Origin of the sequence: Shewanella sp. NKUCC05_KAH (genome assembly GCF_019345585.1) — a bacterium.
GTDB lineage: Bacteria > Pseudomonadota > Gammaproteobacteria > Enterobacterales > Shewanellaceae > Shewanella > Shewanella oncorhynchi.
The window spans coordinates 173014-403699 of the sequence record NZ_JAHKQZ010000001.1 but is presented as its reverse complement, the minus strand read 5'-3'; the positions used below and the strand labels follow the sequence as shown (position 1 = coordinate 403699).

The window sequence follows — 230686 nt, the reverse complement described above, 5'->3', positions numbered from 1 at the left end:
TCGTGGGTATCGTATTTGAGCTCAACCCGGGTAAACATGCCAGCTTTAAGGCGCGCCTCTTGATTCGGCACAGCAAGTGTCACCTTAAAGGTGCCACTTTGTGGGTCCACAATCGGGCTTATGCGCAACACTTTGGCGTGGATAGCATTCTTGCTATGTTGATTACTAAACACTTGTGCTTCTTGGCCGAGTTTTAAGCTCGCAAGCTGTTGCTCTGGCAAATGAACTATACCGTGGAGTTCATCTTGGTTGACTATATAAAACAAGTCGCCAAATTCCTTCGCCATATTGCCAGCTTTCACATAACGTTTAGCTACGACGCCGCTGATAGGGGAAAGGACGCGGCTTTCTTTTACTTGCAGTTCGGCGAGATCTTTTTTAGCAATAGCGGCTTGCAAGTTATATTCAAGTTTGGCCATTGAATCCGCGCTGATAAATTCTCTGTTGCTCATTTTCTTCAGACGATTTAATTCTTGCTCGATGATTTTGACTTCGGCTTCTGAGCGGTCTAAATCGTATTGCTGTCTTTTGGCATCAATAACAGCGAGTACTTGACCCTTTTGAACGCGGTCACCTTCTTCAACAGCGAGAGATTCAATGAGTCCTGATATACGACTCACTACATTGGCTTCCTGTGGCGCTTCTAAGGTGGCAGTTGTACTGTAAAAAGATGAAACGTTTCCTTGCATCACTGTAGTGGTTTCGACGGGAATGGCATATTTTTCTTCTTTTTTGACCACTTCTTCCTCACCACAGGCTGCTAGCATCGAAATCATTAGCAGTGGCAGGGTGAATTGAGCAATTTTTGACTTTTCCATAAGAATGTTACCTGTTGTCTTTATTGTGATGTCAGTTGTTAGCAGAAACCATGCCAATTTTTAAATTTGTTTAATTTCAGTCTATTAGTCGTGTTTTTAGCTAAGTGTGATTTGTGATTCTTACTAAATGTAGCTAAAAGGTTTAAAAAGTGATGAGAATAACTAAACGCGGTTAATTAAGATTACACAAGTGCGCAATTGCAACAATGTATTTTGTCAGGAGAAGGAAGTTTAAAAGAGGATTATTTGAAATGAAAAAAGCGCCCTTAGGCGCTTTTTAATGCGTAAGTCGTGGGACTTAGCGTTTGTCTTGTGCGACGAAATCACGCGCAGTTTCACCAGTATATAACTGACGTGGACGGCTGATTTTGTGGCCTGGTTGATCTAACATTTCTTTCCAGTGAGCAATCCAGCCTACAGTACGTGCCAGTGCAAACAGCACAGTAAACATACTGGTTGGAATACCAATAGCTTTCATTATGATGCCAGAGTAGAAGTCGACGTTTGGATACAGCTTTTTAGAAATGAAGTATTCGTCTTCAAGTGCAATGCGCTCAAGCTCCATTGCCACATCCAAGAGTGGATCTTGTACTTTCAGTTCTTTCAGCACTTCATGACAGGTTTCACGCATCACTTTGGCTCGTGGGTCAAAGTTTTTGTAAACACGGTGTCCAAAGCCCATCAGACGGAAAGGATCATTTTTATCTTTAGCGCGTTCAATGAATTCAGGAATACGGTCTACTGAACCGATTTCTTCTAACATTTGCAAACAGGCTTCGTTAGCGCCGCCGTGTGCAGGGCCCCAAAGAGATGCGATACCCGCTGCGATACACGCAAATGGGTTTGCACCTGAAGAACCGGCTAAACGTACTGTTGAAGTCGATGCGTTTTGTTCATGATCTGCATGTAAAATGAAGATCCTGTCCATTGCACGCTCAACAATAGGGTTCACGACGTATTCTTCGCACGGTACAGCAAACATCATGCTTAAGAAGTTGCCCGCATAGCTTAAGTCATTACGTGGGTACACGAATGGCTGGCCTGAAGAATACTTGTAGCACATGGCTGCTATCGTAGGCATTTTTGAGACTAAGCGATAAGCGGCGATTTCACGGTGACGTGGATCGTTAACATCCAGAGAGTCTTGGTAAAATGCAGATAATGCACCCGTCACACCACATAACATGGCCATTGGATGAGCATCACGACGGAAACCTCTAAAGAAGAAGGCTAGCTGCTCGTGAACCATAGTGTGGGTTTTAACTGTATGTACAAACTCAGTATATTGCGCTTTGGTCGGCAGTTCACCGTAAAGCAGCAAATAACACAGGTCTAGGTAATCGGAGTCAACGGCAAGTTGATCGATTGGATAGCCACGGTGTAACAATATACCTAGATCACCATCAATATAGGTAATTGCAGATTCACAGGAGGCAGTCGCAAGAAAACCTGGATCAAAAGTAAAGTAACCTTTGCTGCCAAGTTTACTGATATCGATTACGTCAAAACCAGCGGTTCCCTGCTTTACTGGCAATTCTATCGAGTCGTTCCCTGGTAATTCTAATTTGGCTTTTAAATCAGCCATACCCCGTTCTCCTTACTTAGTTCTTATCTGTGAGTGCGGCATGTCAAACCGCCATTACTTTACAGCCATTCTAGATCACATTTCAATTTAAATAAGCGTTTAAATTTGTTAGACCATGGTATAAAAGCCTTTACTTTTCTATTTGTAACTGGCACTTACAGTAAAAAATAGTCAAAAAAACATAATTTGCATTCTGTGATGTTTGTATTTGACATTTGCCGCGAGTATACTTGCCTCGCCCAATAAGGGCCGCAAACAACGATTATAAAGCACCCTTTGTTTACATGTTAAATGAGTGCGTGCTCAGATAGTTAACTGTTTGTTTAAACTTTGCTTTTGTGTTTACTTTTGCAGTGATCAACATCCTGTTTAAAGTTTGTACAAAAGCGGTTCACATAACAAAAAAAATGCTCAATGGAGCTGAGTGAGCAGAACGTGAAAAAGCAAAGACCTGTCCATTTAGATCTGCAGACCATTCGCTTTCCTGCAACAGCGATTGTGTCAATTCTTCACCGTGTTTCCGGTGTCATCATGCTGTTCGCAGTTGGCATTCTCATTTGGTTGCTAAATTCATCTTTAGCATCAGCTGAAAGTTTCGCTGGCGTACAGTCTCTATTCGATAACTTCGTGATGAAGTTTATCCTGTGGGGCATTATGACTGCACTGGCCTATCACTTGTTTGGTGGCCTGCGCCACTTAGTAATGGATACCGGTCGTTGGGAAGAATTGTCATCGGGTGCCGCATCAGCGAAAGCTGTATTTGCCTTAACGGTAGCCTTTTCAATCATAGCGGGGATCTGGGTATGGTAACCAATGCAGCAAGTTTTGGACGCAGTGGTGTTCATGACTATATTCTACTACGCGCTAGTGCAGTGATCCTCGCCTGTTACACCATTTTCTTGGTTGGCTTTATTGCATGTAGTTCCCCTCTCACCTACGACGTCTGGCATGGCCTATTTAGTGCTCTGCCAATGAAAGTGTTTACACTTCTGACGCTGGTAGCCTTATTAGTACATGCTTGGATTGGTGTATGGCAAGTGCTGACAGATTACGTTAAGTGCACGTCGTTACGTGGTGTTTTACAGTTCACCTTTGTCGTTACCGTATTTTGTTATTTAGCGGCCGGCATTGTTATTGTGTGGGGTGTCTAAGTGAGTATTCCAGTACGCGAATTTGATGCTGTAGTGATCGGTGCCGGTGGCGCTGGTATGCGTGCAGCGCTGCAGATTTCCAAAGAAGGTAAAAGCTGTGCGCTTTTATCAAAAGTATTCCCAACCCGTTCTCATACCGTATCTGCGCAGGGTGGTATCACTGTTGCGTTAGGTAACGCCCATGAAGATCATTGGGAACAACACATGTACGATACCGTGAAAGGTTCCGATTTTATCGGTGACCAAGAAGCGATCGAGTTCATGTGTAAAACCGGTCCTGAAGCCGTGATTGAACTTGAGCAAATGGGTTTGCCTTTCTCTCGTTTCGAAAATGGTACGATTTACCAACGTCCATTTGGTGGTCAATCTAAGAACTTTGGTGGCGAGCAGGCTGCGCGTACTGCGGCAGCTGCCGACCGTACTGGTCATGCTTTGCTTCACTGTTTATACCAACAAAACGTTAAGCATAAGACGCAAGTCTTCTCAGAATGGTATGCATTAGATCTCGTTAAAAACGATGATGGCGCCGTTGTGGGTTGTACTGCGATTGAAATTGAAACGGGCGATATCGTTTATTTCAAAGCTAAAGCAACGATTCTTGCGACCGGTGGTGCAGGGCGTATTTACGCTTCGACGACTAACGCGCATATCAACACCGGTGACGGCGTTGGTATGGCAATGCGTGCTGGCGTGCAAATGCAAGACATGGAAATGTGGCAATTCCACCCAACCGGCATCGCCGGCGCGGGTGTACTTGTGACTGAAGGTTGTCGTGGTGAAGGCGGTTATCTGCTGAACAAAGACGGCGAGCGTTTCATGGAGCGTTATGCCCCTAACGCGAAAGATTTGGCATCACGTGACGTGGTAGCACGTTCAATGATGACTGAAATCCGCGAAGGTCGTGGTTTAGACGGTCCATTAGGCCCACACTGTTTACTGAAGCTTGATCACTTAGGTAAAGAAACATTAGAAGCACGTTTACCAGGCGTGTGTGAATTGTCTCGTACTTTTGCCCATATCGATCCAGCCGATGGTCCAATTCCAGTACTACCAACGTGTCATTATATGATGGGCGGTCTACCAACTAAGGTCAGTGGTCAAGTTATTCGTAAGAATGAAGACGGCACTGAACAAGATGTTATTGGTCTGTTCGCTGTGGGTGAGATTGCCTGTGTATCTGTACATGGTGCAAACCGTTTAGGTGGTAACTCACTGCTTGATTTAGTGGTCTTTGGCCGCGCAGCGGGTCAGCATTTAGGTAAAGCTTTGGATGAGACTGACGATCCAAAAGACGCAAGTGATGCGGATATTGCTGCCTCTCTGGCGCGTCTGAATCGTTGGGAAAGCAACAAAGATGGCGAAGATCCAGCGCAAATCCGTAAGGATCTGCAACTGTGTATGCAATTAAACTTCTCTGTATTCCGTCGTGGCGATGCTATGGCTGAAGGGTTAGAGCAGTTGAAAGTGATTCGTGAACGTCTTGCAAATGCTAAATTGTCTGATAACTCTCGTGAATTCAATACTCAACGTATTGAATGTTTAGAGTTAGATAACTTGATGGCAACGGCAATCGCCACGGCTTATGCGGCTAACTTCCGTACCGAAAGTCGCGGTGCTCACTCACGTGAAGATTATTTAGAGCGTGATGATGAGAACTGGTTATGCCACAGCTTATTTGACCCAATCACTGAAACGATGGATCGTCGTGCAGTGAACATGGCACCTAAGTTACGTGAAGCATTCCCGCCGAAGAAACGTACCTACTAGGAGTTGCAAAGATGAAATTGACATTTGCAGTTTATCGCTACAATCCTGACGTAGATACTAAACCGTATATGCAGGATTACAGCTTAGAAGTGGCTGAAGGCTCTGACATGATGGTGCTCGATGCACTGATCAAGTTGAAAGAGCAAGATCCGACTTTGTCATTCCGTCGCTCATGCCGTGAAGGCGTGTGTGGTTCAGACGGCGTGAACATGAATGGTAAGAATGGTCTGGCGTGTATTACCCCAATTTCAACCTTTAAAGGTAAGAAATTAGAAATACGTCCATTACCAGGTATGCCAGTTGTTCGTGACTTAGTTGTTGATTTAACTCAGTTCTATAAGCAGTATGAGAAGATCAAGCCTTACCTCATCAATGATGAGAAACAACCTGCTCGTGAACACTTACAATCCCCTGAAGAGCGTGCTCATTTAGATGGTTTGTACGAATGTATCATGTGTGCCTGTTGTTCTACGGCTTGCCCATCATTCTGGTGGAATCCTGATAAGTTTATCGGTCCAAGCGGTCTGCTTCACGCATATCGTTTCTTGATCGACAGTCGCGATACAGCTACAGAAGAACGTTTATCTGAGCTGGACGACGCCTATAGCGTGTTCCGTTGCCATGGCATCATGAACTGCGTTGACGTTTGTCCAAAAGGTCTTAATCCGACTAAAGCAATTGGTCATATTAAGTCCATGCTGTTGAAGCGAGCAGTGTAATGCGAGAACCCGAGCTGAAACCAATAATAATATAGCTCTTGAAGAGTCACTTTCTGGTAGCAGAAGGTGACTCTTTTGCGTATGTAATGGAAGACAACGCGCCGTATATCTGGACATCTAGGGGCGGCAGAAATTATGCGTCGAAGGTAATCTCTACAGACTGCATATTTAATACTATGGCTAAGCACGTGTATAAAGTTTGAAAGGAATAGAAATGCACCAAGGCATCATGAAAGCCTGGCTCGAATCATCTCACTTAAGTGGTGCAAATTCGACCTACGTAGAAGAGATGTATGAAGCCTATCAAGAAGACCCACAGTCAGTCGCTGATGATTGGCGTGCGGTATTTGATAATCTCCCTCCTGTGAACGGTGCCTCTGTTGATGCGCCTGAAGCTGCTCACTCAAAAGTACGTGATTATTTTCGCAGTTTAGCGTTAGAAGGACGCCATAAGAGCTCTGCTCGTGTGACGGATCCTGAAATGGATGCTAAACAAGTTAAAGTCCTGCAATTAATTAACGCCCATCGTTTCCGTGGTCACCAAGGTGCTAATCTTGATCCCCTCGAATTGTGGAAACGTGAACCCGTAGCTGATTTAGATCCTGCCTTCCACGGCTTGACTAAAGAAGACATGGAACGTGAGTTTAATACAGGTTCTTTTGCTCATGGTGGCGAAACCATGAAGCTCGCGGATTTGGTAAAAGCGCTGAAAGCCACCTACTGTGGTTCTATCGGTGCTGAATATATGCACATTACCGATACCGATGAGAAACGCTGGATCCAACAACGTCTCGAACCTTCCTTAGGTAAAGCTAACTACGATAAAAGTGTTAAGACACGCATTCTTGAAGGCCTTAACGCCGCAGAAGGTATTGAAAAATACTTAGGTGCTAAATTCCCTGGTGCGAAACGTTTCTCGTTAGAAGGCGGTGATGCGTTAGTGCCTATGATGCGCGAAATTATTTATCGTGCAGGTGAAGCCGGTACTAAAGAAATCGTCGTCGGTATGGCTCACCGTGGTCGTCTGAACGTATTAGTGAACGTATTAGGTAAGCGTCCAGCTGAACTGTTTGACGAGTTCGCGGGTAAGCATGCTGATACCCACGGTTCTGGTGACGTTAAGTACCACCAAGGTTTCTCCTCTGATTTTGAAACGCCGGGCGGCAATGTGCATTTAGCACTGGCCTTTAACCCATCGCACCTTGAAATCGTTAACCCTGTGGTGATTGGCTCTGTACGTGCCCGTCAAGATCGTCGCGGTTGTAAGGATGGCCTACAAGTCATGCCTATTACTATCCACGGTGACTCTGCAATTGCAGGTCAAGGGATAGTACAAGAGACATTCAACATGTCTCAAACCCGTGGCTTTAAAGTCGGCGGCAGTATTCGCATCGTAGTGAACAACCAAGTGGGTTTCACGACGTCTAACCATGCGGACACTCGTTCGACGGAATACTGTACTGACATCGCTAAGATGGTTCAGGCACCGATTTTCCACGTTAACTCTGATGATCCCGAAGCCGTTGCTTTTGTGTCGCAGTTAGCCGTTGATTATCGTAACGAGTTCAAACGTGATGTGGTGGTTGAATTAGTGTGTTATCGCCGTCATGGTCATAACGAAGCCGATGAGCCAAGTGCGACTCAGCCGTTGATGTATGCCAAGATCAAGAAACACCCAACGCCACGTAAGATTTATGCAGACAAGCTAATCGCTGAAAACGTGATGGCTGCTGATGATGTGACTGGTCTTATCAATAATTACCGTGATGCATTAGATCAAGGTGATTGTGTGGTTAAAGAATGGCGCCCAATGACGCTGCATTCTGTTGATTGGACACCGTATATCGGTCGTGAGTGGGACGAAGCGTATCAAGCCTCTATGTCGGCTGAGCGTTTACAAAGTCTGGCTGACAAACTGAGCTATGTACCTGAAAGTCATCCGTTGCAATCACGTGTTGCTAAGATTTATAGCGACCGTTTAGCGATGGCAAAAGGCGAGAAGCCACTCGATTGGGGTTTTGCAGAAACGCTGGCTTATGCCTCAATTCTGGAAGACAACAAGCGTGTACGTATTACAGGTCAGGATTCTGGCCGCGGTACTTTCTTCCATCGTCATGCTGTATTGCACAATCAAAACGATGGCACGACTTACATGCCACTGCGCAATATTGCTGATGAACAAGGCCCAATTGATATTACTGACTCAGTATTATCAGAAGCCTCAGTACTGGCGTTTGAGTATGGTTATGCCACAGCAGAACCCGGTGGATTGACTATTTGGGAAGCGCAGTTTGGTGACTTTGCTAACTGTGCCCAAGTGGTAATCGATCAGTTCTTGTCATCGGGTGAGCAGAAGTGGGGCCGCTTATGTGGTCTGACTATGCTGTTACCCCATGGCTATGAAGGTCAAGGCCCTGAGCATTCAAGCGCCCGTTTAGAGCGTTTCTTGCAGATGTGTGCTAACCACAATATGCAAGTGTGTGTGCCTTCAACACCTGCACAGGTCTATCATATGTTGCGCCGCCAAGTGGTGCGTCCTATGCGTCGACCACTTATCGTTATGTCGCCTAAGTCATTACTACGTCATCCATTAGCGGTTTCAAGCTTGGAAGAATTAGCCAATGGCAGTTTCCAAAATGTGATCGGTGAAATCGATACCTTGGAAGCAAGCAAGGTTGACCGAGTTGTCTTCTGCAGTGGTAAGGTTTACTTCGAACTGCTGGAAAAACGTCGTAGAGAAAATATCACTAACGTAGCGTTAATCCGTGTCGAACAGTTATATCCGTTCCCACATGATGAAATGATCGTTGCTTTGGCTGATTACCAACATGTGAAAGATTTTGTTTGGTGTCAGGAAGAGCCACAGAACCAAGGTGCTTGGTACTCTAGTCAACACCATTTCTGGGCCGCGGTTCCTGCAGGTGCACAGTTAACTTATGCTGGTCGTGAAGCGTCAGCTGCACCAGCGTGTGGTTACCCTGAGTTGCACACACATCAGCAAGAATCTTTAGTGAACAGTGCCCTGAAACTTACAATCACACTGTAGTAATAGACATTTTATAAAAGGATAGTTTTTCATGAGTATCGAAATCAAGGTACCCGTACTACCAGAATCTGTTGCCGATGCCACGATTGCCACTTGGCATGTGAAAGTGGGCGAGCAAGTTTCTCGTGATCAAAACCTGGTTGATATTGAAACCGATAAAGTGGTTCTTGAAGTGGTTGCGCCAGAAGATGGCCACATTGGCGAGTTTTTATTTGAAGAAGGCGCCACTGTTCTGGGTGAACAAGTGATCGCTAAATTCATCGCCGGTGCTGTATCGGGCAAAGAAGTCACTAAAGCGCAAGCTGAAGCGGCAACGCCAGCAGCTGAAACCAGCGATGAAAGCAGTGATGCGTTAAGCCCATCTGTACGCCGTTTACTGGCTGAGCACAATGTTGATGCCAGCAAAGTAAAAGGCACTGGTGTGGGTGGTCGTATTACGAAAGAAGACGTTGAAGCTTTTGTTAAGTCTGCGCCTAAAGCAGCGGCGCCAGCAGCACCTGCTGTAGCTCCGTTAGCGGCTGGCCGTAGCGAGAAGCGCGTGCCAATGACACGTCTGCGTAAGACAATCGCAAACCGCTTGTTAGAAGCGAAAAACTCTACCGCTATGCTCACGACGTTTAACGAAGTGAACATGAAGCCCATCATGGATATCCGTAAGCAATACCAAGATATCTTTGAAAAGCGCCACGGTATCCGTTTAGGCTTTATGTCTTTCTACATCAAAGCCGTGACTGAAGCGCTGAAACGTTTCCCAGAAGTCAACGCGTCTATTGATGGCGATGATATCGTCTATCACAACTACTTCGACATCAGCATCGCAGTATCAACACCACGTGGTCTGGTAACACCAGTGTTACGTGACACTGATACCATGAACTTAGCTGAAATCGAAAAAGCCGTTCGTGACTTAGCCCTTAAAGGCCGTGACGGTAAGCTGACTGTGGCTGACATGACTGGCGGTAACTTCACTGTGACTAACGGTGGTGTTTTCGGTTCACTGATGTCTACACCGATCCTTAACCTGCCACAAAGTGCGATTTTAGGCATGCATGCCATTAAAGATCGCCCAATGGCAGTCAATGGTCAGGTTGAAATCCTGCCCATGATGTACCTAGCACTCTCATATGACCATCGTATTGTTGATGGCCGTGAGTCTGTTGGTTTCTTGGTTGCGATTAAAGACTTCCTAGAAGACCCAACTCGTCTGCTGCTTGATCTGTAACACAACTCTATAAGAGATTGCGCTTAAAGAAATAGCCAGACATACCCTCGTGACTGGCCCAAACGGGCCAGTTGGATTTGATTAGAAGTATACGGATAGATCATCATGAATTTGCATGAGTATCAGGCAAAATCCTTATTTGCCGAATATGGTTTACCAGTGTCAGAAGGTTTTGCATGTGATACAGCCCAAGAAGCTGTAGAAGCGGCAGGCCATATTGGCGGAAATTTATGGGTTGTTAAGTGTCAAGTACACGCAGGCGGCCGCGGTAAAGCAGGTGGCGTTAAAGTCACTGGCGATAAAGAAGAAATCAGAGCCTTTGCCGAACACTGGTTAGGCAAAAATCTGGTGACTTATCAAACTGATGAGAAAGGCCAGCCAGTTGCTAAAATTTTAGTAGAAAGCTGTACCGACATCGCTAACGAACTGTACTTAGGTGCCGTTGTTGACCGCGCGACTCGTCGTGTTGTGTTCATGGCGTCGACTGAAGGTGGTGTTGAAATTGAGAAAGTGGCAGAAGAAACGCCAGAACTCATCCACACTGCAATCATAGATCCTTTAACTGGCCCACAAGGTTATCAAGCACGTGATCTTGGCTTCAAGTTAGGTTTAAACCCAACTCAAATGAAGCAGTTCACTAAGATTTTCATGGGTCTGGCGACTATGTTCGTTGATCATGATTTCGCATTGCTTGAAATCAACCCACTGGTTATTACCACTGAAGGCAACCTACACTGCCTAGACGGTAAAATCGGTATCGACGGTAACGCACTTTACCGTCAACCAAAAATCAAAGGCATGCACGATCCATCACAGGATGATGCCCGCGAAGCTCACGCTGCTAAGTTCGAGCTGAACTACGTTGCATTAGACGGTAACGTTGGCTGTATGGTGAACGGTGCTGGTCTTGCGATGGGTACTATGGATATCGTTAACTTGCACGGTGGCAAGCCAGCGAACTTCTTAGACGTAGGCGGCGGCGCGACGAAAGAACGTGTAGCTGAAGCATTCAAAATCATTCTGTCTGACAGCAATGTGAAAGCGGTTCTGGTTAACATTTTCGGCGGTATCGTACGTTGTGACATGATCGCAGAAGGTATTATCGGCGCTGTTAAAGAAGTGGGCGTTAAAGTACCGGTTGTGGTTCGTTTAGAAGGTACTAACGCTGAACTTGGCCGTGAAGTATTAGCTAAATCAGGTCTAGATATCATTGCAGCTACCAGTCTAACTGACGCGGCTGAGCAAGTAGTTAAAGCTGCGGAGGGCAAATAATGTCTGTCTTAATCAATAAAGATACCAAGGTAATTTGCCAAGGTTTCACTGGCGGTCAAGGTACATTCCACTCACAACAAGCTATCGATTATGGTACGCAAATGGTGGGCGGTGTGTCTCCTGGTAAAGGTGGTCAAACTCACTTAGGTCTTCCAGTGTTCAACACTGTGAAAGACGCTGTGGCTGCGACTGGCGCAACTGCTTCTGTGATCTATGTACCGGCTCCTTTCTGTAAAGATGCCATTCTTGAAGCTATCGACGGTGGCATCGAGCTTATCGTTTGTATCACTGAAGGCATTCCTACACTGGACATGCTGCAAGTTAAAGTGAAGCTTGAAGAAACTGGCGTTCGCATGATCGGCCCTAACTGCCCAGGTGTGATCACCCCAGGTGAATGTAAGATCGGCATTATGCCAGGTCACATCCACTTAAAAGGCAAAGTGGGCATCGTTTCTCGTTCAGGTACTCTGACCTATGAAGCCGTTAAGCAAACGACGGATGAAGGTTTCGGCCAATCTACTTGCGTAGGTATTGGTGGTGACCCAATTCCAGGTACTAGCTTCATTGATGTACTGGAAATGTTCCAAAACGATCCACAGACTGAAGCGATCGTTATGATCGGTGAAATCGGTGGTAACGCTGAGGAAGATGCGGCGGCTTTCATTAAAGCACACGTGACTAAGCCTGTTGTGTCTTATATTGCGGGTGTCACTGCACCTGCTGGTAAGCGTATGGGCCATGCTGGCGCGATTATCGCTGGCGGTAAAGGTACTGCAGAAGACAAATTTGCTGCATTAGAAGCAGCGGGCGTGACAACTGTCCGCTCGCTTGCTGATATCGGCAAAGCGCTGCGTATTCGTACAGGTTGGTAAGCTAACCTTTCGAATATAAAAGGCGCCTAAGGCGCCTTTTTTATTGGCTGTAATTTCGGCAGCGAATCGCAGTAAATGACAGGAATGAGATTGAGCTAACACCATGAAGACTAGATATTTTTTCTTCTACGGGTTAGATTGATGCTTCTCTACTACGCGCTCGTCTGTGTCATTGGCGAGGATAATGTGAGTAGAGCCATTAACCATGAGCTAAGTGCTTATGGCTTCAGTGCTGTTCTGCAAAAAATCTTGAACTCAAATTTATTTAACACGGTTGCAGTCTATCGTTGCGAGCGTATTTGTTTTATGGGGCTTATCGCATTGGGGGAGGGTAAGCAACAGAGTCGATGTTAGCCACAGTAACGGCTTAAACATCACATTTTTTACGAGGGAAAAACTGTGAAAACACCTAAAATCATTATTTCGGAAATTGACTTAGAAAGACTAGAGCGATTATTGGAGTCACTGCCGGCAAATGCGTTTCCGGGCAAAGCGGCATTGGAGGCTGAATTAGACAGAGCCGATATTGTGCCTGCATCACAGGTGCCCGCGAATGTGGTGACCATGAATTCAGAAGTGAAGTTTAGCGTTTCATCCAGTAATGAGACTTTCTGTTTACGTTTAGTGTATCCAAAAGACGTGAACGGCGCAGGGACGATTTCTATTTTGGCGCCGGTGGGCAGCGCATTATTAGGGCTCTCTCAAGGTGATGAAATTGAATGGCCAGGTCCGGGTGGTTCTATGGTAAAAGTGCGTATTGAGGAAATCCTGTATCAGCCTGAACGCAGTGGTGATTTCCACCGTTAAGCTTGAGGTATTGGCGTAGTGTCGTTGACGTTACGCCAGTGCACTTTAAGCGAACCATTGGTTGATTTTTAAGTGCCATTTTTGAAGGAGCAAAGATGATAACCCAAACTGAACGGTTAATTATTCGACCATTTACTGAGCAAGATTGTGAAGCGCTTTATTTGATGAACAGTAATGCCGCGATGCTGAAGTACATTCCCACCGAGGCATTTACAGCTCGCGAGCAGGCGGTTGAGTTGTTTCACAAGGTGATCCAAGTCGATTATCAGCAACATGGTTTTGGTCGTTGGGCGGTAGAGCATAAAGCTGATAAGCGGGTGATTGGTTTTTGTGGTCCGAAATTTATTCCAGAATTCAGCGAAGTCGAACTGGGTTATCGTTATTTCCCTGAGTATTGGGGAACTGGAATTGGTACTGAGGCCGCATTTGCTGCATTAGCCGAATTTAAACGTTTTGGCATTGACCAGACGATTGCACTTATCTTAGCAGGGAATCTCGGTTCTGAAGGCGTGGCTAAGCGTGTGGGCATGCATTGGCGTGAGCAAAATGAGTTTATGGGCCATAAAGTGAATATCTACGCCAAGGTGTTATAGCGGTTTGCCCGTAAACATCATCCAATAAAAAACCAGCCTTAGGCTGGTTTTTTGCTTAATTCTTTATAAACACAATGGCCGACTTAGGCGTCGTTATGCTCACAGGTATCGTTGGTGCAAGTGCCGTACAAATATAAGCTGTGATTAGTCAGCTTAATATTGTGTTTCATGGCAATTTCATCTTGACGACGTTCGATGACTTCATCTGAAAACTCAATCACTTTGCCACACGAGAGGCAAACTAAGTGATCATGATGATGCTGAGTCGATAGTTCGAAAACGGCTTTACCGCTCTCAAAATGATGGCGACTGACAATACCTGCATCATCAAATTGGTTTAACACACGGTAGACGGTGGCTAGACCAATTTCTTCACCGATATCGAGCAGCTTCTTGTACAAATCTTCTGCACTGATATGTTGGTTTTCAGGTCCTTGCATCAGTTCTAGGATCTTGACTCGTGGCAGGGTAATTTTCAAACCCGCTTTTTTTAGCGCTTGATTTCCATCTGTCATTGCTAATCTCTTGATTGCAGAACCAATAGGTTCATCCGTGGATAGTGTTTGCCATTATAGGTGCTCAGGTTGAAAACTTAAACCTTTGTTCTGGCTTTCTAGGGCGATATGCAGATAAATTGTGTCAATAGGCGTTAAATCACAATATTTTGCGGCAATTCAAGCATAGTTTTTGTATGGTTATACCAAGGAATAATATTCACGGCTGCCAAAGTCAGTGAGAATAATTCAAATAAATAAAATAATAAGGAATCGGCATGTACCAGCAAATTGTGGTGTTAACCGGCGCAGGGATCTCTGCTGAGTCGGGTTTACGCACCTTTCGCGATCAAGATGGTCTATGGGAAGAACATCATATTGAAGACGTTGCTACACCAGAAGGGTATGAACGTGATGCTGAATTGGTAGAGCGATTCTACAATAGTCGTTGGTTGCAACTGCACAGTGGCACGGTTGAGCCCAATGCAGCGCATGTGGCCTTGGCAAAGTTGGAAGCGGAGTTTAAAGGTCAATTACTTATCATCACACAAAATATTGATGACCTGCATGAGCGTGCGGGTTCGCGCCGTCTATTGCATATGCACGGTGAATTATCCAAAGGCCGTTGTCCGCGCTCACGTCAGACCTTTATTTTACGTGAGCCCTTTGGTGCCGATAATTGCTGTACTTGTTGTATTCCGGCTCAGCGATTACGTCCCCATGTGGTGTGGTTTGGTGAAATGCCCTTAGGGATGGATCGAATTCACGATGCGCTTGATAACTGTGACTTGTTTATCGCCATTGGCACCTCTGGCACTGTGTATCCTGCCGCGGGCTTTGTGGATACTGCTAACCATCATGGGGCTCAAACAGTAGAAGTGAATATGATGGCACCCGATAGACACAGTCAGTTTCAATATCACCTCACAGGAAAAGCGGGGGAGTTAGTGCCTCAGTTGGTTGATACCATTTTAGCGGGTCGAGTGATTGGCAGTGAGTCGAACACATGAGCGAAAAAGTTGCGATTATAATGCGTGGCTTACCGGGCAGTGGTAAGTCACATTGGGTTGAAACTTACATTCTTTCCCTTCCTTTAGAAAAAGCCATTGGCGTGCGGCAACGTGGCGTATTTTCGACCGATAGTTTTTTCTACCATGAAGATGAATACCGTTTCGATGCCAAGAAATTACCTGAGTTTCATCAATGTAATTTGACGGGGTTTATTCAGGCACTTTCTTCAAGCGAGCCTGTGGTGATTTGTGATAATACCAATCTGTGCCACTGGGAATACATGGCCTATGAAGCGGCGGCAAAAGCCTTAGGTTATCAAGTTAGAATTGTGCTTGTGGGTGAACCAAGCAGTCTGGCTCATCAGCAGGAATGCGCGAAACGCAATCGCCACGGCGTTCCTTTGGCACAAATTCAGCGGATGGCGAAGGTATTTGAAGATTTTTAATTTCAGGTACTTACTTATGTTAAGTGTTGTGATCTGTAGCAATCAATTTTAGGTATAGGTCCCGCAGTGTTTTCGCCCTGTCATAAGTCTGTTGTACTCTGTTTCAACGTTCTGCTTTGTCTATATCTATGTCTATGTGCATGTGTATGGCTCGTACATTCGCCTTATCTATTTGACTGTGCACTTTAAGCTTGATCCCAAAGACAGTTTATCCACATAAGTCTGCGTATAATGCGCTAACTTGTGTGGCATTGAAGGGTCAATGCAAGATTGCTGCTGGCTTGAACGAGACCATTGAGCACAAGCGGACGTATATCAGAGGAAAGAGCCATGCTCATTAAAATTTTACTAACAGTCTTAGTTATTGCTGGCACTTGGTTTTTGCTGGTGAAACGCAAGCGTCAGATTGAACCTCAGGCTGTTAATCTCAGTTCAAAGCGTTTTAGTGAACCGCTGTGGCGTCGATACCTGTTGACGAGTGTGTTTGTGGTGATTGGATTTAGCCTGCTGAGTTACAGTGTTTGGTATTGGCGCGATCAGCATAGAATTGTCACTGTGAGAATTGTGTCACCGAATGCCGACAATAACGGCGAGTATCGTGTGCGCAAAGGGGATATTTCAGACTCGAAAATGGTCACTATCGATGGCATCCATATTCGCTTTTCGACCCAAGAACGGTTGGCAATTATCGAAACCGACTAAGGCATATTTATTTTACTAAATTACCTTGCACGCCTTTTCATTGCCAACTTATGCGGTAAACTAGCGACAATTTTTTAGCCTGCACTTAAGTGGAATCGTTAACTTAAGTTTTTTTTCAGGAGGACAAATGATTACTGCTTATGTCTATGATAATCGTCACCTTACTGTGACAGAGCTCGGCATACTGGACAGTATTCCCGCATCGACCATTTGGTTAGATCTGTATAAACCCGATGATGAGGAGCGAGAGTGGTTAAGTCATTTTTCTGTTGAAGAAGTGCCTGACGAAGAAGATATCAATGAAATTGAGGCCTCAGCACGTTTTTATCAAAACAGTGACGGCTTGCATATTAATTCGTTATTCCCACAGCGTGTCGGCCAAGATGTGCGCGGCGTTAACGTTTCCTTCAACCTTCGTAGCAATTTTTTACTGACAATTCGTGAAGAAGACGTAGGTCTTATCCGTTTGCTGCGTAACTATTTGCGTTTGGGACGGTTAGAAGTATCGACACCGCAGGAATTGTTTCTCGAATTATTTAATCTGAAAGTGGATTATCTATCTGACTTAATTGAAGATGTTTACACTGTACTTGAAAATGTCGGTGAGCAAGTATTTGATAACGATGAACTTGACGATGTATTTAAACTCATCACTCTGCAAGAAGACTCTAATGGTAAAATTCGATTAAGTTTGCTCGATACTCAGCGTTCACTGCGTTATATGCAGCGTTATTATCGTGGCCAGTTATCTGATGAACATTTAAAGGACTTGCGGGAAATGTTGTCGGATATCGAGTCGCTGATGCCCCACAGTCAGTTCATCTTCGATAAGTTAAACTTTCTGCTCGATGCGGCCATGGGTTTCAGTGGTCTGCAACAGAACAAAATCATCAAAATCTTCTCGGTTGCCGCTGTGGTGTTTCTACCACCGACCTTGATTGCCAGTAGTTATGGAATGAACTTTGCCAGCATGCCTGAGCTTGAGTGGCAATACGGTTACCCTATGGCGATTGTGATGATGTTAGCCAGTGCCGCAGGTACTTATTTCTTCTTTAAACGTAAGCATTGGTTATAAGTCTGGCGCTAGCTGTGTTGATTTCTCGAATTAAAAATAAGGGTCGAATGCAATATTCGACCCTTATTGTTATCACTTTTATTTAATCATGTTCATTCAATGAGTGAGACTCGATGACTTTGCTTAAATGAGTGAGTCTCGTTAGACATAATCGTTAAGCCAGTTTCTTCATCAACTACTTACGACTATCGCCGCCAAAGTAGTAACTCACTCGCTCGCGCGGATTTAGATACTCGTGGACTTTTTCAGGAAGCGCCGCAGGTGGTAAGCAGCGCACTATGCTGATCCCTTCAATTTCCAGATCAACGATAGGCGCCTGATCTTTAGGCACTAAGGCATCGTAAACCAATATTTTTGGACATAGCAGTTTAGTTAAGTTAACCGACATCACCATGGCATATTGACCGCTGGATAATTCCACCACACTGCCGGGGGGATAAATGCCCAGCATCTTGATCATCTTGCCAATATACTCTTGATTTAGCTTAGTTTTGTATTGCTTATACAAATGCCCCAGTGCGGCGTAGGGCATTCTGGCTTTGCCCTGTTGGCTTGGGTAACACAAGGAGTCATATTCGTTCACTACCGCAATCAGTTGCGATACCTTATCGAGAGCCTCTTCCTTTAGGCCTTTGGGATAACCACTGCCATCGAGAAACTCGTGGTGATTGGTGATTGCAGGTAAGGCTGCTTGGGGAAAATTATCGGCTAATTTGAGCAGTTCAATCCCAAGTAAAGGATGCTGCTTGATAAAATTAAGCTCTGGTGCTGACCAAGGTGTCGATTTTTTTAGAATTTGTGGTGGGATTTTTAATTTACCCACATCGTGGAACAGGGCACTGAGACCGACCGTTTCGATTTCACTTCTATCCCATTCCATTTCTTTGGCGATCAGCATAGAGAGGATCGCAACATTCAAGGAGTGATAATAAATGCTTTCATCCTGCTTAGCATCACTCATCAAATGCAGCACTAAGTTATCTGAGTTGAGCAGCTGTTCGACTATGGTGTGGACCAAATCTTTGGCGTCATCGACCGCATTTAAGGGGCGATTACGTAGCTTAGAGATGAGGCTGCGCATCATGGCTACTGAGCGGGTAAAATTTTGCTCAGTTTTATTAATGTCACGGCGTAATTTTTTTTGTACTTCGATTTGCTCAGCCTTGTATTGATCCATGTCGTTTTTAAGCACATTGATTTCAGCACTTGGCGGCAATTTGATAGGGTTGACCGCATCAGCATGTATCGGGGCGACGTCGCTGCGTTCTAAATCGACGATGACATGTTCGATGCCCAGATTTTTAATCAACTCGATTTGCGCAGCTTGTTTAATATGAAAGCTACTGAATAAAAAGGGATGATCTTTCCAAGCCACGGGCAAACGCACAAAGTTGCCGACTTGAAGTTGATGGACTGAGACTTTACAGCTTTTTTTCATATTCTTGTTATCGTGAAGCGTAATGTGGGTTATTTTATCTCAATGATGCTGCTTTACAATTACTTAACTAACATGTCAGCATAGTAAGCCTAGAAAGTAGCCACTCCATTGAGGAAGTATGGACTTTATTGAAGTATACCCTAATGCGTTGCCGAATGACTTGTGTGACCGTCTCATTCTGGCATTTGAGCAACATGCTGGCGTTGTTGATGGACAAACGGGCAATGGCGTCGATCTGGAGAAGAAGATCAGCCGCGATTTGACCTTAGATAGTTTCATCGACCTGCAGCCCATCAGAAACGAACTCTTAGGTTATACCTTAAAGGGCGCGATAGATTATTTCACAAAGTATTCAATGGCACTAATGGGTGCGGTTGCTGTGTCAGTGAGTGATGAGCAGGGCCAACCAGTGACGTTAACTCCGACTAATTTTGCGACGCTGGGTGCGCCTAGGGCCGATGGCTTAGTGAAGTATTTGTATCGCAGTGGCAGTATTAATATTCAAAAGTATCAGCAAAATAAAGGCGGTTATCCCCATTGGCATTCGGAGCAATTCCCGCAGAATGGTCACAATGAAGCTCTGCATCGCGTCGTGCTCTATATGTTTTATTTAAATGATGTGGAAGAGGGCGGCGAAACCGAATTTTATTATCAACAGCGTAAAATCTCCCCCAAAAAAGGTACTATGGTGATAGCGCCTGCGGGATTTACTCATTCACATCGAGGAAATAAACCTGTGAGTGGTGACAAATATATTGCCACTTCTTGGATCATGTTTAATCGAGCCGAACAGTTATATGCGGTGATTGCCTGATAGTATCCCAGTTTCTTACACTGGGATACGGATCCTAAAGAGCGCCCCTTCTAAGCGACTTTCTTCAATTTTTAAGCTGCCACCGTAGCTGTGAACGATTTCATCACAGACAGCTAATCCGATCCCTTGCCCTGGGGACTGAGTATCGGCACGCACGCCACGTTGGATAATCTTCTGTCTTAAGCTTTCTTCAACACCAGGGCCATCATCTTCAACAATGAGTTCAAACTCACCTTGTGAGTTAATTTTAGCCGATACATGCACTTGGCTGATACACAGGCGGAAAGCATTTTCCATAAGGTTGCCACAAAGCTCCATTAAGTCACCCTTGTTGCCGGGGAACATCAAAGAGGGGGAGATGTTGGCCGAGAACTGCACTTGTTTTTCTCGATAAATTTTAAACAACATTTGTGCTAATTGATCGACTAAGGGCGCAATAACAGTTTGTTCTTGCTTCAGGCCTTGGCGGCCTAACATGGCCCGTTTTAATTGGTATTTGACCAGCTGATCCATCTGGCTGACTTGTTCCATGATCTTTTCGCTTGCCGATTGTTTACTCAAACTGGCGTCATCTGTAATGGCATGCACGGCGGCTAAGCGGGTTTTAAGACTGTGTGCCAAGTCATTCATAGCATTTTGATAGCGCTGTTGTTGGGCACTCGATTGTTGCAACATCTGGTTGAGTGCTTGCGTTACGCCTTCAAGTTCAACAGGATAGCCCTCAGAAAGTGATTTACTCTTCCCTTGGTTAATTGATTGCAGTTCATTTTGCATCCGTACCAAGGGACGCATGCCCCAATAGGCGGCGCTGACCAATAGAATTAAGGCTAAGGCCAATACCATAGCTAAACGAATATAAGTACGTTTACTGAACTTACTGTATTCTTGCTCCAGTTTGGCGGCATCTTTCATGACGAGGAGGTTGTAATGCACACTGGCAATTTCTACCGCGAGCAAATAGACGAAATATCCTCTGTCGTCAGCCATGGTGAGGTAGTAGGGCGGGGAGTCGTTACGGATTTCGTTAAAACGCTCACAGGTATCAAATAAGCCACGATCTACTGCGAGGGATGAGGTCCAAACCTGCTTAAATTTGTCATCGCAGCTCGCTATTACATAACGCTCTTGTTTATTATTTTCTTCCAGCCAAGCACTGGTATCGGGGATAAGATCGTGCTCCCGTAATTCGGCGGCGACTTGGGGGATTTCAGCAATGAGTTGGGCAGTTTCTTCGTTATAACTATTTTGCGCATGCAGAATATTAACCATCCATGCGAGACCAAAACCCACTAAGGTAATAATTGATAGTGAGGTGAGAAACATCCGTGTCAGCAGACGTTTCTTGAATTTTAATCTTAATTGCATGGCAGGTTAAATTTATATCCTTGGCCGCGGATGGTCACTATGGGGTTATCTATACCATCGCGGGTCAGTTTTTTACGCAGGCGGCTGACCATGACTTCAATCGTATTGGGATCGCCTTCCTTATCACCATAAATCACATCGAGTAAACGTTGCTTGGCGACAACCTCATGACAATGGCGCATCAAATATTCGAGGATTAAATATTCAAAGGCAGTGACTTCCATGACTTCGTCACCCAGAGTGACTTGTTTTGCGGCGAGATCGAGTTTCAATTCTCCACTGCAAATCACGGGTTTAACAAAACCTGCGCTACGGCGCACTAAGGCATCAAGCCTTGCAACAAGCTCTTCTTTTTGAAAGGGTTTCACTAAGTAGTCATCGGCTCCGGCGTTTAGGCCTTCAACTTTATCCTGCCAATTAACTCGTGCCGTGAGAATTAATATTGGTGCTTTAAGACCCGCTTCACGGAGCTGTTGAATTAAGCTAATACCATCTTGATCGGGTAGCCCTAAATCGACAATGGCGACATCGATGGGATAATTAGTGGCTTGATAAAAACCTTCTTTGGCAGTCAGTGCCACTTGAACTTGATTGCCGAGATCGCTTAATTGCACTTTTAAGTGGTGGGATAAAATAGGATCGTCTTCAACAACCAAAATTCTCATAATATAATGCCTTAAAGTGTATGAGCTAAGCTTTAGCAAACTAGTCTACGCAAAATCACACTGATAACCAAATAGAGGATCAGCATATCTTAGTTGAACTTAACCTTTGCTGACCGAGTTGAGCTTGTGGTCAAAATAAGTACTAATTAATTGTTGAATAAGAAGGTTTTGCCGTTAAAGTGTTAGCGTATCGGGGAATTTCCCCAAGGCGATTTTTGTTTTCTGATCCGCAAAATGCCGTTGCCACACATAATCGCGCCTAAGGTAAATAACATCACCGCCATCATGATAAAAGACAATCTCAACCAAGGCATTTCTTGCGCTAATCGCAGATGTACCGCTTCGATGGTTGTGACGCCCCAGACGGCAAAGACACTTATAAATAATAAAATTTGTAATAAACGAAGTAAGTAAACTGAGTTAAAAAATAAGACCAAAGGCGCAAGTGCAAAAGGAATGGCAAAGTTAATTTGTTCGTAACGTACAAAGTGGGCACTCAATAGCCAGCATGCAATCAGGATCCAAAGACTTCTCCACCACATTTATACCCCCTCCCATTAAACGTATTAAAATAGTAAACATAATGTATCTAAAAACAAACTTCCGTACTATTGGCGCGTTCACATTTTGCTAACAATAGACATGTTAACTGTATTGCGTTCAAACAAAAACGCCCAACACTGAAGCTGGGCGTCATTTTGGTCTTTGTGAGGTTTAGTTCGATTTATCTAAATGATGAACTTGCTCATCAAAACTTCTAGCAACTTTACCCGCTTGAGTGTTGTTAAACACTTGCTCGTTAAATTCGCCCTCTGATTTAGCAATAATTACAGTTGCTACGCAATCACCAGTGACGTTTACAGCAGTACGTACCATGTCGAGTAAGCGATCGACACCGATAATCAGGGCAATCCCTTCCACTGGTAAGCCAACTTGATTTAACACCATGGCCAGCATGATAAGTCCGACACCTGGAACACCCGCGGTACCAATTGATGCTAACGTGGCTGTCACAACAACAACGGCATAATCGGTTAGTGAGAGCTCAATGCCAAAAACCTGCGCAATAAACACAGTGGCAACGCCTTGCATGATTGCTGTGCCATCCATATTAATGGTAGCGCCTAACGGTAGCGTAAAAGCGGCGATTTTATTATCGACACCTAATCTATGTTCAGACGCTTCTATGGTAATGGGTAAAGTGGCATTTGAACTGGCGGTTGAAAAAGCAAACAACTGCACATCGCGCATTTTACGAATAAATATTAAGGGATTGAGGCCTGAGAAAAGTTTTAGAAGTGTAGGGTAAACAACAAACGCATGGATCAGTAATACACCTAAGACCACGAAGAAATATTGAACCACACTACCAAAGGTCTCTAAACCGAGTGTTAATGCAAGTTTTGCCATCAGCGCAAACACACCATAAGGCGCGAGTTGCATGATCAGTGTCACGACACGCATGATGACTTCATTTAAATCTTCAAACAACGCCGCAATACGTTTGCCGCGCTCACCAATATGGGCAATAGCAAAGCCAAAAATGACCGCAAAAATAATAATTTGCAGCATATTACCTTCGCTCAATGCCTGCATCGGATTGGTAGGCACTATGTTTATCAGCACATCAGCAAGACTTGGGGCTTCTTTTGCGACGTACTCCATTTTTTCTGACGCCAGTGAGGCGTTTCCAGGATGTATTAGGGCTGCGCTGACAATCGCAATCACTAAAGCAATGGCGGTCGTGAATAAATAGAAGGCGAGGGTTTTCCCCCCTAAGCGGCCTAATTTTGAAGGTTCACTCAGTGAGCAAGTTCCGCAAACTAATGAAATAAAGACTAAAGGAACGACTAACATTTTTAAGCTGGAGATGAAGATAGTACCGATAACATGCAAGAAACCTTCGGTTATATAATCTTTTACTATATCGCTTTCTGGAAAGGCATTACGAAGAAAGAGGCCTAAAGCAATACCTGTTCCCATACCGATCAGAATTTTACTTGTAAGGCCGAGTTTATTTTTTATAGAAATTGCCATAGAGAGTCCTGTGTGTTTTTTATACATTCTATTTTTTGGCGCTCACAAGACTAGCAAGAAAACTGCGAAGATGAAATGGCAAATAGCGTTAAAATATTTGTGTTATTTGTGAAATAAAATAAGATAGTTATGGGAAAGTTGCGTGAAAATTGTGTAATGTTAGCCTATAAGTAATAAGCGTCTCGCTTAGGTATTATCATCAGAGTAACAGGGAGCCTGACAATGAAGTCAGCGTATAAGGTTTTTCTCGCAGGATTGTGTTCGCTTTTATTATCAGCATGTGGTGGTGGGGGCAGTATCTCTGATGATGGTTCCGGTACTCCGCCGACGCCAAGTGTCGTCACTGTCACTCTGAGTATTACTAATACGGATATTTCTGCTTTAGCACCTGCCACAGTATCAGCTAAAGTTGTTGATTCGAAACTCGGTTCCTTGGCTGGTGAATTAGTTACTTTTACTCTGAGTAATTCTAATATTGGGTCTTTTGATCCTAGTACGGCAACGGCATTAACGAATACCGAAGGTGTTGCTACTATTATTTTAAATACAGCAACTATTGCGGGTGCAGGTACTGTCACTGGCAAAGTTGATACTGGGGAGTCTGGGAAAATTGGTTTTGTGATGAAAGGTGATGGCGGTGAAGCGGGTGGAGGTGCACAAGTTAATTTAGCCTTAACTGATATTACAGGCTTACCTATTCAAACTATTACATCCTTAAATCCAGGTAAGTTAACTGCTACTATCACCGGCATTAATAAACCTACGATAGTGACCTTTGACAATGATATTGGGGACCTTCCTATCAAAACTGCTGTAACAAATAGTCAGGGAAAGGCTAGTGTTGATATTTATGCTGGTAATACGTTAGGTGCAGGAACTATCGTTGCCTCTTTAGCTAGTGGTGAAAAAGGTAATACAGTAGTGGTGGTTGGTGCTACAAATGTAGTCATGGGTAGTGGAAGTCCTTTTGTTGCTGGTAAAGCAAGTGTTAGTTCAAGTGATTTAACTGCAGGTGGCACCGCGACTATTTCTGTCGTTATCCAGGACGATCAAGGTAAGCCTTTTACCCAACCTGTGGATGTTAAGTTTTCATCGGCCTGTTCAACTAAATCATCACCAGAAGCCATAATAAGTTCACCCGTACCCTCTGTGAATGGCGTAGCTACAACGACTTACCTTGCAAAGGGCTGCGTTGGAGATGATCCTATTAATGTTACTGCTAACGCAGGTGGATTAAATCTTTCAGCTACGGGCACTATTAAAGTACTTCCTGCTAACGTGGGAAGCATTATATTTATGTCTGCGACACCGCAAAATATCGCCATTTTAGGTACAGGTGGCTCAGAATCTTCTGAAGTTAAATTTAAGGTACTTGACACAAATAGTAATCCGGTAAGTAACCAGTTAGTTAACTTTAGTTTGAACACTACGACGGGAGGCATAGTGCTTGACCCATCAAGTGCAACGACTAACAATCAAGGCATTGTTCAGACAGTTGTAAGAACAGGGACTGTTGCTACTTCGGTAAGAGTAACAGGCACTATTGCTGGCTCTTCGCCAGTTATTTCAAGTCAATCAAGTCAGCTCATCATCTCGACAGGGATACCCGATCAAGACAGTTTTTCACTTTCTGCAACAGTACTCAATGCTGAAGGTTGGAACGTTGATGGCACCAAAGTGACCGTTACTGCACGCCTAGCCGATGCATTCAATAACCCTGTTCCAGATGGCACAACAGTATCTTTTACCACTGAAGGTGGCTCTATTGAAGATGCTTGTCAGACTGTTAAAGGTACATGTAGTGTTGTTTGGACGAGTCAGTTAACTAGGCCTGAAGGGCAGTCTCTTATTGACGCAACAGGCGCATTAATTCGCAATCCTATTGCGATACTTGCGCCTAATTTAGGTAATTATTATGGCCAGAAATATGGTGGTCGAGCAACTATTACTGCAACTGCGATTGGCGAAGAATCCTTCCCAGATCTTAATGGCAATGGCCGCTTTGATTCTTCTGAAGCAACAGCATTTTTAACTCAAAAGGATGTAAGTGGTAAGCCATTTGATTTGGATGATGCTTTCAATGATTATAATGAAGATGGCATTTTTAATCCTCAGCAAGCGGGTGGACAAATTGGTGGGGAATTAGAAGAGTTAATTGATTTTAATTCTAATGGTGTTTTTGATATAAAAGATAGTAAATATAACGGTGTACTCTGCTCTGAGCCTGCACATGCTGCTTGTGCTGATGGTATTACAGATTCAAAATCACTATATGTGAGAGGCAGTTTAGTGATTGTCATGTCAGGAAGTACTGCTTATGCGACTCCGATTGCTGATGTGCTTATCGACGATAGTTACAGTATCAGCAAAGACCAACGTATTGACTTAATAGGTAAAGATGCCGCTACTGTTTATTTCACTATATCTGACTTACATAACCAACAAATGCCTGCTGGTAGTATTGTTAGATTTAAAGCAAGCGCAGGTTCTGTTGCTAGTAGTGCTCAATATATTTGGCCAAGTAGTAACTATAACGCGGGACGTGAGTTTAGTGTGACACTGAAAGGTGAAGAGCAACCTAATGCAGGTACTCTTATTGTTGAGGTTGAAACCCCTAATGGGTCAGTGACTCAGGTTCTATCTATTCCGATTAGAATCAGTTAGTTTTAAGGACCTTATCCAAATAAAAAGAGCATCTAAGGTGCTCTTTTTCTATTGTAGGTCTGTCGAATTTTATAATGATGTAGTTCCAGCGTTAGGAATAATTCCTAACGCTGGAACTGATACACGCTACCTAGTTTCATGATCTGTGTCAGTTCATCTAGAGCTGTTCGAGATTCGATGATTAGCTGAGGGTCTGCAAGATCTTGGGTGGTTAATCTGTCTCGATAATGTTTGTCTACCCAAAGGTTTAAACGAGTAAATAAAGCATCATTCATCAGAGTGTGTTGATTTACCGCTGCGACTTCCACTTCATTCATGGCGACACGTAAACGAAGACAGGCAGGGCCGCCACCGTTTTGCATGCTTTGTTTTACGTCGAAATAAAGCACTTGCTTAATCGGTGTGTTTAACGTGAGTAATTCGTTCAAATAGGCAAATACCGCGGGATTTTCTTGGCAATCTGTTGGGGCAATAATTGCCATTTCACCTGATGGCAACGTAATAATTTGAGTATTGAATAAATAGCTTTTGACTGCGTCGTTAATTGCTACTTTCGCGGTTGGCACTTCAATGAAATACAGCTCAGTGTCGAGTTTACGTTTAATTTCATCGATCTTATTCTGGGTATTTAAGAAGGCTTGTTCGTGGTAGAACAGGACATTTTGATTACCTACTGCGATAACATCGTTATGGAATACACCTTGATCAATCACATCAGGATTCTGTTGGATGAAGACGCAATTATCGTCTTCCAGCTGGTGTAAGCGTGCGACTGCCATCGATGCTTCTAAGGTTTGTCTTGCTGGATATTTTTGCGGTTTAGGGGCGTTGGGATTGGTGGCTTCTTGTCCATAAACAAACAGCTCAACACCAGCATGGCCGTATTCATTGCAGAGACGAGTGTGGTTAGCGGCACCTTCATCACCGAAGCTATTATGCTCAGGTAAGTGACTATGGTGATGAAAATAGTGGGGATCACTGAAAGTTGCTGTTAATATGCGCCCCGTTGTCAAAGGCTCGATGCTGCGATGCAGTTTATCGACTAAATTTGCTGGGGTAAAATGCAGTTTGCCGTCACGTGTATCTGCACTTGGTGAGACTGTAGCGGCATTGGCTGTCCACATACTGGAAGCACTGCAACAGGCATTAAGTAATATGGGCGCTTCTTTTGCCGCTTGTTTTAATACATTAGCATCAGAGCCAGAAAATCCAATTCGGCGCAATGTATAGAGGTCTGGGCGCTCTTGAGGAGCTAATATTCCTTGAACCATGCCCATATCGGCTAGTGCTTTGGCTTTTTGGAGTCCTTGTTTTGCAGCAGCTTTGGGGTTGGAAACTAAGGCGGCATTGCTAAGTGAGGCGACATTGCCAAAAGACAACCCTGCGTAATTGTGTGTTGGTCCAACGAGTCCATCAAAATTCGCTTCAAAGTGCTTCATTGCTTATCCTTGTGATAGGGAAAGTTATTATTTGTTCATATGGTCCCTGAGGGAACCCAGTATACTGAAGCTTTTCGAGTGCACAAGCGGACGGTTTTGTGCTCAAAGCGACTTTTTCACGATAAATGCATAACTATTTCTTGCTTGCTGGCAAATAATGAAATATTAGTTTTTAATTACGCATATTATATTTTTACATTTTTTCAACTTTGATTAAAAAGTGACTCGCTGGTACATATAAAAGAGGGATTAACTTGAAACTATCAGTACAACCCTCTATATATGGTGCCAATTTCCACCTTCTTGAGATTTTTTGGCGCAAATTAAACTATGGGTAAATCGCTAGTTATTGTCGAATCACCGGCCAAAGCTAAGACTATTAATAAATATCTTGGCAAAGAATTCATCGTTAAATCGAGCGTAGGTCACATCCGTGATCTGCCGACATCATCGACTTCAGAAGGCAATGAAAAGGTTAAATCCGCTGCCGAAGTTAAGAAGATGTCGCCAGAAGAAAAAGCTCAATATAAAAAGGTGAAAGATCAGCAAGCGCTAGTGTCTCGTATGGGCGTAAACCCTGAAAAGGGCTGGGCGGCTAAGTACCAAATTTTGCCGGGTAAAGAAAAAGTCGTTAAAGAGTTACAGGCACTTGCCGATTCTGCTGACCAAATCTATCTCGCAACCGACTTAGACCGTGAGGGAGAAGCTATCGCCTGGCATTTGCAAGAGGTGATTGGTGGTGATCCTTCACGGTATCAACGTGTTGTTTTCAACGAAATTACTAAGTCTGCGATTCAAGATGCTTTTAGTAAACCGTCGACACTCGACACTAACATGGTTAATGCCCAACAAGCGCGCCGCTTCTTAGACAGAGTTGTCGGTTTTATGGTGTCGCCGCTGCTGTGGAAAAAAGTTGCTCGCGGTTTATCCGCTGGGCGAGTGCAGTCGGTTGCCGTGCGTTTAGTGGTTGAACGCGAAAGCGAAATCAAAGCCTTTGTGCCTGAAGAATTTTGGGATGTACACGCAGAGCTCAATACGCCCGCTCAAGAAGCTTTGCGGATGGAAGTGGTTAAGCATCTAGATGCTGCCTTTAATCCTATCAATGAACAGCAAGCGATGGCTGCGGTTCAAGCGTTATCGGCAGCAAGTTTTACTGTGCTGGCCCGCGAAGATAAAGCGACTCAAAGTAAACCATCGGCTCCTTTTATTACGTCGACACTGCAACAGGCCGCGAGTACACGCTTAGGTTTTGGTGTGAAGAAGACCATGATGATGGCGCAGCGACTTTACGAAGCCGGTCATATCACTTATATGCGTACCGATTCGACCAATTTGAGTCAAGAAGCCGTTGAAAACTTGCGCGATATGATTGCCAAAGAATTTGGTGATAAGTATCTACCCGCCGAACCGATTCGATACGGATCAAAAGAAGGCGCACAAGAAGCTCACGAAGCGATTCGCCCATCAAACGTTCAAGTGCAAGCAGCGACCTTATCTGACATGGAACGTGACGCTCAGCGCTTATATGAGCTGATTTGGCGCCAGTTTGTCTCATGTCAAATGACACCTGCACAATATGATGCCACTAAGTTGACCGTAAAAGCGGGTGATTATGAGCTCAAAGCTACGGGACGCACTTTACGTTTTGATGGTTGGACTCGCGTACAAACAGCGCTTAAGAAGAAAAACGAAGAAGACAATACGTTACCATTCGTGGCTCAGGGCGATGTATTAGCATTAAAAGAATTGCAGCCTAAACAACACTTCACTAAGCCGCCAGCACGATACAGCGAAGCTTCTTTAGTAAAAGAATTAGAAAAACGCGGCATTGGCCGCCCATCAACCTACGCAACCATCATTTCAACGATTCAAGATCGTGGTTATGTAAAAGTCGAAAATCGTCGTTTCTATGCCGAAAAAATGGGTGAAATTGTCAGCGAACGATTGGTGAGCAGTTTTGCAGATTTGATGAGCTATGACTTTACCGCCAGCATGGAGCAAACATTAGATGATGTGGCTCGTGGCGAGTTAGACTGGAAAAAAGTACTCGATGGTTTCTATGCTGACTTTACTAAGCAATTAGAAAAAGCGGAGCTGGATCCTGAAGAAGGTGGCATGCGTCTTAACCAAATGGTGATGACGGATATCAAGTGCCCGACCTGTGGTCGTCCTATGGGGATCCGCACGGGAACGACTGGTGTTTTCCTTGGTTGCTCTGGTTATGAATTGCCCCCTAAAGAACGCTGTAAGACGACGATGAACCTCACGCCTGGCGTTGAGGCGATTAGCGAAAACAGTGAAGATGCCGAAACAGATGCACTGCGTGCGAAGCACCGTTGTAGTATTTGTGGCACGGCAATGGACAGTTACCTGATCGATGAGAAGCGTAAGTTACACGTCTGCGGTAACAATCCAATCTGTGAAGGCTATGAAGTCGAAGAAGGCCAATTCAAGATCAAAGGCTATGAAGGTCCACTGATTGAGTGTGATCGCTGTGGTCACGATATGGAACTGAAAAATGGTCGTTTTGGTAAGTATTTCGGTTGTACTAACGAGGAATGTAAAAATACTCGTAAACTGTTGAAAAATGGTGAGGCGGCGCCGCCAAAAGAAGATCCAATTTATTTACCCGAACTGAAATGCAGTAAATCGGATGCCCATTTCGTATTACGTGATGGTGCGGCGGGTATCTTCTTAGCGGCTAGTACTTTCCCTAAATCACGTGAAACCCGTGCGCCTCTGGTTGAGGAGCTGGTTCAATACCGTGAGCTGCTATGGCCTAAGTATCAGTATTTAGCGGATGCGCCAGTCACTGATGATGAAGGCAATAAGGCTGCGGTGAAGTTTAGCCGTAAGACGAAAGAGCAATACGTTGCGACTGAAGTCGATGGTAAAGCCACGGGTTGGTCTGCGCATTACGTCAATGGTAAGTGGGTGAGTGAATCTACCAAGAAGGCCAAGAAAGGCGCATAGCGACGGATTAAGCTAGCTTAACGCTATGAGAACAACAAAAAGCCAAGTCATATTTGACTTGGCTTTTTGTTTGCATTTTTTCGATATTAATTTGTTGCTATAGATAATAATTCAAACATGTTGAGTACTTTACACGCAATGACGCGGTAGCATGAGTGGCAAATGTGTCGCTAATTCAACTTAACGGTAAGCAAATAGAGACTGATCACCATTTCTTTTTAGGTTGAAACAGCATATCGATATCATCTTCTTCATTTTTAGGTCTAGGTGCACTGGGCTCAGATTGTTTCTGTGCACCCATAATTTCATCAAGTAATTGTTTAGCCTCATCGACTTTACGCCCAATGAAGGGATCATTAGGCGTTTGTGCCTTAATGGCGTGTAATGTTGATAGGGCTTTGGTTACCATTTGTTTTGATGAGCCATATTGCTTCATAAAGCTGGCCGCGCGGGCACGAGAAAGCATAGAATCGACATTAATTCTGAGCTGTAAACTGTCGATGCGGCTTTCTTCTTGAGCAAAAATGCTCGGATCAACTTTACCTTTATTATGCTCGGCTCTGAGTATCGCCTTTAATTTTTTTAAGGTTTGAACAAGCGCTAAAATTTGCTTGTCATTATCGGGTAGTCTGAAATTCTCAATTGGAGGAGTTTGAGGTTGTCCAGACTGTAAGCTTGTTATTTGATTATTGATATCGGCTAAGCGGCGTTGGTAGTCTGACTGTTGTTGGCCATTACTGATCGCTGTTGCAGATTGCAAGGCATCTTGTACACGCCGGTACAAAACCAACACTATATTCGTGCTACAAGGCATCATTCCTGTGTTTGATAACACAGTTTCAGTTTCATCGATAATTGCTCTTTGACGGGCAAATTCAATGCGACGCTCAGCCTCTACACGTTCTTTTTGTTGCTGTAATACGTTAATTCCGATAACAAGCAGTAAAAGCGCACCGATGAGGATCAGAACCAAGGTGAATGACATAGATGTTCCATTATTTATCCAATTGAGCTAATGCTACAATAAATCAATAAACTAGCATAGTTATCTTAGCCTAGGTTATCATTTCTGTCGTATGAATCTGTAGACTTGTGCTCTATATTCCTATTTGCTTTAATTTTTACTATATACTATAACGATTGATTATAGCTGAGAGTGCTTTGAGGGCTCAGTTGTTAATGGCATTTTGCGTGTTTGAGACAAGGAAATAAGATGAAACTGCAACAACTCAGGTATATTGCTGAGGTCGTAAAACATAACCTCAATGTATCGGCGACAGCTGAAAACTTGTATACCTCTCAACCCGGGATCAGTAAACAAGTTCGTATGCTTGAAGATGAGTTGGGGATCCAAATATTTGGTCGTAGCGGTAAGCATTTAACCCATGTCACACCTGCGGGTTTGCAAGTGATCAGCATTGCCAATGATATTTTAGGTAAAGTTGAAAGTATCAAAAAAGTGTCTGAAGAATATACTAAGCCAGATCAAGGTGAGTTAAATATTTCCACAACAGATACTCAGGCACGCTATGCATTACCGACGATAATTCGTCAGTTTATTGATCGCTATCCTAAAGTGAACTTGCATATGCACCAAGGGACACCGTCGCAGATCAGCGAACAGGCGGCTCGCGGTGATGCAGATTTTGCCATTGCGACCGAAGCAATGCATTTATATTCAGATCTGATCATGTTGCCTTGTTACCACTGGAACCGCTCTATCGTTGTGCCCAAAGACCATCCTCTTGCGACCCGCAATCAAGGCAGCTTGATTAGTATCGAAGATTTAGCCCGTTTCCCCTTAGTGACCTATGTCTTTGGTTTTGATCGTGCTTCTGAAATTGAGAAAGCGTTCAATCGGGCCAATTTAGAGCCGCGTGTTGTCTTTAGTGCGACCAGTGCCGATGTGCTTAAAACCTATGTTCGTTTAGGATTAGGCGTGGGTGTCATCGCGTCTATGGCCATTGATCCAAATGTTGATAAAGATTTAGTCGCTATTGATGCTGGTCATTTGTTTGCCCACAGTACGACTAAAATTGGTTTTAGGAAGGGCAGTTTCTTGCGCAGTTATATGTATGATTTTATTCAGCACTTTGCGCCGCATTTAACCCGTGATGTGGTGGAGAAAGCCGTAGCATTACGGGATCAACAGCTCATAGATGAAATGTTTGCCGATAAAAATCTGCCAATGCGTTAACTTGGATGATTTACAAACATAAAAATGCCGCTAATAAAAGCGGCATTTTTATGGGTTTAGCGATTAAGATAAATCGACTTTATCCATCTCGAGTTGCGCAAGGGCAATAACTGCTTGAGTGCGGTTGCGAACGCCAAGTTTTCTAAATATGGCAGTCGCGTGCGCCTTGATGGTCGCCTCAGACACGCCAAGATCGTAGGCTATTTGTTTATTTAATAACCCTTCGGCAAACATCTGCAACACTTTATATTGTTGCGGCGTGAGATCGGATAACTTGCTGGCCATTTTATCAATGGCATCGTCATTGATAGCAATAATCTCAGTGCCTTTAGGCAACCAAATATCACCGAATAACACCGCACTTAGCGCCTCTTTTAGGGTTTCCATTGAAGCTGATTTAGGGATAAAACCACTGCTGCCATAATGAATCGCACGGCTAATGGTATTGATATCCTCGTGGGCTGAAATCACCACAACGGGTAACTCAGGATAATGTGAGCGTAGGTGGATAAGCGTGGAATAGCCGTGGGACCCCGGCATCTGCAGATCTAACAGTACAAGATCGTAATCGACGCTTCGAACATCCAATACAGATTGCAGTGCGTCAGCACTATCGGCTTCAAACCACTGTGCATGCTCGAAAGCGCTGGTCAGCGCTTGACGTAGTGCATTTCTGAACAATGGATGATCGTCTGCGATAATAATATTTAAGTTTTCTAGCTTCATGGCTTTTATGATTATGTTCGGTGCGCGTGAAGATTGAACTCAATGTAACAGAAAAGTAATCAAGGATCCTATTGCTTTATTCAGGAATAAGGACAAAATTTTGATATGTTTCTGGTTGTTAGACTTTGGTCGGTGTTTTACAGGGAAAAAGATGGACCGTATCGTTTCAATTGAAAGCCCGAAAGTACGGGCTAACCTATACTTTAAAATCGTCTAAAAACTACCCATATGTCCACACTTTTGTGGGATTTCGTTGTTCGTCAACAGCAACAAAGGTGAACACACCACGTATGGCATGCTCTCGATGGTCTTGATACATGTCTTCGACATAGATGTTGACTTCAACTTTTAATGACGTATTACCTACATGGATCACACGAGCGATGAGTTCTGCTAGTGTGCCAGCTGGGATAGGCTTTTTAAAATCAATTCTATCGGAACTCACTGTGACTAAGGTTTTACGGCAGAAACGAGTTGCCGCAATAAAGGCTGTTTCATCCATCCACGCTAAAGCTTCGCCACCAAATAAGGTATTGTGATGGTTGGTGATTGAGGGGAATACTGCTTTAATCACGCGCGCTTCTGAGGAATCAATTCGAGTTTGAATCGCGTCAGGAAAGGGTGTTTCAGCGGCTTCGATTCGTGAGGTATTTTCGGTGTTTGTGGACATGGGGGTAAGCGACATACAGCAACCTAAGGTAATGCAGCAAAATAAGCTCGAATTATAAAGATTTTTGGTGGTTAAAGATAGAAAACTACAGGCTTTAACGTGCAGTAGGCATATGACTGAGGATAATGTCATGCGTCCAATAAAAAACCGAAATGAGATCGGTTTTTTATTGGACGATTTATTTTACTTCAGATTTATTTGGTTAACAGTGCTTTTCTTTCGCGGGAAGCCGCTGCGAGCTTACGTAGCAGAATTTCAGAGTCATCCCAATGCAAGCAGGCGTCGGTGATACTTTGGCCATAACAGAGTGGCTGGCCTTCAATGACTTTTTGATTACCTTCTTGCAAGAAGCTTTCAGCCATAATACCTGCGATAGCAGTGCTGCCAGCACGCATTTGAGTCATAATTTCATCGGCGACCATCAGCTGTTTGAGATGGTTCTTCTCACTGTTTCCGTGGCTGAAATCGATAACCATACGTTGAGTTACCCCAACAGATGCAAGCTGTTGACGCGCTTCTTCGATATCTTGTGCGTGATAATTAGGTTTTTTGCCACCACGTAGGATGATATGGCCAAACGGGTTGCCGTGGGTGCGATAGACCGCCATAGCGCCATCTTTATCCGGTGAATAGAAAACATGTGGCACTTGTGCGGCACGCACTGCATCAACGGCAATATTGATGTTCCCATCAGTACCATTTTTAAAACCAACGGGGCAAGACAGTGCCGAAGCCATTTCACGGTGGACTTGGCTTTCCGTAGTACGCGCACCAATAGCGCCCCAAGTAATGAGATCCGCTATGTACTGACCGTTCACCATATCTAAAAATTCGGTGGCGATAGGCAATTTTAATTCAGTGATTTGTTGCAGCAATTCGCGGGCAATGCGTAAACCTTTGTTTGGTTCGAAACTGCCATCGAGATCGGGATCTGAAATTAATCCTTTCCAACCGACAATTGTGCGGGGTTTTTCAAAATAGACGCGCATTAAGATACACAAGTCATCTTTCAATTCTTGGTGTAACGCGGCTAAGCGTTGAGCATAATCTAATGCCGCTTTAGTATCGTGGATTGAACATGGGCCTATGATCACTAATAGACGTTGGTCTTCACCCATAATGATGGCTTCGACTTCACGACGTTGCTGAACCAGATAATCGGCTGCATCTTGAGTTAATGGGAACTCAGATGCCAGTTGCGCAGGTGAGATGACTTTTGCTAATAAGGAAGTGCGTAGTTCGTCTGTTTTTATGGTCATTCAAAATACCGAGCTTGCGTGCGGCGCTTTTCGCCAGATTGCCTCGGATTATAACGAATCGAACCGAGTTGCACAGTGCCAATTGCGTTAATTGTCGGCAACTGTGCAATGAATTTGATTTAAGTTAGTTTCTTTTAGACTAAATTCACTCGGTTTCTTTTGCTGATTTTGGCTTATTAGGCTTAGAACATATGCCGTTCTAGGCCCGTGACATCTAATATTTTAGTGGCAATTTCTTCCACGGAATGATTAGTGGTGTCTATGTAAGGAATGCGTTCGCGTTTAAACAGCATTTCCACTTCTTTGACTTCTAAGCGGCACTGTTTGAGCGATGAATAGCGGCTATTCTCCATTCGACTCTGACGGATTTCATGTAAACGCACGGGATCAATCGTTAAACCAAACAGTTTTTTCTTATTGCGTTTCAGCGCTTCAGGTAACTTAAGGTTATCCATATCATCTTCGGTGAAAGGGTAGTTTGCCGCTTTTATACCGAACTGCATTGATAAATACAGGCTCGATGGCGTTTTGCCACAGCGAGAGACCCCAAGTAAAACCAGATCGGCTTGATCCATATGTTTCATGGTCTGGCCATCATCGTTATCCATGGCGAAATTAATGGCATCAATACGCGCTTCATAGCCGTGATTCGCTTTTCCATGGGTTCTATGTACAACTGGAGAGGCAGAAACACCTAAATGTTGTTCGAGTGGGGCCACAAAAGTATTCAAAAAATCATAATCAACCCCTTCACTCGAGTAGATGATGTCGCGGATCTCGGCTTTTACGATGGAATGGAATACTAACGGCCGCTCACCTGTTGTAATAAAACAATCATTAATTTGTCGCTTAACTTGCTCCGCTTTCGTCAATGTTTCGACAAATGGAATCGTAAGTGACTCAAATTCTAATGGAAATTGCGAGAGAACCGCATGACCAAAAACTTCAGCTGTGATCGCTGTCCCGTCGGAGATATAGAATACTTTTGGTGCCATACTGACCTCTTGTAGTAATAAAATTACAAATAAAATTATAGATTTACGCGTGTTCGACAGGAGTGTAAAATGCCGCTGCCCTCGTGTGAAGGGGCCACTGAAATAAACTTGCGGAGATAGAACTGTGCAGCAATACGTACTCTGGTATCAAGAATTAGGCATGGGTGACGTCAACTTGGTTGGCGGTAAAAATGCTTCTCTAGGCGAGATGATCAGCAATCTGGCCAATGCCGGTGTTCAAGTACCTGGCGGATTTGCGACAACTTCCCATGCGTTCAACGAGTTCCTTGAACAAAGCGGAGTTAACCAGAAGATTTATGACATTCTAGCCACACTGGATGTAGATGATGTCAATGCGCTGGCTAAAGTAGGTGCACAGATCAGACAGTGGGTTATTGACACTCCATTTCAACCAGCATTAGAGCAAGCGATTCGTGAAGCTTACGATAAACTTGCCGCTGAAACTAGCGAAGCGTCATTCGCGGTACGTTCTTCTGCAACAGCTGAAGATATGCCAGATGCCTCTTTTGCGGGTCAGCAAGAAACCTTCTTAAACGTAAAAGGATTTGAATCCGTACTGACAGCGATCAAGCATGTGTACGCTTCACTCTTTAACGATCGCGCTATCTCCTACCGTGTGCACCAAGGTTATGAGCACCACGGTGTTGCCTTGTCTGCTGGCGTGCAACGCATGGTCCGTTCAGACAAAGCCGCTTCAGGTGTGATGTTTACTATGGACACTGAATCTGGCAATAACGATGTGGTGTTTATCACTTCATCTTTTGGTCTGGGTGAAATGGTTGTTCAAGGCGCGGTAAACCCAGATGAATTTTATGTTCATAAACCTATTTTAGCCTTAGGTCACAAGGCTGTTGTGCGCCGTAATATCGGTAGCAAGCTCATCCAAATGGTGTATTCAGATGATGCTGCTCACGGCAAACAAGTCAAAATTGAAGACGTGACTGCTGACAAACGTCGTCAATTCTCTATCAATGACGCTGAAGTCGAAGAATTAGCCAAACAAGCCATGGTGATCGAAAAACATTACGGTCGTCCAATGGACATCGAATGGGCAAAAGACGGCAACGATGGCAAATTGTATATCGTTCAAGCGCGTCCAGAAACGGTTCGTAGCCGTGAAGATGTGCAATTGATTGAACGTTATCACTTAAAGAGCCGTGGCGCTGTGATCTGTGAAGGTCGCGCTATTGGCCATAAAGTGGGTACTGGCGTAGCCAAAGTATTAACGTCAATCGCCGATATGGATCAAATCCAACCTGGTGATGTGTTAGTGACAGACATGACAGATCCTGATTGGGAACCTATCATGAAGCGCGCAAGTGCTATCGTCACAAACCGTGGCGGTCGTACCTGTCATGCGGCGATTATCGCCCGTGAATTAGGTGTACCAGCAGTGGTGGGTTGTGGTGACGTGACTGACCGTATCAAGAATGGTCAAATCGTGACTGTTTCTTGCGCCGAAGGTGACACTGGCTTTATCTACGAAGGTAAACAAGAGTTTGAAGTGATTTCAAACCGTGTTGACTCTCTGCCTGCATTGCCAATGAAAATTATGATGAACGTGGGTAACCCTGATCGTGCATTTGATTTTGCCCGTTTGCCAAACGAAGGTGTGGGTCTAGCGCGTTTAGAATTCATCATCAACCGTATGATCGGCATCCATCCAAAGGCACTACTCGAATTCAATCAACAGGATGCAGCGCTGCAAACTGAAATCAACGAAATGATCGCTGGTTACGAATCACCTGTTGAGTTCTACATTGCTCGTCTAGTTGAAGGTATTGCGACTATTGGTTCAGCTTTCTATCCGAAGAAAGTGATCGTACGTATGTCAGACTTTAAGTCTAACGAATACGCAAACTTGGTTGGCGGTGACAGATACGAGCCAGAAGAAGAGAACCCAATGCTGGGCTTCCGCGGTGCGAGCCGTTATATCTCTGAATCCTTCCGTGACTGTTTTGCCCTTGAGTGTGAAGCGATCAAACGCGTTCGTAATGACATGGGTCTGAAAAACGTTGAAGTCATGATCCCATTCGTTCGCACAGTGAAAGAAGCTGAGCAAGTGGTCGGCCTGCTCAAAGAGCAAGGTTTAGAGCGTGGTAAAGACGGTTTACGTGTCATCATGATGTGTGAAGTGCCTTCAAACGCCCTGTTAGCAGACCAATTCCTTGAGCATTTCGATGGCTTCTCTATCGGCTCAAACGATTTAACTCAGCTGACACTCGGCCTTGACCGTGACTCAGGTATCATTAGCCATTTATTCGATGAGCGTGATGAAGCCGTTAAAATGCTACTTTCATTAGCCATTAAAGCGGCTAAAGCGAAGGGCGCTTACATAGGTATTTGTGGTCAAGGTCCTTCAGATCACGCTGATTTTGCAGCTTGGTTGGTAGAACAAGGCATAGATACAGTGTCATTAAACCCTGATACTGTGATTGATACTTGGTTGTATTTAGCCGAAGCGCACGGTTGATCTAGATAGTAATTTTATAAACTTGTTAAAAAAGCCGCTTTTTAGCGGCTTTTTTTTGTTTATAATGGCGCCATAACGATAATTGACAGAAGCCATCTATGCTACCCCTGCTATCACATCAACAAACATTAGAGCCAGTGTATTTGGCATACCTTGATGCACTGGAGCAAAGTGAGTATTCCGGTGATATAGACAAACGTTACAGCGCCCGTTTAGTGCAAGCCACCGACAACTCTGTATATCAATTCTTACCTCAAGCTGTGTTATATCCTAAAAATCAGCAGGATATTCAAATTGCATTGACGCTGGCTGCTACTGACGCATTTCGCAGCGTGACCTTCAGTGCGCGGGGCGGTGGTACGGGCACCAACGCACAATCTCTGACCCATGGTTTGATTTTGGATGTGTCGCGTTACATGAACCGTGTGCTCGAAGTGAATGCTGAGCAAGGTTGGGTGCGAGTTGAAGCTGGCGTGATTAAAGATGCGCTTAACGATGCATTGCGTCACCATGGATTCTTTTTTAGTCCCGATTTATCCACTTCAAACCGCGCCACTATTGGTGGCATGATCAATACCGATGCCTCGGGTGCGGGCTCACTGGTCTATGGTAAGACGTCAGATCACGTGCTAGCGCTGCGCAGTGTGCTGATCGATGGCAGTGTGCTGGATACGCATCCCCTAGACGCGGGACGACTGTGTAACCCCGATAATGTCAGTGATAATCCGCTGGGGCAGAAACTGATTTCTGCTGTGGCGGCGGTATGCCGTGAAAAGCGTACTCAGATTGAAAACCAATTTCCTAAGCTCAATCGTTTCCTCACTGGCTATGACTTAAAACATGTGTGGAACGACAAGCTGACGCAATTTGATTTATCACGAATTCTGACGGGCTCAGAGGGCACACTTGCGGTGATAACCGAAGCCAAACTTAATCTCACCCCGCTACCGACTGAGCGCGCAATGGTGAACATTAAGTACGATTCGTTCCAATCGGCATTGCGTCATGCGCCATCCTTAGTTGCCGCGCGGGCGACTGTGGTCGAAACCGTCGATTCAAAAGTGCTTAACTTAGCCCGTGAAGATATTGTCTGGCATTCGGTGGCTGATCTTATCCAAGAAGTGCCAGGTAAAGTTATTGATGGCCTCAATATGGTCGAATTTGCAGGTGACACGGTCGAAGTTGAGCAAAAGCTCGCGAGTTTGGAAGCTGTGTTAACTGAGCAGATCAGCAAAGGCGAGTGCGGTGTATTGGGTTACCAAGTGACGCAAGATAAGCCGAGTATCGAAAAAATTTACGGCATGCGTAAAAAAGCCGTTGGCTTACTCGGCGCCACTAAAGGTCGCCGTAAGCCTATCGCCTTTGCTGAAGATACTGCGGTACCGCCCGAAAAACTCGCCGATTACATTATGGAGTTTCGCGCGTTACTCGACGGGCATAATCTGCAATACGGTATGTTCGGCCATGTGGATGCGGGCGTGTTGCATGTGCGACCCGCGCTCGATATGTGCGATGTTGAAGATGAAAAATTACTACGAGTCATTTCTGATCAAGTCGCGGCACTGACACTTAAATACGGCGGCCTAATGTGGGGCGAGCACGGTAAAGGCGTGCGCGGTGAATACGGTCCAGCTGTCTTTGGTGATGAACTTTTCGGTGTGTTGCAAGATATTAAAGGTTTGTTTGACCCCGATAACCGACTCAATCCCGGCAAGCTGGTGGCGCCTAAAGATACAGGTGCCCTCTATTACGATGTCGACAGTGCTAAGCGCGGTAAGTTTGATCGACAAATCCCCGTTGATGTGCGTGATGCGTTCCCCGATGTGATGAATTGTAACGGTAATGGCCTGTGTTTTAATTACAGTAGCTATTCGCCCATGTGCCCATCGTTTAAGGTGACGGGTGACAGAGTGCAGTCGCCTAAGGGGCGTGCAGGGCTCATGAGGGAGTGGCTAAGACTGCTTGAGGCTGAAGGGGTTGATGTTAATGCCCTCGCAAAAGCGAAACCTTTTGGTATATTGCAGCGTATTCAAAATACCATCAATGCCAAACGTGATTATGATTACTCCCACGAGGTGATGGAATCGCTCAAGGGCTGTTTGGCCTGTAAAGCCTGCTCTGGACAATGTCCGGTCAAAGTGGATGTGCCTAAGTTTAGGGCGCAGTTCTTCAATATTTACTATCAACGCTATTTAAGACCCGCGAAAGACTATCTCGTTGCAGGGATTGAAGATAGCTTACCACTGATGGCTGCGGCACCGCGTCTCACTAACTTTGTTGCACAAAATCCATTGAGCCAATGGGTTATTAAACAGGCGATTGGTTATGTGGATGCGCCTGCGTTATCTGTGCCGACTTTGAAGCAAAGACTCGATGGTCATGCTAGCCGCGGTTACGACTTAGCTGCGTTGCAAGCGATTCCTGAAGAGAAGCGCTCGCAGTTTGTGTTGGTGGTACAAGATCCCTTTAACAGTTTCTATGATTCAGGTCTTGTGCTGCGCTTTATCCAATTGATTGAAAAACTCGGCTTAAAGCCGGTGTTATTGCCCTACAAACCCAATGGTAAGCCAACACATATCAAGGGATTTTTAGATAAGTTTGCTAAAACGGCGCAGTCGAGTGCGGACTTTCTGAACCAAGTCCATAAACTGGGCATGCCCATGGTCGGTATCGATCCTGCCTTAGTCTTGTGTTATCGCGATGAATACCGTGAAGTTTTAGGGGCTAATCGCGGTAATTTTGAGGTTAAGTTAGCCAACGAATGGCTACTGAATGTCATCAAAGATTTACCTGCAAAAGCTGCGCAAGGTAAGCAATATACTTGGTTTAGTCATTGTACCGAATCGACGGCCAAGCCAAATACCGCCAATGAGTGGACTAAAATCTTTGCCCATTTTGGCGCTAAGTTAACCGCAGTCAATTTAGGTTGTTGTGGTATGGCGGGAACCTATGGTCATGAGGCAGAAAACCTCGAGCGCTCTAAGGCCTTGTTCGACATGTCTTGGCAGCAAACGTTAGCAAAAATTGAGCAGCCGCAAGTGTTAGTGTCTGGCTATTCGTGCCGTAGTCAGGTAAAACGTTTTGCCGGTTACAAGCCAAAGCATCCACTTGAGGCCTTACTTGAGTTAGTAAACGCATAATGGTCCTTATTACTTAAATTGACCAGCAAGGCCGTAATTATCCTCACTGGTATATCCAAGTGTTGAATGTCACACTAAAGCCAGCCGCAAGGCTGGTTTTTTTTATGGATGATGGAGTCCTAGATGGAAAAGATGACTGACAGTATTCAACACACGCTCAAACAATTCGCCGCTGATAGTAGGCTAACCTCGGTTGCGCCATTGTGCAGTGAAGTCCCATTGTTTGACATTAACGCCTTGGGTGATTGGACATATCTAGGCACATCGCTGCCAGCCAAGTTTGCTAAGTTGTTCGCCAGTATTTTGCATTGCATCGATGATGAGTATTTCTTAATTACCCCAGTGGAGAAGGTGCGAGTGCGGGTTGAAGATGCCCCCTTACTGATTGTCGATTTCGAGCGAGCGCAACCCCATTCGCTGCTCAATGTAAGAACCAGCATTGAAACACAGCACCACAAAGTCGATATAAAACAGATGAAGCTCACCGATGACAGTGTTTATTTGCCGCTTGAGCGCGGTTTATGGGGCAAATTAGGTCGGGCCTGTTACTATAATTTTGTGAATGAATTCAATTTATCTGATCTAGATGAGGAATGAGCTCGTAGGTTAATCGCATAATTTGCTGTGGTCTAAGCTAGTTTATTATGGGTTAAGTGGTAGTATTAAAACTAACTCTGGGTTCCTATGATGGCGTGCAGAGTAAGTGAAAACGCGTTAAACCTTTGCTGTAGGAGGTGCTGTTTGAATCGTCATGAAAGCTTAGGCTATCTTGTATCCCACTTAAATATCGAGCTGCAAAATGAGCTTGATCTGCAACTTAAGCGATATCAACTCGATATAAAACTGTGGCCTGTGCTGTTTGCTTTGTGGCAAGAAGAGGGCATAAGCCAAACTGAACTTTCTAAGCGTTGCGATGTGGCAAATTACACTATGACGCGGCTACTGGATCAGTTACAGGTGCAAGGTCTTATTACTCGCCATCAAGAAGTCGATAATCGGCGTGCCTTCCAAATCTTTTTGACCGATGAAGCCAAAGCATTAGAGCAAGATCTTATTTGCGAAGCTGAGCGGGTCAATGAAAAATTCCTGTCAAATCTAAGTGAAGATGAACAACAGACATTCATTTTACTATTAAATAAAATCAACCGTTTGGCTTGAAATGTTGAATCTAATGGGTATGGAGGGAAACTGTGGTTTAGCCGTTTTCACTGCTATCTGTATGTGGTTATCTAAATCATTTTCCCAGTTTAATCCCACCCACTATGCCTCACTTTGCGGGATTAAACTGGTTTGATTAATTCAAGTAAAGTGCAAAGACGCAAAGCAGACTGACGGCTATCACTGAGTGCTGTAAATAACGCCGGCTGGCTAATAAATTTTCTTTGCCTTGTTTTAGGCTAGCGACGAGTCTATGTTGCTTATAAATTCGGCACATGAGTTCATCAGTTTGGGGATCGATAAGCAGTTCAAACTTGCAAGGCGCGCCGTCTTTAAGCTGAATGGTATGCTCGCTTTGAGGCTTAAAGTTAAGCTTGTGCGACACCATCTGGCCATTAACGAAGACCCGCTCTAAACCACTCCAATTGCTGGCTTGCAGTTCTACCACATCTTGGTTGAGATCATATTTGAAACGGATCATAGCGCTATCCTGTGCTGGGACCTGATAGACTAATTCAAGCAGACAAATATGACGTTTTCCAGCGTGATTAAATGAATATTCTGTGTCGAAATTAAAAGCGCGGCTAAACCATGAGCTTAGTGATAGATTAAATTTTAGATAACAAAAAAGCGACCAGAGGTCGCTTTTTTCAATATTTGACGGGCATAAAAAATAATAAACGCGTAGAAAAATTACTGCTTAGCGGCTTCGATAATGGCTTTCGCCATTTCATCAGCCACGGCGCCGGTTGTACGGTTCTGCGCATCGGCTTGGCTGAATATTTTCAGCAGCGTGTTGTAAATTTCTTCTACTTTAGCCGTCGATTTTGCTGCGTCGTAATCTTTTTCGAACGACACGTTGATAATGCCGCCTGCGTTGATCACATAGTCTGGCGCGTACAGTATGCCCATTTCTTTCAGTTGTTCACCGTGGCGTACTTCGGCTAATTGGTTGTTGGCACAGCCAGCAACAATTTTGGCTTTCAGTTGCGGTAAGGTCGCATCGTTTAAGGTTGCGCCAAGGGCACAAGGGGCATACACATCCACATCTTGCGCGTAGATTTCTTGAGGCGCGACAACAATGGCACCAAAGTCGGTAGCGACTTTATCTAACGAGGCTTGATGAATGTCGGTAACAATCAGTTCAGCGCCTTCGTTATGCAAGTGTTTGCACAGGTAATAGCCAACGTGACCGACGCCTTGAACGGCGATTTTAAGGCCTCTTAGGCTGTCTAAACCAAGTCTATGTTTAACCGCAGCTTTGATGCCTAAATAAGTGCCAAGGGCTGTGAACGGTGATGGATCGCCACTTTTGCCTTCAAGACCCGCCATATAAGGGGTTTCTTCATGGGCGATCATAATATCAGCCGTAGTAGTGCCAACATCTTCCGCTGAATAGTAGCGGCCACCTAGGCTGTTAATCAAACGGCCAAAGGCGCGGAATAGGGCTTCGCGATCTTGTCTTTTCGGATCGGCAATGATCACGGATTTACCACCGCCCATGGTTAAACCTGCTAGGGCATTTTTATAAGTCATGCCACGAGAAAGGCGTAATACGTCAGTCAGGGCTTCATCATCCGATTGGTAATTCCACATCCTACATCCACCCACGGCAGGACCAAGGTTGGTATTATGGATGGCGACAATGGCCTTTAAGCCACTTTCTTTATCATGACAGAATACAACCTGTTCATGTTCGTCAAAGGATACATGATTAAATACAGCCACGTGAATTTCTCCGCTATACACAATGAAAAAGCCGACGAGGTGAGCCTCTATCGACTGCTTGTTATATTTATTGCAGAACCATAGCATTTAGCGATACTCTCAACCATGCATAATGACCGAATAAATACATTATTTGTGGCAATTTAGCTTTCCACTTTACGTAAACGTAAGCTTTGCGATTAAGAATGGATTGTACTGAATTTAACGTAACGAATAGAATGAATCGCGTACTGATCCCAAGAATTAGGCTCGCGTTATAACAATAAGATAGGACGGAAGTATGACTGAACAAGCTGTCGACCAAACTCAACAAAATTTATCAGCTGAAGAAATAGAAAAGCTGCGTCAAGAGTGGGTCAGAACTCAATTTCAAAAAGCCAATCGTTTTCTCGCTGAAAAAGGCGTGATCCCAAGCAAAGTCCTAGCCGATGAAAGCCGTTATCTTGCACCTTATATGGCGATTTGGAAGATGGAATCAAAGCGTCCAAGCAACAAAACCTATTGGGTGATGTCAGGTGATTTACCGTCGGATTTTGTCGATGTGAAAGTGGCGGCGACGGCCCGTGATGCCGTGCGTCATTTCTCTATGATGTGGCAAATGCAGGCGGAAAACTTAGTGCGTTCGGGTGCAACCCGTGATGCCACTCAGGCTAAATTTGCTCAACTATTAGTATCGCGTGCCGAGAGTTTATATCGTATGCACAATGACGATAAACTGTGGAATGCTTAAACTCAAATGAGTTGAGGATTGTATTTAGATAGTATTGAGTTAATACAGTCACTTGTGTTGATTGATACTGATAATTGAAATAACAATAAGGCACTCAGTTGAGTGCCTTTTTTATACTGACTTTTATGTTGATTTCCTATGTTAAGAACAAGGTCATCGAACAAAGTCGATAGGGCTTATTCTTCGCTGTCGCTCAAGTAGTAGAAACCTTGATTGATGAGTTTCAACAGTAAGGCTTGGACTTCTTCATGCTGACATATTTCAGTCGCTTCATCGGCGTTTAAGCAGACGTAATCGCTCAACTGTGCGATTACGTCTGCCGGTGTTTGGGGCAGTTCGTGTACATCACCATTGATGAATAATCGCGGCGTGGCGTCATTTTCAAGGCGCAATACTTTCAAACCACCGATACGGCTCACTCCAGCACCTTGGGCGAAGGCATCTTGCAAATCTTCCATGCTGTAAGCTTCTTCGCCTTCACACAAATCAAGCTCGAAACGGTTTTGACTAAGCAACTTGCCCAACACGATTTGGTAGCTATTGGGATCTTGGCTCAGCTGGCTCAAGAGTGACATGATGCCCACTTGATGGTCTTGGCTGACGATACCGGCTGAACTCGGTTCAGTTTGCGAGGTGAAACGCTGCTGACCTAAGTTATTGTCGAGCAAATAATCGGCGACTTCACTGACTAATTCTTGCTGGCTAGGAGCGCGGAAACCAATCGAGTAACTCATTGCCACAGTTAGGGTTTCGCCGCAATGCGGGTAACCGGGTGGAATATAAAGCATGTCGCCTTTTTCTAACACTACATCGATAATGGGCGTAAAGTCTTCAACCAGCGGCGAGTTGGGATTGCCACCACGGCGTTGTTGCGGGGTATTGTCACCCACAGTCCAGCGACGCTCACCTTCGCCTTGAATGATAAACACATCGTAGTTATCGACGTGCGGGCCGACACCGCCACTTGGGGTTGCAAATGATGCCATCAAGTCATCGAAGCGCCAGTCAGGTAAAAAACGTAGAGCTTCAACTAATGGTTGCGAATCTGGATACCAATGGTTGACTGCTTGCACTAATAACTGCCAATGGGTTTCGCCATAGCTGTCGTAATCTTCAAACGGACCTTGCACCACTTCCCAATCATTGTCTTTGGTGACGACGATGCGTGAAGAGATTTCTTCTTCGCAGGCAAGGCCTGCTAATTCATCGGCGCTGATCGGATCTTCAAACTGTGGAAATGCTTTTTTGATCAACAGGGGTTTCTTTTGCCAGTATTCACTAAGAAACTGGGCGATATCGAGATTGAGTGTATACATAGTGTTAAAAAAGGCGACCACATCGCGGTGATGTGGGTCGCCTTAATCCTTATTTCTGTTTAAGAAAGAGTATTGTCCGTCGCCAACTTCAGTTAATAACTAATTTCAGTCAATAGCTTAATATCAGTTAATCGCCAATTTTAATTAATAACTTACTTCAGTTCGTCGACAAACGTTTCGGCGCGACCAATGTAATTGGCTGGCGTCATTTTCTTCAGTTCAGCTTTCACTGAGTCTGGTAATTCAAGTCCGTCAATAAACACTGACAGTTGCTGCGCGTCGATACGTTTACCGCGCGTCAGTTCTTTTAATTTTTCGTATGGCTTTTCAATACCATAACGACGCATCACAGTTTGTACGGGTTCTGCTAACACTTCCCAGTTGTGATCTAACTCATCACGCAGATGCGCTTCGTTAACTTCTAACTTGCTGATACCTTTTAAGGTCGCTTGATACGCGATCAACGCATGGGCAATACCCACGCCTAAGTTACGCAGCACAGTTGAGTCAGTTAAGTCACGTTGCCATCTTGATAACGGCAGCTTAGACGCTAAATGTTGCATCAGGGCATTAGCGATACCTAAGTTACCCTCAGAGTTTTCAAAATCGATGGGGTTAACTTTGTGCGGCATAGTCGATGAACCGATTTCACCGGCGATAGTGCGTTGTTTGAAGTGACCTAGGGCGATGTAACCCCAAATATCACGGTCAAAGTCAATCAGCACAGTGTTGAAACGGGCAACTGCATCAAATAATTCGGCAATGTAATCGTGTGGCTCGATTTGCGTCGTGTAGGCATTCCAGTGCAAGCCAAGGCTAGTCACAAAACGCTCAGACAGCTCATGCCAGTTAACTTCAGGATAGGCTGACAGGTGAGCATTGTAGTTACCTACGGCACCGTTCAGTTTGCCCATGATTTCAACATTGGCGATTTGTTTGATTTGACGTTCAAGGCGCACTGCGACGTTCGCCATTTCTTTACCGAGCGTCGAAGGTGACGCGGGTTGGCCATGGGTACGTGACATTAATGGCACAGAGCGATATTCAATCGCCAGCTTTTTAATTGCCGTCAGCAACTCGTTGCAGTAAGGCAGTAATACATGCTCACGGGCTTCAGTCAGCATTAAACCGTGGCTTAAGTTATTGATATCTTCAGAAGTACAAGCAAAGTGAACAAACTCACCCACAGCGGCTAATTCGCTATTGCCCGCGATTTTTTCTTTAATGAAGTATTCAACCGCTTTTACATCGTGGTTAGTGGTGCTTTCGATAGACTTAACACGCAGCGCATCTTGTTCGTTGAAATTGTCTTTAATGCCATCGAGTACGGCGATAGCTGACGCGCTCAATGTTGGCACTTCGCTAATGTCTGGACAGTCGGCTAACAGTTTTAGCCAATTGATTTCAACCTGAACACGGTACTTGGTAAGACCGAACTCGCTGAAAATCCCTCTCAATGACGCGGTTTTACTACCATAACGACCGTCTACCGGAGAGATAGCAGTTAGTGCGGAAAGATCCATGTGTAGCTCCTTGATGAACGCTAATTTTATTATAGGGTAAGACTTTTCTTGGCTGTATCGACTATGGCTTTGCGGGCGAAGACTAAGTGTCGACGTTTACCGCCCAACTGACGCCACAGTACTGCGCTGCGTATAGCGGCAAGCAGCAGAGCACGAATTTTATGTTGTACAATAGGGCGCTGCAAACACACAGGATTACCCGATATTTGGATTTTTGGCCCTAAATTACTGATGATGTCACTGTAAATGCTGGCAAGATTGGCAACAACTTGCTCATCTGTGATGGCAAAATGATGTAGCTGGCGATTCACTTGATTAATACGTTCAGCCAACATGCCTAAGCCACTGTTAGAGCGCACGAGTTTACGCTCAAGGGCAAGCACGCCCACTAAATAGCGAGTGATTTCAACATCTTTTTGGCTGCTGTCACCGAGCTGGTTCAGGATCAGCTTATAGCCTTTTTGCAATACGATTTTATCTTGGTAGACATCGGGCGTATTGTCAGGATTGGTGACGAGAATGGTGTTTAAGCTCGCTGCGAGCTCGGCATTATCCAATTCGTCATGGCGCGCTAAATGTTGAACTTGGGCAATGGCTTGCAGTATGCCTGCAAACGCCATAGTCCGATTAATGAGTTGCTCGTTCACGCTTTACCCTCGGATTAATTGATCTATGATGCCGCCACCTAGGCAGACCTCACCATCATAAAATACCGCAGACTGTCCAGGCGTCACCGCCGCAACAGGTTCATCGAAGACCACGCGCAAGGTGTGTTCATCTGTGTAGGTTAATGTACAAGGCACATCTTGTTGGCGATAACGGGTTTTCACTGCGATATGACAACCATCGACAGGCCCAGTTCTATCTACCCAATGCAGTTGGTTAACTGTCATGCCGGTCGACATCAAACGGGGATGGTGTCCGCCTTGACCCACGATCAATACGTTACGCTCAAGATCTTTATCGACCACATACCAAGGATCGTCATTGCTGTTTTTCATGCCGCCAATGCCTAAGCCTTTACGTTGGCCTAAGGTGTGGTACATGAGTCCTTGGTGCGTGCCTATGACTTCGCCTTCTGGTGTTTCAATATTGCCAGGCTGCGCCGGTAAATAAGTCCCTAGAAATTCAGTGAACTTGCGCTCACCGATAAAGCAGATGCCAGTACTGTCTTTTTTGTCATGGGTGATTAAGCCCATTTCTTTCGCAATTTCACGAACTTGATGTTTTTCGAGCTCACCGACAGGGAACAGGCTTCGGGCAACTTGCTCATGGCTAAGGGTGTAGAGGAAATAACTTTGATCTTTATTGCCATCAACGCCACGGAGCATTTGCGTACTGCCGTCGCTGTTATCGCGACGGCGAACATAGTGGCCCATGGCGATGTAATCGGCGTCGAGGATTTCGTCGGCAAATTCTAAAAATGCCTTAAATTTTATCTCTTTGTTGCACATGATATCGGGATTTGGCGTGCGGCCGGCTTTGTATTCGGCGAGGAAATACTCAAATACATTGTCCCAATATTCGGCAGCAAAGTTGACTGTATGTAGCTTGATCCCAAGCTTGTCGCACACGGCTTGGGCGTCTTTTAAATCTTCTGCGGCCGCGCAGTACTCGTTATTGTCATCTTCTTCCCAGTTCTTCATGAAAAGGCCTTCAACCTGATAGCCTTGCTGCATAAGCAAATAGGCTGAAACAGATGAATCTACACCGCCGGACATGCCGACAATGACTTTTTTTCCTGTATGAGTGGGTTCGATTGATGTCATAAATCCTAAAAACCATTGAGTATGTGTGTTGGCTAGGTGGATGAATTTAAGCCGCGACATTGAGCGCGTAACAAAAATACCTAACCTAACTAAAAATATGGGCTAACTAAAAATCCAAGCTAACTTTACATCTAGGTGCTGTGCTGCTGATTGCTAAATCAAACTTTGCCAGCGCTATCAAATAAAATGAGTCCGCAAACTGTCAGTAAACCTCGCATTTACGGCCAACTATTTATTTGCTGTACAAGGCCTCTGCAGTAGCACACGCATTAAGCTTAGCCAGCCGTTTATGCGGGGCGGTATTCTATCACGCCTTGCTCGCTTGGGCTATCGTGAGGCGGTCACTATTGAGTAGGCTAAGGGGATAAGTTTGGCCATTTTGTGCCTGATTGAGATAGTCTTTTAAGCAATCGAGTACTAAGGGACTGCGCAGTAAAGAGGACTTGGCTTCTATCTGCGCAAGACTTAACCAATGCGCACTATGGATCGCTTTATCCTGCGGCGCAGGTGAGGGCATATCATCTAACTGCACGAAAAAAGTAAAGCGCACAAAGGCTAAGTCTTCACTGGCGCTGAGTTGATAAATACCGACGAGTCCTTGGGCTTTGAGTGATAACCCCGTTTCTTCAAACACTTCGCGCTCACAGGCTTGGATCAAACTTTCATTCGCTTCTAAGTGACCCGCAGGTTGATTAAAGCGTTGCTCGCCTTCAATCCACTCTTCTACCATCAGATATTTGTCCTGTGAAGTTGCATGAACAATACAAGCGACGGTCACATTGGGTTTATATCTTTGACTCATAGAGCCTCCTTTGAGTGGATTGGAACGCAGAGATTAGGCTGAAATTTAGACTTCATCACCGAGACGGATGCATTTATGCTCACCCGATGGCAAATTATCTAGACTCCATTGGCCTATTTTATAACGGATTAATCTTAAGGTCGGAAAACCGATATGCGCTGTCATGCGTCTGACTTGGCGGTTGCGGCCTTCATGAATTTGGATTTCTAGCCAAGTTGTTGGGATATTTTTGCGCTCTCTCACCGGTGGATTACGTGGCCAAATGTCAGGTGAATCCATGATTTTGACTTTAGCAGGCAGCGTTATACCATCATTTAATTCAACACCTTGGCGCAGTTTTGTCAGTACATCTTCCGTCGGTACGCCTTCTACTTGCACCCAATAGGTTTTAAAGGTTTTCTTTTTTGGCTCTGTCAGCCTTGCCTGTAATTGACCGTCATTGGTCAGCAACAACAAGCCCTCACTGTCTCTGTCTAAGCGGCCTGCGGCATACACGTCAGCAATCGGGATATAGTCTTTTAGGGTCTTGCGACCTTGTTCATCGGTAAACTGGCAAAGTACATCAAAAGGCTTATTAAACAGCACAATAATCGGCGCAATCGTTTGGCTCTGCACCGGTTTTGCCGCCGCAATTGCGCGTCGATTAGGATTTTTAAAGGGTTCTTTCTTTAAACTGCCATTGGCATTTCGTGCTGGCGCCACTTTGCTATCTACGGCGGTAGCGCGGTTGGCAGGGCCTCTGCTGGCGGGCTTAGCGGGTTTAATCGGGCTCTTGGCTGGGGAACTAGCGCTGGCATTGGCACCTTTAGGTTGAAACTTGTTTTTGGTCATACTTTTGCTAACAGGAGGTTGAGACACGCTTACCTGACTTGATTGAGTCGTTAATGTGGTCATAGTGTACTTGGCATTCGCCGTTAGTGGAATTTGAATATTATTGCGAATGCTCTATGATGTCGGCCAGAAAATGTGATCTGTGCCTAAATGTTTATTAGGTTTTAATGAGTCGTTGTAACAAATTTTAGCTTGCGCGCAAAGACAGAAGGGCATTGAGAATTTGAAAGGTGAGGGCGTGGTCGATTGCCTTGATTGATATTTTCCCTGTGCTCAGATTTGTTTGCCATGCTATAAAATTATTATAAAAAATATTAAATTTTACAATAATGTAGGATGTAACATGAAAGATAACTCATCAACAATTATTTACACTGAAACAGACGAAGCGCCAGCACTGGCCACCCTCTCACTCTTACCTATTATCAGAACGTTTACCGACGCCGCGGGCGTTGCGGTTGAAACCCGTGATATCTCGTTATCGGGCCGTATTATTGCCAGTTTCCCTGAGCAACTGACTGAAGCACAAAAGATTGGCGACCATCTGACAGAGCTTGGCGAGTTAGCGAATCAGCCAGAAGCGAATATCATCAAGTTACCAAATATCAGTGCTTCGATCCCACAATTAAAAGCCTGTATCCTTGAACTGCAGCAAAAAGGTTACGACATCCCTAATTATCCGGATGAGCCAAAAACCGACGCTGAAAAGTCAATTAAAACACGTTACGACAAGATTAAAGGCAGTGCGGTAAACCCAGTACTGCGTGAAGGTAACTCAGATCGCCGTGCCCCATTATCGGTGAAAAACTTCGCCAAGAAAAACCCGCATTCCATGGGGAAATGGGCCAAAGATTCCAAGTCACACGTTGCCCACATGACTGACGGTGATTTCTACGGTAGCGAGCAGTCTGTGACTTTATCTGATGCGGGCAGCGTGAATATCGTACTGACCCAAAAAGATGGTCAAGAAGTGGTGCTCAAATCCGGTCTTAAGCTGCTGGCTGGCGAAATTATCGATGCTGCGGTATTGAGTAAAAAAGCCTTAGTGAGCTTCTATGAGCGTGAAATCGAAAACGCCAAAGCAGAAGATGTGCTGTTATCGCTGCATCTGAAAGCCACTATGATGAAAGTGTCTGATCCTATTATGTTTGGTCACGCTGTGAAGGTCTTCTTCAAGCCAGTATTTGACAAACATGCGGCGCTTTTCGCTGAATTAGGCGTTGATGTTAACAACGGTTTTGGTGATGTTTATGCCAAAATAGCGACATTACCTGCTGATAGCCGCGCCGAAGTCGAAGCCGATATCGCCGCCGTTTACGCTGCGCGTCCCGCATTGGCTATGGTTGATTCTGACAAAGGTATCACCAACTTACACGTACCAAGCGACATCATTATCGATGCGTCTATGCCTGCTGCGATTCGTTCATCTGGCCAAATGTGGGGACCAGACGGTCAACTGCATGACACTAAAGCCATGATCCCTGATCGTTGCTATGCCGGTATTTACCAAGAAACGATTGCTTTTTGTAAAGAGCACGGCGCTTTTGATCCTAAAACCATGGGCAGCGTGCCAAACGTGGGCTTGATGGCGCAAAAAGCCGAAGAGTACGGCAGCCACGATAAGACCTTTGAAATTCCTGCTGACGGTGTGGTTAACGTTGTCGATGCCAGCGGTAAGGTATTGATGAGCCATAACGTCGAAGCGGGCGATATCTGGAGAATGTGTCAAGTTAAAGACGCACCAATCCGTGATTGGGTCAAACTGGCCGTGCGCCGTGCCCGTTTAAGCAATACTCCCGCAGTATTCTGGTTAGATAGCAAACGTGCCCACGATGCGCAAATCATTGCAAAAGTGCAGCAGTACCTGCCAGAGCATGATACTGATGGCTTAGACATCAGCATCATGTCTCCAGAAGATGCGACGCGTTTGTCTTTGGCTCGCATCAAAGAAGGCAAAGATACGATTTCAGTTACGGGTAACGTTCTACGTGATTACCTGACTGACTTGTTCCCTATCCTCGAGCTAGGCACCAGTGCCAAAATGCTGTCAATCGTTCCATTAATGAACGGCGGCGGTCTATTTGAAACAGGTGCGGGTGGTAGTGCGCCTAAGCACGTGCAACAGCTTGAGAAAGAAGGTCACTTACGTTGGGATTCGCTCGGTGAATTCTTGGCTCTGGCGGCGTCTCTTGAGCATTTAAGCCAAACCGTGGGCAATCCAAAAGCCCAAGTATTAGCCGATACTTTAGATCAAGCCATTGGCCAATTCTTAGATAGCAATAAATCCCCATCAAGAAGAGTCGGTGAGCTGGATAACCGTGGCAGTCATTTCTACTTAGCCATGTACTGGGCACAAGCCTTAGCAGCGCAAACGGGCGATGAGCAGTTACAAGCTCACTTCATTCCGTTAGCGCATGCGCTCGCGGCGAATGAGCAAGTGATTGTGGCTGAATTAGCGACGGCACAAGGTGCACCAGTCGATTTAGGTGGTTACTACCGTTTAGATGCGGCTAAGGCTGAAAAAGCCATGCGCCCAAGCGAGACGTTGAACAAGCTGTTGATTGCTTAATCCCGCTCGTTATCACTTTTAGATGGCGTGTGCGTCAGTGTGGGCCATCTAAGGTGATGTAAAGCTGTAAGTCATTAGACTGATTTTAAAAAAGGATCTGCATTGCAGATCCTTTTTTATACCTAAATTTGCTGTCGAGACCGATGATAAAATCTTTTTGCAGGGATGCAATGGGTGATGTGCAGCAATTGAACTTGAATTAAATTCATGCGAAATGATGATGAGCGATGCAGCATTAAGTGGTGAGAATTGATGAAACACGCAGCAATAAAAAGGCAGGGACAAGTCCCTGCCTTTTAGATCATTGGCCTCACCAAACGTTATTTTGTTGGTGAAATGGCTGAAGCGTGCATCCCTTTTGGACCGGCTTCTACTTCAAATTGAACGGGTTGGCCTGCTTTTAGAGTTCGATAGCCTTCCATTTCAATGGTAGAATAGTGTGCAAAAACGTCCTCACCACCTTGATCAGGGCAAATAAACCCGAATCCTTTGGCGTTGTTGAACCATTTAACAGTTCCGCTTGCCATACTTCCACTTCCTTCTGTTGTCTACTTACCAGTAAGATAGTAAAACCTGTATAGACGGGTATTCGTTCACCGTCTGCACAACAGAATGTAAGGAGTAAATGCGGAAGTCAAGCTAAAATTAACAAAGGGGTAACAACTGATTAATTTGAACGGATCAATTGGAAGAGGCCAACACGAGAGGCTAGTATTAAAAAATGGCAAAGATAGGAAATATTGAACACGTTGAAGAACGTGTCGAATCAGAGTTAATGCCGCCTTCGATGTATAAGGTGGTACTCAATAATGATGATTACACCCCAATGGATTTTGTGATTGAAGTTTTGCAGGTTTTCTTTCGCAAGAACGAGCAGGAAGCGACCGATATCATGTTGACGATCCATCACCAAGGAAAAGGGATTTGCGGTATTTTCCCGTTTGGGATTGCAGAAACTAAGGTGATACAAGTAAATCAATTTGCAAGACAAAACCAACATCCGTTACTGTGTTCGTTAGAGAAAGCATAAAACCGCTTTACTCTGTAGTCTGTTGTTAATTTTGGGGGTGCTTATGCTGAACAAAGATCTGGAAGTCACCTTAAATCTGGCGTTTCAGCAAGCCAGAGACGCGCGTCACGAGTATATGACAGTGGAACATCTGTTATTAGCTCTGATCGACAATCCTGCGGCTCAAGAAGCGTTAATCGCCTGTGGAGCGAATCTAGATAAACTCAGAGATGAAGTGGCAAGCTTTATCCAACAAACAACCCCAATCATTGCCGATATTGATGATGACAAAGAAACTCAGCCGACGCTTGGGTTCCAGCGAGTGCTGCAACGGGCAGTATTCCATGTGCAGTCATCGGGTCGCAATGAAGTGAACGGCGCTAACGTGTTAGTTGCCATTTTCAGTGAGCAAGAATCCCAAGCCGTGTATTTACTGCGCCGCTGCGACATTAGTCGCCTCGATGTAGTGAATTTTATTTCCCATGGTTTCGCCAAAAATGATGATGCTGAGTCACATCAAGATCAAGAACGTGTCGAAGAGCAGGGCGAAGGCAGCGAAGAGCGTAGTATGTTGTCGCAATTTGCGTCCAACTTAAATCAACTTGCAAAGCAAGGGATCATCGACCCTTTGATTGGTCGCGACCAAGAAATTGAGCGCGCGATTCAAACCCTGTGCCGTCGCCGTAAAAATAATCCACTGTTAGTGGGTGAGGCGGGTGTAGGTAAAACAGCGATTGCTGAAGGGTTAGCGTATCGCATTGTCAATAAACAAGTACCCGATGTAATGCTTGAAGCGACAGTGTATTCCTTAGATTTAGGTTCACTGCTGGCGGGAACTAAGTATCGCGGTGACTTTGAAAAACGCTTTAAGAACCTGTTAAAAGAACTGGCGGCGGATAAGCATGCCATCCTATTCATCGATGAGATCCACACCATTATCGGTGCGGGCGCGGCCTCTGGCGGCGTAATGGATGCCTCTAATCTGCTGAAACCTTTGCTATCTAGCGGCAATTTGCGTTGCATGGGCTCGACTACTTTCCAAGAATATCAAAGTATTTTTGAGAAAGATCGCGCACTTGCACGTCGTTTCCAAAAGGTGGATATCAATGAGCCTTCAGTGGAAGAAACCACTAAGATTTTGATGGGGCTTAAGTCTAAATACGAAGAATATCATGGGGTTCGTTATACTCAGGCCGCGATCAGCAGCGCTGCAGTATTGTCGGCCAAGCACATCAACGACAGGCATTTACCCGATAAAGCCATCGATGTGATTGATGAAGCGGGTGCGCGTATGGTGATGCTGCCTATGAGTAAACGTAAAAAGACCATAGGCCAGGCCGAGATTGAGTCGATTGTGGCGAAAATGGCACGTATCCCTGAGAAGTCGGTATCCGCTACTGATAAGGACTTACTGCGTAACCTTGAGCGCAACCTTAAGATGGTGGTCTTTGGCCAAGATAAGGCCATTGAGAGTCTGAGTTCGGCCATTCGCTTATCGCGCAGTGGCTTAGGTGCTGACCGAAAACCTGTGGGGAGCTTCTTATTCGCCGGTCCCACCGGTGTGGGTAAAACCGAAGTCACTAACCAACTGGCCAACTGCTTGGGGATGAAACTGGTGCGCTTTGACATGTCTGAGTACATGGAAAGCCATACAGTGTCACGCCTGATTGGTGCGCCTCCTGGTTATGTGGGTTATGACCAAGGTGGCTTGCTCACGGATGCAGTGATTAAAAATCCGCACTGTGTCGTGCTATTGGATGAAATTGAGAAGGCCCACCGTGATGTCTATAACCTGCTGTTGCAGGTGATGGATCACGGTACTTTGACCGATAATAATGGTCGTAAGGCTGACTTCAGACATGTGACTTTGGTGATGACCACTAACGCGGGTGTACAGGAGACTATTCGTAAGTCTATTGGCTTTACCCAGCAAGATCACACCCAAGATGCATTATCTGAAATTAATCGAGTATTTTCGCCAGAATTTCGAAATCGTCTCGATTCCATCATTTGGTTCAATCATTTGGATATGACGATTATCGCCAAAGTGGTCGATAAATTCTTGGTGGAATTGCAGGCTCAGTTGGATGCAAAACACGTTACTTTGGAAGTCAGCGACGAAGCCAGAACCTTGTTGGCCGAGAAAGGCTACGATAAGAACATGGGCGCACGTCCAATGGCTCGGGTCGTGACCGAATTGATCAAACGTCCATTGGCTGACGAGATATTATTTGGTGTCTTAGAGTCAGGCGGAGTGGCGCATGTGGATGTGAAGGAGGGCGAGATTGTCATTCGTACCGAACGTCACGAAAAAGCGACAACAAAAGCTTAATGCTTGATTATCCATTAGTTTTAGACATAAAAATGGCTGCAATTGCAGCCATTTTTTTCATCTTTCGCAAACAAAAAAACCCGGCCTTGCCGGGTTTTTAAATCTAAGAGGCTATATCAGCGTGCGCGGAAGACAATGCGACCTTTGGTCAGATCATAAGGAGTCAGCTGGACGGTAACTTTATCGCCAGTGAGGATCCGGATGTAGTTTTTACGCATTTTGCCTGAAATGTGGGCTATCACCACATGACCATTTTCAAGCTCTACACGAAACATTGTGTTTGGCAAGGTTTCAAGGATAGTGCCTTGCATTTCAATGTTGTCTTCTTTCGCCATTAATTAATTATCCCATTAGCCTTCGAATATAAAAAACGGGCGTATCATGCCCCAAATTCCCCCCGCTGTAAAGGGGAAGTACTTAGCAAACTTGGGAATACTCCCAGCCCGTCGGTGTCAGAATTTGATAAGGGCGATACAAACGCTTGTAAGACATCTTACGGTTTTCATCTATTTGATATCCGAGATAAACAAATTCTTTATTCATGAGTTTCGCCAGTCGACACTGAATTAAAATTAACAGTGCACCGAGGGAGCGATGTTCTTCGTCGGGGTCAAAATAGCTGTAAATTGCCGAAAGACTATTGGGCAAACTATCAGTGACCGCAACTGCCAATAATTTATTTCCATCATAGACTTCGATAAACGTTGGCGGTAACCAATGGCAAAAAAGAAAGTGATTATATTGATCTTCACTCGGGGGAAACATGGGGCCGTCAAAATGTCGCCCACGAATGTAATGTTCATATAGCGTATATTGCTCGGCGGTTTGCTCCGATGTTATACGCCAAGTCAGATCTTGGTTTTTTGCTAAAGTGCGTTTTTGGCGTTTCGATGGGACAAATTCATGCGTTGGCACACGGATTGGTTGGCATGCACTGCATCTAGGGCAGCGAGGTTTGTAGATAGAGCTACCACTGCGGCGAAAACCCACCGCGAGCAAACGCTCAAATAAAATGGGATCGAGCGTATCTTCTTGGATGACGAGTAGCTGCTCCTGCTGGCCATCAAGGTAGCTGCAGGGAAATATTTGACTGATACCGATAGCGATCGACGCTTTACTCGAGTTCAAGGATGACCTCTTTAGTGGCCCAAGTATTTGGGTCCACGGGATTGTTTCTCAGTTCGCTCAGTAACGTTATAAAATCAATGCGTTTAATAGCTTTAGCTCCCAAACTTTCTAGGTGGGGATTCATCACTTGTGCGTCGATGAGTTTGAATCCCATCTTGAGTAAATGTTGTTGCAGTGCTGCAACGGCGGCCTTGGACGCATTGGTTTTACGGTGAAACATGGATTCGCCGCAAAATACTTGGCCGATCGCTAAGCCGTAAAGCCCACCGATTAAACGTTCACCTTCCCACACTTCAATGGAGTGGGCATGACCTGTTTGATGCAATTCGCGATAGGCCATTTGAATTTCTTGGGTGATCCAAGTGCCGCTCTGTTTTTCTCTTGGCTGCGCACATCCCGCCATCACATCGGTGAAAGCGTGATTGATTGTGATCCGCCAAGGTTGTTTTTTTAAGTATTTACGCAGGCTGGTGCTGATGTGAATTTCACCTGGAATAAACACGGCGCGGGGATCCGGCGACCACCACAGGATGGGATCGTCAGAATTAAACCAAGGAAAAATACCGTTGTAGTAAGCAGAAAGTAAACGTTCAGGACGTAAGTCGCCGCCGATAGCCAATAAACCATTAGGATCGGTTAAGGCGAGCTCGGGCGAAGGAAAAGCGTCAAATTCGTGATTCAGGAAAGACAGTGACTTCACAATTGAGTATGATTTAGTTATAGACCTTATTATTAAGTTAGCGGAAATTCAGATATGTGGAAACCTACTCTAGCAAGCTTTATGTTTATTTTTGCTTTTATCATTAGTCCCGCTAATGCTGGCTATGATCGCAATCAAGCCGTGCCAGTTGAGAAAGTACTCTATGGCGATATCACTTCGGTACGTAATATCACCGAAACCCAGTTAATTGAAGACCGTAATCAAGGTTGGAAAACCTTCGGCGGCGCCTTAGCGGGTGGGGTGATTGGTAATCAGTTTGGTGGCGGGTCGGGTCGAGATGTTGCGACGATTTTAGGTGCCTTGATTGGTGGGGGTATCGGTAACCGTTATGGCAGCGGTACTAGCGTGCAATCGTTTAAGCTGGTGGAACTGATGATCAATCAAGAAGATGGTACTCAGGTCATGGTGATCCAAGATTACGATGCTGGCATGACGTTTAACGCGGGTGACAGAGTTCGAGTGGTGTACCTGCAAGGTGGCGTGCGTGTTGATATCGCGATGTAAGCGATTGTCTCATCTTGAATAAGTGCTCATCTTCAGTAAATGGTCATCTAGAGTAACGGACGGTAATGCAATGACACGGACAGAACTAAGCCAATATTTAGCCGATTTTTTACATGTGTCGGCCTTTAAGGATTACGCACCCAATGGGCTGCAGGTAGAAGGCAAGGATGAGATCCGAACCTTAGTCACGGGCGTGACAGCTTGTCAGGCCTTGATCGATGAAGCGATTCGATTAAACGCCGATGCGATATTGGTTCATCACGGCTTTTTTTGGAAGAATGAGCCTGAAGTGATCACAGGCATGAAACAACGCCGAATTAAGGCGCTGCTCAAGCATGATATTAGCTTGTTTGGATATCATTTACCCTTAGATGCCCACCCAATGCTCGGTAATAACGCGACTTTGGGGAGACAGCTTGGGATCATCGACGCAGAAGCCATCGAAGATGTGGCTCAGGGGCTACTGTGGCGTGGAAAACTTGATCTTGCAGTCAGTGCTAGCGAATTTTCTCACACCCTTGAGAATGCGTTAGGCAGAGCCCCACTGCACATTGGTGATCGCGATGCTAAGATCCAACATGTAGCTTGGTGTACTGGTGGTGCACAGGACTATATCGATGTTGCGGCGAGTTTAGGTGTGGATGCGTTTATCAGTGGTGAAGTGTCCGAGCGAACGTTCCACAGTGCGGTAGAGCAGGGCATACATTATTTTGCGGCGGGGCACCATGCGACAGAACGTTTTGGCATTCAAGCTTTAGGCCGTCACCTCGCCCGCGAGTTTGATCTCGTGCACCATTTTGTGGATATCATCAATCCGGTCTAATCCATTCATAAAGCGGCTTATGATGACCATCTAACTGTTTTATTCCTAAACGAAAGGCGAGCATGGCTCGCCTTTTTTATTGTGGTTTTATTGTTACTTATAGTCACTCAAATCCGTTCCTCTAGCGTTTGTGCAATCAGCTCTTAGCTGCTGCTAGATTAGCTCCAAAGTGGACAATATAAAGATGCCTAAGGTGCACGTGATCAGCGAGCAGACTGTGGTTAGCGCAATAATATTGGCCGCAAGGGGCGCATTGCCACCCATGGCGCGCGCCATCACATAGCTTGCGGCTGCGGTGGGTGCAGAACTCATTAAAAAAACCAGTGCTAACTCAATCCCTCGATAACCCAACAGCAAGGCCCCAATAGTGATAAAAAGCGGGGCAAAGATCAGTTTCAATGCGGTCGAGAACCAAGTTGTATGCTTTTCATGTTTGAGTGAACCAATATCGAGCGAGCCGCCGGTACACAGTAGCGCTAATGGCAGGGTCATATTGGCAAAGTATTGTCCCGCATCGAGCACCATTTTCGGTACTGGAATAGCAAGCAAATAGAACAACATGCCTGCCATAATGGCAATGATCAACGGGTTTTTGGTGATGGTCTTGATGATCACGCCAAATGCACGTTGGCTGGATTCTTCGCCTTTAGGGCTTAGGCAAATAACCGCTTGAATGTTATACAGCAGCGTCATCGAGGCAACATAGACTGCGGCTAAGGCAACACCAGAACTCCCATAGGCGTTGGAAACGTAAGCTAAGCCGATAATGGCGGTATTGGCCCTAAAACCCCCTTGAATAATCACTCCTTGGTCTTTGTGCTTGGGAAATAGCCGCCCAGTTGCATAGGTGGAGAGTATAAAAAACAGGAAATTGGCCGCTAAACCATAGCCAATCAAGGGCGCACTGGAGGCGAGATCGTGATTGGAGCTAATGATGCTAAGGAACAGCAAGGCTGGCAGCGTCACGTTAAAGACTAATCTTGATGCGACATCAATAAAGTTTTCATTGATGATTTGGGTGCGTTTTAGGATCACACCGAGCGCTAACATCAAACAGATGGGGCCCGTAATCGAGGCCGAAAACAGCAACTGCTCAACGATATTTCCCATAACGACTCCTCGAGTTATTCATTTAGCACTGCGTCGATTTTAGACTTGTCACTGATATGAATGTCACATTGCCGTGAATATCTTGTCGATAGAAATACGAGTTTTAACTCGGTCTCTTAAACCACTCAGTTAAAATTAAATGGCTTAAACTCAGTCTTTTAAAAGACTGCGTGACACTTGCGACCACGAATCGGCTCAAACAATCGATATCAACAAATAAGGCCACATAAAATGCGGCCTTATTGATTTTTCGAGCACTATCTAGCGCAGATTACTTAACCCGCATGCCAGGCTGTGCGCCTTCATGGGGTTCTAAAATCCACAGGTCGCTGCCACCAGGGCCAGCGGCCAAAACCATGCCTTCTGACATACCAAAACGCATCTTACGTGGCGCTAAGTTAGCCACCATCACAGTTAGTTTGCCTTCAAGGTCTTCTGGCGAATATGCCGATTTGATCCCTGCAAACACTTGGCGTGTTTCGCCACCGATGTCGAGCTGCAACTTCAGTAACTTGTCAGCGTCAGCAACATGCTCGGCTTTCACGATACGAGCGATACGCAGGTCGATTTTCGCAAAATCATCAAAGTTGATGGTTTCACTGATAGGATCGTTAACCAGAGGCTCACTGCTGACATTAGATGATTCAACCGTTTTTTCAGGCGCAGCCGTCTTTGGTGCATCGGCCGTGACTTGCAGGTTATCCTTGGAGTCGGCAACCATAGCATTGACTTTATCCAGCTCAACACGTTGCATCATGGCTTTGAATGGCGCGATTTCATGACCCGCTAAATCTTGGTTCAATGCACTCCAAGTGAGCGGTAGTTGGAAAAAGGCTTCCACATCTTGGGCTAAACGTGGCAATACAGGTTTGAGATACGTCACTAGAATACGGAACAGATTCAAGGCATTTGAACACACTTGATGGGCCGCTTCCTGTTGATCATCGTGTTTTACCATTTGCCAAGGCGCAGCATCGGCTACAAAACCGTTAGCAATATCCGCTAGTGCCATGATTTCGCGCATTGCTTTGCCGTATTCGCGGCCTTCGTAAAATTCGGCAATCACCTCTTGCTTGGCTAGAAACGCCTCAGTCAGTGTGGTGTCGTTAATTTTCGCTAGCTTGCCATCGAAACGTTTAGTGATAAAACCTGCGGTGCGCGAGGCTAAGTTCACTAGCTTACCGACTAAGTCTGAATTCACGCGCTGGGCGAAATCTTCGAGATTTAAATCTAAATCGTCGATACGGCTGCTGAGTTTGGCGGCGTAGTAGTAACGTAAATATTCAGGATCTAAATGATCTAAATAAGTTCGCGCTTTGATGAAAGTGCCTTTGGATTTTGACATCTTAGCGCCGTTGACCGTCACATAGCCGTGGGCATAGACGCTGTTTGGCTGGCGGTAACCAGAGCCGTGTAACATGGCAGGCCAAAACAGACTGTGGAAGTAGACTATGTCTTTACCGATGAAGTGATAAACCTCGGCGGTTGAATCTTTGCCCCAGAATTCCTCAAAGCTCAGCTCAGGGCGTTTGTCACAGAGGTTTTTGAACGAACCCATATAACCGATAGGCGCATCTAGCCAAACGTAGAAATACTTACCTGGCGCATCGGGAATTTCGAAACCAAAATACGGCGCATCACGGGTGATATCCCATTGCTGCAGACCTTGATCGAACCATTCGTCGAGTTTATTGGCCATTTCGACTTGCAGGGCACCAGAGCGAGTCCACTCTTTTAGCATGCCTTCGAAGGCGGGCAGGTCGAAGAAAAAGTGCTCAGTGTCTTTCATCACTGGTGTCGCACCCGATACTGCTGATTTTGGATTGATGAGCTCAGTTGGGCTGTAAGTCGCGCCGCAGGCATCACAGTTATCGCCGTATTGATCCGGTGACTTACACTTAGGACAAGTGCCTTTTACGAAGCGGTCGGGTAGGAACATGGATTTCTCAGGATCGAACAGCTGAGAAATACTCTTGCTCTTGATATAGCCATTCGCACGTAGCTTGAGATAAATATCACTCGCCAGTACGCGGTTTTCATCGCTGTGGGTGCTGTGATAGTTATCGAAGGCGATATTGAAATCGGCAAAATCCTGCTGATGTTCTTTGTTCACTTGGGCAATCATGTCTTCTGGCGCTATGCCTAATTGCTGTGCTTTAAGCATGATTGGCGTGCCATGGGCGTCATCGGCACAAATATAGTGGCACTCATGTCCACGAAGCTTTTGATAACGCGACCAGATATCTGTCTGTATGTATTCCAGCATGTGACCTAAATGTATCGGTCCGTTTGCATAGGGAAGTGCGCTGGTCACGAGAATTTTACGTTGTGAAGTTGCCATCTTGTCTCAAATATCGTGGTGGGCCAAAAATATTGGTAGAGATACTAACCGATTACAGGATGATTTTCATCAAAACCTGAGCCAATTGAGCTAAATCTGCGCTAATGTTTTCTGCATTATCTGGTACACTTGGGCAAATTTATTGGTGGGGGTAATTCTTTTGTCTTCAACTCAAACTGATTATCGTCTGAATGACGATCTTCTCGGGCCAGTTCTGGCTATTCTCGATTCATTTGTTGACCCGTATCTCGCGAAAGGGTTAGTGAGCGCAGGATGCGTAAATAAGCTGGCATTGGAAGGTAAGCGTTTGCAGCTTGGCTTAGTCTATCCATACCCTTGTATGACTCAGTATCGCGACACTGTCATGGCGCTGACGAATAAGTTAGCGGTGCTCGATGCTATTGATGAAGTCGAGTGTGAAATCGATTTTCAACCTAAAGCCTACTCAGCGTTATCTTCTATTGCGCCGATTGCCAATGTGAAGCAAGTGATTGCCGTAGCCTCAGGTAAGGGCGGCGTGGGTAAGTCAACCACAGCGGTGAACTTAGCTTTGGCATTAGCGGCCGAAGGTGCGCAGGTGGGTATTCTCGATGCCGATATTTACGGCCCGTCAGTGCCTATGATGTTAGGTATCCCTAATTTCAGACCGCTTTCCCCCGATGGCAAACATATGACAGCCGCCAGTGCCCATGGTATTGCCGCGCAGTCGATTGGTTTTATGCTCAGTGGTGATGAAGCTGCCGTGTGGCGTGGCCCAATGGCCGCGGGCGCGTTGGCCCAGTTACTGAATGAAACCCAATGGCCAGAACTGGATTATTTAGTCGTTGATATGCCACCAGGCACAGGGGATATTCAGCTCACGTTATCGCAAAAAGTCCCTGTGAGCGGCGCTGTTATCGTGACTACACCGCAGGATATCGCGCTGGCTGATGCCAAGAAGGGCATCAATATGTTCCAGAAAGTGAACATTCCTGTGCTGGGTATAGTCGAGAACATGAGTTTCCATTTATGTCCTGAGTGTGGTCATAAAGAACATCCATTTGGAACTCACGGCGGCAGTAAAATCGCTGAACGCTATCAAGTTCCACTGTTAGGCGCTTTGCCGCTGCACATCAATATCCGTGAAGCCATGGATAATGGTGCGCCGACCGTCGTTGCCGATCCTGACAGTGAAGTCGCAGCTCTTTATCGGGAAATTGCCCGTAAAGTGGGCGCAGAATTGGCTTTAAAGCAAAGCCAGAAAACAGTTTCTATTAGTGTTTCAGATGACGAGTAAGGTTTAAGGGTATGAATTCTCAGCAGTGTGTCATTATTGCAATTGCTGGCGCGTCAGCATCGGGCAAAAGTTTAATTGCCAAAACGATTTTTGACGAATTGCGCCGCGATTTAGGCACAGATCAAATTGGGGTAATTAATGAAGACGCGTACTATCGCGATCAGAGTCATTTATCCATGGATGAACGGGTATTAACGAATTACGATCATCCAAAAGCGCTGGACCATCAACTGCTGTGCACGCATTTACAGTTGCTCAAGTCTGGCGAAGCTGTTGATATCCCTTGTTATAGCTATACAGAACATACACGCACTGCAGAAACCTTAAAGATGACACCGAAAAAAGTGATCATTTTAGAAGGTATCTTATTGCTGACCGATCCTAAGTTACGTGCCCTGATGGACGCGAGTGTGTTTATGGACACGCCGCTGGACATTTGTTTCCTACGTCGCTTAACTCGTGATGTGGCCGAGCGGGGCCGTACGATGGAATCTGTGATTTCACAGTACAAGAAAACCGTGCGTCCTATGTTCTTACAGTTTATCGAACCATCGAAACAATACGCCGACATTATCGTTCCCCGTGGCGGCAAAAATCGTATTGCGACCGATATTTTAAAGACTCGTATCCAACATTTACTGGCAAAATAACGACATAAAACTCAAGGAGTAATAGGCAAGATGCGCTTAACCGATATCGAAATTGAACAGGCCCTTGATAACGGCACTATCGTAATAGAACCTCGCCCAGGCATAGAAGCTATTTCAGGCGTCAGTGTTGATGTGCGCTTAGGTGGACAGTTTCGCGTCTTTAAAGATCATACCGCGCCTTTTATCGACTTGAGTGGTCCAAGTGCTGAGATGCAAGCGGCGCTCGATCGGGTGATGAGTGAGATTATCGAAATCCCCGATGGCGAAGCATTTTTCTTGCATCCTGGCGAATTGGCTTTGGCTGTGACTTACGAGAGCGTAACTTTACCTGCCGACATCGTCGGTTGGCTTGATGGCCGTTCGTCTTTAGCGCGTTTAGGCCTGATGGTACACGTAACGGCGCACCGTATCGATCCGGGTTGGCAAGGTAAAATTGTGCTCGAGTTTTATAACAGCGGTAAGTTACCTTTAGCTTTGCGTCCACGCATGACTATAGGTGCGCTTAACTTTGAACGCTTAAATCATGCGGTTGCACGTCCTTATAACACCCGTAAGAGTGCCAAGTACAAAGATCAGCAAGAAGCGGTGGCTAGCCGTATCAGTCAGGACTAACACGCGTGTTCTGGGTGAATGGCGCATCGCAGGCAAGTGTCGACCCTTCCGATCGAGGGCTTGCCTACGGTGATGGTCTGTTTGCAACGATGCGAACGGACGCTGAGGGGATTATGTTTTTTGAAGCCCATCAAGCCCGTTTAACCGCAGGCGCCGCAAGGCTTGGATTTCAATGGCAAATGAGTAAAGCATTGCAACAGCAACTGAATACCTTAGCTATTGAATATCCTCATCATTGCATTAAGTTAATCGTTTCCCGTGGTGCTGGTGGCCGTGGCTATACACCGCCAGAAACGGTTAATCCTACTGAAATCGTCTCAGTTCATACTATCCCCGGCCATTATGCTCAGTGGCAGCAACAGGGTATTAGCCTTAAAACTTCGTCGGTACGATTGGGTTTGCAGCCTCTGTTGGCAGGGATGAAGCATTTAAATCGACTCGAACAAGTTTTGATTAAATCACACTCTTTACCACAGGGATTTGATGACTGGTTAGTCAAAGATATCGAGGAGAATGTGATTGAATCTTCGATGGCGAATGTGTTTTTTATCAAAGATAATCGCATTATCACGCCTTCATTAGCCCTGTGTGGCGTGGCGGGTGTGATGCGCGAACAGATAATGTTGGCCTTGCTTGAACAGAACATGAATATCGAATGTTTGCCCGTTGGCGCCGAGCGTTTAATTGAATTTGACTCAGCGTTTATCACTAACAGCGTTTTAGGGATTGTGGATGTACTGGCGATAGACTCGCTCAAGTTCACCCGTGCTCCGATTACCGCGCAACTTAGACAGACACTTTCACTCACTCTATGAAAAAAATTATTATTATCGCCAGTTCAACCCTGTTGACCTTGCTAACCTTAGTCTGTTTGGGTGCCTTTTGGGGCTATCAAACAGTTGTCGAATACAGTCAAACGCCGCTGAGCCTCAGCGAGCCTAAAGAGTTGAAGGTTGAGCGCGGCACCAGTGTGAATCAACTGGCACAGCAACTTGCCGATGACGGCGTTATTCAAGATACGTGGAAACTCAAGTGGCTACTTAAGTTTCGTCCTGAGCTTGCCAAAATTCGCACGGGACTTTATGAAATATCACCTTCACAAACGATTACTGATTTACTCAATGATTTGATCGCTGGGAAAGTAAAAACCTTCAGTTTGACCTTAGTTGAAGGTAAAACTATTGTGGAATGGGAACAACAGCTTACCAGTGCTCCGCATTTACAAATGTCACCAGAAGCATTTGCAGCGGTATTGATGGCACAAGGCGATGATTCTGGTTTGCCTGAGGGAAAATTCTTCCCCGACACTTATCATTATACCGCCGAGGCGGATGCTAAAGTCATGCTGACTCAAAGCTATAAAATGATGGAGCAGGAGCTTGCCAAAGCGTGGGCGGAACGGGCGCCTAATTTACCGTTAAAATCGCCCTATGAAATGCTGATTTTGGCATCGATAGTTGAAAAGGAAACCGGCCAAGCCCATGAGCGTGAGCAAATCGCCGGTGTATTTGTTAATCGTCTTAACCTAGGTATGCGTCTGCAAACCGATCCGACCGTTATTTACGGTATGGGCGATCGCTATAAGGGCAATATCACCCGCAAAGATTTAGTTGAAGAGACGCCTTTTAATACTTATCGCATCTTTGGATTACCGCCGACGCCGATAGCTGCACCGAGTAAAGCCTCATTGATGGCCGTGTCTAAGCCCGCCAGTGTGAGTTACCTTTATTTTGTATCGCGCAATGATGGCACCCATGTGTTTTCAACCACGCTTGAAGAACACAATCACGCCGTAGACGTCTATCAGCGTAAGACAAAACCAGCGACGCCAGAAAAATCACCAAAGTAAAAATGCAGAGAAAGAAAATCCAATGTCAGTTTTTGCAAAATTTATCGTTATTGAAGGCTTAGAAGGCGCAGGTAAGTCGAGTGCGATTAACCTTATTCGCGACTTTATTGAAAAGCATACGGGTAAAGCACCGATTTGCACCCGCGAACCGGGCGGTACACCATTGGCTGAACGTATCCGTGATTTAGTTAAGATTGCCGATGCGAACGATCCCCTGTGTGATGAGGCCGAGTGTTTACTCATTTATGCTGCCAGAGCTCAGTTAGTTGCCAATGTCATAAAGCCCGCGCTTGCGCAAGGGCAATGGGTATTGGGTGATAGACACAATCTATCGTCATTAGCTTATCAAGGTGGTGGCAGAGGGTTAATGCCGTTAGTGGAAGCGGTGAGCACTGCAACACTAAAGGGATTTAAACCCGATCTTACTTTGTACTTAGATTTAGATCCTAAGCTTGGGCTTACCCGTGCAGCTAAACGTGGTGAGCTTGATAGAATTGAGCAACAAGCGATTGATTTCTTTGAGCGAGCACGCGCTACATATCTCAAACTTGCCAGCGAAGACGACAGTATTGTGGTTATAGACGCGAGCCAAACTATGGCCGAAGTGCACAAAGATATCTTAGCCGTGCTTCAGGCGATGGTATGGTAGCCGAGTCCGGATTTACGGCTGAGCAATTACCTTGGCTCGAAGGGCCAAGACAGGCATTTTTAGCGCAATTAGCGTGTCAAAAAATACCTCACGCACAACTCGTGGGCATTGATTCAGCCTATGGCGGTGAGTTGCTGAGTGTGTTTATGGCACGCGCGGCTATGTGTTTGCAGCCAACGCCTGTGGGAGCGTGCGGTTTTTGCAAGTCTTGTCAGCTCTATGATGCGGGCAATCATCCTGATTTTTATCATATCGCCGCCGATGGCAATCAAATTAAAGTCGATCAAATTCGTGAGCTGTGTACGCGTCTGACAGCCACCGCACAGCAAAGTGGCAGGCGTGTAGCGATTATCCACCACAGCGAGCGTCTTAACTCCGCTGCCGCGAACGCACTCCTTAAAACCCTTGAGGAGCCAGGTAAAGACACCTTACTGATTTTGCAGTCGGATACGCCTGCACGTTTGATGGCGACGGTTAGCAGTCGTTGTCAACGCATTCCTTTTGTCGTTCCTAGTAGAGAGGTCATCAAAAACTGGCTTGCCCAGCGATGTGGTATTCAAGAGGATGTGACTTGGTGTTTGAGTGTGGTGGGGGGGCCGTTAAAGTTGGCTGAGAGCTTGCAGTCTGAGTGTAGCCAACAGAGTCGGTATCAATCCTTGCTACAATTTCGCAAAGATTGGGCACAAAGTTTGTCGTCTGGTCATCTGTGTGCTAGTTTGTTAATAATAAGTGAACAACAAATAATTGATGTTCTTAAGGTTTTGTACCTACTTATACGACAGGTTTTACTGAAAAATAGCCATCAAGATGCGTTTGTTCATGTGCAGCTCGGGAATTTGGCGGCTAAGATCATGGGAATGTGTCATAGCTTAAGCACAATGCCGAGCGTCAATTATCTGGCCCTGTGTCAAAGTTATGTCTTAGAATATAGAGAGATAACAAATAAGTAATATGCCATGGTAGATCTCGTCGTTAATTTTGATACCTTACATCAGTTATATCGTGCCTATATGCCTTTCATTAAGCCGGCAGGATTATTTATTGCGACCAGTGAAAGTCATTATCTTGGCCAACCGCTGACGATTGCGTATCGTTTACCCGGCGCAACCCTCACTAATGAATTTCGTGGTGTTGTGGTGTGGATTAATCCCTTAGGAGCGTCGGGTGGCCGCCCTGTGGGGATTGGCATTAAAATTATTTCTGAGCCAGATAGCCATAAACACCATATCGAAAAGTTACTGTCCCGTGAACTCGCCTCCGGCGATCTAACCTGCACTATGTAGCTTAGCCTGCATTATTGATCTGGTTTAAACGTTTGCTCACTGCCTAAACTGGCTATTTACTTCTGTTGAATTTGACCTCGATCCCTTGGCTGGGTATCCTTGTCGTCCTTTGTTACTCTGCTTGGAAATCCTTGTGCTTATTGATTCACACTGCCATCTCGATCGCCTCAAAGCGGCGCCTGATCAACAAACCTTAGAACAGATTTTTGCTAATGCTAAAGCCCGTGGCGTGGACTATATGTTGTGCGTGAATGTACGCCAGCAGGGATTTGAATCGATGCGAGATAAAGTTGCAGCCTTCGAACAGGTATTTTTGTCATCGGGTGTGCATCCATTAGACGTTAAAGAAGGCCTCGATGTTGAGCAAATCCGCCGCTTTGCCACCGATCCTAAAGTGGTCGCGATTGGTGAAACTGGGTTAGATTATTTTTATGCAGACGACACTAAGCTGTTGCAACAGCAATGTTTTGAGCAGCAGATTGCCCTTGCGGTAGAAGTGAATAAACCTTTAATTGTCCATACCCGTGATGCACGTGAAGATACGATCAATATGCTTAAGCAGGGTAACGCGGATAACGTCGGCGGCGTGCTGCATTGCTTTACCGAGAACTGGGAGATGGCGAAAGCGGCGATTGATCTCGGCTTTTATATTTCGGTTTCAGGCATAGTCACTTTTAAAAATGCGGGTGATCTACGAACCGTTATCCGCAAAGTGCCTCAGGATCGCCTGTTGGTTGAAACGGACTCGCCCTATTTGGCGCCGATCCCACACCGTGGACAAGAGAATCAGCCTGCCTATGTGCGCGATGTGGCTGAGTTTGTGGCAGAGCTTAGAGGTGAGCGTTACGAAGATCTTGCTGAATACACCAGCAATAACTTCTTTAATTTATTCAAAGATGCAGCGCGTTTAGTTGGCCGTTAGCCGCAAGTGCTTTGACCCATTTTATGCGATTGCGTGATTGTTAGCGTACAGGCATAAAAAAAGGCCCAAAACGATTAAAGCTGTTTGGGCCTAGGGGAATGGCTCGTTGAAGAGCCGTGCGCTACAGGTGAAAGCGCCATGCAGTGCGCTTTACAATAGACTCAGTGTAGTCGAGCTTTTGTCTTATAGTCGCGCTCACTTTCCCCTTTTTTAGGTTATTTATCGCTAAAAAACAGCGAAATTATAACGATTTTGTCTGTTCTGGTAGCAGTAACACTTTATCTTTCACTAAGTCTCTGGGTAGGTTGTTTTTTAACTTATTGCCTAAATGTTTCGCCATGCCTAAGGGTGCACCGCCATAACAGACTATCACTTCACCTTGAGCTTTCACTGCGGTGTTTAGGGCAATATCTCGCCCCATCAAATACTCTTTCGCTTCAACATCGCTTACATCGACCGTTTTTGCGGTTGGGCTGAGCTGTTTTCCTGCTAATGCAATAATCGCTTCATGGCGGACTTTAAAGCCGTGTTTACTGTTATCGGCGAGTTTAATACCAATGCGCTGAAAGCGCATACGGCCAATTAAAGCGTTGAATTCATGCGGAAATAGCCAGAATTCATCATCGCGAACCATGATGAGTTCGTCCGGTAAGCTGATGCCTAAATCCTGCTGAAAATAGTCTTTTATTCCTTGGGCTTGTTTCGCTGATGCGGGCGTGAAGGGAAAGTTTTTCTGTAGTGTAGGCTCTGGTTGTAAACGCGGCACTGAGGCGGTTTTTGTCAATTTAGCGACAAAGAAACCTTCACTGTCGTAAATCTGTGGCCAGACATGTAAGAAGCCTTCGGGCGTTGTAGCTCGATCTGCGCCATCAAATAAATCGCTTAAGGATTCAAATTGCACCGCATCGCCGTAGACTTGCTTTAAATACTCGCACACGCCTTGGTTTTCGAGGCGGTTTAAGGTGCAGGTTGAGTAGACCAAACAGCCACCGGGTTTCAGGGCGAGAAACGCCGATTCGATTAAGGCTTTTTGGGTTTCGCTAATCGCCAGCACATCGTCTAGGCTCCAGTGTTTTAACGCATCGGCGTCTTTACGCACTGTGCCTTCACCGCCACAGGGCGCATCGATAAGCACGGCATCAAAACTTTCGTACAGGTATTCGCCAAATACACGGCCATCGAAATGGGTGAGGGCGCAGTGGCTCGCGCCCATGCGCAGCACATTGGCGTGCAATACTTTCACGCGGCTCGCCGAATACTCATTAGCCACCAATAAGCCTTGGTTTCGCATTAATGCGGCCATTTGCGTGGTTTTTGAACCGGGTGCGGAGGCGAGATCAAGTACGCACTGCCAATGTGCATTCGGTGTAAAAAGTGCGGTCGGCGGCAACATAGAGCTGGCTTCTTGAATGTAGAATAGACCCTGAATGTGCTCTAAGGCATTGCCGAGCTGTTCTTCTTCGTCGTAACTGATCCAAAATCCGTCTTCACACCAAGGAATAGGATCGAACGTCCAGCCCTTAGGTTGCATCAAGGTCTTAAAGTCGTCACTGCTGATTTTTAAGGTATTGACCCGAATTGAACGTCTAAGCGGCCTGTCGCAGGCGGCAATAAACTCGTCCATGGATAAATGGGCGGGGAGTTCTTGGGTGATTGTATCGATAAAATTTTGATTTAATTGGACCATTGATTTCATTGAACCATAGGAAAATAGACTGTGTATCAACTGGCGCGAGTATATCATAATCCCTTATTGGGTCTGAGATTTTCTCCCGAGCAGCCAAGGCTGCTATTGTGATTTAATGTTTATGCTCTGACGATTTCAGCGATATTGGAATGAGTCGCCATAAAGCTAGCACTCAGTAGCCATGAGCTAATAGAATAAAAACAAATAAAAATAAGGGGATTAGCGTGCTGAATCGCGTGTGGTTGGCTTTTTTTATCACGGCATTGCTGGCAATAGCGGTGCAACTGTTCAATGGACATATAGAAGTATTATCGGCTTCGGTCGCGGCTTTATTTGCAAGTGCTAAGCTTGCCGCTGAAATTTCTCTTGGGCTGATTGGCGTGCTTTCCCTCTGGATGGGATTGATGCAGGTAGGGGAAAAGGCTGGCGTTGTCGGTGCTATTGCCTTTGTGTTTGAGCCATTACTGCGCCGTTTGATGCCTGAAGTGCCCAAGGGGCATCCGGCCTTTGGCAGTATCACGATGAATTTAACAGCGAATATCTTTGGGTTAGATAATGCCGCCACACCACTTGGTTTAAAGGCGATGCATGATTTACAGAGTTTAAATCCGCTAAAAACCGTGGCGACCAATGCGCAAATCTTATTTTTAGTACTCAATACTTCCTCTGTGACCTTAGTGCCTGTGACGGTATTCCTTTACCGTGCCCAGCAAGGTGCCGCTGCGCCTGCGGATATTTTCTTGCCGATTTTACTGGCTACTTCGGCATCGACATTGGCGGGCTTGCTGGTTGTGGCGTTAGTGCAGCGAATTTCATTATTAAACTCAGTGGTGCTCGGTTATGGCGCCTTGATGCTCTCAGGATTAGTGGCGAGTGGTTTTTATCTGATGACCTTAAGTGCTGAGGCCATTGGCACTGTGTCGACGGCAATGGGCAATGGTATTTTGCTGTTATTGGTATTTACCTTCGTGATTGTTGCGGGCATCCGTAAGGTGGCGGTTTATGATGAGTTTATTGATGGGGCGAAGGCGGGTTTTGCCCAATCCATCCAATTGATCCCTTATTTGCTCGCCATGCTATTAGCGATTGGTTTACTGCGTGCATCCGGCGCCTTGGATTATCTGTTGCACTTGATTGCCACTGGTGTGCGGATATTAGGTTTTGATACGCGTTTTGTCGATGCTATGCCGACCGCGCTGATGAAACCTTTTAGTGGCTCAGGCGCCAGAGCCATGATGCTTGAGACAATGGATCACCACGGAGTAGATTCCTTTGCGGGTCGATTAGCGGCGATTTTTCAGGGTAGCACTGAAACCACTTTCTATGTTCTCGCTGTGTATTTTGGTTCTGTGGGTATTCGCCATGGACGCCACGCCTTGGCTTGCGGTTTAACTGCGGACTTTGCTGGGATCAGCGCCGCGATTGCTGTTTGTTATTGGTTTTATGGATAAGGGGGCTAGAGTATTGAGCGATCTAGAATGTCTCAATAACATTGCGAGAGAAGCTAAAAATAAATCAGGCGCATTATGCGCCTGATTTATTTATAAGAGCTTTAACATTAGTGCGTTGGTGTAAGCATTTTGATGAAAAAAATTACTGGGCTGGTGCCCATTGCTGCCATTCGTTTTCGGCTTTGTGTTGTAATCTTAATACTGTGCCAGTCGCTAAATGATTACCCTCTTGAGTCGTGTCCTTAGTCGCCACATTGATGCCGCCAGCGAGTAAGGTTTCCAGCGAGCCCGCTTCGATTTGGGCACCAGAGAAGAGGCCTACATCGACTTTAATCCCTGAGGCATCCCAGAACTGACTGCTTTGATTCACTAAGTGACTGTACTGTGCCTCGATATGGGCCTGCATCAATACACTATTCCCCTGTGTCGATAGGCTATAACCGTCGATTTGACCGACTTTAATCCCTCGGAAGAAGATAGGTGTGCCGACTTTCATTGAGCCTAGGCTAGTATCTTCTAGAATGAATTTCAGCGCATCTTCGGCAACATTGGCATAGCTGCTGGCAGCGAGGTTGGCAACAAACTGGGTCGTTTTTTGACTACTCTTACCCGGTAAGACTCCTATGTAAGGACCTGTGATCAGCGTTTCTGGCGCTTTGATCCCCGCCAGAGAAATTTGTGCATCCACTAAATGATATTCACAGTCACTGCGGCTGAAATGTTCGGCATATTCCCCGTAGAGATATGCGCTAGCTGTGAGTGTATTAAGATCCGCATTGAGCTTTACCTGCGACACTTCACCCACTTGATGACCTTGATAACGAATCGCTGCCTTGGCCGTAAGCTTGCTGGAGGCGGGTAATGTGAGGCGAATTGCCTGCGCCTGAGTTAATGCCAACTGCTTGCTTTCATAGAGTTTTAAGTTAGCTGCATTGCTGGCTTTGTCATTGCTATCAAGCAGTCCCAGACTAATGCTGCCCTTTAATGCCCCTTGTAGCGGGGCAACGGCGACATCAATACCGGCAAGACTGGCACTGATATCCACGGCGCTGTTACGCCAGAATACTTTTGGCTTTTTCAGCAAGGGTTGAAACTGTTTGTCGATAGCGAGCTTGATAGCGAAGTCTTCGGTTTTGCTTTGCCAGTTCACTGAGTCAACTGTGCCAATTTGCATTTTTTTATAATAAATCGGTGAGCCTTGGCTGACATCGGCGCCATCTTGACTGATTAATGTTAAATGCATTTGCTGCTGACGATCATAAAAAGCTGTCGCGGCATCCACAGAGCTAAAGAGGGTCAGAGCGCTGTTAGCAGCTAAAGGTGTGTCGCTGTGACCTTGGATCAAGCTAACTGCACCTTGAGTGAGCGTTGTAAAATCCCTTGCTTTGACTGAGACCCCGTCTAACGATGCGTTTACCGTTAATGCCGACTCAGGCACAAAATAGCTGTCGCTGCGTATTAGACTGGCAAACTCAGGTTGTAGCTCGAGTTGGTATTCCACCGCCGATAAATCTTTGGTTAACTTAACTGCAAGCACGGAACCAATGGGGATTTGCTTGAAGCGAACTTGAGCGCCCGCTGAAATGCCCATGTTTTCGGCTGAGGTTAAGGTCAAGAAACGCTTCTTCGATTGCAGTAAATCAGGCGCTTTGGCTTGTAAGGCAAAGCTGCTTGGTACCGCGCTTTTGGTGTTGATGCCTGGCAGGAAGTTGATCACGCTACCTGTCAGTAAGCGTTCTGGATTCTTAATGCCTGAGAGGGAAATATCAGCACCTTCAAGCCAAAACACGCCGTCGTTAGTTAACAGTGAACCGTATCGAGGTTCAAACTTAGCCACGGCTGTAACACCATTGGACGTGAGTTGTTTACTTAAAATACTGCCAATATTGATGCCGCGATAAACGATACGAGTGCCTTTGTCGACACCGTTAGCGTCAGCCATGGTCAAGCTTATTTCTATGCCGCCAAGGGCGGTGGTTTCTGAATCATAAAGCGAAAAAACGTCACCGTTTTTAGCTATGTCTGCTTTATCGTCAGAGCTGAAACTCACGCCGCCAGCCAGAATGGACGCCAAACTCTCTGAACTGACTTTAACCCCAGTTAGTGAAGCATCAATTTTGACGCCAGAAACATTCCAAAAGTGAGAATTTTTCTTCACTAACCGCGCGTATTGCTCTTGAATGAAAGCGCTGATAATGACTCTTTGATTGCCATCTAAACGATAGCTGACCACGCTACCCACGGGGATTTGGCGAAAAAATATTGGCGAGCCAACATCGAGCGAACCCAGTTTATCGGAGGTCAATTCGACCATCACACCTTCTGAGCCGATTTGCATCGGCGGCGGTTGGCGTTCTGCTTCAAAAAAGGTCGAGGCATTACCTTTCCCTGGTTGGATAGCAATATAGTTACCGGAAAACAGCGCATCTAAGCCTTCAACACCTGTAATACTTGCTTTAGGTGTGACAAGCCAGAAGAGGGTTTCTTTATTCAAGAAAGGCTTAGCGCGGTAGTCCATCATGACCTTGACGTTCACGCCTTTGAGATCTTCATCTATGCCAATGTCTTTCACTTTACCGACAGTCAAACCTTGGTATTTGACTAAGGTTTTACCTACATCAATCCCAGTGGCGCTCGGAAAGTGAATTTGAATTTCAACTCCCGATTCTTTAATGCTCTTAATGCCCAGCCAAGCACCTAATGCCAACGCGACAATAGGAAGCAGCCAAATGGGCGAAAAGAGTTTTTTCTTTACAACTTTCGGCGATTCAATTTGTGTCATCTTGAGGTTCCAATCGATCCCAGAGTAAACGAGTGTCTAAAACTTTTGCGGCTAACTGAGTTAACAGAATCACCAAGGCAAATGCGGTAGCCGCAGGCGCTGGTTTCGCGTCGAGTAATTGTCCCATGTTCACTAATGCCACTGTGATTGAGATGACAAATAAATCGAGCATTGACCAGCGGCCAATCCATTCGATGATGTGAAAACCCACCATCAATTTCTTTTTTGAAATCGGGATATCAAAGCTGATCGCACACAGATAAATGGATAAGCCGATGATTTTAATCCATGGTACTAAAATACTGGCGGTAAACACTATGATGGCAATAGGCAGCATATCTGAATGCACTAAATGTAAAATGCCCGAAAAAATGGTGTCGTGCCGCACTTGCCCTTGATTGGTCAGCATAGTGATAGGGTAAATGTTGGCTGGCACCAGTAAGATGGCAGCGGTAATCAACAAAGCCCAACTTTTTTGCAGGCTGGAATAGTCTCTGACGTGCAACTCAGTTTCACAGCGCTGACAGTGCGTGAGTTCACTGCTGTTGAGTTGGCGACACACTTTACAGAGACATAGGCCGATATCTTTACCTTGTTGTTTCATATCAGCTATGACCTTCCAATAACGTCCACATATGTTCTAAGTCGTATTCTCTTTGTAGAAACAAGGTCACGAGAAACAGCATAGTGAAGCAAAATGTGCCCATACCAAAATAAATGTCCGAAAAATCAGATAGCTGAAATGATGAAACTAAGAAGCTGATCACATAAATTTCCAGCATAGTGAGCTGCGATAAGATACCATGAAATTTTAATAACTGCTTCAATGAGTTACGCCAAAAAAGGCTACTCAATCCCCATTTCACAATTAAAATCTGTGTCAATATCGATAACAGTAATAAGCCTGGACCTATCACAGCTGCGGCAAGTACGGCGACACCTACAACCCAATAGCCTTGGTCAAATACTGCAAATGCCCCTTGGAAAACCGTGGTAGTACGAATACTGCCGAAAAAGTGGATCTCGAGTACGGGTAAAAAATTAGCAGGGAAATAAAACACTAATGCCGAAATACATAGGGCTAACATACCATTCACGGAGCAGTATGGCGTGTCATAAAGTGCAGTGCTGCAACGAGGACAGATTGCTCTAACGCCGCTAGGCAAGGCACGTTTGCGGACTGCTAAATCGCAGGAGCGGCATAGGGTTACTGAATTTTCTGCTGCGTTTTCATGCATATAAAAATATATATTAGCCTAATAGGAGTAATAACAGCGAGATCGGTGCAAAGTGTCGTGCTAGTTAGCTGTTCAGCCACGTCTAGCGCTTTATAATCTTGGCAACGAAAGTACGCTAATAATATCAGATTAATCAGAACACTTGCATCACAAGTTCAATCTATGTCACTCTAGTTACTGTATATAAAAACAGTGCGAGGGCAGTCATGGCAGTAATAACACAGTTTGTCGTGGTCAGAGAAGGGGTTGAAAAGATGACATTCACATCTAAGAAGGAGGCTGATGCCTACGATAAGATGCTCGATATCGCCGATAACCTTATCCCCTTCATTCAAAAAGCTGATGTGGGTATAGATGAAAGTGTGGGTGAAAAGCTCGCATTCTATTTTGCTAACAATAAAGATGAGCTGACGAACTTGCTTAAAGGCGCCGTTCAGGTTAATAGTACGCCAACGAATCCGCCTGCAGCGAAAAAAGCGGCTAAAAAGACCGAAGCAGCAGAATAAAATTGTTAGGAAATGTAATGAAATCGAAATTTTATGAGTCACTTAACCGTCAAGCCTTGGCCTTGTTGGAAGGGGAAGACGACCTTGTTGCGGCGATGGCGAATTTTTCAGCTTTGCTCAATGATAATTTAACTGAGCTGAACTGGGTGGGATTCTACGTTATGCGTGGCGAACAACTAGTATTAGGCCCGTTTCAAGGTAAAGTGGCTTGTACACGCATTCCGTTAGGAAAAGGTGTGTGTGGTACTGCAGCATTCACTAATCAAACTCAGCGAGTGGCTGATGTCCATCAATTTGATGGTCATATTGCCTGTGATTCTGCCAGTAATTCTGAAATCGTTGTGCCAGTTCGTGCGCAAAGTAACGTGGTTGCCGTGCTCGATATTGACAGTCCTATCTTCGATCGTTTCGATCAAGAAGACCAAAAGGGGCTGGAATTACTGGTTAAAAGTTTTGAAAACTGCCTATTTGATTAATTTGCGTACAATAACGCATAATTCATAGTCGCAATCGGTGGCGTGCGCCTTATAATATGGCCTGCACGCATTAAGCTGGTTTGATTGGCATGCAATGAATAAGCTTAGTGTTTTGAGCTGTCAAAATTTGTTAAGGTATATTTTTTAACTTTAGTAAACGCGGCTAGGATGCTAATTTGTACGTTGACTCAATATTGAGTTTAACGAAGATAAACGACATGTAAGAAGCTGATATATATCACCTCGAATCGATGTCCCTTTTTGACTGTGGAAGTAATGATGGAATCAACAGAAAAGTTGACCGACACCAATGCAATTTTGGCGTATTTGTATGAAACATTTCCTTTGTGCTTTATTGCTGAAGGTGAAACTAAGCCATTAAAAATCGGATTGTTTCAAGATTTGGCTGAAAGGTTGGCTGATGATTCTAAAGTCAGTAAAACTCAGCTCAGAGTTGCCTTGAGACGTTACACCAGCAGCTGGCGCTATTTAAAGTGCGTTAAAGCGGGCGCACAACGCGTAAACCTGGATGGCGAACCTTGCGGCGAGTTAGAGCAAGAGCACATTGATCATGCTCAAGCCATGTTGAAAGAGAGTCAGGATAAGGCCAAAGCGAAACGTGCAGCACTTGCACCTAAGCCCGCGGCGAAGAAAGCACCTAAAAAGGTGGCTGTTCCTCAGCGTCCTAAAACTGAGCGTCCTGCTAAGCCTGCGCCAAAAGCTGCAGCGCCAGTCGTCAATTATGTTCAAGCACAATTGACTGATTTAACGAAAAAACAACGCGTCAATGTTAAATTAGGTATGACACCCGTAGCCGGTGTGATTACTGACATTAACAAGGAAGATATTCATGTTCAGCTTGATAGTGGCCTAACGATTAAAGTTAGAGCAGAACATATCCTGCTGTAATCATTTATTAAAACGGAGTAACTTGTTGATGCGAAAACTCACTTTGGCTACCTCGATCGCCACTGTTTTTGTCGGATTCTCGGCTTGGGCCGTACCACCCACGATTCAAATCAGCGAGTTACCCACTCTCAAGCAGGAAGCGCAACATAAGGTTGCGAGCAAAAGGGTAACGGACTTATACACTCGTTCGCACTATCATAGATTCAATCTTGATGACGCCTTTTCTGCGCAAATTTTTGATCGTTATCTACAGCAGTTAGACTATCGCCGTAATGTGTTAACCCAAGCGGATGTCGATAGTTTTAAACCTTATGCAACCCAATTCGATGACATGCTCAGTTCTGGTGAACTTGAGCCTGCCTATAAAATGTTTGATATCGTCCAAAAGCGCCGCTATGAAGGCTTTGTCTATGCTTTATCTCTATTAGATAAAGAGATGGATTTTTCTGCGCCCGGTGATGCCTATGAGTACGATCGCGATGAGGCCGCATGGCCAAAAGACCAGACAGAAATTAATGAGTTATGGCGTCAACGTGTTAAATACGATGCACTAAATCTTAAACTCACAGGTAAGCAATGGCCTGAGATTGTTGATATCCTCCAAAAGCGTTACAACAATGCAATTAAACGGTTGATTCAAACTAACAGTGAAGACGTGTTCCAAGGCGTGATGAATGCCTTCTCGCGTAGCATTGAGCCACATACAAGTTACCTTTCACCACGCAATGCTGAACGTTTCCAAATGGAAATGAACTTGAGCCTTGAAGGCATTGGTGCTCAACTGCAACTTGAAGACGATTACACTGTCATTAAAAGTTTAATTACTGGCGGCCCTGCTGCGGGCAGTGAAAAACTGTCGCCGGAAGACAAGATTGTCGGCGTCGGTCAAGAAGGCGGTGAAATTGTTGATGTGATTGGCTGGCGTTTAGACGACGTAGTTGATCTGATCAAAGGGCCTAAGGGCAGTAAAGTTGTACTGCAAATTTTACCGAAGAAAGGCGGTTCGAATGCGAAGCCATTCGATGTTACCTTAGTTCGCGATAAAATTCGCCTTGAAGACAGAGCGGCAACCTCTAAGGTGATTGAACCTAAAGACGGCGAGTATGCTAGTCGCAAAGTCGGTGTGATCCAAATTCCTGGTTTCTATATGAATTTGTCGCAGGACGTTGAAAAAGAGCTAGTGAAGTTAAACGACGCCAAAGTAGAAGGCATAGTCATCGACCTTAGAGGTAACGGTGGGGGTGCATTAACGGAAGCCGTGCTGCTGACGGGACTCTTTATCGATATGGGCCCTGTAGTGCAAATTCGTGATGCCGATGGACGAGTGTCTGCGCATCGTGATAACGACGGTAAAACCAGTTATGCAGGACCATTGACTGTGATGGTTGACCGTTACAGTGCTTCAGCCTCTGAAATTTTTGCTGCCGCATTGCAAGATTATGACCGTGCACTGATCGTCGGTGAGTCGAGTTTTGGGAAAGGCACAGTACAGCAGCATAAGAGCCTAGGCCGTATCTACGACATGTATGAGAAGCCAATTGGCCATGTGCAGTATACGATTCAAAAGTTCTACCGTATTAATGGTGGTAGTACACAGATTAAAGGTGTGACCCCCAACATTGCTTACCCAAGTGCGTTGGAGCCGGGCGAGTACGGTGAAGCTGAAGAGAAAAATGCTTTACCTTGGGATAAAGTGCCTATGGCGCAATATGGTACGCTCAATGATGTGACGCCTGAGTTAGTGACTAGCCTTGAGGCCAAGCACCTTAACCGCATCAAAAGCAGCGTAGAGTTTGCTTATATCAATCAAGATATTGCCGACTTTAAAAAGCACCACAAAGAGAAGACAGTTTCTCTGGTTGAAAGTGAGCGCATTGCCTCCCGCGAAGCCGATGAGAAGAAAGTCCTCGATAGAACGAACGAGCGCCGAGTCGCCAATGGTTTAGCACCGGTTAAATCAATGGAAGACATTAAAGACGACGCTGAATTGCCAGATGCATTTTTAGACGAAACCGCTTATATCACCTTAGATATGGCTGATGTGCAAAAAATGGCTAAAACTAGTGCTAAGTAGGCGCTAGTCGAGTCGATTTATCCGATATCAAAACGCGCTTATGGCGCGTTTTTTCTTATTTAGATCAGCGTTAAAGGGATCGAAATGACACAAGCTCAAGCAAAATACTTAAAAGATTATCAAGCGCCACTTTTTACGATAGAGACTATCGATTTAGCTTTTAATTTGGCAGGCAATGAAACCCAAGTGCAGGCGATCAGTCGTATAAAACGCACTTCAAAACATGCACAAGCCTTAGTGTTGGATGGCGAAGATTTGACCATTGTTTCACTGACAGTTAATGGTGATGCTGTGCCTTACCATGTTAGTGCGGGTCAATTAGTTCTAGAAACTGAGCTTGATGAGTTTGAACTGAACATTACCACTAAGCTTGATCCTGAAGCTAATTCGAGCCTTGAAGGGCTCTATATGTCCGATGGTGCCTACTGCACGCAATGCGAGGCAGAGGGCTTTCGACGTATCACTTATTTCCTTGATCGCCCTGATATATTAGCTAAATACACAGTTCGTATCGAAGCCGATAGAGCCGCATTCCCGTTTTTACTGAGTAACGGTAATTTGATTGATCAAGGTGAGTTAGATGACGGACGCCATTATGTTTGCTGGCAAGATCCATTTCCAAAACCAGCGTATTTATTTGCATTAGTCGCTGGCGATTTTGATCTATTGCAAGATGAGTTCATTACTCGCAGTCGCCGTAAAGTGATCCTGCAAGTGTTCGTTGATAAAGGTAATTTACATAAAGCACACCATGCGATGGCATCACTTAAGAAATCCATGGCATGGGATGAGAGCCGTTTTGATCTTGAGTATGATTTAGATATTTACATGATAGTGGCCGTCGACTTTTTCAATATGGGTGCGATGGAAAACAAAGGCTTAAATATCTTTAACACTAAATATGTGCTTGCAGATACCTTAACGGCCACCGACGAGGATTATCACGGCATTGAATCGGTTGTAGGCCATGAGTATTTTCATAATTGGACAGGAAACCGCGTAACGTGCCGCGATTGGTTCCAATTAAGTTTAAAAGAAGGCTTAACGGTTTTTCGCGATCAAGAATTTAGCTCAGATTTAGGCTCTCGTGCTGTGAATCGAATTCACGCAATTAAAGTGATCAAAAATCAGCAATTTGCAGAAGATTCTGGCCCTATGTCCCATCCTATTCGTCCAGAATCTGTCATTGAGATGAATAATTTCTACACTGTGACTGTGTATAACAAGGGCGCTGAAGTCATCCGCATGATGCACACTTTGCTCGGCGAAGAAAAGTTTCAGGCGGGAATGAAACTGTATTTTAAACGCCACGACGGTCAAGCTGTCACCTGTGATGATTTTGTGGCGGCAATGGAAGATGCCAGCGGAGTGGATTTAACCCAATTCCGTTTATGGTATAGCCAAGCCGGTACGCCGATTGTGACTGCGATGGACAGTTTTGATGCGCAAACGGGCGTTTATCAATTGACCCTTAAACAAAGTCTAGTGAACTGTGCATCACCGCTGCATATTCCGTTTAGCTTAGAGCTCTTAGATGCGAAGGGCCATTCTTTAGTGAATGAGATTCTCGATTTTACTCAAACTGAACAAGTGTTTAGCTTTGATGGACTCACTCACAAACCCGTCGCTTCGTTACTGCAAAACTTTTCCGCTCCCGTCAAATTACAATATCGATTCAATGTGGATCAACTCGTTCACTTGATGCGTTTTGCTAGCAGCGAAGTGGCGCGTTGGGAAGCTTCTGTGACCTTAGTGAGCCAAGCTATTTGGCAAAATGTGGCGAGTTTACAACAGCAACAAGCTATGGCTCTCGATCCCCGTGTGCGCGATAGTTTTAAAGGTGTGTTGTTAGACACTGAGCTTGATCCGGCATTGATCGCCGAAATATTAGCGATACCTACGGCTTCGGCTTTGATTGAGCAAACAGAGAATGTTGATCTAGATGCGTTAGCTTTAGCACGTGAATTTGTACTAATAGAGCTCGCTTCACATAGTGAAGATGAATTGATTGCGCTATATCGTTCTTTAGTCGCAGTAGAGAGTACGCAGGCAAGAGCCCTTAAAAATCAGTGTTTAACTTGGTTAGCTCGGGTGTCGGATGAGGCTGAGGGGTTAGTGATTTCTCAGTTCGATAACGCCAGTAATATGACGGATTCTCTTGGTGCGTTGACGGCAGCCAATGTTGGGAATTTACCTTGTCGTGATGAACTGATGACGACATTTGAGCTACGTTGGCAGGATACACCATTGGTGATGGATAAATGGTTTATGTTGCAAGCGACCCGTGATGCAGATGATGTGATTGAGTGTTTGCGTCAGTTGCAGCAACACAAGTGCTTTAGTATGAGCAATCCAAACCGAGTGCGTGCTTTAGTGGGCAGTTTTGCTGCCGGTAATATTTATCAATTCCACCATAGAGACGGTAAGGGTTATGCTTTCTTAACCGAATGCTTAATGACCCTTAATAAGCTCAATCCGCAGGTTGCGGCCCGTATGGTGACGCCATTGATCCAGTATCATAAATTCGACTTAGGCCGCCAAACCTTGATAAAAGCCTGTTTAGGGCAACTTTTGGCTTTGCCTGACTTATCTAAGGATATGTACGAAAAAGTCTCTAAAGCATTGGCAAAATAGCAGTTTGTAGGAGGAGGGCAGCAGTCTGTGCTGCCCTGATATTATGGAACTGTATTTCAAACTATCGATCAGCTATCGAGATTTCTTACCTTATTATCAAGGGCTTGCCGATAAAGTCGAGGTTCGTGAAACTCAAGGGCGGATTTTGTGGATTAATGGCCGTCATTTTAGGCGTTTTTTAACCGAAAATGGCATTCAAGGCTATTTCAAATTGGTTTTAGATGACAAGGGACAATTTGTTTCATTAAATCGAGTTTAGTCTTAATTTGTTTATCTTTACTTAGAGCAATTACTTTAAACGGTCGGCTGATTACTAAGCTCGCTTTGTGATATTTTATTTTTAAATATGTTAATGAATTATATGATTTTTTAATGTGTTTTTATGTTTCTTTCCTATTCCGCTTTTCGCTAATTTAAATCTCTCCTTTTTAGTTAAGGGTACAAATGTACCTACATGCTTAATTCTTTAGAAAATTTTCTCTAACTGCGCCTTGCTCAAGGGGATTAATTGCTGTAACAATGATGTTACCTGTGAGCTAACAAGATGTTGGTTGTAATTCCTAAAACAAAGAATCCAGCAGGGTACGGAGAGCTAAAATGAAAATTGTTAAAAATAGTTTTAACAAATCGGCGCTTGCTTTGGGGGTGGCGTCTGCATTGAGTTTGTTAATGATCCCAAGTGTTAATGCAGTATCTTTTAATTGGGGAGAGGTTGAGGGCACATTTGACTCAACTTGGACTGCTGGTGCGAGCTGGCGTGTAGGGGAGCGCGATTGGGAAGGTCAAATTGGTAAGGTTAATCAACCCCAATTCGATTGGTCTAATTACAGCGCATTTGGCAATACTAAATACACTTCTGCTGAGATTTGGGCCCAGCCCGGATCGTATTCCAGTAACAATGACTTAAGTAATTTACTTTATTCTCAAGGCGATACTACGTCCGAAATCGTTAAAGGTTTGCATGAATTGTCATTGAAATACAAAAACTACGGTTTATTCGCCCGTGGTATGTATTTCTATGATCGTAAACTCAATGACGGTAATTATGATTTTAATGATCCGCTAACGGGCAAAGAGTTTGACCCTTGCGAAGATAACCGTGCTTCAGAAGTTCAATGTAAAGATATTCGCTTACTCGATGCGTTTGTGTATGGCAACTTTGACCTCAACGATGGCGCTAATCCATTATCTATTCGTGTAGGTAATCAAGTGGTGTCATGGGGTGAAAGTACACTGATTGCCCATGGGATCAGTGAAATCAACGCTGTGGATTTGAACATACTTAACGCGCCTGGTGCTGAACTCAAAGAAGCGTTCAGACCGCAAGGTATGGTGTGGGCTTCCCTTGGTTTGACGGATTCATTAACGGTAGAAGCATTCTATCAATATGATTGGCAACCTATTTGGGTACCAACGCCGGGTTCTATTTTTGCGACTAACGATTTTGCGGGTTTCGGTGGTTACGCTCAAAACGCTCAGCTTGGGTTTAATGCTAACCCTGACATCAATTTAGACTTTGTGATGCAAGAATACGAGCGTTTAGCGGGCATGATTGCCAGCGGTCAATCTATTCCGACACAGCAATTGGTTTCTATGGCCTTAGCTTACCCAACAAAAGTGACGTTAGTGCAGGATGAGGCAGAGCCAAGCAATGATGGCCAATACGGTATTAAGCTGGGTTATTACGCGCCTTCACTGGGTGAAACCGAATTTGGTTTTTATTTCATGAATTATCATAGCCGTCGTCCTCTTATCAGTGGTACTGCCGCCGATTTTAGCACGGGTGCACTTTTGTCTGATCTGGCGACCATAGGTCAAAACTCGGGTAACATTGATCGTGAATTGCTGCTCAATTTGAAGAGTTTCTCTAAGGCGCAAATCGTTTATCCAGAGGATATCAAGCTTTACGGTTTCAGTTTCAATACCTTGGTTGGTGATACCTCTGTCGCGGCTGAAATTGCCCATCGTCAGGATGAACCACTGCAAATCGATGACGTAGAATTGTTGTTTGCCGGTATGCCACAGCAGTTAGCTAACGCTGGTCTTCGTCCAGATCTCGATGGTATTTCACAGATTAAAGATGTTAAGCCGGGTGAAACCGTCGATGGCTTTATCCGTCTTGATACCACTCAGGCGCAGATGACTTTCACCCATTTATTTGGTCCAACGTTAGGTTTAGATAACTTGACTATGTTGGCCGAAGTGGGTGGCGTGTGGATCCATGATATGCCAGGTTTTGATGAGCTACGTCTCAATGGTCCTGGTACGTCACGTTCTGGCGGCAACCCAGATATGCCCGGCATCATTCAAGCCTTGCACAATGGTCCTGAAACTAACCCGTTCCCAACCGACTTTGCTTGGGGATACCGTTTAGTTGGAAAGGCGGATTTCAACAACGTATTTGCTGGGGTCAATATGTCTCCACGGGTGATTTTCTCCCATGACGTTGATGGTATTACACCTGATCCTATGTTCCTGTTCACGGAAGGGCGTAAGTCTGTCGCGCTAGGCGTTAACTTCGACTATCAAAACCGTTGGGGTGCAGATATCTCCTATAACAATTTCTTTGGCGGTGTCGGTACGACGAATGCGATGGCAGATCGTGATTATGTTTCATTCAATATCAAGTATTCGATCTAAAAGGACTCAAACAATGAAGAAACTGACGATATTGGCGAGTGCAGTCATGCTGGCGTTCGCAGCGCCAGTCGCTATGGCTAAGATATCAGAAGCTGATGCGGCAAAACTTGGCAATGAACTTACCCCTTTAGGTGCTGAAAAAGCAGGTAATGCTGATGGTTCTATTCCTGCGTGGGATGGTGGTATTACTAAGCCTGTGGCGGGTTATACCAAAGGGATGCATCACCCAGATCCTTTCCCTGAGGATAAGATTGAATTTACTATTACCAATGCTAACAAAGCGCAATATAAAGATTTTTTAACGCCGGGTCAGGTGAAGCTGTTCGAACTTTATCCTGATACCTACAAGATGAATGTGTATAAGACTCGCCGTAGCGCCTCTGTACCACAGTTCGTTTACGATGCGACTAAAGTTAACGCGACTCGTGCTGAACTGATTGCACAGGGCAATGGTATTTCTGGCGCGGCTATTGGTATTCCATTCCCGATCCCTGCAAATGGTTTAGAAGCCATTTGGAACCACATTTTGCGTTTTCGTGGTATCGATATCGAAACTTCCCGTAGCCAAGCTGCACCGACAGCCGATGGTAGCTATAGCTTAGTCGAAACGGCTGAGGAAATTCGCTTCGAATATTCTCGTCCAGAAATTACCTTAGATCAGCTTAAAGCCAGCAATACGCTGTTCTACTTTAAGCAAGTGGTGACTCAGCCTGCACGTTTAGCTGGTACAGCCTTATTGGTTAAAGAAACCATGGATCAAGAGGCGCTTCCCCGCCAAGCTTGGACCTATAACACAGGTCAACGTCGAGTACGTAAAGCGCCGAACGTGGCTTTTGATACACCGGGTACAGTGTCAGATGGTCTGCGTACGACAGATGATTTCGATATGTTTAACGGCTCTCCAGTGCGTTACAACTGGGAACTGGTTGGCAAAAAAGAAATTTATATCCCGTACAACGATTACAAACTGCATTCAGATAAGCTGAAATATGACCAAATATTGAAACCTGGTCATGTGAATCCTGAATACGTTCGTTGGGAAAAACACCGCGTATGGCAAGTGAGGGCGACGCTGAAAGATGGTATGCGCCACATTTATAAAGTGCGCGATATGTACCTTGATGAAGATTCATGGCAAGTGTCAATCGCCGATCTCTACGACAACCGTGATCAGTTGTATCGTGTAGCCGTTGCACATGGCTTGAATTACTACGAAGTACCTGCTCAGTGGGATACTTTAGAAGTCTTCCATGATTTGCAATCCCGTCGTTATCTCGCCATGGGCTTAGACAACCAAAGTGGCATGTATAACTTTGATGCCAAACTGACTGAAGCTAACTTTACCCCCGATGCATTGCGTCGTGAAGGTATCCGTTAATAGGCCACGTACAAAGGGGCGCTTAGCGCCCCTCATTAGTTTAAGGAAGTTTGTATGTCGTTTCGCATCCTTCAGTGTGTCGCTGTATTAAGTTTCGGTGGCGCTTTTTTTCCTTCTACGTTATCTGCAATGCCCTCTGATCCGATTTTTTCTCAAGTTCAACCTCTTGCTGCTTCATCTTTGATTTTAGATATTGCCAACGTAGGTGCAGGTTTAATGGCTGTGGGTGAACGTGGCCATGCTCTGGTGTATGACGGCAGTTGGCATCAAGTGGTAACGCCCGTGAGTTCACAGCTGACCAAAGTCTTTTTTCTCAATGAAAAACGCGGTTGGGCTGTAGGTCATGATGCAACCATTTTACAGACTCAGGATGGTGGCCAAACTTGGCAGCAGCAGATGCATTCGCCCGAGATTGAAAAGCCATTCCTCGATGTGGTGTTTTTAGACGAAAACAATGGTATTGCCATTGGTGCTTACGGTTTGTTTTATCGCACTAATGATGGCGGCGCCCATTGGAGTGATGAGTTTCATGAGGAGCTTTTAGCTGAAGAAGATGTGGCTTATTTGGCGGAGTTAAAAGGCAGCGATCAATCGGCCTATTTGAGTGCGCGCGCTTCATTATTGCCGCACTTTAATCGTATTTTAACCTTAACCGATGGACGTTTATTATTGGTTGGCGAGCTGGGCTTAGTCGCTGTTTCTGGCGATCAAGGTAAAACATTTACGCGTACTAATTTTGATTACGATGGTTCTATGTTTAACGCCGTAGAAACGAAAAATGCTGTGTATGTGATGGGCCTTCGCGGTCATATATTCAAAGCTGATGTGAGTTTAAGCCAATGGAATCAGATAGAACTGCCTGTGCAATCCTCAATCAACGGTGCCATGGTTGTTTCTGACGACGCGCTATATTTAGTGGGTAATGCGGGGATAGTGATCAAGCTAAATGAGGACGACACTAGCAGTATCGTGACTCGTCGCCAAGGGGAAAACTTAGTGTCTATTGCGAAGGATAATCAAGGGAATATGTGGTTATCCGGCAGCCAAGGGCTGTTTATTCTTAAGCCATAAAATTTTAAAACTACAATAAATAACAGGGCCGAGAAGATGTTAGAAAAACTGGTCAACGGATTTGAGTCATTTTTGTTTCGCAATCGCGCATGGGTCGTCGGTATTTTTGTGTTTTTGACGTTGTTTTTTGGCTATCAGGCCAGTCAACTCAAAATGGATGCGGCTTTTATCAAAAATATTCCACTGCAGCACAGTTATATGCAGACCTACCTGAAACACCAAAAAGATTTTGGTGGTGCCAACAGCATCATGGTGGCGGTTGAGGATACCAGCGGTAATATTTTTAATGCTAACTATTTTGATACCTTAAAAAACGTGCATGATCAGCTGTTTTTTATTCCAGGGGTTGATCGTGCGCAGGTGAAATCAATTTTTTCGCCTTCCACTCGTTTTACGGAAGTCGTTGAGGATGGTTTTGCTGGCGGGCCAGTTATTCCAGCGGATTTTTCAACTTCAGTGTCTGGGTTAGAAACGGTTCGCGATAATATTGAAAAAGCAGGGATTGTCGGCCGATTAATTGCTAACGATTACAGTGCGGCTATGGTGTCGGCTCAATTAATGGATTTTGATCCACAGACGGGTAAACCGCTTGATACCATTGCTTTTGCTGCACAATTAGAAAAAGAGCTTAGGGGCAAGTTCGAAACCGATAAGGTTAAAATTCACATCATAGGTTTCGCCAAAATGGCGGGGGATGTGGCTGATGGTGCTAAGGGTGTATTGCTGTTCTTCGTGATCGCGATTTTGGTCACCGCCATCATGGTTTACCTCTTTTCTAAATCAATCATCTTGACCATGCTGCCACTGGTCTGCAGTTTAACGGCTGTGGTCTGGCAGCTTGGTTTATTGACTGTGATAGGTTTCGGTCTCGATCCTATGTCGATTCTGGTACCGTTTTTAGTCTTCGCCATCGGTGTGAGCCACGGGGTGCAGATCATCAATGCTGTACGGCGTCGAGTGCTCGACGGGCAAACGACAAAAGCGGCTTCGGCGTCGGCATTTCGTAGTTTATTAGTGCCGGGTGGTGTGGCATTACTGTCCGATACTGTTGGTTTTATTACCCTGTTATTTATCGATATTGGGATTATTCGCGAGCTGGCGATTTCTGCCTCGCTCGGTGTTGGCGTGATCATTTTCACTAACCTTATCCTGTTGCCTTTGGTGATTTCTTTTACTGAAATCAAAGTCAATAAACACGCAGAACCGACCGCTGAAGAAGTGCGAACTGAGGCTATTTGGCGCTTCATGGCGCGTTTTGCAACGCCTAAATATGCTGTGGTAGTCATTATTGCCACTGTGGTGTTGTATTTTGTGGGTCTGCAACAAGCTAATCAGATGAAGATTGGTGATCTACAGGGCGGCGCGCCAGCGTTACATCAAGATTCGCGTTATAACCTCGATACCTTCTTCATCACAGATCATTTCTCTATCACCACAGATGTGATGACTGTGATTGTTGAGGCAGCACCTGAAGCCTGTACTTACCACGATGTGCTCACTCAAATTGATCAGTTTGAGTGGTTAGTGCGCAATACCCCTGGGGTGGAGTCGACTGTGAGTTTGGCGTCAGTCGCTAAAAAAGTGAATGCAGGCTTCAACGAAGGTAATCCAAGATGGGAAGTGTTGCCGCGTACAACGGCGAGCTTAGTACAGGCTATTGGCCAAATTCCCACGACTTCAGGTTTATTAAATGGCGATTGTTCTGTCATGCCTGTGTATCTGTTTATGAAAGATCACAAGGCCGAAACCATAGAAACTGTGGTCGCTAAGGTCAAAGCCGTCGCCGCGAAAATGGACAACGAGAAGTTGCAGTTTAAACTGGCGTCGGGTCCTGTGGGTGTAATGGCAGCGACTAACGAAGCGGTGGCTGAGGCACAGTTACCTATGATGATATACGTCTATGGTGCAGTGTTTGTACTCTGCTTAATCAGCTTTAAATCTTTTAAAGCCACTGTGGCGGTCATTATTCCGTTATATGTCGTGTCGACACTGGCACAAGCTTTGATGACTCAGCTCGATATTGGCTTAGCTGTCAGTACCTTACCTGTCATTGCGCTGGGGGTTGGTATTGGTGTGGACTATGGTATTTATATCCTCTCGACTATGTCGTCTAAGCTATCGAATGGTATGCCAGTACAGCAGGCTTACTATGAGGCGTTGGTCGAACGGGGTAGTGCGGTGATCTTTACTGGCCTTACATTGGCGATTGGTGTCAGTACTTGGTTCTTCTCGGCGCTTAAATTCCAAATGGACATGGGAATATTGTTAACATTCATGTTTGTGGTAAATATGCTCGGTGCCATAATTATCCTACCTGCATTGGCCGCCATTTTCTGGCGCCAGCCTAAGTAGAGTCTACAAATGGGGAGCTAAGCTCCCCATTTACTTTTGAATACTTAGTCTGCTTTATCGATTGTTTGGTCATTTGTCATTCCTTGTTTACGCCAATACTGGATTTCAAGAGGATGTACCACTAAAATTTTCCTCGAAATACAGCGGTTTTAGTAATAAACTTCGCGCGACGATCTAGATCACATTAATTTATCTGCGATTGTTAAGCCGAAGCATCCAAATAATGAAAAAAGCGCTGCCATAGACGCTTAAGGAAACAGCAACATGGCCTTGAAAGATGCAATGCCTTCAGTACTACTTGAAAATGTAGTCAGTTTAATTCACGCTAAAGTCCCTAATTCACAAGCCAAGCAAGTTGAACAGTTCGCCACCTGCCTTTATGCCCACATGTCGAAAGACGATCTCAATGCGCGTAATGACAGTGATTTATACGGTGCGGTTCTCAGTTTATGGAACGCCCTGAACAAAACACCAAAAGGTAACACTCATCTGAGAGTGTTCAATCCTAGCCAAGCCAAACACGGCTGGCAATCGACTCACTCGATCATTGAAGTTATCCAACCTGACATGCCATTCTTGGTCGATTCAGTTGGTATGGCATTGAATCGTATGGGTATTACTGCTCACATGATGTTGCACACTCCACTGGCGATTGAGCGTTCAGAAAGTGGTGTGACGAATGTCACTTATCTTAATAAGAGCCCTGAAAGTACTGAGCATGTCGCCGTATTTTTGATTGAAATTGACCGTCAAAGCAGCACGGTTGATATCAAAGCATTAGAGCGCGAAATTCAGTCTGTGCTTGCCGATGTCGCTTCATCAGTTAACGACTGGGAAGTCATGTCTGCCAAGTTGGCTGAGATGATTAAGGAATTGCCAAAACGTCCGTTCCCGGGCGATAAGCAAGAGTTAGAAGAAGCGATTAACTTCCTGACTTACTTGAATAATCATCACTTTACGCTATTAGGTTACCGTCAATACGATTTGAAACGTGTCGAAGGTGACGTTGAGTTAGTGCCTAATATCGCCTCTAGTTTAGGTTTGATGAACAAGCACACTAAAGCGCAACCTGAGCAAGGTTTGTTGTTATCTAGCTTCTCCGATAGTGCCCGCAAAGAAGCCTTAGATCACAGCTTACTGATCCTCACTAAGAGCAGCGCTAAGAGCCGCGTGCATCGCCCAGCTTATGTCGATTATATCGGTATTAAGCGTTTCGATAAGAAAGGCAATGTGATTGGCGAAGATAGATTTATCGGTTTATATGCGTCAAACCTGTATAACCGCAGTCCACGTGAAATCCCACTGCTGAATGAAAAAGTGCAGCGTGTGTTAGATCGTTCAGGCTTGACCCCACGTTCACACGACTATAAAGCCCTGCTAAACATCCTTGAGAATTTACCTCGTGACGAGCTAATTCAAGCCAATGTTGATGATTTATCGCACATGGCCCATGGCGTGTTAGAAATGCAAGACAGAGACAAGCTGAAACTCTTTGTACGCAAAGATGGCTTTGGCCGTTTCTTATCCTGTTTAGTGTACGTTTCTAAGGATCGTTACAACACTAAACTCCGCCAAGATACTCAACGTATTCTGGCCCAGCACTTTAACAGCAAAGAAGATGTAGAGTTTACGACTTATTTCTCCGAGTCGACGCTAGCCCGCACTCACTACATAGTCAAAGTTGATAACAATAATATGGATGTAGATGTGGCTGCCATAGAGAACAACTTAATAGAAGCGGCACGTTCGTGGGAAGATAAGTTAAGCACTGCGCTTAACAGTGCACTCGGCGAAGAAGCTGGCACTCATCTGACTAAGCGTTATTTCAATGCGTTCGAGCAAAGCTATAAAGAAGACGTATTGCCAAGTTCTGCCGTCGTCGACATGCAACAGCTCGAAGCACTGGATGACGAACACAAGCTCGGCATGTTGTTCTATCAACCGCAGGAAGCGGCGCTGAACGACAATAAAGTGCGTTTAAAGCTATTCCATAAAGATGAGCCTATTCATCTTTCTGACGTGCTGCCAATGCTCGAAAACTTTGGTCTGCGCGTGATCAACGAGCGTCCATATGAAGTCACGACTTCAGACGGTTCTACCTTCTGGATCTTAGACTTCTTGATGACAGTTAAAGTCGTCAACACAGATAACATCGCTGATAGCCAAGATAGATTCCAAACTGCACTGTCACAAGTGTGGCAAAAGAAGTTAGAAGATGACGGCTTCAACCGCATTATTCTAGCGTCAGGTTTAACGGGCCGTGAAGTCTCTGTATTGCGCGCGTATGCGAAATACATGCGTCAAATCGATGCGACTTTCAGTCAGTCATATATTGAAGAAACCTTCGGTCGTTACCCACAAATCGCTGATTTGTTGGTGAAGATGTTCATCCGTAAATTTAACCCTAAACTGAAAACTCGTACTCTGGGCAAGTTTTTGGAGCAGATCAATTTACGTTTAGACGAAGTGTCTAGCTTAGATGATGACCGTATTATTCGTCGTTATTTAGACTTGATTAACGCCACTCTGCGTACCAACTTCTACCAACTGGATGCCAAAGGCGAATCTAAGAGTTATATCTCGTTTAAATTCATGCCTTCACTGATCCCTGAAATGCCACGTCCACTGCCGAAATTCGAAATATTCGTTTATTCGCCACGGGTTGAAGGTGTGCATTTACGTTACGGTAAAGTGGCTCGTGGTGGTCTGCGTTGGTCAGATCGCCGTGAAGACTTCCGTACCGAAGTATTAGGTCTGGTAAAAGCACAGCAAGTAAAAAACACTGTGATCGTGCCTGTGGGGGCTAAAGGTGGCTTTGTTTGTAAACAATTGCCAACTGAAGGCGGCCGTGAAGCTTTCTTCACCGAAGGTCAAGAATGTTACCGCATCTTTATCCGTGCCTTGCTCGATATTACCGATAACATTTTGAACGGTGAAATCGTCCATCCATTGGATGTGGTTCGTCACGATGAAGATGACCCATATTTAGTGGTAGCAGCCGATAAAGGCACAGCGACATTCTCTGATATCGCGAACTCGATTTCCCTCGAATACCGCTTCTGGCTCGGTGATGCATTCGCATCGGGTGGCAGCAACGGTTATGACCATAAGAAAATGGGTATCACGGCCAAAGGCGGCTGGGAATCGGTTAAGCGTCATTTCCGCGAAGTCGGTATTGATTGTCAAACCACAGACTTTACCTGTTTAGGTATAGGTGATATGGCGGGCGACGTATTCGGTAACGGTATGTTGTTGTCTAAGCACACTAAACTGGTTGCAGCCTTTAACCACATGCATATCTTTATTGATCCAAATCCGGATACGGCATTAAGTTATGATGAACGGGCGCGTTTATTCGCTCTGCCACGTTCAAGCTGGGAAGACTACAGCAGCAAGTTGATTTCTAAAGGTGGCGGTATTTTCCTCCGTTCATCTAAATCCATTCCATTATCGGCAGAGATGAAGCAAATGTTGGCCACAGAGAAAACCTCTATGACCCCAACTGAGCTGATGAAAGAACTGTTGAAAATGCCAGTGGATTTGATCTGGAACGGCGGTATCGGTACGTATGTGAAATCTTCACGTGAAACCCACGCTGAAGTCGGCGATCGTGCCAACGATGCTCTACGTGTCAACGGTGGCGAACTGCGCGCTAAGATAGTCGGCGAGGGCGGTAACTTAGGTTGTACTCAGTTAGGTCGTATTGAATATGCGTCTAATGGCGGTCGCATCAACACTGACTTCGTGGATAACGTTGGTGGTGTGGACTGTTCAGACAACGAAGTGAACATCAAGATTTTGCTGAACGCTATGGTGACTGAAGGTGAACTGACGCTTAAGCAGCGTAACCGTTTACTGGAAGAAATGACCGAAGAAGTCGGCCAAATCGTACTGCAAGACTGTAAAGATCAAACTCGTACTATCTCTGTGACTCAAGTGCGCGGTGCTGAGCAGTTAAAAGAGCAGATCCGCTTTATCCAGTACCTCGAAAAAGAAGGCAAGTTAGACAGAGCGTTAGAGTTCTTACCGTCTGACGATGAGCTAGCTGAACGTTTAGCCAGTGGTCGTGCATTAACGCGCCCAGAGCTATCAGTATTGGTTGCTTATGCGAAAATGGTGCTGAAAGAGCAATTAGTGACCCCAGAAATCACTGAAGATACACTGTTAAGCCAACTGCTTATCGCGTATTTCCCGAAAAAACTTCAGGAAAAATACAGCGACAAAATGGCAACCCATCCACTGCGTGGCGAAATCATTGCGACCTCACTCGCCAATGAACTCGTCAACGACATGGGCTTGAATTTTGTTCAACGTATGCAAGATGAGACTGGTGCCTCAGTTGCCGACGCGGCAATTTGTTACACTATGGCTCGCGAAGTATTTGGTTTAGCTGAATTAACTAAATCGATCACTGACTTAAACGGCATAGTTCCGGCTGTGGTTCAAGGTGAAATGCTGCATCAGTTACGCCGCAATATGCGTCGTGCTAGCCGCTGGTTCCTACGTCACCGTAACCGCTCTTGGAGCATCGAACAAACCGTTGCCTTCTTCAAACCGGTATTTGAACAAATTAAAGATAATGTTCATTTATATCTGGTCGAAGAAGAAGCTAAAGGTATCCAATCTGAGATCAATGCTTTGGTCAAAGAAAACGTACCACAAGCTGTGGCAACGATTGTGGCTAACATGAGCACCTTGTTCTCTGCCTTAGACATTGCCCAAATTGCGCAAACAGAAGATAAGACAGTGGCATTAGTGGCTGAAACTTACTTCAAACTCGGCGCCCGCGTTGAGCTGCACTGGTTCTTAGAACAGATCAGCGCTCAACCTGTAGCGAACCATTGGCAAGCACTGGCTCGTGCCGCCTTTAGGGAAGAGTTAGATTGGCAACAACGTGCATTAAGTTCAGTTGTCTTAAGAACTTGCAGTGCAACCTGTGATGCCGAAAGTGTGATTTCTCAGTGGATTGAGATAAATCAAGGCTTATTGGAAAGATGGTTCCACATGCTAGCTGACTTTAAAACGTCGCAAATCCATGAGTTTGCTAAGTTCTCTGTCGCCCTACGTGAACTTAACCTTCTGATCCTTCATTGCGAAGGCCAAAAGTAAACTTATTATAACAATCAGAAGCCCTGGCGATCGCCGGGGCTTTTTTTAGGTCGAGGAAAGTACATGTTTTATAAAATCGCACAGAAAGTCATGTTTCAGATGGATCCTGAGCGAGCTCATCATCTTGCTATAGGCAGTTTAAAAATGACCGCTAATAGCCCGTTAACGTGTCTATATGGACAAACGATTGCACCCGCTCCTGTCAGCTTTATGGGGTTGACCTTTCCTAACCCAGTGGGACTCGCTGCCGGTATGGACAAGGACGGCGAATCGATTGATGCCTTTCATGCGATGGGATTTGGTCATATTGAAGTGGGTACAGTTACCCCAAGACCACAGCCTGGTAACGATTTACCCCGTCTATTTAGATTAAAGCCTGCCAAAGGCATCATTAATCGCATGGGGTTTAATAATAAGGGTGTCGATAATCTGGTCAAAAATTTGATCGCTAAAAAGACCGATATTATGGTTGGCGTCAATATTGGCAAAAATAAAGACACGCCAGTAGAACAAGGTAAAGACGATTATTTGATTTGCATGGATAAAGTTTATCTCCATGCGGCTTATATTGCGGTGAATATTTCATCACCCAATACCCCAGGATTGCGATCGCTACAATATGGCGATCTATTAGATGAATTATTGAGCTCAATTAAAACCAAGCAACTTGAGCTGGCCGAAAAGCATAAAAAATACGTGCCCATCGCGCTTAAAATTGCTCCAGATTTAACCATCGAAGAAATTGAAAATATCGCGCAAGCTTTGATTAAAAACAAATTTGATGGCGCAATTGCGACCAATACTACTTTAACACGTGATGGTGTTAGCGGTCTTGCCAACGCCAATGAAAGCGGCGGCTTAAGTGGCAAACCTTTAACTGAGCTGTCTACTAAAGTGATTAAGCAATTGGCAATTTGTTTGAAAGGGCAGATCCCGATCATAGGTGTGGGTGGTATTAATAGCGCTGAAGATGCCTTAGCCAAATTCGATGCGGGCGCCACTATGATTCAGATTTATTCAGGTTTTATTTATCAAGGTCCGAAGTTAATTAAAGAAATAGTGAATGCATACCGCTTGAAATAATGATCTTAGGATTAATATAACGATCTAAAATAAGATCTTATTCTTTAACAGCGATCTAAAATGATCCTTAGATCGCTGTTAAGATCTTACAATAGAACGACTAAGTAACTGTTAAATAATTTGTATTTTATTATTTTTATTTTGATATTGGATAAAATATCTACTATTATGTCCCAGTGTTCAAATATTGGGTCACCGTTATGTTATTAATGCCGCAAAAAGATTGGCAATGGAAATATAACGATTCGTATGGTGTATTAGGCGTATCGTTAGGTTCCGAGATAGAATTTCTGACGTCTTATAAAGCAAAATTACTCATTCCAGATGCCTTATCAAGCATGGAGTTTAATATTGCGCACGCCAAATTCTATATGAACTTACTCGATAGATTACCTAAAACCCTGTCTTTATCCGATGCCGCTATTGTTCAAATTGCCCTCAATGCCACCGCAGCCCATTTTATGTTGACACCGCAAATGCCTAAATCATGGTTTTTTGATACCAGTGATGTCTGTGTTTATAGCGATGTGGGTAAAGTCTTTGAGCTTAAATGCCAAAAGCAAAGAGTGCTCGCCCTCGTGGTTGAAAATACCCTACAGTCCGCGCTAGTGATGTTATTGTCACCTGAATGTGTTTTGTCGGGTGCAAAAACTATGGTGCAGTTTGAAACCATCAAAGTGATGCATAATCGCTTACACCCACTACGTGCACAGCGCCACGTGGTTGCGGCATAGCGTGTTTGCAGATCAATAGTCATTATTGGTTTTTGATACTCACTACTAGGCTCTAATTCGCTTAAATCTCCATGGCATTTGTGTGCTATTCGTACTCTTTTCTGTTAAGAAAGCCTTTTTTCTAAGATTAGTCACGTGGATTTTCAACGCCTTTTTATTTAATGCTACCCAATGATAATTTGTGAGTCTGATTACTCTCAACTCGGCTCAGCTTTTTCTATCAAATAGAAGGAGAGTGACGAGGCCAAGAAGTACGCAGAGCAGTTTGGTGAGCACAATATTCCGCCATGGGTTGCCAGCATCATAAAGTGAACTGATTCCTTACTGATAATAAGCTCACTTGATCCACATAGATCGGTTTGCCATGGCATTTACTCGGCGACTCGCAGCGAGTCCATCCGTGGATGCTCGACCGCCCCGTCCATGGGGCGGACGGTCGTCTCGCCAATCACCATGGCGCACCTTTTAGCATTTGCGTAGTCTGCGGGTTCAAATGGCGAGAGCTTGCATTTGATGATGGTTTTAAATTTTCGTTTTTTCAATGGAAAATATCGAGCAAGAATATCGCTTTGTTGTTCATGGCAAAGTTAATGTATTAATAATACTATTTTTGGGGTATCCGTTAATTTACATACCGTGCCAACCAGTTTCTCGTATATAAAGTCTCTTTTTTTACATAATAAAGTGATTGAAAAATCATCAGAATGGATGCTAAGTTTCTGGCCTATTCAAATTATTTATTCGGAATGTTCGAAACCTAACTATTTCTTGCTAGGTTTTTACGAGGAGTCTGGGTAATAAACTGTTATCTGTTTGGTGGAAAGATGGAATATAACGAAGTCAAAAGTAGCGAAATTCCGATAGACTTATTGCTCGAAGCAGACCCTTCAGAAGTTAACATTGCAACGTATTTATCTGATTCTTGGTGTTTTACTGCATCAGATAAAGGCCAAATACTTGGTGTTTGTGCCGTTAAATCTCAGAATTCGACTCTTGCTGAAATCTACAATGTTTCTGTGTACCCAGAGCATCAAGGCCGTGGTATAGGCTCTGAATTATTGAAATTTACTCTAGCAAATTTACCGATGAAAGGTATAAAAAGAGTTGAGCTTGGTACAGGTACATTTGGCTATCAACTGACATATTATCAACGTTTCGGCTTTCGCGTAGAGTCAGTGGTAAAGGACTATTTTCTACTCAACTATCCTGAACCTATTTTTGAAAATAGCATCCAGCATAAAGACATGTTAAGGCTTTACGTACTGATTTAGTTACTTAGATTACACGCGCTTCAAGAGGGACTGTCAACGTGTGGCGTTTTCAGTTCAAATTGGATGTTGTGTTTGAATGAGGTTACCCGATCCGATGCACTGCATGGATTTGTCGATGTGATTAAGCACAATCACGTAAGTGATCGTTCATGATGGTCGAGCTTATAGGTATGTTTTTTTACTAGGAAATAGGACGGCGAGTGACAGGAATGAGTGTGCATAATCAAACTCCACCAATAAAAACGCCTGCAATTGCAGGCGTTTTGTTTATATTTATTCGTTTTGCTTTTACGCGCTAGAGCCTTAGAAAGCGGACTACTTTTTAATCCATTTGCCTTTGGCATCTTGTACATAGTTGCCTTTATCTGTGGCGGCTATGGCTTTTTCGCCGGCGAGTTTAGCAACGTCGGCTGGTGAGAGTTTGTTCTTCTTAGCGATGGTTTCGTAGTGGGCGCGGCGTTTGTTATTTACGTCGTCCATCACGGCTTTGGCTTCGGGATTGGCTTGCACTAATCCTAAGTAGCCGTTGGCTTGTTCGCCTAAATAGCCCTGTGATTTAGCTTCTTGAAGTGACATGGCAAAGGCGCTTAGGCTTAAGACGCTGAGGGTTAATAGCAATAATAACTTTGTTTTTAGTCGGATTGATTTCATGGTGATTCCTCAATTCTTATTTAATTAGAACAGCTTATCGTCTGACAGGAGTTGGTCTAATTCCTTATCCACTTTGATCCGTATCTCATGTTCAATTTTCACATTGAGATTGATAACGATAGGTTTATCCGGCGGTTCTATTTTGACTGTGGGCGTACAGCCCTGCAATGAGGCTAGGGCTACCAATGCGATAAGTGCGCTTCGGGTACCTATGCTAATTTGCTGTAATTGAATTATCTTCACTGAGGTTTCCTTGTTACTTCACTGATTTTTCGATTCTGTCCTGCAAGTCATTACCAATTTGCAGACTTCTAAATAATTGCAGCATGTTCTCTTCGTGGGAGTAATTCAAGTGGATAGGACGTTCAATCCCTTCACCGCGGCCTTTTACTTCGACGAGTAGTTTAGCATCACCAGCTTGGTCCATATCAAAACTGCTTGATAATTGGCTGTATTGTAAGTGTTCTAACGTTGAAAAGACAAAGTCTAGATACGGTTGGGATTGGCGCATCTGCTCAACGGCGGGGTTGCCTGAGATAGCGATGAGGCCGCCGGGTGCGCGCGCGGCTAATTGCCCGCCAGTGATCGACACTTTGCCGTTGATTAAATCGACGGGCAACACGCCATCGAATATGCCGTCGGCATAGATGCCAATTTGTGGTTGAATGCGCAGGACCTCTTCCAGACTCATGGCCTGCAGCAGCAGATAGGCATGGGATTTATCCTGCAATTTAAGATTAAATTCTGGCAGCAGAAACTGGCCGCTGAGCACTTTGCCTTTGGCGGTCATGGAAACATCGGTGTCACTTAAGCCTGTGAGTTGTTGTATCCAATTGTCGGGCAATTTCTCGGCATCTTTGCCAAGGACGATATCGGCTTCCACTTCGATATCGGTCAGTGGGAAGCCAGGATCAAATAAGTTAAAGGTCATCAGCGTCTGCGGGCAATTGAGCTTACTGAGGCTGCTAAAATAGCCTTTATCCTGCGGCTTGTTATGAGACTCTTTTTTATAAGATTGCCCCCAAGTGAACTCACATTGCGCTTGCAGTTTTCCCCCCTCAAAAATGATGTCTTTATAAAAGCCTTCAAGTTCTGTCATCGATTGAGTTATTTGCATGGCAAATTGGGTCTGATCGCGCTGTTGGGTTAAATTAAACTGCGCCTGTAATTGGTTATTACCTGTGACATTAAGCTCAGATGGTAAGGGTTGGGTTTGATTGAGCAAGGCCAGCGCCTCGGTCATGCTAGTGTTGACTACCCATTGGCCCGTTAACACTAAGGGATTGTTCGCGGTGGCAAGGTTCAACTTGTGTTGGCTTTGCAGCTCAACTGTGCCCACTTGCCAATGCTCATCACCAAAGAGCGTGTTATTTTTCCAATCTAAGCTTTGTGCCAGCGTTAACTTGTCCAGCTTAAGTACGGTTTCTTTGCGGCTGCGGCCTTTGCTGCTGAGCTGTTTTTCGATATTTAGCTGACTGGCTTGCCATGCGAGTTGATTATGCCAAGTGGTAGCGAGCAGCGAGTCGAACAGCGCTTCGATATCGGGTTTAAGTTCGAATGACATGGCTTTTTGTAATGCAATCGAGAAACTGCCCGCATTCATATCGGTTTTCGTTATGATGCTAGTGCTAGCATTTTTATCCGCATTAGCCTCAGTGACTACATCATCTGTCACTAAAGTCTGTTTGGTCTGCGAAAAATACAGTTGCTCCAGTGCTAAGGTTAAAGGTGGTATGGCAAGGGTTAACCTATTTGCGGTATCAGATGTGGGCACTGAGCTTTGCGCTGGACTGACTTTCTGAATGCTAGTGTTTTGAATACCAGAACTCTGAGTATGAGTGCTTTGCTGCGAGCTTATATTCAGCGGCGCAAGGGCATTTATCGCGATACTACCAAGGCTAAACTCTGCATGTTTAGCCGCATTTTTATTTTGCGTGCTAATACGCTTAAGCTCACCCACGGCGAACTGTAGCGTGTTGCCAGTATTTTGTTTTATTGATTGTGTCAGTTCAGTCGATTCGGTAGCGGCAGTGATAAATTGCCAATCGGTTGAACTTGGCGTCTGAAGTAAGTTAAATGTGCCTGCTGTCGTTAACTGACTATTATTCCAGCTAAAATCCTGCGGAGGATTTGCCCACAATTCAGATAATTGCATTGAGCCTGTTTGCCTCGTACTAAAGCGCCAATCTGTTTTGAAGGACAGTGCTTCGATTGATTTTGTGATTTCAACATTGGTTAAATCGACTTGGGTATCTAGCTTACTGCCTAAGGTCTTAAGCTTCACTCGAGGAAGTTTAATCGCAAGGGGATTAGCTAAGTGCACATCTTGCGGAATTTGAGTCAGCGGGTAATGCAGGGCTTCAGGCAATGTCAGTACGATTCCCACTGGTGTATCTGTACTTTTGAGCCCCGATAGCAGCTTAGCGATTTGACTCGCTAGCGGATAAGGCACTTGCTCTGCTATCGGTTGAGATACTGGTTCAGATACTGACTGAGATGAAGGTTTAGCCAGCGTCTCATCGAGCAGTTGCATCAATCGCTGTTGCTGGGCGGTATTGGGGCTCACAGCTAAGCTAAAGGGCTCTAGTTTTAGGTCAAGTTCGGCTAAATGTCCGGCAATTTTAAATGCTAACTTAGGTTTTGACACAAGCTCGGGTTTAGGTGCAAGTTGCAGCGCAGCCAACTGATTAAAGGTCAGCTTTGGCTCGATTAACTGATGCTCACTGATAAGCTCGCCTGAGGTTAATGTAATACTGCTGTTGGATACCAATTGGCCTTGTAAATCAATTGCTAACGCTTGCCACTCTTTATCAAGCTCAGTTAACGGACTCAGTACACTGTCTTGCGCTTGCCTCAGGCTGATTTGATGCAAGCTCGCAAGCAGCGGCGCGAGCTGGATTTGACTCATGAGTTGCCATTTGTTGGTTTCGAGTGTGGCTTTAAGTGTGGCTATGCTTTCGCCTGCGTGACTAAACTCGCTGTTGATTTCCCCCGCGCCGTTGAGGCTCAACTTGTCCATCACCAACCGATAGACGGGTAAATCATTTTGGGTGTTGAGATGCTGGGCTTTGAGAATAAGACTGGTTTTTCCGATATCTATGAGTGGTAATGATTTGATATCTAAGGCCAATGCGGGGCCTTGTTTATCGATGGCATTTCGATTGGGTAAAAACAGTGATTGCCCTAACTCGACTTCAATATCACCTGTGGATATTTGGGTGATTTTTTGAGTGAGGTAAGAGGCTTGGCTGAACTGTTTAAGTTCGGCAAAACTCTGTGGCCAGTCAAGTTTTAGCTGAATATTCAAATCATTAAGCCTGATATAGCTATCATGCACCCTCAGATTGGCAGAAGTAATTCGCCAATGTTCTAACTGACTTTGCCCTAATTCAATGTCAATCAGTTCGCTGTCCATACCTGTGAGGGCAAAATTTGCCGCCCGTATGATGAGTTGTTCAGCCTGGGTATTCACAATCCAAACAGTTAACGCCACGCCCGCCAAGATGCCCGTTAAGCTGGTCGCCAATAAGGTTTTTTTTAGGGGGAATTTACGGCGATTTTGCGCAGCAACATGAGTATCCGTTCCAAAATCTAAAGCACCACTGCGAGGGCCTGCAGATATCTCCGTTGCCTCGTGCTGAAGTGCCTTGCTATCAGAGGCATTGCCACGGCTTGGCTTGTTGTGGATTGGCATTGGGTTTGATATTTATCCTTATTGACTGAGCCCTGATCAAACTCGTGCCTTAGCAGTGCAAAAATACACGAATGTGTATATTTCATTGGCACTTTTACTTTGTTCGGTTACTTCGGAGCGTTTGATTCGGGGCTGTTGCTCCGGAGTTATCGCATCGGAGCTCTTATATCGCGCACGAGCACCTGAGGCAGTTTAACACTCACGGGCTTAGCTGACTAATGTGAAAGGATCATTGAATAGACAAGCGCCTGCTGTCAATAGTTGAGGTTTTACAGGCTCTTGTACTTAATCTGTTATTCGGGCTAGCTAACTTTTAGTTCACTCACTCTTGGTGAGTGAATTGCGGCTAGCTAAATATCTGGGCGGCGATCACTACAATTCCGCAAAGTGTGGCGAGCATTAAGGCTAACTTTCCGCCCGCAACGCGGTAACCCGTCGGCATATTGGCAGCGTCTCGCATCTGGCGTTGTGTCCACACCATGGCCACAGGTAAAAAGATGGCGAGGATCACCAGCGCAATCGCCGCGTAACCCAGCGCTGTGATAAAACCTTGAGGGTAGAAGAGGGCAAAACCTAAGGGCGGTAAAAAGGTGATAGCCGCAGTTAAGCTTCGACCTGTTGCATTATCTTCTTGCCTTAAGCTTGAGGCCATAAAATCGAACAAACCTAAACTCACCCCTAAAAACGAGGTCGCAAGGGCGAGATCGGCAAATAGACTTATAGCGCTACTTAAGTATTCACTGTGCAGCACACTTGCCAGTTGATTGATAAAGCTCGATAAACTCTGGTTTTCGAGCAATTGACTTTGGCTCAATACGCCTTGACTGCCCAGTTGCCACAAAAGGTAAATCACTAATGGCAAAGCCGAGCCAAACAACATGATCCTGCGCAGGGCTTTGACTTCAACGCCTAAGTAGCGCACCACTGATGGAATCGAACCGTGAAAACCAAAGGAGGTAAAAATCACTGGAATAGCCGTGATAATTAGGCCTTGGTTGAGCGGGAGTTCGAGCAAATGTGGGCTTTCAACCTGCGGCAGTAACAAGGCCAACATAAGCAATAATGCCAATAGCTTAAGGGCAAATAAACCGCGATTGATGAGATCAACACAGTGGGTTCCCATGCCCACAATGGCGCCAACCAGCAGGGTGAATAGGATTGCACCCGCCTGCGGTGGCAAATTTAGTCCTAGCCAAGTGCTCAGCTTTTGGTTCACTTGCTCGCCGCCGCCAGCAATGTAGGCGGCGCAGAGGGCGTACAGTAAAAACATTAGGGCGCTATTGGCGATCAACTGGCCCTTACGACCCAATAAGCGTTGCGCTAAGTGATTAAGGCTGGCATCGCTGGGGGCGAATTGATGGATTTCCACCATAAGCAGTGCCGTGTAGGCCATCAGCGCCCATAGGATGAGCATAATGGCGGAGGAGGTGCCAAAACCGAGTCCAGCCGATGCGATAGGCAAAGCCAGCATACCCGCGCCGATTGTGGTGCCGGCGATAAGCAGTAAACTGCCGAAAATTTTATTCTGTGTCATAACATGATCTCAAAAGCGTGTTGCAAGAAAAAGAGATAAAGACTTGATCCTAAAGCAACTGTCTTAAAGAATTTTGATGCGATTCAAGCACAAAATGATTTAAGCAAATGAGACAGTGGCGCTCAGCGGATCCGAAAGGATATGGCCACAATGGAAGGTCAGGCGAGGTGCCTATCTATGCCATTGCGGCTACAGATAGGGATAATAAAAGGGTGTGAAACACATAAAACTTGCCTTAGCGTGTGTTGAGTAAAAACGGATAAGTGTTTTGATGCCTTGCCTTAATAACCTAACGGCAACGGAGGTTACCATAGGGAACCGAACTGTACTTGTCAACCATTACAACAGTATTTTGATTATTTTTTGTTATAGGATTAAGGCGCAAGATATTCATTGATCACATTGCGGCAATGGCACTTGAGGGAATCGCGCGATAAAAAATGCCGCCGACTTGATTTAAGCGGGCGGCATTTTTAGCGGTAAAATCGATAGTAAGACATCAGGAACAGTGAGCAGATTATGCTTTGCTCTGCAGCGCCTTTTCATGTCTTGCCAACAAATTTGCTGTGATGTCACTGAGGCTTAAGTGTTGATCCTCAAGCAATACCAGCAGGTGATAGATAAGATCAGAGGCTTCGTTAACCAACTCTTCCTTATCGTGGGTCGCAGCGGCAAGGGCGGTTTCAAGACCTTCTTCTCCGACCTTTTGGGCGATACGTTTTGTGCCGCGCGCAAACAAAGACGCCGTGTAACTGGAATCGGCACTTTGCCCTTTACGTGAGGCGATTAAGCTGGCGAGGTTGTTCAAAAAGGGGTGCGCATTGTCATCTAACCAGCAACTTTCGGTGCCTTTGTGGCAGGTTGGGCCGTTGGGGAGCACTTGCACTAACAGGCTATCGTTATCGCAGTCTTTATCGATAGCGACCAATCTTAGCGTATTGCCAGAGGTTTCACCCTTGGTCCATAAGCGCTGTTTTGAACGGCTGAAAAAGGTGACATCACCTGTGCTCAAGGTTTTTTCCAGCGCGGCCTTATCCATATAACCGAGCATTAATACCTTGCCCGATAAATGGTTTTGGATAACGGCAGGAATAAGCCCATCCTGTTTATTCCAATCCAGCTCGCTAAAATCCAACTTAGTGTTTGTTTGCGTTGACATAGTATTCACTCTTAATCTGTTTGTAGAACCTAGAACCTAGAACCTAGAACCTAGAACCTAGAACCTAGAACCTAGAACCTAGAACCGCTCTAGCGTCTAATCGCGATCCCTTCGGCCGCTAAATAGGCTTTTAATTCACCGATGTTGATAATCGCCTTGTGGAATACGCTCGCCGCCAGCGCCGCATCGACCTTAGCTTCAATAAATACATCGCGAAAATGCGCCATAGTCCCTGCACCGCCAGAGGCAATTAAAGGTACGTCACAGATGGCACGAACAAGACTTAACTGCTTGATATCATAGCCGCCGCGCACGCCATCTTGGTTCATCACATTGAGCACGATTTCACCACAACCTCGTTTCTGTACTTCTTCAACCCAGTCTTGGGTGAACCACTGGGTATCCTTAGTTGCCGCTTCATCGCCGGTAAATTGCTTTACCTTATAGCTGTTGCTGGTGGCATCGAAAAAGGAGTCGATACCAATCACGATACATTGGCGGCCGAACTCGTCCTGCAGGCGCGAGATCAGACTCGGATCAGTTAAGGCGGGCGAGTTAATCGAAATCTTATCCGCCCCAAAGGCTAATAATTCACGGGCTTGGCTAATGGTTTTAATGCCACCTGCCACGCAGAAGGGAATATCAATCTGCTCCGCCACGCGGCTCACCCACGATTTATCGACCACACGTTCGTGGGCGCTGGCGGTAATGTCATAAAACACCAGCTCATCGGCGCCTTCTTCGGCATAACGCGCGGCTAAGGGCACGATATCGCCGACAATTTCGTGGTTACGAAACTGCACGCCTTTCACTACTTTACCGTCTTTTACATCTAAACAGGGGACTAGTCGTTTGGCCAGCATTGGATTGCCTCCGCCACGTTAAACTGATTGATAAGCAAGGCTTTACCGATAATGATGCCCGCAGCGCCGCTGTCTCGCACGGCGCTCACATCATCAAGGGTCGCAATACCGCCAGAGGCTTGCCAAGCGATGTCGGGATAGATGGCTGCAATTTCTTGATAAAGCGCGGTATTGGCGCCCGTTAAGGTGCCATCACGGCTAATGTCAGTTACAAGCGCGTGCTTTAAGCCGACCGCGCTAAAGGTTTCTACAAGGGATTCTAAACTCTTACCGCCACCACTTTGCCAACCGGATACGGCGACCATTTTCTCACCGCTCTGGTTGATATTGACATCGAGTGCAAGGCAAATCGCTTCGCTGCCGTATTTGATAAACCATTGTTTGACTAACTCAGGTTCTTTCACCGCAAGTGAGCCAATTACCACTCGTTTTACACCGATAGCTAATAATTCAGTGACTTGCTCTTCTGTACGGATGCCGCCGCCCACTTGAATATTGGCGTTTAGTCCCGCCACTAATTCACTGATAAGGCGAGTTTGGCGTTTAGCGGGATCTTTCGCGCCCGTTAAATCAACGATATGCAACCATTTCGCCCCTTGTGCCTCGTAGGATTGCAACTGCGCCAAAGGACTTAAATCAAAGGTGGTCTGCTGGCCGTAATCGCCTTGATAAAGGCGGACGACATTGCCATCAATTAAATCAATCGCAGGAATAATCATAAGCTCATATCCTTGATTGATTTATTTTTAAGTTGTTCATTAGTATTTAGTTTTTTATTGAGTAATTTATTCATTGGTCAGCCTTCTTTACACCAGCTTGGCCATCAGCAGAGTTGCTTCGCAGCGCTTTGTTCATCAGCGCTTTGTTCATCAGCGCTTCGTTCATCAGCGCTTCATCCATCTGTAAAAAGTTACGCAGAATTTGCGCGCCCACGGCGGCACTTTTTTCGGGGTGGAACTGCACGCCCATAAAGTTGCCTTTGCCAATGGCGGCGCTAAAGCCTTCACCATAGGAACATTGGGCTAAGGTAAATTCACTCAACGGCGCGCGGTAACTGTGGACGAAATACACATAACTGCCATCTTCAATGCCCGCAAATAGCGGGTGAACGCTAGGGGTTTTGGCTCCTTGTGAGTTTGTCGTTAGCTTAAGTTGGTTCCAGCCCATGTGCGGCAAAGGTAGGCTTTCAGCTTTGAGTAACTGCGTATCCAGCTCACAAATGTCGGTTGGGATTATGCCTAAGCACTCGCAATCTTGACCTTTTCCGCCGCGCTCCTTAGAAATCGCCGCCAACATTTGCATGCCAAGGCACACGCCCAGCACAGGTTGAGTCAGGCCTTGAATAAGTTCGACTAAACCTTTTTCATGTAAGGACGCCATGGCGGCTCCCGCTGTGCCCACTCCCGGTAGCACCACACGTTTTGCCGCTTTGATTTTGGTTTTATCGTCTGTGACCAACACCTTAGCGCCTAAACGCTCGAAGGCGAAACGTACTGAGTTTAAATTGGCGCAGCCCGTGTCTATGATGACGGTTTCAGCATCTGATGATTCATTTGCTGTTAATTGCTGGCCAGCTGTTAATAGAGTGTCTTGTTGCATCCTAACCTCTTAAACGATTTATGCTGATGCCTTAAAGCACGCCTTTACTCGATGGCAGAATATCGCCTTCGACTTTAACCGCTTGGCGCAGCGCGCGGCCGAGCACTTTAAACAGGGCTTCAACCTTGTGGTGATCGTTATCGCCCTGCGTCGATACATGTAGCGTACAGCGCAGGCCGTCGGCAAAGGAGCGGAAGAAGTGTGGCACCATTTCTGTGGCCATTTCGCCGACGTGCTCACGCTCAAAATCGGCCGAGAACTTGATAAAAGGACGACCAGAGATATCCAGCAGACATTCACCCTTGGCTTCGTCCATCGGCAGACTAAAGCCGAAACGGGCAATACCGCGTTTGTCGCCGAGCGCTTGGCGCAGGGCATCACCTATGGCCAGCGCAGTGTCTTCGACGCTGTGGTGATCGTCGATTTCTAAATCGCCATCGACTTTCACATCCATTCTAAAATTACCGTGGGTGGCAATTTGATCGAGCATGTGGTCGAAAAAGCCAATGCCTGTGTCGATTTTGCCTTTAACGGGGCTGTCGAGATCCACTGTCACGCGAATATCGGTTTCTTTGGTGGTACGTACGACCGTGGCGGTGCGGCCTTTATTGAGCAGCGCATCAGCGATGGCATTCCAGCCCAACGTTTCGCGTTGATATTTCAGGCTTTTAATGCCCATGGCATTGCCGAGTTCCACATCGGTCTCGCGATCGCCAATCACCGCCGATTGGGTGAAATCGATGCAGCCTTGGGTGAGATAGTCTTTTACTAGCCCAAGCTTAGGTTTACGGCAGCTGCAATTTTCATCATTAAAGTGCGGGCAAATCACCACATCTTCAAAGTTAACCCCTTGGCTTTTGAGGATTTGCATCATCATATTGTGGGGCGCATCGAAATCTTCCTGCGGGAAAGACGGTGTGCCAAGGCCGTCTTGATTGCTGACCATGACTAAACGAAACCCAGCCTTTTGCAGACGTAGCAAAGCGGGGATCACCTGTGGCTCGAACACTAATTTCGCTAGACTATCGACCTGTTTGTCGGTGATGGGCTCTTCAATCAAGGTGCCATCGCGGTCGATAAACAGAATTTTTTGTGCAACGTTCGGGATAAATTGTGGGTTCATGGCTCTACCTTCAAATTCAATTCGTTTAGCTAATGCTTAACCTGATTTAACTTTCAGCGCCGCATTCGCTTTTTATTAGTTTTTTATGATCAGAGATTTATTATCAGTGACTTATTATTCGTTTTCTGATGACTGCTCAGTGCGTTGCGATTCAAATAAATTCACTAACACATCGGTATCCGCCTTTGAACTAAAGCTAAAGCGGATAGCTTTGGCAAGCCTTGGGTCTTTGTAAGCGCGGGCGACAACACCGCTGCCTTGCAGTAATGCTGCGACCTTAGCTACATCATCAAATTCAGCCAGCACATAATTGCCGTTAGGCTTAAGCACGCGGGCGCGGGACTCTGAACTATTCGATTTTGAACAATAAGCGCTGATCGCCGCTGTGAGTCTGGCGCCTTGCTCATTTAATTGTGCGACTTGCACTTTCATCCGCGCAATGCCAGCGCTTGATAGCGCCTGTGTGGCGACTTCACTCACGGGCAGCGGCACAGGATAGGGCGCAATCACGCGCATAATGATTTCGACTATGGCCTCGTTTGCCAGCATAAAACCACAGCGTGCGCCGGCAAGTGCAAAGGCTTTTGACAGGGTGCGCAGTACCACTAGATTCGGATAGCTTTCCAGCAAATCCGCCACACTGTATTCAGGGCAAAACTCAATATAAGCTTCGTCGATGACCACAAGCGCGTCGGGCAAGGCTTTGATTGCTTGCTCGATAATAGCTTTGTCGATCACTGTGCCAGTCGGGTTATTGGGATTGCAGATAAACACCAGTTTTGCGCCGCGAACGTCCTCGGCATAGCTTGTCGGCAAGCCATATTCCGCGCTGAGATTTAACGCTTTAACGCCCACATTAAAGGTGTTCGCGCTGATGGCATACATGCCGTACGTCGGGCCAAAGCAGGCAATGCTGTCGACGCCTGGTATACAAAAGGCGCGAATTAACAGTTCAATCGCTTCATCGGCGCCGCGGCTGGCGACTATCTTGCTGGTGCTCACGCCGCTATATTCGCTGTAGGCACTGATAAGCTGCGGCGGTTGGCATTCTGGGTAACGATTCAATTTCGATAAATCGAGCGCTGCGGTATCGACATTATTAAAGGGCGATTCGTTGGCATTGATCCAAATATCACCACGACCGCCCAGTCTGCGGGCACTCTGGTAGGGCGTTAAATCCAGTAACTCAGGGCGCGCTAAACGCTCGGCTAAATTTAGTGGCGCCGATTGCGTTAACGTTGATGGTGTTAACTTTGATGCCGTTAATGCTGTGGGTTCTGCTGTCTTTTCCATGCTGCTCATTTGGCTCATTTTCTTCACTCAGCTCTATTTTTATAAACTTAAGGGCTAATCACTTAAGAGTTATTCACTTAAGTGCTAATCACTTAAGATCTAGGCGGGTCATTTCTCTAGGCTAGCTAAACGTACTGCGATCGCATTTTTGTGCGCATCGAGCAATTCGTTACTGGCTAACGTCATGACTGCTTGCCCCAATCCTATTAAGCCCTTAGCGCTGAGTTCCTGCACGGTAAAGCGGCGGCTAAAGTCGGCTAATGACAGGCTCGACACGGCGCGGCTGTAACCGTAAGTCGGTAGCACGTGGTTGGTGCCACTGGCATAATCGCCAACAGATTCAGGTGTATAAGCGCCTAAAAATACCGAGCCCGCCGCGCGAATGTTTTTCAGTACCTCACGGGGAAAGCGCGTTTGAATGATCAAGTGCTCAGGCCCATATTGATTGGAAACCTGCGCGGCTTGCTGCATATCGTCCACAACAAAAGTGCGACTGCTGAGGAGCGCCGTTGTAGCTATATCACAACGCGGCAGGGCAGCAAGTTGTCTTGTCAGTGCGTCATTGACGCCATTGGCGATCGCTTGCGAGTCTGTCACTAAAATCACTTGTGAATCAGGGCCGTGCTCCGCTTGCGAAAGCAAATCGGCGGCGATAAATTCGCAATTGGCGTCGCTATCGGCAATCACCAACACCTCAGAAGGACCAGCCGGCATATCGATACACACAGTGCAGCGGCCATCCTGTGACACTAAGCGTTTAGCTTCAGTCACGTAGCGATTACCTGGGCCAAAAATCTTATCGACCGCGGGAATAGTTTCTGTGCCAAAGGCCAGTGCCGCAATGGCCTGCGCGCCACCCACTTGATAAATTTCAGTGATCCCGCAGGCATTGGCGGCATAGATAATGGCATCGTTGATCGGCGGTGGGCTGACCAATACTCTTTGTTCGCAGCCGGCGATCTTGGCGGGCAGGGCGAGCATCATCACGGTAGAAATTAATGGCGCGCTGCCACCGGGGATATATAAACCCACTTTTTCAATCGGTTCGCTACGTAGCTCGCAACGTACTCCCGCCTCGGTTTCCATATCAATCGGACGAAATTGCTGGGCGCTGTGAAACACATCTATATTCGCCATGGCTTTGGCGATCGCCGCTTTCAGTTCTGGTGATACCCGTGCGCTTGCCGCAGCAATCTCGGCTTCATCCATGCGCAGCTCGCCACTTCCTTGTCCATTTAAATTTTTGGTCGCGCTATTGAAGCCATCAAACTTTTGATTAAATTCGGCAATGGCGGCATCACCCCGTGTTGCCACCGCATCGATAATGGCGCGAACGCTTTGCTCTAAACCGCTATCACCAATTAAGGGCGAGCGTTTCAGCGCCGTTTTCTGCTCGGCGGTTGATAAGGTTGACCAAGTTAGGATTTCCATAGATTACCCCATCATTTTTTCGATTGGCATTACCAGAATCGAGCTGGCACCGAGTGCGGTCAACTGTTCCATGGTATCCCAGAACAAATCTTCGGTACTGACGGCGTGTATAGCAACGCGGTTAGTATCATCATTTAATGGCAATACGGTTGGGTTTTCAGCGCCGGGCAGCAGGGCGACGATTTGATCTAAGGTTTCAGTTGGCGCGTGCAGTAGGATGTACTTGCTCTCACGGGCGCGGATAACGCCGTTGACGCGGGACAGAATTTTGTCGATGAGTGCTTGTTTAGTCGGCGATTGGGTTTGGGTCGATTGAATAATGCAGGCCATAGAGCGGTAAATCACTTCGGTTTCGTATAAACCGTTGGCCTCTAAGGTGGCGCCCGTCGACACGAGATCACAAATCCCATCGGCAAGGCCGGCACGCGGGGCGACTTCAACCGAGCCTTTTAACATACAGTCGCGATAAGTTATGCCTTTTTGTTGCATAAAACGGCGCAGCAGGTTCGGGTAAGACGTGGCGATGCGTAATCCTTCTAACGAGGAGGCATCGGCGTAACTGAATTCTGTTGGTACGGCTAACGAGAGGCGACATGATCCGAAATCTAACTGACGCAGTTTGAGGCAATCTGCGGGTTTATTCAGGGTTTGACGCTCGATTTGTTCCTCTTCGAGCACGTTTTCACCTATGATCCCCATATCAACCACGCCGTCCATCACCAATCCTGGGATATCGTCATCACGAACGCGCAGTAAATCGATAGGCATATTGTCAGAATGAGCGATAAGACGTTGTTCATTAATGGAAAACTTAACGCCACAGCTTTTTAGTAGCTGCTGAGAATCAGTAGAAAGACGGCCAGATTTTTGGATGGCGATGCGTAAACGGTTCGATTCAGTCATAGTGTTATCTCGCTCAAAAGTATCAAAATTAAAAGATTCAAAATGTGTTGTTTAATCGGTTTAATACGCCTTGCCATTCAATGGGCTCTAGCTAAGAACTCTAGTTAAGTGCTCTAGCTAACGTATTGATAATTTATTAAATATCTAAAAATTTTTTATTTAAATTAAAACCAAAATTAACGTCTAAATGCAAAAACCCCCGGAATTCCTTCCAGGGGTTTATGATCATCTTGAATCAGTCCGCCAGAAGGATATAGTCCTCCGGCAGTGAGCGTCCGAAGGCTACCGCATATGGTGGTGATGGTGGTGGATAGCGTTCAGTAGTGGGCTCATTTTACTCTCTCGGTATTTAACTTTATTGGCTTAACTGCTCGAAATACAGTGAAGCGTTGAATTCGTTGTTACGGACGTCTACCCGTATAAGTGGATTTAAACTAACCGCTTTTATGAGCCTTTGCAACAGCCAATTTGAATTAAATGAGAATATTTATGCGTTTTTGTGAAAGGCAGAAGGTTATCGTTAAATAAAGTTATTGAGCATTTTTGTTGGGGGGATGTTGAAAGTGGATGGAAATGTGTTGGAAGTCGTGCAGGGGAACTGTAACTTGAGTTGTGAGCATTTGCTGATATTCATTAATACAGGCTTGCCATGGTGTTCACTCACCGACTCGCAATGCTCGACCGCCCAGTCCATGGGGCGGACGGTCGTCTCGCTAATCACCATAGCGCACCTTTTTAGCATTAGCGTAGCTGCCTCACACCAAGTTTTGTTAGGTTTGTAGTTGGTCGAGCATATTTAAAGCTGATTCGCTAAATATGCCATCCTCAAGCTGTGTTGTCGTGAGACTGAAATAGCGCAAAACCTCGTAATATGTTTCTCTGGTTTGATGAATTAACAATTTCAATTCGTTAGGAGTTATAGCGTTGGCTTTGAGAACTAAACTTTCGGTATGCGATAAATCCGAATGTGCCACTGTTTTACTACGGATATCTAGAACTTTTTTTACTAACTCTGAATATGGTTTTAACTGATTTTCTATCGTCTTAACTAATTCGAGATGACCGAATGACCGTAAATTCACTTTGAGTGTGCTAAAGCTTGATGATCGGGTATCTGGATCAAATATTCTGCCTAAAGCTAAATACATAGTGATGGCATGCGCTTCATATGATGCATGTAAAAAATGATTAAAACGTTTAGATGCAAATTCATTTTTGAACTTTGACCTATTTTGAGAGTATCCAAGCTCCCACCAGATTTCGCGGTGTCTTACAGCTTCATCTATAGATATTTTAAGGTCATTAATGACTTTTAATGTTTCATTGTTCATTAAATAATAAACCTAACGTTTGAATGAACTTTTAGGCATTTGCGAGTATCCATTCCAGAATCTCCGCCAGCGTGAGATTGGCTTCGAGTCGAACATAGTATGGCGGCATTTTTTGCATCTCTACGGGATTCTCAGTAAGTGAGCGTGACGATATTATTGCTAAGCCACCCATGATATAAAACATAGCCTACAACACCTAAGTCGCATTTACTAAAGGTATTTTTACTGAGGTTGAAAGTCACATTTTCGAGGTTTTTTGGTCGTTTTGTATTAATTTGCCGATAGTTAGCTGAAATTGGATGAATTAAGTTCGAGCCATATTCTCCACTGCGGTGGATTAATCAATTTAAACACTAAATTATCTCTGCTTCGGTCAGCTTGCCATTAAATGCTGGCAGCTATGTCGATAGTGCCTTCGTCGCTTTTCAAGGTGTTCGCAGTAACAAGTAAGTTCTTGCAAAGTACCCACGGGACCTTTAAATAGCTGCCCGAAATGGTGGGTGAGCTTAAGCCAATGCTCAGGTGGAATATTAAGGCGACTCAGTAAGCTAGCACTGCTCGAACTGATACTCCCGCATTTATCATCGCGAATAATTCTGCCTGTATCGTCGACCAGCTGCAGATACTCTTGTAAATCAAAGTGCAGCCCTTTAGACATATTGTCCCGCTCATTATCGATAAAGGGCAATAATGTTTGAGATTGTTTGCCTGCGAGTGCCGCGCGGATACGCCGTTGAATACTGGTGAAATCCGAGGTTGCTGGTGTTGTGGCTAGATGAGCGCGGATAGGGTTGAGGTCAACATAGGTCATACATGCGAGTACTTGCCGCCTCATCGAGTAGGGCTTGGGATTTAAAACGGCCCTCCCAGAAGCGTCCAGTGCAGTTATCCTCTTGATTTGCCTTACGGGCGATAGGTTCATTTAACGCTCGCATAAACCAAGAGATATCACTTAAGCGACTGCGATATAGGGCAATATGGTGTTTAAGGTTAGCCACGTCATGAGCTTCAACAACGTGCCCTTTGACAAATTGTTGTGTTAATTCAGTGCCTTTAAATACTTGATGCCAATGCTCAAGCACTTCTCTATCGGTCCATTGATTGGCTTGGTAAATATCCACACAGAGTACCAAGTGCAGATGGTTGCTCATCACTGCATATGCTGCAACATCAATCGCAAAGACCTGAGCCAGTTTAAGTAATTGCTGCTCTACCCACTCGCGTCTATGGTCGTAATTTTTACCTGAGAAAAGGTCTTCACCACACAAATAGGCACGTCTGACTACTCGACTACAGCAGTGATAAAAGGGCGTATCTTCCAAACTGACTTGAGTTCTCCTTGGCTGTGGCATCATCACACTCCTTGTGCGGGGAAACAGACACTAAGGCTAGTTGCTAATTTGGTGACTCACCAAAAAGCACCATCAAATTCACAATAATTAACACTGGGTGGCTTAGAAAAACTGCCAAATTAACCGTACCACTACAAACACTGGGTGGCTTAGAAAAACTTGAATAACATCGATTGTTAGATGTGTTCATTTATGATGAATGTATAAAACGGAGTAGTTTCATCCTCGATTAACTCACGTACTGAATTAAGCTGTAATCGTTTTGATACCGCTTTAAAAAAGCGCAAAGCCAGTTCATTTTCTTTGAACGTAGCGACCAGCATTGGTGTGCTAATCTGCTCAAATATTTGACGGACTACTTCGAGCGCAATCCAACCACCGCGATATTTAGGAAGAATAAAGAGGTCGGCCAGTTCCCAGATAAGCCTTTCTTCAACTTCAACCCTATCTAGTAGAACAAAGCCTACCAATACTTCATTTACCCAAATGAGGTAGGCTTTTGCCTCTTGTGAGTTAACATAGGATTCAAGATCTGAGGCTGTAGAGCCATCATATAACCCATCAATGCCTATATCTTCTTTACTCCAAGATGTTGAATCAAAATAATAAAGTTGGAGCAGACGTTGTAGCGTTGTGGTGTCACTTGTTTTTAAATTGATAAGACTAACGTTTGACATCATTCATCCTGATTACCTGCGTCTTAGTATTGATGCTTGGGCACTGAAACATCCTGTTATCGAGCGTATATAATGGTATAGAGTTTTGCTTTGCTGAGGTAGCTTATTTATTTCAAATGGTTAGTGGCAGGCTGAAATCGACAGAAGTTTGCGAACCGTTATAGCTAGCGCACATGCTTTGGCGGATGCTAGCAAATACCGACGTTTAAATTGGCGTTAATTACGCGGCTAACTTGTAGTCTTATCTCAAATCAGCATAATGCTTCGAGCTGTTAAGCTTAACGCTATTGTTTACGGCAGTGGCATGCGGTACTAACCATTGTTTGTGCTTATAAAGTTTCACTATGCATTCGCTCAGTAATTTATTGTGTGGACTTGCAGTACTGTTTTCACTGACGTTCCTAACACCTTGATAAAGGATTGATTCTCCCTTTGACTCGCTCCCGCCAACCGACATCAAAGCATGTTTCCTCTAAAGAAACCGTCGCTAAGCCTTCTGCCTTAAAAGGCGCCGCTGCGGTGAGTCGACTCGCGTCCGAAGTGCAACGCGCATTTTTGCCCGATGGAGTATTGTCTAAACATATTCAAGGGTTTAGTGCGCGAACAAGCCAGATGCAGATGGCACAGGAAGTGAGTGAGGCGATAGCGGCGAAGGGCAATGTGGTGATTGAGGCGGGTACGGGGGTAGGTAAAACCTTTGCGTATTTGATCCCCGCGATATTGAGCGGTAAGCAAGTCATCGTCAGTACGGGCAGTAAAAACTTGCAAGAGCAGTTGTTTTTTAAAGACTTACCCGCGCTGGTCGCCATGTTGGGGATTGAGCCTAAACTGGCTCTACTAAAGGGCCGCAATAATTATCTGTGCCAGTGGCGACTCGATAAGCAAATGAGCGAGGCGACACATATCGATGCGCGTTTGTTAGATGATTTGTTGAAAATCAATCAGTGGGCGAGCACCTGTAAAGATGGTGATATTGGCGGCTTAACCTCAGTGCCTGAGAATTCTTCGGCGCTGCCGCTTGTGGTCAGCACTAAGGAAAGCTGTATTGGTAAGCGCTGCGATTTTTACGATGCCTGCTTTACCCGCAAGGCGCGCAGCCGTGCTCTGGATGCCAAAATTATTGTGGTTAACCACCATTTATTTTTCGCCGATAGTGTACTGAAAGACACGGGCTTTGCCGAGTTATTACCCGATCCTGATGTGGTGATTTTCGATGAAGCGCATTTATTACCCGATATTTGCGTTAACTATTTTGGCCAGCAATGTTCGAGTCGTACTATCGATGATTTCATTCAAAAGCTACTCGCTATTTATCAGACTGAACTCAGTGATACTGGGCAACTCGCCCAATTTTGCCAGCGTTGCCTCGCTAAATTAAGTGATTGGCATAATCAGTTATATTCCTGCGGTGAATCCGATTGGCGTTTAGTACTGGGCAATAAAGCGCTCGCGGGGGTGTCATGGGATTTATTAGCGGAATTAACCGCGCTGCAGAATTTATTAATGGCCCATATTGGCCGCAGTGAATTGTTAGATGATATCGCCATTAAGTTGGCGGAGTTGAATAATAAGCTCAGTGTGTTTTTTAACTGCGATAATAATCTGGCGGCCTACAGCATCGAATTTGGTAGTCGCTTTGTGGTGCTGCGAATTTCACCAATCAATATTGCCCGTGAGTGCCAACAGTTATTTGTGCCCGAAACCAGTTGGATATTTACCTCGGCAACTTTGCAGGTTAACCGCAGTCTTGTTCATTTTGCCCGAGAAATGGGTATCGTTGATGCGCAGCAAAGCATTCTCGACAGTCCCTTCGATTATCCCCGCCAAGCGGTATTTTGTGTGCCTAGACAACTTGGGAGCGTGACCAATCAACAGCAAGCGTTAAAGCAGTTGGTGGATGTGTGCGTGCAAGCGATAGATGCGGCGCAGGGACGGACTTTTATTTTATTTACCAGCCATAAAATGCTCGAACAAGCGGCGCTGGCACTGCGAACTCGCACTCAGTATCCGCTGCTGGTACAAGGCCAAGCGGGTAAACAGAGTCTGCTGACTAAGTTTCGCCAACTCGGCAATGCGGTATTGCTCGGTACCAGTAGTTTTTGGGAAGGGGTGGATGTGCGCGGCAAATTGTTAAGCTGCGTGATTATCGACAAATTACCTTTTGTGTCGCCCGATGAGCCTCTATATCGCGCCCGAGCCGACAATGTGAGTCGTCAGGGACTCGATCCTTTTACTGAAGTGTCCTTACCTCAGGCGATTATTGCTCTGAAACAAGGTGTTGGCCGTCTTATTCGTGATGAAAAAGATCGTGGTGTGCTGATCCTTTGCGATAATCGCATTGTGAATCGCTACTATGGCCAAGCTTTTTTAAACTCGCTGCCACCGATGGCGCGCACCCGTGACTTAGAAAAGGCATTGGCGTTCTTGAGAACAATCCTCTGAGAGTCGTCTATGGTTTACCTAGCACAATTAAACTTGCCCTATTTGCCGGATATGGGATTCTGAGCTAAGTATTGAGCCGTTAAACATATTGTAAGGATATAAAAATGGAGGTAAAAATTGCCACCTGTGAGCAATAGATGGCAAACACCCTTGGAGGTTGGGTCAAGTGGCATCCTGCCTAATGGTTCCATTCAAAATAAATAATTCTTCGGCCTTTGGTTCTAGATTTTTAGTGAATTAATGGCATTCTTTGCAAGCATCTGCTGGTGCTTTTTCTTGATGAGCGATATGGCAATTGGTGCATGTTAAAACGCCATCATGTTTAGTATGAGCTTCGCCTGCGAGTGTTTTCATTTCTCCATGGCATGATACACATTGCTGATTTTCAAAAACATAATCCGCTGAAGGTTTTTTATCTTTATGGCAGGATTCACAGTCAGATCTTTCAGAATGACTGTCGGCAAGTGATACCGCCATTAAATTCGTTGAAAAGCACAGTGCGCACATTAGCATCATCTTTTTAAGCATGTTATTTCCCTTTTTTATTGTTGGTTAAATCATCATTCTGAAGCGAGTAAATCATATATCTAGCTATGAAATATGTAACTTGAAGTTGGAACTGTATTTTTCTCGCTGTTTTATTAGTGATATAAACGGAAAGATAATATCGCTTTTGCTTGGTGCGTAAGTTTAATAATCGAGAATTTTACACCTCAAGCTTTAGCAGTCTTGCGTGTGTATAATAGTTTTTTAATATGACAAAACCTTGATCGTTATCAAAGGTTAACGGGTGAGTTATTTTTTAGCGTTAAAGTATGATCAAGGTTATATTGCGGAATGTAAAAGACTAATGATTTAAATCTGGATTATATAATTTATATTTTTGATGTTTATTTAAAAATTCTATATTTTAGAAAATATATTGATTTTACTTTTTCTAGTCGAATGTGTGATATTTATTTTGGTCTTAAAACAATAGGCGAAGCCAAAACGGGCTTCGCCTATGATGTTTAATGTTGAGTAGCAGAGCTATAATTACACATTAATTTCTGGCTTGTAGAGCTTAGAAACTTGCAGTTACCCCAGCATAAATACTGCGACTCTTTTGAATATAATCAAGGTCGGTGGCAACTTGGTCACGTTCAGAATCCGTTAGGTTAGTCACGCCAAGCTTCAGTCTAAACATAGGATTAATTTGATAATTCGCACCTATATCGAGCGAGCCATAACCCTCTGATTTGACATTGGCTCGCAAATACTGCTCGCCAGTATAATGGTAGGCGATAAAGGTGGATAAACCATCAAATGCCTGCCATTGCAGTTTTAGGTTATAGCTGTCGTCCGGTGTTAAGGTAAAAGGCGCGCCATTTTGCTTATCTTCGGCATCGGTTTTACTGTAATTACCGTTTAGGCTGAGATCTTGAGTTAAATTGTACCAAGCTTGTAATTCCCAACCAGTGATCTTAGCTTCGTTCACGTTTTGGTAAGTTAATACTGTACCTGGGACTCTATTCCAAGTTTCGGTGATAATTTTATTTTCTACATCGTTATGGAAGTAGGTGATCGAGCCACCAAAATCCGTGGTTTGATATTGGGTCGATAACTCGTAGTTCACTGAGGTTTCGGGTTGAAGATCAGGATTTCCCGCAACGGTACAGGCGCCACGACAAGCGGGGATAATATAATCGGCTTGGGATTGCGCCATATTTGGCGCTTTAAAGGCTTTGCCGCCACCACCTTTAATGACCCATTCAGAGCTTAAGTTATACACTAAATACAAGCGTGGGCTAAATTCGGTGCCGTACACATCGTGGTGATCGACGCGCCCACCTAAGGTGATATTGAGTTCGCCTAAGCTAAATTCATCTTGTAGATACAATGCCGATTGGCTGTCGTCTAAGGTGCCATCACCTAAAATATTGCGGCTATTTTCGAGCTGGGTCCAACGGTATTCTGCACCGCTGGTTAACATGTGATCGCCAAGCAGGACAGTGGTTTGACCGTCGAGATTGTGGTTGGTTTGGGTGATATTACCTATCTCGGCGATTAACGCTGAGTCGTCAGTCACCTCAACATTTTCATAGTAATAGCGCAGGCGAGTGTCGCCCCAGTTCCAGTGGCCATTATGGGTCAGACCTGAACTTATCCGCTCCGCTTGTTGGTTATTGGTGAGAATCGTGCCGTAGTTATTCCAATCAGACTCGCGTTCATCGTTGGCGTAACTTAAGTCAAATTGCAGATCTTGCTGGTTATCAATCAGCCATTGTAAATTGGCGAGGGCGCTGATTTCATCTCTGTCTTCTAGTGCATCAATAGTGGGTTTTAAGTCCGAGCGCCATGCATCGCGTTTATTGCTGTCGACGATTAAGTTTGCCAGTAATTTATCTTTGATCAGCGCGCCACTGCTGTAGAAATTGTACTTAGTGCTATCGCCACCCTTGCCACTGGTAGGTGCATCGTATTGCACGCCAACGCTGGTTTGCCAGTCTTCAGTCGGTTGACGCAGTATGACGTTAACCACACCGCCTAAAGCTTCTGAGCCGTATAGGGATGACATAGGCCCACGCACAACTTCGATACGTTCAATGGCAGACATTGGAATAGAGGACAAGTCAAAATCGTTGCCATAACCAGAGGTTAATGCTTCGCGGGAGTTAATGCGGCGGCCATTAATCAAGATTAAAGTGTAATCTGAATCTAAACCTCGCAGGCTGATCTCATTGCGGCCATAGGGCGTGCCTTCGCTGATGTTCACACCCTGTAAATAACGGACTGCGCTAGCAAGATCGTCTATGACTAGCGCTTCAAGTTCACTGCGGTTAATCACGGACACTGAAGCGGGCGCCGAAAGCTCCGAGTGTTTAGTTTGTGTTGCTGTGATCACCATGCGCTCCATTTCTGGAGTGGTATCTTGCGTGTTTGCAGCGCTAGCCCATGCTGCAGGTAATAACAAACATAAACCAATAGCGCGTGATAGCTGGCTCAACATAGGTGTCTGTGTTGCATGAGATAGATGCGAGGTTTGGCGAGTGCGACGGATAAAGCGGGGCATATCATTCTTCCTTCGGTAATTTTGGCGAATGATAATTATTCTTAATTATAGCTTCAAGCTTGGATGTCTCTCTTTTGTGTAAAGGCAGTGTAAATTTTTAGTGTTTAATAACAGCGTGATAGCCCGTATATTCGATGTGTTGCTCGCTAGCATAGTCATCCTGATTGAGCGCATTGCGCATAAGGCACTGAGTATGATGATCTGAGTCTGACTGTCGTCGGATAAATCACTAAAAAATAGTGAGAATAATCAGAAACTATCACCGCACAAAATTGCGTAACGTAATATGAAGCTATATCAGTATGATTAATATAGATATTTTAACTGGCATAAGCTTTGCTGGCAATGTGACTTCATGTTTCGTGGTGCATTCATGTTTGTGATGTGAATAGTCTCCATACAAAATGTATTGCCAATATTTACGGAGAGAATATGAATCCAGCATTTTATAGCCTAGCCACAGTCACTGTTTTAACTTTGTCACTCGCCACTACCGAACCTGCTGTTGCCACAGATACGCCAACATTAGCTAAAGCAGCATTGGATAAAACCGCTGATGCTCCACAAACTGACATTGCGCAGCCCGCTACTGCACTTACAGACACTTTATCTACCCAAATTGCAGCGGTGGATTTTGCTGTGTTCGACAGTTTCAATAAGTGCGCCGTCCCCGCTGAACTAAAGAAACACTCGGCGTTTTTCACTGAAGATGTAGAGTTTTACCACGACACGGGTGGCGTCACTTGGAACCGCAAGGACATGATCGCTAATACCGAAAAATATGCCTGTGGCCATTACCGCCGCGAGTTAGTTGCGGGCACGATGAAAGTGTTTCCGGTGAAAGAGTTTGGCGCGATAGAGCAAGGCGTTCATCGTTTTTGCAGCTTTGAAACAGATAGTTGTGATGGCCTAGCCGACTTTGTCATTGTGTGGCGCAAACAGAACGAACAGTGGAAAGCTACCCGAGTACTGAGCTATGGACACAAAACCGCCGAGGCCAAAACGGACTAAACCATTAAACTAAAGCTAGCTTTTAACAAAAAATGAGTCTTTAACAAAATGCTAGCCTCTAACAAAATGCAGTAGTCGATTATTGGCGGGCATAGCCACATCTTGCTTCAGTGTTAAGCTTTGCTCGCTGGCTAAACTGCAAATCCATTCAATATCACGAATGCCGCTGGCGGGATTGTGTTGTTTTAAAAAGGCATCGAATTGACGATTGCTGTCACTGCTAAATTCGCCTTGGTAGTTAAAGGGGCCGTAAATGCACAGGGTCTTGAGTTGGGGCAGGTACAGACCAAGGCCAGTAAAAAACGCTTCAACCATATTTTTGCTCATAATATGCAAAGTGTTTGCAGTAAATACGCCATCAACATGAGGTGTTAATCCCTTCACCGGCCATGGCGCGGTAACATCAAGGGTAAGTGGTAAGCGTAGGTTTGCCGCTGCATTGGGTAGCTTGCCTTCATGCATACACCTTGCGGTAATGACCTCAATATATTCAGCTTGATCGCTAGTTTGCCAGATTAAATGGGGAAGATTTGCTGCAAAATACACAGCATGTTGCGCTGTGCCACTGCCGATTTCGAGTACATGTTGGTTGAGTGAGAATGCTTGTGTTAATACCGCTAAAATCGGCGCTTTGTTGTTTTCACACGCTTGGGAAAACGGCAATTGGACAAGTGGCTGGGTAATTGGCATTAGTGGCATAATGGACTCTAGGTTGCTGAGATTAAAAGAGGATGACGCCGCACAAGCCTATCTTAAACCAGCAAAAAGTATAAGACTTAAAAGAGAAAATGAGCCGCGCCTTAACATTCGGAGTCTCTATCTTAGATAACTTAATCTTAGGTATCTTAATCTTAGGTGCCTTAATTTTAGTGCCTTAATTTTAGGTACCGCCATTTCAGAAGTTTCCATCTCAAGCTCCTCCATTTCAGGTTCTTCAAGAAGTAGCCTGCAGTCAGCTCAACTTCCTTTGTCCTGTCCTGCAAATAGTTATCGCAATTCACTGTTGATCTCGATCTCAACTCAGATATACTCACAAATTCTGAACGCTTGTAAAAAATATAAAACAACGTCGGTATAATGCCGCGTTAAAACGAGTGTCCAAAACTGAGTGTCCAGAAGAACTGAGTGTCCAGAACTAAGACTCAACACTCACTTTCAGCCATCAACTTTCAACATCAAGGAATGACCATGCCAGCAGAGCGTTGCGCCTCCTACTACAATGCCACCATTAACCAAGAGTCGGATTATCCTGCGCTTGAAGGCGACATTCGAGTCGATGTGGCGATTGTCGGTGGTGGGTTTACCGGCGTGGCAACGGCGTTGGAATTATCTGAGAAGGGCTATAAAGTGGCACTTATTGAGGCCAATAAAATTGCGTGGGGCGCGACCGGACGCAATGGTGGGCAGGTGACGGGCAGTTTGTCCGGCGATGTTGCGATGGCAAAACAGCTGCGCCGTCAAATCGGCAATGAAGCTGAAGATTATGTGTGGAATATGCGTTGGCGCGGCCACGATATAATTAAAAATCGGGTGGCCAAGTACGGCATAAACTGTGATTTAAAGTTTGGTCATATCCAAACCGCTTACCAGCCAAAGCACATGCAGGAACTTAGGGCTATGCATGACGAGGCGCAGCGCCGCGGCATGGGTGAATTTATGACGCTGGTATCCGCCGATGAAATGCCCGCCTATTTAGGCTCGCCCTTGTATCACGGCGGCTTGGTCAATCGGCGCAATATGCATTTACACTCTGTTAATCTATGCCTTGGTGAAACCCGCGCGGCAGCAGGTCTTGGGGCATTAATCTTTGAACACTCACCCGTACTTGATATTGAAGAAGGCGATGTGGCGACTGTTGTCACTGCCAAGGGAAAAGTGCGCGCCAACAGTGTGCTGATCGCGGGTAATGCTTACCATAAACTCGCCCGTCCGAAGCTGCGTGGTATGTTATTTCCGGCGTCCTTAGGCAATTGCGCCACTGCGATTCTGCCCGATGAGATGGCTTTACAAATCAATCCGCAGGATTTAGCCGTGTACGATTGCCGCTTTGTACTGGATTACTATCGCCTGACCGCGGATAAACGGCTGATGTTCGGCGGCGGGACTAACTACAGCGGCCGTGATCCTAAAAATGTGGCTGCGGAATTACGGCCTGCGATTGAGCGTACGTTTCCACAATTAAAGGGCGTTAATATCGAATTTGCGTGGGCGGGAATGGCAGGAATTGTGATTAACCGTATCCCGCAGCTCGGCAAAGTGTCGCCTAATGTGTTCTATTGCCAAGGATATTCTGGGCACGGAGTAGCGACATCGCACATTATGGCCGAGATCATGGCCAATGCGATGGACGGGCAATTGCGTGAGTTTGATTTGTTTGCCGCCATGCGCCATATCCGCATTCCGTTAAATGAATGGTTCGGCAATCAAGCGTTGGCGTTAGGCATGTTGTATTACACTTTGCGGGAAAACTGGCGCTAGTCTGCGCCGTGTTGTCTGCTACCAATCAATCTGCTCAAACAGTATTTAATCCTGCTCGGCGAGTTTTTCGGCAAGGTAATCGACCAATACACGGATCTTAGCCGACAGGTGGCGATTTTGCGGATAGAGTGCCCAAATACCTTCTTTGGCTTCGCGGTGAGTGTCAAGGAAGGAGAGCAACCGTCCGGCTTGAATATCTTCTTCAATATAATAATCAGGCAGTTGAACTATCCCTATGCCTTTTAGTGCCGCATCCCTTAATGCGTAGCCGCTGTTACAATTAAGATTGCCGCGGACTTTAATATTGCGCTCGCGGCCATTTTCTACAAAGCGCCAGTAATTATGATTACCGATCAAACAATTGTGCTGGCTAAGTTCAGATAAGGTATGGGGCTGGCCGTACTTTTCCACATAGCTTGGTGAGGCGGCGACATAGTGAGTGCGGCTGCTGAGCGGTTTGGCCATCAGGCTTGAATCGGCGAGTTTTCCGAGGCGAATCGCCAGATCATAACCGCCTTCAATCAAGTCCAAGGTGCGATTGGTCAAGTCGACGCTAAATTCAACGCTGGGATATTGCACCATAAAATCATTGAGTAATGGCATGATAAATTTCTCGCCATAGGCGACGGGCGCTGTGAGTTTGACTAAGCCTTGGGGTGAGTCCTTTAGGTTTGAGATGGCGCGCTCGGCTTCTTCTAACCCCGTTTGTAATTGGCGGCAATGACGATAATAAATCGTGCCTTCTTCGGTTAACGACACTTTGCGGGTAGTGCGGTAAAAGAGTTTTGTGCCAAGGCGATTTTCTAAGGTGCTCACTTGGCGGCTAACGTGGGCGGTGGAGATATTCAGCCGCTGCGCCGCTAGGGTAAAACTTTCGGCCTCAGCCACCGCGACAAATTCAGAAATGCCGTCCCAGAGATACATTGTTGTTACTCGGTAAAAATGAATTGCTTGAATACTAGATTGTCTCTCGCTGAGAAACAAATACAATCCTCCTATTCAGTAGCATCAGTGCAATGGGCGCAAGAATTTGCTTGGCCTGAATTGAATTTATGATACACCAATGACTTACTCCTATTACCTATTCAAGGGACGTAACAATGTCGAACGAAAAACCGCAGTTTATTAAATCAAAGGCCGCAGTGGCTTGGGGACCAGGACAACCGCTTAAGATTGAAGAAGTGGATGTGATGTTACCTAAAGCGGGCGAAGTTTTAGTGCGCATTGTGGCTACGGGCGTGTGTCACACGGATGCCTTTACCCTGAGCGGTGACGATCCAGAAGGCGTATTCCCAGCGATTCTAGGCCACGAAGGCGGCGGTATCGTTGAGCAAGTGGGCGAGGGGGTGACCAGTGTACAAGTGGGCGATCATGTGATCCCACTGTATACCCCAGAGTGCGGCGAGTGTAAGTTCTGCCTATCGGGCAAAACTAACCTGTGCCAAAAAATTCGCGCGACCCAAGGTAAAGGCTTAATGCCCGATGGCACCACGCGTTTTTATCTCGATGGCAAGCCTATTTTCCATTACATGGGCTGCTCGACCTTCTCTGAATATACTGTGTTACCTGAAATCTCATTGGCGAAAGTCAATAAGAGCGCACCATTAGAAGAAATTTGTCTGTTAGGTTGCGGCGTAACCACAGGCATGGGCGCTGTGATGAACACGGCCAAAGTGGAAGAAGGCGCAACCGTGGCGATTTTCGGCCTCGGCGGTATCGGTTTATCGGCGATTATCGGTGCTACTATGGCCAAAGCCAGCCGTATTATCGCCATTGATATCAACGAATCTAAGTTCGAGTTAGCCAAAAAACTCGGCGCGACCGATTGCATCAACCCAAAATTATTGGATAAGCCCATCCAAGAGGTGATTGTTGAGATGACCGATGGCGGCGTGGATTACTCATTCGAGTGTATCGGCAACGTCAACGTGATGCGCAGCGCCTTAGAGTGTTGCCATAAAGGCTGGGGCGAGTCGGTGATCATAGGTGTAGCCGGTGCTGGTCAAGAGATTTCAACCCGTCCATTCCAGCTTGTGACGGGCCGCGTATGGCGCGGTTCTGCCTTTGGCGGTGTGAAAGGGCGTTCTGAACTGCCACACATTGTTGAGCGTTACTTGGCGGGTGAATTTAAGCTCGATGATTTTATCACCCATACTATGGGACTTGAGCAAATCAATGAAGCGTTCGAGCTAATGCACCAAGGTAAGAGCATCCGTAGCGTGATCCATTTTGATAAATAAGCGATTTTGCACGCTAAGTTGATGCTTCAGCTTGATGTGACAAACCGGCAGACAGGTGCAAATCTGTCTGCTGTGTTGCCAACTGAGCTGACGATAAGCGCCATGACTAACGCTAAGACTAACGTTATAAATAGCGCTAAAAGATTGAGCTTAAAAGGACTTGTATGACCATAGAAAATATCAGTTGTAACAAGAGCTTCGGCGGTTGGCATAAGCAGTATCGCCATCAATCTCAGTCGTTAAACTGCGAGATGCGCTTTGCCATTTATCTGCCGCCTGAGGCGGTGAATAAACCTGTGCCTGTGCTGTATTGGCTTTCCGGTCTAACCTGTACCGATGAAAACTTTATGCAGAAGGCGGGTGCACAGCGCATGGCAGCGGTACTTGGGATGGCGATTGTCGCCCCTGATACCAGTCCTCGCGGTGACGATGTGCCCGATGCGGCAGATAAAGCTTACGATTTAGGCTTAGGCGCGGGGTTTTACCTCAATGCGACAAAAGCACCTTGGAATCGTCATTACAAAATGTACGATTACATAGTCCATGAGCTGCCTACCTTGATTGAAGCACATTTTCCTGTCACTACTCAGCGCGCCATATCCGGCCATTCGATGGGCGGTCATGGTGCTTTGGTGATTGGTCTGAGTAACCCACACAGATACAGTTCAATTTCGGCCTTTAGCCCGATTTCGAATCCAAGTAATGTACCTTGGGGTATTAAAGCCTTTAGTGAGTATTTAGGTGAAAATCGTGAACATTGGCGTCAGTATGATGCATGCGAGTTGCTTAAGCTCGCGATTAGCGAAGTGCCAGTACTGATTGACCAAGGTGAAGCTGACAGCTTTTTAGACACCCAATTGATGCCACAATCGCTGGTGGATATCGCCCATACCAAGGGTTATCCCTTGGATGTGCGGATGCAAGCGGGGTACGATCACAGCTACTACTTTATCGCGAGCTTTATTGAAGAGCACCTTAAGTTCCATAGCTTGTACTTTAAGCCTTAAATAGCCGATTCAGCAGTCACGCCGATGAGCTAAAACAAAAATGCCGCAACTCACTGAGTTGCGGCATTTTTTATGGTGCGATTTAAGCAATTAGCGAAAGTGAGTTAACACTCAGCACTTAGCACTCAACAATGTTGACCGCTAAACCACCTTTGGCGGTTTCTTTGTATTTACTGCGCATGTCTTTGCCTGTATCCATCATGGTTTTGATCACTTTATCCAGTGAAACCTTATGGTTACCGTCACCGCGTAGGGCCATACGAGAAGCGTTGATCGCTTTGATCGCGCCCATGGCATTACGTTCGATACAAGGCACTTGCACTAGGCCGCCCACAGGATCGCAGGTTAAACCTAAGTTATGTTCCATGCCGATTTCAGCCGCGTTTTCAACGTGCTCAACCGTACCGCCCATGATTTCAGTCAGTGCGCCAGCGGCCATAGAACAGGCCACGCCCACTTCACCTTGGCAACCGACTTCGGCGCCCGAAATTGAGGCATTTTTCTTGTACAAAATACCAATCGCAGCGGCAGTTAATAGATAACGGGCGCAGACATCGATATCCACTTCTTGTACGAAGGTATCGTAATAGCATAATACGGCAGGAATAATTCCCGCAGCACCGTTTGTTGGCGCAGTGACGACGCGATCACCGGCCGCATTTTGCTCGTTGACCGACAGTGCGAATAAATCGACCCAATCCATAGCGGTTAATGGATCGACATTGTTACGGCCTTCGGCTTTCAAACGACGGTACAGTGCAGGAGCACGACGACGCAGTTTTAGGCCGCCAGGTAAAATACCTTCCTTCTGATAACCGCGTTCGATACAGGTTTTCATCGTCTGCCAAATATTCCACAGCTTGGCTTTGACTTCATCTTCAGTGGCTAAACTCAGTTCGTTCGCCATCATTAAAGAAGAAATGCTGAGACCTTGCTCACCGCATAATTCCAGTAAGTGAGCCGCACTCACAAAATCAAAAGGAGCCGATTCAATTTGTGAGGCTGGCGATGCATTACGTTGGCTAATTTCATCTTCATCTAAAATAAAGCCGCCACCCACTGAGTAGTAAGTGCGATCAAAAATGCATTCTCCTTTACAGTAAGCGTACAAGGTCATGGCGTTAGCATGTGCAGGTAGCGTTTTGCGTCTGTGATAGGTAATGCCTTGCTCACGGGTAAACTTAACTACTTTGCCACAGTGCAGCGTTAAGGTTTCGTCCTTGGAGACGTGTTCTAAAATACCGTCGATACTGTCAGTGTCCACGGTTTCGGGATCTTCGCCCATTAAGCCTAAAATCACTGCTTTGCCCGTGCCGTGGCCTTTGCCTGTTTGGCCGAGGGAGCCAAAGAGTTCGGCTCTTAATTCATCAATCTGGGTCACGAGTCCTGAGTCAGTCAGGTTTTGCATAAAGATTTTGCCCGCTTTCATTGGGCCGACGGTATGTGAACTCGATGGACCTATGCCGATCTTGAACATGTCAAATACGCTAATCATGATAGAAGTCCTGTTGTGTCTTGTTTATTATTTTAGTCTGAGTGCATGGGATTGCTCGCTCTGCAGATTGAAGCACGCTAATCTTGCGCGTGTACTCTGGTCAGTGGCGGCGTTCTTTCATGCGAAATCTGCTTGTGTGATACTCTAACGCCAGTATCCCATAGATTAGTGTGACAATTCACATTAGTTTTTTTTATTCGTAATAGTTCGGATAAGCTGAACTTAATTGGGACTTTTTTACAGGCCATTTTATGGCCAAGAATACAGGCTTCGATAGCGCTACAAGGGTAGGTGGCTCGCTTTTTTTAGCTTTTTTGTGAGCGTGGACTACTTATGGCTTGAGTGGTTATTTTTTGAGTATTAATGAATATTTTTAGGGAGAAGTATGAGCTATTTAATGTTGGATTTACTGTCGTTGGACGTCAGTGAGGCTGAATCTGAGATGCTACGCCATCCACAGGTGGGTGGTTTAATCCTATTTTCCCGCAATTTTTCGAGCCGTGATCAGTTGATCCGTCTGGTACAACAGATACGCCAAATACGCCCAGAAATATTAATCGCTGTCGATCACGAGGGTGGCCGAGTACAACGCTTCCGTGATGGCTTTACCATTATTCCCGCCATGGGCGACATTTTACCCGCAGCAAAGGGCGATATGGTATTGGCCAAGCGTTGGGCCTGTGAGCTCGGTTTCTTGATGGCGATTGAATTACTGGCTTGCGATATCGACTTAAGTTTCGCGCCCGTGTTGGACTTAAACGGTGTAAGCCAAGTCATAGGTAAACGCAGCTTTAGCCCAGAGCCCGCCGAGGTCATTACACTGGCCGAAAGTTTTATTGCTGGCATGGCCGCAGCTGGCATGGGCGCCGTGGGTAAACATTTCCCCGGGCACGGCAGTGTAGTGGCGGATTCGCACTACGAGAAACCCATTGATGAACGTGATGCCGAGGCCATTTTTGCAAAGGATATCCTGCCGTTTAAAGAATTGATCGCAAAAGAAAAGTTATTAGGCGTGATGCCCGCGCACGTGGTTTACCCTAAAGTCGACCCTAACTCTGCTGGCTTCTCCGAATACTGGCTAAAACAAGTGCTACGTAAAGAACTTGGCTTTAACGGGGTGATTTTCTCTGACGATCTCGGCATGCAAGGCGCAGGATTTGCGGGCGATTACCGTGCAAGGGCCAGCGCCGCCTTAGCCGCAGGTTGCGACATGATTTTAGTGTGTAATGACAATGCGGGCGTAATGTCGCTACTCGATGGCTTTACTTGGCCTACGAGCGCGCCGCAGTATCCTGCGAGTTTACTTAAGCCTAATGCCGCGCAAACGGCAGCGGCGCTCGATAATACGGCTCGTTGGGAAAATGCCAAACAGCTTGCCGAGCAAATTTGTTTGGCCCAACAGGCGAAAGTTTGATGTAGCGCAAGGTGTGAGATCACTCTTTTGCTAGGGTTAGTTAATTCACTGTGATTAAAAATGATTAAAAGGCCTTGATATGATTTTCTATCTTCATGGATTTGATGCGACTAGCCCAGGTAATCACGAAAAAATGCGTCAGTTGCAATTTATTGACCCTGATGTGCGTTTGATCAGTTACAGCACCTTGCACCCTAAGCACGACATGCAACACTTGCTTAAGGAAGTCGCCAAGCAAATGCAGCATAGCGACGATCCCGCGCCGTTAATGGTTGGCGTAGGACTCGGCGCTTATTGGGCCGAGCGGATTGGATTTTTAAATGGTCTTAAATCTGTGCTGATTAACCCTAATTTGCACCCAGAAAATAATATGCAGGGCAAGATTGACCGCCCAGAAGAATATGCCGATATCGCCAATAAGTGTGTGTTGCAATTTCGCGAAAAGAATACCCACAAGGCCATGTGCATATTTTCTGTGAATGATGAGATGTTCGATAATCAGCAACTCGCCAGTGAATTAAGCGCCTATTATTCGATTGATTGGGATGACGTTCAACCCCACAAATTCCCCCAGCTCGCTGCCCATCTGCCCAAAATAAAAGCCTTTAAGTTGGCTTGATTTATATCGATTGAATAAAAGTATCACTCCTCTTTTTCTATTTAAGAGGGGAGTGGATTTATCTCATCGGCTATTCCGCCTTATGGTTTTGGCTTTCGTACTTCATGTGGCGGACGTATGACTGTGACTATTGGGGATAGATTAAGTAGGATTTTAGTGTTGGCTGATATCCCCGCATATAGGCTTGCCATGGTATTTACTCACCGACGCGCTGCTAGTCCATCCTTGGATGCTCGACCGCCCCGTCCATGGGGCGGACGGTCGTCTCGCCAATTACCATGGCTCACCTTTCGTGCATTCACGTAACCTGTAGATTTAAAAGACATACGCAACACACTTTGGGATATTTCCGTGTTACAAAGATCGGACAAAATTTGGTTTTCAGATAACTTCTAGTATCCCAATGACCTACAAATGCCTGCTCAAAATTACTGCACCAACACATTGGGCAGCTTCAAGTTTGAATTCAGCACTAAATGTTTTTCTGGTTGTCGGTCTCATATGTTCACCTAAGGTCATCTATGAGGCAATAATATCACCTCTATTTAGGTGGTCAAAATTAGTGTGCCACTTCATTTAGCCCCAAACTTATGTAAACGTGGTTCCGATTACGATTGCTATAAGATTATTTTGTGAACTAGCTTATGTCTCAATTTTTTGACTCTTCCTTATTGAACCATATACTGCCTACAGGTTTTCCATCTTCATATTTAAACAAGCCGCTATACGCCAAACGGCCAAAAAAATGACTTGCTCCAGAAGAAAACATTTCCTTCTCTCCGCCTATTAACCAGACAATCTCCATATCATTATCATCAAGCCATTTCTGTAATTTATCAGAACGCATTAATGCATATGAAGGGCCGTACTCTTCAAGGCTTGGATCAAAGAATACAAGTTGCCCCTTATGCTCCCAGCGTCCCCATTGACCAGAAGATCTAGACAAATCCATGTCCTTAATCAATTCCTTGGCTGGCATATGAAAGTAGAGTGAGCTATTAAGAGAATAGTCGTTACCGCTTTTTTCCCATTCATATTTAGAAAATGGGACAAAGTGTTCGACTGTAATTTGATCCCTAAAGACCTCTTCTGGTTCTCTCCACCCAGAAAGATGGTGATATATAGTATGCCAAGGATATTCCCCTAAAAATCCTTCGTGTTGTGTTGATGGTGCGCTGACAATATGAGGATCGCAAAGTATTTTTCCCTCAACTCCTTTGGCTAATGAATCATAATCACCTTTGCGGATGAAAATAGAGTTGATCCTGAACCAACCGTCAAGATAAGGAGCCTCGATATCATCATCTGTATACTTCCTGTTTTCGGACCAAAAGCCATGCAAAACTAGCCAATCAGAATTGTCAGCAGGCATTGTCCTTTGAAGTAACTCAGAGAATTCAGGTATAATCTCTTCATCCCACAAGAAGTTAGTTTTGGCTACCACGTCATTTTCATTTGGGAATGGGAAGTGATAAGGTTGCCACCAAGTACACTGTTTGTTGTGATAAGTTTTGTATTCTCCAGATTGTCTTGCCCAGTTAGTCGGATCAATATCGCGTTTGCTTATTTGCCAAGGCCCTTCATAAATATCATCATCTGGTACATCGCTATAACCTCTATTAATCCAATGGAAGTTATCAGAAAGTCTGGCCAAAAACTCATGGAAGGCCATCCATTGATATTTTTTCCCGACACGCTCCATTGCTCCACCACTGTGGCCGCCACTCCTTCCGTAAGAGCACATTCTTTCAAAATCAGCAAATAGTTCTTCAGTCCAACCAAATTCATGAGAGCGTTTGCAAACCCATCTTTGAGCCCATTTCCTGCTAAAGGGGGCTGGCCCATTATTTCTTATCCCAGAAAGCCAACGATAATACTCTTTCTGCTCGTCGCTGAGTTGTGCGCTTACCCTGCTATCAAAATTTTCTTGTTCTTTTCTTTGCTCTTCAAAGCTGCGTTTATAGTCTTCGGAATCATACTTAATTCTTCTAATAGCCTTTAATAACTCTTTTGGTGAAACTGAATTATCACTTACTGGCATTGGTTCTATTTTTGCCAAATATTCTTCTTTCAGATCGTCAGTTAATAGCTCGTGCGCAAATCGTTTCTTAATCTCATATCCATTCTCAATTTTTGGTAAGGCTATAGGTGTTGAAGACCAATTATGCACACAGCCCATGGTGTAGTTTCCAAAGTCACCAGGAAAGCCCATTAAAGAACTCTTTATTCTTGATGAAAATTCATCTCCTGCTATGCGCTCTATCTCTTTTGGTGATGGATTATCCAGTTGTGAGCTGCTTGTATAAGGTGGTCTGAATTGTTCCGGAGTAATTTCTGCCGAAAGCACTCCAATATGCAAGGCATACTCTAAAATTCCTCGGGCATAGTCTCTAAGAAGAATGTGCGAAGGTGGCTCACCATCTCTAAATATTAATTCAAATGTAGTACTCGCTATACCTCTAATAATATCTTCTTTATTGGTATTGCAAACGACACCATATGCTACGGCATAAAGCCTCTCGGTTAAGTATGTATCCTCTAGATGCGAGAAATCGTTTAATAAAATTTCAACAAGATTAGGGTAACTAGAAAGAATTCTTACTAGTGATTTCGTAGATCGATCTCTTATTCTTCTATTCGGGGTAGTCAAAAACCAAATAAGGGTAATAGCACAGAGCCTAATTCGCTCTTCTTCTACAGAATCTAATATGCCAGAGTGTGACCACTCAATAATAGTTCTAATGATAGACTCATATTCATCATCTTCTTCAGAGCTATCACCGTATGCTATGTGTATAGACCAAAAGTGGTCTCTCTCAGCAATAGCTTTTTTTGCAAGATTTCGATGAAGAAACTCAGCATTCCATGGATGATTGGGTTCCGTTGACAATTTCAATAAAATATCCATGGCTGGGTGACTATAGGAATAACCCTCTAGGTTATTTAAAAGCTCCAGCGTCCTTTCAGAAAAAGAGCTTGGGCTCCTCCATAAAATAGTATTCTGAAAAGTCTCATCTAATTGCCGTTTCCCGACTTCAACATCATCAGGAAGCAAATCTTCTAGTTCCCTATTAAAGCATTCAGCAACAATGATAGCCAAGGCTTCGAATATTCCAGAAAAACGATAGTAACCATTATTTTTCAGTAATTTCCCTATAGAACCTTCATCTGAAAAGGCTACTTTAATGTCATCTACCTTATTTACTAGTTCCTGTGCAATAAAATAATCACTAAATCGTTCATATGTAAATCTGATAATAAGATTTCCACGCTGATCTTCTTTATAAGAAACATCCTCAGATAGAATGCCCTCATCGATCAATATGTCGAAAAGACTATCTCCATGATTAGGGTTTGGATCATAATTATTGACCAATCTTCTAACATATTGCTTCAGAAGACCTTCAAGATTATTTGGTAACAGTTTTGAAGCGATATGTATAAGTGTGGACTTAACGATATTCTCATCCGGATTGAACTTTTTCCTTTTTGCTACAACCCTTTCAATACTTGAAACATAGAAGTCAAATAATGAGGTAATATAATTAAGCCCTTTTGGAAATGAGTTCTTTTTATTTTGCCTTAGAGCTCGGCAGCATGTTTTCAAGAAAAGTGGATTTGTAAATTCAGGCGCTAATATTGGTGCGCTTGGTTTGAATATGCCTTGCTGAGAAAGAAATTTCTCAGCAGCCCTATGTTCATGCCCCCTAAACCCATGATGCTCTATGCGAGGCAATAAGCTTTCGTCTGCACTATCGGGAAGAATGTAACTTAGATAAGTGCTGCGGCAACTAAACAGAACAGCAATATATGGAAATCTTGATAAATCTGACAAAAATCCTGTTATTTGGTTATGCCAGTCATCTCTATTATTTCCCTCATTTATAGCATCAATGATAATGAGTGCTCTCGCCCCCGATGCTTCACCGGCTGCATCTATAGCTCCTAAGACTTGGGAGCTTCTATAGTTTTGTAAGTCTAATGACTCCTTTAGAAAACCAGTTGGGTTCCCACCTTGATATTGAGCACCTAATAAAAACAATGTGGGTAAATTAATATTGATTCTATGTAAGCTCAGGTCACATAGGAGGTGTGACTTACCTATTCCAGCTTCCCCGTAAAGAAGCGCAGCTTTTGTCTGGGACGAGATCGCCTTTTTTTGCTTTATGAAAGATGCTAGATCATCTATTGCATTGTCTAATTTATACAGACTACTTCTAGAGTTATCCTTTCTTTCAGACCAATCGATTTTATCATGCACATCTTTATATACCTCGGCATATAGCTTAGATAGCTCTTCTAGCAAAGAGTTTATTTTTGATATTCGATTGTGAAAATCCTTGTCAGCAATCCCTTTGCCAAATTCATCCACAACATCATTAAGCTGATCAGCTAAGCTATTTATGCTTTCAATGTTTAATGAAACATCCCCTTTTTTATCTTCTGCTTTTAAGAAAGAAATAACATCTGAGCTAGCGTCTTTTAGCTCTGATCTTCTCTCTTTGAGAAGATCCCACCATGAGAAATTCAAACAAAGGCCATCAAAACTCTTTGCAATTGGCAATTCGACATGAAACTCAGGGGTATACCTATCTCCTAAGCTGTCTTGCGACCGTTTTGCGATACTTCTGAATACCTCTTTCCCGAGAAATGGTTCATTAAACCAATACAAAGCCCTACCTGAGTAAAGGGGGTCATCAAGCGTAAGAAAAGTGGTAATCTCATGCTTACCCCAGTATGAGAATTCAATTTTACGACCAACAGCTTTTGCTTGGCCCTCCCACTTTTTAATGTGCTCTAACCACTGATCCTCGACAGAAACTACTTGTTTTCCACCTTTTCCTTTCTTTCTGCTATCGGCTTTATCTAGAGGTAAGCAGACAATATAATGTGTTAACTTGGAGTGCTTTTCTAAGGCTGTAGTAAATGACTCATCTATTTGTTGCCAACGGGAAGAATTCATTCCATCTAAAAAATATTTAGCTTGCCAGCATATTTCCGAGTCATCTTCAAGAATCCAGTAACATTCAACACCTGCATCGCCTCCAGCGCCATCCTTCTTAACGAATCTCTTTCCATCACCTGGCTTTTGAAGATGGGCAATTTGGCAAATCAACTCTTCAAATCCTGAGTTTTTACTACCATCATGTGTTCTAATGCAAGAGAAGTTAATATCCATATAAGAAGTCTTAAATAACTGAATTAATACCAAATTAAGTACATACTCTATCATTAGAAAAAATAGGTCAATTAATAGCAAAGGAAATGTGTGCTAAATCTTAGGCTAGCCCACAATGGGGCAATCGCTTTTTAGATGAACGAACAGCGAGAGGGTTAGTGAGGATTGGCATTGTTGCACCAGTGACCGTTGGCGGCATGGATGCCGCCGTCGAGCCCTCAGGGACGAGTTTATGGCGTGTCACTGGGGAAGCAATGACAATTCAAGCCGCAAACTGACGACAAAATTATCTTGCTTTGGGGCAAATATCTTTTTAGCTAAACGAACAGCAGAAGTGTTAGTTAAGATTGGCATTGTTGTACCTGTGACTATCTAAAAAGGATGCTTTAGTCGCGCACTCAGGTGTCGCGCTGGACAGGCATAAATAGCCAAAGCATTTTATTTACTGGGTATGAAAGGGCATAATGCGGCGCTTACTATTTGTTTGAGATACAAGGAATAACCATGAAGTACTTGGTTAGCGTAGTTGCATGCTGTTTATTATCGGCCTGTTCTTTTGGGGATGCTGATGTTGAGTTTACGCCTGAAAAAGGGGAAGAGCGCTCGTATCAGCTGTATAGCACCACTAACATCACTGTAGACAATGGTCAGCGTACCGAAACGGTTAACGCCACGTCACATCAATTGCTGCGTTATAAGGTCCTCGAAACAGGCAAAAACAGTCGGTTTCAAGTGCATGTCGATTATATGAACATGCGCGATGGTCAAGGGAGTGGCGTCAGTAGTGGCCAGCGGGCCGATCGTAATCCCGAAATGCACGCTATTTTCTCGCAGGGATTTGAATTTTCTTTAAATCTAGACGATGGCAGCGTTAAAGAATTCAGTGCATTGAACAAACCTGTATGGCAGGCCCTGCTGGCTGAACGCGGCGCAGAGCTTGAGCAGGAACTGAAAAAGCTCTTTAGCTCATCGGCCTTTCTTAGCACCATACCCGCCAAAGCGGGGGCGGTTGTCGCGCTTCCTGCCTATCAAGGCCACGCGAATGCAAAACTTACCGTCTTGCAAGTCACTGATACGCATGTGTTAGCCAAAGTTGAAAGTGGCGGCGAGCAAGCCAAAATATACGGTCAGCTGATGTTAGAACGTGAGCGGGGGTGGTTAGCGCAGTTAGCCTTAGTGGCAGAAGCGCCGTTTGAGCGCTACGGCTATAAGGGCACAGTGCGCAGCAACGTTATTATGTTGCCGCAGGAGCGCCAGTTGGGCGATCTGACACAGTATTTAGGTTTTTATGATTTCCCAGTATTTGAGTATCAAAAACAACCTGACGTTGTGTTGGATAATGTCAATAAGACCTTAACCCAAGATGCTGTATTTGCCTATGATGCGGGCTACTTTTACCAGCAAGATGATTTATTAAAGCTGACTTATCAGTATGACTTTTCAGGTTTTAAACCCGAAGGCGGGTTTAGCTTAACCGATATCACAGCACACAGTGCGGATGGCACAGTACTGCCGCTGCAATTGAGCAAGGTAGGCAGTTACAGCTATCCAGAACAGGATGGTTTCCATCAGTCTGAGCAGCAGAATTTGCTTATCGGTTGGAATGCGCCGAATGACCTCTTAGCTCAGGTTGCTGAGTTTCGCGCGACTGCCCATTATCGCAGCGCGAAATTGGTTAAATTTAACCTGACCCCCGATCCCAGCAAAACGGTGGCCTTGCAGTATGAAGATATACAGCTGGAACTCTCGCCAATCCCAGATAAACCATTCAGTTATTTGCTGAAATCGCGAGGCAGCACTGACAAATCTTGGTTATACCGGCGCTTTGACGGTGCCGAAGGCGCTATGGTGAAATATCTTTCACCGCCGCCCACTGGGCCGGATTGGTTAACCCCGGCAGAGCAAAATATGCTGGCGTTGGCCTCATCGACACAATATGAATCGATCACACAGTTTACCTTTCCCGCAGCGCCGCCCACGCTGACACTCTATGTGAATACTGTGGTTGACAGTGGTGAACTGACTAAGAACATTCGTTTTATTCCGACTCAAGATTACGCGCAAAATGTCGCCTATCCGCCGGCGCAGCAACAACTGCTTTATAGTGATGATATGTATGCGTCCTATGTTAATCAGCCGCAAGTTACTGCACCTGAAGACCCCGCCTTACTTGAGCCGCAAGTCGTGGCCAAATACGGCGTCAGTTTGCTGTTAACTTCCGAGCAGGCAGCGGTGTGCACGCTCAGTGTTGTCGATGCACCTAAGGTCAACGGGCACACACTGCAATGGACAAACACAAGCACTAACAACACGGGTTTTGGTGGAGGGCTGGATAAGTTTGTGCTGTACCAACTGACTAGCGCCGATGGGATCCGCCGCAATTTTTACGACATCAATGTCAGCAGCACTTTGGCCTGTACCGGTACGCCCAAATGGCAAGCGCTAGCGTATCAACCCGAGCAAAGCTGGTTGATTGATATCACTCAGTTGCCGAATGTTGATACCCATCAAACCGTGGCCGACTTTATGCGGCGCTATCGTTTTTTAAATGCGCAAAATTTACAGCTAGCTCCTGCTATTCAAGGTGACAGTAGTGATTTTTATCAGCGTCCGTTGCAGCAAGTATTACGTGAGGAACGCTGGTTTGTACTGGCGGGGCGCGCAGCACAGATAGAGCAGCTGACGATAAGCGGCGAACCGGTCAATAAACAGTGGGTTAATACATTCCCTGCGTTACCTTAAGGAGCAGAATATGAGAGTCTTATTACTATTATCTGCGCTACTTATGTCGTTTAATCTGTCGGCTGAGCGAATTTTACTCGACGAACTATGGCGGCTTAGCGATGTGCCTGGTGAAGCCATTTATTATCAGGAGCAAGCACCAACAGAGAAAGATGGCGTGTGGCCGCTACAACTCTTTTATCTGGAGACGGATAAACCCGTTTTTAAGGGCAGCGTCAACAGTCCCAATTTAGCCGAGAGTTTTATCGTTGGTGATTTCGAGTTTTTCTACCCCGATGGTCAACTGTCTCGCAAGGGCAGTAGCGATGCACAAGGGCGTTATCAAGGCACGCATCTGCATTATTGGGAAGACGGAGCGCTCTCGGGAGAGTACCACTACCAGCATGGCCAGTTGCATGGAGATCAGAAAAGTTACCATACCAATGGTCAATTGAGGGAGCTTCAGCATCGTGTGAATGGGGCTGAATTAGGATTATCGCAAAGTTATTTTAACAATGGCCAGTTGCAAACACGCGTAACCTACGGCGCTAACGGTATGGAAGGGCTATATGAAAGCTTTCATAACAATGGTCAGCCGGAGCAAACCGTTAATATGGTGGCGGGAAAAAGAGAAGGTGAGCGACTGTATTGGACAAAAGAAGGCTGGTTATACACTAAAGAGTTTTATCTTAAGGGGAAAATACACGGCGAAGTGTTGATTTACCGAGCTGCCGATGTGCTGCAAGAGATTAAACACTATGAGCATGATAAGCAGGTGGGAAACCAGCAGCGTTTTGATGAACAAGGGCGGTTAGCAGAGCTGCAAAAGTATGATAAGGATGGTCGTGAAATTCAACATATTACCTATGATAATGCCGGTAACGTTGCGACCCAAACCGACACGCAATACCTCGCTAAAGGTCAGACCAGCACTGAACAGCGCTTCGATTCTGCGGGAAAGTTAACTTATCAATATCAGCAAGATACTACAAAAGACTGGAGCTTACGTCAGCGTTTTGATGCAGCAGGTGAGCTGATTGAACGTGATGAACAACTCAAGGGGCGATACGATGGCTTGTATATCGGTGCTGGCTGGAACGGTTATATCAGGCGGATAAACTACCGCAAAGGTCAAATGCACGGTGCATATCGAGAAGATAAGGCCGAGGACGGCGGTTTTGTCAGCGGCCAATATCACTTAGGGTTAAAGTCCGGCAAGTGGGTCACAAAAAACGCGGATACGACGCGCAATGAGCAGTTTAACCAACAAGGTGAGCTGAGTGGTGAACAAACAGAAATCGCAGCCGATGGCACGATAATGCGCCGAGAGTTTTATAAAAACGCTAAGTTACATGGCGCGTATTTACTGCGTGGCTTTGATAAACAACTGCAAGCCCAAGGTCAGTATGTTAACGGTCAGCGCGAAGGCCAATGGCTGCTGCAAGATGAAAGCAGCTACAGCATGGTTAAGCTCTGGCATGGCAACTATAAAGCAGGACACGAAGTGGGTCACTGGCAAGCCTTTTCCGCCAATGGCCATTTATTAGGGCAGGCCCAGTATGATGATCAAGGTCAATTGCAAGGCAAAGGCTATAGTTTTAACGAAGATGGCAGCCTGCTGCAAAGTGATGAGTATCTTGATAATCAACTGCACGGCAGGTCGGTGTACTACTTTAATGGTGAACCCTCATCCGAGTATCGCTATCAAAATGGTCTGATGATCAGCGAGTAGCACTTCATCACCTAACCACACCATCAAGCAAAAGCCGGCTAATTGGCCGGTTTTTTGCTTTTTTTGCATCTAGTTTGCTGCCTTGCTTTATCGTCAGGCATACGCGCCTCTTGTCATTAGAGGGCTCACTTCTCAACCCCTCGTTTCGTGTTTACTAACTTGCCAGAACAAACACAATCTCAGCGTTAAACGTCAATACGCCTTTATACTTCTTCGGCTATCACAGGGGATGTTTTTAAACATGAACAATGCAGATGGGTGTACGAGCTGATTTTCAGCTAAAAGCATTATATTCATTCGGGATGGATAGTTTTACTTTTCAAACTCTTGAAAATAATTATTTATTGTGTAAAGTAGCGACCCTTGCTATTTTGTAACAAAATGATACAGAATTGCTGTTTTATTTGTCCATTTATTGGATATCCCTTTGCGTATGTCGCCCGACACAGCTAGCAGCAGTCTTGTTAGCTGTTTTTTTTGCCTAAATTTAAATATTGTTTGTTTTTTGCTCTACAAATCCATAGGTTAACACTTAGCCTTTGGATAATTGCGGCTATGCTTATTTCTATAACAAGGTTCCGTGAAAAAGGAGCGTGAGATGAAGCGAGTATTAATTAATTTGACGGGAAAAGTGCAAGGTGTTGGTTGCCGTCATGCGACCTTGACTAAGGCCAGAGCCCTTGGTGTGACAGGATATGTAACCAATTGCCGCGATGGCAGTGTTGAAGTACTCGCCCAAGGCAGTGACATTGCCGTTAATGCTTTAATTGCTTGGTGCGAAGTAGGAGTGCCCTGCACTGAGGGATTAACCGTAACGGTAGGAGAAGACGAGGCTGATGATATCTACCTCGATTTCTCCATCGTTCAGTCTTAATTTAAACGTACCGTGTTAACTTAAGAATTGTGCGGGTTGTGCGTTTGTTCAGTATTGGCCAACAGTCTGTATTGATTCGGCATTCTGATTATTTTGCATTGCACTGGGTTGCGCCATCTTGCGGATTTGGATCACCATGCCCATTTCGGGATGATCTAAATAATGGATTTCTTCACTCTTCACGCGGCGGTTTTGCTCCAAAGGCACAGACATTAAAAATGGTGTCATGACTTTGGGCGCCGTGAGTGTTGCGCTGGTATCGGTCGCATCACTGGGTACGGCTGGCATTAATTTTCTGCCTTCTTTGCGCAAGTGCAATGCGGTTTCAATATACAAATAATGGCTTAAATAGATATTCAGCGTGCCATCTAATTCCCATACCGGTGATACAGCAGGTGCAAGCATTGGCGTGCCATCGGCATTAGTCATAGGCTCTGCTTGAGCTTGCTTAATGATTTTTCTGCCATCGAAGTGATAAGTACCTGAGAAATCTTTACCCGCAAATAAGCGTATGGGTACTGAGCCACTCTTACCACGCATAGGTTGTTGCCAAGCCATGTGCAGTAAACTGCGCGTACCACGTTCGCGGGAAATACTATTGATAATGCTCGCGAACTGACTTTGGCTGCGGGTTAACAATACTGGGTTGCCATTGGCTGTAGGATAACTGATCTGTGCGCTGCTGATTTCTGATGGGATCACCGGCGGGTAACGATATTCCACACTCGCAGGCGCGGCAGGCATAGGTTCTGACGTCGAGGTACCGTTTAAGGTTTCAGCGCAGTGGCTATTTGCATCGGCATCAAATACCAGTGTGCAAGGCGCAGATGCGCTGGGTATCGGCGTGATTGCTTGCGCGATAGCGGGGGAGATTAAGTCTATTGCGTTATCGGTTTTCGTCTTGTTCGGCGCATCAGGCCATTGTTCACTTGACTGACTTTGGCGTTCAAACACATAGACTTCAACCTCGAACCAAGCTTCTGCTTGGACGACCTGACTGTGTGATAGTGCAATGAGTGTAGCGATAGAGACCGCGAGTTTACGTAACACTATTTATCTCCAAGACGATGTTGCGATAATTGTTCTAGCAAGAGTTTCACTAAAGCGAGCCTGTCTTTACTGGCTTCGGCTGCAAGGCTGAACTTTAACTTATTCGGTCCTTCCATTCGATAGATTTGTGGCTGGCTTTGGAGTAATCCAATAATAAACACAGGATCTATGACATGATCATCACTAAATTCGATGCTGCCACCTTTACTGTGCACTTCTATTTTAGTCGCACCTAAGCGAGTCGCCTCATGTTTATAGAGGGTCATTTCCATTAAGTTACGCGTCGGTTCAGGTAATAAGCCAAAACGGTCGATCAATTCGACTTTTAACTCATCCAGCGCCGCCTGTGTTTCGCACCCTGCGATGCGTTTATAGAGCGACAGACGAATATTTACGTCGCTCACATAGGCTTCAGGCAGCAGGGCGGGGATACGCAGTTCAATTTCGCATTGCTGATTGAGCATTTGCGCCAGTGACGGTTCTTTGCCTTGTTTTAGGGCTTTTACTGCCGCTTCGAGCATTTCCATGTACAAGCTAAAACCAATTTTCGAAATATGGCCACTCTGTTCATCGCCCAAAAGTTCACCTGCGCCGCGGATCTCTAAATCTTGGGTCGCCAGCATAAAGCCCGCACCGAGATCTTCAAGAGCATCAATAGCTTCTAAACGTTTGCGCGCATCTGGGGTCATACGTTTGGGATGCGGCGTCATCAAATAAGCGTAGGCCTGATGGTGCGAACGCCCGACGCGGCCACGCAATTGGTGTAACTGCGCCAGACCAAAGGTGTCGGCGCGCTCAATAATAATGGTGTTGGCACTTGGGACGTCGATACCGGTTTCAATAATAGTGGTACAGACTAACACGTTGAATCTTTGATGGTAAAAGTCTGACATTACCCGTTCTAGATCGCGCTCACGCATTTGACCGTGGGCAACGACGACTCGCGCTTCAGGCAATAAATCGATAATGCCTTGGGCACATTTCTCAATACTTTCAACATTATTGTGCAGGTAATACACTTGGCCGCCACGGAGAATTTCCCGCAGAATAGCCTCGCGCACAGTCGCGGGATCCGATTCCCGCACAAAGGTTTTCACTGCTAAACGTTTGGCGGGCGGGGTGGCGATAATTGATAAATCGCGCATGCCCGACATGGCCATGTTTAAGGTGCGCGGAATAGGCGTTGCGGTCAGGGTTAAGATATCCACGTTGGCGCGCAGCGCTTTGATTTTCTCTTTCTGACGCACACCGAATCTGTGTTCTTCGTCGATAATCAACAGGCCTAAGTTTTCAAACTTAGCCTCAGATTGCAGTAACTTGTGGGTACCGATAACGATATCGACTTTGCCTTCTTCCAATTGCTGCAGCACTTGAGTCTGCTCTTTGGCGGTACGAAAGCGTGACATCACTTCAGTGACCACGGGCCAGTCGGCAAATCTGTCTTTAAAGTTTTCATAGTGTTGCTGGGCAAGCAGTGTGGTCGGAACTAGCACGACCACTTGTTTGCCAGCGTTGACGGCCACAAAGGCGGCGCGCATGGCGACTTCGGTTTTACCAAAGCCCACATCGCCACAGACTAATCTGTCCATTGCGGTCGGCGATTGCATATCGGCTAACACGGCGATGATGGCGCTTTCTTGATCGACGGTTTCTTCGAAGGGGAAGCCGCGGGCGAATTGAGCGTATTCTTCTTCGTCAATTGCGCAGCTTTCGCCAGGACGCGCTTGGCGACGGGCATAGACATCGAGCAGCTCGGCCGCGACGTCGCGGATTTTTTCAATCGCCTTTTTCTTGGCTTTAGCCCACGTCTCGTTGCCGAGTTTATTTAAGTGGGCGTCTTCATCGGCGCCAACACTGTAACGGCTGATGAGATGCAATGAAGACACTGGCACATACAGTTTGTCACCGCCAGCGTATTCTAATTGCAAGTATTCGGCGACCAGTCCACCCGTATCTAGGGTGACTAAGCCCCGATAAAGTGCAACGCCGTGTTCTAAATGCACTATGGGCTGGCCAACTTTGAGTTCGGCCAAGTTTTTAATCAGGGCATCATTACTGATCTGACGCTGTTTTTCACGGCGACGTTGCTGGGAAATACGATGGCCGAAGAGTTCAGTCTCACAAATGATACTGATACTTTCTTTGGCGCTGATCTGCAGCAAACAACCGCGTGACAGCGGCGACACGATAAGGCCTAACTTGGCATCACTTTGAATAAATTCATCAAAATGGTTAAACAGCGCAGGTTTTAACTGAATTTTAGCGAGCAATTCAAGCAGCGCTTCGCGGCGACCCTCGGACTCAGCGCTAAACAACATGCGTTTGGCGCTGCTGGCATAATCTTGCAGCGCTAGCAGCGGTTGCTTTAATTTATGATTGGCGCTGATGTCGGGCAGGGTACTGGCGGCAATAACAACCGCTTTCGTTGTTTCAGTGCCATCTGCTGGCACTTGCATTTGATAACGTGGCAGCGGTTTAAAGGCGGCAAATAACTCTTCTATGAGTAAATACAGTTCTTTAGGCGCCAGTAATGGCCGCAGCGGATCGACGCGTCTGTCTTGATAGCGATGCTCGACTTCTTGTAGATGGGCGCGCGCCGACTTTTCGATATCGCCTAAGGTGACGAGTTGAGTGTCCTTGGGCAAGTAATCGAATAGGGTGGCTGTGTCATCAAAAAATAGCGGCAGGTAGTTTTCGATCCCCGCCGGCATCAAGTTACGGCTCACTAGCTGATAAACCGATTCCGGCTCTTTGACTATGACCTCGAAACGGCGGCGGTATCTTTGCCTAAAACCTTCGATGGCCGAACTGTCGGTTGGGAATTCCTTCGCGGGCAATAGGCGAATTGAGTCGACAGGTTGCAATGAGCGTTGGGTTTCTGGATCAAAATGGCGAATGGTTTCCACTTCTTCATCGAATAGCTCGATGCGCAGTGGCATATTCATCCCCGTTGGGAAGATATCCAGAATCGAACCGCGAATGGCAAACTCGCCATGTTCATATACTTGCTCCACCGAATGGTAGCCAGTGTCGGTTAAATGCTGGCGTACATCGTGTAACTTGTAGCTATCCCCCTTTTTGAGCACAAACACGTTTGCGCTTAAATAGGCCTTAGGTGGCAGGCGTATCATCAAGGTGGTGACGGGCACGATAACGATATTTTGCTCAATCTGAGACAGCTGCGATAGCGTTTCGAGTCGCTGGGAAATTAAATCCTGATGGGGCGAAAAACTGTCGTAGGGCAAGGTTTCGCGGTCAGGGAATAATCTGACCTTAATGCCTGTTTTACTGAGCAAATAACTCAGCTCTAACTCTAAGCTTAAGGCGCTTGGCGTGTCACTGGTGACGACTAAGGTCGTTCCCTTATGTTGACGCGCTAAATTGGCGAGTGTAACGGCTTGGCAAACGCCGCCCACGGTGGACAGAGTCTGAATTTGTGTGCCATTTTTGACGGCTGGCGGCGTTAGGGCTGATATGTGAGTCATTGGCGTGCGATAAACTGATTCATTCACAAAGAGTTGCAGACATTGTAGAGACTTGATGGCGTAGGTGCCAGAGAAAAGTCAGCGGCTATTGACGCTCGTCTCTGGCGAGTTTGCGTAACTTGAGTTGTTTCTGTTGCACATTGAGGCTAGCTTTGACTAATTGCTCCACGTCAGATTCAAGAATTTGACTGAATTCAAAGTCGGTTTGCCATTGTAGATGTTCAGGTTGAGTATGTTGTTCTGTTCTGTCATTACGACTCATATCGCCTTCGGCTTGTGCTATTTTTTGTGCTTGAGTGGCGATGACTTTGCCAAAACAGAGAATGGCAACTAATTCGTCGTGAATAAACAGAGTAATTTTATAGTGGGAGCCAATGTCTAAGGCTGTTGGGGTGAGTAATCTCAGGCCACTGCCACCAAATTGGTTACCAAAGCATTTTTCGCCCTCTTGGGTTTCTTTTTCTAATACATGTTGCAGCACTAAATCTACTTTGCGGGATTGCAGCTTTAAAAAATCCACGACAACTTTTGCCTCGTTATCTAAATGGCGCAGCTGTAGCAAGCAGTTAGCTTCGAGTGTTTTGACTTCGCTGAGCAGTTGAATGCCTAATGATTGCATTGATCTCAGTGCCATTTCGGAGGGTAATGGCTGGGAACTCGGCCATTGGCTTAGGTAGGCGGTAAAGTGGTGAGGCACACTAAAATACGGATTGGTGTCAGTGAACAAGGCTTGCCTCTTTATTTATAGGACCAATACCCCTATTATCGTGCCCATCTTCATGATTTAGCAAGTTCAGCACACAGGACGCAACCCTCTTTCAATGAATCCAGGATTCCCTTTCTATATTGGTTACCGTTATTGGCGGGCCAAAAAAGCGAACGCGTTCGCGTCGTTCATTACCTTATTTGCCGTGTCGGGCATTTTTTTAGGCGTTGCAGCCCTGATCGTTGTCAGCTCAGTGATGAATGGCCTTGAAGGCCAACTTAAGCAACGTATCTTAGGTGCAGTACCGCAATTAACTATTTATAGCGAAGCGCCGTTAGTCGATTGGACTGAGCAGGCGAGTGCGCTTAAAGCCTTACCGGGTGTGTTAGGCGTTACACCGAGCGTGTCGACGCAGGCCATGGTGCAATCTGCGTCGAATATTCGCGCTGTGCAGGTTTATGGGGTGTTTCCCGAATTAGCGCAAAAGTTATCCTCCGTTGCGCAGCACACTTACTCAGGTGCATTTGAACAGTTGGCGAGTGGCGACTTCAAGGTGATTTTAGGATCTGAGCTCGCACGGCAACTCAAAGTCGCTCCCGGTGATACGGTACGATTATTGAGTGGCGATGGTGTGGTGTACTCCCCATTAGGCCCAGTGCCGAGTCAACGTAAGTTCTTGGTATCTGGCATTTTTGAAATGGGCTCTCAGGTTGATGCTGGCGTTGCATATATCCATTATCAAGATGCAAAGCGTTTGATGCGCCAACCGAGTGAGGCTATTGATCAGCTTAGACTCTATTTAACCGATCCCTTTAGCGCGCCCGCTTTAGCGTCTAAAGTGCAGGATGTTCTCGCTAAACAAGATATTAAGGTAACAACCAGCGATTGGCGTGATACCTATGGTCACTTGTTTGGTGCGGTAAAAATGGAAAAGAACATGATGTCACTGATGCTGAGCCTGATTGTGGCCGTGGCCGCATTCAATATCGTCTCGGCGCTGGTGATGATGGTGGTCGATAAAACCACGGATGTGGCAGTGCTAAAAACCCAAGGCGTAACCACGCCCGCCGTGATGGGCATTTTTGTGGTGCAGGGTTCGCTCAATGCAGTACTTGGTTTAGTGCTTGGGCTCGCGGTAGGTATACTTATCACTTTGAATCTGAATGGCATTATGACGACATTAGGCATTTCGATTTTAGGTGCGGGACAGAGTTTACCAGTAAAACTGGAGTTGATGCAGTTGTCAGTGATCGTGATAGGCACACTATTGGTCACCTTGTTGGCGACCTTATATCCCGCGCTGCGTGCGGCCAGTGTGCAACCCGCAACTGCGCTGAGATACGAGTAAACCCGTGAGCTTTTATGAATAGTCGTCACCCATGGGCATTCATCCGTGAGTGATGGTTTGCCAAGATGAAAATAATTTAATGCATTGATTTAATGAAATAAATTGATGCCAAAGCATGTTTAAGAGAGAACTTCAATGCAAGACGTGTTACTGCAAGTGCAGAGTGTCAGTAAAAGTTACCATGATGGCGCCGTGACCACGCAAGTGTTGTCTAATGTCGATTTGCAGGTGTTCAAGGGCGAGCAGTTGGCGATTGTCGGCAGTTCAGGCTCAGGTAAGAGTACGCTGCTGCATATTATGGGGACTTTGGATGAGCCAACCGCGGGCAAAGTTTTGTTGCTAGGCGAAGATTTATACCAAGTGTCTAGTGCGCGTCAAGCGCAGATCCGCAATCAAGATCTCGGCTTTATCTATCAATTCCATCATTTATTGCCTGAATTCACTGCGCTAGAAAACGTCGCTATGCCGGCATTTATTCAAGGTAAAGATCGTAAACAAGCGCTCGCCGATGCCAAAACCTTATTGGAGCGGGTAGGGCTAGGCCATCGCATGACCCACATTCCCGCCGAACTATCGGGCGGCGAGCGTCAGCGTGTCGCTATCGCAAGGGCGTTGATTAATAAACCTAAGTTAGTGCTGGCCGATGAACCTACGGGTAATTTAGATGCTAACAGTGGCGATGCGGTTTATGAGTTGATCCGCGAGCTGGCCGATCAGTTAGGTACGGCGTTTGTGGTGGTTACTCATGATCATAAATTGGCTGCCCGTATGGACCGCCAACTGATGATGAAAAACGGTTACTTGCAATTAGCGGCGGAAACCCAAGTATGAAAGGACCGTTAGCCCTATCCATTGGTTGGCGTTTTTATCGCGCCCGCCAATCCAACAGTTTTATTAGTTTTATTTCCTTTGCATCGACTGCCGGTATCGCTTTAGGTGTGGCGGTATTGATCATAGTTCTGTCTGCAATGAATGGTTTTGAGCGCGAGCTAGAGCAAAGATTACTGGGTGTAGTGCCGCAGGCGGACGTTGTCGGGGTGGACGAACCTATCGTCAATTGGCAGAGTGTTGCGCAAGGTGCGCTACAAATTGAAGGTATTCGTGGTGCAGCCCCCTTTATTCGCATGCAAGGTTTAGTGCAGAAGCCTGGTGGTTTTCAAGGCTTAGCCGTGGTGGGTATTGATCCGAAAGAAGAAACGAAGGTTTCAACTTTGTCACAGTTTATGAGTGATGCAAGCTGGCAGAGTTTGAGCCAAGATGAGAATCATATCGTCCTTGGCGAGAGTTTATTGACTAAGTTGGGGCTTGAGGTGGGTGATACGCTGGCCTTATATGTGCAGGATATCGATCCAGACGCGGCAGGTAGTTTACGTGCTGCGAAGAGCCATCGTTTTGTGGTGTCAGGCACCTATCATCTGGGCGGCGAGCTTGAACTGACAACCGCTTATATTCCATTGCAATACGCGGCGCAGATCTTGAACATGAATAACGGTGTAACGGGTGTGCGTATTAGCGTCGATAAAGTGTTTGATGCACCAGTAAAAGTGCGCGAACTCGGTTATGCGCAAAAGCAGTCTGTATATATCAGTGACTGGACCCGTACCCAAGGGCATTTATATCAAGATATTCAGTTAGTTCGTACTGTGATGTATTTAGTTCTAGTGTTGGTGATTGGTGTGGCCTGCTTTAACATCGTCTCCACCTTAGTCATGGCGGTGCGGGATAAAGCGTCCGAAATTGCGATTTTGATGACCATGGGCCTGAGTCGTTTGGCTGTGATGGGGATTTTCATGGTGCAGGGTGCGTTAAACGGTCTGCTTGGCTGTGGTCTTGGCGGCATTATCGGCATTAGTGTGGCGCTGAATTTAAGTGCGATTGCGAGCTCAGTTGAGCAGTTACTCGGTATTCAACTGCTCTCGGCCGATGTTTACTTTGTCGATTTTTTACCGTCTGAATTGCATGTTTCGGATGCGGTACTGGTGATTGTGATGGCGTTTGTGATGAGTTTAATCGCGACTTTGTATCCCGCTTGGAAGGCGAGCCAAATTGCACCAGCACAAGCGTTAGCGGGTAGATAACTGGATAAGCGGCTGTTCGTCATGTTAGCCGATTTGGGCTGAAATCAGTGTAGATGTTTTCAGGACACTCCTTTCTTCCCAATGACTATTGCTTAATTACTATACTATTTCTAAATACGATATTGTGGCGACTGAGGACTTGATGACTCGAGTACTTAAGGCTTTAGAATGAAACCCCATAAACAAAAAGGCCAGTGGGCGCTCTTAAAGAGATTACCACTGGCCTTTTTTGTATCTGTTTTATGCGTTTATTTAAAGCTAAGCGTTAATCTCGATTAACGTTTTAAGCCTTCGTTCAATAATGGACGCATGATCTTCACTAATTCTGTGGTCACCTTAGGTGAGCCAGCAACGATGTTACCCGAAACCAAATAGTTATGGTTGCCAGTAAAATCAGTCACAGTACCACCCGCTTCGCGGCAAATCAGATCGCCAGCAGCGATATCCCATGGCTTTAAGCCGATTTCAAAGAAACCGTCCAAACGACCCGCGGCAACATAGGCTAAATCTAATGCGGCAGAACCTGCGCGACGTAAGTCAGCACATTGGCCGAAGACTTCGCCGAAAATAGCCATGTAAGTTTCAGTGTGTTGACGCGCCTTGAATGGGAAGCCAGTACCAATCATAGTAGGTGCTAATTCATTCACGTTGGTAACACGCAGACGGAAATCATTGAGTTTGGCGCCTTTACCACGTACTGCGGTAAAGAGTTCTTCACGGACAGGATCGTAAACAACGGCAACTTCAGTCTTGCCTTTGTATTGCAGAGCGATAGAAACCGCGAAGTGGGGAATGCCTCTAACAAAGTTGTTAGTGCCATCCAGAGGGTCGACTATCCAAACATAGTCTTTATTCTCACCGCGGTTTTCGCCTTTCTCTTCACCCACGATAGTGTGATCAGGGTAAGATTTACGAATTTGGTAAGTAATTGTCGCTTCTGCTTCCTTGTCTACACTGGTAACAAAATCGTTGATACCTTTTGAACTGACTTCGATACGGTCAAGTTCAGTATAGGCGCGCATAATAGTTTGGCCGGCCGCGCGGGCAGCGCGTACAGCAATCGTCAGCATCGGATGCATTGCAATCCCCTGGATGTTAAAGAACGTTAAAATAGCGGGCGGTATTATACTCGATTTGATAGTTATATCAAATACCGATTTTCATATAAGCATTCGGCAATGGCTGTGATAATATTCGTCCCCAACGTTTCATGAATTAAATTAAGTTGTTTCATGCTAAGTAATATTCGAGTGGTTTTAGTGGGGACTTCGCACCCCGGCAATATTGGTTCTACTGCCAGAGCGATGAAGACTATGGGTCTGTCTACTCTGTATCTTGCAGAGCCCCGGGTTGAACCCGACGGTCATTCCATAGCATTAGCCGCGGGTGCATCGGATATTCTGAAACATCTTGTGAAAGTGGATTCACTTGCTGAAGCGATTGCCGATTGCAGTCTAGTGATTGCAACCAGCGCGCGCAGTCGCACTTTAGATTGGCCCATGTTAGAGCCAAGACAAGCTGGGGTGAAATTAGCGACCGAGGCACTTAAAGGCCCTGTTGCGATTGTGTTTGGCCGTGAAAACCATGGTTTAAGCAATGAAGAGCTGCAACAGTGCACTTATCATGTGGCTATCCCTGCAAATCCAGAGTACAGCTCGCTTAATCTGGCGCAAGCCGTACAAATCATTTGTTATGAAACCCGCGTTGCCCATCTCGCGCAAAAAGACGTTGCCGAAGAAGAGCTGACTGAGTATCCCTTGGCTGCCGATCAGGAACGTTTTTTCGCACACCTTGAAACGACACTGTTATCAACTGGATTTATCATCAAGAACCATCCTGGACAAGTGATGATGAAACTTCGCCGCTTGTTTAGTCGTGCACGGATTGAGAGTCAGGAAATGAATATCCTCAGGGGCATTTTGACGTCAATTGAGAAAGTGGCGGGTTCTAAAGAAAAATAGCCAAACCTTAATAATTAACACTAATCGCGAAGGATAAACAATGGGCGTGATAGCTAGGCTAAAAGAAGATATTGAATCTATATATCACCGTGATCCTGCGGCGCGTAGCGCGTTTGAGATCTTGGTTAACTATCCAGGCATGCATGCCATTTGGTTGCATCGGATAAGCCATAAGCTATGGAAGCGCGATTGGCGCTTAACGGCACGTTGTTTATCGACGTTTTCCCGTTGGTTGACAGGGGTTGAAATCCATCCTGGTGCAACCATAGGTCATCGATTTTTTATCGACCACGGTATGGGCGTTGTGATAGGTGAAACGGCTGAGATTGGTGATGATTGCACCCTTTATCACGGTGTCACGCTTGGTGGAACCACCTGGCAGGCGGGGAAACGTCACCCGACGTTAGCCAATAACGTGGTGGTGGGCGCAGGGGCAAAAATCCTCGGTCCTATTACCATGCACGATGGTGCGCGTGTGGGTTCGAATTCTGTTGTGGTGAAAGATGTGCCCAAAGATACCACGGTTGTGGGGATTCCTGGGCGCGTGGTGGCTACACCGTCACCGCAATCGAAAGAGAAAACTGAACGCCGCAGCGCGATGGCAAAAAAATATGGCTTCGATGCGTACGCGGTATCACCGGATAATCCCGATCCGGTGGCCAATGCAATAGGGCAGATGCTCGATCACATGCATTTGATGGACTCGAAAGTTCAAGAGTTGTGTCAAGCCATTCAAGGGCTGGGTGGCAATGTCTGCACTGAAAAACTGCCAGAGCTGGATATGGGCGAGTTTAATGATGCAGAAAAAGCGGCAGCGGAAAAACGCCATAGTGCATTAGATGAGTTTGATCCGAGTATCTAAGTTTCAAGAAATGGTTCAACGAAATGATTTAACTTAGTGGTCTAACTTGCTTAAGGGTTGACCCTCACAAGGGTCTCGTTTAGCGTTTTACTTTAGCTCATCCTGTTGTAAAGGCGCATATTGCGATCAAACCTGAGTTTGATCGCGCCATAGTACCGAGATCACTTTTATCCTGCGTTTATATCGTGCTAGTTGTCGATTAATTGGCGCTTTAGCATTGAATCTTAGGCTAGAAAAAGGTTAAATACCCCACCAAGATGAAAGGGTATTGGTTATGTGCACACTCATATACTTGAGTGTTTTAGTAGGTTTTAATACTTGACTGAATTACTCGGGTATGTTGAAATAATGCATACCTGTTCGGGAGCTATGGTAGTTATGAAACTTACATCAAAAGGTCGTTATGCAGTAACCGCTATGCTAGATGTGGCAATCCACTCAGCATCGGGACCAGTTCCCTTAGCGGATATCTCTGAAAGACAAGGGATTTCGCTTTCCTATCTGGAACAACTCTTCGCTAAGCTAAGAAAACACGGTTTAGTTGCAAGTGTACGTGGACCGGGCGGTGGTTATCGCTTAGGCCTAGAAGCCAATGATATTTCAGTCGGCATGGTTGTCCATGCTGTAGACGAGTCTGTCGATGCGACTCGTTGCCAAGGACTTGGCAATTGTCAGAGTGGAACTCGCTGCTTAACCCATTCACTTTGGGGCGATTTAAGCAAACAAATTTCCGATTTTTTAGATGGTATCAGTCTTGCTGGCTTGATGCAGAAGCGAGATGTGCAATTTATCTCACTTAAGCAAGACACTATGCAAAAGGAACAAAGAGTCAGTTTATAGTGGCACTTTGTTATATATAAAAATAATTTTTGTACGTTGTATGTAGCCTCTACCAGAGACTGCTCAGTACGGAGTGTGTTATGAAGCTTCCTATCTATTTAGATTATGCCGCCACCACGCCTGTTGATCCTAGAGTCGCGGAAAAGATGTTCCAATGCATGACAATGGACGGCATCTTTGGTAATCCGGCCTCACGTTCACACCGCTACGGCTGGCAAGCCGAAGAAGCGGTGGATATTGCTCGCAACCAAGTTGCCGAGTTAATTAACGCCGATCACCGCGAAATTGTGTTTACCTCTGGCGCGACGGAATCGAACAACTTAGCGATAAAAGGTGTTGCTCATTTCTATCACAAGAAAGGCAAGCACATCATCACCAGTAAGACTGAACATAAAGCGGTTCTCGATACTTGTCGCCAATTAGAGCGTGAAGGTTTCGAAGTGACTTACTTAGAGCCTGCGGCTAACGGCATCATTCCGATGGAACGTTTAGAAGCAGCGATGCGTGACGATACTATCCTTGTCAGCATTATGCACGTGAACAACGAAATCGGTGTTATCCACGATATCGATGCAATCGGTGAGCTATGCCGTTCAAAGGGCATTATTTTCCACATGGATGCGGCACAAAGTGCAGGCAAAGTGCCTATCGATGTGCAAGCCACTAAAGTGGATTTGATCTCTATTTCTGGCCACAAAATGTATGGCCCTAAAGGTATCGGCGCACTATATGTTCGTCGTAAGCCACGCATTCGCTTAGAAGCGCAAATGCACGGTGGTGGTCATGAGCGTGGTATGCGTAGCGGTACGTTACCAACGCATCAAATCGTAGGTTTAGGTGAAGCTGCTGCAATCGCAAAAGCGGAAATGGCCTCTGATGACGCTCGTATCGGTGCATTACGTGACAAATTATGGAATGGCATCAAGCACATTGAAGAAACCTATATCAATGGTGATGCGATTGACCGTGTTAGCGGTAGCCTCAACGTCAGCTTCAACTATGTTGAAGGCGAGTCGTTAATGATGGCACTGAAAGATTTAGCGGTTTCATCGGGTTCGGCTTGTACTTCAGCCAGCCTAGAGCCTAGTTACGTATTACGTGCACTTGGCTTAAATGATGAAATGGCACATAGCTCAATTCGTTTCTCAATCGGCCGTTTCACAACCGAAGAAGAAATCGATCACGCTATCGAAGTTATTACTCAATCTATTGATAAATTAAGAGAAATGTCTCCTTTGTGGGAAATGTTTAAAGATGGGATCGACCTGAACCAAGTTCAGTGGGCACATCATTAATTCTGACCTTTACAATAGATAATTTTGGAGCAGTACCATGGCTTACAGTGAAAAAGTGATAGATCATTATGAGAATCCACGTAACGTTGGTTCTTTCGATAAAAACGATCCTTCGGTCGTGACCGGTATGGTAGGCGCGCCTGCTTGCGGTGACGTGATGAAACTTCAGTTGAAAATTGGTGCTGATGGCATCATTCAAGACGCTAAGTTCAAAACCTACGGTTGTGGTAGCGCGATTGCGTCTAGCTCACTGGTAACTGAGTGGGTTAAAGGCAAGACTATCGAACAAGCTGCGGCGATCAAAAACACGGATATCGCTGAAGAATTGGCATTGCCACCAGTGAAGATCCACTGTTCAATTTTGGCTGAAGATGCCATTAAAGCTGCTATCGACGAGTACAAATCGAAACAAGCTAAGTAACATCTGGAGTTAAGATGGCGATTACAATGACCCCAGCGGCAGCCGATCGTGTCAGATCTTTCTTAGTCAACCGAGGCAAAGGTGTAGGCCTGCGTCTCGGCTTAAGAACATCAGGCTGTTCTGGTATGGCTTATGTACTTGAGTTCGTTGATTCTTTAAATGATGACGATGAAGTGTTTGATATCGAAGATGTGAAAATCATCATAGATGCCAAGAGCCTTATCTATCTTCAAGGGATCGAGCTGGATTTTGTTAAAGAAGGGCTGAATGAAGGCTTCCAATTTAATAATCCTAACGCAAAAGGTGAGTGTGGTTGTGGTGAGAGTTTCACTGTTTAACCGCTAAAGTTGACGCATGAATTATTTCGAGCTGTTTAAATTTTCCCCTGCCTTCGATATTGATACCGCCTTACTTGCAGAACGCTATCGCGAACTGCAACGGGCGGTTCATCCCGATAAATTTGCCAATGATACTGATCAGCAAAAATTGCTGTCGGTGCAGCGCACGGCGCAAGTCAATGATGGTTTTCAAACCTTAAAAGATCCCATTCGCCGCGCCGAGCATATGTTATCGCTGCGTGGTATTGAATTAAGCCATGAAACCACGACAGTGAAAGATACTGGCTTCTTGATGCAGCAAATGGAATGGCGCGAGGCGTTAGAAGATATACGCGATAGTGCCGATCCTCAAGCGAGTATTGACGAGCTATATCAATCGTTTGCGCAGTACCGCGCGCAACTCACTCAGCAATTGACTCAACTGTTAACCAGTGAGCAGGCTGAAGATGCATTGTTAGCGGCAGATCAAGTTCGCAAACTCAAATTTATGGCAAAATTACACGACGAGTTGACCAGAGTCGAAGACGCTCTGTTAGATTGATTTTCCGTGTTTATGTTACTTTGCTGACTCAAGTACGCTTGAGTTGGCATTACTAAGTTGGATATATATGGCCCTTTTGCAGATAGCTGAGCCCGGTCAAAGTGCCGCGCCGCACCAACATAGACTTGCCGTTGGCATCGATTTAGGTACGACCAATTCTTTGGTGGCGGCCGTTCGAAGTGGAGAGACGGCAACCCTGCCGGACGAACTTGGACAGCATTCATTACCTTCTATCGTGCGTTATACCCAAGATTCAGTCGAAGTCGGCGCGCTTGCAGCGTTGAGTTCGGCGCAGGATCCGCAAAACACGATCGTTTCGGTTAAGCGTTTTATGGGCCGCAGCCTAGCGGATATTAAAGCTGGCGAGCAATCATTACCCTATGAGTTTGCCGAAAGCGAAAACGGTTTACCTTTATTTGTGACTCCCCAAGGCCAAGTGAATCCCGTGCAAGTGTCTGCGGAGATTTTACGTCCGCTGATCGCCCGCGCTGAAAAAACCTTAGGTGGCGAACTGCAAGGCGTAGTGATCACTGTGCCTGCGTATTTCGATGATGCTCAGCGCCAAGGCACAAAAGATGCCGCAGCTTTGCTGGGTGTTAAAGTGCTACGTTTGTTGAATGAACCGACGGCTGCTGCGATTGCCTATGGTTTAGATTCTAAGCAAGAGGGCGTGATTGCTATCTATGATTTAGGCGGCGGTACGTTTGATATTTCTATTTTGCGTTTGAATCGCGGTGTATTCGAAGTGCTTGCCACTGGTGGTGATTCAGCGCTTGGCGGCGATGATTTCGATCATTTACTGCAAGCACATATGCAGCAAGTGTGGCAGCTTAGCGACATCGACTCACAATTAAGTCGTCAGTTGCTGATTGAATCGCGTCGAGTTAAAGAAGCCTTAACTGATGCAGCAGAAACTGAAGCAAAAGTGATCCTTGCCGATGGTACTGAACTGACGCAAATCGTTACTAAAGCTGAATTTGATTCCATGATTGCGGCATTGGTGAAAAAGACGATTGCCAGCTGTCGCCGTACCCTGCGTGATGCGGGCGTGACGACGGATGAAGTGCTTGAAACTGTGATGGTTGGCGGTTCAACGCGCGTGCCATTAGTGCGTGAACAGGTCGAAGCTTTCTTCGGTAAACCACCGCTGACATCTATCGATCCCGATCGTGTTGTCGCCATTGGTGCGGCTATTCAAGCCGACATTTTAGTGGGTAACAAACCCGAATCGGATTTGTTATTGCTCGATGTGATCCCTTTGTCATTAGGCATAGAGACCATGGGCGGCTTAGTTGAAAAAGTGGTATCGCGTAATACCACGATTCCGGTTGCACGGGCGCAGGAATTTACCACCTTTAAAGATGGTCAAACGGCCATGGCATTCCATGTGGTGCAGGGCGAGCGTGAGCTCGTCGCTGATTGCCGCTCACTGGCGCGTTTTACCTTAAAGGGGATTCCGCCGTTAGCCGCTGGCGCTGCGCACATTCGGGTGACATTCCAAGTGGATGCTGATGGTTTACTTAGCGTGACGGCGATGGAGAAATCCACCGGCGTGCAGTCTAGTATTCAAGTTAAGCCGTCTTTTGGTTTATCGGATACTGAAATTGCCACTATGCTGAAAGATTCGATGAAGTATGCTAAAGACGATATCGGTCGTCGTATGCTGGCTGAGCAGCAAGTGGAGGCGGCGAGGGTACTCGAGTCTTTACATGCCGCGTTAGCGAAGGATGGTGATTTGCTGAATGCCGATGAGCGTGGGCAGATAGATGCTACTATGGCCAATGTGGCCCAAGTGGCTACGGGCGATGATGCCGATGCGATTAAACTCGCGATTGAAAAACTGGATGAGCAAACCCAAGATTTTGCTGCCAGACGTATGGACAATTCTATTCGAGTGGCATTTAAAGGCCAGTCGATCGACAACATATAGGTGATGTAATGCCCCAATTAGTCTTTCTTCCCCATGCCGAGTTGTGCCCTGATGGCGCTGTGCTTGAGGCGAATGTTGGTGAGACCATTCTCGATGTTGCGCTGCGTAATGGCATCAATATCGAGCATGCCTGTGAAAAGTCCTGTGCTTGCACGACGTGTCACTGTATCGTGCGTGAAGGCTTTAATGATCTTGAGCCAAGTGATGAGCTAGAAGATGACATGTTAGACAAAGCATGGGGACTCGAGCCCGAAAGCCGTCTATCTTGTCAGGCTAAAGTGGTCGACACTGACATGGTGATTGAGATCCCTAAATACACGGTTAACATGGTTAGCGAAGGCAATTAATATTGCTTCGATAATGATTAAAACCAGTCCACGTGACTGGTTTTTTGCTTTTGGCGTTGAGCATTTGTGCAACTAATCTTGTCTATGCCTCTAGTTGTTTGATTTATCCCTGCGCAGGCGTATTATGCGCTCAAAATTAATGGTTGCCGGAGACCAAATGAGAATAGCGATTTTATCGCAAGGGCCAGAGTTATATTCAACGAAGCGACTCGTTGAAGCGGCTCAATTACGTGGTCATGAAGTACACGTAATCAATCCCCTTGAATGTTATATGAATATCAACATGCGGCAATCGAGTATCCACATTGGCGGGCGAGAGTTACCTGCATTTGATGCCGTGATCCCCCGTATTGGGGCGTCGATTACCTTTTATGGTTCGGCGGTGTTGCGCCAATTTGAGATGATGGGCGTTTATGCCTTAAATGATTCAGTTGGAATTTCCCGCTCACGGGACAAATTGCGTTCTATGCAGTTGATGTCACGCCGCGGTATTGGTTTGCCTATTACCGGTTTTGCCAATAAACCGAGTGATATTCCTGACTTAATTGATATGGTGGGTGGCGCGCCTCTGGTGATTAAATTACTCGAAGGCACCCAAGGCATTGGCGTGGTATTAGCCGAGACCCGCAAAGCGGCTGAGAGCGTGATTGAAGCCTTTATGGGCCTGAAAGCCAACATCATGGTGCAGGAATATATCAAAGAAGCCAACGGCGCAGACATTCGCTGTTTCGTGCTCGGCGATAAAGTGATTGCCGCCATGAAACGTCAAGCTATGCCCGGTGAGTTCCGCTCTAATTTGCACCGTGGTGGCACGGCGAGTCTAGTCAAACTAACTCCTGAAGAGCGCTCTGTGGCTATTCGTGCGGCGAAGACGATGGGATTGAATGTGGCAGGGGTTGATTTGTTACGCTCAAACCATGGTCCAGTGATCATGGAAGTGAACTCTTCACCTGGACTTGAAGGGATTGAAGGTGCCACCACGAAAGATGTGGCGGGTGCTATTATTGATTTTGTTGAAAAAAATGCGATTAAAGTAAAAAAGGTGACGCAAGCACAGGGTTAACACCCTTGGTGTCGAGTATTGACTACGGAATATCAACACTTGATTCACCTCCTTATGGGTAACGGCGTTAAGTACTAGCTTACCCATTCAAGCGAACCGAATAGGGGAAAACGATGACATTAACTTGGATAGATTCGTTAGATATTGCGTTGGAATTACTCGAAGCACACCCAGAGGTTAATCCTACTCAACTGCATTTCACCCAACTGTATGAGTGGGTGTTAGCTTTGAATGATTTTGCTGATGATCCTAAGCATTGCAATGAAAAAATACTGGAAGCAATTCAGCAGTGTTGGATTGATGAAAAGTAGTGAGCACAGTTGTAGTACGGCTTTTTATGTGAGGCATCTTGTCCTTCAGAAGATTAACTAAGGTGATTTACCTCACGTATTTGCAGTGGCGCAGAGAATATTTAGCGAGAGTTTGATCACAGTCAAGTTCATTTTCAGTGGATATCGTAATTTGTTGTATATTGGTTAAGGCATTTATATGGCTTAACTTTATTATCGCAACTGCAAGGATGTTCACATGAAACTTTTGCTTGTATTGTTATGTATGCTTGTCCCTTCAATGGCTTGGGCTCATCCAGGTCATGGCGGTGTTGGTTTATTCCACCACTTGTTAGATCTTGCTCCCGCAGTCATTTTAGTCGCTTTAATTGCATGGGCTGGTATTTGGGCAAAAAACAAAAAATAATCCCATTATTAATAAGTTAACATGCCCTGCTAAGGTTTTATTATCCTAGTGGGGTATTTTGTGTGATCAAACTGATTACGAATAAAGCGAATGTGCGCAATATCTCAGACTAATTTGCTATAAAGATAGGATTTAGCTTTTAAATTTCGTATAATCCGCGCGAATTTTTTAAACTTGCTGACAAAGGAAGCTAGTTATGGCGATCGAACGCACATTTTCTATTATCAAGCCAGATGCTGTTGCAAAAAACCACATCGGTGCTATCTACAATCGTTTTGAAACTGCTGGTCTTAAGATCGTTGCATCAAAAATGTTACACCTGACCAAAGAACAAGCTGAAGGTTTCTATGCTGAGCATAGCGAGCGCGGCTTCTTCGGTGCTCTGGTTGCATTCATGACTTCTGGTCCTATCATGGTCCAAGTATTAGAAGGCGAAAACGCTGTTTTAGCTCACCGTGAAATTTTAGGTGCAACTAATCCTGCTCAAGCAGCTCCTGGTACTATCCGTGCTGATTTCGCAGAAAGCATTGACGAAAACGCGGCTCACGGTTCAGATGCTGTTGAATCTGCAGCTCGTGAAATTGCTTACTTCTTCAGCGCTGAAGAACTGTGTCCACGCACTCGTTAATTCGATGCTAAGACTGAAAAAGGAGCCTAGGCTCCTTTTTTATTGGCTGCAATTTAGTGAATATAGATTGCCATTACCTAATGACGATAATGCCTCTATTTCAATCCCGTCTCGATTCACCCTTTTTAAGCTAATTTAGTGTTTGTTTTTATTGATCTTTTAAAATTTTGCACATTTTTTAATTTTCTTGCTTGAAATTCTCTCTCCCATCCTTATATCTGTTTCAGGATCGCTCGATGAGGATCCTAGTGTGAATTCTGTGCCGTAAGGACAGAAGATTTAACTCGGCAGACTCTACAAGCGTTTTCATCGTGAAAACCGTCCGCCAATTCTCCATATTGCTTAAGACAAGGATATGAATATGCGTAATTATGATCTAGCTCCCCTGTACCGTAGTGCCATTGGTTTTGACCGTTTAGCTCAGCTGGCAGAACATGCCGCCGCTAATAATGGCAATACTGGCTATCCCCCATATAACATTGAATTATTAGGCGAAAATCGCTATCGCATTACTATGGCCGTAGCCGGATTCTCTATGGATGAACTTGAGATCAGCAGTGAAGGTGAAAAATTACTGGTGAAAGGCAATAAAGCCGAAAGCCAAACCGAGCGTAAATACCTGTATCAAGGCATAGCTGAACGCGGTTTTGAGCGTACTTTCCAGCTGGCAGACTATGTCACTGTGCTCGGTGCAAGTTTAGAAAATGGGTTACTCAATATTGATTTAGTGCGTGAAATTCCTGAAGCATTGAAACCACGCAAAATTGAGATCACCTCATCGCGCTTGTTAGACAGTCAGTCATAATTGACCCTGTGATAACCGCCTAAAAACAAGGGGAGCATAATGCTCCCCTTGATGTTTTTGTGCTTATGCGAAAATGTCCGCGAGATTTATGTGTGAGCGTTACGCTTTCATGGCTTTTTCACCGCGAGCCAAACCGACTACGCCTGAGCGAGAGACTTCGACCAATTTGGTCACTTCACCTAGCGCATGGATAAATGCATCGAGTTTTTCTGATGTTCCCACCATTTGGATGGTATATAAATTGGCGGTGACATCGACAATCTGACCGCGGAAAATATCCGCCATACGTTTCACTTCTTCCCTAAACTCGCCTTGGGCGCGGACCTTAACAAGGGCTAATTCGCGTTCAATATAAGCAGACTCAGTAATATTCGATACTTTTAACACATCGATTAACTTGTGCAGCTGCTTCTCTATCTGCTCTAACACCATTTCATCGGCAACGACTGTGATGTTAAGCCGCGACAGGGTGATATCGTCCGTTGGTGCAACCGTTAAACTTTCAATGTTATAACCGCGCTGTGAAAACAAACCGACCACACGAGACAGGGCGCCGGATTGGTTTTCTAATAATACAGATATAATTCGACGCATTAGCATTTCTCCGTCTTAGTCAGCCACATTTCATTCATCGCACCACCGCGGATCAACATGGGGTAAACGTGCTCAGTTTCGTCCACCATGATGTCGATAAAGACCAATCTATCTTTCATCGCCAGCGCTTCAGCCATTTTTGACTCAAGCTCGGCGGGATCGCTTATCGTCATACCTACATGGCCATAGGCCTCGGCAATTTTGGCAAAATTTGGCACTGAATCCATATAGGAATGTGAGTGACGGCCAGAGTAAATCATGTCCTGCCATTGTTTAACCATACCAAGGAAACGATTGTTTAAGTTGATGATTTTTACTGGCGTATCATATTGCAGTGCGGTCGAAAGCTCTTGAATGTTCATCTGGATAGAACCATCACCCGTGACGCACACAACGGTGGCATCCGGCATCGCCATTTTAACCCCCATTGCGGCGGGCAGGCCAAACCCCATAGTCCCTAAGCCACCTGAGTTGATCCAGCGGCGCGGTTTATCGAACGGATAGTACAAGGCGGCAAACATTTGGTGCTGGCCCACATCAGAGGCAACATAGGCATCGCCATTAGTCAGTTTGTACAAGGTTTCAATCACTTGCTGTGGCTTAATGCGGCCGCTGCTTTTGTCATAGGCCAGACAATCGCGGCTGCGCCATTGTTCAATATCGTTCCACCAAGTGGCAATGGCATCGCTGTCATTATGTTCGTTAGACTCATCCAACAGTGCCAACATACTGTCTAAAATACTGTCGGCCGAACCCACGATAGGGATATCGACTCGCACGGTTTTAGAGATGGAAGATGGGTCGATATCTATGTGCAAAATGGTCGCGTTCGGGCAATATTTTTCCACATTATTGGTGGTTCTATCGTCGAAGCGCACACCAATACCGAAGATTAAATCGCAGTTATGCATCGTCATGTTAGCTTCGTAGCGACCGTGCATCCCTAGCATGCCTAGGCTGTTTTTGTGGGTACTTGGAAAAGCCCCGAGTCCCATAAGTGTGCTGACGACGGGAATATTCAGTCTCTCCGCTAATTGTAAAATTTGCTTATCACAACCCGAGATAATGGCGCCGCCACCGACATAGAGCACAGGCTTTTTAGCCGCTAATAGTGCCTGTAGTCCACGACGGATCTGTCCTTTATGCCCCGAGGTTGTCGGGTTGTATGAGCGCATTTTCACGCTTTCGGGATAAATATATTCGTGCAGCAGCGCTGGGTTTAAGCAATCTTTTGGCAGGTCGACGACCACAGGCCCAGGACGGCCGGTAGAGGCAATATAAAAGGCTTTTTTTATCGTTTCAGGGATTTGAGTGGGATCTTTAACTAAAAAGCTGTGTTTGACCACGGGACGAGAGATACCGATCATATCGCATTCTTGGAAAGCATCATTACCGATAAGGTTGCTCGGTACTTGACCCGATAATACCACGAGGGGAATAGAGTCCATGTAGGCGGTGGCAATACCGGTAATCGCGTTGGTGGCACCGGGTCCTGAGGTGACTAATACCACACCCACTTTACCCGTGGCACGGGCGTAGCCATCGGCCATGTGTACGGCAGCTTGTTCGTGGCGAACGAGTATGTGTTCAATACCTGGGATAACGTGCAGGGCGTCGTAGATATCTAAAACTGAACCGCCAGGATAGCCAAAAATGTGCTTTACGCCTTCATCAATCAAAGAACGCACTATCATGCTGGCGCCGGATAACATCTCCATGTGGAACTCCTATTGCATAGTACCGTTACGGTAAACAGTATTTTGTTACAGCGACGGTAATCGCTCTAAAAATTAAGCCTGAAGGGTAATTCAGACTCCGAAATGCTGAACTGACTTCGTAGAAGACAAGTGATTCATCCTTAGGATGCAGCAACTGTTGCAATGAACAGAATTTCATCATATTCAAAAAAAACAACATTTCAAGCCTTTTATGTAAAAAATAACCAACTTGAAACAATTTCACGTTTGAATGGCTGGATAACTTGCTGGAATCGCCAAGTAATCTAGGCTGATTTATGAGCTTATCTTATATTTTTCAGATTGTTAGATACTTAAAAAGCAAAAACGGCACTAAAAGTGCCGTTTTGGTGTGGGACGTTAGATAAGCAGATACTTAACTGTTGCGATTAAATGTTAATTATTTGCTACATTAGTGAAAGCCAATGCGCTGTTTTCACGCGATCAAACATGTGTTGCCGATGTGGCATTGGTATCCATGGAACCTTAAAAATAGATCCTTAAACCGTCGGCTGTATTTGATGTTTTGGACGATTAAATTGGCAAATACCGACTAACACAATAGAGCCTAACATGAGGGCAGAGAAGGGCACTGCTGTGCCATCATAGAACACCGCTAATAACGGCCCCGCTAATGCGCCACAGCCAAATCTTAAGGTGCCAATAACCGCCGTTGCCGTTCCGGTTTCTTGTTTGAACTTCATCAGCACTATCGCATCGGCGTTGACCGACATCACCCCTAGGCTGCCCATCAAAGGAATAAGCATGATCACGGTAAAATGATAGCTCATATCCAGTAGGTTGACGGTTAATAAACCAGCTCCCGCAATAGCGCCAAAAAAGGTCGATACGTGCAACATACGCAGCGAACCATAGCGGCCGACAATGCGAGTATTAATGATATTGGCCAACATCAAGGCGCCAACGTTGGTGCTAAACAAGATGGCAAAATAGGATTTATCTAAGGCAAAGACTTCCATATAAACGAAGGGTGATGCGGTGAGATAACAGAAAAACGCAAAAGACGTTAATACGCCGCTGGCAATGTTTAACTTAACGCCAGGTCGGGAAAATACGGTCGCATAGGCACCAAGAAACGATTTTTGGCTGCGGGTATCCATATCTTTATCGCTGGGCATTTTTAGCGCAAACAGCACGAGTAATAACAGGGTTGCGGCATAGGCAGATTGAATGAAGAAGATTAAATGCCAATCACCGAGCTCGAGGATCACGCTGCCAATACTAGGGGCCAGTAATGGCGCTAACATCATGATTAAACTCACGTAAGACATACCTTTGGCGGTATTATCGCCATAGACTTCTTTGATGTATCCCGGTACCACCACAGTCGCTGCTGCGCCGATAAAGGCCTGCAAAAAGCGTAGCCCAAGAAAGACTTCGACTTGACCAGCAAAACCAATCAGTAAACTGGTTAGCATAAAGCCACTCAGCCCCATTATCACCATAGGGCGACGGCCAATGCGGTCAGCTAAGGGACCGAAACACAACATGCCCAGTGCATAACCTGCTAAGTAGATACTCAGGGACTGTTGCACTGTTGTGATATCGGTATGAAAACTAAGGGCCAATGTCGACATCGCAGGTAAGTACATGTCGATGGCTAATGGTGTGATCGCGACAATCGCCGCTAGCATGGGAATAAGCAGTGCTAAATTCGGTATACGTCTACTGTTATGGGCAGAAGGTTGTGATTGTGGGTCCACTGTTACCTCGGGTGGCGAAAGAATTGAAAGCGTATTTCTCAGGGTTATGCGGCGTGGTTTAAATTGTACTAGGACAATTCACTCTAATCCGTCCATTTTTAGCCAGCATCTTGCGCTAATTGGCAGTGTTTGGGGAAAAGTGAATTGTGCTTCGATCAATTTTCACGGTAAGGCATTAAGCAATAGCATAGTAAAGCGCTAGGACAAATAAACCAATCTTTGCGATGATTTCTTTACCGTATTTTACCGATTAAATTGTAACTAAGTAGTAAGTCTCGATAATCGAGGTATAGCCTTGGCGGCTCGAGCCGTTATCCTCCAATATGCTTCATTCAAAAGTGTTAGTTGTCATCTGAGTGTCACTGCTTTGTCATCTAGGTGTCTTTTATGCTGACTAATTTAGTGGGCTTTAGCTTCACCCTACTAAAAATAAAATATTCAGGAATGACACGATGAAAACACAACGACTCCCGCTTGCAGCCGCCATTATGGCGAGCTTATTACTCGGTGCTTGCAGCGGTGATGATGGCGCAGCAGGTGATAAAGGCGACAACGGCTTAAATTCACTGGTTAAAGTGACCGCATTAACTATCGGTGATGCAAATTGTCCCGCTGGTGGTCAGCGTATCGATACCGGATTAGATGCCAATCATAATGGACAATTGGATAACAGTGAAATTGCAGTCGCGCAAACCCAATATGTTTGCCAGCCACAAACTGCAAGCTTAAAAGCTGAGTTAATTGGTCGTCATCAGACTGGCGTTTATGGCTTAAGTGCCGCCGAAATCGTTGAATATCATAGTGCTTCAAACCGTATTTTTGTGGTCAATGCGATTAGCGGCAAAGTCGATATTATCGATGGCAGCTTATTAGCGACTGCATCAAACGCCACAGATCCTTTAGCATTGAATAATCTCGAAAAATTAGCAGAACTCGATGTTGCTAAGGATGTGGGTCAAACCTTTATGGGTAGCGTGAACAGCGTGAGTATTTCAGGCAACTTGTTAGCGGCTGCCATTGAGCGTGGTGACGCTGCAGGCAATGAAACCCAAGCCAATGGTTTTGTGGCTTTTTATCAGCTTAATGGCACAGATGCTCCGCAGTTTATCAGCGCCGTCGAAGTCGGTGCTTTACCCGATAATGTAGTGTTCACCCACGATGGTAAAACCTTACTTGTGGCCAATGAAGGCGAACCTAATCCTGCTTATACCTTAGATCCTGAAGGCAGTGTTGCGTTGATTGCTATTACTGACGGTAAGCCCGCAGCTACTGCGACCATCATAAATTTTAGTGCGTTTAATCAGGGCGGTGCGCGTGCAACTGAAATCACCGCTGACATTAAAATTAATGGCCCAATGGCGAGTGTGGCGCAGGATTTAGAACCTGAATATATCGCCATTAGCCAAGATAACCGCCGTGCATTTGTCAGTTTACAAGAGAACAATGCTATTGCCGTGATTGATATCGCCAATGCGAAAGTCTCGAAGATTTTACCGCTAGGCCTCAAAGATTACGGGCTTGATGTGAATAAAATTGATGCGAGTGACAAAGATAATCTTGTTAACCAGCAAAGCTACACAGGGGTGTACGGCATGTATCAACCCGATACCCTTGCTAGCTACCGTTGGAATAACACTGACTTTATTGTGACTGCGAATGAAGGTGACTCCCGTGACTATGCGGCTTTTTCGGAAGAAGCCCGCGCAGGGGATTTAGTGCTCGACCCGAATCACCCACAATTTGCCGCCGCAAAAGATAAAACCCAATTAGCGCGTCTCAAGGTAACGACGAGCATGGGGGACGATGATAAGGATGGCGACTACGACAAAGTCATGAGCTTTGGTGCTCGTTCATTCTCGATTTGGAATGCTGATGGTCAGCAAGTGTTTGACAGTGGCAGTGATTTTGAACGTATTACCGCCGCACTACTGGGGGATAAATTCAACAATAACAACGAAGAAAATAAAGGTGATAGTCGCAGCGATGACAAGGGGCCAGAGCCAGAAGCTTTAGCCCTAGGCCAAATTGGTCAACGACTATATGCCTTTGTTGGTTTAGAACGTACCTCTGGCTTTATGATCTATGACGTGACTAATCCTTTTGATGTGCATTTTGTCGACTATGTTGTGAATCGTGATTTTGAAGCTGACTTCGTTGTCGATACCGCTACAGGTGCAGTCAAAGGTGATGCAACATTGGCGGGTGATTTAGGGCCAGAAGGGATGAAATTTGTCAGTGCCGATAAAAGCCCTAACGGTAATCCTTTGTTAATCATAGGCAATGAAGTCAGTGGCACCACAAGTGTTTACCAACTCAAGATCAAGTAATTGAGCTTTACTCAGTCACCTGAGCATCGCGCTTTGGACGTGGGCCTTGTGAGTTCTTGATATAACCGCTCTAAAATCCACCATTGGCGGCATGAATACCGCCAATGGTGAGGGTTTAGGCTATCCAACCGAGCCATAGCCACCACAGATAATCCAGTGGAATAAGTGCAACTAGAGTTATTGCCGCTAGAGGTAAGGTGATGCGAAGTAGTTTAGTTAATGGCTCTTGGGATAATTGCATCGCCAAAATCAAAGGAGCCACCTGATAAGGAAAAATCACGGTTGAGAAACCGATCACCTGCGTCATTAATACCGCAGGGGTGGAGAAGCCAGTTGCATTGGCAAAGTCTGCCGCCATGGGGGATAACACAGTCGGCACGCCTGGAACCGTTGCCACTAATCCCGTTAGCGTCGCGATTAACGATAACGACATAAAATTCAGGAACGATGCCCCTTGCTGCAAGGGTAACCATTCACTGAACAGTTGACCTAGCGCAGTGCCGAGCCCGGAGTGATTGACCAATGCTCCCAGACCTAAGGCCGCCGCGACAAAAATGACGGTCGACAAATCCACCGAACTATTAAAACTCTTAGGCTCAAGCACTCCCCATTTGGGGAGCAATAACAAGATAGCCGTCGTTAATCCTACCCAAGCGGGATTGATGCCGTGCAGCGAGTCAGTCACCCAAAAGAGCAAAGTAATCGCCAGTAACAGTGCAACTTTCTTTTGCATACCAAGGTTATAAGCTTCTTTTTCAATAACGCGTTCAGGCTGGTTGTTATCAATTTTTGCAGGAAATAGGAAAACGACTAGCGCCACAATCAATATCGATTTGAGTAAACCAAGGATTGGAAAATGCAATAAGAGATACTCAGTATAACCAAAGTGGATATTGAATAGATTCTCACTGGAACCCGCTAATATCATGTTGGGAATATTCGCGGGCAACACGGCAAAACTGGGCATGTTACACGCCAGTGCCAGGGCGGTCGCAATGCCTATCCGGCCATGGCTACCACGAGCAAAACCGACTTGCTCGGCTAACGCCATACCAATAGGCACCAGTACCACTGCACGGCCAACGGATGAGGGCATCACAAAGCCAAGCAGTACAGCACTAAAGACCAAACCCGCAATTAAGCGTGGATAACTTGTGGTCAGTATTGGGGCAATCAAACTGGCCATTCTGCGACTTAAACCTGACTGAGTGATTGCACTGCCGATCACAAACCCCGAAATGATTAACCACACCGCAGTTGAGCCGAATCCGGAGAAAAGTATACTCGGCTCAATGAGTTTAAAAATGGTGGCAAGGGCAAAAAAGATTAACCCCGCCATAAAGGGCGGGAAGAAACCTGTGCTCCAAAACATCAAGGTCACTAACACTACGCCTGCGCTGTAGGAAAACACCGCGGGATGCTGACTTAGCGGAAAAAGCGCAAGTAAAGTAGCGATCAACAGTGCACTGAAAAACGCTAGCTGTTTAACGCCAATAAAACGTTTCATGCTTACCGACCTATTGGGTTGAATACGTAAAAGATGCCTACTAAGATAACCGACTTGGTTTGGCGTTTTAAGAAGGTAATATGTCAAAGTATGTTCCTAAAGCGACATTGTTAACACCCAGTGATGCGGCGTTTATCATAGATGCCAATCGGCCCGTGCTGACCCATACTCGCAATATGGCGGCGGAAGCGGGCATCGAGCCTCACTCGCACCCGCGGGGTCAGTTACTTTGGGCCGCCAAAGGCTTGTTACGTGTTCGCAGTGAAAATGCCGTCTGGGTGGTACCCTCAACCCATGCCGTTTGGATCCCTTGCAAATTGCCCCATCAAGTGAACAGTGAAACCCACGCCCATACTCGCAATATTTATATTGACCCTAGTTATGGCGTTAGGCCACAGGATACACAAGTGGTGATGGTGACTATGACAGCGCTGATGCGTGAATTAGTGCTTAAACTTTGTGAAAGTTCACATCTTATGGACAGTGGACAACTGCATCGGCTGGGTTTGGTTGCCATCGATGAGCTCCAAACTCTGGACAGTCTGGATGCCCATTTACCTGCTGGCTCAGATCCAAGACTCAGCCGCTTGATCCAAACGCTGATCCGACGTCCAAAAGTGAGTTACTCACTGACCGAGTTAGCCGAAATGGGCGGCGCGAGTGTGAGAACGATTGAGCGACTATTCAAAGCTGAAACTGGGCTCACTTATCGACAATGGCGGCAAAGGTTTCGTTTGTTAAATTCGCTTGAGAGCTTAAGCCAAGGGGAGAGCACAACTATGGTGGCCCATAGTTTAGGTTATCTGAGTGTCAGCAGTTTCAGTGCCGCTTTTAAAATGCAATTTGGTTGCACGCCGCAAGATTACCCGCAGCATAAGCCTATGAAAAGCGGGAGCTAAATCAGGCATCATAAAACCGTCTATAAAAAAGCTAGAACAATATCTAGGATGTTGTTCTAGCCTGCAATTTATCAAAGTGTCTTAAGCTAATACGCTATTTTAATTGGCTATTTCAACTTGTCATTTTAATGCCGCAGGGACGATAGGGTAATAATCCCAGACTTGGCCATCGGTCATTGAGCGCACCAGTTTGATGTATTCGGCATGGGTCCAAGCAAGCGGTGTGGCAGAGTTGGTGCCTTGTCCGAGTTGGTAATGATAGCGGGTGGCATCGCCGACACCGTCCCACGCTTGCTCGGGTAACATCATGCCCGCATTCGCAAAGGTTTCCATGCCTTGCACATAGGTGTTGATTAACTGCTGCTTGGTTTGCTGCGCGTTATTGCCTGTTAGCTCGCCTTTTGCTTGGGCGAGTGCTAATTCAAAATGACCACGCTCGCCGGTGAAGAAGGGCCAGACTCGGCCGCGTTGATCGGCGCTGTTGTTGCCGGATTCTGCATAGTTATTGCCAGAAACCGTATCCTCACCGTAGCCGTCGTTGCCATAACGTCTAAAGCCTGGGATAGTGCTGCCATCTTTGGCGGTAAACTCATATTTAAGGCGCAGATTTGGTTCAAGCTCTTTATTATCAATCAGTTGAAGGCTTTGATTGATGAGCTTGTCGGTTGCACCGCGCACGCCATAACGCACTAGTTCTAAAAATCCGCCATCTAGGATCTGACGTTGATCTAAACCTTGCTTACCGTTATTTGCCGCCAGTGTATCGCGAGTATTTGGCTCGCCATTCGGGCTTAAACGTAAATAGTAGGGCGCGCTGATGCCTGCGCTGTTTTTCAATAGCCCTTGGGTGGTGACTAAGTGTTTTTCTAAACTATGACTTAAGTCTTTGGCGGCGGTAAGATAACGGGCGCTTGAAGTAATATCTTTAGCTTCTTTGGCAATTTCACTCGCGGCAACAAGACCGGCGATCACGGCAGCCGTTGTCGAGGGGGAGTAACCCGCTTGTTCTTCCCAACGTTCTTGCTGAGTTTTAGGTGGGGTGATTTGGGTGTGATTCCAATCCAGATTGACGTCACCGCCGCTGATCAAAAAGTCCGCTGCACCTTTGAGCATCTCTTGATACCAGTGACTGATCTCATCAGGGGTGAGTACGCCCGCTTGCCAGAGTTTCCAGCCGAGCATGATCGGCATGGCGGTTTGATCGAGCTGTACACCAACCCATTCAATTTGGCCATCCACATGGGTTTTTTGCAGGAACCAACCCGGCGTACCCGTAAAGCCGGGCGTCTTTTCGGTCGCTTGCACTTTTTTCAGGTATTCGAAGGCCACTTTGGGCGTTTGCGTGTCGCCCATGGCGAGGAATGCCATGGCGCATTGGTAAAAGTCGCGCGGCCATACCGCTTTATAGCCAGTGCTCGGCACGGCTGCCGAAACCGTATCGCCCCAAGGGTTAGAAAGCGAAGCGATCAGTGCGCCCGCATAGGTTTTATCTTCCTGCGCTTTCAAGACCATAGCGCTGGTATACAGCAGCTTGCCGCTATCTGTGGTGTTGTTAGCCATGTTAGCAATGGCGGACAGTGAGTTTAAGTAATCGTGCCAGCCGGTGTTGTATTTGCTGAGCACAGCATCATAACCTGCGGCTAAGCTGGCATCGGCATTGCCTAAACTCTGTGTTTCATCTTTACCAAAACCGATGGCGAGATTAAAAGTGACGGGTTTGGCTTTGATGAGCGTAGGGTAACTCGCGGTAAAGGCGATATTGCCAACGGTCGATTTATCTTGCGCACTGGTCGTTTGATAGGGCGTATCGAGTTTGCCGTTATCGGCCAAATCGGCTAGGCCATCGGAGACGCCGACAAAGCCAGTGGTTGCCTGCACAAAATTCAGATCGGATTTTACCGTCATTACGCTACTGTCTTTGGCGGCGGTATAGGCCACCAGCGCCTGATTCTTTGTATGAGTGTCGATGCGGCCGATATCATTGGCGCCCGCATTGTCGATATGCGGATTGACATACAAATGCGGTGTAATGCCGTCTTCAAAGGCGGTAAAGGTGACACGCATCATCAAAGTGTCGCGGTCGGGATCGGTAAAGATATGCTTTTCAATCTGATACTTACCTTCAACATCTTTATTGATAATTTTATAGGCAAGGGATTGCGGGCGACCATTAGCATCTGTATCTAAATATTCTATGCTGCTGATAGTGTTCTCTTTTTCGGTATCGACAAAGCCATTACCTGTGACCACAAATTGCAGTTCTTTGAGCTGCGCATTATGGATAAGACCATACATGGTTTCGGTTAAAATACCTTGGGCGAGGGAGAACCAAACGCGGCTAATGGGATTTTGCTTGGCATCTTGGTATTGACCTTGGGTATAAGGCTCGTAAGACGTCCCAATACCAGTTTTACCCGAAAATGCCCAAGTCGGCGCTTTACCCGGTGCGCCGGGCGCAACCTGCTGGACACTTGGCGCGGCATTCACACTTGTGGCAGTTGTTGCTGAATTCGATGTGGGTGAACAGGCTGTGAACCCTATTGTCCCTAATAGACTTGCGGCGACGGCAAGCGCTAGGCGGCTGCGCTTTGTTAACGCTTGTGTGTGACGGTTTTGGTTGGTGTGCAGATCCTGCTGCGGCGTAGGACTCGATTCCATCTCGTTCTCCCCAAATAATGGTTTTATTTTTATAGTGATTGAATTGATAAAGATATTTTATGCTGCTGTGATTAGCCAAATGACTGAATTCACCGCGCTTAACATGCATTTCTGCATATCGCCTAATGTGTATCGCTGTTATAAAGAGCTAACTTTTATTCGTTAATTTGCTTGTGGCTTTCGTGATTGAGTGGGTCTTGCGGTTCATCGCTGCACTTTGATTATTTGAGTTATTTTGTTCGACAATGTCTTGGTCGACAAATAATACGGCAATGCCTGCACACATCATCAAGACGCCACCTGTGATCAGTGCATAAATAGGTTGACCATCGAACAGACCATTGAGCACTAAACCCAGCACACTGGCGGCAAGAAGCTGCGGGATGACGATGAAGAAGTTAAAAATCCCCATGTAAACGCCCATTTTTTGCGGGGGTAACATGCCCGACAACATGGCGTAGGGCACAGATAAAATTGACGCCCACGCGATACCGACACCTATCATAGGCAGCCATAACAGGCTTGGGTCTTTAATAAAAAAGAAACTAATCAAACCTATACCACCACAGAACATATTGACTGTGTGGGTCAGCTTGATGCCAATATGCTTAGCCAGCATAGGAATAAAAATCGCCGCAATGGCGGCAAAACCATTGTAAGAGGCGAACAGTACGCCGACCCAATCTGCGCCGTCGTTATAAGCTTGGGACAACACATCGCTGCTGCCAAAATGGTAAGACGTCACGGCGGCTGTGGTGTAAATCCACATGGCAAACAGTGCGAACCAAGAGAAAAACTGCACGATCGCCAGTTGATGCATGGCTTTGGGCATATGGAACAAGTCATCGACCACGCTAAATACCATGCCGAGCTTATTGCGTTCAGCGGGTTGTGAATTGCCCAAACGCAGCGCGCAATACAGTTGTAATGGGCCAAAGGCGAAAATCCCTAAGCTCAAAATATACAGTTGCTTGTCTAAATCCTGCGCCCAAATAGTGAAGGTGAGCAGGGCGCCGAGACCCATCCACACGAAGGAGGCAAATTGATAATCCTTGCGGGTACGAGTGCGGGCTAAGGTTTGATCTTCAGCATTGACTTGTTTTGCGTTAAAGCTGGCTAATTCTTCAGGGGAATATTCTCTTGACGATACGACAGTCCAAGTGACCGCGAGCAATAATACTGTGCCGCCAAAATAGAAGGCATAACGCACTGAATCGGCAATTTCACCCGCTGGTGCAGTATTCGCAACATCAAAAAAGTGAGTCAAAATATAGGGTAAGGCCGAAGCGACCACAGCGCCAATACCGATGAAAAAGCTTTGCATGGCATAGCCTTGGGTACGCTGGCTTTTCGGTAAATTGTCACCGACGAAGGCGCGAAACGGCTCCATGGCGATGTTGATCGAGGCATCCATAATCCATAACATGCCTGCGGCAATCCACAGGGTAGGCGAGTGCGGCATGATAAAAATGGCAAGGGTAGTAAAAATCGCGCCAATCAAAAAATAGGGGCGGCGACGGCCAAGGCGTCCCCAGGTGTTATCACTCAAATAACCAATAATAGGTTGAACCAATAAACCCGTTAGCGGCGCGGCAATCCACAGTATGGGGATTTCATCGATAGAAGCCCCCAAGGTTTGAAAAATGCGGCTGACGTTGGCATTTTGCAGGGCAAACCCAAATTGAATACCTAAAAAACCGAAACACATATTAAAAATTTGCCAGAAACTCAGCTCAGGTTGTTGCTTGAAGGCATACGGCAACTGAGGCGCTGCGGCTTGATGAGGATCTTGCTGGTGATTCGAAGACATTGAACTTCCTTTCTGTTGCCGGCAGTCGTTCTGCCTTGAGTGCTTATTGTTTTAATTGTTTTGCCTAGCAATGGATTGGCACTGTACTTTGCTTTTATGTGGTGAGCTATTTCATCACAGCCAAGAGCATACAATAAAAGCTAAGAGTCAGATTCATGGCTTATTCATGGTAGTTTCGCGCATGCCATGAATGAGTGTACTCTGTGAAAAAATGGCGAATATACTCCTCCCTCAGAAGCATATTCGCCGATAAATTCATTTCAAATTTGGACCTAACACCTTAATTCAAAGGGGGTAGCCCAAGTGAGTGGCCTAAAGCCAGTCAGCAGAAAGAACTTAAGCCTGATAGCAATCCTTGTATGTAACCCTATCAGAAACGACCTCACAGATTTCAAACCCCACAAGCAGAGGGTGAAACGAGCGGATTTATAGTAGCCTCGGCGTAGATTTTTGCACAACTGCTTACATACGTATTCATCATGGCTTAGTAACTGGATGGAAACATAGATGTAACGCATTTGGACAGTTTATCAATAGTTATAGGCTTGCTGGAATGCTCAAATAACTCTCTCATATTGTTAGAATACTTGATGATCAGTCATTGCATTATTTTTCAGATAAAAGTGTATTGTTATTGCGGATGTTAACTGAGTGATAAAATCAACCGCAGCATAACTGACGGCGAATTCAATGGGCTTAATCAGAGTCAGGATGCAATCAATATCCAGTACGGATGCCGATAGCTTGACTCGAAAGTCGCGCACTCTGCACTATGATAATAGCCAGCCTAGATATGGTGGGATCAGATAGGTACTTAGCTTATGATGATCGCCAGATTAAGCGTTTTTCGTTCGATTATTTTAAATTTTTTCAGTTGATTAAAGGATCCCTATGTTTGTTGTCTCGCTTACCTATAAAAAGCCAATTGCAGAAGTGGAGTTACATTTAGCCGCCCATATTGCTTATCTTGATGAGTATTATGCCGCAGGGACTTTTGTCGCCTCGGGTCGTAAGGTGCCACGTACCGGTGGCGTCATCCTCGCCAAGGCTGAAAGTCGCGCGGCGCTAGAGGCTATTTTGCAGCAAGATCCTTTCTGCATTGCCGATGTCGCTGAGTTTGAGGTGATAGAGTTTGTGCCGACTAAAACGGCGCCAGGGTTAGAGCCGTTGCTTGAAGTGATTTAACCTACATCTTTGTTTGAAAATTAATCTGCGCACTTCGTTATAACAGGTTTGGCGGGTTGGGGGACATAGAGTTCCCCATTTGGGTGTTAGTCGGTGTTTATGCTGTTTTTGGGGCGAACTTTTCCGATATTCTGCGGCCTAGTTTGGTATTATGCCGTTTTCCCTCTTGAAACCTTACGCAGGTTTCCGCTGCGCGAGTCCCGCTTTTTATGTCTATTCAAACGCTGTTATCGACGGCTCTGGCGAAACGCCATGATTTTTTACAACAAGCTGAACAGGATAAAACCGATTGTTTTCGGGTGTTCCATGGGACAGTCGAAGGCGTCAGTGGCTTGAATGTCGATCGCTACGGCGATGTTTGGCTAGTGCAGAGTTTTCATCAGACCTTAACTGACGAAGAGTTGAGCGATATTAGCGCTGTTTTGCTGCAACAGGCCGATTTGCCGATTGTGTATAACGATCGTTCTTTAGGCCATTCCCGTGTATTGAATGCCTTATCACCCGCACTGACAGAGATTGCGAGTTCTGAGCGAGTAATGCAGGAAAATGGCATCAAGTTCAGCACTAAACTGCGCCACGAAGGACAAGATCCGCTGTTATTCCTCGATATGCGTATTGGCCGCGAATATGTGCGGGCACACAGCCAAGATAAAACTGTGCTGAATTTGTTTTCCTACACTTGCGGCATTGGTACTGCGGCAGCTATCGGCGGCGCGACTCAGGTGATGAATGTTGATTTTTCTTCCTTTGCTTTAGCGACGGGCAAAGCGAATGCGGCGTTAAATCAGGTGTCGAATGTATGTGAGTTTGTGCAGAGTGATGCGTTTCCGGCATTGCGCCAATTGGCAGGCTTGAGTGTGGGAGGGCGTCGCAATCAAAAATTACCGAGTTATCCCAAATTGGCGCAAACCCAGTTTGATCTGGTGTTCCTCGATCCGCCGCGTTATGCCAAGAGTGCTTTTGGTATTGTCGATTTGGTTAATGATTATCAAGGTTTGTTTAAGCCCGCATTAATGGCGACCAAAGTCGGTGGCACTATCGTTTGCTGTAACAATGTGGCGAAAGTCGAGCGCCAAGCATGGTTCGACAGTTTAGTGCGCTGCGTTGAAAAACAAGGCCGTACAGTCACTATGCACACTTGGCTCGATCCCCATGAGGATTTCCCTTCGTTCGATGACAATCATCCACTTAAAATAGTGGCACTGACATTAAGTTAACTATATAAACGGCATAGTGATAAGAACTACATCGTGATATTAACAAGCAGGGCACCCGATTCGGTGCCCTTTTTATTTGCCGCTAGATGGGCTGTAAATGGAAGGCAATCGCGACGCGGTTCCAGCCATTAATGGCAATGATTAAGCTGGTGAGGTCGACAATTTCTTTCTCGGAATAATGCTCTGCAAGCGCCGCATATTGACTGTCATGCACGGGGGCAGTAGCAACTTGGGTTAAGATTTCTGTCCAGAGTAGCGCTGCACGTTCCCGTTCATTAAAGATTCCATCGACCTCCTGCCAAGCGGCAAGTAAATCTAAACGCAGCTGTTCTTCACCGTCGCTTCTGGCTTCCTCGGCGTGCATTCGCTGACAAAACGCGCAGCCATTGAGTTGCGATGCTCTGAGCTTGACTAAATGCACCAGTAATGGTGCAAAGTGGGAATCACTGGCCGCTTTGTCTAAGCTGAGCAGTGCGTTAGCGAGTGTGGGTTGTAGCTGGTAAATTTGCTGGCGTGGTATACGTTCTGACATAAAAGCCTCCTATAAGCTGAGGCTTCAATCTAAGCTGTTAGCGCTATGTAGGATTGGAGATTTGCGACATTTTACGCTTTTTGTATTGTCCTGGAGTTTGCTGTGTCACCCGAACAAAGTGTTGATGTAGATGGGCTTGATCGTAAAATCCGCAATCGAATGCGACTTGCACTAGGCTGAGGTTAGGTGATTGGCTGAGTAAGTTTCGGGCTATTTTGACTCTGTTTAATTGCAGTAACTGCGCGGGTGACAATCCGGTTTCTTGTTTAAATCTTCGTTCAAACTGGCGGCGACTTAGGGGCAGTTGCCTATAGAAATCCTCTAAACTGGCTTGGGTTTGAGTAAGCTTTGGTAAACTCGCCTGCACTAAGCCAATCATAGCGCTTTTATGTCGAGATAAGGCCGCCTCACATTGCTGCTGGGTGAGCTGCAATAACCAGTGCTCAAGTAGGGCGACGCGTTGGGCTGGCTGATTGGTTTCCGCCAGTTTCGATAGCAGTTGATCCAATCCTGTTAGCTGCAATTGCGTCGCATCAATAGCCGTCACTGATGCGGCAGACAGAATATCTTGCAGTTCAATGCCAAGTAAATGAAACGCGCCGCCGGGGTGAAAACGAACGGTTATCAGCTCGATTCCTGGTAAAAAGGCGTGGGAATGTCGGCTCTGACCACAATGAAATAACACTTGAGGTTCATCGCCGCTGAGCGTTTGAGTTAGCGTTGGGAAATAGAAATGCAGGCTAGTGCCGCCGTCTGGATAAAATGTCTGTTCAATGTTCTGCGGTAAATCAGTCGCAACGCGCAAATGAAAGTAGCGCTGCACCCAAGGGCGAAGTGGCGCTAAGGGTTTAAAATGGCTAAAGCCTAAGTGCGCGAGTTCAGTTTCGAAACGTTTAAAGCTGCGCATTTCTAATAAATTTGCCCGATATCGCAAGCTGAGCACCATAAGCAAGTAAAGGAAGGTCAGATTAATCTAACTGAGGCATTTTTGCACCTGTGTTGCTTGTACGCATTTGCCTTGGACTGGCATGGTCTGTCTATGCTGTTGCTGGTTAGCCAGAAGCATTTACAACCTGTTTATTCGGTTTATACCGATTTGACAGCTAATTGGCACTAGCTGAATAGACGCCTCGACCATGATCAACTTTTACGTTTGTACTGGGATCAACTGGTGTTAGTTGGCGATAAAAAGTCACCAAAGACAAGGTATATCCTTGGTGACTTTCTGTTTTTTTACTCTGTATTTTCACATTCGTTTAAACACGTTGTTAACGCACTGATTTTAAAACCAAACCTAAAGCACTTTGAACCTTATTGCCGTGCCGCCACTGCTGGCGAGTGCGAGGTTTAGGCTATCTTTAGTACTCACCTCTTTTGTTTCAATCACATAATCATAGGGATTGGTTTTCCAATCGGCATTTGAGCCATCGCGGTAAATTTGTGCTTGATAACGTTTATTCGGGGAGAGAAAATTCAGTTTAACCGTGACCTTGCGTGCGGTTTCATCCGTGAGTGCGCCTAAGTACCAATCACCTTGAGCCTTCGCTTGGCGGGCAAAGACAACATAGTCACCGACTTCACCGGCCAGCGCGACACTTTGATACCAATCTGTGGGCACATCGCGGATAAATTGGAAGGCATCTAAGTGCTTTTCATAATTGCGCGGCAGATCCGCTGCCATTTGGATTGGACTATAGAGCACAACGTACAAGGCGAGCTGTTTGGTCAACGTGGTCTGCACACGATTTTCTGCATCCAACCCTTTGGGCGCTAAGTCAAAAATCCCCGGAGTAAAGTCCATTGGACCCGCAAGCATGCGGGTAAAGGGTAACATGGCCGTGTGTTCAGGGTTGTTTGGTGGGCTACCCCAAGCATTGTATTCTTGGCCGCGGGCACCTTCGCGGGAGATCCAGTTTGGATAGGTTCGGCGCAGGCCAGTGTCTTTAATCGGCTCGTGGGTATTGATACTGATATGGTGTTTCGCAGCCTCGGTGACATTGTGCAAATACTCACCGACCATAAACTGGCCGTCGTGCCACTCGTGACGGGTAATGCCTTTGTCATCTATGCGCTTGATTTGGCCACCATCGGCGACATAGCCCGTCTTGACTTGAGTAACACCATGCTGCTCATACAGGGCGAAGGCATCAGCCATTTGATCGCGATAATGCGTGACTGAACCTGCGGTTTCATGGTGGCCGATTAAACGTACACCTTGCTTTGCTCCGTAGGCTGTGATGGCGGGCAGATCGAAATCAGCATAGGCCTTGGTAAAGCTAAATTGATCGCCGTTGTGGAACCAGTCGCCGTCCCAACCTTCATTCCAACCTTCTACCAGTACACCATCAAACTGATATTTAGCGGCGAAATCCATATAACGCTTTGTTTCACTGGTGGTTGCGCCATGGGTTGGGCCAGAGCCCCAGGTATTTTCGTTTAAGTGCATTCCCCACCAAATACCGACGTATTTCCCTGGTTTTACCCAGGTAACATCGCCGAGTTTATTGGGTTCATTGAGGTTTAGGATGAGGTGCGAATTGAGCAGCCCAGTTGCTTTGTCGGCAATTTGAATAGTGCGCCACGGCGTATAAAAACCCATTTGGGTTTTGACGCGAATACCGTCTGACCAAGGCGTGAGATCGGCCTTAAGTTTGCCATCGCGCTGTTGATCTAAGGTCATGGCGGCAAAGTCCACCAAGGCGGCTTCGTGGATACTTAAGTGCGTACCGTCTGCGAGTTTAAAGGTGAAGGGGGTATGGGCTCTATCGACGTCTTTAAGCGCTGTGGTGCGATATAAATATTCGTAGCGATTCCAGCCGCGGGCAGGGATCCACCATGCTGTGGCTTTAGCGCTATTGCCGACATTGAACTCGGTTAACTCGTCAGTGATGGATAGCGGCGAATTGGCGGGCAGGGCTGCTTGTTGGGCTAAGTGATAGCGAAAGCCAATCCCATCGTCAAAGGCTTTAAATTCGATTTCGAGTTGCACCTTGCCATTACTTAATACTGCCGTTAGTTGATTGTGCTGATCGCGGATCCATTCCTGTTCGCCCCAAGGTTGTTGCCACTTTTCATCAGCACTTTTTTTATCGCTACTTTTTATCTGCAATCCTTGACCGAGTTCGCCAAGGGATTGAAAAACTAAGCCTAAGCGGCTCGGTTCTATGACTGTCTTGCCGTGAAAATCGATTTTATATTCGGGGCGGCCTGTATCGTCACTCAAGCTGATTTGAATTTGTTGGTTGGGTGAGCTGACGGTAACGGTTTTGGCAAATACGTTGGCACTAAAAAGACTCGTGACCGCAAGGGCGATGGCTGTAGGGCTTAATAGCGCTTGCGATAGCTTTTGGCACGATGAGCTCTGGCGAGTGTGGCTGTTTGTTAAGTGGCAGTCTGTTACGTGACGGGCAGTTAAGTCGCTGCGAGTGAACTGAATAGGGTTGGTCTTGATGAACATTCCTTGATCCTTGTTTTTATAATGAATGTGACTCACAGCATACTAGTGGCGATGGCTTTTTAACCGCAACGGCCTGCATACGTATTCACCACATTAAGGCGTGGCGTGACAGGTGTGACGTGAAGCACTGCGAGGGCACGAACAAAAGATGTGGTTTGCTTTTGACTCGAGTAAACTGCGCGCTTTCTTTTTTCTTAAAAGTGCAGGGCAAAGTGCGATTTATAGTGGGATTAACAGCATTAAAAGCCGCAGTAGTAAGGTCAAACCGTGAAAATTAGCCAACGTTTACAACAGATAGACAGTATGATCACTGGTCATTACGATCATATTTGGGATTGCTGCTGCGATCATGGTTTGCTCGGTATGCTGTTGTTAAAAAGGAATGTTGCTCGCCAAGTGCATTTTGTCGATTGTGTGCCTTCGCTAATGCAGGCGCTTGAACTGCGGTTGCAGCGTTTCTTTCCCGCAGAGATATCAGGCCTTAATCCCAATTTAGCGCCACACTCAGATCCAGACTTAAACCCAGACATAGACTCACAGTCAAACCAAGAACCAAACTCAAACTTATATCGTCATACTCAGTGGCAAGTGCATTGTCTCGATGTTGCAGCTTTACCGCTCGGGCAAACCCGTGTCCAAGATAAACAGTTGATTATCATCGCTGGTGTGGGCGGTGAACTGCTGGTGGACTTAGTGCGGGCAATCTTAGTTCAACACCCACAGCGGCACCTCGAGTTTATTTTGTGTCCCGTGCATCATAATTATCACGTTAGGCAATCACTCTCAGCCTTAGGTCTAGTGCTTAAGTCGGAACACTTATTGGAAGAGAATCAACGTTTCTACGAAATCCTCCATGTCAGTACAATCGCAGCTCCAAATGGTCTGCCTATCACTGCTACTGGGTCGTTAATGTGGCAGACGTTAGATGAAGCAAGTTTGCCGCGAGCACACCGCTACCTGTCGCAGGTGATTGGCCATTACCAACGAATGCCGGCGCACAAGCAAACTCCTGAAATTATTCACGCCTATCAGCAACAATTGGCCCAGCTCTTGAGTGAGTATGAGTGAGCTTGAATGCGCTTGAGCATTTTGCCGCTTGGGCATTACGCTGAGAACTAAGATGAGAACCAAAGATGAGCAGCTACGATGAGGATCAGGCGAAAGAGATGATGCATCGCGATCTCGTTGTTAATATTATGGGTAAAATTACTTTGGCATAAACCGTTAACAATCAATCTTGTAATCGTTAAAACCTATTAATCACTCGGACTGGAGTGAGTGTGATTATTGCCTCTGTGGCAGTTTTTGATCTGCATTTGGCGCATTTTCGTTTATGCTTCGACTCCTTTTCGGCAAATGGCTACGACTATGCGTTTATTGAGAACCACCCAAGATCCTGCGGTTAACCTACAGACGGCACGCGTTTTTTACCGCAGAGCTGCCCGCGCGATAGTGTTATCGGGTGAAGACATTTTGCTACTTTATACCCAAAAATACCGCGACTACAGCTTACCCGGAGGCGGAATTGATGATGGCGAGAGTCTCGAAGATGGACTGATCCGCGAGCTTCAGGAAGAAACCGGTGCCTTAGACATTCAAGTGTTAGCGCCCTTTGGTCGCTATGAAGAGTTTCGACCTTGGTACCGTGAAGGAGCGAATGTAGTGCACATGGAGTCATTCTGTTATGTGTGCAGTATTGACATCACATTGGGCGAGCGTGGTTTAGGTGAGACTCGATTAGAAGCCCATGAGATTAAAAATGGCATGCGACCTCAATGGCTCAATATCCATCAAGCTATCGCCCATAATGAAGATATTCAGCGTAATCATCCCCATAAAGGCCAATCAATAGAACGTGAAACTTTTCTGCTAAAACAGATAGTGTTGGAATGTTTGTAAGTTTTATCATTTTAAATCATGTGTTTAATATATGATTTTATTTCACGTCAAACTTAGTTGGCTTGTTGGCGATTGAACGCCGTTATTTTAACCTGATCTTTTAAGCGGATATGCTTCGAGTCTGTGCCTGAGTCTGTGGATGTTTAAGGCTATTTCTCACTCTTTTGCCGCAGCAAGGAAGGCAATGCAGATTATTTTATTGACCCACGAACGCGAGTTAACTCGCAAAACGAATACTGGCCAACTTGCGTTAGCCGCATTCCCTGAAGAGGTGAAAAGCATCGTTTGGTCGAGAACGGCACCTGATAACGATTTAGTGGCAATGCTGGCATCTCAGCAAGCCAAGCTGTTGTTTCCTGCAAGCGATACTGAGCACACAGGGCCCATTGATCATAATGCCTTAGATACGGTTTTAGCTGAGCCAGCGCTCTCGAACTCACAAGCCTTTTTAGCACCAGCGCAATCTACAGTGATAGCAGCACAACTAATGCCGAGCCAAGTGGTGATTTTAGATGCGACTTGGCAGGAGGCGCGTAAGATGCTGCGCCAGAGCCCCTATCTTAAAACGGCTGCACGAGTCAGTTTGCCGCCACTTATGCCTGAATCCGCCTTTATATTGCGGCGTAATCAGCAAGAAGGAGGCTTGTGCACTGCAGAATGCATTATTGCGCTTTGGCGCCAGTGTGGCAGAGCAGAACAAGCGACGCTATTAGCGTCGCTATTTATTGAATTGAATAGCCGTACTTGATTGCGATGTTTGAGAGAGCGTTCGAGGAAGTGCTTGAATAGATAATTAACGACTTTTAGCTTTGACCCATAGATAAATCACTGTCAGTTAAATAACAGTCAGATAAATACACAGAAAGTGACTCATGGCACCGCCAAGCACAAACAAATGCCAAATGGCATGGTTAAATGGAATGCGTTTCCCGACGTAGAACACAACACCTAAAGTGTAAAATAACCCACCTAAGATCAATAGATTAAACCCTACCTCTGACATCGCCGCCGTTAAATCGCCCATCACAGTGACACATAGCCAGCCCATAGCGAGATACAAGACTAAGCTTAACTTTTTGAATTTGTGAATAAACAGTGTCTTAAATAGGATCCCACCAATTGCAAGCGACCAAATGGCCGTTAAAATCACTACCGATTGTGTCCCCTGTAGGCTTATCAGCATCAAAGGTGTGTAAGTCCCTGCAATTAAACAGTAAATAGCGCAGTGATCGGCGATCTTCAGTTTATGTTTCCAGCCTGAATGGCTAACACTGTGATATAACGTCGAGCATAGGAAAAGCACTATGATGCTCGCACCATAAATGGTTACGCCCGTAAGTTGAATTGGCGTTAGGTGATCTTGACCTTTAAGCAACATGAGGACCAATGCCACGATCCCCGCAATGACACCTAGGCCATGGGATACACTGTTAGCGATCTCTTCTTTGATACTATATGGTCCAGATTTTACCGGGTTTTTAACTGTATTTGGCTGTTCGATAACACTTTCACTCGACATGGTAGGTACACACTCGTAAACGATAATGACTGAGTCTATCAGTTAGAAAAATAAATCACCATATTTAAGCGTACACTTGTAAGCTTAAATTTATGGTTGGCTTCTATTTTTCATCTTTTAGATTTTTAACGCCGTCTTGCACTCCCATCAGTGCATCGCATTGATGATGCTACTCGCTTCAAGACGTGAGATTTAACATTCAATTTAGCGCGATTATGATCCCAATTCCCAGCCTTATTTGTCTTAACTGGCAAGTGACTTATCAAGCACTGGCGTAAAGTACTGTGCTTGTCGCGTGTTGTATTCGCGTTGAACTTTGCTCTGTTTGCCTCCTCTAATCTGCGTTGAGCACTCGTAAGTAAATGCAATTATTGGGTAATTCGCTTTCAATATTCACCAACCCGATATTGGATTGATATTGAATTAGAGTGCAATCGTTCCACGTTAAGCATCATTGAAATCAATGGATACTATACAAAACCTAAGGATGGATTTTGCCTTTTCAACATCAACCCAAGGCCGCGCCTTTATTGACAGCATCTCCTACAGCGATAGCGATTGGAGATGATGCTGATAGTGCTTTGCTGATTTCGGCCACATCGCCAGAAGGTGAGACTTTTATCGCATTTGATCATCACCTCGGTGAACTGGATGCTGCTCAAACGCCTGTTTTTACCACTAATGCGGAGACATTAGCGTTCAATAGCGATGCAGATCATTCAGCCTCTAAGCATGACACCCAAGCTATAGACCAAGAGCAAGCCCAAGATTTGGTACTGCAAGAAATCCGTGCTGAATATCAACATCAACATCAACATAAATTGGTTCCTGAGTCTGAATCTAAACCTGAACTGTCTGGGACGATACAAACTAGTGCTCAGGGATTGGGTACGGGATCAGTTTTGCGTGCTCGTCAGCCGTATTTCAAAGGATTCAGTTTGTTATTTTTTGTGCTCTTAGTGCATGCGTGTTTATTTTTACTTATCTGCATTTTGTGGCGCCCGCAGTTAAATCCCTTTGGATTGAAGGAAATAGAAAGCCGTGGCCCTAAAGTGACAGCGATCAAGGCTTACTTTATTTATGCTCCCGCGGTAGAGAAAGCCGAAACCTCGGAGTCCAAAACTGAGATCAAGGCCGAGGATAAGACTGAAGCGATAAGTTCTGTTACGCCTACAATTGTTCCCACACCTCAAACTCAAGTGAAGCCTCTGCCAATACTTGAAAAGGTCATGCCTGAAACAATAGCACCCGAAAAGGCCGTCTCTGAAAAAGTAGAGTCGGAAAAAGTGAAGCCGGATACAGTTAAACCGGACATCACTCAATCGAGCCAATCTCAATTAAAGAAAACTCAATCAATTGCCCCAAGTGAAGTTCAACCCACTGAAGCGATGGCAAAAAAAACAACGAATACCTTGGATACCTCAGAATTAAAGCCGCAGCTTGGTGCTAAGAGTTCGCCCGCAGCAGAAGGTGAGAGCACAATAGCGACAAGCTCAAGCATGAGTTTATTCACCCAGCAATATTTTGAACGTCAGCGCGAGCAAGCGCTCGATGATCTCGTCATTGAACAGGCCGATAAGTTCACCCGGAAATCGAATATGAGTGAAATGAGCCCTGAGATGGAGGTGTTATTTGTCCCTAACGCCGATGATTTCGGTGGCACAACGAGCCAAGATTTACCCTTAGATCCAAATCGTATTGTGCGTAAAGGGGATACTTGTTATCGCGTGGTACAAGTCGGCACTCAAGTTAATCCTAACGCCGAAAATTTAGGTTTTCCCATTAACTGCAGTGGCAAAAAAATCAATCAAGCTATTGATGATGCCATTCAATCTCGATTAAATAAAATGATGCTCAAACCCCATCAATAGCTGCTTTCTTTTATGATCTATTTTCATGCTAATTATAGATTTTTTAGTTTCATTTTATTTAATAAATTAAAAACAATTAATTATGAATCTTTATTTTGGATTGGTGGTTAAGATTTTTAATTGCTTTTTTCCTTGTTTGTTGCTGCCGCTTCTGTCTATACTGCGCACTCATCTTGTCGGAGTGCCTCTTGGCTGAGACCGTTTATTCGGGATCCGTTGAACCTGATCAGGTTAAAACCTGCGAAGGAAACAAGCGTAATAACACACATTAAATCGCCAAAATAGACGGCTTGAACACCTGTTAACTCAGCAGTGTTTTAAGCCTTAATGTTTAGATTTAATTGTTATTGAGCAGGGTAACTCAATTTTTGAAGCCAGTGTTGGCCACAAAAGTTGATTACCATGTCCAGCTATCAACAACCCAATTCTCCAGACAAGCAACTCCATTTTTTAACGTGAGATTGCTTATGTCCAGTTCAAACCCAAACCCAGCTGTAGCTGTAGCTGCCAGTGCGATAGAAATCACAGCGCTAGAATCGACAATCCCTAATAAATCGACTGAGTCTAGTCAATCAATCGTGCCTAAGGCGCCGAGTCGCCGCGAAACCCGTGCGCAGGCCCAAGCCTTTATCGATACGCTAGCGCCACTGCAACATCCTAATTCACAAAAGATTTATCTCGAGGGTTCCAGTGCCGATATTCGCGTTGGCATGCGGCAAATTCTGCAGACTGACACCCTGGTCGGCGGCACAGATGATGCGCCCATCATGGAAAAAAATCCGCCAATCCGCGTGTACGATTGCGCCGGACCTTATTCCGATCCTGAGGCCGACATCAATGTGCGTCTAGGCCTTGGTAAATTAAGACAAAACTGGATCCTAGCCCGCAACGACACAGAGCAATTATCCTGCGCGACCTCAGACTTTACCCAACAAAGACTCGCCGACGACGGTTTAGATCATCTGCGTTTTGAGGCAGGCTCGAGTGCCATTGTCCGCCCACGCAGAGCGCTGCAGGGCAAACGAGTCAGTCAATTACACTATGCCCGTCAAGGGATTATCACGCCAGAAATGGAATATGTGGCGATCCGCGAGAACATGGCACTTGCCGAAGTACAGGATGAAATCCTCAATCGTAAAGCCAAGGGCGAAGCCTTTGGTGCCTTAGTCGGCGAACCGATTACCGCCGAATTTGTCCGCGCTGAAGTCGCCCGTGGCCGCGCGATTATTCCGCTGAATATTAACCATCCCGAAGCCGAACCTATGATCATCGGGCGTAACTTTCTGGTGAAAGTGAACGCCAATATCGGTAACTCGGCGGTGACCTCTTCCATCGAGGAGGAAGTGGAAAAGCTCGTCTGGTCTACCCGTTGGGGCGCAGATACGGTAATGGATTTATCCACAGGTCGTTATATCCACGAAACCCGCGAGTGGATCATCCGTAACTCGCCAGTGCCCATTGGCACAGTGCCGATTTATCAAGCGCTGGAGAAAGTGAACGGCGTGGCAGAGGATTTAACGTGGGAAGTGTTCCGCGATACCTTAATTGAACAAGCTGAGCAAGGTGTTGATTACTTTACGATTCATGCTGGTGTACTGCTACGTTATGTGCCGATGACGGCTAAACGCGTTACTGGGATCGTTTCCCGCGGCGGTTCAATCATGGCCAAATGGTGCTTGAGCCATCATAAGGAAAACTTCCTCTACAGCCATTTTCGTGAGATCTGTGAGCTTTGCGTCGCCTACGATGTATCCCTGTCTTTAGGTGATGGTATGCGTCCAGGCTCAATTGCCGACGCTAATGATGCAGCCCAGTTTGCAGAGCTTGAAACCTTAGGTGAGCTAGTCAAAATCGCATGGGAATACGACGTACAAACCATTATCGAAGGGCCGGGACATATCCCGATGCAGCTCATTAAAGAGAACATGGACAAGCAGTTAGCTCACTGCGATGAAGCGCCGTTTTACACCCTTGGCCCGCAAATCACCGATATCGCACCTGGGTATGATCATTTCACCTCCGGCATAGGCGCGGCCATGATCGCTTGGTACGGCTGCGCTATGTTGTGTTATGTCACGCCAAAAGAACACTTAGGGTTACCGAATAAACAAGATGTTAAGCAAGGTTTGATTGCTTACAAGATTGCAGCCCACGCCGCCGATGTGGCCAAAGGTCATCCGAGTGCGCAAATTCGTGATAATGCGCTGGCAAAGGCGCGATTCGAATTCCGCTGGGAAGATCAATATAACTTAGGACTCGATCCTGAAACCGCGCGTGCTTATCACGATGAATCTTTACCGCAGGAATCCGCTAAAGTCGCGCATTTTTGCTCTATGTGCGGCCCTAAATTTTGTTCGATGAAAATCACCCAAGATGTGCGCGCCTATGCCGCTGGCTTAGAGGCGGCACAAGCGAAAGCGGAGCAAGTTGAAGCGGCTGCCCAAGCCATGCAAGTCACAATCAAGACGCCGCAGGATTTGGAAGCGGCAATGGCGCTAAAATCGGCACAATTTGCTGCCTCGGGCGCCGAGATCTATCACGTGAAAGACAAGCTTGTCGCCGAAGCTGAGGAAGCCTAATTATGCTGGGTATTCATGGGGGGAAATTGCCCATGAGTACCGAGCGTCCCGCGTTTGTTTGGACCATAGCCGGTTCAGACAGTGGCGGCGGTGCCGGTATTCAGGCGGACTTGGCAACGATTCAGGATTTGGGCTGTCACGGTTGCAGCGTGATCACCACAGTGACGGCGCAAAGCTCAGTGGCGGTCACTTTAGTCGAGCCCGTGTCAGCTGCGATGTTAATGGCTCAGTTGACCACTTTACTGTCAGATTTGCCACCCAAAGCAATCAAAATCGGCTTACTGGCAGATCAAACTCAAGTGGCATTGCTGGCAGATTGGATCGTGAGTTTTAAAATCCACTATCCATCTGTGCCTGTGATTGTCGATCCTGTGATGGTTGCCAGTTGTGGCGATGCATTAGCAGCAGATAACTGTCAGGATATAAAAAGTACGGCCAAATCAGCCTTAGATTTTAATCCTTTCAAAGGCTTAATCGAACTTATCACGCCCAATGTGCTTGAACTTGGGCGGTTAACTCACAGTGATGTTTCAACGAAAGCACAATTCGCTGCTGCAGCACAGGCTTTATCCCAGAGTCTTGATTGCAGTGTGCTCGCTAAAGGGGGCGATGTGAGCTTTGGCAGCACTGATATTCTTGATGATACTCATGCTCAAACTCAGGCTAACATTCATGTTAGCACTCTCGATAGCAACGGCTGGAATTTTGAGCTTGCCGAGGATTATCTGGTTTGCCATCAAGTACGCGCTAGCTCTGAGCTGCATCAAAATGGGCGTTTCTGGTTGGCAAGCCCGCGGGTTAATACCCGTCATAACCATGGTAGCGGCTGTACTTTGTCATCGGCCATTGCCGCCGTGTTAGCGCAGGGTTTTGTATTGCAAGATGCGGTGGTTGTTGCAAAAGCCTATGTGAGTCAAGGCTTAAGCTCGGCGATTGGTTTAGGGCAAGGTCCAGGGCCGTTGGCCCGTACGGGGTGGCCCAATGACTTGTCCCGCTATGCCAAGATAAATCTGTGTGATGGCAATTTTATAAGTCATCACCTCAATCAACATCTTGATGTTAGAAGTGATTTAGTTGCAACAGTTTTATCTGCAACAGATCAGGCAACCGCTCAGGTAAGAATAGTCTCGACGCCACCTCAAAATATTTTATCCCACGGTTTTAAAGTGCTCGATGCCGATCTTGGTGTTTATCCCGTGGTGAGTGACTTAATCATGCTGGAAAGTTTGTTAGTTGCGGGTGTTAAAACCGTGCAGTTACGGATAAAAACCGATACCAGCGGGTCAACTGCTGCAGGGTTAGCAGGATACCAGCGAGATAAATCTGCGCTAGGCAAGTCTGAGTCAGGTAAATTTGAGTTGGTTGGCTCTGAATTAGAGGCAAAAATTCAAACGGCCATTGCCTTAGGCAAGCATTTTAATGCGCAGCTTTTTATCAATGATCACTGGCAGTTAGCGATAAAATACCATGCCTTTGGGGTACATTTAGGCCAAGAAGATCTCGCCGTTACCGACTTAGCGGCCATTCAAGCCGCGGGACTCGCGTTAGGTCTATCCAGCCACAGTTATTTCGAGTTGCTATTGGCGCATCAATACTCGCCATCCTACATAGCGCTTGGGCATATATTCCCAACCACGACGAAGCAAATGCCTTCTGCGCCCCAAGGGCTCGCAAAACTTAAGCACTATGTGGCGTTACTCCAAGACCATTATCCCTTGGTCGCCATTGGCGGCATCGACTTAGATAATCTGTCAAAGGTGAAAGCTACTGGGGTAGGCAATATTGCTGTGGTGCGCGCAATAACGAAAGCTAAGGATCCGTTAGCAGCGTTCGCAGAGCTGAGCCAAGCTTGGGAGCAATGTAGCTTGTCTGAAGAACTGGCTGTAAAGCATAAGTTGGTTGCAAAGCATGAGTAAAAAACCACCGCTTTCTCACGCAGACGTTCTCAGCGACGGAACACAAAGCGTTCATACACTCAGTGATGCTGATTTCATCCGCTATTCTCGGCAAGTCTTATTGCCAGAAGTCGGTGAGGCAGGGCAATTACAACTGGCCGACGCCAGCGTTGTTATTGTAGGGCTTGGCGGTTTAGGGCAATTGGCGGCGCAATATCTGGCCTGTGCAGGTATTGGTCGCTTGACCTTAATCGACATGGATAAGGTTGAAGTTTCGAATCTACCAAGACAATTGCTATTCAACGATGCCGACATTGGCCTCAATAAGGCGCGAGTTGCCAAGCAAAAGCTTAATCGTTTAGCGCCGCAGTGCACTGTTACTGCCCATGAAACAGTATTTAGTGCTGAGACATCAGCTCATCACTTCGCTGAGGTTTTACAATTAAAACAACAGGGTAAAAGAGTACTTGTACTTGACTGCACAGATAATTTTGCGACTCGCCAATCCATTAATCGCTGCTGTATCGAAGCGGCTTTACCTTTAGTCAGCGCGTCAATCGCAGCATTTAGCGGTCAATTGTTTGCGGTCGATCAAATGCAGCTCCCCTCTGGCGGTTGCTATCACTGTATTTTCCCCGCACAGACGAGAGTGTCGCAGAGCTGCAGTACCCAAGGTGTACTCGGCCCCAGCGTAGGCGTGATGGCGTCAATGCAATCTTTGGTGGCAATGCAACTCTTGCTGAGTGTGGACAGCGGTTGTGATGAACCGAAAAATGCCTTGTTGGGGCGTTTTTGGCGCTTTAACGCTAAATCACTTGCGTGGACTGCTGCTGTATTAACGCGGGATCCCCACTGTGACGTGTGTGGTCCCAAAGGGGCTTATCTATCATCAAATAAAGATAGTCTTGAGGTTTGATATGATTTTAATTCACATAAACAATATCCCGCAGTCGTTATCTGAACCGACGTCACTCGCGGCTGTGATCCTCGCACAAAATATTGCCCTCGATTCAGTTGCTATCGTGTTGAATGCTGAGGTCGTTCCGCGCAATCGCTGGCAATCTATTCTCTGCCAACATGAAGATAAATTAGAACTTTTCTCAGCTGTAGCGGGAGGCTAGTATGTTAAAGATTGCTGATGTGGAATTTGAGTCGCGTTTATTTACCGGGACGGGAAAATTCAGTAATAGCCAAGTGATGATCGAGGCGATAATGGCTTCAAAATCGCAGTTAGTGACAGTTGCGATGAAAAGAATTGATTTTAAAATGGGGCTTGATGATTTACTCACGCCGTTACGTCAAGCGGGTGTCCGGCTATTGCCTAACACTTCGGGGGCGAGAAACGCCAAGGAAGCGGTGTTTGCGGCTGAGCTTGCCCGTGAAATGCTGGGAACTCATTGGATTAAGCTCGAAATCCACCCCGATCCTAAGTACCTGATGCCCGATGCAATTGAAACCTTAGCAGCGGCCAAGATTCTCTGTGATAAAGGCTTTATCGTGTTGCCCTACGTGCATGCCGATCCTGTGCTGTGCCGTCGTTTGGAAGAAGTGGGCTGCGCTGCTGTTATGCCACTGGCGAGTCCGATTGGCAGTAATCAAGGTTTAGTCACTGAAAGCTTTTTAAAAATCATCATAGAGCAGGCGCGGGTGCCAGTGGTGATTGACGCTGGCATTGGCGCACCTTCACAGGCTGCGCGGGCAATGGAGCTGGGCGCCGATGCGGTGCTCGTCAACACCGCCATCGCCAGCAGTGCGTCGCCGATAGTGATGGCCGAGTGCTTTAAAGAGGCGGTGCAATGCGGCAGACGGGCCTTTGAAGCTGGGCTTGGCCGAGTACAAACGGGCGCGGTACAGACCAGTCCTCTGACAGGATTTTTAAATCAATGAGTTTTGTAGCGGAATTTGCCAACATCCCACGGGATAAACTGTTACTCGATTTGTATTCTTGCACAGCCCAAGATGTCGAGCGGGCGTTAGTGAGTCCAGCAGGGGATTTGCGCAGCTTACTGGCCTTGTTATCACCTGCGGCGGAACCTTATATCGAAACCATGGCGCAGCACTCTGCGGCGCTTACGCGGCAGCGATTTGGCGCGAATCTGGGCATGTATTTACCGCTATACGTCTCGAATCTGTGCGCTAATGATTGTGATTACTGTGGCTTTAGCATGAGTAACAAACTCAAACGCAAGACCTTGAATGAGCTGGAGTTGATGGCTGAAATAGCCATTATCAAAGATAGGGGCTTCGATTCTATTTTACTGGTGTCAGGTGAGCATGAAACTAAGGTTGGTATCGATTATTTCAAGCAAATGTTGCCTCTGGTAAAGCAGCAATTTAGCCATTTGGCGATGGAGGTTCAGCCCATGAGTGAGGACCATTATCGCCAGTTAGTCGCGCTAGGTTTAGATGCTGTGATGATTTATCAGGAGACCTATCAGCCCGAGACTTATGCTCGTCACCATTCCCGAGGTAAAAAAATGGATTTTGCCTATCGCTTAGCAACACCGGATAGAGTTGCGGCGGCGGGGGTCGATAAAATTGGTCTTGGGGTATTACTGGGGCTGGATGATTGGCGTTTAGATGCGTTAATGATGGGATATCATCTTGACTATTTAGAGCGTCGCTATTGGCGCATTCGCTTTAGTATTTCGCTGCCAAGGTTAAGGCCTTGTACTGGCGGGATCACCCCAAAAGTTATGCTATCGGATTTAGGTTTAGTGCAAATGATTTGTGCATTTAGACTTTTTAATCATCAGCTTGATATCAGTATGTCGACAAGGGAAAGCCCTGAGCTGAGGGATAATCTTTTGCCACTTGGAATTACTCAAATCAGTGCGGGTAGTTCGACACAACCGGGCGGCTATCAAGCACCCGACAGTCAACTCGATCAATTTGAGATAAGCGATGATCGCAGCGTTGAGCAAGTCATCGAACAGATGCAACGGCAGGGTTTTAATCCCGTATTTAAGGATTGGGAAGCCAATTGGATCACAGGATAAATAAGACCGTAAATAAATGGTGAGAATGCGGATAAAACCTGTACTTTTGCAGGTAGTTGGTCAATAATTGACCCATTAATCACAGCGTGCAGGAATACCGTTATGCAAATCCAATCTGCTTATTCATCCGGTCTGCAAGGCTTGCAAAGTGCTCAATCTGGGCTCACTCAAGCAACAATAGATGTGGCTAAACCTACACCGACTCAAAGTGCGGCTCCGGCTGAATCTACAAGAGATGTTGCGCAGCCTGATAAAACCTCGGCATTACTTAACGCTAATGAGTCATTAAGACAAGGGGAAGCGTCAACAGAAGTGATTGAAACTGATTCTGAAACGATAGGTTCGATCATTAATATTAAGGTGTAAATATCATGTCGGTTGTGGCGCTATCACCTAAGGTTGGAGCGTCATCCTCTTCATTTTCGGCACATGATAAGATGCTCAGCTCGAATCTAAGCCAGAGTCACGCTAATAGCACTTATCAAGGAGCCCGCGCTCACACTGCAGGCTCCGCAAAAATTGAAGCGAGTGGTGTCCATGAACTACAGGTTACTGGAACTTCATTTGCTCCAGTTCAAGCCACGCCTATTACTTCATTAGCTGCTAACGTTTCCCAATCTCTCCACTCATCACCAAATGTGTCTTTTGCAGCTTCTAGTGCTGTTTCATCAACTGCTGCATCTGTACTTCCTGTACTGAATGGTGCAAGCCAAGCACTCGAGGTCGCTCCTTTTTCCGTACCAACGCCAAGGAGCAATCCTCAGGTAAATACGTTAAATGATCGAGCTAGCTTACATGCCGATGCGAGTTTTAGTTTGTTAACAGGACCAAGATCCATTTCTGGTGTACGCGGGGGACAGATTGCGGCACCTATTTCTACTCAGGTATTTTCGCCCGTCGCGGGTACGAGTAATAGCGGACTTGGGGTAAATTCCTTGGCTACAATAAGTCCAAATCTCAGTGTAACGAGCAATATTCCCGTTGATATTTTTACGCCTCTGAGTCCATCAATTGGCACTAAGGGTACTGATATTCCTGCTTTCAATCCATCTAGCACGGGTGATGTTTCTCCAATAATGCCTGATTTAGCGGCAGTGTTTGGGCCACAAACTGTCTTTACTGGAGCTGCGTTAGTTGATCCCACTACGTCCGATTCTGCAATTAACAGTTCTGTAAATAAGAGTGTAGCAACGAGTGCAGGGCCTGTTGGTCAGTCAAACTCTGCGCAAGCCGTAGATCAATCCGCTAGCAATGATGTTGCTCAACCGACTGTGTTAGAACAATTTACTCAAGTTTTTGGTGAAGCTCAGGCTCAAGCTAGTCCTGTAGATGTTCCTGCGACAGCGTCTAACCCAGATGATAGTCAACAAGTCTTAGCTGCTGTCTTTGCTCCAAATGATAATCAGCTTGAAAAGCAAGTACAGGAAGAAGAATCGCAGAAACAGCAAATAGCAGCAGCGGAAGAGGCAAAGCAGCAATCACTGGTTCAACAGGCTCAAGAACAAGAGATACAAGCCCAAGAAAAAGTGCAGGCTCAACAGCAACAGCAAGTCAATGAACTTAAAACTCGAGATTCAGAGGTTAAAGCCCATGAGCATGCCCACGCAACCGTCGGAGGACAATACGCTCAGAGCCCGAGTTTTAAGTATGAAAAGGGTGCTGATGGCCAACGTTACGCCACCGATGGCGAAGTGCAGATTGATGTCTCTCCAGTGGGAGGCGACCCGCTTGCAACGATAAACAAAATGAAGCAAGTTTATGCCGCAGCAATGGCTCCTGTTGACCCGTCATCAGCGGATATCCGTGTTGCCGCGGAAGCCTTGCAAAAAATGAATGAAGCTAAAGTGATGCTGGCAGAGGAGCGACAAAAACAAATTGTTGACTTGCAAACGGCTCAAACATTAATAGACGCAGATGCACAAATAAAAGGGTTGCCACCGTTAGAAAAACATACACCTGTAGTGACGGGAGACGTTGATGAGTCAGGTAATATTGCTCAGCCCCAAGAGGCTGTATTCACCCCCGCCTCTACTGCGCTTGATAAGCTAAAACAAGCGATCGAGGCGCAAACGGCCAATACGAGAGTCATTGATACGGGTTCGAAAACCTCTTCTGATATCAGTGACTCAGTCACTACATCGACCACAGTGGAAACGATTGAGCCACCGACCGCAACTTTAGCATTTGGAGATGCTTCAACTTCAGCGGATTTAGCGACGGGTTTTATCTCAAGATCCGATAGTGCTGCAAGCCGTTATTATGTCGCGGTTGCACAAGCCAGTGCTGGGCCTTCAGCTCGTGTCGATATGACGTCGCAAGCCAATATTCTGCCTTCTTATCTGGCATCTCCAAATGAGCTCCCTAGCAATTTGCAATCTACGGATGTTTTGTCCGCAAACAATGTAAATGAGCAGTCTTCAAATATCAGTGCTAGCGCGAATACGAATGTGTCTTTGCAGAGCGAGTTATATGTGGAGGATGACCTCTTGCAGGAGACGGGATTTATTCAGCCGCAATATTTGGGTTATCAACAAGCGCGCTATGTCGACTTTAGTGTGTAAGATTAGGCTTTAACTATTCCCATCATTCGCTGTTCATCATCTTTTTCGAAACAACCTCTCAGTACCACTAAGAACTAAGCATTTAATCAGCAGTTAGCATTTATCGTTTTGCTCACTCGAATTGATAACTCGTTTGGTATCTTGCTGTTAATGACTATTCGTCGTTTCAATTCCGTGCTGTTTTAAAATCAAGGAAGCAAGCAGTTTTGATGCAGGCCCTTGTTGATCCCTATTAGGGATAACTAAGCTCAACATGATGCGACGTTTTTGGCTACCCTCAAGATGTAAACGTACTAGATTACCCGAAGCCAATTCTTCTTGGACTAAGAAAGAGGGGATCCAACAGAAACCAATACCTTGATTTAAAATGACTTTAGCTTCATGGAAGTTAGAGACTGTCCAGCGCTGCTCAGCTTTGAGCCAGCCGATATCAATGTTGGATTGCACTCCAGTATCTTTAATCACTAACTGTAAATATTGTGCCAGTAGTTTATCGTCTTCAATTGTGCCTAAGTCAGCGAGTGGATGATTTGGATGACAGACGAGGTAGAGTTCTTGTTCACATAAGGGTTCGGATAAATACCCTTTAGGCGGCACCCCTGCACAGATAGCAATATCGACTTTACTCTGCTGAATGAGCTCTTGAGTGCCGGTGATCACTGAGTCCAGCATGATGATTCGAGTGCCACGACTGTGGGGCAGAAACGCATTGAGGGCACACACTAAGCTTTCCATCGGATAGATAATTTCACGGGCAATCGTGAGTGTTGGCTCCCACCCTTGTTCAAGATTACTCGCAAGTTGTTCTAACTCGTTGACGGCTTGGGTGACATGCCGTGAGCGGCGCAGCAGCACTTCGCCCTGCGGGGTGAGATAGGCTTTACGGCCTTTGACTTCGAGTAGCTCGATACCTAATTGATGCTGTAATTTGGCAACGGCATGGTTAAGTGACGATTGACTCTTGTTGAGTTTTTCGGCCGCTTGGGCATAGCCGCCAAAATCGACCACCGCTTGCAAAATACGCCATTGTTCTAAGGTAGATTTAGCTCGAGTCATTATAATCTCAAAAAAACGATAGATTGAGGCTTATAGTGGCCACTTCTTACGACTTTTTCAATTAAATATCATAGAGTCAGTCATTCCCACGACATATAGATAGTTATGTCGCGCTAAGTTATTGAGGGGATAGAGAGGCTAATCATGACGATTTTCAGTGTTTGCACCCGAGCGAGTCACAAACACATCCTAAGCATTCACACTTAAAACGCACAAGAACCTGTTGCGTCGAAAGCTTGATTGTTGGAATTGTCAGCATGTTCTGAAGCGGCGCTATTTGAAATTCTTTGGATCAGCGCAGCACTATCAACGGGGGCGCCAATGACCACTTTTAATTGGTCACTTAAGCTCAAAGCGTCTTCATTGATGACTAATACATTGAATAATTTGAGTTTGTCTCGGCAGTTGAATGTGGATTGATCTATCAGCCTAGCTAGCGATGCTTGCCAGAGTGATTGGTAGTAGAGCGGTCCTTCGTTGGCGATAGCATTGAAGCTGTAAGGATAATCCTGTGTTTGTGGCCAGTCTTGGCCAAAGCTCGCATTAAACTCCGCACCGAGATCGGGGTAGACTTGTGCACTTGAGTTTTGGTAAAAGTTGACTGCAACCTTAGCGCGAAAGACTTTAAGCTGCTTCGAATAAGCTTTAGCCAGTGTTTCACGCTCCTGTAAATAGGTGTGCTCAAATTGCGGAAATAGTTGATGGCGTAGCACTTCAGCTAACCAGAGGCTCGCCACAAAATAGCTATCTTGACTCTGTCCCATGGCATTGTTGAGGTAGAAATGACTCGCTTTAGCAAGGGAAGTGACAGCCTCTGCGATGGATTCGGTTAATTGCTCAATGTCTTTGTAGTTACTCAGCTGTGGTTTGAGATCCAACGCTTGTTGTCCAAATTGCTGGCCGAGTACACTTTGACGCAATGTCTGCTGTTGACTACCTTGCTGTGGATTTGGGTTATACGCCACATAGATTTCACCTAACAATCTTTGCTGGTGGTAGACCCTGACGATATGTGGCCGATTGGGATCGGCAGGTATTTTATCGACCTTAGCGGTTTCTATGGTCTCAAAGTGTAAACCAAACACTTGCAGATAAGTAAAGCTGCGACTCAAGACGTCAGAAGTTTGCCATGTCGGCCCCTTGGCTGATGCTTGTTGTGACAGGGTTCGTCCAATATCCCAGGGAGCCACTTGCAGATCTTGGGTTTGGCTATCAAGAAAAGCTTTGACTAATTCAGGGGACGATAACTGCTGCGAACTAAGCACTAATGCGCTGTAATCGGTAAAGCCTGCAGCAGTGGCGGCTTGTTGGCGCTGCTCAGCAATTCGCTCTAATGCCGTTTGATTGGTTTCACTGGCTCTGACTTGGTAGGCCTGCCATACATTTTGGCGACATACGGCGTTTTCCTGCGTCAGTAAGTAACTGACGATAGTGCCAGAAAAGTCGCTCTGCTTTGAATTGTCGGGCTTCGGCTCATCACTTTTATCACCTTTTTTATGCAGATGATGTTGCTGCTGAGTCGCTTCGGGTTGGCATTGGCTGTCATTGAAGGCAAGATTAAATTGCTGGCTGCCTAACCCTTGGCCTATGCTGGCTTGCGCTGTATGTAATTTCGCTTTTTCCTCGGCGCTCCAATGCTGTTGTAGTAACTGTTTAAGCTGTTGGCTCAGCAGTATTTGTTCTGCATTGCCTTGGGCTAAGGCGTAGGCGAGTTGGCTCAATTCAGTTTGGCTGAGAAGTTGCGATAGGGTGTCGGCGAGGTGTAACTGGCATTGCAGTAAACCTTCGCGTTCTTCACTCGCTAAGCTAAACCCACGGTAATAGTTGAGCCTATCGTTGATATTATTAAGCCCTAACATCTGTTGCTCAAAAATAAGCGCGCGCTGGGCCAAGGTTAATTCAGACGCAGTTAAACGTGCATTGGCGAACACAGTCGCGAGATCAATACTTGGCAAACGCAGGCATTGTTCAACTAAGAGGGGAACAGGGCTTGGCGCCGCATAGGCGGCATTCGTAATATAAAGGCTTAAGCCAAACAGGCTAACCAGAAAAGTGGGTTTTAACATGGGTTATGTGTTCTGCATCTGTGATGGAATGAGTTAACTTTGACTTAGTATCTAATTGAGTTAGCTTCAAGTCATTGTTATGCATGAAACCCTGTTCTGTTCTGGATGTCAACGATAAGGGTGGGAGTCGCAAATGTATTGCTATTCAAGGAAGGAGTTACACTGAGCTGCTGAACACCTACAGATTCCAGATGTACTAGAGGAATGGTGATCTTTCGGCTTTTGATATCAGCCATTACCAACTCAAACCTTGAGGACGCAATGACTGATATTCGCTTACTTCAGACTGAAAAGGTTAATTTAAATCCTGATTAGGTTGATTTTTCACTGCGATAATCGTGGCGCGTTTGGGCGCAGGATAACCTTCAACCGTTTTGGTGATGTCGTTAGGATCTAGGTATTCAACCAGTGATTCGTTGAGCATCCAGTCGGTACGGCGTTGCTCGGCAAGGGCTGTGACATCGGTATCGACACAACGGATATCAGTGAAATCACACTTCTTTAACCAGAGCATGAGCGCGGCAACGGATGGAATGAACCATACATTATTCATTTTGCCATATCTATCTTGAGGCACGAGTACGGCACTTTCGTCGCCATCTATCACCAAGGTTTCTAGCACGAGCTCACCACCGGTGCGCAATTGATCACGCAGCTGTAACAAGTGATCGATAGGCGAACGTCTGTGATATAAAACACCCATGGAGAAAACTGTGTCGAATGCATCGAGCGGTGGCAGCTCTTCAATGCCAAGAGGCAACAAGTGCACAGGATGATGTGTGCCCGCTAAACGTTTGACGGCTTCAAACTGACATAAAAACAATGGCGAAGGGTCGATACCGACGACACGTTTGGCACCTGAGCCCAACATGCGCCACATGTGATAACCACTGCCACAACCGACATCGAGCACAGTGCGGTTTTTAAGCGGCGAAATATGTTGCTTAACGCGGTCCCATTTCCAGTCACTGCGCCATTCGGTATCGATATGTATGCCATGAATGTGGAAGGGGCCTTTACGCCATGGCATAAATAGACGCAGCAGGTTTTCAAGCTTCTCTTTTTCGCCTGGGCTAAGTTGCTCGCCGCTACCGACGGTCACGCTATCAACAAAATCCACTTGGTCGGGTGCTGGATAGTGCAGCTTGTTGAGCACTTTTTCCCACTTTGGCAGGTTGCCGTGTTTATGATCTCGTTGCCACTTGCCTAAAATGCTCGGCAGGGTTTCGAGCCAGTGCTGTAGATTCGAATCGGCGATTTGTTGGTAAAACGAGCTAAAGCTGATCACTTGATGGCCACCATAGAAGCAAAGTTAAAGCATTGGAACCAGAGACTAAAGTGACTAAAGCCTTGGCTGGTGAGTCGTTGTTGATGCGTGGTTAAGGTGTCTGGCTTCATGACATTTTCCAGCGCACTGCGTTTTTGGCTGATCTCAAGTTCGCTGTAACCATTAGCGCGTTTAAAGTCCAAATGTTGCTCTTCCAATAGAGTTTGGATAGGAGCATCTTCGAAGCGAATTTTTTCTGACAGTACTAATATCCCGCCAGGATTCAGACCTTGATAAATCTTGGCTATCAGGGTTTCTCTGTCTTCTGGCGGTAAAAACTGCAATGTAAAGTTGAGTACCACCAATGACGCATTTTGAATATCGATATCGCGAATATCACCGCAAACCAGATCGACATCCGTATCGCTGACATAGGCATTCAGGTTCTCTTGGCAGCGTGCGACCATAGATTCACTGTTATCTACAGCAATAATGCGACATTGGCGGCCTTGGATTTGGCGACGAATACTTAAGGTCGCGGCACCGAGTGAGCAACCCAAATCGTAAATTTGAGTATTTGGCATGACGAAACGATCTGCAAAATCGCCTATGGTATTGATAATTTGCGTATATCCAGGCACTGAGCGGCGGATCATGTCACTGAAGACGCCTGCTACACGGTTATCAAACTGGAAATCGCTAATATGCTCGCTCGCTTGAGCGTAGATAGTGTCTTGAGAAACGTTCATCTGAGATTTTTCATGGGAATTCAACTGCGCATTTTAACGAATCAGAGCGATTAGCAGCAAGTCTCATGCTAGTAATTTGCGATAAATTTTTGTCTAATACTTTATAGATAACAAAATCGTTACATGTACATCAAGTACTAAGGGCTCAACTTGAAGTTTGTGATCCACTTAATTGTGATCTTGTGCAGCTGTTTTTTGAGCATAACGGGGCAGGCAAGTCCGTTGTCCTCTGAGCCATTAATCATCGTTATGGGTGAGGATAGCTTTCCCTATCAATATGTCGACAACGATGGCGAGCCGACTGGATTACTGGTTGATTTATGGAAAGAGTGGGCTAAACAAAGCCATACCCAAGTGGTTTTTGTGGCGCGCCATTGGCATGAGTCCCTTGATCAACTGCGGCAAAGTAAGGCGCAAGTGCATATCGGCATGGGGAAAACCCCTGAGCGTGAGCAAGAGTTCGACTTTGCTGTGCCCATCGCCGATGTCGGTACATTTTTGTATTTGCATAAATCCCTGCAGGGCAAAAAATCCATCAAAGAACTGATCCCCTTTCAAATTGGTGTGGTAGCGGCTTCATCCCATGAAGCGGAATTACACCGTATCGAACCGCAGCTTGTGTTTAAACGCTACGAAAGTCGTGAGAAATTATTGGCAGGGGTCGCCGCGGGCGAGATCGTAGTCTTTGCGGGGTTAGAAGGCTATTTGAAAGATCCCGACTCATCCCAAGAGATTGCCGCAAACTTTCCCAATACTGCCCGCCTTCAAATTAAGGCGATGCAGTTTGTACCCGCAGTTCAAAAGGGCAATCTTGCATTAGTCGATAAAATCAATAAAGGTTTCACTGCGCTCGATGCGCACTTTATTCAGCAAACGGAGCGACGTTGGCTTGGCTATCAACGTCAACAAGCTGGACTCGTTATTTCGATGCAACTGGGCGTCGAGCCTTTTGTGGACTTAGGTGTCGATGGTTTACCCCATGGTTTGTATGTGGACATGTGGCAGCTTTGGTCTGAGAAAACGGGTATTGCCGTTGATTTTATTTCTGGTGATATGAACTCTAGCGTGGACGATGTTCGTCGTGGTCTCGCCGATGCCCATATAGGTTATCCTGAAAGTGATGATGTTAAAACGGGCCTTACTCAGGCTTGGCATTTATATACAGTGAAGAGTCGACTCTTTCTCTATCAGCAACAGTTAACCGATTTAGACAGCTTAAAAGGTAAACGTATTGGTGTGGTGCCGACAGCGCCTTATTTGGTGGATTTGCGTAAAGCATTACCCCAAGTGTCACTGCGTTATTACGACAGTATGGATGCCATGGTGGCGGGGGCGAGGTCTGGAGAAGTTGTCGGTTTTATCGCCGCGGGTGCATGGACATCCCATTATTTACTGCTCAATAAAGGCTGGTCTGACTTTAGCCAGTATCCTGATCTCGAATTTAGCACCAACATTTATGTGCTGACCCGTAGCGATGATGCTGGCCTTACACAGAGGATAGCCAATGGGTTTAACAGTATTAGCAATCAAGAATTTGCTGAGATTGAACATAAATGGATGCTCAATCCTAAAGATCATGTTTTTACCCAAGCTGAGCGCCATGTCAGCCTAAGCCCCGCAGAACAGGCCTATGTGGAAAGTGTAGGCGAACTCAAAGTCGGTTATTTAAAGCAATGGCCACCGATGGAGTTTATGGATGAACAGGGTGAGTTTGCGGGGATCAACAGCGATATCGTCAAATTGCTCAAGGAACAACTCAAACTTAAGCTCACGCCCGTTGCCTTTGATGATTGGCATTCGTTAATCGAGGCGTTGCAAAAGGGCGAGGTGAGTTTAGCCGGCAGTGTCGCGCAAACGGCGGAGCGCCAGCAGCGTTTAGCGTTTAGTGAAGCCTATTGGCCATCGCCGTGGGCCTTAGTGTCGCAACTGGAACAAGTCTCGGTTTTTAATATTGCTCAGCTTGCAGGGCAAAGGGTGGCTGTGGTTGAGGGATATCATTTGGTGGCGCAATTGATGAGTCTGGAGCCTTCGCTCAAGTTAGTCATAGTGCCAAATACGCAGGCCGGATTAGCGGCCGTGACGAATGGCAATGCGGATGTGTTTATCGATAAAGTGGTGACTTTAGCTTCTGAGCTTAAAACCAGCCACTATCCGACACTGAAAATGTCGCTGCTCAGTGATCTCGCCGATCAGCATAGTCATATTGGTGTTTATCCTCAATTTGCACCGCTGGTGCCGCTGATTAACAAAGCCTTAGCCTTGATTGACGCTCAACATCAGCAAAAAATATATACGCGCTGGGTGTCATTTTCTGTGGCGACAGAGAGTGCTAAATATCTGCAATGGCTGCGTTATATCGTATTTGGTGTGATAATTTTGTGCTTAGTGATGGTGGCGGTGTTGTTAGTGAATCGCCGCTTAAATCGTGAGATCACCCAGCGATTGGTGGCAGAGAAACGTTTGCTGCATGTGGCTAATCATGATGCTTTAACTCAGTTGCCCAATCGTGCCTTACTTGATGACAGACTAACCCAAGCTTTGCTATCTCATCGCAGAGAACAGGCACATTTCGCTTTGTTATTCATCGATCTCGATGGTTTTAAACAAATCAATGACCAACACGGTCATCCCATTGGCGATGAATTATTGGTACTGGTCGCCCAAAAGTTAACCAAGGTTATCCGTGGATCCGATACCGTTGCGCGATTTGGCGGCGATGAGTTTGTTATCCTGCTAAATCGTGTGCAAGATCTCGATGCAGTTACCCAAGTTGCTGATAATATTCTACAGGCACTGTCGAGCCCTTTGCTTATTCAAGGCGTCAGTGTCAGCATCGCCGTTAGTATCGGCGTGGTGATTTACCCCCGCGATGGTGACACCGCGATAGGTTTGTTGAAAAAAGCCGATCAGCTTATGTACCAAGCAAAAAGTAGCGGCGGGCGTTGTTATCGCTCAGCTTGATGTTTTTTTGAACGCTCATGCTCAGATAGTGCGTTCGCCTCTAGTCAAGGGCGTAAAACTGTTTGATACTTCACCGCCTAAGTGTGAAGTACTTTGGTAATCGGCATTATTTTACTATAATGCCGCTTTTATCTCGTTTTGATTATTTCCAAAGCACCGGTTTCCGGATAAAGGATAGAGTTAGATGCGCAGTCATTATTGTGGAGACGTCAATAAGTCTCACGTTGGACAAGAAGTTACCTTGGTAGGTTGGGTTAATCGTAGCCGTGATTTGGGTGGCGTTGTCTTTTTAGATTTAAGAGACAGAGAAGGTCTCATCCAAGTGGTCTATGATCCAGACTTACCTGAGGTGTTCAATGTCGCTAGCACGCTGCGCGCCGAATTTTGCGTTCAGGTCAAAGGCTTAGTTCGTGCCCGTCCTGATAGCCAAGTCAATGGTCAAATGAAGACGGGTGAGATTGAAGTCTTAGGTCAAGCCTTGACGATTATCAATGCTGCCGATCCACTGCCATTGAGCATGGATAACTACCAGAACAACAGCGAAGAGCAACGTCTTAAGTATCGTTACTTAGATTTACGTCGCCCAGAAATGGCGCAGCGATTAATTTTCCGCGCTAAAGTGACCAGTTCTGTGCGTCGTTTCCTCGACTCAAACGGTTTCTTAGACATAGAAACACCGATCCTGACCAAGGCAACCCCAGAAGGTGCCCGCGATTATTTAGTACCAAGCCGTACTTATAAAGGTCAGTTCTTTGCCTTGCCACAATCACCACAGTTGTTTAAACAGTTGCTGATGATGTCAGGCTTTGATCGTTACTATCAAATCGTAAAATGCTTCCGTGATGAAGACTTACGTGCCGACCGTCAGCCAGAATTCACCCAAATCGATATCGAAACGTCTTTCATGAGCTCTGAGCAAGTGATGGCGAAAACCGAAGAGATGATGCGTGGTCTGTTCCTTGAAATGCTGAACGTCGATCTCGGCGAGTTCCCGCGCATGACCTACAACGAAGCGATGCGTCGTTTCGGTTCAGATAAGCCAGATTTACGTAACCCATTAGAGCTGGTGGACATTGCCGATTTACTCAAAGAAGTCGAATTTGCGGTATTCTCTGGTCCTGCGAACGATGAAGAAGGCCGTGTTGCTGCACTGCGTATTCCGGGCGGCGCTGCGCTGTCTCGTAAGCAAATCGATGATTACACTAAATTTGTTGGCATCTATGGTGCTAAAGGCTTAGCGTGGATGAAGATTAATGACCTAAGCCTTGGCTTAGAAGGCATTCAATCACCTGTGCTAAAATTCTTAAACGAAAGCATAGTCAATGAAATCGTGAGCCGCACTGGCGTGCAAACTGGTGACATTATCCTGTTTGGTGCAGATCAGGCGACTGTGGTTGCCGAATCTATGGGCGCACTGCGTCTTAAAGCGGGCGAAGATTTCAACTTATTACAAGGTGAATGGCGTCCACTGTGGGTAGTTGACTTCCCAATGTTTGAGAAAATCAACGGCAACTTCCACGCGGTTCACCATCCGTTCACCGCACCGCGCGGCGTAACGGCAGCTGAACTTGAAGCTAACCCAGCAAATCGCGTTTCTGATGCTTACGATATGGTATTAAACGGCTGCGAATTAGGCGGTGGTTCAGTGCGTATCCACAACCAAGAAATGCAGTCTGCGGTATTCCGTATTCTGGGCATTACTGACGATGAAGCTAAAGAGAAATTCGGCTTCCTGTTAGAAGCGTTGCGTTACGGCACACCGCCACATGCAGGTTTAGCGTTTGGTTTAGACCGCATCATCATGCTGATGACGGGCGCAAGCTCAATCCGTGATGTGATGGCGTTCCCGAAAACCACCACTGCCGCTTGTCCGCTGACTAACGCGCCTGGTTTTGCCAATCCGCAGCAATTAGCTGAACTTGGTATTGCCGTGGTTGAGAAAGCTGTTAAAGCTGAAGACTGATCTTTTGTAAGAGGGCTTTGTAAGGCGACTTTTGTAAATCGACCTTATTCAAATCGACATTATGTAAATCGTTTTAGTGTAAGTCGATTGACGTTAGCCTTGTCAGTTATTTTTTGTCGTACCGAAAACCGAGGCATGAGCCTCGGTTTGTTTTAGTGAACCGTCATTCCACCGCTTATCAATATCTGTTAGTTCAATCCTTTAAGTAAATAGCCGTTATTTAGTCTCATTCCACCTTCGGCTCTTGATAAGCTTTGCGATGGCACCTAGATGATACCTAAGTAGAGGAGACTTCCCATGGCAGGTCACAGTAAATGGGCCAACATTAAGCACCGTAAAGCGGCTCAAGATGCTAAACGCGGTAAACTCTTTACTAAATTCATTCGCGAGTTAACCGTTGCAGCCCGTGAAGGTGGCTCAGATCCCGACTCTAATCCACGATTACGTGTCGCCATTGATAAAGCCCTCGGTGGTAATATGACCCGAGACACGGTTGAGCGTGCGATTAAACGCGGCGCCGGTGAATTAGAAGGCCAGCAACTCGAAACCATTCTCTATGAAGGTTATGGCCCAGGCGGCACCGCTGTGATGGTTGAAACCATGACGGACAATCGTAATCGGACTGTGAGCGGTGTGCGCAATGCGTTTAGTAAATCGGGCGGTAACTTAGGCACGGATGGGTCGGTTTCTTATCTGTTCACTAAGCGTGGGGTGTTATCCTATGCGCCGGGAACTGATGAAGATGCATTGATGGAAGCGGCGCTTGAAGCGGGCGCGGAAGATATTGTCAGCTATGATGATGGTTCTGTGGATGTGTTTACCGATCCCGTTGATTTCTATATGGTGAAAGAGGCGCTCGATAAAGCCCATTTTGTGGCGGATAATGCCGAAATCGCGATGATAGCCTCGACGAAAGCTGAGCTTGATCTAGAAACCGCCGAAAAATTTATGCGCCTTATCGACACCCTTGAAGATCACGATGATGTGCAAGAGGTGTATCATAATGCGGAAATCTCCGATGATGTGATGGCAAGCCTAGGCTAGATTGACTGTGAGCTGAATTAGGGCGTCAATTGATGCCAATTTTAGCTCGCAAACGCTAACGTAGGAACAGGGACGCAAATGTAGATCCCATATAAGGTATTGAATGGCAATTATTTTAGGTGTTGACCCAGGTTCACGGATCACAGGCTACGGCGTGATCCAATGTCAGGGACGGCATCAGATTTACCTCGGCAGTGGTTGTATTCGCACTTCGTCTGAAGAGCTGCCTGGCAGGCTCAAGCAAATATTTGATGGGCTCACTGAGATTATTCGTCAGTATCAACCGGATGAATTTGCGATTGAGCGCGTATTTATGGCAAAAAATGCCGATTCTGCGCTCAAGTTAGGCCAAGCACGCGGCGCGGCCATTGTTGCTGCCACAGTCGCCAATTTACCTGTGGCCGAATACAGTGCGACTCAAATTAAGAGCGCCGTCGTGGGTACGGGGCGAGCGCAGAAAGCCCAAGTACAACACATGATCCAACAACTACTTAAATTACCTGCAGCCCCACAAGCTGACGCCGCAGATGCACTCGGTGTTGCTGTGTGTCATTATCACACCAGCCAGAGTTTAATTGCATTGAGTGGCCGGGCAACGGCAAGAACATACGGACGGTACAGATGATAGGTCGTTTACGGGGCGTGCTCGTTGAGAAACAAGCACCAGAAATTTTGATCGATGTTAATGGTGTTGGTTACGAGTTGCAGATGCCGCTTACTAGCTTTTATGAGCTGCCTGAAGTTAATCATGAAACTATGGTCTACACCCACTTTGTGGTACGTGAAGATGCACAGCTACTCTATGGTTTTATCACTAAGCAGGAAAGGGCGTTATTTCGCTTACTGATCAAGACCAATGGTGTCGGTCCCAAGCTCGCACTGACCATTTTATCAGGCATGACAGCCGGAGAATTTGTGGGCTGCGTTGAGCGCGATGACATAGTGACCTTAGTGAAATTACCGGGAGTGGGTAAGAAGACCGCCGAGCGGTTACTGGTAGAAATGCGCGATAAGCTCAAGAGCTTGATGGAAGCCTCCGCAGGCTCAGAGCGTGAGTTCGTGCTGCAATCCAATTACTCACCCGCGCCGACAGTCAATAGCGCCGAAGAAGATGCTATTTCAGCTTTAATTTCACTGGGTTATAAACCACCGCAGGCGAGCAAATCGGTTTCTGCAGCCTACAAAGAGGGCATGGATTCAGAAACCCTGATCAAAGCCGCCCTTAAATCGATGCTTTAATTGAACAATGATGATAATTAAGATGAAAGCTGCGATAAGGAATAATAATGATTGAGGCAGACAGACTCATCCAGCCGCAGATCCAAGCTCAAGATGAATCCATCGACAGGGCGATGCGCCCTAAAATGCTCGATGAATACACGGGTCAAGATGATACTCGGGCACAGCTTAAGGTGTTTATTCAAGCGGCAAAGAATCGTAATGAAGCCTTAGATCATATGTTGATTTACGGTCCGCCGGGATTGGGTAAAACCACCTTGGCTATGATTGTGGCGAACGAGATGGGGGTGAACATTAAATCCACCTCGGGGCCTGTGCTGGAAAAAGCGGGCGATCTCGCCGCACTTTTGACCAATCTCGAATCCGGTGATGTGTTATTCATCGATGAAATCCACCGATTAAGCCCTGTAGTGGAGGAGATTTTGTATCCGGCGATGGAAGATTATCAGCTGGATATCATGATAGGTGAAGGGCCGGCAGCGCGCTCTATCAAGCTTGATTTACCGCCGTTTACTCTAGTGGGTGCGACAACACGGGCAGGGGCTTTGACTTCACCACTTCGGGCGCGTTTTGGGATCCCGCTGCGGCTTGAATTCTATAATATCAAAGATTTAAGTACCATAGTCACGCGTTCGGCGCAGGTGATGGAACTGGATATTGATGCTGAAGGAGCATTTGAAATCGCACGCCGTTCACGTGGTACACCGCGGATAGCTAACCGACTGCTTCGCCGCGTGCGGGATTACGCGCAGGTGAAGCATGATGGCGCTGTCACTAAGTTTGTTGCCGATCATGCACTAGACTTGCTGGATGTCGATAATGAAGGTTTCGATTACATGGACCGCAAGTTACTACTCGCCATTATCGATAAGTTTATGGGTGGCCCAGTTGGACTCGATAACTTAGCAGCAGCCATAGGCGAAGAACGCGAAACCATTGAAGATGTGCTAGAGCCCTTTTTGATCCAGCAAGGCTTTATCCAACGCACGCCCCGCGGCCGTATTGCAACCGCACGGGCATATCAACATTTTGAGTTGATCAAACCCGAGTAAACATCAGTTTGATGATACAGACTATAAGAGGCGACCTAAGTGGTCGCTTTTTTTATAAAGAAAATTTGTCCTTGAATGTGGTCCGTATGAGATGTAAGTCATTTATTTAAGAATAAGAAATAGGGAGTGTTTAGAGGGATTGGAAGCTAATACTTATATTCAAAATTAATATGCAAGATCAGTAACAAATAGTCATTTCAAAGGCGTGCAGAATTATTTGTACCTTAATTGTTAAACCATAATTTTAGACGTTGTTAAAATGCATAATTAGCACAATTGATACATAGTGTATCTCTGTTTTAATGCAATTTATCTATGTTTATCGGTATTTTAGCGCTTTGGCTATCTGTGGATATTGCTAGATATGCAGATTTAACAATAGTTAATCAATACACTGTTCTTCTAGATAACTTTAATAAGGATTGAAAAGTGTGATCCACATCACATTTTTTAATGTGCAAAATGTTGCATTTATGTTTCTTATTAACAGTCTTAAAGCCTGCTTAATATTCATATCGTGGTGATTAACTCTGTATAGGTGTGGTAAATAAGGGTATTAAAAAATAGCATTCAAATTAATTAACCAAATAAATCACAATAATTAACAATTTGTTTTTATTGGTTAAAATTTTGAGCATTGACGGAGTTAAAGTGAATCCTCAGTATCAGGTGCAACACTAGTACAGCAATAGCTGTACAAGCTGTAAGCATAAAAATAATAGTAAGATCTAGGGAGCATTCATACATGATCAAAAGAACTAAAGTAGCGTCAGCTATTAACTTAGCTATCGTTGCATCTATCACTACTGGTGCATTTGTTACGTCAAGCGCATTTGCTGCTGAAGAAAAAGCAAAAGTTGAACGTATTGAAGTGACAGGTTCACGCATTCAACGCCAAGATATGGAAACAGCATCTCCTGTGACCGTTATTGATGCTGCTGCGATTAAAGCGGAAGGTTTTACTTCTGTTGACCAAATGCTGCAAGTACAGACTTCGATGGCGGGTGCGGCAATTGGTTCAACAACAAACAACGGTGCTGACGGTGTTGCACAAGTTGATTTACGTGGCATGGGTTCACAACGTACGCTTGTGTTATTAAACGGTCGCCGCATGGTGAACTCTGGTTCCGGTGCTAACAGCTCTGTGGATTTGAACTCTATTCCAGTCGCTATGATTGCACGTGTTGAAATTCTGAAAGACGGCGCTTCAGCTGTTTACGGTTCTGATGCGATTGCTGGTGTAGTGAATATTATCACTAAGAAAGACTTTGAAGGTTTCCAGCTCGATTTTAACGGTAGTGGCACTGACAAGGGTGACGGTAAAAATGGCGACGTAAGTGCACTATACGGTTTCAATACCGATGGTGGTAATTACACCTTTGGTGCTGCTTTTTCTGACCGTCGTGGCGTGATCCAAGGTGACCGTGATTGGACTGAACCTGGTGCAAGTTCATTTATCCCTGAAGGTACTTTAGGCGGCAAGATTAAAGATGCCAATGGCAACTGGGTAGACCGTTCATACGGTTATGATTTTACCCAAGATAGTTACTATCAAACACCAAGTGAACGTCGTAGTTTATTTGCTAACATGACTCAAGAGTTAGGTAATGATGTTGTGTTAACTGCAGATGCTATTTATACCAACCGTCGTTCTAACCAGCAAATGGCTGCTCAACCCGCTGATCTTATGCTAAATGTTTGCGGCGCGGCGGGCGTTCCAGCCGGAGCTCCATGTGTAACGCTTGATAGCGGCATGATCGCAGCAGGTATTAAAGCCGATGATAAGGGTTTAGTTAACTATCGTCGCCGGACTAACGATGTAGGTCCTCGTATTTATACTCAGGATACTGATACTTGGCGTTTATCAGGTGGTTTAGCGGGCACCTTAGATGTTCATACTGGTATGAACTGGGATGTAACCTACACCTATGGTAAAAACCAAGCTAAAACTGCAGTAGATAATTCTATCAATGCATCAGATATGCTTGATTCGATCTATGCAAATCCTAATGCATGGTTTAGTGGCACCCCATTAACACAGCAAATGATTAACGAAATCGGTTATTCAGAGCAAGCAAATGGTGGTAATGAGCAACAAACACTTTCTGCTGGTTTAAATGGCGAATTGTTTGATTTAAAAGCAGGTGCCGTTGGTTTTGCGATTGGTGCAGAATACCGTCGTGAAAGTGGTTTTTATAATCCTGATCCTGTAGTTGTTGCTGGTGAAAGTACTGCTGCTCAACAAGACCCTACAGATGGTAACTATAACGTTATTTCTATTTTCCAAGAAGTAAGTGTGCCTTTCACTGAGAAATTAACGGGTGAATTTGCGCTACGTTTAGATGATTATTCTACTTTTGGTAAAGCAACCACTTGGAAGATTGGCTTAACTTATGCTGCAACGGATGAGTTAATGGTTCGTGGTGTAGCGGCTACTGGTTTCCGTGCTCCAAGTGTTGCTGAATTGTATGGTGGTAACTCAGGTTCGTTTGATTATTTAGATGATCCATGGGGCAATGCTCAAGATCCACAAATTTTAGTAAATCGTACATCAGATCCAGATTTAAAGCCTGAAGAATCAGAGTCTTATACGGCTGGTTTAGTGTATTCGCCAAGCTATCTTGATGGTATGTCTGTGACTTTGGATTACTGGAGTTTCAAAGTTGATAACGCGATTGCGCGTATGGACACTCAAGCAGGTCTAGATGCATGTCATAGATTCCAAGTAGATGGCGATGCAACAGGTGCAGCATCTTGTGAAATTTTCAATATCGGCGCTAATGGCGATTTAGATAATTTAACGAATGCTTTAACTAACGTGGGTACACAAGACACGAGTGGTGTAGATTTCAACTTAGCCTACAGCTTTGAGCTTATTGGTTTAGATTGGAAACTAAACAATGACACAACTTACTTAGTTAACTTCGAGCAGGATGGTGAAAGCTATACTGGTACTATTGATGGTAACTTTGGTGCTTATGCCCGAGTTCGTAACAACTTTAGCTTGTCAGCGGGTCAAGATGATTGGAGTGTTATGTACTTCAATCGTTATATCGGCGGAATGACAGATCTAGCTCAAGGTACTGATGTAGACTCAATTTTGTACCATAACATTTCTGGTACTTATCATATCAATGATATGACGACTGTCAGTTTAGGCGTTAAGAATTTCACTGATGAAAAACCAGTTACTGTTTCTAACGGTAGCGATGGTGGTACAGTTCCACAAGTATATGACACAGTCGGCCGCGTGATTTACGGTGGTGTAACTGTTAAATTCTAAGCTAAGTTCAGACTCTTAGTTTCTAAAAAGCGCCTTAGGGCGCTTTTTTATTGGGAGTTTATGAGATGATTTTAGAGTCGCTAATCATCAGTTGATTGGTTGTTAATATCGTATTTTGTTCACAGTTTTCAACATCACACATCTTAACGAATGTAATAGCGCTAGAGTCGTCTCGATTCGCATGGTAATATAAATGATATAGATTCTCGTTTGGGCTTTAAGGATGAGTAAAATACTCTTGGTCGATGATGATCCATTGTTTAGCGTTTGGTTAGCTGATGCCCTATGTACGCAAGGGCATGAGGTTAAGTGTGCGGTTAATGGCATCGAGGGTCTGGCATGCATTGAAAGTTTTGCTCCAGACATCATAGTGCTTGATTTAGTGATGCCACAGATGAATGGATTTGAGTTGCTAAAAGCGCGTGAATGTTCAACGCCGGTACTGATGATCTCAGCACGTGATAATGAAGATGATCGCATCACTGGTTATGAATTGGGAGCAGATGATTTTCTGAGTAAGCCGTTTAGCATAAAAGAGATTTTTGTCCGCTTACGAGCCTTAGAGCGGCGTCTCTGTGCTGGTCACTCTCACTCGCCGCAAATGGCGACTGTGGCGGCTAAAGTGATTAACTTCGATGAAATGAGTTATAGGATCACTATTGGCACCCGCTATGTCGATTTGACCCAAACCGAGTTTAAATTATTTAAATATCTTTTTGAAAGAAAAGGCCAAGTCATCACTAAGCAAGAGTTGCAGCGCTCAGTGCTACAGAAAGATTTGGGCCGATTTGACCGTAATCTGGACATGCATATTAGTAACACTCGCCGCAAGCTAGCCAATATCAGCTTGCCGCGTAATTTGATAAATACAGTACGAGGCCAAGGTTATAGTTTTATGGTCTAATATCTTCATTAATTTATAGCGAAAGGCTCTTTTTTTATGGATTTTAGGCGTGTTAACTGGTTAATTAAAGGTCGATTGCAAGTGTCTTGACTGAATTTAATGGCTTTCGTTTTCCCCTTGGGATGTTTTGGTTTATTCTATCGGCCATATAATAAAATGTGCCGTGTGATATCTATCGCACGCCATTAAATTGCCCTTAGTTTTAACAACCTATTAGGAATCATTATGCGGATCAGTGCCAACTTTGATGGCGGAAATATCCAAGTCGTCAATCTTGATAATAAAGACGATATTCAACTTGCTATCCGCCCTGATGCGGGTGGTGAGTTTTATCAATGGTTCAATTTTCGATTTGAAGGTGAAGTGGGTAACCATTACACCTTGAATATTATCAATGCGGGAACCGCTTCTTATACCAAGGGATGGGAAGATTATCAGGCGGTGGCCAGTTATGATCGCCAGCATTGGTTCCGTATTCCGACTCAATATCAAGACGGTAAACTGAGCATTAGCATAGAGTTAGATTGCGATGCCATTCAAATCGCTTACTTTGCACCCTACAGCTATGAGCGTCATTTAGATTTACTCAGCGGCGCCCAGTTACACCCAGATGTCAATTTAGAGCATTTAGGTCTGACCTTAGATGGCCGCGATATTACTCTGATGAAAGTAGGGAATGGCGATCCTTCTAAACGCAATATTTGGATCACCGCCAGACAACATCCGGGTGAAACGATGGCTGAATGGTTAGTTGAAGGTCTAGTGAATCGTTTACTCGATAATGACTGTCCCACGGCAAAAGCACTGCTTGATAAGGCCAATTTTTATATAGTGCCCAACATGAATCCCGATGGCAGTGTCAGAGGTCATCTGCGCACTAACGCGATTGGGATTAATCTAAACCGCGAGTGGCAAACACCGAGTTTAGAAAAAAGCCCTGAGGTATATCACGTCGTCAACAAGATGCAGCAAACGGGTGTTGACCTGTTTTATGATGTGCATGGTGATGAAGGCTTACCTTATGTGTTTCTAGCGGGTTGTGAAGGCGTCCCCGCTTACAATGATAAACTGGCGCAGCTGCAAGCGGACTTTAGTCAAGCATTGACCTTAGCCAGTGCCGATTTTCAAACTCAGTATGGGTATGATAAAGATGAGCCCGGCCAAGCGAATCTGACCGTAGCGTCTAATTGGGTTGCCCAGACCTTCAAGTGTTTATCAAATACCCTTGAGATGCCGTTTAAAGACAATAACAATCTGGCCGATCCTTTTGTGGGTTGGTCACCAGAACGCAGTATTTATTTAGGTGAAGCATCGCTGATTGCCATGCTCGCCGTTGTTGATAAGTTACGTTAGGGCGAGGCTGATATGGCATTAATTGAATGTCCGGTGTGTCGTAAACGTATGTCGAGCAAAGCGCCTTCATGCCCCCATTGCCAAGCAAAAACCGATGGCGACAATGAGTCCTTATCGCGCATTAGCCATATTCAAAAGTCCAGCAGCTTAATGAATCAGAGTTTCGTTGCTATGACCTTGTTCATTGCTGGTGTGGTGATTTGGTTTTGGGGTGGGGAACCCGCCGAAGGTATGCGGGCGAATATCGCCGGAATATGTTTTGTGTTTGGTTTTGTAGGTTATCTCGTAACACGAGTCAGAATCGTGTTACATAAGCGGAAAAGTGTATGACGGATATCAATCAAGTGATCGATCAAATGCCCATTGAAGTCTATGAAAGGCTTCGCAGTGCTGCTGAGCTGGGTAAGTGGGAGGATGGTACTGTGTTGAGTGAGACTCAGCGTGAATCGACTCTGCAGGTGGTGATGTTGTATCAAGCGCGTAAGCTTGAGCAAACAGAGCATTTCACTATTGCATCTGACGGTAAAATAAATGAGCTGTCTAAGGCCGAGCTGAAAAAGCAATTCCGCGGTGAGCCGATTGCTGGCTTTAAAGCGCAGGATTTATAATTTCTGACTGGCCGCGCAGATCGGCTTGCAAGGTGTGCTTTATTAGGAATTAGGTGTAAGTCTGAGGTTGGCAAGGGGAGCTAGCATTTTATCTTTTGTTAGTGATATCAATGCTAACATTGATTTGATATCAAATAACTTCAATGCAACTCTTGGTCCGCAAAAGTCTTAAAATAAACGCTCATTTAGTGCTGTTAAGTCTGAACTAAAATCTAGTCTGAGTTTAAATCAAAAAAGCCCATCAAATATGGGCTTTTTTTGTTGCTAGCGTTTGAGGGCAACAAATAGATTAGAAGACACTATCTTTAATCTATGCTCAGTTCACCGACTAGATTTTGTAACATGGCCGCTTTTATCTCAGCTGGTTGCAAATTTTTAGATAGCAAATAATGCAGTTTTGCTAAGGCCGCTTCTATAGTCATATCGGCGCCACTGATCACGCCTGCTTTGGCTAATGCATTACCTGTGGCATAGCCGCCCATATTCACTTTCCCTTGGAAACACTGGGTTAGATTCACTAGCACTATGCCACGTTCATCTGCTTGCCTTAAGGTTTTGAGTAAGGCGGCATCCTGCGGCGCGTTACCCACACCAAATGTCAGCAGTATGAGGGCTTTAACTGGCTGTTGCAGAATGTTCTCAAAAATCTGTGTCGATATCCCAGGATACAAGGTCACCACACCGACAGGTTGTGGGCTGATATGAGCGACTTCTAATGGGGTATCGTTGGCAACGGTGATCTTGCCTGCGCGCAGATTGATTTTGATCCCCGCCTCAAGCAGTAGCGGGAAGTTGGGTGAGGCGAAAGCATCGAAGCCATCGGCGTGGGCCTTAGTCGAGCGATTACCCCTAAAGAGTTTGTTATTGAAGAATAAACACACTTCAGCGACTGGATAATTCGCCGCAATATAGAGTGAGTTTAATAAATTGGTTTGGCCGTCTGAGCGCAGCTGGGCGAGGGGAATTTGCGAGCCCGTCACTATTACAGGTTTTGATAAGCCTTGCAGCATAAACGACAGTGCCGAAGCTGTGTACGCCATGGTATCTGTGCCGTGAAGGATCACAAAGCCATCGTACTTATCGTAATTGGCTTGTATATCGTCGGCGATCATCTGCCAATCGGTTGGTGCCATATTGGAAGAGTCGATAAGCGGGCAGTATTCGTGGATGACGAATGTCGGCATTTCTTCATGGTAAAACTCAGGCATAGATTGCACGCACTGAGTCAGGAATCCCGCGACGGGGACAAAGCCGTTATCGGTCTTTTGCATACCGATGGTGCCGCCAGTATAGGCAACATAAATGGAGCGTTTAGTCATTCTTGTCGTTTTCTTAGCTTCAAGTGGCCGAATTATACGATTTTACTGACATAAACCCAATAAAAAAGCCCGGAGATCCGGGCTTTGTCTTTGTCATCATCTTGAAGTTGCGAGCTGCAACCTAGACGCTAGCAGATTTAGTTCATCATATTGCAAGTATCACAGTAGATGTAGACGTTATTTGGATCATCAAAAGAGGTTAACGTTTTCAAACTGCTAGTCCACTGTTGTAGCATTTGCTCTAACATCGATGACTGACTTAGTGAGGCGGGCAGGTAGCTCGATACTGAGGCAAACATCTGCTGCATGAATTTTTGTTCGGGTGTCAGCTCTTGTTCGATGACGCGGGTGTCAAATAGCGTCATATCCGCGAGTTTAGCGGCTTTAGCTATGGCTTCATCTACATCACCCAGTTCATCGACTAAGCCAAGTTCAAGAGCCTTTTTACCGCTCCAAACGCGGCCTTGAGCAATCTTATCGACTTGTTCTATGGTCATCTTACGTTCTTTAGCGACCAGGGAGATAAAGTCTGAATAGCCGCGTTCAATATGACGTTGGATAATCGCTTCAATCTGGGGGGAAAGTGTGCGGGTAACAGATAATCCTGCCCATTCTGAGGTCGATACGCCATCGGTATGCACGCCTATACTGGCCAATGAATCTTCAAAGGTAGTGATCATGCCAAAGATCCCAATCGAACCCGTGAGCGTCGTTGGCGTTGCGAAGATATAGTCGGCACTGGCTGAAATCCAGTAACCACCGGATGCGGCTAAACTGCCCATGCTCACAACCACGGGTTTACCTGCTGCTTTAAGTGCCAGTAATTCTTGACGAATTTGCTCAGAGGCAAAGGCGCTACCGCCAGGGCTATCAACGCGTAATACTAAGGCTTTAATGTGTTTATCAAAACGTGCCTTACGTAGCAGTTCGGCAGTGCTTTCGCCGCCAATTTGGCCCGCAGGTTGAGTGCCGTTCAAAATTGTGCCACTTGCCACAATAATACCAACACTGTCTTGCTCTACAAAGTTGGGTAATGGCGTCACTAAGGTCAAGTAATCATAAAAACTGACTTGCTTGAAACTGTCACCACTGCTGGCTTTTCCTACGGTTTCTAGCATGGTTTTACGAAAATCTTCTGTGGTCGCTAGGTTATCAACCCATTTCATGTTGATTGCCATTGTGGCTGAATCGCCATTGGCTTTATCGAGCTCTGCCAAATAAGTGGTTGCGTCGGGCACCAGAGAATGCGGTTCGATATTGCGATTGCCTGCAACCGTTTGTGTGTAGCTTTGCCATACATCGGCTAACAGTGCACTACTGGCTTCCCGCGCAGCATCTGACATATCGTCACGTATGTAGGGTTCAACCGCAGATTTAAAGGTCCCCACGCGGAAAATATGCGCTTTGACTTTGAGTTTTTCTAAGGCCGATTTGAAATATTGGTTGTACATACTCAGGCCATCAAGCGAGACACCGCCTTGGGGATTGAGGTAAATGGTGTCGGCAAAACTGGCGAGGAAATATTGATTTTGCTCGTAGTAGTTGCCGATGGCGATGACTTTTTTACCGCTCTCTTTAAAGCGATTGAGTGCATTTCCGATAGATTGTAGTTTGCTGATCCCAGCACGTTTAAGATCGACCAGATCGAGCACTAGTACGCTAATGCGTTGATCTTGCGCTGCATTGTCAATGACATAAAGCACATCGGCGAGTAGGATTTCACCATCGGCGTTGGCATTTTGGCCTTGTTTGAATGCGGCTTCTAAGGGATCGACTTGTTGTTTCTGATCGACAATAGAGCCGGCTAAATTAAGCACCAGTGCCGAATTATCTTCAACTTGGATATCTTCGCTACTGCCAATGGAGATAATGATCGCGGCTAAGAGTCCAAAAAAGATTAGATTGAGGATGAGTTTACGTGTCCCGTTCAGGGTGTGCCAAATAAACAAACATATTCTCTTGAAAAACGATGGGTTAGCGGACATCTGCCACTCCTTTATAAGTCCAATCTGCCAATGCTAACTGAAAATGGCGCTACAGGCTAAACACAATTGTAAAGGATTTTGACTGATGGCCTCGATCCAACGGTTGAGCTTAGATTTGACACAAGGTATGCTGATTTAAATCACTTGTTTTAAAAGGATGTTTGAATGTCGTTTCCCCATTTATTAGAACCCTTAGATCTGGGATTTACCCAGCTTAAAAACCGTGTGCTTATGGGCTCAATGCACACAGGTTTGGAAGAAGAAAAGGGCGGATTTGAGAAACTGGCAGCGTTCTACAAAGAACGCGCTCTGGGCGGTGTAGGTTTGATTGTGACAGGTGGTATTTCCCCCAATCTTCGTGGTCGCCTTACGCCCCATGCCTGTCAGCTGAGTTTTCCTTGGCAAGTGGGTAAGCATCGCGTGGTAACGCAGGCGGTGCATGAGGCTGGCGGTAAGATCTGTATGCAAATTTTGCATGCGGGACGTTATGGCTATCATCCTTTTTCCCAAGCACCGAGCAAGATTAAATCACCCATTACACCTTTTACGCCGTCTGCTATGTCTAGTCGCCAAGTGCGCTCGACCATTAAGGATTACGCCAGCTCCGCCGCCCTTGCCAAGAAAGCGGGTTACGATGGTGTTGAGGTGATGGGTTCTGAAGGATATTTGATTAATCAGTTTGTTAGTGCGCGTACCAACACTCGCACCGATGAATGGGGTGGTGCGTTTGAAAAACGGGCGCAATTCCCGATTGAGATTGTTAACGCGATACGGGCAAAAGTTGGTAAAGATTTCATCATTATCTTCCGTTTATCCATGCTCGATCTGGTGGATAACGGTTCGACTTGGGATGAAGTAGTGCAACTGGCCCAGTGGTTAGAGCAAGCTGGTGTGTCCATTCTAAATACGGGCATTGGCTGGCATGAAGCGCGAGTACCGACCATTGCGACAAGCGTGCCCCGTGGCGCCTTTGCGTGGGTGACAGAAAAGCTCAAACAATCTGTTTCCGTTCCCTTAATTGCGACTAACCGCATTAATACCCCTGAGATTGGTGAGCAGATTATCGCCTCAGGTCAAGCTGACATGGTATCGATGGCGCGGCCATTCCTCGCTGATCCTGAGTTTGTGAATAAGGCTGCGGTGAACACGCCGGAGCTTATCAACACCTGCATTGGCTGTAACCAAGCATGTCTTGACCATACCTTTTCCCTCAAGCGCGCAACCTGTTTAGTGAATCCTCGCGCCTGTTATGAGACTGAAATCAACTTCTTACCCACAGCCAATAAAAAGCGTATTGCGGTGATGGGGGCAGGCCCTGCGGGCATGGCGTTTTCTGTTTATGCCGCCATGCGTGGCCATGACGTTGTCTTGTTTGAAGCAAAATCTGAGGTGGGTGGTCAGTTTAATCTCGCCCGTAAAATCCCTGGGAAAGAAGAGTTTAACGAGACTATTCGTTATTTCATTAACCAAATTAAGCTGCATAAGGTGGAGCTGAGATTAAACACTCGCCTCGATGCCAGTGTGTTGGCGACCGAAAAGTTTGATGATGTGGTAATCGCCTCAGGCGTTGTGCCGCGTGATTTAGTCTTACCTGGTTTTGACGACCCACGGGTGGTCGATTATCAAAAAGTGCTCTCGGGTGAAGTGACTGTCGGTAATACGGTGGCCTTGATTGGCGCCGGCGGTATAGGGTTCGATATGGCGCACTTTTTGTGTGAGCGCCAGTCGAGCACCTTGAACCCCGATAAATGGCTACAACAGTGGGGCATAGATAAAACTTACCAGCATGCAGGCGGCCTAACTGAACCTCATTCCGACAATACTGATCATCGTAAGGTGTTTTTACTGCAACGTAAAACGTCGAAGATGGGCAAGGGCTTAGGCAAAACCACCGGCTGGATCCACCGTCTTGTGCTTAAGCAACATGATGTGAAGATGAAAACGGGCGTGAGTTACGATAAGTTTGATGATGCAGGACTGCATATTCGCGTGGGTGAAACCGCTGAAGTGCTGGCCGTTGATAACGTCGTTTTGTGTGCTGGGCAAGAATCGAATCGCACGTTAGTGGATGAGATGAAAGCAACTGGCCTGCCTGTGCATCTGATTGGTGGCGTAGATGTCGCGGCAGAGCTTGATGCTAAGCGTGCAATCCGCCAAGGCGCTGAACTGGCAATGCGTTTATAGAAAGTCGTTAAGTCGTACGTTTTAAGCGTTAAGTATTCAATTTTAGATCCTGAAAGCCTGAACCTGTGTTCAGGCTTTTTTGTTTTAGTTTGTTTTAGTTTGTTTTAGGTTTTTTAGTGTGAATGCATTGAAAATAGAGAGAAGGGAAAATAGTGGGTTTTAATACGTTTGGTATCTAATGGCGCGGATTGATTTAGGCTGTATTGAAAGGGGCTGTTTGTCTTAAAGCTACTCTTTGTTTAAGAGCTCATTTTTGTTTGAAAGCGATTTTTGCTTTTAACGCTACATCTTGTTTAAAGCAGCTTATTGAACAATCGAGTCTTGCCGTTATGAGTCTTCAAACACTGCCTGTTTCTGCGTGCGTGTGTCACTTGCTACATTTTGTGTTTGCTTTGACTTTGCCAAACTGGCTTTATTCTGATTCGATTGACACGCATAGGTGACCACAGCTGCACCTTCAGGTGATAGATCCAGCTCTAAATCTTCGGTTGGTACACAGCAGCAGGGCAAACATTCATCATGTTTGAGTTCGGCTAAGGGTTCGTTTAAATAGCTGACTTTTCCGCTGATGACGCGTGTTTTGCAGGCACCGCAGAAACCGTTGCGACATTCTGAGAAGATTTTGACTTTTTTGGCTTCGAGCGCTTGCAGCAAAGTGCCTTGTTGCTCGGTAAAGAGCAACACAGGTTGACCTTGAAGGCGCACGATTGGCGCCTTCGCAAACAGGTTTTGTGGCCGTTTTTTTGATGTCACTGTTTTAATGCCATTTTGTAACGTCACTTTTAAGTGTCTTATAGATCGAAGTCGAGGAACTCATCACCATCAACCGCGGAGTCGATTTGGCCGACAAGGTATGAAGAGACTTCAACTTCCTGTGGTGCAACTTGCACTGCATCGCTTTCTAACCAGTTTTTCATCCAAGGTAATGGATTGGTTATTTCTGGGTATGGTTGCGGTAGATTCACCGACTTCATGCGTTGATTAGTAATAAACTCAACGTATTGGCACAGGATCTGTTCATTCAAACCTATCATAGAGCCGTCTTTGAACAGGTATTTGGCCCATTCTTTTTCTTGCTCTGCGGCTTTGAAGAATAAATCGAAAGCTTCCTGTTGGCATTCTGCAGCAATTTCACCCATTTCTGGATCGTCTTTACCGCCTTGCATGATGCTTAAAATATGCTGAGTGCTGTTTAAGTGTAAGGCTTCATCACGGGCGATTAAGCGAATAATTTTCGCGTTACCTTCCATGAGCTTACGTTCAGCAAAGGCAAATGAGCAGGCGAAGCTAACATAGAAACGAATGGCTTCTAGGGCGTTGACTGACATCATGCACAGGTACAAGGCTTTTTTCAGGGTGCGGGTGTTTACTATGACTTCTTTGCCATCGATGACATGGGTTCCTGCACCGAGTAAATGGAATATCTGAGTCAGTTGGATCAAATGATCGTAATAAGCGGCGATATCGGTCGCACGGCTTAAGATTTCTTTGTTCACGACGATATCGTCGAAGATCACTGAAGGATCGTTAACAATATTGCGAATGATGTGGGTGTATGAGCGCGAGTGAATCGTCTCAGAGAAAGACCAAGTCTCAATCCAGGTTTCTAATTCAGGCAGTGACACCAGCGGCAAAAAGGCCACATTGGGCGAGCGGCCTTGAATCGAGTCGAGTAGGGTTTGGTATTTCAGATTCGAAATAAAGATGTGTTTTTCATGATCAGGCAATGCACCGTAGTCAATCTTATCGCGACTGACGTCTACTTCTTCCGGGCGCCAAAAGAAAGATAACTGCTTTTCTATCAGTTTTTCGAACACTTCATATTTTTGTTGATCGTAACGAGCCACGTTGACCGATTGACCTAAAAACATAGGTTCACGGGTGGCATCGTTAGGTGTTTGACAGAAGGTAGAGTAGGCCATGGTGCTATTTTTCCAATGGATAGGGATCCACTAAATAGGGATCCCTATAAAACCGTTAACGTTAAAGTTAAAGACTAGATTTTACATGCGCCGCCGGCGCAACCGTCATCTTCTTTCTCTAAATTGGTGATGTCATCGTGTGAATCCGACGCACCATCGCGAGTGTTATGGTAGTAAAGCGTTTTAACACCTAACTTGTAAGCATTGAGCAAATCTTTCAGCAGGGTTTGCATGGGTACTTTACGGCCTTCAAAACGTGAAGGATCGTAGTTAGTGTTAGCCGAAATCGCTTGGTCAACGAATTTCTGCATAATACCCACTAACTGTAAGTAACCGTCGTTGCTTGGCATTTTCCACAGCAATTCATAGCTATCTTTCAGTGTATCGAAATCAGGTACCACTTGTTTTAGCTGACCGTCTTTGCTCGATTTCACGCTGATAAGGCCACGTGGTGGCTCAATACCATTGGTCGCATTGGAGATTTGCGACGAGGTTTCTGATGGCATTAATGCCGACAGCGTCGAGTTACGCAGGCCATATTGCTTGATATCGCTACGCAGTGATTCCCAGTCTAAGTGCAATGGTTCGGCACAAATTTTATCCAAATCACGTTTGTAGGTATCAATTGGCAAAATACCTTGAGAGTAAGTGGTCTCGTGGAATAACGGACACGCACCTTGCTCTTTGGCTAAGTTCATTGAGGCTTTCAGTAAATAGTACTGAATCGCTTCGAAGGTTCTGTGGGTTAAAGCGTTCGCACTACCATCGGAATACTTCATGCCGTTTTTCGCTAAATAGTTAGCGAAGTTGATCACGCCTATGCCTAAGGTACGGCGATTCATCGAGGCGATTTGCGCGGCTTTGATAGGGTAATCTTGATAGTCCAATAGATTATCCAGTGCGCGTACGGCGAGGTCGGCTAATGGCTCAATATCTGATAACGCTTTGATAGAACCTAAGTTAAGTGCTGACAGCGTACAAAGCGCGATTTCACCTTCTGGATCATCGATGTTGTTCAATGGTTTAGTCGGCAGGGCGATTTCAAGACACAGGTTAGACTGTCTGATCGGCGCGACCTTTGAATCGAACGGGCTGTGAGTGTTGCAGTGATCCACGTTCTGAATGTAGATACGGCCCGTTGAGGCACGCTCTTGCATCATCAGTGAAAACAGCTCAACGGCTTTTATGGTTTTCTTACGAATGCTGCTGTCTTGCTCATATTGCACATATAAACGTTCGAATTCGTTTTGATCTTCAAAGAAAGCATCGTACAAGCCAGGCACGTCAGATGGGCTAAATAAACTGATGTTTTCGCCTTTGATCAGACGTTGATACATGACTTTGTTCAACTGCACACCGTAGTCTAAATGACGGATACGGTTGTCTTCGACGCCGCGGTTATTTTTCAATACCAGCAGAGATTCGACTTCTAAGTGCCAAATAGGGTAGAACAGGGTCGCAGCACCGCCACGCACGCCGCCTTGAGAACACGACTTCACTGCGGTTTGGAAATACTTATAGAAAGGTAAACAACCTGTGTGGAAGGCTTCACCACCACGGATTGGGCTACCTAAGGCGCGAATACGACCGGCGTTAATACCGATACCCGCACGTTGGCTGACGTATTTCACGATAGACGAAGCGGTCGCGTTGATGGAATCTAAGCTATCACCACATTCGATCAGTACGCAAGAGCTAAACTGACGCGTTGGGGTGCGCACACCGGCCATAATTGGCGTTGGCAGCGACAGTTTAAAAGTTGATACCGCGTCATAGAAATCTTTAACGTATTTCAGGCGCGTCTCTTTTGGATAACGGGCAAACAAGCAAGCCGCAACCAAAATGTAAAGGAACTGGGCGCTCTCGTAGATTTCGTGGGTCACACGGTTTTGAACTAAATATTTGCCTTCAAGCTGTTTTACCGCTGCGTAAGAGAAGTCCATATCGCGCCAATGGTCGATATAGGTATCCATCACATCCAGTTCTTCGCGAGTGTAATCTCTTAAAATGTGTTGATCGTATTTACCTAGCTCAACCAACTTAGTCACGTGAGCATACAATGCGGGCGGCTCAAACTGACCGAAGGCCTTCTTACGCAAATGAAACACCGCTAAACGGGCAGCAAGGAACTGATAGTCCGGTGATTCTGGCGAAATTAAATCCGCCGCAGCCTTGATAATGGTTTCATGGATAGCTTCGGTTGGGATGCCATCGAAAAACTGTAGGTGCGAGCGAAGTTCAACTTCCGAAACAGAAACGTTTTTTAATCCCTTGGCTGCCCAAGTAATTACGCGGTGTATTTTTTCGAGATCGATATTCTCACGATCGCCACAGCGTTTTGTGACTGTCATAGTGCTATTCATTTGGAGATAGGCCTTGGTTCTTATATGTATTTAGGTGAGCAAAATCACCGTACGTATCCTTGTAAAACAATCAATAATCGTCCCTTAAATACAGCTGACTGGTTAAAAACGAGTCAATTAAGCGGCGAGCTTCTAGTGTGTCTGATTGTTACCTATACACAAGATATGGTGTTTTAAATTATATGGGATACAAGATAGTGAGGTTTGCCCCTATTTGCAAGTCTGAATTCAGGGGACATCTTGTGGATAACGTGAGGATAAAATTTTGCGTTAGTAACGACTAACCTTGAAGCTCAATTTCAGGTTAGCGTGTCACACTCATGGGGGATTTTTAGGCGATCTTTTCTTTAGATCGCGATCGCTCACGAGTGCCGATCTTTTATCCGTCTGACTTTTTCCGTGGGTCATAAATAGTATGCTGACACACTGATGTCCGTCAGTGAGGTTACGTATTGGATGCCTTATTCGTGAGCATTGTAGGCGCTGTTTTTGGTTGATGTTGTTAAGCCAATGCTTCGATTAGTGCTTGATGTAGCTCAGTTGGGCTCGCAAAATGCGCGTGCGCAGGCCATTGCAACGGCTTGTCGTTCACGCCCAGATAACCCCATAGGGCCACGCCGCCTAACATGCCAGCAGCCTCGGCCGC

General features: G+C 45.7%; 182 protein-coding genes, 2 pseudogenes and 1 riboswitch (2 of these 185 running past the window's edge). Of the genes and pseudogenes, 107 read left to right on the top strand and 77 right to left on the bottom strand.

The genetic code is table 11. From position 1 onward, the window contains the following. Positions 1-818, bottom strand: partial view of an efflux RND transporter periplasmic adaptor subunit gene (locus KO533_RS01710; RefSeq protein ID WP_105252698.1) — the 5' portion only. 247 nt of this gene lie to the left of the window's left edge; only the first 818 of its 1065 coding nucleotides appear in the window; the start codon lies at positions 816-818; its stop codon lies beyond the left edge, outside the window. A 298-nt stretch (positions 819-1116) separates the two neighbouring features. Then, positions 1117-2403 (bottom strand): citrate synthase, encoded by a 1287-nt coding sequence (locus KO533_RS01705; RefSeq protein ID WP_105252697.1) that lies wholly within the window; start codon positions 2401-2403, stop codon positions 1117-1119. A gap of 414 nt (positions 2404-2817) precedes the next feature. On the opposite strand from KO533_RS01705, the gene sdhC reads away from it, so the two are divergent. The 10 genes from sdhC to KO533_RS01655 all read left to right on the top strand — a co-directional run bounded on the left by sdhC (position 2818) and on the right by KO533_RS01655 (position 13852). Next, positions 2818-3213 (top strand): succinate dehydrogenase, cytochrome b556 subunit, encoded by a 396-nt coding sequence (gene sdhC / locus KO533_RS01700; protein WP_012089416.1) that lies wholly within the window; start codon positions 2818-2820, stop codon positions 3211-3213. Continuing rightward, positions 3207-3554, top strand: coding sequence for a succinate dehydrogenase, hydrophobic membrane anchor protein (gene sdhD, locus KO533_RS01695; RefSeq protein WP_028759700.1), 348 nt, complete (start codon positions 3207-3209; stop codon positions 3552-3554). Before sdhC ends, sdhD begins: the two co-directional genes overlap by 7 nt. Beyond that, positions 3555-5321 (top strand): succinate dehydrogenase flavoprotein subunit, encoded by a 1767-nt coding sequence (gene sdhA / locus KO533_RS01690; protein WP_105252695.1) that lies wholly within the window; start codon positions 3555-3557, stop codon positions 5319-5321. Positions 5322-5332: 11 nt separating this feature from the next. Then, complete coding sequence (locus KO533_RS01685) at positions 5333-6040, top strand: succinate dehydrogenase iron-sulfur subunit (protein WP_028759701.1); 708 nt, start codon at positions 5333-5335, stop codon at positions 6038-6040. Positions 6041-6254: 214 nt separating this feature from the next. Further along, entirely contained in the window at positions 6255-9086 is a 2832-nt protein-coding gene (gene sucA, locus KO533_RS01680) for a 2-oxoglutarate dehydrogenase E1 component (RefSeq protein ID WP_219252624.1), read from the top strand. Between the two features lie 31 nt (positions 9087-9117). After that, complete coding sequence (odhB, locus tag KO533_RS01675) at positions 9118-10308, top strand: 2-oxoglutarate dehydrogenase complex dihydrolipoyllysine-residue succinyltransferase (protein ID WP_006081977.1); 1191 nt, start codon at positions 9118-9120, stop codon at positions 10306-10308. Between the two features lie 105 nt (positions 10309-10413). Then, entirely contained in the window at positions 10414-11580 is a 1167-nt protein-coding gene (sucC, locus tag KO533_RS01670; protein WP_006081976.1) for an ADP-forming succinate--CoA ligase subunit beta, read from the top strand. Continuing rightward, positions 11580-12452 carry a succinate--CoA ligase subunit alpha gene (gene sucD, locus KO533_RS01665; RefSeq protein ID WP_028759703.1) on the top strand — a complete coding sequence of 291 codons (873 nt, stop codon included), beginning with the start codon at positions 11580-11582 and terminating at the stop codon, positions 12450-12452. The genes sucC and sucD overlap by 1 nt, the downstream gene beginning before the upstream one ends. Positions 12453-12851: 399 nt before the next feature. Next, positions 12852-13259 (top strand): nucleoside diphosphate kinase regulator, encoded by a 408-nt coding sequence (rnk, locus tag KO533_RS01660; protein WP_028759704.1) that lies wholly within the window; start codon positions 12852-12854, stop codon positions 13257-13259. Between the two features lie 95 nt (positions 13260-13354). Further along, positions 13355-13852, top strand: coding sequence for a GNAT family N-acetyltransferase (locus KO533_RS01655; protein ID WP_219252622.1), 498 nt, complete (start codon positions 13355-13357; stop codon positions 13850-13852). 83 nt (positions 13853-13935) lie between these two features. Here KO533_RS01655 and fur read toward each other — a convergent pair whose 3' ends face one another. Further along, positions 13936-14367 carry a ferric iron uptake transcriptional regulator gene (gene fur / locus KO533_RS01650; RefSeq protein ID WP_028759706.1) on the bottom strand — a complete coding sequence of 144 codons (432 nt, stop codon included), beginning with the start codon at positions 14365-14367 and terminating at the stop codon, positions 13936-13938. A gap of 257 nt (positions 14368-14624) precedes the next feature. On the opposite strand from fur, the gene cobB reads away from it, so the two are divergent. From cobB to corA, 4 genes are all read left to right on the top strand, one after another. Continuing rightward, positions 14625-15356: a Sir2 family NAD+-dependent deacetylase gene (gene cobB, locus KO533_RS01645; RefSeq protein WP_219252620.1), complete on the top strand. Its 732-nt coding sequence runs from the start codon at positions 14625-14627 to the stop codon at positions 15354-15356. Then, a complete protein-coding gene (locus KO533_RS01640) occupies positions 15353-15802 on the top strand; it encodes an ATP-binding protein (RefSeq protein ID WP_198572329.1) in 450 nt (149 codons plus the stop codon). Before cobB ends, KO533_RS01640 begins: the two co-directional genes overlap by 4 nt. A gap of 330 nt (positions 15803-16132) precedes the next feature. Continuing rightward, positions 16133-16504: a hypothetical protein gene (locus KO533_RS01635; protein ID WP_219252618.1), complete on the top strand. Its 372-nt coding sequence runs from the start codon at positions 16133-16135 to the stop codon at positions 16502-16504. Positions 16505-16631: 127 nt separating this feature from the next. Beyond that, on the top strand, positions 16632-17579 hold the full coding sequence (gene corA, locus KO533_RS01630; RefSeq protein WP_105252689.1) for a magnesium/cobalt transporter CorA: 948 nt from the start codon (positions 16632-16634) through the stop codon (positions 17577-17579). Between the two features lie 175 nt (positions 17580-17754). Here the strand turns inward: corA and KO533_RS01625 are convergent, their stop codons facing one another. After that, a complete protein-coding gene (locus KO533_RS01625) occupies positions 17755-19017 on the bottom strand; it encodes an HD-GYP domain-containing protein (RefSeq protein ID WP_028759711.1) in 1263 nt (420 codons plus the stop codon). Between the two features lie 118 nt (positions 19018-19135). Between KO533_RS01625 and KO533_RS01620 the strand changes: the two genes are divergently transcribed. After that, positions 19136-19831 carry a 2OG-Fe(II) oxygenase gene (locus KO533_RS01620; protein ID WP_219252617.1) on the top strand — a complete coding sequence of 232 codons (696 nt, stop codon included), beginning with the start codon at positions 19136-19138 and terminating at the stop codon, positions 19829-19831. Between the two features lie 15 nt (positions 19832-19846). On the opposite strand, the gene KO533_RS01615 is transcribed toward KO533_RS01620, so the two are convergent. From KO533_RS01615 to KO533_RS01600, 4 genes are all read right to left on the bottom strand, one after another. Then, a complete protein-coding gene (locus KO533_RS01615) occupies positions 19847-21196 on the bottom strand; it encodes a sensor histidine kinase (protein WP_028759713.1) in 1350 nt (449 codons plus the stop codon). Beyond that, on the bottom strand, positions 21187-21861 hold the full coding sequence (locus tag KO533_RS01610) for a response regulator (protein WP_028759714.1): 675 nt from the start codon (positions 21859-21861) through the stop codon (positions 21187-21189). The genes KO533_RS01615 and KO533_RS01610 overlap by 10 nt, the downstream gene beginning before the upstream one ends. Positions 21862-22043: 182 nt before the next feature. Continuing rightward, a complete protein-coding gene (locus KO533_RS01605) occupies positions 22044-22403 on the bottom strand; it encodes a hypothetical protein (RefSeq protein ID WP_028759715.1) in 360 nt (119 codons plus the stop codon). A 172-nt stretch (positions 22404-22575) separates the two neighbouring features. Continuing rightward, on the bottom strand, positions 22576-23898 hold the full coding sequence (locus KO533_RS01600) for a dicarboxylate/amino acid:cation symporter (protein WP_219252615.1): 1323 nt from the start codon (positions 23896-23898) through the stop codon (positions 22576-22578). A 222-nt stretch (positions 23899-24120) separates the two neighbouring features. Here KO533_RS01600 and KO533_RS01595 point away from each other — a divergent pair, with 222 nt between their 5' ends. Beyond that, positions 24121-26562 carry a hypothetical protein gene (locus tag KO533_RS01595; protein ID WP_212600191.1) on the top strand — a complete coding sequence of 814 codons (2442 nt, stop codon included), beginning with the start codon at positions 24121-24123 and terminating at the stop codon, positions 26560-26562. A 104-nt stretch (positions 26563-26666) separates the two neighbouring features. Here KO533_RS01595 and astB read toward each other — a convergent pair whose 3' ends face one another. Continuing rightward, positions 26667-28001, bottom strand: coding sequence for an N-succinylarginine dihydrolase (gene astB, locus KO533_RS01590; RefSeq protein ID WP_131523320.1), 1335 nt, complete (start codon positions 27999-28001; stop codon positions 26667-26669). 330 nt (positions 28002-28331) lie between these two features. On the opposite strand from astB, the gene topA reads away from it, so the two are divergent. After that, the gene (gene topA, locus KO533_RS01585) at positions 28332-30974 is read left to right on the top strand and encodes a type I DNA topoisomerase (protein ID WP_105252683.1); all 2643 of its coding nucleotides are present in this window, start codon (positions 28332-28334) and stop codon (positions 30972-30974) included. 205 nt (positions 30975-31179) lie between these two features. Here the strand turns inward: topA and zomB are convergent, their stop codons facing one another. Beyond that, positions 31180-31959, bottom strand: a complete 780-nt coding sequence (zomB, locus tag KO533_RS01580) for a flagellar motor control protein ZomB (protein ID WP_028759720.1) — start codon at positions 31957-31959, stop codon at positions 31180-31182. A gap of 228 nt (positions 31960-32187) precedes the next feature. Between zomB and cysB the strand changes: the two genes are divergently transcribed. Then, on the top strand, positions 32188-33171 hold the full coding sequence (cysB, locus tag KO533_RS01575; protein ID WP_028759721.1) for an HTH-type transcriptional regulator CysB: 984 nt from the start codon (positions 32188-32190) through the stop codon (positions 33169-33171). 63 nt (positions 33172-33234) lie between these two features. Here the strand turns inward: cysB and KO533_RS01570 are convergent, their stop codons facing one another. The 4 genes from KO533_RS01570 to KO533_RS01555 all read right to left on the bottom strand — a co-directional run bounded on the left by KO533_RS01570 (position 33235) and on the right by KO533_RS01555 (position 36821). Next, complete coding sequence (locus tag KO533_RS01570) at positions 33235-33897, bottom strand: response regulator transcription factor (protein WP_028759722.1); 663 nt, start codon at positions 33895-33897, stop codon at positions 33235-33237. A gap of 220 nt (positions 33898-34117) precedes the next feature. Continuing rightward, positions 34118-34582 (bottom strand): acyl-CoA thioesterase, encoded by a 465-nt coding sequence (locus KO533_RS01565; RefSeq protein WP_168825401.1) that lies wholly within the window; start codon positions 34580-34582, stop codon positions 34118-34120. Between the two features lie 179 nt (positions 34583-34761). Then, a complete protein-coding gene (locus KO533_RS01560) occupies positions 34762-35826 on the bottom strand; it encodes a 3-deoxy-7-phosphoheptulonate synthase (protein ID WP_219252611.1) in 1065 nt (354 codons plus the stop codon). A gap of 182 nt (positions 35827-36008) precedes the next feature. Then, positions 36009-36821, bottom strand: a complete 813-nt coding sequence (locus KO533_RS01555; protein WP_028759725.1) for a pyruvate, water dikinase regulatory protein — start codon at positions 36819-36821, stop codon at positions 36009-36011. 124 nt (positions 36822-36945) lie between these two features. On the opposite strand from KO533_RS01555, the gene ppsA reads away from it, so the two are divergent. The 4 genes from ppsA to KO533_RS01535 all read left to right on the top strand — a co-directional run bounded on the left by ppsA (position 36946) and on the right by KO533_RS01535 (position 43613). Beyond that, the gene (gene ppsA, locus KO533_RS01550) at positions 36946-39315 is read left to right on the top strand and encodes a phosphoenolpyruvate synthase (protein ID WP_028759726.1); all 2370 of its coding nucleotides are present in this window, start codon (positions 36946-36948) and stop codon (positions 39313-39315) included. Positions 39316-39413: 98 nt separating this feature from the next. Beyond that, entirely contained in the window at positions 39414-42455 is a 3042-nt protein-coding gene (locus KO533_RS01545; protein ID WP_219252609.1) for an FAD-binding and (Fe-S)-binding domain-containing protein, read from the top strand. A gap of 123 nt (positions 42456-42578) precedes the next feature. Then, positions 42579-43052, top strand: coding sequence for a DUF1285 domain-containing protein (locus tag KO533_RS01540; protein WP_219252606.1), 474 nt, complete (start codon positions 42579-42581; stop codon positions 43050-43052). A 144-nt stretch (positions 43053-43196) separates the two neighbouring features. Continuing rightward, a complete protein-coding gene (locus KO533_RS01535) occupies positions 43197-43613 on the top strand; it encodes a MarR family transcriptional regulator (protein WP_219235232.1) in 417 nt (138 codons plus the stop codon). 136 nt (positions 43614-43749) lie between these two features. On the opposite strand, the gene KO533_RS01530 is transcribed toward KO533_RS01535, so the two are convergent. Both KO533_RS01530 and KO533_RS01525 read right to left on the bottom strand, forming a co-directional pair. Beyond that, positions 43750-44094, bottom strand: a complete 345-nt coding sequence (locus KO533_RS01530; RefSeq protein WP_011789104.1) for a hypothetical protein — start codon at positions 44092-44094, stop codon at positions 43750-43752. 212 nt (positions 44095-44306) lie between these two features. Beyond that, complete coding sequence (locus KO533_RS01525; RefSeq protein WP_173244498.1) at positions 44307-45341, bottom strand: Glu/Leu/Phe/Val dehydrogenase; 1035 nt, start codon at positions 45339-45341, stop codon at positions 44307-44309. Between the two features lie 280 nt (positions 45342-45621). On the opposite strand from KO533_RS01525, the gene KO533_RS01520 reads away from it, so the two are divergent. Further along, a complete protein-coding gene (locus KO533_RS01520; protein WP_011789106.1) occupies positions 45622-46071 on the top strand; it encodes a DUF4826 family protein in 450 nt (149 codons plus the stop codon). A gap of 176 nt (positions 46072-46247) precedes the next feature. Here the strand turns inward: KO533_RS01520 and KO533_RS01515 are convergent, their stop codons facing one another. From KO533_RS01515 to rluE, 6 genes are all read right to left on the bottom strand, one after another. After that, positions 46248-47387: a cupin domain-containing protein gene (locus KO533_RS01515; protein ID WP_219252604.1), complete on the bottom strand. Its 1140-nt coding sequence runs from the start codon at positions 47385-47387 to the stop codon at positions 46248-46250. A 152-nt stretch (positions 47388-47539) separates the two neighbouring features. Further along, positions 47540-48910, bottom strand: coding sequence for an adenylosuccinate lyase (gene purB / locus KO533_RS01510; RefSeq protein WP_219252602.1), 1371 nt, complete (start codon positions 48908-48910; stop codon positions 47540-47542). A gap of 29 nt (positions 48911-48939) precedes the next feature. After that, a complete protein-coding gene (gene hflD, locus KO533_RS01505) occupies positions 48940-49557 on the bottom strand; it encodes a high frequency lysogenization protein HflD (protein WP_219252600.1) in 618 nt (205 codons plus the stop codon). A gap of 3 nt (positions 49558-49560) precedes the next feature. Continuing rightward, positions 49561-50679, bottom strand: a complete 1119-nt coding sequence (gene mnmA / locus KO533_RS01500; RefSeq protein ID WP_173244504.1) for a tRNA 2-thiouridine(34) synthase MnmA — start codon at positions 50677-50679, stop codon at positions 49561-49563. A 307-nt stretch (positions 50680-50986) separates the two neighbouring features. Then, positions 50987-51481, bottom strand: a complete 495-nt coding sequence (locus tag KO533_RS01495) for an NUDIX hydrolase (RefSeq protein ID WP_219252596.1) — start codon at positions 51479-51481, stop codon at positions 50987-50989. Positions 51482-51526: 45 nt separating this feature from the next. Next, entirely contained in the window at positions 51527-52312 is a 786-nt protein-coding gene (gene rluE / locus KO533_RS01490) for a 23S rRNA pseudouridine(2457) synthase RluE (RefSeq protein WP_251073324.1), read from the bottom strand. A gap of 343 nt (positions 52313-52655) precedes the next feature. On the opposite strand from rluE, the gene KO533_RS01485 reads away from it, so the two are divergent. After that, a complete protein-coding gene (locus tag KO533_RS01485; RefSeq protein ID WP_105252673.1) occupies positions 52656-54881 on the top strand; it encodes an NADP-dependent isocitrate dehydrogenase in 2226 nt (741 codons plus the stop codon). Positions 54882-55201: 320 nt separating this feature from the next. Here the strand turns inward: KO533_RS01485 and cspD are convergent, their stop codons facing one another. Next, positions 55202-55408 carry a cold shock domain-containing protein CspD gene (gene cspD / locus KO533_RS01480; protein WP_006081937.1) on the bottom strand — a complete coding sequence of 69 codons (207 nt, stop codon included), beginning with the start codon at positions 55406-55408 and terminating at the stop codon, positions 55202-55204. Positions 55409-55602: 194 nt separating this feature from the next. On the opposite strand from cspD, the gene clpS reads away from it, so the two are divergent. Then, entirely contained in the window at positions 55603-55911 is a 309-nt protein-coding gene (clpS, locus tag KO533_RS01475) for an ATP-dependent Clp protease adapter ClpS (RefSeq protein ID WP_006081936.1), read from the top strand. Between the two features lie 43 nt (positions 55912-55954). Beyond that, on the top strand, positions 55955-58222 hold the full coding sequence (clpA, locus tag KO533_RS01470; protein ID WP_173244515.1) for an ATP-dependent Clp protease ATP-binding subunit ClpA: 2268 nt from the start codon (positions 55955-55957) through the stop codon (positions 58220-58222). A 116-nt stretch (positions 58223-58338) separates the two neighbouring features. On the opposite strand, the gene infA is transcribed toward clpA, so the two are convergent. The 3 genes from infA to aat all read right to left on the bottom strand — a co-directional run bounded on the left by infA (position 58339) and on the right by aat (position 60050). Continuing rightward, a complete protein-coding gene (gene infA / locus KO533_RS01465; RefSeq protein ID WP_006081934.1) occupies positions 58339-58557 on the bottom strand; it encodes a translation initiation factor IF-1 in 219 nt (72 codons plus the stop codon). An 82-nt stretch (positions 58558-58639) separates the two neighbouring features. Beyond that, complete coding sequence (locus KO533_RS01460; RefSeq protein ID WP_028759740.1) at positions 58640-59350, bottom strand: arginyltransferase; 711 nt, start codon at positions 59348-59350, stop codon at positions 58640-58642. After that, positions 59337-60050 (bottom strand): leucyl/phenylalanyl-tRNA--protein transferase, encoded by a 714-nt coding sequence (gene aat / locus KO533_RS01455; protein ID WP_173244518.1) that lies wholly within the window; start codon positions 60048-60050, stop codon positions 59337-59339. The genes KO533_RS01460 and aat overlap by 14 nt, the downstream gene beginning before the upstream one ends. A 54-nt stretch (positions 60051-60104) precedes the next feature. Between aat and KO533_RS01450 the strand changes: the two genes are divergently transcribed. Both KO533_RS01450 and KO533_RS01445 read left to right on the top strand, forming a co-directional pair. Beyond that, positions 60105-60575: a glycine zipper 2TM domain-containing protein gene (locus KO533_RS01450; RefSeq protein ID WP_028759742.1), complete on the top strand. Its 471-nt coding sequence runs from the start codon at positions 60105-60107 to the stop codon at positions 60573-60575. A gap of 70 nt (positions 60576-60645) precedes the next feature. After that, the gene (locus tag KO533_RS01445) at positions 60646-61398 is read left to right on the top strand and encodes a Nif3-like dinuclear metal center hexameric protein (RefSeq protein ID WP_219252592.1); all 753 of its coding nucleotides are present in this window, start codon (positions 60646-60648) and stop codon (positions 61396-61398) included. A gap of 153 nt (positions 61399-61551) precedes the next feature. Here the strand turns inward: KO533_RS01445 and KO533_RS01440 are convergent, their stop codons facing one another. Then, positions 61552-62508 (bottom strand): AEC family transporter, encoded by a 957-nt coding sequence (locus tag KO533_RS01440; protein WP_219252582.1) that lies wholly within the window; start codon positions 62506-62508, stop codon positions 61552-61554. A 271-nt stretch (positions 62509-62779) separates the two neighbouring features. Beyond that, a complete protein-coding gene (gene metG, locus KO533_RS01435) occupies positions 62780-64849 on the bottom strand; it encodes a methionine--tRNA ligase (protein WP_219252580.1) in 2070 nt (689 codons plus the stop codon). 160 nt (positions 64850-65009) lie between these two features. Here metG and apbC point away from each other — a divergent pair, with 160 nt between their 5' ends. The 9 genes from apbC (at position 65010) to KO533_RS01390 (ending at position 72090) form a co-directional block, all read left to right on the top strand. Further along, positions 65010-66125 carry an iron-sulfur cluster carrier protein ApbC gene (gene apbC / locus KO533_RS01430; protein WP_006086266.1) on the top strand — a complete coding sequence of 372 codons (1116 nt, stop codon included), beginning with the start codon at positions 65010-65012 and terminating at the stop codon, positions 66123-66125. Positions 66126-66136: 11 nt separating this feature from the next. Beyond that, complete coding sequence (gene udk / locus KO533_RS01425; RefSeq protein ID WP_028759746.1) at positions 66137-66775, top strand: uridine kinase; 639 nt, start codon at positions 66137-66139, stop codon at positions 66773-66775. A 30-nt stretch (positions 66776-66805) separates the two neighbouring features. Further along, positions 66806-67387, top strand: coding sequence for a dCTP deaminase (gene dcd / locus KO533_RS01420; protein ID WP_028759747.1), 582 nt, complete (start codon positions 66806-66808; stop codon positions 67385-67387). 5 nt (positions 67388-67392) lie between these two features. Further along, positions 67393-68202, top strand: a complete 810-nt coding sequence (gene pabC, locus KO533_RS01415) for an aminodeoxychorismate lyase (protein WP_219252570.1) — start codon at positions 67393-67395, stop codon at positions 68200-68202. Next, positions 68199-69236: an endolytic transglycosylase MltG gene (gene mltG / locus KO533_RS01410; RefSeq protein WP_105252663.1), complete on the top strand. Its 1038-nt coding sequence runs from the start codon at positions 68199-68201 to the stop codon at positions 69234-69236. Before pabC ends, mltG begins: the two co-directional genes overlap by 4 nt. Positions 69237-69258: 22 nt before the next feature. After that, on the top strand, positions 69259-69885 hold the full coding sequence (tmk, locus tag KO533_RS01405) for a dTMP kinase (protein ID WP_028759750.1): 627 nt from the start codon (positions 69259-69261) through the stop codon (positions 69883-69885). Further along, on the top strand, positions 69879-70835 hold the full coding sequence (gene holB, locus KO533_RS01400) for a DNA polymerase III subunit delta' (RefSeq protein ID WP_219252569.1): 957 nt from the start codon (positions 69879-69881) through the stop codon (positions 70833-70835). Before tmk ends, holB begins: the two co-directional genes overlap by 7 nt. A 6-nt stretch (positions 70836-70841) precedes the next feature. Further along, the gene (locus tag KO533_RS01395) at positions 70842-71168 is read left to right on the top strand and encodes a PilZ domain-containing protein (protein ID WP_028759752.1); all 327 of its coding nucleotides are present in this window, start codon (positions 70842-70844) and stop codon (positions 71166-71168) included. Positions 71169-71301: 133 nt separating this feature from the next. Continuing rightward, positions 71302-72090, top strand: coding sequence for a YchF/TatD family DNA exonuclease (locus tag KO533_RS01390; protein WP_219252566.1), 789 nt, complete (start codon positions 71302-71304; stop codon positions 72088-72090). Between the two features lie 241 nt (positions 72091-72331). On the opposite strand, the gene rsmF is transcribed toward KO533_RS01390, so the two are convergent. Next, positions 72332-73777 (bottom strand): 16S rRNA (cytosine(1407)-C(5))-methyltransferase RsmF, encoded by a 1446-nt coding sequence (rsmF, locus tag KO533_RS01385; protein WP_219252562.1) that lies wholly within the window; start codon positions 73775-73777, stop codon positions 72332-72334. A 224-nt stretch (positions 73778-74001) separates the two neighbouring features. Between rsmF and KO533_RS01380 the strand changes: the two genes are divergently transcribed. After that, positions 74002-75228, top strand: coding sequence for a spore maturation protein (locus KO533_RS01380; protein WP_212600209.1), 1227 nt, complete (start codon positions 74002-74004; stop codon positions 75226-75228). A 142-nt stretch (positions 75229-75370) separates the two neighbouring features. Here KO533_RS01380 and KO533_RS01375 read toward each other — a convergent pair whose 3' ends face one another. The 3 genes from KO533_RS01375 to KO533_RS01365 are packed head-to-tail and all read right to left on the bottom strand — an operon-like array spanning position 75371 to position 79248. Further along, the gene (locus KO533_RS01375) at positions 75371-78010 is read right to left on the bottom strand and encodes an MlaD family protein (RefSeq protein WP_219252560.1); all 2640 of its coding nucleotides are present in this window, start codon (positions 78008-78010) and stop codon (positions 75371-75373) included. Next, positions 77997-78614, bottom strand: coding sequence for a paraquat-inducible protein A (locus tag KO533_RS01370; RefSeq protein WP_105252657.1), 618 nt, complete (start codon positions 78612-78614; stop codon positions 77997-77999). Before KO533_RS01370 ends, KO533_RS01375 begins: the two co-directional genes overlap by 14 nt. Before the next feature lies 1 nt (position 78615). Continuing rightward, entirely contained in the window at positions 78616-79248 is a 633-nt protein-coding gene (locus tag KO533_RS01365; RefSeq protein WP_173244555.1) for a paraquat-inducible protein A, read from the bottom strand. Between the two features lie 206 nt (positions 79249-79454). On the opposite strand from KO533_RS01365, the gene KO533_RS01360 reads away from it, so the two are divergent. From KO533_RS01360 to KO533_RS01295, 14 genes are all read left to right on the top strand, one after another. Then, positions 79455-79754 carry a YebG family protein gene (locus tag KO533_RS01360; RefSeq protein WP_219252553.1) on the top strand — a complete coding sequence of 100 codons (300 nt, stop codon included), beginning with the start codon at positions 79455-79457 and terminating at the stop codon, positions 79752-79754. Between the two features lie 17 nt (positions 79755-79771). Beyond that, a complete protein-coding gene (locus KO533_RS01355; RefSeq protein WP_219252551.1) occupies positions 79772-80230 on the top strand; it encodes a GAF domain-containing protein in 459 nt (152 codons plus the stop codon). 279 nt (positions 80231-80509) lie between these two features. Continuing rightward, positions 80510-81139, top strand: coding sequence for an RNA chaperone ProQ (gene proQ / locus KO533_RS01350; RefSeq protein WP_028759761.1), 630 nt, complete (start codon positions 80510-80512; stop codon positions 81137-81139). 28 nt (positions 81140-81167) lie between these two features. Then, the gene (prc, locus tag KO533_RS01345; protein ID WP_219252548.1) at positions 81168-83213 is read left to right on the top strand and encodes a carboxy terminal-processing peptidase; all 2046 of its coding nucleotides are present in this window, start codon (positions 81168-81170) and stop codon (positions 83211-83213) included. 84 nt (positions 83214-83297) lie between these two features. Further along, positions 83298-85847 (top strand): aminopeptidase N, encoded by a 2550-nt coding sequence (gene pepN, locus KO533_RS01340; protein WP_219252545.1) that lies wholly within the window; start codon positions 83298-83300, stop codon positions 85845-85847. A gap of 43 nt (positions 85848-85890) precedes the next feature. Further along, positions 85891-86106: a DUF2835 domain-containing protein gene (locus KO533_RS01335; RefSeq protein ID WP_028759764.1), complete on the top strand. Its 216-nt coding sequence runs from the start codon at positions 85891-85893 to the stop codon at positions 86104-86106. A 338-nt stretch (positions 86107-86444) separates the two neighbouring features. Continuing rightward, positions 86445-88487, top strand: coding sequence for a DUF1302 domain-containing protein (locus KO533_RS01330; protein WP_028759765.1), 2043 nt, complete (start codon positions 86445-86447; stop codon positions 88485-88487). Between the two features lie 13 nt (positions 88488-88500). Further along, positions 88501-89865 (top strand): DUF1329 domain-containing protein, encoded by a 1365-nt coding sequence (locus tag KO533_RS01325; protein WP_219251591.1) that lies wholly within the window; start codon positions 88501-88503, stop codon positions 89863-89865. A gap of 54 nt (positions 89866-89919) precedes the next feature. Then, positions 89920-90936: a YCF48-related protein gene (locus KO533_RS01320; protein WP_219252542.1), complete on the top strand. Its 1017-nt coding sequence runs from the start codon at positions 89920-89922 to the stop codon at positions 90934-90936. A 36-nt stretch (positions 90937-90972) separates the two neighbouring features. Beyond that, a complete protein-coding gene (locus tag KO533_RS01315) occupies positions 90973-93288 on the top strand; it encodes an MMPL family transporter (protein WP_113940560.1) in 2316 nt (771 codons plus the stop codon). A gap of 264 nt (positions 93289-93552) precedes the next feature. Beyond that, entirely contained in the window at positions 93553-98397 is a 4845-nt protein-coding gene (locus KO533_RS01310) for an NAD-glutamate dehydrogenase (RefSeq protein ID WP_028759769.1), read from the top strand. 63 nt (positions 98398-98460) lie between these two features. Beyond that, positions 98461-99480 carry a quinone-dependent dihydroorotate dehydrogenase gene (pyrD, locus tag KO533_RS01305; RefSeq protein ID WP_219252541.1) on the top strand — a complete coding sequence of 340 codons (1020 nt, stop codon included), beginning with the start codon at positions 98461-98463 and terminating at the stop codon, positions 99478-99480. Positions 99481-99680: 200 nt separating this feature from the next. Then, positions 99681-100214, top strand: coding sequence for a cell division protein ZapC (locus tag KO533_RS01300; protein ID WP_105252649.1), 534 nt, complete (start codon positions 99681-99683; stop codon positions 100212-100214). An 824-nt stretch (positions 100215-101038) separates the two neighbouring features. Beyond that, positions 101039-101485 (top strand): GNAT family N-acetyltransferase, encoded by a 447-nt coding sequence (locus KO533_RS01295; protein ID WP_006086284.1) that lies wholly within the window; start codon positions 101039-101041, stop codon positions 101483-101485. 315 nt (positions 101486-101800) lie between these two features. Here the strand turns inward: KO533_RS01295 and KO533_RS01290 are convergent, their stop codons facing one another. From KO533_RS01290 to KO533_RS01220, 15 genes and pseudogenes are all read right to left on the bottom strand, one after another. Beyond that, a complete protein-coding gene (locus KO533_RS01290; RefSeq protein WP_006086285.1) occupies positions 101801-102136 on the bottom strand; it encodes a YdbL family protein in 336 nt (111 codons plus the stop codon). 24 nt (positions 102137-102160) lie between these two features. Next, complete coding sequence (locus KO533_RS01285; RefSeq protein ID WP_028759774.1) at positions 102161-102379, bottom strand: YnbE family lipoprotein; 219 nt, start codon at positions 102377-102379, stop codon at positions 102161-102163. A 13-nt stretch (positions 102380-102392) separates the two neighbouring features. Continuing rightward, positions 102393-105830, bottom strand: a complete 3438-nt coding sequence (locus KO533_RS01280) for a YdbH domain-containing protein (RefSeq protein WP_219252539.1) — start codon at positions 105828-105830, stop codon at positions 102393-102395. A 346-nt stretch (positions 105831-106176) separates the two neighbouring features. After that, a complete protein-coding gene (locus KO533_RS01275) occupies positions 106177-107364 on the bottom strand; it encodes an aromatic amino acid transport family protein (RefSeq protein ID WP_219252537.1) in 1188 nt (395 codons plus the stop codon). 517 nt (positions 107365-107881) lie between these two features. Further along, positions 107882-108523, bottom strand: coding sequence for a bifunctional phosphoribosyl-AMP cyclohydrolase/phosphoribosyl-ATP diphosphatase HisIE (gene hisIE, locus KO533_RS01270; RefSeq protein WP_219252533.1), 642 nt, complete (start codon positions 108521-108523; stop codon positions 107882-107884). Between the two features lie 89 nt (positions 108524-108612). Next, the gene (gene hisF, locus KO533_RS01265; protein WP_006081894.1) at positions 108613-109386 is read right to left on the bottom strand and encodes an imidazole glycerol phosphate synthase subunit HisF; all 774 of its coding nucleotides are present in this window, start codon (positions 109384-109386) and stop codon (positions 108613-108615) included. Continuing rightward, a complete protein-coding gene (hisA, locus tag KO533_RS01260) occupies positions 109368-110105 on the bottom strand; it encodes a 1-(5-phosphoribosyl)-5-[(5-phosphoribosylamino)methylideneamino]imidazole-4-carboxamide isomerase (protein WP_105252643.1) in 738 nt (245 codons plus the stop codon). The genes hisF and hisA overlap by 19 nt, the downstream gene beginning before the upstream one ends. A 70-nt stretch (positions 110106-110175) precedes the next feature. After that, on the bottom strand, positions 110176-110985 hold the full coding sequence (hisH, locus tag KO533_RS01255; RefSeq protein ID WP_219252532.1) for an imidazole glycerol phosphate synthase subunit HisH: 810 nt from the start codon (positions 110983-110985) through the stop codon (positions 110176-110178). A gap of 31 nt (positions 110986-111016) precedes the next feature. Next, entirely contained in the window at positions 111017-112108 is a 1092-nt protein-coding gene (gene hisB / locus KO533_RS01250; RefSeq protein WP_219252531.1) for a bifunctional histidinol-phosphatase/imidazoleglycerol-phosphate dehydratase HisB, read from the bottom strand. Between the two features lie 114 nt (positions 112109-112222). Beyond that, positions 112223-113419 (bottom strand): histidinol-phosphate transaminase, encoded by a 1197-nt coding sequence (gene hisC / locus KO533_RS01245; protein ID WP_219252525.1) that lies wholly within the window; start codon positions 113417-113419, stop codon positions 112223-112225. A 90-nt stretch (positions 113420-113509) separates the two neighbouring features. After that, a complete protein-coding gene (gene hisD, locus KO533_RS01240) occupies positions 113510-114832 on the bottom strand; it encodes a histidinol dehydrogenase (RefSeq protein ID WP_219252523.1) in 1323 nt (440 codons plus the stop codon). A 3-nt stretch (positions 114833-114835) separates the two neighbouring features. After that, entirely contained in the window at positions 114836-115735 is a 900-nt protein-coding gene (hisG, locus tag KO533_RS01235; RefSeq protein WP_219252521.1) for an ATP phosphoribosyltransferase, read from the bottom strand. A 770-nt stretch (positions 115736-116505) separates the two neighbouring features. Beyond that, entirely contained in the window at positions 116506-117066 is a 561-nt protein-coding gene (locus tag KO533_RS01230; protein ID WP_219252517.1) for a hypothetical protein, read from the bottom strand. A gap of 373 nt (positions 117067-117439) precedes the next feature. Beyond that, positions 117440-118418, bottom strand: a pseudogene (locus tag KO533_RS01225) (transposase). A gap of 176 nt (positions 118419-118594) precedes the next feature. Beyond that, a complete protein-coding gene (locus KO533_RS01220; RefSeq protein ID WP_219252515.1) occupies positions 118595-119095 on the bottom strand; it encodes a GNAT family N-acetyltransferase in 501 nt (166 codons plus the stop codon). 432 nt (positions 119096-119527) lie between these two features. On the opposite strand from KO533_RS01220, the gene KO533_RS01215 reads away from it, so the two are divergent. After that, entirely contained in the window at positions 119528-121537 is a 2010-nt protein-coding gene (locus tag KO533_RS01215) for an ATP-dependent DNA helicase (RefSeq protein WP_219252514.1), read from the top strand. Positions 121538-121774: 237 nt separating this feature from the next. On the opposite strand, the gene KO533_RS01210 is transcribed toward KO533_RS01215, so the two are convergent. Together KO533_RS01210 and KO533_RS01205 are read right to left on the bottom strand one after the other, a co-directional pair. After that, positions 121775-122065, bottom strand: coding sequence for a cytochrome c3 family protein (locus KO533_RS01210; protein ID WP_028759787.1), 291 nt, complete (start codon positions 122063-122065; stop codon positions 121775-121777). Between the two features lie 535 nt (positions 122066-122600). Further along, a complete protein-coding gene (locus KO533_RS01205; protein WP_105252636.1) occupies positions 122601-124589 on the bottom strand; it encodes a TonB-dependent receptor in 1989 nt (662 codons plus the stop codon). A gap of 432 nt (positions 124590-125021) precedes the next feature. On the opposite strand from KO533_RS01205, the gene KO533_RS01200 reads away from it, so the two are divergent. After that, entirely contained in the window at positions 125022-125600 is a 579-nt protein-coding gene (locus KO533_RS01200; RefSeq protein WP_219252513.1) for a DUF4440 domain-containing protein, read from the top strand. A 51-nt stretch (positions 125601-125651) separates the two neighbouring features. Here the strand turns inward: KO533_RS01200 and KO533_RS01195 are convergent, their stop codons facing one another. After that, a complete protein-coding gene (locus KO533_RS01195; RefSeq protein WP_219252511.1) occupies positions 125652-126299 on the bottom strand; it encodes a DUF938 domain-containing protein in 648 nt (215 codons plus the stop codon). 489 nt (positions 126300-126788) lie between these two features. Here KO533_RS01195 and KO533_RS01190 point away from each other — a divergent pair, with 489 nt between their 5' ends. Then, the gene (locus KO533_RS01190; RefSeq protein ID WP_219252510.1) at positions 126789-128078 is read left to right on the top strand and encodes an FAD-binding oxidoreductase; all 1290 of its coding nucleotides are present in this window, start codon (positions 126789-126791) and stop codon (positions 128076-128078) included. A 45-nt stretch (positions 128079-128123) separates the two neighbouring features. On the opposite strand, the gene KO533_RS01185 is transcribed toward KO533_RS01190, so the two are convergent. Then, positions 128124-129002, bottom strand: a complete 879-nt coding sequence (locus KO533_RS01185; protein WP_219252648.1) for a LysR family transcriptional regulator — start codon at positions 129000-129002, stop codon at positions 128124-128126. Positions 129003-129178: 176 nt separating this feature from the next. On the opposite strand from KO533_RS01185, the gene KO533_RS01180 reads away from it, so the two are divergent. Next, the gene (locus KO533_RS01180; protein WP_025007830.1) at positions 129179-130318 is read left to right on the top strand and encodes an S-(hydroxymethyl)glutathione dehydrogenase/class III alcohol dehydrogenase; all 1140 of its coding nucleotides are present in this window, start codon (positions 129179-129181) and stop codon (positions 130316-130318) included. Positions 130319-130482: 164 nt separating this feature from the next. Further along, entirely contained in the window at positions 130483-131325 is an 843-nt protein-coding gene (fghA, locus tag KO533_RS01175; RefSeq protein ID WP_131524459.1) for an S-formylglutathione hydrolase, read from the top strand. 118 nt (positions 131326-131443) lie between these two features. Here fghA and KO533_RS01170 read toward each other — a convergent pair whose 3' ends face one another. After that, positions 131444-132820, bottom strand: coding sequence for an L-serine ammonia-lyase (locus KO533_RS01170; protein WP_131524458.1), 1377 nt, complete (start codon positions 132818-132820; stop codon positions 131444-131446). A 385-nt stretch (positions 132821-133205) separates the two neighbouring features. On the opposite strand from KO533_RS01170, the gene nagZ reads away from it, so the two are divergent. Continuing rightward, positions 133206-134234: a beta-N-acetylhexosaminidase gene (nagZ, locus tag KO533_RS01165; RefSeq protein ID WP_219252506.1), complete on the top strand. Its 1029-nt coding sequence runs from the start codon at positions 133206-133208 to the stop codon at positions 134232-134234. 79 nt (positions 134235-134313) lie between these two features. After that, entirely contained in the window at positions 134314-134853 is a 540-nt protein-coding gene (gene ycfP, locus KO533_RS01160) for an alpha/beta hydrolase YcfP (protein ID WP_219234107.1), read from the top strand. Between the two features lie 649 nt (positions 134854-135502). Here the strand turns inward: ycfP and KO533_RS01155 are convergent. Beyond that, complete coding sequence (locus tag KO533_RS01155; protein WP_219252504.1) at positions 135503-140086, bottom strand: hypothetical protein; 4584 nt, start codon at positions 140084-140086, stop codon at positions 135503-135505. 450 nt (positions 140087-140536) lie between these two features. Between KO533_RS01155 and KO533_RS01150 the strand changes: the two genes are divergently transcribed. The 3 genes from KO533_RS01150 (at position 140537) to KO533_RS01140 (ending at position 145359) form a co-directional block, all read left to right on the top strand. Then, on the top strand, positions 140537-142774 hold the full coding sequence (locus KO533_RS01150) for a hypothetical protein (protein ID WP_219252503.1): 2238 nt from the start codon (positions 140537-140539) through the stop codon (positions 142772-142774). Between the two features lie 10 nt (positions 142775-142784). After that, the gene (locus KO533_RS01145; protein ID WP_219252502.1) at positions 142785-144485 is read left to right on the top strand and encodes a hypothetical protein; all 1701 of its coding nucleotides are present in this window, start codon (positions 142785-142787) and stop codon (positions 144483-144485) included. Between the two features lie 598 nt (positions 144486-145083). Continuing rightward, positions 145084-145359: an acylphosphatase gene (locus tag KO533_RS01140; RefSeq protein ID WP_028759808.1), complete on the top strand. Its 276-nt coding sequence runs from the start codon at positions 145084-145086 to the stop codon at positions 145357-145359. Positions 145360-145407: 48 nt separating this feature from the next. On the opposite strand, the gene KO533_RS01135 is transcribed toward KO533_RS01140, so the two are convergent. The 3 genes from KO533_RS01135 to KO533_RS01125 form a co-directional block, all read right to left on the bottom strand. Next, the gene (locus KO533_RS01135; RefSeq protein ID WP_219252501.1) at positions 145408-146409 is read right to left on the bottom strand and encodes a peptidoglycan binding protein CsiV; all 1002 of its coding nucleotides are present in this window, start codon (positions 146407-146409) and stop codon (positions 145408-145410) included. Continuing rightward, positions 146409-149894 (bottom strand): transcription-repair coupling factor, encoded by a 3486-nt coding sequence (gene mfd / locus KO533_RS01130; protein WP_219252499.1) that lies wholly within the window; start codon positions 149892-149894, stop codon positions 146409-146411. The genes KO533_RS01135 and mfd overlap by 1 nt, the downstream gene beginning before the upstream one ends. Before the next feature lie 85 nt (positions 149895-149979). Beyond that, a complete protein-coding gene (locus KO533_RS01125) occupies positions 149980-150621 on the bottom strand; it encodes a hypothetical protein (RefSeq protein ID WP_212601065.1) in 642 nt (213 codons plus the stop codon). A 94-nt stretch (positions 150622-150715) separates the two neighbouring features. Here KO533_RS01125 and KO533_RS01120 point away from each other — a divergent pair, with 94 nt between their 5' ends. From KO533_RS01120 to lolE, 3 genes are all read left to right on the top strand, one after another. Next, positions 150716-151948 (top strand): lipoprotein-releasing ABC transporter permease subunit, encoded by a 1233-nt coding sequence (locus KO533_RS01120; protein WP_219252498.1) that lies wholly within the window; start codon positions 150716-150718, stop codon positions 151946-151948. Positions 151949-152083: 135 nt separating this feature from the next. Continuing rightward, positions 152084-152779 carry a lipoprotein-releasing ABC transporter ATP-binding protein LolD gene (lolD, locus tag KO533_RS01115; protein WP_105252621.1) on the top strand — a complete coding sequence of 232 codons (696 nt, stop codon included), beginning with the start codon at positions 152084-152086 and terminating at the stop codon, positions 152777-152779. Continuing rightward, positions 152776-154026, top strand: a complete 1251-nt coding sequence (gene lolE / locus KO533_RS01110) for a lipoprotein-releasing ABC transporter permease subunit LolE (protein ID WP_219252497.1) — start codon at positions 152776-152778, stop codon at positions 154024-154026. Before lolD ends, lolE begins: the two co-directional genes overlap by 4 nt. 275 nt (positions 154027-154301) lie before the next feature. Here the strand turns inward: lolE and suhB are convergent, their stop codons facing one another. Continuing rightward, positions 154302-155105 carry an inositol-1-monophosphatase gene (suhB, locus tag KO533_RS01105; protein ID WP_028759815.1) on the bottom strand — a complete coding sequence of 268 codons (804 nt, stop codon included), beginning with the start codon at positions 155103-155105 and terminating at the stop codon, positions 154302-154304. Between the two features lie 153 nt (positions 155106-155258). Between suhB and trmJ the strand changes: the two genes are divergently transcribed. The 14 genes from trmJ (at position 155259) to KO533_RS01035 (ending at position 165753) form a co-directional block, all read left to right on the top strand. Further along, on the top strand, positions 155259-155987 hold the full coding sequence (gene trmJ, locus KO533_RS01100; protein ID WP_028759816.1) for a tRNA (cytosine(32)/uridine(32)-2'-O)-methyltransferase TrmJ: 729 nt from the start codon (positions 155259-155261) through the stop codon (positions 155985-155987). 40 nt (positions 155988-156027) lie between these two features. Beyond that, entirely contained in the window at positions 156028-156849 is an 822-nt protein-coding gene (cysE, locus tag KO533_RS01095; protein WP_028759817.1) for a serine O-acetyltransferase, read from the top strand. A gap of 378 nt (positions 156850-157227) precedes the next feature. Continuing rightward, positions 157228-157689, top strand: coding sequence for a Fe-S cluster assembly transcriptional regulator IscR (iscR, locus tag KO533_RS01090; protein WP_006081858.1), 462 nt, complete (start codon positions 157228-157230; stop codon positions 157687-157689). 80 nt (positions 157690-157769) lie between these two features. Then, positions 157770-158984 (top strand): IscS subfamily cysteine desulfurase, encoded by a 1215-nt coding sequence (locus KO533_RS01085; RefSeq protein ID WP_028759818.1) that lies wholly within the window; start codon positions 157770-157772, stop codon positions 158982-158984. A 37-nt stretch (positions 158985-159021) separates the two neighbouring features. Continuing rightward, on the top strand, positions 159022-159405 hold the full coding sequence (iscU, locus tag KO533_RS01080; RefSeq protein WP_006081856.1) for a Fe-S cluster assembly scaffold IscU: 384 nt from the start codon (positions 159022-159024) through the stop codon (positions 159403-159405). 14 nt (positions 159406-159419) lie between these two features. Further along, entirely contained in the window at positions 159420-159743 is a 324-nt protein-coding gene (gene iscA, locus KO533_RS01075; protein WP_006081855.1) for an iron-sulfur cluster assembly protein IscA, read from the top strand. Positions 159744-159759: 16 nt separating this feature from the next. Then, the gene (gene hscB / locus KO533_RS01070) at positions 159760-160284 is read left to right on the top strand and encodes a co-chaperone HscB (protein WP_113940596.1); all 525 of its coding nucleotides are present in this window, start codon (positions 159760-159762) and stop codon (positions 160282-160284) included. A 67-nt stretch (positions 160285-160351) separates the two neighbouring features. After that, positions 160352-162214: a Fe-S protein assembly chaperone HscA gene (gene hscA, locus KO533_RS01065; protein ID WP_219252496.1), complete on the top strand. Its 1863-nt coding sequence runs from the start codon at positions 160352-160354 to the stop codon at positions 162212-162214. Positions 162215-162222: 8 nt separating this feature from the next. Next, on the top strand, positions 162223-162561 hold the full coding sequence (fdx, locus tag KO533_RS01060) for an ISC system 2Fe-2S type ferredoxin (protein ID WP_006081852.1): 339 nt from the start codon (positions 162223-162225) through the stop codon (positions 162559-162561). Between the two features lie 157 nt (positions 162562-162718). Continuing rightward, positions 162719-163624: a 30S ribosomal protein S6--L-glutamate ligase gene (gene rimK / locus KO533_RS01055; RefSeq protein WP_006081851.1), complete on the top strand. Its 906-nt coding sequence runs from the start codon at positions 162719-162721 to the stop codon at positions 163622-163624. A gap of 113 nt (positions 163625-163737) precedes the next feature. Further along, positions 163738-163935: a Fe-S cluster assembly protein IscX gene (gene iscX / locus KO533_RS01050; protein WP_028759821.1), complete on the top strand. Its 198-nt coding sequence runs from the start codon at positions 163738-163740 to the stop codon at positions 163933-163935. 217 nt (positions 163936-164152) lie between these two features. Next, positions 164153-164320 carry a hypothetical protein gene (locus KO533_RS01045; RefSeq protein ID WP_081729028.1) on the top strand — a complete coding sequence of 56 codons (168 nt, stop codon included), beginning with the start codon at positions 164153-164155 and terminating at the stop codon, positions 164318-164320. Positions 164321-164516: 196 nt separating this feature from the next. After that, positions 164517-164948, top strand: a complete 432-nt coding sequence (gene ndk / locus KO533_RS01040; RefSeq protein WP_006081848.1) for a nucleoside-diphosphate kinase — start codon at positions 164517-164519, stop codon at positions 164946-164948. Between the two features lie 361 nt (positions 164949-165309). Further along, positions 165310-165753 (top strand): Hsp20 family protein, encoded by a 444-nt coding sequence (locus KO533_RS01035; RefSeq protein WP_219252495.1) that lies wholly within the window; start codon positions 165310-165312, stop codon positions 165751-165753. A 99-nt stretch (positions 165754-165852) separates the two neighbouring features. Here KO533_RS01035 and ilvN read toward each other — a convergent pair whose 3' ends face one another. From ilvN to KO533_RS01020, 3 genes are all read right to left on the bottom strand, one after another. Continuing rightward, complete coding sequence (gene ilvN / locus KO533_RS01030) at positions 165853-166347, bottom strand: acetolactate synthase small subunit (protein WP_106650658.1); 495 nt, start codon at positions 166345-166347, stop codon at positions 165853-165855. Next, positions 166347-168065 carry an acetolactate synthase 3 large subunit gene (locus tag KO533_RS01025; RefSeq protein ID WP_219252494.1) on the bottom strand — a complete coding sequence of 573 codons (1719 nt, stop codon included), beginning with the start codon at positions 168063-168065 and terminating at the stop codon, positions 166347-166349. The genes ilvN and KO533_RS01025 overlap by 1 nt, the downstream gene beginning before the upstream one ends. 518 nt (positions 168066-168583) lie before the next feature. After that, complete coding sequence (locus tag KO533_RS01020) at positions 168584-169807, bottom strand: multidrug effflux MFS transporter (protein ID WP_028759825.1); 1224 nt, start codon at positions 169805-169807, stop codon at positions 168584-168586. A gap of 452 nt (positions 169808-170259) precedes the next feature. Between KO533_RS01020 and KO533_RS01015 the strand changes: the two genes are divergently transcribed. Then, complete coding sequence (locus tag KO533_RS01015; RefSeq protein WP_219252492.1) at positions 170260-172134, top strand: choice-of-anchor I family protein; 1875 nt, start codon at positions 170260-170262, stop codon at positions 172132-172134. A gap of 115 nt (positions 172135-172249) precedes the next feature. Here the strand turns inward: KO533_RS01015 and KO533_RS01010 are convergent, their stop codons facing one another. Beyond that, a complete protein-coding gene (locus KO533_RS01010) occupies positions 172250-173641 on the bottom strand; it encodes an SLC13 family permease (RefSeq protein WP_219252490.1) in 1392 nt (463 codons plus the stop codon). Positions 173642-173721: 80 nt separating this feature from the next. On the opposite strand from KO533_RS01010, the gene KO533_RS01005 reads away from it, so the two are divergent. Further along, the gene (locus tag KO533_RS01005) at positions 173722-174540 is read left to right on the top strand and encodes a helix-turn-helix transcriptional regulator (RefSeq protein ID WP_219252489.1); all 819 of its coding nucleotides are present in this window, start codon (positions 173722-173724) and stop codon (positions 174538-174540) included. 120 nt (positions 174541-174660) lie between these two features. Here the strand turns inward: KO533_RS01005 and KO533_RS01000 are convergent, their stop codons facing one another. Further along, positions 174661-177198 carry a glycoside hydrolase family 15 protein gene (locus tag KO533_RS01000; RefSeq protein WP_219252488.1) on the bottom strand — a complete coding sequence of 846 codons (2538 nt, stop codon included), beginning with the start codon at positions 177196-177198 and terminating at the stop codon, positions 174661-174663. Positions 177199-177346: 148 nt separating this feature from the next. Continuing rightward, complete coding sequence (locus tag KO533_RS00995) at positions 177347-179008, bottom strand: MFS transporter (protein ID WP_173244675.1); 1662 nt, start codon at positions 179006-179008, stop codon at positions 177347-177349. Positions 179009-179899: 891 nt separating this feature from the next. On the opposite strand from KO533_RS00995, the gene KO533_RS00990 reads away from it, so the two are divergent. Together KO533_RS00990 and KO533_RS00985 are read left to right on the top strand one after the other, a co-directional pair. Further along, on the top strand, positions 179900-180193 hold the full coding sequence (locus tag KO533_RS00990) for a YciI family protein (protein WP_198572268.1): 294 nt from the start codon (positions 179900-179902) through the stop codon (positions 180191-180193). Between the two features lie 209 nt (positions 180194-180402). Beyond that, positions 180403-181410 carry a class I SAM-dependent methyltransferase gene (locus tag KO533_RS00985; protein ID WP_219252486.1) on the top strand — a complete coding sequence of 336 codons (1008 nt, stop codon included), beginning with the start codon at positions 180403-180405 and terminating at the stop codon, positions 181408-181410. Between the two features lie 82 nt (positions 181411-181492). Here the strand turns inward: KO533_RS00985 and KO533_RS00980 are convergent, their stop codons facing one another. From KO533_RS00980 to KO533_RS00970, 3 genes are all read right to left on the bottom strand, one after another. After that, complete coding sequence (locus KO533_RS00980) at positions 181493-181942, bottom strand: carboxymuconolactone decarboxylase family protein (protein WP_219252485.1); 450 nt, start codon at positions 181940-181942, stop codon at positions 181493-181495. A 43-nt stretch (positions 181943-181985) separates the two neighbouring features. Continuing rightward, positions 181986-182888 (bottom strand): helix-turn-helix domain-containing protein, encoded by a 903-nt coding sequence (locus tag KO533_RS00975; RefSeq protein WP_219252483.1) that lies wholly within the window; start codon positions 182886-182888, stop codon positions 181986-181988. 348 nt (positions 182889-183236) lie between these two features. Further along, a complete protein-coding gene (locus KO533_RS00970) occupies positions 183237-185399 on the bottom strand; it encodes a glycoside hydrolase family 97 protein (RefSeq protein WP_219252481.1) in 2163 nt (720 codons plus the stop codon). Between the two features lie 267 nt (positions 185400-185666). Between KO533_RS00970 and KO533_RS00965 the strand changes: the two are divergent. The 3 genes and pseudogenes from KO533_RS00965 to KO533_RS00955 all read left to right on the top strand — a co-directional run bounded on the left by KO533_RS00965 (position 185667) and on the right by KO533_RS00955 (position 188046). Continuing rightward, positions 185667-186483 (top strand): annotated as a pseudogene (locus KO533_RS00965) (tRNA (adenine(22)-N(1))-methyltransferase TrmK). A gap of 284 nt (positions 186484-186767) precedes the next feature. Beyond that, the gene (locus KO533_RS00960; protein ID WP_219252477.1) at positions 186768-187298 is read left to right on the top strand and encodes an NUDIX domain-containing protein; all 531 of its coding nucleotides are present in this window, start codon (positions 186768-186770) and stop codon (positions 187296-187298) included. 139 nt (positions 187299-187437) lie between these two features. Continuing rightward, positions 187438-188046 (top strand): tRNA-uridine aminocarboxypropyltransferase, encoded by a 609-nt coding sequence (locus tag KO533_RS00955; protein ID WP_219252475.1) that lies wholly within the window; start codon positions 187438-187440, stop codon positions 188044-188046. Positions 188047-188133: 87 nt separating this feature from the next. Here KO533_RS00955 and KO533_RS00950 read toward each other — a convergent pair whose 3' ends face one another. Then, complete coding sequence (locus tag KO533_RS00950; RefSeq protein WP_219252474.1) at positions 188134-188817, bottom strand: hemolysin III family protein; 684 nt, start codon at positions 188815-188817, stop codon at positions 188134-188136. 494 nt (positions 188818-189311) lie between these two features. Between KO533_RS00950 and KO533_RS00945 the strand changes: the two genes are divergently transcribed. The 9 genes from KO533_RS00945 (at position 189312) to KO533_RS00905 (ending at position 200722) form a co-directional block, all read left to right on the top strand. After that, complete coding sequence (locus tag KO533_RS00945; RefSeq protein ID WP_219252472.1) at positions 189312-190688, top strand: hypothetical protein; 1377 nt, start codon at positions 189312-189314, stop codon at positions 190686-190688. A 167-nt stretch (positions 190689-190855) separates the two neighbouring features. After that, positions 190856-190954: riboswitch (TPP riboswitch) on the top strand. Positions 190955-191155: 201 nt separating this feature from the next. Beyond that, entirely contained in the window at positions 191156-193267 is a 2112-nt protein-coding gene (gene thiC / locus KO533_RS00940) for a phosphomethylpyrimidine synthase ThiC (RefSeq protein ID WP_251073321.1), read from the top strand. A gap of 2 nt (positions 193268-193269) precedes the next feature. Beyond that, the gene (locus tag KO533_RS00935; protein WP_219252470.1) at positions 193270-195183 is read left to right on the top strand and encodes a bifunctional hydroxymethylpyrimidine kinase/phosphomethylpyrimidine kinase; all 1914 of its coding nucleotides are present in this window, start codon (positions 193270-193272) and stop codon (positions 195181-195183) included. Beyond that, positions 195176-196078, top strand: a complete 903-nt coding sequence (locus KO533_RS00930) for a HesA/MoeB/ThiF family protein (protein ID WP_219252468.1) — start codon at positions 195176-195178, stop codon at positions 196076-196078. The genes KO533_RS00935 and KO533_RS00930 overlap by 8 nt, the downstream gene beginning before the upstream one ends. Position 196079: 1 nt before the next feature. Further along, on the top strand, positions 196080-196283 hold the full coding sequence (gene thiS, locus KO533_RS00925; protein WP_105252576.1) for a sulfur carrier protein ThiS: 204 nt from the start codon (positions 196080-196082) through the stop codon (positions 196281-196283). A 1-nt stretch (position 196284) separates the two neighbouring features. Further along, positions 196285-197049 carry a thiazole synthase gene (locus KO533_RS00920; RefSeq protein WP_219252463.1) on the top strand — a complete coding sequence of 255 codons (765 nt, stop codon included), beginning with the start codon at positions 196285-196287 and terminating at the stop codon, positions 197047-197049. Continuing rightward, positions 197046-198161 carry a 2-iminoacetate synthase ThiH gene (thiH, locus tag KO533_RS00915; RefSeq protein WP_219252462.1) on the top strand — a complete coding sequence of 372 codons (1116 nt, stop codon included), beginning with the start codon at positions 197046-197048 and terminating at the stop codon, positions 198159-198161. The genes KO533_RS00920 and thiH overlap by 4 nt, the downstream gene beginning before the upstream one ends. Positions 198162-198263: 102 nt before the next feature. Continuing rightward, positions 198264-198527 carry a chemotaxis protein gene (locus KO533_RS00910; RefSeq protein WP_131524079.1) on the top strand — a complete coding sequence of 88 codons (264 nt, stop codon included), beginning with the start codon at positions 198264-198266 and terminating at the stop codon, positions 198525-198527. Between the two features lie 5 nt (positions 198528-198532). Further along, positions 198533-200722, top strand: a complete 2190-nt coding sequence (locus KO533_RS00905) for a putative metalloprotease CJM1_0395 family protein (RefSeq protein ID WP_219252456.1) — start codon at positions 198533-198535, stop codon at positions 200720-200722. A gap of 147 nt (positions 200723-200869) precedes the next feature. Here KO533_RS00905 and KO533_RS00900 read toward each other — a convergent pair whose 3' ends face one another. The 4 genes from KO533_RS00900 to cmoA all read right to left on the bottom strand — a co-directional run bounded on the left by KO533_RS00900 (position 200870) and on the right by cmoA (position 205860). Continuing rightward, positions 200870-201778 (bottom strand): LysR family transcriptional regulator, encoded by a 909-nt coding sequence (locus KO533_RS00900; protein ID WP_028759846.1) that lies wholly within the window; start codon positions 201776-201778, stop codon positions 200870-200872. A gap of 203 nt (positions 201779-201981) precedes the next feature. Next, positions 201982-203844, bottom strand: coding sequence for a M3 family metallopeptidase (locus KO533_RS00895; RefSeq protein WP_219252454.1), 1863 nt, complete (start codon positions 203842-203844; stop codon positions 201982-201984). 295 nt (positions 203845-204139) lie between these two features. Continuing rightward, the gene (cmoB, locus tag KO533_RS00890; RefSeq protein ID WP_219252452.1) at positions 204140-205132 is read right to left on the bottom strand and encodes a tRNA 5-methoxyuridine(34)/uridine 5-oxyacetic acid(34) synthase CmoB; all 993 of its coding nucleotides are present in this window, start codon (positions 205130-205132) and stop codon (positions 204140-204142) included. Then, a complete protein-coding gene (cmoA, locus tag KO533_RS00885) occupies positions 205129-205860 on the bottom strand; it encodes a carboxy-S-adenosyl-L-methionine synthase CmoA (protein ID WP_006081747.1) in 732 nt (243 codons plus the stop codon). Before cmoA ends, cmoB begins: the two co-directional genes overlap by 4 nt. 150 nt (positions 205861-206010) lie before the next feature. Here cmoA and KO533_RS00880 point away from each other — a divergent pair, with 150 nt between their 5' ends. The 11 genes from KO533_RS00880 to KO533_RS00830 all read left to right on the top strand — a co-directional run bounded on the left by KO533_RS00880 (position 206011) and on the right by KO533_RS00830 (position 220267). Then, positions 206011-208821 carry a transporter substrate-binding domain-containing protein gene (locus KO533_RS00880; RefSeq protein WP_219252451.1) on the top strand — a complete coding sequence of 937 codons (2811 nt, stop codon included), beginning with the start codon at positions 206011-206013 and terminating at the stop codon, positions 208819-208821. A 184-nt stretch (positions 208822-209005) separates the two neighbouring features. Further along, positions 209006-210784, top strand: a complete 1779-nt coding sequence (gene aspS, locus KO533_RS00875; protein ID WP_219252450.1) for an aspartate--tRNA ligase — start codon at positions 209006-209008, stop codon at positions 210782-210784. Positions 210785-211081: 297 nt separating this feature from the next. Next, complete coding sequence (locus KO533_RS00870; RefSeq protein WP_219252448.1) at positions 211082-211828, top strand: YebC/PmpR family DNA-binding transcriptional regulator; 747 nt, start codon at positions 211082-211084, stop codon at positions 211826-211828. 103 nt (positions 211829-211931) lie between these two features. After that, complete coding sequence (ruvC, locus tag KO533_RS00865) at positions 211932-212453, top strand: crossover junction endodeoxyribonuclease RuvC (RefSeq protein ID WP_219252446.1); 522 nt, start codon at positions 211932-211934, stop codon at positions 212451-212453. Continuing rightward, positions 212450-213067 carry a Holliday junction branch migration protein RuvA gene (ruvA, locus tag KO533_RS00860; protein ID WP_006081742.1) on the top strand — a complete coding sequence of 206 codons (618 nt, stop codon included), beginning with the start codon at positions 212450-212452 and terminating at the stop codon, positions 213065-213067. The genes ruvC and ruvA overlap by 4 nt, the downstream gene beginning before the upstream one ends. A gap of 47 nt (positions 213068-213114) precedes the next feature. Next, positions 213115-214119, top strand: a complete 1005-nt coding sequence (gene ruvB, locus KO533_RS00855; RefSeq protein ID WP_028759854.1) for a Holliday junction branch migration DNA helicase RuvB — start codon at positions 213115-213117, stop codon at positions 214117-214119. Positions 214120-214864: 745 nt separating this feature from the next. After that, the gene (locus tag KO533_RS00850) at positions 214865-217402 is read left to right on the top strand and encodes a TonB-dependent receptor (RefSeq protein ID WP_028759855.1); all 2538 of its coding nucleotides are present in this window, start codon (positions 214865-214867) and stop codon (positions 217400-217402) included. 223 nt (positions 217403-217625) lie between these two features. After that, entirely contained in the window at positions 217626-218306 is a 681-nt protein-coding gene (locus KO533_RS00845) for a response regulator transcription factor (protein ID WP_028759856.1), read from the top strand. A 225-nt stretch (positions 218307-218531) separates the two neighbouring features. Further along, positions 218532-219659, top strand: coding sequence for a M14-type cytosolic carboxypeptidase (locus KO533_RS00840; protein ID WP_105252564.1), 1128 nt, complete (start codon positions 218532-218534; stop codon positions 219657-219659). 12 nt (positions 219660-219671) lie between these two features. Further along, complete coding sequence (locus KO533_RS00835) at positions 219672-219989, top strand: zinc ribbon domain-containing protein (protein WP_219234123.1); 318 nt, start codon at positions 219672-219674, stop codon at positions 219987-219989. Further along, on the top strand, positions 219986-220267 hold the full coding sequence (locus tag KO533_RS00830; RefSeq protein WP_028759859.1) for a DUF1315 family protein: 282 nt from the start codon (positions 219986-219988) through the stop codon (positions 220265-220267). Before KO533_RS00835 ends, KO533_RS00830 begins: the two co-directional genes overlap by 4 nt. A 305-nt stretch (positions 220268-220572) precedes the next feature. Here the strand turns inward: KO533_RS00830 and ansA are convergent, their stop codons facing one another. Both ansA and sppA read right to left on the bottom strand, forming a co-directional pair. After that, positions 220573-221586: an asparaginase gene (ansA, locus tag KO533_RS00825; RefSeq protein WP_006086774.1), complete on the bottom strand. Its 1014-nt coding sequence runs from the start codon at positions 221584-221586 to the stop codon at positions 220573-220575. Positions 221587-221723: 137 nt separating this feature from the next. Next, on the bottom strand, positions 221724-223571 hold the full coding sequence (gene sppA, locus KO533_RS00820) for a signal peptide peptidase SppA (protein WP_219252444.1): 1848 nt from the start codon (positions 223569-223571) through the stop codon (positions 221724-221726). A gap of 165 nt (positions 223572-223736) precedes the next feature. Between sppA and KO533_RS00815 the strand changes: the two genes are divergently transcribed. Beyond that, positions 223737-225755, top strand: coding sequence for an NADPH-dependent 2,4-dienoyl-CoA reductase (locus KO533_RS00815; RefSeq protein ID WP_219252442.1), 2019 nt, complete (start codon positions 223737-223739; stop codon positions 225753-225755). A gap of 327 nt (positions 225756-226082) precedes the next feature. Here the strand turns inward: KO533_RS00815 and yfaE are convergent, their stop codons facing one another. From yfaE to KO533_RS00795, 4 genes are all read right to left on the bottom strand, one after another. Next, positions 226083-226508: a class I ribonucleotide reductase maintenance protein YfaE gene (gene yfaE / locus KO533_RS00810; RefSeq protein WP_219252440.1), complete on the bottom strand. Its 426-nt coding sequence runs from the start codon at positions 226506-226508 to the stop codon at positions 226083-226085. A 38-nt stretch (positions 226509-226546) separates the two neighbouring features. Next, positions 226547-227677 carry a class Ia ribonucleoside-diphosphate reductase subunit beta gene (gene nrdB, locus KO533_RS00805; protein ID WP_028759863.1) on the bottom strand — a complete coding sequence of 377 codons (1131 nt, stop codon included), beginning with the start codon at positions 227675-227677 and terminating at the stop codon, positions 226547-226549. Between the two features lie 74 nt (positions 227678-227751). Further along, on the bottom strand, positions 227752-230040 hold the full coding sequence (gene nrdA / locus KO533_RS00800) for a class 1a ribonucleoside-diphosphate reductase subunit alpha (protein ID WP_219252439.1): 2289 nt from the start codon (positions 230038-230040) through the stop codon (positions 227752-227754). 502 nt (positions 230041-230542) lie between these two features. Beyond that, positions 230543-230686, bottom strand: partial view of an HAD-IA family hydrolase gene (locus tag KO533_RS00795; RefSeq protein WP_219252436.1) — the 3' end only. Its footprint extends 528 nt past the window's final position; only the last 144 of its 672 coding nucleotides appear in the window; its start codon lies beyond the right edge, outside the window; it ends in the stop codon at positions 230543-230545.

What these genes read in the sequence shown, in the direction of transcription:
- KO533_RS01705 (WP_105252697.1), bottom strand. Translation starts at nt 2,403, where the DNA reads ATGGCTGATTTAAAAGCCAAATTAGAATTACCAGGGAACGACTCGATA.
- sdhC (WP_012089416.1), top strand. Translation starts at nt 2,818, where the DNA reads ATGGAGCTGAGTGAGCAGAACGTGAAAAAGCAAAGACCTGTCCATTTA.
- sdhD (WP_028759700.1), top strand. Translation starts at nt 3,207, where the DNA reads ATGGTAACCAATGCAGCAAGTTTTGGACGCAGTGGTGTTCATGACTAT.
- KO533_RS01685 (WP_028759701.1), top strand. Translation starts at nt 5,333, where the DNA reads ATGAAATTGACATTTGCAGTTTATCGCTACAATCCTGACGTAGATACT.
- sucA (WP_219252624.1), top strand. Translation starts at nt 6,255, where the DNA reads ATGCACCAAGGCATCATGAAAGCCTGGCTCGAATCATCTCACTTAAGT.
- odhB (WP_006081977.1), top strand. Translation starts at nt 9,118, where the DNA reads ATGAGTATCGAAATCAAGGTACCCGTACTACCAGAATCTGTTGCCGAT.
- sucC (WP_006081976.1), top strand. Translation starts at nt 10,414, where the DNA reads ATGAATTTGCATGAGTATCAGGCAAAATCCTTATTTGCCGAATATGGT.
- sucD (WP_028759703.1), top strand. Translation starts at nt 11,580, where the DNA reads ATGTCTGTCTTAATCAATAAAGATACCAAGGTAATTTGCCAAGGTTTC.
- KO533_RS01655 (WP_219252622.1), top strand. Translation starts at nt 13,355, where the DNA reads ATGATAACCCAAACTGAACGGTTAATTATTCGACCATTTACTGAGCAA.
- fur (WP_028759706.1), bottom strand. Translation starts at nt 14,367, where the DNA reads ATGACAGATGGAAATCAAGCGCTAAAAAAAGCGGGTTTGAAAATTACC.
- cobB (WP_219252620.1), top strand. Translation starts at nt 14,625, where the DNA reads ATGTACCAGCAAATTGTGGTGTTAACCGGCGCAGGGATCTCTGCTGAG.
- KO533_RS01640 (WP_198572329.1), top strand. Translation starts at nt 15,353, where the DNA reads ATGAGCGAAAAAGTTGCGATTATAATGCGTGGCTTACCGGGCAGTGGT.
- KO533_RS01635 (WP_219252618.1), top strand. Translation starts at nt 16,133, where the DNA reads ATGCTCATTAAAATTTTACTAACAGTCTTAGTTATTGCTGGCACTTGG.
- corA (WP_105252689.1), top strand. Translation starts at nt 16,632, where the DNA reads ATGATTACTGCTTATGTCTATGATAATCGTCACCTTACTGTGACAGAG.
- KO533_RS01625 (WP_028759711.1), bottom strand. Translation starts at nt 19,017, where the DNA reads ATGAAAAAAAGCTGTAAAGTCTCAGTCCATCAACTTCAAGTCGGCAAC.
- KO533_RS01620 (WP_219252617.1), top strand. Translation starts at nt 19,136, where the DNA reads ATGGACTTTATTGAAGTATACCCTAATGCGTTGCCGAATGACTTGTGT.
- KO533_RS01615 (WP_028759713.1), bottom strand. Translation starts at nt 21,196, where the DNA reads ATGCAATTAAGATTAAAATTCAAGAAACGTCTGCTGACACGGATGTTT.
- KO533_RS01610 (WP_028759714.1), bottom strand. Translation starts at nt 21,861, where the DNA reads ATGAGAATTTTGGTTGTTGAAGACGATCCTATTTTATCCCACCACTTA.
- KO533_RS01605 (WP_028759715.1), bottom strand. Translation starts at nt 22,403, where the DNA reads ATGTGGTGGAGAAGTCTTTGGATCCTGATTGCATGCTGGCTATTGAGT.
- KO533_RS01600 (WP_219252615.1), bottom strand. Translation starts at nt 23,898, where the DNA reads ATGGCAATTTCTATAAAAAATAAACTCGGCCTTACAAGTAAAATTCTG.
- KO533_RS01595 (WP_212600191.1), top strand. Translation starts at nt 24,121, where the DNA reads ATGAAGTCAGCGTATAAGGTTTTTCTCGCAGGATTGTGTTCGCTTTTA.
- astB (WP_131523320.1), bottom strand. Translation starts at nt 28,001, where the DNA reads ATGAAGCACTTTGAAGCGAATTTTGATGGACTCGTTGGACCAACACAC.
- topA (WP_105252683.1), top strand. Translation starts at nt 28,332, where the DNA reads ATGGGTAAATCGCTAGTTATTGTCGAATCACCGGCCAAAGCTAAGACT.
- zomB (WP_028759720.1), bottom strand. Translation starts at nt 31,959, where the DNA reads ATGTCATTCACCTTGGTTCTGATCCTCATCGGTGCGCTTTTACTGCTT.
- cysB (WP_028759721.1), top strand. Translation starts at nt 32,188, where the DNA reads ATGAAACTGCAACAACTCAGGTATATTGCTGAGGTCGTAAAACATAAC.
- KO533_RS01570 (WP_028759722.1), bottom strand. Translation starts at nt 33,897, where the DNA reads ATGAAGCTAGAAAACTTAAATATTATTATCGCAGACGATCATCCATTG.
- KO533_RS01565 (WP_168825401.1), bottom strand. Translation starts at nt 34,582, where the DNA reads ATGTCGCTTACCCCCATGTCCACAAACACCGAAAATACCTCACGAATC.
- KO533_RS01560 (WP_219252611.1), bottom strand. Translation starts at nt 35,826, where the DNA reads ATGACCATAAAAACAGACGAACTACGCACTTCCTTATTAGCAAAAGTC.
- KO533_RS01555 (WP_028759725.1), bottom strand. Translation starts at nt 36,821, where the DNA reads ATGGCACCAAAAGTATTCTATATCTCCGACGGGACAGCGATCACAGCT.
- KO533_RS01545 (WP_219252609.1), top strand. Translation starts at nt 39,414, where the DNA reads ATGCTACCCCTGCTATCACATCAACAAACATTAGAGCCAGTGTATTTG.
- KO533_RS01540 (WP_219252606.1), top strand. Translation starts at nt 42,579, where the DNA reads ATGGAAAAGATGACTGACAGTATTCAACACACGCTCAAACAATTCGCC.
- KO533_RS01530 (WP_011789104.1), bottom strand. Translation starts at nt 44,094, where the DNA reads ATGATCCGTTTCAAATATGATCTCAACCAAGATGTGGTAGAACTGCAA.
- KO533_RS01520 (WP_011789106.1), top strand. Translation starts at nt 45,622, where the DNA reads ATGACTGAACAAGCTGTCGACCAAACTCAACAAAATTTATCAGCTGAA.
- KO533_RS01515 (WP_219252604.1), bottom strand. Translation starts at nt 47,387, where the DNA reads ATGTATACACTCAATCTCGATATCGCCCAGTTTCTTAGTGAATACTGG.
- purB (WP_219252602.1), bottom strand. Translation starts at nt 48,910, where the DNA reads ATGGATCTTTCCGCACTAACTGCTATCTCTCCGGTAGACGGTCGTTAT.
- mnmA (WP_173244504.1), bottom strand. Translation starts at nt 50,679, where the DNA reads ATGACATCAATCGAACCCACTCATACAGGAAAAAAAGTCATTGTCGGC.
- KO533_RS01495 (WP_219252596.1), bottom strand. Translation starts at nt 51,481, where the DNA reads ATGAGTCAAAGATATAAACCCAATGTGACCGTCGCTTGTATTGTTCAT.
- rluE (WP_251073324.1), bottom strand. Translation starts at nt 52,312, where the DNA reads ATGACCAAAAACAAGTTTCAACCTAAAGGTGCCAATGCCAGCGCTAGT.
- KO533_RS01485 (WP_105252673.1), top strand. Translation starts at nt 52,656, where the DNA reads ATGAAAGATAACTCATCAACAATTATTTACACTGAAACAGACGAAGCG.
- cspD (WP_006081937.1), bottom strand. Translation starts at nt 55,408, where the DNA reads ATGGCAAGCGGAACTGTTAAATGGTTCAACAACGCCAAAGGATTCGGG.
- clpS (WP_006081936.1), top strand. Translation starts at nt 55,603, where the DNA reads ATGGCAAAGATAGGAAATATTGAACACGTTGAAGAACGTGTCGAATCA.
- clpA (WP_173244515.1), top strand. Translation starts at nt 55,955, where the DNA reads ATGCTGAACAAAGATCTGGAAGTCACCTTAAATCTGGCGTTTCAGCAA.
- infA (WP_006081934.1), bottom strand. Translation starts at nt 58,557, where the DNA reads ATGGCGAAAGAAGACAACATTGAAATGCAAGGCACTATCCTTGAAACC.
- KO533_RS01450 (WP_028759742.1), top strand. Translation starts at nt 60,105, where the DNA reads ATGTGGAAACCTACTCTAGCAAGCTTTATGTTTATTTTTGCTTTTATC.
- KO533_RS01445 (WP_219252592.1), top strand. Translation starts at nt 60,646, where the DNA reads ATGACACGGACAGAACTAAGCCAATATTTAGCCGATTTTTTACATGTG.
- KO533_RS01440 (WP_219252582.1), bottom strand. Translation starts at nt 62,508, where the DNA reads ATGGGAAATATCGTTGAGCAGTTGCTGTTTTCGGCCTCGATTACGGGC.
- metG (WP_219252580.1), bottom strand. Translation starts at nt 64,849, where the DNA reads ATGGCAACTTCACAACGTAAAATTCTCGTGACCAGCGCACTTCCCTAT.
- udk (WP_028759746.1), top strand. Translation starts at nt 66,137, where the DNA reads ATGAATTCTCAGCAGTGTGTCATTATTGCAATTGCTGGCGCGTCAGCA.
- dcd (WP_028759747.1), top strand. Translation starts at nt 66,806, where the DNA reads ATGCGCTTAACCGATATCGAAATTGAACAGGCCCTTGATAACGGCACT.
- mltG (WP_105252663.1), top strand. Translation starts at nt 68,199, where the DNA reads ATGAAAAAAATTATTATTATCGCCAGTTCAACCCTGTTGACCTTGCTA.
- tmk (WP_028759750.1), top strand. Translation starts at nt 69,259, where the DNA reads ATGTCAGTTTTTGCAAAATTTATCGTTATTGAAGGCTTAGAAGGCGCA.
- holB (WP_219252569.1), top strand. Translation starts at nt 69,879, where the DNA reads ATGGTAGCCGAGTCCGGATTTACGGCTGAGCAATTACCTTGGCTCGAA.
- KO533_RS01395 (WP_028759752.1), top strand. Translation starts at nt 70,842, where the DNA reads ATGGTAGATCTCGTCGTTAATTTTGATACCTTACATCAGTTATATCGT.
- rsmF (WP_219252562.1), bottom strand. Translation starts at nt 73,777, where the DNA reads ATGGTCCAATTAAATCAAAATTTTATCGATACAATCACCCAAGAACTC.
- KO533_RS01375 (WP_219252560.1), bottom strand. Translation starts at nt 78,010, where the DNA reads ATGACACAAATTGAATCGCCGAAAGTTGTAAAGAAAAAACTCTTTTCG.
- KO533_RS01370 (WP_105252657.1), bottom strand. Translation starts at nt 78,614, where the DNA reads ATGAAACAACAAGGTAAAGATATCGGCCTATGTCTCTGTAAAGTGTGT.
- KO533_RS01365 (WP_173244555.1), bottom strand. Translation starts at nt 79,248, where the DNA reads ATGCATGAAAACGCAGCAGAAAATTCAGTAACCCTATGCCGCTCCTGC.
- KO533_RS01360 (WP_219252553.1), top strand. Translation starts at nt 79,455, where the DNA reads ATGGCAGTAATAACACAGTTTGTCGTGGTCAGAGAAGGGGTTGAAAAG.
- KO533_RS01355 (WP_219252551.1), top strand. Translation starts at nt 79,772, where the DNA reads ATGAAATCGAAATTTTATGAGTCACTTAACCGTCAAGCCTTGGCCTTG.
- proQ (WP_028759761.1), top strand. Translation starts at nt 80,510, where the DNA reads ATGGAATCAACAGAAAAGTTGACCGACACCAATGCAATTTTGGCGTAT.
- prc (WP_219252548.1), top strand. Translation starts at nt 81,168, where the DNA reads ATGCGAAAACTCACTTTGGCTACCTCGATCGCCACTGTTTTTGTCGGA.
- pepN (WP_219252545.1), top strand. Translation starts at nt 83,298, where the DNA reads ATGACACAAGCTCAAGCAAAATACTTAAAAGATTATCAAGCGCCACTT.
- KO533_RS01335 (WP_028759764.1), top strand. Translation starts at nt 85,891, where the DNA reads ATGGAACTGTATTTCAAACTATCGATCAGCTATCGAGATTTCTTACCT.
- KO533_RS01330 (WP_028759765.1), top strand. Translation starts at nt 86,445, where the DNA reads ATGAAAATTGTTAAAAATAGTTTTAACAAATCGGCGCTTGCTTTGGGG.
- KO533_RS01325 (WP_219251591.1), top strand. Translation starts at nt 88,501, where the DNA reads ATGAAGAAACTGACGATATTGGCGAGTGCAGTCATGCTGGCGTTCGCA.
- KO533_RS01320 (WP_219252542.1), top strand. Translation starts at nt 89,920, where the DNA reads ATGTCGTTTCGCATCCTTCAGTGTGTCGCTGTATTAAGTTTCGGTGGC.
- KO533_RS01315 (WP_113940560.1), top strand. Translation starts at nt 90,973, where the DNA reads ATGTTAGAAAAACTGGTCAACGGATTTGAGTCATTTTTGTTTCGCAAT.
- KO533_RS01310 (WP_028759769.1), top strand. Translation starts at nt 93,553, where the DNA reads ATGGCCTTGAAAGATGCAATGCCTTCAGTACTACTTGAAAATGTAGTC.
- pyrD (WP_219252541.1), top strand. Translation starts at nt 98,461, where the DNA reads ATGTTTTATAAAATCGCACAGAAAGTCATGTTTCAGATGGATCCTGAG.
- KO533_RS01300 (WP_105252649.1), top strand. Translation starts at nt 99,681, where the DNA reads ATGTTATTAATGCCGCAAAAAGATTGGCAATGGAAATATAACGATTCG.
- KO533_RS01295 (WP_006086284.1), top strand. Translation starts at nt 101,039, where the DNA reads ATGGAATATAACGAAGTCAAAAGTAGCGAAATTCCGATAGACTTATTG.
- KO533_RS01290 (WP_006086285.1), bottom strand. Translation starts at nt 102,136, where the DNA reads ATGAAATCAATCCGACTAAAAACAAAGTTATTATTGCTATTAACCCTC.
- KO533_RS01280 (WP_219252539.1), bottom strand. Translation starts at nt 105,830, where the DNA reads ATGCCAATCCACAACAAGCCAAGCCGTGGCAATGCCTCTGATAGCAAG.
- KO533_RS01275 (WP_219252537.1), bottom strand. Translation starts at nt 107,364, where the DNA reads ATGACACAGAATAAAATTTTCGGCAGTTTACTGCTTATCGCCGGCACC.
- hisIE (WP_219252533.1), bottom strand. Translation starts at nt 108,523, where the DNA reads ATGTCAACGCAAACAAACACTAAGTTGGATTTTAGCGAGCTGGATTGG.
- hisF (WP_006081894.1), bottom strand. Translation starts at nt 109,386, where the DNA reads ATGCTGGCCAAACGACTAGTCCCCTGTTTAGATGTAAAAGACGGTAAA.
- hisA (WP_105252643.1), bottom strand. Translation starts at nt 110,105, where the DNA reads ATGATTATTCCTGCGATTGATTTAATTGATGGCAATGTCGTCCGCCTT.
- hisH (WP_219252532.1), bottom strand. Translation starts at nt 110,985, where the DNA reads ATGCAACAAGACACTCTATTAACAGCTGGCCAGCAATTAACAGCAAAT.
- hisB (WP_219252531.1), bottom strand. Translation starts at nt 112,108, where the DNA reads ATGAACCCACAATTTATCCCGAACGTTGCACAAAAAATTCTGTTTATC.
- hisC (WP_219252525.1), bottom strand. Translation starts at nt 113,419, where the DNA reads ATGAGCCAAATGAGCAGCATGGAAAAGACAGCAGAACCCACAGCATTA.
- hisD (WP_219252523.1), bottom strand. Translation starts at nt 114,832, where the DNA reads ATGGAAATCCTAACTTGGTCAACCTTATCAACCGCCGAGCAGAAAACG.
- hisG (WP_219252521.1), bottom strand. Translation starts at nt 115,735, where the DNA reads ATGACTGAATCGAACCGTTTACGCATCGCCATCCAAAAATCTGGCCGT.
- KO533_RS01230 (WP_219252517.1), bottom strand. Translation starts at nt 117,066, where the DNA reads ATGAACAATGAAACATTAAAAGTCATTAATGACCTTAAAATATCTATA.
- KO533_RS01220 (WP_219252515.1), bottom strand. Translation starts at nt 119,095, where the DNA reads ATGTCAAACGTTAGTCTTATCAATTTAAAAACAAGTGACACCACAACG.
- KO533_RS01210 (WP_028759787.1), bottom strand. Translation starts at nt 122,065, where the DNA reads ATGCTTAAAAAGATGATGCTAATGTGCGCACTGTGCTTTTCAACGAAT.
- KO533_RS01205 (WP_105252636.1), bottom strand. Translation starts at nt 124,589, where the DNA reads ATGCCCCGCTTTATCCGTCGCACTCGCCAAACCTCGCATCTATCTCAT.
- KO533_RS01200 (WP_219252513.1), top strand. Translation starts at nt 125,022, where the DNA reads ATGAATCCAGCATTTTATAGCCTAGCCACAGTCACTGTTTTAACTTTG.
- KO533_RS01195 (WP_219252511.1), bottom strand. Translation starts at nt 126,299, where the DNA reads ATGCCACTAATGCCAATTACCCAGCCACTTGTCCAATTGCCGTTTTCC.
- KO533_RS01190 (WP_219252510.1), top strand. Translation starts at nt 126,789, where the DNA reads ATGCCAGCAGAGCGTTGCGCCTCCTACTACAATGCCACCATTAACCAA.
- KO533_RS01185 (WP_219252648.1), bottom strand. Translation starts at nt 129,002, where the DNA reads ATGTATCTCTGGGACGGCATTTCTGAATTTGTCGCGGTGGCTGAGGCC.
- KO533_RS01180 (WP_025007830.1), top strand. Translation starts at nt 129,179, where the DNA reads ATGTCGAACGAAAAACCGCAGTTTATTAAATCAAAGGCCGCAGTGGCT.
- fghA (WP_131524459.1), top strand. Translation starts at nt 130,483, where the DNA reads ATGACCATAGAAAATATCAGTTGTAACAAGAGCTTCGGCGGTTGGCAT.
- KO533_RS01170 (WP_131524458.1), bottom strand. Translation starts at nt 132,820, where the DNA reads ATGATTAGCGTATTTGACATGTTCAAGATCGGCATAGGTCCATCGAGT.
- nagZ (WP_219252506.1), top strand. Translation starts at nt 133,206, where the DNA reads ATGAGCTATTTAATGTTGGATTTACTGTCGTTGGACGTCAGTGAGGCT.
- ycfP (WP_219234107.1), top strand. Translation starts at nt 134,314, where the DNA reads ATGATTTTCTATCTTCATGGATTTGATGCGACTAGCCCAGGTAATCAC.
- KO533_RS01155 (WP_219252504.1), bottom strand. Translation starts at nt 140,086, where the DNA reads ATGATAGAGTATGTACTTAATTTGGTATTAATTCAGTTATTTAAGACT.
- KO533_RS01150 (WP_219252503.1), top strand. Translation starts at nt 140,537, where the DNA reads ATGAAGTACTTGGTTAGCGTAGTTGCATGCTGTTTATTATCGGCCTGT.
- KO533_RS01145 (WP_219252502.1), top strand. Translation starts at nt 142,785, where the DNA reads ATGAGAGTCTTATTACTATTATCTGCGCTACTTATGTCGTTTAATCTG.
- KO533_RS01140 (WP_028759808.1), top strand. Translation starts at nt 145,084, where the DNA reads ATGAAGCGAGTATTAATTAATTTGACGGGAAAAGTGCAAGGTGTTGGT.
- mfd (WP_219252499.1), bottom strand. Translation starts at nt 149,894, where the DNA reads ATGACTCACATATCAGCCCTAACGCCGCCAGCCGTCAAAAATGGCACA.
- KO533_RS01120 (WP_219252498.1), top strand. Translation starts at nt 150,716, where the DNA reads ATGAATCCAGGATTCCCTTTCTATATTGGTTACCGTTATTGGCGGGCC.
- lolD (WP_105252621.1), top strand. Translation starts at nt 152,084, where the DNA reads ATGCAAGACGTGTTACTGCAAGTGCAGAGTGTCAGTAAAAGTTACCAT.
- lolE (WP_219252497.1), top strand. Translation starts at nt 152,776, where the DNA reads ATGAAAGGACCGTTAGCCCTATCCATTGGTTGGCGTTTTTATCGCGCC.
- suhB (WP_028759815.1), bottom strand. Translation starts at nt 155,105, where the DNA reads ATGCATCCGATGCTGACGATTGCTGTACGCGCTGCCCGCGCGGCCGGC.
- trmJ (WP_028759816.1), top strand. Translation starts at nt 155,259, where the DNA reads ATGCTAAGTAATATTCGAGTGGTTTTAGTGGGGACTTCGCACCCCGGC.
- cysE (WP_028759817.1), top strand. Translation starts at nt 156,028, where the DNA reads ATGGGCGTGATAGCTAGGCTAAAAGAAGATATTGAATCTATATATCAC.
- iscR (WP_006081858.1), top strand. Translation starts at nt 157,228, where the DNA reads ATGAAACTTACATCAAAAGGTCGTTATGCAGTAACCGCTATGCTAGAT.
- KO533_RS01085 (WP_028759818.1), top strand. Translation starts at nt 157,770, where the DNA reads ATGAAGCTTCCTATCTATTTAGATTATGCCGCCACCACGCCTGTTGAT.
- iscU (WP_006081856.1), top strand. Translation starts at nt 159,022, where the DNA reads ATGGCTTACAGTGAAAAAGTGATAGATCATTATGAGAATCCACGTAAC.
- iscA (WP_006081855.1), top strand. Translation starts at nt 159,420, where the DNA reads ATGGCGATTACAATGACCCCAGCGGCAGCCGATCGTGTCAGATCTTTC.
- hscB (WP_113940596.1), top strand. Translation starts at nt 159,760, where the DNA reads ATGAATTATTTCGAGCTGTTTAAATTTTCCCCTGCCTTCGATATTGAT.
- hscA (WP_219252496.1), top strand. Translation starts at nt 160,352, where the DNA reads ATGGCCCTTTTGCAGATAGCTGAGCCCGGTCAAAGTGCCGCGCCGCAC.
- fdx (WP_006081852.1), top strand. Translation starts at nt 162,223, where the DNA reads ATGCCCCAATTAGTCTTTCTTCCCCATGCCGAGTTGTGCCCTGATGGC.
- rimK (WP_006081851.1), top strand. Translation starts at nt 162,719, where the DNA reads ATGAGAATAGCGATTTTATCGCAAGGGCCAGAGTTATATTCAACGAAG.
- iscX (WP_028759821.1), top strand. Translation starts at nt 163,738, where the DNA reads ATGACATTAACTTGGATAGATTCGTTAGATATTGCGTTGGAATTACTC.
- KO533_RS01045 (WP_081729028.1), top strand. Translation starts at nt 164,153, where the DNA reads ATGAAACTTTTGCTTGTATTGTTATGTATGCTTGTCCCTTCAATGGCT.
- ndk (WP_006081848.1), top strand. Translation starts at nt 164,517, where the DNA reads ATGGCGATCGAACGCACATTTTCTATTATCAAGCCAGATGCTGTTGCA.
- KO533_RS01035 (WP_219252495.1), top strand. Translation starts at nt 165,310, where the DNA reads ATGCGTAATTATGATCTAGCTCCCCTGTACCGTAGTGCCATTGGTTTT.
- ilvN (WP_106650658.1), bottom strand. Translation starts at nt 166,347, where the DNA reads ATGCGTCGAATTATATCTGTATTATTAGAAAACCAATCCGGCGCCCTG.
- KO533_RS01025 (WP_219252494.1), bottom strand. Translation starts at nt 168,065, where the DNA reads ATGGAGATGTTATCCGGCGCCAGCATGATAGTGCGTTCTTTGATTGAT.
- KO533_RS01015 (WP_219252492.1), top strand. Translation starts at nt 170,260, where the DNA reads ATGAAAACACAACGACTCCCGCTTGCAGCCGCCATTATGGCGAGCTTA.
- KO533_RS01010 (WP_219252490.1), bottom strand. Translation starts at nt 173,641, where the DNA reads ATGAAACGTTTTATTGGCGTTAAACAGCTAGCGTTTTTCAGTGCACTG.
- KO533_RS01005 (WP_219252489.1), top strand. Translation starts at nt 173,722, where the DNA reads ATGTCAAAGTATGTTCCTAAAGCGACATTGTTAACACCCAGTGATGCG.
- KO533_RS01000 (WP_219252488.1), bottom strand. Translation starts at nt 177,198, where the DNA reads ATGGAATCGAGTCCTACGCCGCAGCAGGATCTGCACACCAACCAAAAC.
- KO533_RS00995 (WP_173244675.1), bottom strand. Translation starts at nt 179,008, where the DNA reads ATGTCTTCGAATCACCAGCAAGATCCTCATCAAGCCGCAGCGCCTCAG.
- KO533_RS00990 (WP_198572268.1), top strand. Translation starts at nt 179,900, where the DNA reads ATGTTTGTTGTCTCGCTTACCTATAAAAAGCCAATTGCAGAAGTGGAG.
- KO533_RS00985 (WP_219252486.1), top strand. Translation starts at nt 180,403, where the DNA reads ATGTCTATTCAAACGCTGTTATCGACGGCTCTGGCGAAACGCCATGAT.
- KO533_RS00980 (WP_219252485.1), bottom strand. Translation starts at nt 181,942, where the DNA reads ATGTCAGAACGTATACCACGCCAGCAAATTTACCAGCTACAACCCACA.
- KO533_RS00975 (WP_219252483.1), bottom strand. Translation starts at nt 182,888, where the DNA reads ATGGTGCTCAGCTTGCGATATCGGGCAAATTTATTAGAAATGCGCAGC.
- KO533_RS00970 (WP_219252481.1), bottom strand. Translation starts at nt 185,399, where the DNA reads ATGTTCATCAAGACCAACCCTATTCAGTTCACTCGCAGCGACTTAACT.
- KO533_RS00960 (WP_219252477.1), top strand. Translation starts at nt 186,768, where the DNA reads ATGCGTTTATTGAGAACCACCCAAGATCCTGCGGTTAACCTACAGACG.
- KO533_RS00955 (WP_219252475.1), top strand. Translation starts at nt 187,438, where the DNA reads ATGTTTAAGGCTATTTCTCACTCTTTTGCCGCAGCAAGGAAGGCAATG.
- KO533_RS00950 (WP_219252474.1), bottom strand. Translation starts at nt 188,817, where the DNA reads ATGTCGAGTGAAAGTGTTATCGAACAGCCAAATACAGTTAAAAACCCG.
- thiC (WP_251073321.1), top strand. Translation starts at nt 191,156, where the DNA reads ATGTCCAGTTCAAACCCAAACCCAGCTGTAGCTGTAGCTGCCAGTGCG.
- KO533_RS00935 (WP_219252470.1), top strand. Translation starts at nt 193,270, where the DNA reads ATGCTGGGTATTCATGGGGGGAAATTGCCCATGAGTACCGAGCGTCCC.
- KO533_RS00930 (WP_219252468.1), top strand. Translation starts at nt 195,176, where the DNA reads ATGAGTAAAAAACCACCGCTTTCTCACGCAGACGTTCTCAGCGACGGA.
- thiS (WP_105252576.1), top strand. Translation starts at nt 196,080, where the DNA reads ATGATTTTAATTCACATAAACAATATCCCGCAGTCGTTATCTGAACCG.
- KO533_RS00920 (WP_219252463.1), top strand. Translation starts at nt 196,285, where the DNA reads ATGTTAAAGATTGCTGATGTGGAATTTGAGTCGCGTTTATTTACCGGG.
- thiH (WP_219252462.1), top strand. Translation starts at nt 197,046, where the DNA reads ATGAGTTTTGTAGCGGAATTTGCCAACATCCCACGGGATAAACTGTTA.
- KO533_RS00910 (WP_131524079.1), top strand. Translation starts at nt 198,264, where the DNA reads ATGCAAATCCAATCTGCTTATTCATCCGGTCTGCAAGGCTTGCAAAGT.
- KO533_RS00905 (WP_219252456.1), top strand. Translation starts at nt 198,533, where the DNA reads ATGTCGGTTGTGGCGCTATCACCTAAGGTTGGAGCGTCATCCTCTTCA.
- KO533_RS00900 (WP_028759846.1), bottom strand. Translation starts at nt 201,778, where the DNA reads ATGACTCGAGCTAAATCTACCTTAGAACAATGGCGTATTTTGCAAGCG.
- KO533_RS00895 (WP_219252454.1), bottom strand. Translation starts at nt 203,844, where the DNA reads ATGTTAAAACCCACTTTTCTGGTTAGCCTGTTTGGCTTAAGCCTTTAT.
- cmoA (WP_006081747.1), bottom strand. Translation starts at nt 205,860, where the DNA reads ATGAACGTTTCTCAAGACACTATCTACGCTCAAGCGAGCGAGCATATT.
- aspS (WP_219252450.1), top strand. Translation starts at nt 209,006, where the DNA reads ATGCGCAGTCATTATTGTGGAGACGTCAATAAGTCTCACGTTGGACAA.
- KO533_RS00870 (WP_219252448.1), top strand. Translation starts at nt 211,082, where the DNA reads ATGGCAGGTCACAGTAAATGGGCCAACATTAAGCACCGTAAAGCGGCT.
- ruvC (WP_219252446.1), top strand. Translation starts at nt 211,932, where the DNA reads ATGGCAATTATTTTAGGTGTTGACCCAGGTTCACGGATCACAGGCTAC.
- ruvA (WP_006081742.1), top strand. Translation starts at nt 212,450, where the DNA reads ATGATAGGTCGTTTACGGGGCGTGCTCGTTGAGAAACAAGCACCAGAA.
- ruvB (WP_028759854.1), top strand. Translation starts at nt 213,115, where the DNA reads ATGATTGAGGCAGACAGACTCATCCAGCCGCAGATCCAAGCTCAAGAT.
- KO533_RS00850 (WP_028759855.1), top strand. Translation starts at nt 214,865, where the DNA reads ATGATCAAAAGAACTAAAGTAGCGTCAGCTATTAACTTAGCTATCGTT.
- KO533_RS00845 (WP_028759856.1), top strand. Translation starts at nt 217,626, where the DNA reads ATGAGTAAAATACTCTTGGTCGATGATGATCCATTGTTTAGCGTTTGG.
- KO533_RS00840 (WP_105252564.1), top strand. Translation starts at nt 218,532, where the DNA reads ATGCGGATCAGTGCCAACTTTGATGGCGGAAATATCCAAGTCGTCAAT.
- KO533_RS00835 (WP_219234123.1), top strand. Translation starts at nt 219,672, where the DNA reads ATGGCATTAATTGAATGTCCGGTGTGTCGTAAACGTATGTCGAGCAAA.
- KO533_RS00830 (WP_028759859.1), top strand. Translation starts at nt 219,986, where the DNA reads ATGACGGATATCAATCAAGTGATCGATCAAATGCCCATTGAAGTCTAT.
- ansA (WP_006086774.1), bottom strand. Translation starts at nt 221,586, where the DNA reads ATGACTAAACGCTCCATTTATGTTGCCTATACTGGCGGCACCATCGGT.
- sppA (WP_219252444.1), bottom strand. Translation starts at nt 223,571, where the DNA reads ATGTCCGCTAACCCATCGTTTTTCAAGAGAATATGTTTGTTTATTTGG.
- KO533_RS00815 (WP_219252442.1), top strand. Translation starts at nt 223,737, where the DNA reads ATGTCGTTTCCCCATTTATTAGAACCCTTAGATCTGGGATTTACCCAG.
- nrdB (WP_028759863.1), bottom strand. Translation starts at nt 227,677, where the DNA reads ATGGCCTACTCTACCTTCTGTCAAACACCTAACGATGCCACCCGTGAA.
- nrdA (WP_219252439.1), bottom strand. Translation starts at nt 230,040, where the DNA reads ATGAATAGCACTATGACAGTCACAAAACGCTGTGGCGATCGTGAGAAT.